207 protein-coding genes and 8 pseudogenes (1 of these 215 cut by a window edge) are annotated in these 230,686 nt (G+C 56.9%); 113 read left to right on the top strand and 102 right to left on the bottom strand.

What is annotated here, in order from left to right:
- Positions 1 to 327 precede the first annotated feature (327 nt).
- On the top strand, positions 328 to 1,215 hold the full coding sequence (gene rhtA / locus ACKJSM_RS07080; RefSeq protein ID WP_236182687.1) for a threonine/homoserine exporter RhtA: 888 nt from the start codon (positions 328 to 330) through the stop codon (positions 1,213 to 1,215).
- A 168-nt stretch (positions 1,216 to 1,383) separates the two neighbouring features.
- Positions 1,384 to 1,665, top strand: a complete 282-nt coding sequence (locus tag ACKJSM_RS07085; RefSeq protein ID WP_236182686.1) for a hypothetical protein — start codon at positions 1,384 to 1,386, stop codon at positions 1,663 to 1,665.
- A gap of 10 nt (positions 1,666 to 1,675) precedes the next feature.
- On the opposite strand, the gene ACKJSM_RS07090 is transcribed toward ACKJSM_RS07085, so the two are convergent.
- Entirely contained in the window at positions 1,676 to 2,245 is a 570-nt protein-coding gene (locus ACKJSM_RS07090) for a TetR/AcrR family transcriptional regulator (RefSeq protein ID WP_410237073.1), read from the bottom strand.
- 93 nt (positions 2,246 to 2,338) lie between these two features.
- Between ACKJSM_RS07090 and ACKJSM_RS07095 the strand changes: the two genes are divergently transcribed.
- On the top strand, positions 2,339 to 3,067 hold the full coding sequence (locus ACKJSM_RS07095; RefSeq protein ID WP_236182684.1) for an SDR family oxidoreductase: 729 nt from the start codon (positions 2,339 to 2,341) through the stop codon (positions 3,065 to 3,067).
- A gap of 33 nt (positions 3,068 to 3,100) precedes the next feature.
- Positions 3,101 to 3,691: a 2-hydroxychromene-2-carboxylate isomerase gene (locus tag ACKJSM_RS07100; RefSeq protein WP_410237074.1), complete on the top strand. Its 591-nt coding sequence runs from the start codon at positions 3,101 to 3,103 to the stop codon at positions 3,689 to 3,691.
- Here ACKJSM_RS07100 and ACKJSM_RS07105 read toward each other — a convergent pair.
- The gene (locus ACKJSM_RS07105; RefSeq protein ID WP_236182682.1) at positions 3,688 to 4,686 is read right to left on the bottom strand and encodes a zinc-dependent alcohol dehydrogenase family protein; all 999 of its coding nucleotides are present in this window, start codon (positions 4,684 to 4,686) and stop codon (positions 3,688 to 3,690) included. The two genes, ACKJSM_RS07100 and ACKJSM_RS07105, sit on opposite strands and share 4 nt — an antisense overlap.
- A gap of 112 nt (positions 4,687 to 4,798) precedes the next feature.
- Here ACKJSM_RS07105 and ACKJSM_RS07110 point away from each other — a divergent pair, with 112 nt between their 5' ends.
- Positions 4,799 to 5,707, top strand: a complete 909-nt coding sequence (locus tag ACKJSM_RS07110; RefSeq protein WP_339487176.1) for a LysR family transcriptional regulator — start codon at positions 4,799 to 4,801, stop codon at positions 5,705 to 5,707.
- On the opposite strand, the gene ACKJSM_RS07115 is transcribed toward ACKJSM_RS07110, so the two are convergent.
- The 5 genes from ACKJSM_RS07115 to ACKJSM_RS07135 form a co-directional block, all read right to left on the bottom strand.
- Positions 5,700 to 7,508, bottom strand: coding sequence for an aminopeptidase P family protein (locus ACKJSM_RS07115; RefSeq protein WP_410237075.1), 1,809 nt, complete (start codon positions 7,506 to 7,508; stop codon positions 5,700 to 5,702). The two genes, ACKJSM_RS07110 and ACKJSM_RS07115, sit on opposite strands and share 8 nt — an antisense overlap.
- Before the next feature lie 57 nt (positions 7,509 to 7,565).
- Positions 7,566 to 8,732, bottom strand: coding sequence for an aminotransferase class V-fold PLP-dependent enzyme (locus tag ACKJSM_RS07120; protein ID WP_410237076.1), 1,167 nt, complete (start codon positions 8,730 to 8,732; stop codon positions 7,566 to 7,568).
- 206 nt (positions 8,733 to 8,938) lie between these two features.
- A complete protein-coding gene (locus ACKJSM_RS07125; RefSeq protein ID WP_236182678.1) occupies positions 8,939 to 9,553 on the bottom strand; it encodes a LysE family translocator in 615 nt (204 codons plus the stop codon).
- A 101-nt stretch (positions 9,554 to 9,654) separates the two neighbouring features.
- Positions 9,655 to 9,924: a hypothetical protein gene (locus tag ACKJSM_RS07130; protein ID WP_410237077.1), complete on the bottom strand. Its 270-nt coding sequence runs from the start codon at positions 9,922 to 9,924 to the stop codon at positions 9,655 to 9,657.
- Between the two features lie 278 nt (positions 9,925 to 10,202).
- Entirely contained in the window at positions 10,203 to 10,568 is a 366-nt protein-coding gene (locus ACKJSM_RS07135; protein WP_085700141.1) for an antibiotic biosynthesis monooxygenase family protein, read from the bottom strand.
- A gap of 90 nt (positions 10,569 to 10,658) precedes the next feature.
- On the opposite strand from ACKJSM_RS07135, the gene soxR reads away from it, so the two are divergent.
- The 11 genes and pseudogenes from soxR (at position 10,659) to ACKJSM_RS07190 (ending at position 18,417) form a co-directional block, all read left to right on the top strand.
- Positions 10,659 to 11,117 carry a redox-sensitive transcriptional activator SoxR gene (gene soxR / locus ACKJSM_RS07140; protein ID WP_410237078.1) on the top strand — a complete coding sequence of 153 codons (459 nt, stop codon included), beginning with the start codon at positions 10,659 to 10,661 and terminating at the stop codon, positions 11,115 to 11,117.
- A 222-nt stretch (positions 11,118 to 11,339) separates the two neighbouring features.
- Positions 11,340 to 11,798 carry a VOC family protein gene (locus ACKJSM_RS07145; RefSeq protein WP_339487188.1) on the top strand — a complete coding sequence of 153 codons (459 nt, stop codon included), beginning with the start codon at positions 11,340 to 11,342 and terminating at the stop codon, positions 11,796 to 11,798.
- A gap of 107 nt (positions 11,799 to 11,905) precedes the next feature.
- Positions 11,906 to 12,004, top strand: a pseudogene (locus ACKJSM_RS07150) (alpha/beta hydrolase); the annotation flags it as partial.
- A gap of 272 nt (positions 12,005 to 12,276) precedes the next feature.
- A complete protein-coding gene (locus tag ACKJSM_RS07155; protein ID WP_236182674.1) occupies positions 12,277 to 13,476 on the top strand; it encodes a PepSY-associated TM helix domain-containing protein in 1,200 nt (399 codons plus the stop codon).
- Positions 13,473 to 14,015: a thiamine pyrophosphate-binding protein gene (locus tag ACKJSM_RS07160; RefSeq protein WP_236182673.1), complete on the top strand. Its 543-nt coding sequence runs from the start codon at positions 13,473 to 13,475 to the stop codon at positions 14,013 to 14,015. Before ACKJSM_RS07155 ends, ACKJSM_RS07160 begins: the two co-directional genes overlap by 4 nt.
- On the top strand, positions 14,012 to 14,344 hold the full coding sequence (locus tag ACKJSM_RS07165) for a hypothetical protein (protein ID WP_236182672.1): 333 nt from the start codon (positions 14,012 to 14,014) through the stop codon (positions 14,342 to 14,344). Before ACKJSM_RS07160 ends, ACKJSM_RS07165 begins: the two co-directional genes overlap by 4 nt.
- Entirely contained in the window at positions 14,341 to 14,907 is a 567-nt protein-coding gene (locus ACKJSM_RS07170) for a DUF6162 family protein (RefSeq protein WP_410237079.1), read from the top strand. Before ACKJSM_RS07165 ends, ACKJSM_RS07170 begins: the two co-directional genes overlap by 4 nt.
- 35 nt (positions 14,908 to 14,942) lie before the next feature.
- A complete protein-coding gene (locus ACKJSM_RS07175; RefSeq protein ID WP_236182670.1) occupies positions 14,943 to 15,872 on the top strand; it encodes a metal ABC transporter substrate-binding protein in 930 nt (309 codons plus the stop codon).
- Positions 15,869 to 16,612: a metal ABC transporter ATP-binding protein gene (locus ACKJSM_RS07180; protein ID WP_410237080.1), complete on the top strand. Its 744-nt coding sequence runs from the start codon at positions 15,869 to 15,871 to the stop codon at positions 16,610 to 16,612. Before ACKJSM_RS07175 ends, ACKJSM_RS07180 begins: the two co-directional genes overlap by 4 nt.
- On the top strand, positions 16,612 to 17,511 hold the full coding sequence (locus ACKJSM_RS07185) for a metal ABC transporter permease (protein ID WP_236182668.1): 900 nt from the start codon (positions 16,612 to 16,614) through the stop codon (positions 17,509 to 17,511). Before ACKJSM_RS07180 ends, ACKJSM_RS07185 begins: the two co-directional genes overlap by 1 nt.
- Positions 17,512 to 18,417: a metal ABC transporter substrate-binding protein gene (locus ACKJSM_RS07190; RefSeq protein WP_410237081.1), complete on the top strand. Its 906-nt coding sequence runs from the start codon at positions 17,512 to 17,514 to the stop codon at positions 18,415 to 18,417. It begins immediately after the preceding gene.
- A 130-nt stretch (positions 18,418 to 18,547) separates the two neighbouring features.
- Here the strand turns inward: ACKJSM_RS07190 and ACKJSM_RS07195 are convergent, their stop codons facing one another.
- From ACKJSM_RS07195 to ACKJSM_RS07215, 5 genes are all read right to left on the bottom strand, one after another.
- The gene (locus ACKJSM_RS07195; protein WP_007917715.1) at positions 18,548 to 18,772 is read right to left on the bottom strand and encodes an MbtH family protein; all 225 of its coding nucleotides are present in this window, start codon (positions 18,770 to 18,772) and stop codon (positions 18,548 to 18,550) included.
- 83 nt (positions 18,773 to 18,855) lie between these two features.
- The gene (locus ACKJSM_RS07200) at positions 18,856 to 20,268 is read right to left on the bottom strand and encodes an aspartate aminotransferase family protein (protein WP_410237082.1); all 1,413 of its coding nucleotides are present in this window, start codon (positions 20,266 to 20,268) and stop codon (positions 18,856 to 18,858) included.
- 142 nt (positions 20,269 to 20,410) lie between these two features.
- The gene (locus ACKJSM_RS07205; protein ID WP_236182665.1) at positions 20,411 to 20,896 is read right to left on the bottom strand and encodes a GNAT family N-acetyltransferase; all 486 of its coding nucleotides are present in this window, start codon (positions 20,894 to 20,896) and stop codon (positions 20,411 to 20,413) included.
- Between the two features lie 106 nt (positions 20,897 to 21,002).
- Positions 21,003 to 22,325: an ATP-binding protein gene (locus ACKJSM_RS07210; RefSeq protein ID WP_410237083.1), complete on the bottom strand. Its 1,323-nt coding sequence runs from the start codon at positions 22,323 to 22,325 to the stop codon at positions 21,003 to 21,005.
- A complete protein-coding gene (locus tag ACKJSM_RS07215; RefSeq protein WP_410237084.1) occupies positions 22,325 to 23,005 on the bottom strand; it encodes a response regulator in 681 nt (226 codons plus the stop codon). Before ACKJSM_RS07215 ends, ACKJSM_RS07210 begins: the two co-directional genes overlap by 1 nt.
- Before the next feature lie 310 nt (positions 23,006 to 23,315).
- Between ACKJSM_RS07215 and ACKJSM_RS07220 the strand changes: the two genes are divergently transcribed.
- From ACKJSM_RS07220 to dsbG, 4 genes are all read left to right on the top strand, one after another.
- A complete protein-coding gene (locus ACKJSM_RS07220) occupies positions 23,316 to 23,987 on the top strand; it encodes a hypothetical protein (protein WP_410237085.1) in 672 nt (223 codons plus the stop codon).
- Between the two features lie 122 nt (positions 23,988 to 24,109).
- Positions 24,110 to 25,840 (top strand): protein-disulfide reductase DsbD, encoded by a 1,731-nt coding sequence (gene dsbD, locus ACKJSM_RS07225; protein WP_410237086.1) that lies wholly within the window; start codon positions 24,110 to 24,112, stop codon positions 25,838 to 25,840.
- On the top strand, positions 25,840 to 26,715 hold the full coding sequence (locus ACKJSM_RS07230) for a TlpA disulfide reductase family protein (protein WP_236182660.1): 876 nt from the start codon (positions 25,840 to 25,842) through the stop codon (positions 26,713 to 26,715). Before dsbD (ACKJSM_RS07225) ends, ACKJSM_RS07230 begins: the two co-directional genes overlap by 1 nt.
- Positions 26,691 to 27,461, top strand: a complete 771-nt coding sequence (gene dsbG / locus ACKJSM_RS07235) for a thiol:disulfide interchange protein DsbG (RefSeq protein ID WP_236182659.1) — start codon at positions 26,691 to 26,693, stop codon at positions 27,459 to 27,461. Before ACKJSM_RS07230 ends, dsbG begins: the two co-directional genes overlap by 25 nt.
- 31 nt (positions 27,462 to 27,492) lie before the next feature.
- Here the strand turns inward: dsbG and ACKJSM_RS07240 are convergent, their stop codons facing one another.
- Together ACKJSM_RS07240 and ACKJSM_RS07245 are read right to left on the bottom strand one after the other, a co-directional pair.
- Positions 27,493 to 28,305, bottom strand: coding sequence for an alpha/beta fold hydrolase (locus ACKJSM_RS07240; protein WP_410237087.1), 813 nt, complete (start codon positions 28,303 to 28,305; stop codon positions 27,493 to 27,495).
- A 148-nt stretch (positions 28,306 to 28,453) separates the two neighbouring features.
- Positions 28,454 to 41,455 (bottom strand): non-ribosomal peptide synthetase, encoded by a 13,002-nt coding sequence (locus tag ACKJSM_RS07245; protein WP_410237088.1) that lies wholly within the window; start codon positions 41,453 to 41,455, stop codon positions 28,454 to 28,456.
- 379 nt (positions 41,456 to 41,834) lie between these two features.
- On the opposite strand from ACKJSM_RS07245, the gene ACKJSM_RS07250 reads away from it, so the two are divergent.
- The gene (locus tag ACKJSM_RS07250; protein WP_236182656.1) at positions 41,835 to 42,389 is read left to right on the top strand and encodes an RNA polymerase factor sigma-70; all 555 of its coding nucleotides are present in this window, start codon (positions 41,835 to 41,837) and stop codon (positions 42,387 to 42,389) included.
- A gap of 70 nt (positions 42,390 to 42,459) precedes the next feature.
- Here the strand turns inward: ACKJSM_RS07250 and ACKJSM_RS07255 are convergent, their stop codons facing one another.
- The 3 genes from ACKJSM_RS07255 to ACKJSM_RS07265 form a co-directional block, all read right to left on the bottom strand.
- Positions 42,460 to 43,473, bottom strand: coding sequence for a GNAT family N-acetyltransferase (locus tag ACKJSM_RS07255; protein WP_410237089.1), 1,014 nt, complete (start codon positions 43,471 to 43,473; stop codon positions 42,460 to 42,462).
- Between the two features lie 87 nt (positions 43,474 to 43,560).
- The gene (locus ACKJSM_RS07260) at positions 43,561 to 44,358 is read right to left on the bottom strand and encodes a substrate-binding periplasmic protein (RefSeq protein WP_236182654.1); all 798 of its coding nucleotides are present in this window, start codon (positions 44,356 to 44,358) and stop codon (positions 43,561 to 43,563) included.
- A 91-nt stretch (positions 44,359 to 44,449) separates the two neighbouring features.
- Positions 44,450 to 45,073: a TetR/AcrR family transcriptional regulator gene (locus ACKJSM_RS07265; RefSeq protein WP_236182653.1), complete on the bottom strand. Its 624-nt coding sequence runs from the start codon at positions 45,071 to 45,073 to the stop codon at positions 44,450 to 44,452.
- 194 nt (positions 45,074 to 45,267) lie between these two features.
- On the opposite strand from ACKJSM_RS07265, the gene ACKJSM_RS07270 reads away from it, so the two are divergent.
- The 8 genes from ACKJSM_RS07270 to ACKJSM_RS07305 all read left to right on the top strand — a co-directional run bounded on the left by ACKJSM_RS07270 (position 45,268) and on the right by ACKJSM_RS07305 (position 54,547).
- A complete protein-coding gene (locus tag ACKJSM_RS07270; RefSeq protein ID WP_410237090.1) occupies positions 45,268 to 47,058 on the top strand; it encodes an acyclic terpene utilization AtuA family protein in 1,791 nt (596 codons plus the stop codon).
- A gap of 12 nt (positions 47,059 to 47,070) precedes the next feature.
- Entirely contained in the window at positions 47,071 to 47,940 is an 870-nt protein-coding gene (locus tag ACKJSM_RS07275; protein ID WP_236178099.1) for an SDR family oxidoreductase, read from the top strand.
- A 3-nt stretch (positions 47,941 to 47,943) separates the two neighbouring features.
- Entirely contained in the window at positions 47,944 to 49,560 is a 1,617-nt protein-coding gene (gene atuC / locus ACKJSM_RS07280) for a geranyl-CoA carboxylase subunit beta (RefSeq protein ID WP_410237091.1), read from the top strand.
- Positions 49,561 to 49,589: 29 nt separating this feature from the next.
- The gene (gene atuD, locus ACKJSM_RS07285) at positions 49,590 to 50,747 is read left to right on the top strand and encodes a citronellyl-CoA dehydrogenase (protein ID WP_007908685.1); all 1,158 of its coding nucleotides are present in this window, start codon (positions 49,590 to 49,592) and stop codon (positions 50,745 to 50,747) included.
- The gene (locus tag ACKJSM_RS07290) at positions 50,744 to 51,541 is read left to right on the top strand and encodes an enoyl-CoA hydratase/isomerase family protein (RefSeq protein WP_236178096.1); all 798 of its coding nucleotides are present in this window, start codon (positions 50,744 to 50,746) and stop codon (positions 51,539 to 51,541) included. Before atuD ends, ACKJSM_RS07290 begins: the two co-directional genes overlap by 4 nt.
- A 66-nt stretch (positions 51,542 to 51,607) precedes the next feature.
- Positions 51,608 to 53,569 (top strand): acetyl/propionyl/methylcrotonyl-CoA carboxylase subunit alpha, encoded by a 1,962-nt coding sequence (locus ACKJSM_RS07295; RefSeq protein ID WP_410237092.1) that lies wholly within the window; start codon positions 51,608 to 51,610, stop codon positions 53,567 to 53,569.
- Between the two features lie 69 nt (positions 53,570 to 53,638).
- Positions 53,639 to 54,181, top strand: coding sequence for an exonuclease domain-containing protein (locus ACKJSM_RS07300; protein WP_236178094.1), 543 nt, complete (start codon positions 53,639 to 53,641; stop codon positions 54,179 to 54,181).
- 81 nt (positions 54,182 to 54,262) lie between these two features.
- On the top strand, positions 54,263 to 54,547 hold the full coding sequence (locus ACKJSM_RS07305; RefSeq protein ID WP_007940055.1) for a pyrimidine/purine nucleoside phosphorylase: 285 nt from the start codon (positions 54,263 to 54,265) through the stop codon (positions 54,545 to 54,547).
- A gap of 70 nt (positions 54,548 to 54,617) precedes the next feature.
- Here ACKJSM_RS07305 and ACKJSM_RS07310 read toward each other — a convergent pair whose 3' ends face one another.
- Positions 54,618 to 55,424 (bottom strand): MOSC domain-containing protein, encoded by an 807-nt coding sequence (locus tag ACKJSM_RS07310; RefSeq protein ID WP_410237093.1) that lies wholly within the window; start codon positions 55,422 to 55,424, stop codon positions 54,618 to 54,620.
- A gap of 90 nt (positions 55,425 to 55,514) precedes the next feature.
- Positions 55,515 to 56,450, bottom strand: a complete 936-nt coding sequence (locus ACKJSM_RS07315) for a chemotaxis protein CheV (RefSeq protein WP_003226705.1) — start codon at positions 56,448 to 56,450, stop codon at positions 55,515 to 55,517.
- Between the two features lie 452 nt (positions 56,451 to 56,902).
- Here ACKJSM_RS07315 and ACKJSM_RS07320 point away from each other — a divergent pair, with 452 nt between their 5' ends.
- From ACKJSM_RS07320 to ACKJSM_RS07330, 3 genes are all read left to right on the top strand, one after another.
- Complete coding sequence (locus ACKJSM_RS07320; protein WP_236178092.1) at positions 56,903 to 57,373, top strand: hypothetical protein; 471 nt, start codon at positions 56,903 to 56,905, stop codon at positions 57,371 to 57,373.
- A gap of 483 nt (positions 57,374 to 57,856) precedes the next feature.
- Positions 57,857 to 58,750, top strand: coding sequence for a sensor histidine kinase (locus ACKJSM_RS07325; RefSeq protein ID WP_236178112.1), 894 nt, complete (start codon positions 57,857 to 57,859; stop codon positions 58,748 to 58,750).
- Complete coding sequence (locus ACKJSM_RS07330) at positions 58,747 to 59,406, top strand: response regulator transcription factor (RefSeq protein WP_236178091.1); 660 nt, start codon at positions 58,747 to 58,749, stop codon at positions 59,404 to 59,406. Before ACKJSM_RS07325 ends, ACKJSM_RS07330 begins: the two co-directional genes overlap by 4 nt.
- On the opposite strand, the gene yegS is transcribed toward ACKJSM_RS07330, so the two are convergent.
- Entirely contained in the window at positions 59,390 to 60,307 is a 918-nt protein-coding gene (gene yegS, locus ACKJSM_RS07335) for a lipid kinase YegS (RefSeq protein ID WP_236178090.1), read from the bottom strand. The two genes, ACKJSM_RS07330 and yegS, sit on opposite strands and share 17 nt — an antisense overlap.
- 313 nt (positions 60,308 to 60,620) lie before the next feature.
- Here yegS and ACKJSM_RS07340 point away from each other — a divergent pair, with 313 nt between their 5' ends.
- Positions 60,621 to 60,929 carry a hypothetical protein gene (locus tag ACKJSM_RS07340; RefSeq protein WP_236178089.1) on the top strand — a complete coding sequence of 103 codons (309 nt, stop codon included), beginning with the start codon at positions 60,621 to 60,623 and terminating at the stop codon, positions 60,927 to 60,929.
- A gap of 56 nt (positions 60,930 to 60,985) precedes the next feature.
- On the opposite strand, the gene glp is transcribed toward ACKJSM_RS07340, so the two are convergent.
- A complete protein-coding gene (glp, locus tag ACKJSM_RS07345; protein ID WP_410237094.1) occupies positions 60,986 to 62,212 on the bottom strand; it encodes a gephyrin-like molybdotransferase Glp in 1,227 nt (408 codons plus the stop codon).
- Positions 62,196 to 62,735, bottom strand: a complete 540-nt coding sequence (moaB, locus tag ACKJSM_RS07350) for a molybdenum cofactor biosynthesis protein B (protein ID WP_236178087.1) — start codon at positions 62,733 to 62,735, stop codon at positions 62,196 to 62,198. The genes glp and moaB overlap by 17 nt, the downstream gene beginning before the upstream one ends.
- An 81-nt stretch (positions 62,736 to 62,816) precedes the next feature.
- On the opposite strand from moaB, the gene mobA reads away from it, so the two are divergent.
- Positions 62,817 to 63,419 carry a molybdenum cofactor guanylyltransferase MobA gene (gene mobA, locus ACKJSM_RS07355; protein WP_236178086.1) on the top strand — a complete coding sequence of 201 codons (603 nt, stop codon included), beginning with the start codon at positions 62,817 to 62,819 and terminating at the stop codon, positions 63,417 to 63,419.
- Positions 63,420 to 63,497: 78 nt separating this feature from the next.
- Positions 63,498 to 63,719: a YgdI/YgdR family lipoprotein gene (locus ACKJSM_RS07360; protein ID WP_039770418.1), complete on the top strand. Its 222-nt coding sequence runs from the start codon at positions 63,498 to 63,500 to the stop codon at positions 63,717 to 63,719.
- Positions 63,720 to 63,802: 83 nt separating this feature from the next.
- Here ACKJSM_RS07360 and ACKJSM_RS07365 read toward each other — a convergent pair whose 3' ends face one another.
- The 3 genes from ACKJSM_RS07365 to ACKJSM_RS07375 all read right to left on the bottom strand — a co-directional run bounded on the left by ACKJSM_RS07365 (position 63,803) and on the right by ACKJSM_RS07375 (position 65,485).
- Positions 63,803 to 64,696, bottom strand: a complete 894-nt coding sequence (locus tag ACKJSM_RS07365; protein WP_236178085.1) for a pseudouridine synthase — start codon at positions 64,694 to 64,696, stop codon at positions 63,803 to 63,805.
- A gap of 69 nt (positions 64,697 to 64,765) precedes the next feature.
- A complete protein-coding gene (locus ACKJSM_RS07370; RefSeq protein WP_236178084.1) occupies positions 64,766 to 65,083 on the bottom strand; it encodes a transcriptional regulator in 318 nt (105 codons plus the stop codon).
- A gap of 165 nt (positions 65,084 to 65,248) precedes the next feature.
- Entirely contained in the window at positions 65,249 to 65,485 is a 237-nt protein-coding gene (locus ACKJSM_RS07375; protein ID WP_011335277.1) for a glutaredoxin family protein, read from the bottom strand.
- A 188-nt stretch (positions 65,486 to 65,673) separates the two neighbouring features.
- Between ACKJSM_RS07375 and ACKJSM_RS07380 the strand changes: the two genes are divergently transcribed.
- Positions 65,674 to 67,386, top strand: a complete 1,713-nt coding sequence (locus tag ACKJSM_RS07380) for a cation:proton antiporter (RefSeq protein WP_410237095.1) — start codon at positions 65,674 to 65,676, stop codon at positions 67,384 to 67,386.
- Here ACKJSM_RS07380 and ACKJSM_RS07385 read toward each other — a convergent pair.
- Positions 67,383 to 68,591, bottom strand: a complete 1,209-nt coding sequence (locus ACKJSM_RS07385; RefSeq protein ID WP_410237096.1) for an ammonium transporter — start codon at positions 68,589 to 68,591, stop codon at positions 67,383 to 67,385. The genes ACKJSM_RS07380 and ACKJSM_RS07385 overlap by 4 nt on opposite strands.
- Before the next feature lie 317 nt (positions 68,592 to 68,908).
- Here ACKJSM_RS07385 and ACKJSM_RS07390 point away from each other — a divergent pair, with 317 nt between their 5' ends.
- The 10 genes from ACKJSM_RS07390 to ACKJSM_RS07435 all read left to right on the top strand — a co-directional run bounded on the left by ACKJSM_RS07390 (position 68,909) and on the right by ACKJSM_RS07435 (position 80,855).
- Positions 68,909 to 69,223 (top strand): YqjD family protein, encoded by a 315-nt coding sequence (locus tag ACKJSM_RS07390; RefSeq protein ID WP_236178081.1) that lies wholly within the window; start codon positions 68,909 to 68,911, stop codon positions 69,221 to 69,223.
- Between the two features lie 2 nt (positions 69,224 to 69,225).
- The gene (locus ACKJSM_RS07395; RefSeq protein ID WP_236178080.1) at positions 69,226 to 69,612 is read left to right on the top strand and encodes a phage holin family protein; all 387 of its coding nucleotides are present in this window, start codon (positions 69,226 to 69,228) and stop codon (positions 69,610 to 69,612) included.
- On the top strand, positions 69,609 to 69,947 hold the full coding sequence (locus tag ACKJSM_RS07400) for a hypothetical protein (RefSeq protein WP_236178079.1): 339 nt from the start codon (positions 69,609 to 69,611) through the stop codon (positions 69,945 to 69,947). Before ACKJSM_RS07395 ends, ACKJSM_RS07400 begins: the two co-directional genes overlap by 4 nt.
- A 123-nt stretch (positions 69,948 to 70,070) precedes the next feature.
- On the top strand, positions 70,071 to 71,234 hold the full coding sequence (locus ACKJSM_RS07405) for an EAL domain-containing protein (RefSeq protein ID WP_410237097.1): 1,164 nt from the start codon (positions 70,071 to 70,073) through the stop codon (positions 71,232 to 71,234).
- 68 nt (positions 71,235 to 71,302) lie between these two features.
- Entirely contained in the window at positions 71,303 to 72,631 is a 1,329-nt protein-coding gene (locus tag ACKJSM_RS07410) for a deoxyguanosinetriphosphate triphosphohydrolase (protein ID WP_410237098.1), read from the top strand.
- 522 nt (positions 72,632 to 73,153) lie between these two features.
- Positions 73,154 to 75,295, top strand: a complete 2,142-nt coding sequence (locus ACKJSM_RS07415) for a hypothetical protein (RefSeq protein WP_410237099.1) — start codon at positions 73,154 to 73,156, stop codon at positions 75,293 to 75,295.
- Entirely contained in the window at positions 75,283 to 77,433 is a 2,151-nt protein-coding gene (locus tag ACKJSM_RS07420; protein ID WP_410237100.1) for a hypothetical protein, read from the top strand. The genes ACKJSM_RS07415 and ACKJSM_RS07420 overlap by 13 nt, the downstream gene beginning before the upstream one ends.
- Complete coding sequence (locus tag ACKJSM_RS07425; RefSeq protein ID WP_410237101.1) at positions 77,414 to 77,965, top strand: hypothetical protein; 552 nt, start codon at positions 77,414 to 77,416, stop codon at positions 77,963 to 77,965. Before ACKJSM_RS07420 ends, ACKJSM_RS07425 begins: the two co-directional genes overlap by 20 nt.
- The gene (locus ACKJSM_RS07430) at positions 77,958 to 79,388 is read left to right on the top strand and encodes a hypothetical protein (RefSeq protein WP_410237102.1); all 1,431 of its coding nucleotides are present in this window, start codon (positions 77,958 to 77,960) and stop codon (positions 79,386 to 79,388) included. Before ACKJSM_RS07425 ends, ACKJSM_RS07430 begins: the two co-directional genes overlap by 8 nt.
- Before the next feature lie 420 nt (positions 79,389 to 79,808).
- Positions 79,809 to 80,855 (top strand): tyrosine-type recombinase/integrase, encoded by a 1,047-nt coding sequence (locus ACKJSM_RS07435; protein ID WP_410237103.1) that lies wholly within the window; start codon positions 79,809 to 79,811, stop codon positions 80,853 to 80,855.
- Positions 80,856 to 81,789: 934 nt separating this feature from the next.
- Here the strand turns inward: ACKJSM_RS07435 and ACKJSM_RS07440 are convergent.
- Positions 81,790 to 84,339, bottom strand: a complete 2,550-nt coding sequence (locus ACKJSM_RS07440) for an AAA family ATPase (RefSeq protein ID WP_410237104.1) — start codon at positions 84,337 to 84,339, stop codon at positions 81,790 to 81,792.
- A 616-nt stretch (positions 84,340 to 84,955) separates the two neighbouring features.
- Here ACKJSM_RS07440 and ACKJSM_RS07445 point away from each other — a divergent pair.
- From ACKJSM_RS07445 to ACKJSM_RS07475, 7 genes and pseudogenes are all read left to right on the top strand, one after another.
- Entirely contained in the window at positions 84,956 to 85,633 is a 678-nt protein-coding gene (locus ACKJSM_RS07445; protein ID WP_410237105.1) for a histidine phosphatase family protein, read from the top strand.
- On the top strand, positions 85,630 to 86,247 hold the full coding sequence (locus ACKJSM_RS07450; protein WP_410237106.1) for an exonuclease domain-containing protein: 618 nt from the start codon (positions 85,630 to 85,632) through the stop codon (positions 86,245 to 86,247). The genes ACKJSM_RS07445 and ACKJSM_RS07450 overlap by 4 nt, the downstream gene beginning before the upstream one ends.
- A 103-nt stretch (positions 86,248 to 86,350) precedes the next feature.
- A complete protein-coding gene (locus ACKJSM_RS07455) occupies positions 86,351 to 86,575 on the top strand; it encodes a hypothetical protein (RefSeq protein WP_410237107.1) in 225 nt (74 codons plus the stop codon).
- Between the two features lie 662 nt (positions 86,576 to 87,237).
- Positions 87,238 to 87,495 (top strand): phosphoglycerate mutase family protein, encoded by a 258-nt coding sequence (locus ACKJSM_RS07460; RefSeq protein WP_410237108.1) that lies wholly within the window; start codon positions 87,238 to 87,240, stop codon positions 87,493 to 87,495.
- Complete coding sequence (locus ACKJSM_RS07465) at positions 87,476 to 87,685, top strand: hypothetical protein (RefSeq protein WP_410237109.1); 210 nt, start codon at positions 87,476 to 87,478, stop codon at positions 87,683 to 87,685. The genes ACKJSM_RS07460 and ACKJSM_RS07465 overlap by 20 nt, the downstream gene beginning before the upstream one ends.
- Positions 87,686 to 87,749: 64 nt before the next feature.
- Positions 87,750 to 87,930 (top strand): annotated as a pseudogene (locus tag ACKJSM_RS07470) (NAD-dependent dehydratase); the annotation flags it as partial.
- 230 nt (positions 87,931 to 88,160) lie between these two features.
- Positions 88,161 to 88,481 carry a thioredoxin family protein gene (locus ACKJSM_RS07475; RefSeq protein WP_410237110.1) on the top strand — a complete coding sequence of 107 codons (321 nt, stop codon included), beginning with the start codon at positions 88,161 to 88,163 and terminating at the stop codon, positions 88,479 to 88,481.
- Positions 88,482 to 88,623: 142 nt separating this feature from the next.
- Here the strand turns inward: ACKJSM_RS07475 and ACKJSM_RS07480 are convergent, their stop codons facing one another.
- The gene (locus ACKJSM_RS07480; protein ID WP_410237111.1) at positions 88,624 to 89,541 is read right to left on the bottom strand and encodes a LysR family transcriptional regulator; all 918 of its coding nucleotides are present in this window, start codon (positions 89,539 to 89,541) and stop codon (positions 88,624 to 88,626) included.
- A 122-nt stretch (positions 89,542 to 89,663) separates the two neighbouring features.
- Between ACKJSM_RS07480 and ACKJSM_RS07485 the strand changes: the two genes are divergently transcribed.
- The 4 genes and pseudogenes from ACKJSM_RS07485 to ACKJSM_RS07500 form a co-directional block, all read left to right on the top strand.
- Positions 89,664 to 90,413, top strand: coding sequence for a 3-oxoacyl-ACP reductase family protein (locus ACKJSM_RS07485; RefSeq protein WP_410237112.1), 750 nt, complete (start codon positions 89,664 to 89,666; stop codon positions 90,411 to 90,413).
- Between the two features lie 87 nt (positions 90,414 to 90,500).
- A complete protein-coding gene (locus ACKJSM_RS07490) occupies positions 90,501 to 91,457 on the top strand; it encodes an alpha/beta fold hydrolase (RefSeq protein WP_410237113.1) in 957 nt (318 codons plus the stop codon).
- A gap of 183 nt (positions 91,458 to 91,640) precedes the next feature.
- The gene (locus tag ACKJSM_RS07495; protein ID WP_410237114.1) at positions 91,641 to 92,390 is read left to right on the top strand and encodes a 3-oxoacyl-ACP reductase family protein; all 750 of its coding nucleotides are present in this window, start codon (positions 91,641 to 91,643) and stop codon (positions 92,388 to 92,390) included.
- A 303-nt stretch (positions 92,391 to 92,693) separates the two neighbouring features.
- Positions 92,694 to 93,989, top strand: a pseudogene (locus ACKJSM_RS07500) (TerC family protein); the annotation flags it as partial.
- Between the two features lie 126 nt (positions 93,990 to 94,115).
- On the opposite strand, the pseudogene ACKJSM_RS07505 reads toward ACKJSM_RS07500, so the two are convergent.
- Positions 94,116 to 95,266, bottom strand: a pseudogene (locus ACKJSM_RS07505) (IS3 family transposase).
- Between the two features lie 434 nt (positions 95,267 to 95,700).
- Between ACKJSM_RS07505 and ACKJSM_RS07510 the strand changes: the two are divergent.
- From ACKJSM_RS07510 to ACKJSM_RS07525, 4 genes are all read left to right on the top strand, one after another.
- A complete protein-coding gene (locus tag ACKJSM_RS07510; RefSeq protein ID WP_410237115.1) occupies positions 95,701 to 96,399 on the top strand; it encodes a DUF1120 domain-containing protein in 699 nt (232 codons plus the stop codon).
- A 112-nt stretch (positions 96,400 to 96,511) separates the two neighbouring features.
- Positions 96,512 to 97,210, top strand: a complete 699-nt coding sequence (locus ACKJSM_RS07515; RefSeq protein WP_410237116.1) for a fimbria/pilus chaperone family protein — start codon at positions 96,512 to 96,514, stop codon at positions 97,208 to 97,210.
- 32 nt (positions 97,211 to 97,242) lie between these two features.
- Positions 97,243 to 99,657, top strand: coding sequence for a fimbria/pilus outer membrane usher protein (locus ACKJSM_RS07520; protein ID WP_410237117.1), 2,415 nt, complete (start codon positions 97,243 to 97,245; stop codon positions 99,655 to 99,657).
- A gap of 14 nt (positions 99,658 to 99,671) precedes the next feature.
- On the top strand, positions 99,672 to 100,274 hold the full coding sequence (locus ACKJSM_RS07525) for a fimbrial protein (RefSeq protein WP_410237118.1): 603 nt from the start codon (positions 99,672 to 99,674) through the stop codon (positions 100,272 to 100,274).
- Between the two features lie 701 nt (positions 100,275 to 100,975).
- Here the strand turns inward: ACKJSM_RS07525 and ACKJSM_RS07530 are convergent.
- Positions 100,976 to 104,602: a transporter substrate-binding domain-containing protein gene (locus tag ACKJSM_RS07530; RefSeq protein ID WP_410237119.1), complete on the bottom strand. Its 3,627-nt coding sequence runs from the start codon at positions 104,600 to 104,602 to the stop codon at positions 100,976 to 100,978.
- A 365-nt stretch (positions 104,603 to 104,967) separates the two neighbouring features.
- Between ACKJSM_RS07530 and ACKJSM_RS07535 the strand changes: the two genes are divergently transcribed.
- Positions 104,968 to 105,657 (top strand): response regulator transcription factor, encoded by a 690-nt coding sequence (locus tag ACKJSM_RS07535; RefSeq protein ID WP_410237120.1) that lies wholly within the window; start codon positions 104,968 to 104,970, stop codon positions 105,655 to 105,657.
- Between the two features lie 7 nt (positions 105,658 to 105,664).
- Here ACKJSM_RS07535 and ACKJSM_RS07540 read toward each other — a convergent pair whose 3' ends face one another.
- Positions 105,665 to 106,321, bottom strand: a complete 657-nt coding sequence (locus tag ACKJSM_RS07540) for a response regulator (protein ID WP_410237121.1) — start codon at positions 106,319 to 106,321, stop codon at positions 105,665 to 105,667.
- Between the two features lie 139 nt (positions 106,322 to 106,460).
- Between ACKJSM_RS07540 and ACKJSM_RS07545 the strand changes: the two genes are divergently transcribed.
- The 3 genes from ACKJSM_RS07545 (at position 106,461) to ACKJSM_RS07555 (ending at position 109,619) form a co-directional block, all read left to right on the top strand.
- Positions 106,461 to 106,859, top strand: a complete 399-nt coding sequence (locus ACKJSM_RS07545) for a hypothetical protein (RefSeq protein WP_410237122.1) — start codon at positions 106,461 to 106,463, stop codon at positions 106,857 to 106,859.
- Between the two features lie 226 nt (positions 106,860 to 107,085).
- Positions 107,086 to 108,813 (top strand): protein-disulfide reductase DsbD, encoded by a 1,728-nt coding sequence (gene dsbD / locus ACKJSM_RS07550; protein WP_410237123.1) that lies wholly within the window; start codon positions 107,086 to 107,088, stop codon positions 108,811 to 108,813.
- The gene (locus ACKJSM_RS07555) at positions 108,813 to 109,619 is read left to right on the top strand and encodes a prolipoprotein diacylglyceryl transferase family protein (RefSeq protein WP_410237124.1); all 807 of its coding nucleotides are present in this window, start codon (positions 108,813 to 108,815) and stop codon (positions 109,617 to 109,619) included. Before dsbD (ACKJSM_RS07550) ends, ACKJSM_RS07555 begins: the two co-directional genes overlap by 1 nt.
- An 86-nt stretch (positions 109,620 to 109,705) precedes the next feature.
- On the opposite strand, the gene ACKJSM_RS07560 is transcribed toward ACKJSM_RS07555, so the two are convergent.
- The 9 genes from ACKJSM_RS07560 to ACKJSM_RS07600 all read right to left on the bottom strand — a co-directional run bounded on the left by ACKJSM_RS07560 (position 109,706) and on the right by ACKJSM_RS07600 (position 119,719).
- A complete protein-coding gene (locus ACKJSM_RS07560; RefSeq protein ID WP_410237125.1) occupies positions 109,706 to 110,170 on the bottom strand; it encodes a response regulator in 465 nt (154 codons plus the stop codon).
- Between the two features lie 136 nt (positions 110,171 to 110,306).
- On the bottom strand, positions 110,307 to 111,080 hold the full coding sequence (locus ACKJSM_RS07565) for an OmpA family protein (protein WP_410237126.1): 774 nt from the start codon (positions 111,078 to 111,080) through the stop codon (positions 110,307 to 110,309).
- A gap of 11 nt (positions 111,081 to 111,091) precedes the next feature.
- Complete coding sequence (locus tag ACKJSM_RS07570) at positions 111,092 to 111,508, bottom strand: DUF4398 domain-containing protein (RefSeq protein ID WP_410237127.1); 417 nt, start codon at positions 111,506 to 111,508, stop codon at positions 111,092 to 111,094.
- A 160-nt stretch (positions 111,509 to 111,668) separates the two neighbouring features.
- Positions 111,669 to 112,103 carry a hypothetical protein gene (locus tag ACKJSM_RS07575; protein WP_410237128.1) on the bottom strand — a complete coding sequence of 145 codons (435 nt, stop codon included), beginning with the start codon at positions 112,101 to 112,103 and terminating at the stop codon, positions 111,669 to 111,671.
- Between the two features lie 138 nt (positions 112,104 to 112,241).
- Complete coding sequence (locus ACKJSM_RS07580; RefSeq protein WP_410237129.1) at positions 112,242 to 113,456, bottom strand: PrpF domain-containing protein; 1,215 nt, start codon at positions 113,454 to 113,456, stop codon at positions 112,242 to 112,244.
- Between the two features lie 76 nt (positions 113,457 to 113,532).
- Positions 113,533 to 116,631 carry a multidrug efflux RND transporter permease subunit gene (locus ACKJSM_RS07585; protein ID WP_410237130.1) on the bottom strand — a complete coding sequence of 1,033 codons (3,099 nt, stop codon included), beginning with the start codon at positions 116,629 to 116,631 and terminating at the stop codon, positions 113,533 to 113,535.
- 40 nt (positions 116,632 to 116,671) lie between these two features.
- On the bottom strand, positions 116,672 to 117,802 hold the full coding sequence (locus ACKJSM_RS07590; RefSeq protein WP_410237131.1) for an efflux RND transporter periplasmic adaptor subunit: 1,131 nt from the start codon (positions 117,800 to 117,802) through the stop codon (positions 116,672 to 116,674).
- A 230-nt stretch (positions 117,803 to 118,032) separates the two neighbouring features.
- A complete protein-coding gene (locus ACKJSM_RS07595) occupies positions 118,033 to 118,230 on the bottom strand; it encodes a co-regulatory protein PtrA N-terminal domain-containing protein (RefSeq protein ID WP_410237132.1) in 198 nt (65 codons plus the stop codon).
- A 220-nt stretch (positions 118,231 to 118,450) separates the two neighbouring features.
- The gene (locus ACKJSM_RS07600; RefSeq protein ID WP_410237133.1) at positions 118,451 to 119,719 is read right to left on the bottom strand and encodes an OmpP1/FadL family transporter; all 1,269 of its coding nucleotides are present in this window, start codon (positions 119,717 to 119,719) and stop codon (positions 118,451 to 118,453) included.
- Positions 119,720 to 120,290: 571 nt separating this feature from the next.
- Between ACKJSM_RS07600 and gltS the strand changes: the two genes are divergently transcribed.
- The 5 genes from gltS (at position 120,291) to ACKJSM_RS07625 (ending at position 127,195) form a co-directional block, all read left to right on the top strand.
- Positions 120,291 to 121,490 (top strand): sodium/glutamate symporter, encoded by a 1,200-nt coding sequence (gene gltS / locus ACKJSM_RS07605; RefSeq protein ID WP_410237134.1) that lies wholly within the window; start codon positions 120,291 to 120,293, stop codon positions 121,488 to 121,490.
- A 560-nt stretch (positions 121,491 to 122,050) separates the two neighbouring features.
- A complete protein-coding gene (locus tag ACKJSM_RS07610; RefSeq protein WP_410237135.1) occupies positions 122,051 to 122,593 on the top strand; it encodes a fimbrial protein in 543 nt (180 codons plus the stop codon).
- Between the two features lie 105 nt (positions 122,594 to 122,698).
- The gene (locus ACKJSM_RS07615; protein ID WP_410237136.1) at positions 122,699 to 123,400 is read left to right on the top strand and encodes a fimbria/pilus periplasmic chaperone; all 702 of its coding nucleotides are present in this window, start codon (positions 122,699 to 122,701) and stop codon (positions 123,398 to 123,400) included.
- 33 nt (positions 123,401 to 123,433) lie between these two features.
- Complete coding sequence (locus ACKJSM_RS07620) at positions 123,434 to 126,019, top strand: fimbria/pilus outer membrane usher protein (protein ID WP_410237137.1); 2,586 nt, start codon at positions 123,434 to 123,436, stop codon at positions 126,017 to 126,019.
- Between the two features lie 12 nt (positions 126,020 to 126,031).
- Positions 126,032 to 127,195 carry a fimbrial protein gene (locus ACKJSM_RS07625; protein ID WP_410237138.1) on the top strand — a complete coding sequence of 388 codons (1,164 nt, stop codon included), beginning with the start codon at positions 126,032 to 126,034 and terminating at the stop codon, positions 127,193 to 127,195.
- 114 nt (positions 127,196 to 127,309) lie between these two features.
- Here the strand turns inward: ACKJSM_RS07625 and ACKJSM_RS07630 are convergent, their stop codons facing one another.
- Together ACKJSM_RS07630 and ACKJSM_RS07635 are read right to left on the bottom strand one after the other, a co-directional pair.
- Positions 127,310 to 127,675, bottom strand: coding sequence for a histone-like nucleoid-structuring protein, MvaT/MvaU family (locus ACKJSM_RS07630; protein WP_410237139.1), 366 nt, complete (start codon positions 127,673 to 127,675; stop codon positions 127,310 to 127,312).
- A gap of 296 nt (positions 127,676 to 127,971) precedes the next feature.
- Positions 127,972 to 128,628: pseudogene (locus ACKJSM_RS07635) on the bottom strand (glutathione S-transferase).
- A gap of 191 nt (positions 128,629 to 128,819) precedes the next feature.
- On the opposite strand from ACKJSM_RS07635, the gene ACKJSM_RS07640 reads away from it, so the two are divergent.
- Positions 128,820 to 129,383, top strand: coding sequence for a TetR/AcrR family transcriptional regulator (locus ACKJSM_RS07640; RefSeq protein ID WP_410237140.1), 564 nt, complete (start codon positions 128,820 to 128,822; stop codon positions 129,381 to 129,383).
- Positions 129,384 to 129,565: 182 nt separating this feature from the next.
- A complete protein-coding gene (locus ACKJSM_RS07645) occupies positions 129,566 to 129,697 on the top strand; it encodes a DUF2256 domain-containing protein (RefSeq protein ID WP_410237141.1) in 132 nt (43 codons plus the stop codon).
- A gap of 43 nt (positions 129,698 to 129,740) precedes the next feature.
- On the opposite strand, the gene ACKJSM_RS07650 is transcribed toward ACKJSM_RS07645, so the two are convergent.
- From ACKJSM_RS07650 to ACKJSM_RS07665, 4 genes and pseudogenes are all read right to left on the bottom strand, one after another.
- Positions 129,741 to 130,106: a histone-like nucleoid-structuring protein, MvaT/MvaU family gene (locus ACKJSM_RS07650; RefSeq protein ID WP_410237142.1), complete on the bottom strand. Its 366-nt coding sequence runs from the start codon at positions 130,104 to 130,106 to the stop codon at positions 129,741 to 129,743.
- A gap of 105 nt (positions 130,107 to 130,211) precedes the next feature.
- The gene (locus ACKJSM_RS07655; protein WP_410237143.1) at positions 130,212 to 130,460 is read right to left on the bottom strand and encodes a type II toxin-antitoxin system PrlF family antitoxin; all 249 of its coding nucleotides are present in this window, start codon (positions 130,458 to 130,460) and stop codon (positions 130,212 to 130,214) included.
- Between the two features lie 198 nt (positions 130,461 to 130,658).
- Positions 130,659 to 130,991 (bottom strand): annotated as a pseudogene (locus ACKJSM_RS07660) (DUF4113 domain-containing protein); the annotation flags it as partial.
- A gap of 55 nt (positions 130,992 to 131,046) precedes the next feature.
- Complete coding sequence (locus ACKJSM_RS07665; RefSeq protein ID WP_410237144.1) at positions 131,047 to 131,346, bottom strand: hypothetical protein; 300 nt, start codon at positions 131,344 to 131,346, stop codon at positions 131,047 to 131,049.
- Positions 131,347 to 131,498: 152 nt separating this feature from the next.
- Between ACKJSM_RS07665 and ACKJSM_RS07670 the strand changes: the two genes are divergently transcribed.
- Complete coding sequence (locus ACKJSM_RS07670) at positions 131,499 to 131,798, top strand: hypothetical protein (RefSeq protein WP_410237145.1); 300 nt, start codon at positions 131,499 to 131,501, stop codon at positions 131,796 to 131,798.
- A gap of 48 nt (positions 131,799 to 131,846) precedes the next feature.
- Here ACKJSM_RS07670 and ACKJSM_RS07675 read toward each other — a convergent pair whose 3' ends face one another.
- From ACKJSM_RS07675 to ACKJSM_RS07695, 5 genes are all read right to left on the bottom strand, one after another.
- Positions 131,847 to 132,380, bottom strand: coding sequence for an HAD domain-containing protein (locus ACKJSM_RS07675; RefSeq protein WP_410237146.1), 534 nt, complete (start codon positions 132,378 to 132,380; stop codon positions 131,847 to 131,849).
- Positions 132,381 to 132,422: 42 nt separating this feature from the next.
- Complete coding sequence (locus tag ACKJSM_RS07680; protein WP_410237147.1) at positions 132,423 to 132,617, bottom strand: hypothetical protein; 195 nt, start codon at positions 132,615 to 132,617, stop codon at positions 132,423 to 132,425.
- A gap of 60 nt (positions 132,618 to 132,677) precedes the next feature.
- Positions 132,678 to 133,241: a hypothetical protein gene (locus ACKJSM_RS07685; RefSeq protein WP_410237148.1), complete on the bottom strand. Its 564-nt coding sequence runs from the start codon at positions 133,239 to 133,241 to the stop codon at positions 132,678 to 132,680.
- A gap of 77 nt (positions 133,242 to 133,318) precedes the next feature.
- Positions 133,319 to 133,723 carry a DUF6957 family protein gene (locus ACKJSM_RS07690; RefSeq protein ID WP_410237149.1) on the bottom strand — a complete coding sequence of 135 codons (405 nt, stop codon included), beginning with the start codon at positions 133,721 to 133,723 and terminating at the stop codon, positions 133,319 to 133,321.
- 22 nt (positions 133,724 to 133,745) lie between these two features.
- Positions 133,746 to 134,066 carry a hypothetical protein gene (locus ACKJSM_RS07695; RefSeq protein WP_410237150.1) on the bottom strand — a complete coding sequence of 107 codons (321 nt, stop codon included), beginning with the start codon at positions 134,064 to 134,066 and terminating at the stop codon, positions 133,746 to 133,748.
- 207 nt (positions 134,067 to 134,273) lie between these two features.
- Between ACKJSM_RS07695 and ACKJSM_RS07700 the strand changes: the two genes are divergently transcribed.
- Positions 134,274 to 134,834 carry a helix-turn-helix domain-containing protein gene (locus ACKJSM_RS07700; RefSeq protein WP_410237151.1) on the top strand — a complete coding sequence of 187 codons (561 nt, stop codon included), beginning with the start codon at positions 134,274 to 134,276 and terminating at the stop codon, positions 134,832 to 134,834.
- 113 nt (positions 134,835 to 134,947) lie between these two features.
- Here the strand turns inward: ACKJSM_RS07700 and ACKJSM_RS07705 are convergent.
- Positions 134,948 to 135,096: pseudogene (locus ACKJSM_RS07705) on the bottom strand (ATP-dependent helicase C-terminal domain-containing protein); the annotation flags it as partial.
- A 519-nt stretch (positions 135,097 to 135,615) separates the two neighbouring features.
- Here ACKJSM_RS07705 and ACKJSM_RS07710 point away from each other — a divergent pair.
- From ACKJSM_RS07710 to ACKJSM_RS07720, 3 genes are all read left to right on the top strand, one after another.
- The gene (locus ACKJSM_RS07710) at positions 135,616 to 136,650 is read left to right on the top strand and encodes a glycosaminoglycan attachment site (protein ID WP_410237152.1); all 1,035 of its coding nucleotides are present in this window, start codon (positions 135,616 to 135,618) and stop codon (positions 136,648 to 136,650) included.
- Positions 136,651 to 136,685: 35 nt separating this feature from the next.
- Positions 136,686 to 136,838, top strand: coding sequence for a hypothetical protein (locus tag ACKJSM_RS07715; protein ID WP_410237153.1), 153 nt, complete (start codon positions 136,686 to 136,688; stop codon positions 136,836 to 136,838).
- 417 nt (positions 136,839 to 137,255) lie between these two features.
- Complete coding sequence (locus ACKJSM_RS07720; RefSeq protein WP_410237154.1) at positions 137,256 to 138,863, top strand: hypothetical protein; 1,608 nt, start codon at positions 137,256 to 137,258, stop codon at positions 138,861 to 138,863.
- A 115-nt stretch (positions 138,864 to 138,978) separates the two neighbouring features.
- On the opposite strand, the gene ACKJSM_RS07725 is transcribed toward ACKJSM_RS07720, so the two are convergent.
- From ACKJSM_RS07725 to ACKJSM_RS07735, 3 genes are read right to left on the bottom strand one after another with little or no spacing between them, the layout of a single operon-like run.
- A complete protein-coding gene (locus ACKJSM_RS07725; RefSeq protein WP_410237155.1) occupies positions 138,979 to 140,982 on the bottom strand; it encodes a DUF3732 domain-containing protein in 2,004 nt (667 codons plus the stop codon).
- Positions 140,979 to 141,440, bottom strand: coding sequence for a three component ABC system middle component (locus tag ACKJSM_RS07730; RefSeq protein WP_410237156.1), 462 nt, complete (start codon positions 141,438 to 141,440; stop codon positions 140,979 to 140,981). The genes ACKJSM_RS07725 and ACKJSM_RS07730 overlap by 4 nt, the downstream gene beginning before the upstream one ends.
- Positions 141,440 to 142,660 (bottom strand): hypothetical protein, encoded by a 1,221-nt coding sequence (locus ACKJSM_RS07735; RefSeq protein ID WP_410237157.1) that lies wholly within the window; start codon positions 142,658 to 142,660, stop codon positions 141,440 to 141,442. The genes ACKJSM_RS07730 and ACKJSM_RS07735 overlap by 1 nt, the downstream gene beginning before the upstream one ends.
- A gap of 510 nt (positions 142,661 to 143,170) precedes the next feature.
- Here ACKJSM_RS07735 and ACKJSM_RS07740 point away from each other — a divergent pair.
- From ACKJSM_RS07740 to ACKJSM_RS07750, 3 genes are read left to right on the top strand one after another with little or no spacing between them, the layout of a single operon-like run.
- On the top strand, positions 143,171 to 143,782 hold the full coding sequence (locus ACKJSM_RS07740; protein ID WP_410237237.1) for a response regulator: 612 nt from the start codon (positions 143,171 to 143,173) through the stop codon (positions 143,780 to 143,782).
- Positions 143,783 to 143,790: 8 nt separating this feature from the next.
- A complete protein-coding gene (locus ACKJSM_RS07745) occupies positions 143,791 to 147,435 on the top strand; it encodes a transporter substrate-binding domain-containing protein (protein WP_410237158.1) in 3,645 nt (1,214 codons plus the stop codon).
- 49 nt (positions 147,436 to 147,484) lie between these two features.
- A complete protein-coding gene (locus tag ACKJSM_RS07750) occupies positions 147,485 to 150,427 on the top strand; it encodes an HD domain-containing phosphohydrolase (RefSeq protein WP_410237159.1) in 2,943 nt (980 codons plus the stop codon).
- Here ACKJSM_RS07750 and ACKJSM_RS07755 read toward each other — a convergent pair whose 3' ends face one another.
- Together ACKJSM_RS07755 and ACKJSM_RS07760 are read right to left on the bottom strand one after the other, a co-directional pair.
- The gene (locus ACKJSM_RS07755) at positions 150,428 to 150,910 is read right to left on the bottom strand and encodes a GAF domain-containing protein (RefSeq protein WP_236178074.1); all 483 of its coding nucleotides are present in this window, start codon (positions 150,908 to 150,910) and stop codon (positions 150,428 to 150,430) included.
- On the bottom strand, positions 150,907 to 151,797 hold the full coding sequence (locus ACKJSM_RS07760) for an ATP-binding protein (protein WP_410237160.1): 891 nt from the start codon (positions 151,795 to 151,797) through the stop codon (positions 150,907 to 150,909). Before ACKJSM_RS07760 ends, ACKJSM_RS07755 begins: the two co-directional genes overlap by 4 nt.
- 166 nt (positions 151,798 to 151,963) lie before the next feature.
- On the opposite strand from ACKJSM_RS07760, the gene ACKJSM_RS07765 reads away from it, so the two are divergent.
- Positions 151,964 to 154,285 (top strand): response regulator, encoded by a 2,322-nt coding sequence (locus ACKJSM_RS07765; RefSeq protein WP_410237161.1) that lies wholly within the window; start codon positions 151,964 to 151,966, stop codon positions 154,283 to 154,285.
- Here ACKJSM_RS07765 and ACKJSM_RS07770 read toward each other — a convergent pair.
- The 3 genes from ACKJSM_RS07770 to msrB form a co-directional block, all read right to left on the bottom strand.
- Positions 154,269 to 154,730: a MarR family winged helix-turn-helix transcriptional regulator gene (locus tag ACKJSM_RS07770; RefSeq protein ID WP_410237162.1), complete on the bottom strand. Its 462-nt coding sequence runs from the start codon at positions 154,728 to 154,730 to the stop codon at positions 154,269 to 154,271. The genes ACKJSM_RS07765 and ACKJSM_RS07770 overlap by 17 nt on opposite strands.
- Positions 154,727 to 155,212: a glutathione peroxidase gene (locus ACKJSM_RS07775; RefSeq protein ID WP_011335290.1), complete on the bottom strand. Its 486-nt coding sequence runs from the start codon at positions 155,210 to 155,212 to the stop codon at positions 154,727 to 154,729. The genes ACKJSM_RS07770 and ACKJSM_RS07775 overlap by 4 nt, the downstream gene beginning before the upstream one ends.
- 102 nt (positions 155,213 to 155,314) lie before the next feature.
- Positions 155,315 to 155,710, bottom strand: coding sequence for a peptide-methionine (R)-S-oxide reductase MsrB (gene msrB / locus ACKJSM_RS07780; RefSeq protein ID WP_236178070.1), 396 nt, complete (start codon positions 155,708 to 155,710; stop codon positions 155,315 to 155,317).
- A gap of 225 nt (positions 155,711 to 155,935) precedes the next feature.
- Between msrB and ACKJSM_RS07785 the strand changes: the two genes are divergently transcribed.
- Both ACKJSM_RS07785 and htpX read left to right on the top strand, forming a co-directional pair.
- Positions 155,936 to 157,147 carry a pyridoxal phosphate-dependent aminotransferase gene (locus tag ACKJSM_RS07785; protein WP_007955711.1) on the top strand — a complete coding sequence of 404 codons (1,212 nt, stop codon included), beginning with the start codon at positions 155,936 to 155,938 and terminating at the stop codon, positions 157,145 to 157,147.
- 305 nt (positions 157,148 to 157,452) lie between these two features.
- Entirely contained in the window at positions 157,453 to 158,340 is an 888-nt protein-coding gene (gene htpX / locus ACKJSM_RS07790; protein ID WP_064598312.1) for a protease HtpX, read from the top strand.
- Positions 158,341 to 158,395: 55 nt separating this feature from the next.
- On the opposite strand, the gene ACKJSM_RS07795 is transcribed toward htpX, so the two are convergent.
- Entirely contained in the window at positions 158,396 to 159,052 is a 657-nt protein-coding gene (locus ACKJSM_RS07795; RefSeq protein ID WP_339487234.1) for a thiopurine S-methyltransferase, read from the bottom strand.
- 102 nt (positions 159,053 to 159,154) lie between these two features.
- On the opposite strand from ACKJSM_RS07795, the gene ACKJSM_RS07800 reads away from it, so the two are divergent.
- Entirely contained in the window at positions 159,155 to 159,922 is a 768-nt protein-coding gene (locus ACKJSM_RS07800) for a DODA-type extradiol aromatic ring-opening family dioxygenase (protein ID WP_410237163.1), read from the top strand.
- A gap of 77 nt (positions 159,923 to 159,999) precedes the next feature.
- Here ACKJSM_RS07800 and ACKJSM_RS07805 read toward each other — a convergent pair.
- Positions 160,000 to 161,704, bottom strand: a pseudogene (locus ACKJSM_RS07805) (DEAD/DEAH box helicase).
- 388 nt (positions 161,705 to 162,092) lie between these two features.
- Between ACKJSM_RS07805 and ACKJSM_RS07810 the strand changes: the two are divergent.
- Positions 162,093 to 162,884, top strand: coding sequence for a crotonase/enoyl-CoA hydratase family protein (locus ACKJSM_RS07810; protein WP_236178067.1), 792 nt, complete (start codon positions 162,093 to 162,095; stop codon positions 162,882 to 162,884).
- 3 nt (positions 162,885 to 162,887) lie between these two features.
- On the opposite strand, the gene ACKJSM_RS07815 is transcribed toward ACKJSM_RS07810, so the two are convergent.
- A complete protein-coding gene (locus tag ACKJSM_RS07815; protein ID WP_236178066.1) occupies positions 162,888 to 163,643 on the bottom strand; it encodes a spermidine synthase in 756 nt (251 codons plus the stop codon).
- A 150-nt stretch (positions 163,644 to 163,793) separates the two neighbouring features.
- On the opposite strand from ACKJSM_RS07815, the gene ACKJSM_RS07820 reads away from it, so the two are divergent.
- Entirely contained in the window at positions 163,794 to 165,140 is a 1,347-nt protein-coding gene (locus ACKJSM_RS07820) for a class II 3-deoxy-7-phosphoheptulonate synthase (RefSeq protein ID WP_103386347.1), read from the top strand.
- On the opposite strand, the gene ACKJSM_RS07825 is transcribed toward ACKJSM_RS07820, so the two are convergent.
- Both ACKJSM_RS07825 and ACKJSM_RS07830 read right to left on the bottom strand, forming a co-directional pair.
- Positions 165,137 to 166,384 (bottom strand): winged helix-turn-helix domain-containing protein, encoded by a 1,248-nt coding sequence (locus ACKJSM_RS07825; protein ID WP_410237164.1) that lies wholly within the window; start codon positions 166,382 to 166,384, stop codon positions 165,137 to 165,139. The two genes, ACKJSM_RS07820 and ACKJSM_RS07825, sit on opposite strands and share 4 nt — an antisense overlap.
- A 64-nt stretch (positions 166,385 to 166,448) precedes the next feature.
- Positions 166,449 to 166,664, bottom strand: coding sequence for a DUF1127 domain-containing protein (locus tag ACKJSM_RS07830; RefSeq protein ID WP_339487245.1), 216 nt, complete (start codon positions 166,662 to 166,664; stop codon positions 166,449 to 166,451).
- Positions 166,665 to 166,761: 97 nt separating this feature from the next.
- Here ACKJSM_RS07830 and ACKJSM_RS07835 point away from each other — a divergent pair, with 97 nt between their 5' ends.
- Positions 166,762 to 167,616, top strand: a complete 855-nt coding sequence (locus tag ACKJSM_RS07835) for a LysR substrate-binding domain-containing protein (RefSeq protein WP_007955701.1) — start codon at positions 166,762 to 166,764, stop codon at positions 167,614 to 167,616.
- Here ACKJSM_RS07835 and ACKJSM_RS07840 read toward each other — a convergent pair.
- On the bottom strand, positions 167,606 to 168,355 hold the full coding sequence (locus ACKJSM_RS07840; protein WP_236178063.1) for a sulfite exporter TauE/SafE family protein: 750 nt from the start codon (positions 168,353 to 168,355) through the stop codon (positions 167,606 to 167,608). The genes ACKJSM_RS07835 and ACKJSM_RS07840 overlap by 11 nt on opposite strands.
- Positions 168,356 to 168,467: 112 nt before the next feature.
- On the opposite strand from ACKJSM_RS07840, the gene ACKJSM_RS07845 reads away from it, so the two are divergent.
- From ACKJSM_RS07845 to ACKJSM_RS07860, 4 genes are all read left to right on the top strand, one after another.
- Positions 168,468 to 169,424 (top strand): LysR family transcriptional regulator, encoded by a 957-nt coding sequence (locus ACKJSM_RS07845; RefSeq protein WP_410237165.1) that lies wholly within the window; start codon positions 168,468 to 168,470, stop codon positions 169,422 to 169,424.
- An 83-nt stretch (positions 169,425 to 169,507) separates the two neighbouring features.
- Positions 169,508 to 169,972: a MarR family winged helix-turn-helix transcriptional regulator gene (locus ACKJSM_RS07850; protein ID WP_410237238.1), complete on the top strand. Its 465-nt coding sequence runs from the start codon at positions 169,508 to 169,510 to the stop codon at positions 169,970 to 169,972.
- A gap of 274 nt (positions 169,973 to 170,246) precedes the next feature.
- Entirely contained in the window at positions 170,247 to 170,666 is a 420-nt protein-coding gene (locus tag ACKJSM_RS07855) for an organic hydroperoxide resistance protein (protein WP_201815721.1), read from the top strand.
- Positions 170,667 to 170,699: 33 nt separating this feature from the next.
- Positions 170,700 to 171,713: an alpha/beta hydrolase gene (locus ACKJSM_RS07860; protein WP_236178061.1), complete on the top strand. Its 1,014-nt coding sequence runs from the start codon at positions 170,700 to 170,702 to the stop codon at positions 171,711 to 171,713.
- Positions 171,714 to 171,778: 65 nt separating this feature from the next.
- Here ACKJSM_RS07860 and ACKJSM_RS07865 read toward each other — a convergent pair whose 3' ends face one another.
- A complete protein-coding gene (locus tag ACKJSM_RS07865; RefSeq protein ID WP_003226785.1) occupies positions 171,779 to 172,348 on the bottom strand; it encodes an elongation factor P in 570 nt (189 codons plus the stop codon).
- Positions 172,349 to 172,396: 48 nt separating this feature from the next.
- A complete protein-coding gene (gene earP / locus ACKJSM_RS07870) occupies positions 172,397 to 173,539 on the bottom strand; it encodes an elongation factor P maturation arginine rhamnosyltransferase EarP (RefSeq protein ID WP_410237166.1) in 1,143 nt (380 codons plus the stop codon).
- A 124-nt stretch (positions 173,540 to 173,663) separates the two neighbouring features.
- On the opposite strand from earP, the gene ACKJSM_RS07875 reads away from it, so the two are divergent.
- Positions 173,664 to 174,071: a hypothetical protein gene (locus tag ACKJSM_RS07875; RefSeq protein ID WP_236178059.1), complete on the top strand. Its 408-nt coding sequence runs from the start codon at positions 173,664 to 173,666 to the stop codon at positions 174,069 to 174,071.
- Positions 174,072 to 174,073: 2 nt separating this feature from the next.
- Complete coding sequence (locus ACKJSM_RS07880) at positions 174,074 to 174,556, top strand: GreA/GreB family elongation factor (RefSeq protein WP_085744974.1); 483 nt, start codon at positions 174,074 to 174,076, stop codon at positions 174,554 to 174,556.
- An 8-nt stretch (positions 174,557 to 174,564) separates the two neighbouring features.
- Here ACKJSM_RS07880 and cysB read toward each other — a convergent pair whose 3' ends face one another.
- From cysB to ACKJSM_RS07905, 5 genes are all read right to left on the bottom strand, one after another.
- A complete protein-coding gene (gene cysB / locus ACKJSM_RS07885) occupies positions 174,565 to 175,539 on the bottom strand; it encodes an HTH-type transcriptional regulator CysB (protein ID WP_003183769.1) in 975 nt (324 codons plus the stop codon).
- A gap of 113 nt (positions 175,540 to 175,652) precedes the next feature.
- On the bottom strand, positions 175,653 to 176,156 hold the full coding sequence (locus ACKJSM_RS07890) for a universal stress protein (protein WP_236178057.1): 504 nt from the start codon (positions 176,154 to 176,156) through the stop codon (positions 175,653 to 175,655).
- Between the two features lie 98 nt (positions 176,157 to 176,254).
- A complete protein-coding gene (locus ACKJSM_RS07895; RefSeq protein ID WP_236178056.1) occupies positions 176,255 to 177,160 on the bottom strand; it encodes a 5'-nucleotidase in 906 nt (301 codons plus the stop codon).
- 23 nt (positions 177,161 to 177,183) lie between these two features.
- A complete protein-coding gene (locus ACKJSM_RS07900; RefSeq protein ID WP_410237167.1) occupies positions 177,184 to 178,140 on the bottom strand; it encodes a putative 2-dehydropantoate 2-reductase in 957 nt (318 codons plus the stop codon).
- The gene (locus ACKJSM_RS07905; protein ID WP_410237168.1) at positions 178,140 to 178,526 is read right to left on the bottom strand and encodes a thioredoxin family protein; all 387 of its coding nucleotides are present in this window, start codon (positions 178,524 to 178,526) and stop codon (positions 178,140 to 178,142) included. The genes ACKJSM_RS07900 and ACKJSM_RS07905 overlap by 1 nt, the downstream gene beginning before the upstream one ends.
- Between ACKJSM_RS07905 and ACKJSM_RS07910 the strand changes: the two genes are divergently transcribed.
- The gene (locus ACKJSM_RS07910; RefSeq protein WP_410237169.1) at positions 178,525 to 178,968 is read left to right on the top strand and encodes a PilZ domain-containing protein; all 444 of its coding nucleotides are present in this window, start codon (positions 178,525 to 178,527) and stop codon (positions 178,966 to 178,968) included. The genes ACKJSM_RS07905 and ACKJSM_RS07910 overlap by 2 nt on opposite strands.
- A 130-nt stretch (positions 178,969 to 179,098) precedes the next feature.
- Entirely contained in the window at positions 179,099 to 180,175 is a 1,077-nt protein-coding gene (locus tag ACKJSM_RS07915) for a 3-deoxy-7-phosphoheptulonate synthase (protein WP_011335309.1), read from the top strand.
- Between the two features lie 68 nt (positions 180,176 to 180,243).
- On the opposite strand, the gene ACKJSM_RS07920 is transcribed toward ACKJSM_RS07915, so the two are convergent.
- Entirely contained in the window at positions 180,244 to 180,525 is a 282-nt protein-coding gene (locus tag ACKJSM_RS07920; protein WP_007955658.1) for a GNAT family N-acetyltransferase, read from the bottom strand.
- A 637-nt stretch (positions 180,526 to 181,162) separates the two neighbouring features.
- Here ACKJSM_RS07920 and oprI point away from each other — a divergent pair.
- Entirely contained in the window at positions 181,163 to 181,414 is a 252-nt protein-coding gene (oprI, locus tag ACKJSM_RS07925; protein ID WP_025113130.1) for an outer membrane lipoprotei OprI, read from the top strand.
- A gap of 123 nt (positions 181,415 to 181,537) precedes the next feature.
- Here the strand turns inward: oprI and ACKJSM_RS07930 are convergent, their stop codons facing one another.
- The 3 genes from ACKJSM_RS07930 to ACKJSM_RS07940 form a co-directional block, all read right to left on the bottom strand.
- Positions 181,538 to 182,509, bottom strand: coding sequence for a L,D-transpeptidase family protein (locus tag ACKJSM_RS07930; protein ID WP_236178052.1), 972 nt, complete (start codon positions 182,507 to 182,509; stop codon positions 181,538 to 181,540).
- A gap of 109 nt (positions 182,510 to 182,618) precedes the next feature.
- Complete coding sequence (locus tag ACKJSM_RS07935; RefSeq protein WP_003226812.1) at positions 182,619 to 182,912, bottom strand: hypothetical protein; 294 nt, start codon at positions 182,910 to 182,912, stop codon at positions 182,619 to 182,621.
- Positions 182,913 to 182,969: 57 nt separating this feature from the next.
- Positions 182,970 to 183,575 (bottom strand): arylesterase, encoded by a 606-nt coding sequence (locus tag ACKJSM_RS07940; protein ID WP_192561918.1) that lies wholly within the window; start codon positions 183,573 to 183,575, stop codon positions 182,970 to 182,972.
- Positions 183,576 to 183,585: 10 nt separating this feature from the next.
- Between ACKJSM_RS07940 and ACKJSM_RS07945 the strand changes: the two genes are divergently transcribed.
- The 3 genes from ACKJSM_RS07945 to greB are packed head-to-tail and all read left to right on the top strand — an operon-like array spanning position 183,586 to position 187,305.
- On the top strand, positions 183,586 to 184,269 hold the full coding sequence (locus ACKJSM_RS07945; protein ID WP_236178051.1) for an ABC transporter ATP-binding protein: 684 nt from the start codon (positions 183,586 to 183,588) through the stop codon (positions 184,267 to 184,269).
- Positions 184,269 to 186,773, top strand: a complete 2,505-nt coding sequence (locus tag ACKJSM_RS07950) for an ABC transporter permease (protein ID WP_410237170.1) — start codon at positions 184,269 to 184,271, stop codon at positions 186,771 to 186,773. The genes ACKJSM_RS07945 and ACKJSM_RS07950 overlap by 1 nt, the downstream gene beginning before the upstream one ends.
- A 34-nt stretch (positions 186,774 to 186,807) precedes the next feature.
- Positions 186,808 to 187,305 carry a transcription elongation factor GreB gene (gene greB, locus ACKJSM_RS07955; protein WP_236178049.1) on the top strand — a complete coding sequence of 166 codons (498 nt, stop codon included), beginning with the start codon at positions 186,808 to 186,810 and terminating at the stop codon, positions 187,303 to 187,305.
- Positions 187,306 to 187,308: 3 nt separating this feature from the next.
- Here greB and ACKJSM_RS07960 read toward each other — a convergent pair whose 3' ends face one another.
- The 3 genes from ACKJSM_RS07960 to ACKJSM_RS07970 all read right to left on the bottom strand — a co-directional run bounded on the left by ACKJSM_RS07960 (position 187,309) and on the right by ACKJSM_RS07970 (position 189,831).
- Positions 187,309 to 187,617 carry a hypothetical protein gene (locus ACKJSM_RS07960; protein WP_011335317.1) on the bottom strand — a complete coding sequence of 103 codons (309 nt, stop codon included), beginning with the start codon at positions 187,615 to 187,617 and terminating at the stop codon, positions 187,309 to 187,311.
- Positions 187,618 to 187,867: 250 nt separating this feature from the next.
- Positions 187,868 to 188,302, bottom strand: coding sequence for a DoxX family protein (locus tag ACKJSM_RS07965; protein WP_236178048.1), 435 nt, complete (start codon positions 188,300 to 188,302; stop codon positions 187,868 to 187,870).
- 107 nt (positions 188,303 to 188,409) lie between these two features.
- Complete coding sequence (locus tag ACKJSM_RS07970; protein ID WP_410237171.1) at positions 188,410 to 189,831, bottom strand: transglycosylase SLT domain-containing protein; 1,422 nt, start codon at positions 189,829 to 189,831, stop codon at positions 188,410 to 188,412.
- Positions 189,832 to 190,067: 236 nt separating this feature from the next.
- On the opposite strand from ACKJSM_RS07970, the gene ACKJSM_RS07975 reads away from it, so the two are divergent.
- The 3 genes from ACKJSM_RS07975 (at position 190,068) to ACKJSM_RS07985 (ending at position 192,950) form a co-directional block, all read left to right on the top strand.
- On the top strand, positions 190,068 to 190,874 hold the full coding sequence (locus ACKJSM_RS07975; protein ID WP_410237172.1) for a TatD family hydrolase: 807 nt from the start codon (positions 190,068 to 190,070) through the stop codon (positions 190,872 to 190,874).
- A 108-nt stretch (positions 190,875 to 190,982) separates the two neighbouring features.
- Positions 190,983 to 192,464, top strand: a complete 1,482-nt coding sequence (locus ACKJSM_RS07980) for a methyl-accepting chemotaxis protein (protein ID WP_410237173.1) — start codon at positions 190,983 to 190,985, stop codon at positions 192,462 to 192,464.
- A gap of 120 nt (positions 192,465 to 192,584) precedes the next feature.
- Positions 192,585 to 192,950, top strand: a complete 366-nt coding sequence (locus ACKJSM_RS07985) for an Mpo1-like protein (protein WP_039770492.1) — start codon at positions 192,585 to 192,587, stop codon at positions 192,948 to 192,950.
- A gap of 1 nt (position 192,951) precedes the next feature.
- Here ACKJSM_RS07985 and ACKJSM_RS07990 read toward each other — a convergent pair whose 3' ends face one another.
- The 3 genes from ACKJSM_RS07990 to ACKJSM_RS08000 all read right to left on the bottom strand — a co-directional run bounded on the left by ACKJSM_RS07990 (position 192,952) and on the right by ACKJSM_RS08000 (position 194,991).
- Entirely contained in the window at positions 192,952 to 193,746 is a 795-nt protein-coding gene (locus ACKJSM_RS07990) for a thioesterase family protein (protein ID WP_339487279.1), read from the bottom strand.
- A gap of 121 nt (positions 193,747 to 193,867) precedes the next feature.
- Positions 193,868 to 194,635: a CHAD domain-containing protein gene (locus ACKJSM_RS07995; RefSeq protein WP_410237174.1), complete on the bottom strand. Its 768-nt coding sequence runs from the start codon at positions 194,633 to 194,635 to the stop codon at positions 193,868 to 193,870.
- Positions 194,636 to 194,712: 77 nt separating this feature from the next.
- Positions 194,713 to 194,991, bottom strand: a complete 279-nt coding sequence (locus ACKJSM_RS08000; RefSeq protein ID WP_011335323.1) for a hypothetical protein — start codon at positions 194,989 to 194,991, stop codon at positions 194,713 to 194,715.
- A 217-nt stretch (positions 194,992 to 195,208) separates the two neighbouring features.
- On the opposite strand from ACKJSM_RS08000, the gene ACKJSM_RS08005 reads away from it, so the two are divergent.
- Positions 195,209 to 196,246, top strand: a complete 1,038-nt coding sequence (locus ACKJSM_RS08005) for a patatin-like phospholipase family protein (RefSeq protein WP_410237175.1) — start codon at positions 195,209 to 195,211, stop codon at positions 196,244 to 196,246.
- 79 nt (positions 196,247 to 196,325) lie between these two features.
- Here the strand turns inward: ACKJSM_RS08005 and ACKJSM_RS08010 are convergent, their stop codons facing one another.
- From ACKJSM_RS08010 to kdpF, 7 genes are all read right to left on the bottom strand, one after another.
- Positions 196,326 to 196,916, bottom strand: a complete 591-nt coding sequence (locus ACKJSM_RS08010) for an Ig-like domain-containing protein (protein ID WP_410237176.1) — start codon at positions 196,914 to 196,916, stop codon at positions 196,326 to 196,328.
- 192 nt (positions 196,917 to 197,108) lie between these two features.
- Complete coding sequence (locus ACKJSM_RS08015; RefSeq protein ID WP_410237177.1) at positions 197,109 to 197,798, bottom strand: response regulator; 690 nt, start codon at positions 197,796 to 197,798, stop codon at positions 197,109 to 197,111.
- A gap of 48 nt (positions 197,799 to 197,846) precedes the next feature.
- The gene (locus tag ACKJSM_RS08020) at positions 197,847 to 200,498 is read right to left on the bottom strand and encodes a DUF4118 domain-containing protein (protein ID WP_410237178.1); all 2,652 of its coding nucleotides are present in this window, start codon (positions 200,496 to 200,498) and stop codon (positions 197,847 to 197,849) included.
- A 34-nt stretch (positions 200,499 to 200,532) separates the two neighbouring features.
- Positions 200,533 to 201,078, bottom strand: a complete 546-nt coding sequence (gene kdpC, locus ACKJSM_RS08025; protein ID WP_410237179.1) for a potassium-transporting ATPase subunit KdpC — start codon at positions 201,076 to 201,078, stop codon at positions 200,533 to 200,535.
- A gap of 57 nt (positions 201,079 to 201,135) precedes the next feature.
- Entirely contained in the window at positions 201,136 to 203,193 is a 2,058-nt protein-coding gene (kdpB, locus tag ACKJSM_RS08030; RefSeq protein ID WP_410237180.1) for a potassium-transporting ATPase subunit KdpB, read from the bottom strand.
- 10 nt (positions 203,194 to 203,203) lie between these two features.
- Positions 203,204 to 204,898 carry a potassium-transporting ATPase subunit KdpA gene (gene kdpA, locus ACKJSM_RS08035; protein WP_410237181.1) on the bottom strand — a complete coding sequence of 565 codons (1,695 nt, stop codon included), beginning with the start codon at positions 204,896 to 204,898 and terminating at the stop codon, positions 203,204 to 203,206.
- A gap of 8 nt (positions 204,899 to 204,906) precedes the next feature.
- Positions 204,907 to 204,996 (bottom strand): K(+)-transporting ATPase subunit F, encoded by a 90-nt coding sequence (kdpF, locus tag ACKJSM_RS08040; protein ID WP_007950940.1) that lies wholly within the window; start codon positions 204,994 to 204,996, stop codon positions 204,907 to 204,909.
- A gap of 430 nt (positions 204,997 to 205,426) precedes the next feature.
- Between kdpF and eat the strand changes: the two genes are divergently transcribed.
- Together eat and ACKJSM_RS08050 are read left to right on the top strand one after the other, a co-directional pair.
- Positions 205,427 to 206,791, top strand: a complete 1,365-nt coding sequence (eat, locus tag ACKJSM_RS08045) for an ethanolamine permease (RefSeq protein WP_236178037.1) — start codon at positions 205,427 to 205,429, stop codon at positions 206,789 to 206,791.
- Between the two features lie 119 nt (positions 206,792 to 206,910).
- A complete protein-coding gene (locus ACKJSM_RS08050) occupies positions 206,911 to 207,078 on the top strand; it encodes a DUF2897 family protein (RefSeq protein ID WP_007950938.1) in 168 nt (55 codons plus the stop codon).
- Between the two features lie 45 nt (positions 207,079 to 207,123).
- Here the strand turns inward: ACKJSM_RS08050 and ACKJSM_RS08055 are convergent, their stop codons facing one another.
- A complete protein-coding gene (locus ACKJSM_RS08055) occupies positions 207,124 to 207,975 on the bottom strand; it encodes an urea carboxylase-associated family protein (RefSeq protein WP_410237182.1) in 852 nt (283 codons plus the stop codon).
- Between the two features lie 176 nt (positions 207,976 to 208,151).
- Between ACKJSM_RS08055 and ACKJSM_RS08060 the strand changes: the two genes are divergently transcribed.
- On the top strand, positions 208,152 to 208,709 hold the full coding sequence (locus ACKJSM_RS08060; RefSeq protein WP_236178035.1) for a TetR/AcrR family transcriptional regulator: 558 nt from the start codon (positions 208,152 to 208,154) through the stop codon (positions 208,707 to 208,709).
- Here ACKJSM_RS08060 and fabF read toward each other — a convergent pair.
- The 5 genes from fabF to ACKJSM_RS08085 all read right to left on the bottom strand — a co-directional run bounded on the left by fabF (position 208,706) and on the right by ACKJSM_RS08085 (position 214,576).
- Positions 208,706 to 209,980, bottom strand: a complete 1,275-nt coding sequence (gene fabF / locus ACKJSM_RS08065; RefSeq protein ID WP_236178034.1) for a beta-ketoacyl-ACP synthase II — start codon at positions 209,978 to 209,980, stop codon at positions 208,706 to 208,708. The two genes, ACKJSM_RS08060 and fabF, sit on opposite strands and share 4 nt — an antisense overlap.
- A 26-nt stretch (positions 209,981 to 210,006) precedes the next feature.
- The gene (locus ACKJSM_RS08070; protein WP_410237183.1) at positions 210,007 to 210,801 is read right to left on the bottom strand and encodes an SDR family NAD(P)-dependent oxidoreductase; all 795 of its coding nucleotides are present in this window, start codon (positions 210,799 to 210,801) and stop codon (positions 210,007 to 210,009) included.
- Between the two features lie 216 nt (positions 210,802 to 211,017).
- Positions 211,018 to 211,353: a ComEA family DNA-binding protein gene (locus tag ACKJSM_RS08075; protein WP_236178032.1), complete on the bottom strand. Its 336-nt coding sequence runs from the start codon at positions 211,351 to 211,353 to the stop codon at positions 211,018 to 211,020.
- 110 nt (positions 211,354 to 211,463) lie between these two features.
- Complete coding sequence (locus tag ACKJSM_RS08080; protein WP_236178031.1) at positions 211,464 to 213,458, bottom strand: polysaccharide biosynthesis protein; 1,995 nt, start codon at positions 213,456 to 213,458, stop codon at positions 211,464 to 211,466.
- Between the two features lie 80 nt (positions 213,459 to 213,538).
- Positions 213,539 to 214,576, bottom strand: coding sequence for an MraY family glycosyltransferase (locus ACKJSM_RS08085; protein WP_410237184.1), 1,038 nt, complete (start codon positions 214,574 to 214,576; stop codon positions 213,539 to 213,541).
- Between the two features lie 322 nt (positions 214,577 to 214,898).
- On the opposite strand from ACKJSM_RS08085, the gene ACKJSM_RS08090 reads away from it, so the two are divergent.
- From ACKJSM_RS08090 to ACKJSM_RS08120, 7 genes are read left to right on the top strand one after another with little or no spacing between them, the layout of a single operon-like run.
- A complete protein-coding gene (locus ACKJSM_RS08090) occupies positions 214,899 to 215,918 on the top strand; it encodes a glycosyltransferase (RefSeq protein ID WP_236178029.1) in 1,020 nt (339 codons plus the stop codon).
- On the top strand, positions 215,918 to 217,075 hold the full coding sequence (locus tag ACKJSM_RS08095; protein WP_236178028.1) for an NAD(P)/FAD-dependent oxidoreductase: 1,158 nt from the start codon (positions 215,918 to 215,920) through the stop codon (positions 217,073 to 217,075). The genes ACKJSM_RS08090 and ACKJSM_RS08095 overlap by 1 nt, the downstream gene beginning before the upstream one ends.
- On the top strand, positions 217,072 to 217,809 hold the full coding sequence (locus ACKJSM_RS08100; protein WP_236178027.1) for a glycosyltransferase: 738 nt from the start codon (positions 217,072 to 217,074) through the stop codon (positions 217,807 to 217,809). Before ACKJSM_RS08095 ends, ACKJSM_RS08100 begins: the two co-directional genes overlap by 4 nt.
- Entirely contained in the window at positions 217,806 to 218,753 is a 948-nt protein-coding gene (locus tag ACKJSM_RS08105) for an aldo/keto reductase (protein WP_410237185.1), read from the top strand. The genes ACKJSM_RS08100 and ACKJSM_RS08105 overlap by 4 nt, the downstream gene beginning before the upstream one ends.
- A 15-nt stretch (positions 218,754 to 218,768) precedes the next feature.
- Entirely contained in the window at positions 218,769 to 219,149 is a 381-nt protein-coding gene (locus tag ACKJSM_RS08110) for a GtrA family protein (RefSeq protein ID WP_410237186.1), read from the top strand.
- A gap of 27 nt (positions 219,150 to 219,176) precedes the next feature.
- Positions 219,177 to 219,671 (top strand): hypothetical protein, encoded by a 495-nt coding sequence (locus ACKJSM_RS08115; RefSeq protein WP_410237187.1) that lies wholly within the window; start codon positions 219,177 to 219,179, stop codon positions 219,669 to 219,671.
- Positions 219,652 to 220,911, top strand: coding sequence for a hypothetical protein (locus ACKJSM_RS08120; protein WP_236178023.1), 1,260 nt, complete (start codon positions 219,652 to 219,654; stop codon positions 220,909 to 220,911). The genes ACKJSM_RS08115 and ACKJSM_RS08120 overlap by 20 nt, the downstream gene beginning before the upstream one ends.
- 111 nt (positions 220,912 to 221,022) lie before the next feature.
- Here the strand turns inward: ACKJSM_RS08120 and ACKJSM_RS08125 are convergent, their stop codons facing one another.
- The 6 genes from ACKJSM_RS08125 to ACKJSM_RS08150 all read right to left on the bottom strand — a co-directional run.
- Entirely contained in the window at positions 221,023 to 222,408 is a 1,386-nt protein-coding gene (locus tag ACKJSM_RS08125; protein ID WP_410237188.1) for an FAD/NAD(P)-binding protein, read from the bottom strand.
- Positions 222,405 to 222,998, bottom strand: a complete 594-nt coding sequence (cysC, locus tag ACKJSM_RS08130; RefSeq protein WP_065257146.1) for an adenylyl-sulfate kinase — start codon at positions 222,996 to 222,998, stop codon at positions 222,405 to 222,407. The genes ACKJSM_RS08125 and cysC overlap by 4 nt, the downstream gene beginning before the upstream one ends.
- Before the next feature lie 60 nt (positions 222,999 to 223,058).
- A complete protein-coding gene (locus ACKJSM_RS08135) occupies positions 223,059 to 227,936 on the bottom strand; it encodes a glycoside hydrolase family 99-like domain-containing protein (protein ID WP_410237189.1) in 4,878 nt (1,625 codons plus the stop codon).
- A 4-nt stretch (positions 227,937 to 227,940) separates the two neighbouring features.
- Entirely contained in the window at positions 227,941 to 229,308 is a 1,368-nt protein-coding gene (locus ACKJSM_RS08140) for an ABC transporter ATP-binding protein (protein WP_236178020.1), read from the bottom strand.
- A complete protein-coding gene (locus ACKJSM_RS08145; RefSeq protein WP_085612176.1) occupies positions 229,298 to 230,116 on the bottom strand; it encodes an ABC transporter permease in 819 nt (272 codons plus the stop codon). The genes ACKJSM_RS08140 and ACKJSM_RS08145 overlap by 11 nt, the downstream gene beginning before the upstream one ends.
- Positions 230,117 to 230,233: 117 nt before the next feature.
- On the bottom strand, positions 230,234 to 230,686 hold the 3' end of the coding sequence (locus tag ACKJSM_RS08150) for a glycosyltransferase family 2 protein (protein ID WP_410237190.1). 555 nt of this gene lie beyond the right edge of the window; 453 of the gene's 1,008 nt are visible here — the last part of the coding sequence; its start codon lies off the right edge, out of view; the stop codon is at positions 230,234 to 230,236.

Here is a 230,686-nt window from a genome sequence, read left to right on the forward strand (position 1 = left end):
CAACACCTCTTTTTCTCCGCTTTCGACCGAGAAGATCGAACCGTTGAAAGCGCCGTAACAATCCGGCATTTCCAACTTCTTCCAGGCCTCGATAATCTGAAGCAATCCACTTTCGAAACCTACTTAACTCATTGAATTTCAAGGAGTTTTCCGTTTCGACTGCGCCGGAAGTGGGGCGAATTATAGAGACTCAGAATCCGCCGTCAACCATTAATTTGAGTTTTCTATCAATAGAGGGAAAAAGGTCACTTCTATATAGACGCGAACGCACTCAGTGCGCACTATATTGCACAAAACACCTGTTACCTCCTCGGATGATGCCACGCAATGAACGACCAGCCTCGCAGCCTTGCCTCAACCCTGTTCCCGGTTGGCCTTCTATTAATTGCCATGGCATCGATTCAGTCCGGCGCTTCGCTGGCCAAAAGCATGTTCCCAATTGTTGGCGCTCAGGGCACTACAACCCTGCGCCTGATCTTCGCCAGCGTGATCATGTTGTTACTGCTCAAACCCTGGAGAGCGAAGCTGACAGCCCAGTCGCTGCGCACAGTAATTGTCTACGGGATGGCACTAGGCGGCATGAACTTCCTCTTCTATATGTCGTTGCGCACCGTTCCGCTCGGCATCGCTGTCGCCCTGGAGTTCACCGGCCCGCTGGCAGTCGCCATTTATGCCTCGCGTCGCGCAATTGACTTTCTCTGGATCGCCTTGGCTGCCATCGGCTTGTTGCTGTTGATACCGACCGGCGCTACGACAGCGGGTATCGATCTGGTCGGTGCAGGCTATGCGCTGGGAGCCGGCGCGTGCTGGGCGTTGTATATCCTGTTTGGCCAGAAGGCCGGCGCAGATAACGGCGTGACCACCGCAGCACTTGGTGTGATGATCGCAGCCCTGTTCGTCGCCCCCATCGGCATCGTCCATGCAGGCAGTGCACTGCTGACACCCGCATTGATTCCCATCGCTATCGGGGTGGCGATCCTGTCCACAGCTCTCCCCTACACACTGGAAATGGTCGCTCTCACCCGCATGCCAGCCCGCACCTTTGGCACGCTTATGAGCATCGAACCGGCTTTCGGCGCACTCTCGGGTCTGCTTTTCCTTCAGGAATACCTCTCTTTGTCACAATGGATGGCGATCCTGTGCATTATTCTGGCATCCGTAGGAGCAACCATGACGATGGGCAGCACCTCTAAACCAGCCATCGCGGCAGATTGAAAGAGGATTTTACGAAGGTCTGGCAATTGGCGCTCATTTAGGCCATGTTTAGCCTCGCAACCCAATGCCAGACATGGATTTTTTCGGACAGGGACATCAGAACGCTTCAAGCGAGAGCGAATACAGGCAGACCCGAGCGCCAGACTCGAGGCCGCCATAAGGACGGTAATGAAACGAATTTTGATACTGATCGCCATACTCGCCGTTGCGGGCTGCGCGGCGACGTCGAAGACCCATGTAAAGCACGGCAAGAAAGGGCTGCACATCAACTGTTCAGGATTGTCCTCCTCTTGGGACAGGTGCTACACCAGCGCCGCGAACTCTTGCGCACCGAAGGGCTACAAGGTTATCGCAAAATCAGGCGATACTGTGGAAGAACCGGGTGATTATCCCTTTGGCCTCAACCCCGCCGGCTATACCAGCCGCAGCATGATCGTCATCTGCAAATAAACCATCGCCACTAAGGCGTTCGCGAAACGGCGAGCTGGTTCCCGATTTCCTCATGACAGGAATCCAGCACCCGCTGCTGAATCCTGGGCGAAGCCAGCATACGCGCCACCACTAGCGCCCCAACGCATTGCGACAGAATCGCCCAGGCCAGACTGTCACTTTCCAGAATTTGTGCCCAACTTTCCTGAAGCTTACAGATCCACAACTCAGCCTGTTCCCGCACGACAATATCCGAACGCGCGATCTCGGCACCCAGTGCAGGTAATGCGCAGCCCAACTCCGGCTGCTCGACATGGGCCATCTTCAGATACAGCTTCAGGCACCGCTCCAGCCGTTCCCGATCCTGCGCCCCCTGCCCGCCCAACCGCTCCAGACTCTGGCATAACTCGCGCTCGACGATAGCCGCGAACAGCGCATCCTTGGACGAGAAATGGCTGTAAAACGCCGCCCCACTCAAGCCGATCGCCTTCATCAGACCATCGACGCCCATTGATGAAAACCCATTTTTTTTAGCGGACAACGAGCTGCTTTGCAGAAGCTTTTCTTTGGTTTCCAGCTTGTGACCAGCGGAGTACCGCATGTGTTTGTCCTCACGATTGAATGCCTTGACGCTGAGCAAACCCTAGCATAACGTTCGTTCACTTAACGATCGTTTACCAAAGGGATCCACACCATGAATAACAAGAAGGTCGTATTGGTTGTCGGTGCAGGTGATGCCACAGGTGGTGCCATAGCCAAGCGGTTTGCCAAAGAAGGTTTCATCGCTTGCGCCACGCGGCGCAGCGCCGACAAATTACAGCCTCTGGTGGAAGCCATTCAGATGGACGGCGGTGAAGCCCACGGTTTTGCCTGCGATGCACGCAAGGAAGAAGACGTGATAGCGCTGATCGAAGATATCGAAACCCGCCTCGGACCGATTGAAGCGTTCGTCTTCAATATCGGCGCCAACGTGCCTTGCAGCATCCTCGAAGAAACCGCCCGCAAGTATTTCAAGATCTGGGAGATGGCCTGTTTCTCCGGTTTTCTCAATGCCCGGGAAGTTGCCAAACGAATGGTGACCCGCCGCCGCGGCACGATTCTGTTCACCGGCGCGACTGCCGGATTGCGCGGAGCCTCGGGTTTCGCCGCATTCGCCGGGGCCAAGCACGGTATCCGGGCTCTGGCACAGAGCATGGCCAGAGAGCTTGGCCCGATGAACATTCATGTCGCCCACGTTGTGGTCGACGGGGCCATCGATACCGACTTCATCCGCGACAACTTCCCTGACAAATATGCCACCAAAGATCAGGACGGTATCCTCGACCCCGAACACATTGCCGAAAACTACTGGTATCTGCATAGCCAGCCACGAGACGCCTGGACGTTCGAGTTGGATCTGCGCCCCTGGAACGAACGCTGGTAATCCCACCAATAACAAAAACCGAGTGCAGCGAACATGAGCAAAACCGTGGAGTTCTATTTTGATCTCGGCAGTCCCGCTACCTACCTGGCATATACCCAGTTGCCAAGGATCTGCGCCGAAACCGACAGCCAGTTGATCTACATTCCAATGTTGCTGGGCGGCGTCTTCAAAGCCACCGGTAACGCGTCGCCGGCGATGATCCCGGCCAAGGGTCGCTACATGTTTCAGGACCTGGACCGCTACGCGAAGCGCTACGGCGTGCCCCTGAAATTCAACCCGCATTTCCCGATCAATACGCTGATGCTGATGCGGGCGGTCACCGGCATTCAACTGCGTCATCCGGATCGCTTCCAGGCGTTCATCGATTGCCTGTTCCAAGCACTGTGGGTTGAAGGCCGTCCCCTCGATGAACCGGCAACGGTTGCCGCCGTGCTGACCGAACATGGCTTCAATCCCGAAGAGGTACTGGCATTGACCAACGATGAAGCGGTCAAGTCCGCTCTCAGGGACAACACCGAAACCGCCGTGAAACGCGGCGTCTTCGGTGCGCCGAGCATGTTGATCGACAACCAGCTGTTCTTCGGTCAGGATCGGCTCGACTTCGTGGTGGAAGCCCTTCGCTAAATCTCCACGACCAGACGCCCTTGAGCGGCTTTCGTTGCCAGCAGCTCATGGGCCTCCGCAGCGGTTTGCAGCGTAAACCGATGCGGATCAAGCAGCGGCCGCAACTGACCGGACTCAATCAAGGCAGCGGCTTGTCGCAAAATCTCTCCATGATGCTCACAACCCCTGCCGGTCAGTAACGGCAGCAAGGTGAACACCCCCGAATACGTCGCCCCACGAAACGACAACGGCGCAAGACTGTGCTGCCCCCAGCCGAGACAACTGAGCACATGCCCGCTGTAGATCCGTGCTGCTTTGAAGGAGGCATCCAGCGTCTCGCCGCCGACCGTGTCATAGACAATGTCGAACCCCTCCCCCGCTGTGAACTGCGTGACATACTCCTCCACCGAGCTTGCTCGATAATCAATGAACGTCGCGCCGTAACCTTCGATGATCGAGCGCTGTCCCGCAGAGCCCGTTGCATACACGTCAGCCCCGAATGCACGAGCAATCTGCACAGCCACATGCCCGACGCCACCTGCGCCGCCGTGAATCAACACTTTGTGCCCCGCACTCACCCGAGCCCGATCCACCAGGCCTTCCCAAGCCGTGATCAGTATCAATGGCAGGCTCGCGGCCTCACGCGGGCTCAGATTCGCAGGTTTTCGCGCCAGCAGTCGTGCGTCCACCACTGCAAACTCGGCCAGCGAACCTTGCGCACCGCCGATCCCCGTGGCCAACGCATACACCTCATCGCCCGGCGCCCAATCCTGCACGCCCTCGCCCACCGCTTCGACCACACCCGCAAGATCCAGCCCCAAAACGGCCGGCAACGGTTGCCGAGCATGGGCGGCCTGCCCCGCACGGATTTTCAGATCCAGGGGATTCACGCCGCTGGCCTTGATCCGCACCAAAACCTGTCCAGCCGCGGCTACGGGGCGTTCCAGAGAAGCCAAGCGTAGCGGCCCGTTGGCGGTATCTACCATCAGGGCTTTCATGTGCAGTGAGTCAGTCATTTCAGTCATTCCTGTGGGAGAAAGTGAAGCCATGTTCCCGCAACAGATCCATGCCGATAAGACGTCAAATCACTATAGTAAGAATGCCAAAACGGCATGAATGAGGCGCTTCATGGACAAGCTCAACGCAATGGCCATCTTCGTACGGGTGGTCGAACGCGGCAGTTTCTCCGCCGTTGCCCGGGAACTGCATACCACCCAACCGACCATCAGCAAAGTCCTGCGCGCCCTTGAGGGTCAACTGGGCGGCAAGCTGATTGCTCGCAGTACACGCAAGTTGTCACTGACCGATGAAGGTCAGCGGTACTACACCGAATGTCGAAATATCCTCGCCGCCGTGGATGCCGCCGAGCACAGCTTCCAGTCCGGCAGGGAAACCGTGGCCGGCCCTTTGCGGATCGGCTCCTCCGTCAGTTTCGGCCGCTTGCAGATCGCCACGCGGCTGGCGGAATTTCTACAGCGCTACCCGCAGGTGAAAGTCGACTTGCAACTGAGCGATCAGAACCTGGATCTGGTCGGCGAAGGCCTGGATGTCAGCCTGCGCATCGGTGAATTGAACGACAGCGGCATGATCGCCAGACGCATCGGTATCACCCACCGGATCACAGTGGCGACACCCGATTACCTGCAACGCTACGGACACCCACTGTCACCCCAGGATCTTGCACAGCACAATTGCTTGCAATTCAACCTGCTCAGCACTCAGAACCTGTGGGCCTACGAGAAAGATGGCCAACACCATGACGTACGCATCCAGGGCAACGCCCAGAGCAACAGCTCCGAAGCGATCCGCGAAATGGTTCTGGGAGGATTGGGAATATCGCTGTCACCGGTCTGGCTGTTCAGCGAGGATTTGAAGGCGGGTCGAGTGGTCGCCCTGTTGCAGGACTACCAGACCCGATCATTACCAATACACGCCGTATCCCCGGCGAACCGTCGCCAGTCCGCCAGGGTCAACGCGTTTGTCGATTTCATGACTCAGGCGCTGGCTGCAGCGCCGCAGCTTCAACCGTTTAAATAGCAGCGGTGCGCGTGTTCAGCCATTGCAGTGCCGCGCCATCAAGCAGCGGGCTCAGCCGCTCGCGCACTTCGGCGTGATAGGCGTTGAACCATTGCTTCTCTTCCTGCGTCAGCAACGACGGTACCAGGCATCGGGTGTCGATCGGGCACAGGGTCAGGGTTTCGAACTTGAGGAACTCGCCGAACTCGCTGCTTCCCGCTTCAACGTTCATCGCCAGGTTCTCGATCCGCACACCCCAGCGGCCCGGACGGTAAGTGCCCGGTTCGATGGAGGTGATCATGCCCGGTTGCATGGCGGTCTGTGGCGCTGGCGCCGCCTGATAGGCGATGACCTGCGGACCTTCGTGCACGTTGAGGAAGTAACCCACCCCGTGACCGGTGCCGTGACCGTAGTCCACGTTCTCGGCCCAGATCGGTGCACGGGCGATGGCGTCCAGCAACGGCGACAGAATGCCTTTCGGGAATCGCGCACGGGACAAGGCAATCACGCCTTTCAGAACGCGGGTGCAGTCACGCTTTTGCTCTTCGGTTGGCGTACCGACCGGCACCATACGCGTGATGTCAGTGGTGCCACCCAGGTACTGGCCGCCGGAATCGATCAGCAGCAGGCCGTCGCCCTCGATCACTGCGTGTTCTTGCGCAGTGGCGTGATAATGCGGCATCGCGCCATTGGCGTTGAACGCGGCGATGGTGTTGAAACTCAGCGACACGTAATCCGGACGACGCTCACGAGCCGCCGTGAGTTTTTCGTCGATGGTCAGCTCGGTAATGCGTTCGCGCCCCCAGGCCGACTCCAGCCAGGCGAAGAATTCGCACAACGCCGCGCCATCCTGCTCCATCGCCTGACGAATATGGCCGGCATCCGCCAGGCTCTTCTGCGACTTGGCCAGGGTGGTCGGGTTCAGGCCTTCGACCAGTTTCACGCCGGTATCCAGGTTGTCCAGCAGACCGCTGGTAACCCGCGCCGGATCCACCAGCAGGCTCGCGCCACTCGGAATTCCACCCAGGACGTCAGCGACTTCGCTGTATTCACGCAGGGTCACGCCGTCTTTTTCCAGCACTGCACGCAGTTCAGCATCGACCTTGCTCAGTGCGACAAACAGCGTGGCTTGTTGCTGGCTGATCAGCGCAAAGGAAACGAATACCGGGTTGAACGACACGTCACCGCCGCGCAGGTTGAACAGCCAGGCGATGTCGTCGAGGGTGGCGATGAAGTGCCAGTCCGCGCCGCGCGCCTGCAGGGTTTCGCGCAGCTGGGCAAGTTTCTCGCCACGGCTGACGGTCGCCTGTGGCGGCAGGTGTTGATAGATCGGCGCGTTCGGCAGCGCCGGGCGGTCGCTCCAGACTTCTTTCAACAGGTCGATGTCGGTACGCAGACTGGCGCCCCGCGCCTCGAGCTTGCTGCCCAGGGTGCGCGCCGACGCGACGGCCATCACCGCACCATCAACCGCAACCACGCCACCTTCCGGCGTCTGCTCGGCCAGCCAGTCCAGCGGGCTCGACTGACCCGGTTGCAGTTTCACCAGTTCGATGCCGCTGCCCTTGAGTTCCTTGGTCGCCTGTTCCCAGTATCGGCTGTCGGCCCAGACCCCGGCGAAATCGGGGGTGACAATCAAGGTGCCGACCGAACCATGGAAACCTGACAGCCATTGCCGGCCCTGCCAGTAGCCCGGCAGGTATTCCGACAGGTGCGGGTCGGCGGACGGCACCAGCAACGCGTGGATACCTTCGCGACGCATCAGTTCACGGGTGTGCGCCAGGCGCTGGGGAACCGTTCCTTCGGTCAAAGTCTGGGTACTCATCATGTCTCCTGCCAATCACTTCATCGTTATTGTTCGGTGCCGTTCAAAGCCGGCTCGTTAAAGGCCTGTCGCCCAGAATGCCGGAGCACTGGCGCAGGCGGTCTTGATCAGTTCTGCAGCCTTGTCGATGTCTTCGGCGGTGGTGAAACGGCCGAGGCTCAGGCGAATGGTCCGCCCCGCGAGATGCGCGTCATGCCCCAATGCCAGCAAGACGTGGGACGGCACGTTGCTCGCGGAATTGCAGGCCGAGGTCGCAGAAAACGCGATCGCATGGCTCAGCGCCGCCGGGTTGAACTCGCCTTCGCTGAAGGTCAGGCTAAGGGTATGCGGGATGCGCTGCGAGGCGCTGCCGTTAAGGCGCACGCCGGGCAGGCTCAACAGTTGTTCGAGCAGTCTCTGGCGCAACGCTGCGATGGTTTTCTTCTCGTCATCGAAAGCCTCGGCGGCCAGGGCAAACGCCGAGCCCATCGCAGCAATCTGGTGAGTCGCCAGCGTACCGGAACGCAAGCCGCCCTCGTGACCTCCGCCGTGAATCTGCGCCTGTAAGCGCTGTTGCGCACGCGGGCCGACGTACAGCGCGCCAATGCCTTTGGGGCCATAGAGTTTATGCGCCGAGAAGGACATCAGATCGACCGGCCATTGCGCCAGATCGATCGCGACCTTGCCAGCACCCTGGGCTGCATCGACATGGAACAACGACCCGCGACCACGCACCACTTCGCCGATGGCCGGGATGTCGTTGACGGTGCCGAGTTCGTTGTTGACCAGCATCAGCGACACCAGAAAAGTGTCATCGCGCATCGCTTCGCTGACCGCTTGCGGGGTGATCAGGCCGTCGGCGTCCGGCACCAGATAGGTCACGGCGACACCGGCGTCCTGCAATTGCCGTGCGGTGTCGAGGATGGCCTTGTGTTCAATCTGGCTGGTGATGATGTGCCCGCCAGACGCGCCACGGGCCTGGGCTACGCCTTTGAGGGCAAGGTTGTTGGATTCGGTGGCGCCGGAAGTCCAGACGATCTGCTGCGCCTGGGCGCCGACCAGTTCGGCGACTTGTCGGCGAGCGTTCTCGACCGTTTGCCGGGCCTGCTGGCCGAAGACGTGAGAACTGGAGGCCGGGTTGCCGAAGTTACCGTTGAAACCCAGACACTCGATCATCACCTGGATAACCCGTTCGTCCACCGGGGTGGTGGCGGCGTAATCGAAATACAGCGGACGTGTGTTCATAAAAAGACTCGCAGAGCGTGTTCCGGGATCAGGAAGCTCGTGTCTACAAACGGCACGACGCCGCCTTGTGAGCTGCGTCCGGGTTCGAGAGCGTCATCAATACCTGATCGGATGCCGTTAAAGAAGAACAACTTCATTTAAAAGTGCGTAGGAACGCTCCTGAACGCGACTTTAACAGGCATCGGGCCGGCGGTTGTAGCACGGCGTCAGCTAAAGCTTTCAAGGAGTAACGGATACAGCGAAATCACCAGCAGCGCCGCCATGCCCCAGTTGAACATCCGCAACCAGCGACGATCCTTGAGCACGTTGCGCAGCAAAGTCCCGCACGCCGCCCAGACGCCGACACTCGGCAGGTTGATGATGGCGAACACCGCCGCAATCACGATCACGTTGCTGAAATAACCCTGCATCGGCGTATAGGTGCTGATGGCACCGATGGCCATGATCCAGGCCTTGGGATTGACCCACTGAAAGGCTGCCGCGCCGAGATAGCTGATCGGTTTCGCCTCGCCCTGCTCGTTGTCGCCGACCGGGCCGGAATGGGCGATTTTCCACGCCAGGTACAGCAAGTACACCGCGCCGACATAACGCAGGATCGTATAAAGCAGCGGATAGGTCTGGAACACCGCCCCCAGGCCAAAACCCACCGCCACCACCAGCACGAAGAAGCCGCAGGTAATGCCGAGCATATGCGGGATGGTGCGGTTGAAGCCGAAGTTCACGCCTGACGCCAGCAACATCGTGTTGTTCGGCCCCGGCGTGATCGAGGTGACAAGGGCAAACAGGGCAAAGCCCAGCAGCAGGTCAAGCGAGAGAGTCATGGCAGGCAGTCCGTCAGGGTCATTCAGGTGTTGACCCTATCCCACGGCGCCGCGCAAACCCATGGACAGTTGGGTAAAACTTCGATCAGTACAGTTTTGGATCAGCTAGGACGACCGTGCAGCTGTACGGCCCGTTCGGCGCTCATTTCACCCTTGCTGTCGAAACCGAAGGCCTTTTGCGGCTGGCCGAGCAATTGGGCTTTTTTCGCATGATATTCCTCGAAGGACAGACCACGACGGTTCAGCGACTCAAGCGCCAGTTCGCGGGTTTCTTCCGCCGTGTAAGGACGCAGTTCCGGGGAAACATGACTCGAGCAACCGGCGAGAACGGAGACAGCGAGCATCAGGGAAACAGTCAGTAAGCGATTCATGGGAGCGTCCTGGCGAGCAGTGTGGGTCGATGGAGAAAGGCTACGCCCGGGCACGCTTTGGCAGAAATCAACGCTCTCAATAGTGGCTATCGGAATTCGGGCAGGGTTCGCCCTTCACAGGATGTTTCCTGGTGCCTGCCGCCCCATGGCGACGATCAACGCCCGGGCTGAGCCGCAACGTCCCCCGCACGCGGCTGATCTAGATCGGCGAGCTGGCGGTGAACAAGCGGCGCCCCCCCGGAAAACCGGCAAGGCGAGCGCTTGATCCGGCTGTCGATCTAGCCGACCAGTTGGCAGTGCAAGCCGTCGTCATGACTGCGGGCGATGCTGCTCAGCACCTGGAATGAACCGAAGGTCACGGTTCGCGCCTGATGGGTGCGGATCAGTTGCCAGAAATCCTGCTCTCCGGTTTCGAAGCTCTGGAACGCCGCTTCCCCCGCCTCTCGGGACTGCCATTGCAGGAAACTCAACACTCGCCGCCCGTCGTCGCTGGCCTGGACACTGGCGCTGACAAAACCAGGGTAACGCTGGGCCAGACGTTCAGTCTGCACCGCCAGCGCCGAGACCAGCGCCGGTTGCTGGCCGGGTTCGATTTCAAATTCGATCAATTGGGTAAAGCTGCGGTTTTTCGCTGGTGCTTGCATGACATCCCCACTCTGTCAGACGAATCTTGCGATTCGGAGGCCTGCAGGGTAAAACCTCGAGTTAACTAGAGGTCAATAGGCACTTTTCAAATGATCACTGCGGAAAAACGGCACAAGCAACTGACCGTCGGCGAAGTCGCGGCCCGCAGCGGTGTCGCGGTCACTGCCCTGCACTTTTATGAATCCAAGGGATTGATCAAGAGCCAGCGCAATGCCGGCAATCAACGACGTTATCCACGGGAAGTGCTGCGGCGGGTGGCGTTGATCAAAGTGGCACAACGCCTGGGCATTCCGCTGGCAGAAATCGGTGAGGCGTTGCAACAGCTACCTGACAACCGCGCGCCGACGGCCGCGGACTGGAAAGTGTTGTCGGAGCAATGGCGGCGTGAGCTGGACGAGCGGATCAATCAGTTGATGCTGCTGCGGGACCGGCTGACCGGTTGCATCGGTTGCGGATGCCTGTCGATGGAGGCCTGCCCGCTACGCAATCAGGGCGATGTGCTAGGCGAGCAAGGGCCGGGCGCGCACTTTCTCGACGTTCCCAAGTGAGGGGCCCGATGCCATGGTCCTCGGCTTCCCGTGCGTAGTCGGCGAACACGATCGCCAGCTCCAACGGCGATTGGGGTGGTCCGCCTTTTGGCTCCACGCCGGCGTCGCAGGGCTGCTCGTCGGCTACTCGGTCGCGGTGGCAGCACGGATCTATAGTTGAGCGACCGGCAACCCCGGCGAAGGCACACCTTCAACCTCTAATAAAAAACAGGGAGTACCGCCATGAGCGTCAAACCCATTCCCGAGGGGTATCACAGCATTACCCCGTACCTGGGCATTCACAAAGCTGCCGAAGCCATCGACTTCTATAAAAAGGCGTTCGGTGCCACCGAAGTCATGCGCCTGAGCATGCCCGACGGCGGCATCGGCCACGCCGAACTGCGCATCGGCGACAGCGCGATCATGCTCGGCTCGCCATGCGATCAAGGACCGTTGAGCAATCCGGACCACGCGGTGTCGGTCGGGCTGCATCTGTACGTGACCGATGTCGACAAATCCTTCCAGCGTGCACTGGATGCCGGCGCCACCTCGGTGTCCGAGGTCAAGGATCAGTTCTACGGCGACCGCACCGGCACGCTAAAAGATCCGTATGGGCATCTGTGGTTCCTGGCCACGCGCAAGGAGGACCTGACCCAGGCGCAGATCGAGCAGCGGGCGCAGGAAATGTTCCAGCAGGGTTAGCAACGCCGCATATCCATTCCCGTGCAGCGCGCGGGGATGGGCGAACACGATTCATGAACCGTCGAACCACGCTTCACGTCCAGTCATGAACGCCCGGCGATACCAGGATGCGGGCCAGTGCCGGCGTCGACCTGGAACATGACCGCGCCGACCTTGCGGCCGGTCGTCACCTGAACCTGCCGTTGCGGGTGCTGTGGGGCGCCGAGGCACTCGACTTTCTCCGCTGATGCCCCTCCTTCGATCCGGCGGCATGCGCCGTCGGACTTCTTCGCCCCCTCACAAAAATCCGCCCACGCGCCAGCAGCCTGCAATCGCGAAACATTTACTTTCATATCGTTTATCGGGATTTGCTTCGGTCATCCGTCTTATAGAGATGCGGGCCGGTCGCGTAGGCAAAAGCCACGACCGGCCTTTCGGGGACTCCCGTGCTGCGAAGCCCGTAGTACCGCTCCCTCTCACTGAATCAAGACCCGTCATCATGTCGAAGAAATCCCGCTCGAAACTGTGGTTCCTGGTACACAGCTGGCTGGCATTGCCGATCTGGTTTTTCGTTCTGATCGTCTGCGTCACCGGCACCCTGGCGGTGGTCAGTCAGGAAATCGTCTGGCTGGCCAACCCGCAGATGCGCGCGAGCGCGCCGTCGGATGATGCACCGCGCTTGAGTTACGACCAGATCCTCGCCGAAATCAAGAAAGCCGAACCCCAGACCCTGGTGCAAAGCATCAACCGTCCGGACGAGTCGCACTTTGCCCTCGACGTCGACGTCAGCTACCCCGACGGCCGTTCGCTGACGGTCTACGTCAACCCGTACACCGGGGTGATCCAGGGCACCGCGCCGAGTTTCAACTTCAAGGCGTTCACCCGCGCACTGCATGGCTGGTGGCTGGTGCCGTTCACCAACGGTTTCAGCTGGGGCTGGTATCTGGTGTCGTTCCTCGGCCTGCCGATGCTGGCCTCGCTGGTGACCGGGCTGGTGGTGTACAAGCGCTTCTGGAAAGGCTTTTTCCGCCCGACCCTGCGCTTCAATCATGGCGCGCGGATCTTCTGGGGCGACTTCCACCGCTTGAGCGGCATCTGGTCGATCTGGTTCATCGCGGTGATTTCGATCACCGGTACCTGGTTCCTGATCCAGGCACTGCTGTCGGACAATCAGATTTCCATTTCCAGCGAGCCGATCATTCCGGCCATGTCCCGCGAAGCCGTGCCGCTGTCGAGCGACGGTTCGCCACCGCCGCGTATCAGCCTGGACCGCGCCATCGAAATCGCCCAGACAAAAATCCCCGGTCTGGAAGCCAGCTTCATCAGCCTGCCGGGCAATGCCTACGCGCACATGGATATCGGCGGACGCGGCTGGTATCCGTTGATGTTCCAGACCGCCACGCTCAACCCGTACAGCGGTGACGTGGCGGCTTCGCGGCTGTTGTCCGATCGCACGTCGCTGGAGTTCGTCACCGAATCCATGCGCCCGCTGCACACCGGAGATTTCGGCGGTCTGTGGATCAAGCTGATCTGGTTCTTCTTCGGCCTGCTGCTGAGCATGATGGTTCTCAGTGGCCTGCTGATCTGGACCAAGCGCACCGCGCTGGCCACCGCCAACGCCCTCAAGCGCGAGCACAAGAAACAGCGCGTGCAGGCGCAGCCGGCCCGCCAACGTGAACCGTCGGAGGCCAGTCTGTGAGCAAGTTCGCTACCGTGGCTCAGCCTTCACGGCTGAGCATGATCTGGCACAAATGGCGCTTCCACATCAACGTGCTGTTGCTGCTGATCCCCTTGGGCTTCATGCCCAAATACTTTGCCGACGCCGCACTGTTTCGTGGTGACAGCGGCCTGGGCGAGCGCGAGATCGGCGAAATCCAGGTCGGGCCGTGGAGTCTGCGTCTGGCCGAATTGCGTGACGAGGCGCCGCGTTCCGACGGCCCGGCGGGCTATCTGAAAGGTTTCAATGCCGCGCTGTGCGATGCCTGTATCGAGCCGGTCAAGGCCACTTACCTGCGCATCGGCAAACCGCGCAGCCTGCGCGCCGCCGGGGTGATCTTCTTCGGAACGCCGTATCGCATGGGCACCCAGTTGCCGATTCCGGAAAAGACCCGAACCGACGCCGAACTGTGGATCACCATGGAAGGCTGGGACGGCAGCATGCACCAGGCCTCGATTCCCCTGAGCCAGGCCTCTCCCGCCACCATCGCCTGGCTGAACAAACAAGGAGCCAAACCATGAGCCGTCCTTTCCGCCTTAGCATGAGCGCTGCATGGCTGGCGCTGTGTGCCGGTTTCAGTACCAGCGCCCTGGCCCACAACCCTATGTGCGAGTGCAAGGCCATCGACGCCGAACAGATCAAATGCACCGGCGGTTTCTCCGACGGCAGCGGCGCGCCGGGGGTAACCCTCGATGTGATCGGTTACGACGAAACGATCCTGGTGCCGGGCAAGCTCGGCGCCGATTCGACGCTGACCTTCAAGAAACCCGGCGCCGAATTCTACGTGCTGTTCGACGCAGGCCCCGGCCACGTGGTGGAAATCGACCAAGCGGATATCGAAGCCCCATGACCACGCCGACCACCCAAGTTGTACGCCCGGCCGGTGCCGGGCACGAAACCCTCAATGTGCTGCTGATGTGCCTGTTGATCCTCGCGGTCGCCGGTTCCGTGGTGGCATGGCGCGGTGTGTCCCACGAGCCGGAGCCGGTTTCCAGCCACCAACTGGACGCCCGTCGCGACCTCGGCGCCAGCGAACAAGGCATCTATGCCGATCTGCGGGTGACCCTCGACGAGATCCGCCTGCTGCGCGAAGAACAACAGGCACTGCCGACCCCGCAGAACCTGGCGGACGAAGGTTTCGCGCCATTCGCCCAGGACGCCAGCTCGGTCAGTCGTGGCGGTCATGTCTGGCAGTTGCTGGCCGATCGCGCCTACTTCGGCCACAGCCAGGCACCGGCCGTGGCCGGCTCGTTCCTGATGCGCCTGAACGATGCCGCCCCGGACATCTGGCTCAATCGCGCCACCGAACTGCAAGCGCCGACAGACCTGTCCGACGCAGCGCTGAGCGCTGCCGGGTGGAAACAGATCGTCGCGCAATTCGATGCCGGGGTGACCCGTGAACATCGTCATTGAACCCTCGCCTTCATTCGAGAGAAGACCGCTTGCCCATGCCTAGTTCATCTCAACGCCGCCCTTTCCTGCGCCTGCTGCTGATCGGCCTGTGCGCCTGCCTGCTGAGCCCGCTGGCCAGCGCCGATCAGACCAAGCGTCTGCGTATCGGCATCACCCTGCATCCGTATTACAGCTACGTGGCGAATATCGTCGGTGACAAGGCCGAGGTCGTACCGCTGATTCCCGCCGGTTTCAACCCGCACGCCTACGAGCCGCGCGCCGAAGACATCAAGCGCATCAGCGGGCTGGATGTGATCGTGCTCAACGGGGTCGGCCATGACGACTTTGCCGACCGGATGATCGCCGCCAGCGAAACGCCGGACATCAAGACCATCGAAGCCAACGAGAACGTGCCACTGCTGGCCGCCACCGGGGTTGCCGCACGCGGTGCCGGCAAAGTGGTGAACCCGCACACGTTCTTGTCGATCAGCGCCTCGATTGCCCAGGTCAACAACATCGCCCGGGAACTGGGCAAGCTCGACCCGGACAACGCCAGGACCTACACCCAGAACGCCCGCGCCTATGGCAAACGCCTGCGGCAGATGCGCGCCGACGCCCTGGCCAAACTGACCCAGGCGCCGAACGCTGAACTGCGGGTTGCCACGGTGCACGCCGCTTATGACTACCTGCTGCGTGAATTCGGCCTGGAAGTCACCGCTGTGGTCGAACCCGCCCACGGCATCGAGCCGAGCCCGAGCCAGCTGAAGAAAACCATCGATCAACTGCGGGAACTGGATGTGAAGGTGATCTTCTCCGAGATGGATTTCCCGTCCACTTACGTCGAAACCATTCAGCGCGAGTCCGGCGTGAAGCTGTACCCGCTGTCGCACATTTCCTACGGCGAATACACCGCCGACAAGTACGAAAAGGAAATGACCGGCAACCTCAATACCGTGGTTCGCGCTATTCAGGAGTCCGGCGCATGACGGTTCAGGAAAACCTGTCGATTACCCGCAGCGGCCCGACCCTGGATTTCGCCGACGTCAGCCTGACCCTCGGCCGCACGACCATCCTCGACATGGTCACCTTTCAGGTGCAGCCCGGCAGCGTGCATGCGCTGGTCGGTCCCAACGGCGGCGGCAAGAGCTCGCTGATCAAGACCCTGCTCGGGCAGATGCCCCATCAGGGCCGGCTCAGCCTGCAATGGCCCGGCGAACCCGGCACCATCGGCTACGTGCCGCAGGCGCTGGAGTTCGATCGGGGCCTGCCGATGACCGTCGATGACTTTATGGCCGCCATGTGCCAGCGCCGCCCGGCCTTCCTCGGCTTGAGCAAACGCTACGCCGGTGCCATCGGTGATGCGTTGGAGCGAGTCGGCATGCAGGACAAACGCAAGCGGCGGATGGGCGCATTGTCCGGTGGCGAACGCCAGCGTGTGTTGCTCGCTCAAGGCCTGATCCCCGCTCCGCAATTGTTGGTGCTGGATGAACCCATGTCGGCCCTCGACGAAGCCGGGATCCAAGTGTTCGAGCGTTTGCTGGGCGACTGGCGCGCGGCGGGCATCACGGTGCTGTGGATCGAGCACGATCTGGAAGCGGTCGGGCGTCTGGCCAATCGCGTCACCGGTCTCAACCGCCGGGTGCTGTTCGACGCCACGCCGCAACAGGCCCTGACCCCGGAACGCCTGCTGACCCTGTTCTCGACCCATCCACGGAGCGCTGCCTGATGAGTTACGAAGCCTTTCGTTTGATGGTGCAGGGCTGGGCATCTTCCGGTTACCTGCCGGAAGCCCTGGCGTACGGGTTTGTGGTCAACGCCCTGCTTGCCGGTCTGCTGATCGGCCCGGTACTGGGTGGCCTCGGGACGCTGGTGGTGGTCAAGCGCTTCGCGTTTTTCTCCGAAGCGGTCGGCCACGCGGCGTTGACCGGCGTGGCCATCGGCATCCTGCTCGGCGAACCCTACACCGGCCCGTACGGCAGCCTGTTCGGCTACTGCCTGCTGTTCGGCATTTTGCTCAACTACCTGCGCAACCGTACCGGGCTGGCTCCGGACACATTGATCGGCGTGTTCCTGTCGGTGTCCCTCGCCTTGGGCGCCAGCCTGCTGCTGATTCTGGCGGGCAGGATCAACGTGCACATTCTGGAAAACGTGCTGTTCGGCTCGGTGCTGACGGTCAACGGCAACGATCTGCTGGTACTGGCCATCGTCGGTTCACTGGTCATGGCGCTGGCCCTGCCGCTGTACAACCGGATCATGCTGGCCAGCTTCAATCCGCAACTCGCGGCGGTACGTGGCGTCGCGGTGAAGACTCTGGATTACCTGTTCGTGATTCTGGTGACGCTGATCACGGTTGCAGCTGTGAAAGTCATCGGCGCGATTCTGGTCGGCGCCCTGCTGGTGATTCCGGCGGCGGCAGCGCGCTTGCTCAGCCAGTCGCTCAAGGGCTTTTTCTGGTGTTCGGTGCTGATCGCCACGGTCAGTACGCTGTGCGGGATTCTCGCGCCCATCGTGTTCGACCTGCCGATTCCGTCCGGCGCTGCGATCATTCTGGTTGCCGGTATCGCCTTCGCCCTCGCCGCGATTGCCCGGGGCGTCGTCCCCAGTCTCAAAGGGAACCTTGGATAAATGGCTTTTTCATTGCGACAACTGGCTCTGGCCATCGCCCTGTGCGGCGTGGCTTCCACGACTGTTCTGGCGGCTGAAAACACCCGACCGTTGCGGGTGCTGGCCTCGTTGCCCATCACTTACGGTCTGGGCGAAGTCCTGCTCAAGGGCACCGACATCAGCCTCGAACGCGCAGCACCGGCCAACCTGCCAGGCAGCCGCCAGACCGCCTACTTCACCGGTCGCGGCGCCCCCGCGCTGAGCAAACTGGCCACCGGCGCCGATGCAGTGATCGGCGTGCGCTCGCTGTGGGCCGATGACCCGCTATACCCGATCGCCCGCCGCAGCAACATCCGCATCGTCGAAGTCGACGCCGCCCGCCCGGTGGACGGCGCCCTGCCCGGCATTGCCGTGCAACCGGGACTCAAGGTCGACGGCCTGAACAGTCAACCGTGGCTGGCCAGCAACAACATGGGGCGCATGGCCGATGTGATGGCGGCGGATCTGGTGCGCCTGGCACCGAAGGACAAACCGAAGATCGAGGCCAATCTGGCGGCGCTGAAACAGCGCCTGCTGAAACTCAGCGCCGACAGCGAGGCGCGTCTGGCCCGTGCCGACAATTTGAGCGTGATGAGCCTGAGCGATCACTTCGGTTACCTGATCGGCAGCCTGAATCTGGAATTGATCGGGCAGGATGCGCGACCGGACGCCGAGTGGACGCCGGAGGATCTGAAAAAACTGACCGCCACGCTCAAAGACAATGACGTGGCGGTGGTGCTGCACCATCGCCAGCCGTCGGACGCGGTAAAAGCGGCGATTGCCGAATCGGGCAGTCAGCTGCTGGTGCTGAGCACCGATGCAGCGGATCCGGTGGCGGAGCTGGAAGGCAATGTGGATGCGCTGCTCAAGGGCCTCAGCGGCGCGTAACACCAGTTGCCCCCCGTCATGATCGTTCCCACGCGCTGCGTGGGAACGATCACCGTCTGTGCGGGAACGATCGACATGAAAAAAACCGCTGACTGTTTCCAGTCCAGCGGGTTTCTTTTTGGCCGATGACTTACTGTGCAGCCGCTTGCGCTTCCATCTTCTGGCGCAGGCTCAGCGGACGCATGTCGGTCCAGACTTCTTCGATGTAGGCCAGGCATTCCTTTTTCAGGCCGCTCTTGCCGACGGTGCGCCAGCCTTCCGGCACGGCCTTGTAGTCCGGCCAGATCGAGTACTGCTCTTCGTGGTTGACCACGACTTGAAAGAGGATGTCCTCGCGGTCGAATACTGACGTCATGCTGTGTCTCCATCGCTGTAAGGGTGGGCTGCACGACGGGTGCAGCCGGGTATGTAGAAAGAACGTTCGACGCGGCGAAAAATTTACAGGCCGGCGGTCGCGGCGCTCAATGCACGGCCGAAGATCTCGGCGACGCGATCGATTTCCGCAGCGGTGATCACCAGCGGCGGCAGGAATCGCACCACCGCACCATGACGTCCGCCCAGCTCCAGAATCAGCCCGCGCTTGAGGCATTCGCGCTGAACCAGCGGCGCCAGGCGCGCAAACGCAGGTGGATGGCCCAGTGCATCCGGCGTGCCGTTCGGATCAACCAACTCGACACCGAGCATCAGGCCACGACCGCGAATGTCGCCCAGTTGCGGGAAGTCACGCTGCAGGAGGTGCAGGTGCTCGCTCAGACGTTCACCCATGGCGGCGGCGTGTTCGCAAACCTTGTGCTCAACCAGGTAACGCATCACGGCAGAGCCGGCGGCCATCGCCATCTGGTTGCCACGGAACGTACCGGCGTGAGCGCCCGGCTGCCAGGTGTCGAGCCATTCGCGATACACCACTACGGCCAGCGGCAGGCTGCCGCCGATGGCTTTGGACAGCACCACCACATCCGGGGTAATGCCGGCGTGTTCAAAGGCAAACATCTTGCCGGTGCGGGCGAAACCGCTCTGGATCTCGTCGATGATCAGCGCCACGCCGGCCTTTTCGGTGATGCGGCGCAGACCGCGCAGCCACTCGATGTCCGCCGGGATCACACCGCCCTCGCCTTGCACCGCTTCGACGATCACCGCTGCCGGCAATTGCACACCAGCCTCGGGATCATTGAGCAGGTTTTCCAGGTAGCTCAGATTAGCCTTCACACCCGCCGCGCCACCGAGGCCGAACGGGCAACGGTAGTCGTACGGGAACGGCATGAATTGCACGCCGTTGCTGAGCAGCGCACCCAGCGGCTTTTTCGGCCCCAGGCTGCCCATCAGGCTCAAGGCACCTTGGCTCATGCCGTGGTAACCGCCGGAGAACGACAGCACGGTGCTGCGCCCGGTGGCGGTGCGCACCAGTTTCAGCGCGGCTTCCACTGCATCGGTGCCGGTCGGGCCGCAGAACTGGATTTTCGCTTCCTTGGCCAAGGCGGGAGGCAGCAGGCCGAACAGGTCCTGGACAAATTGATCCTTGACCGGCGTGGTCAGGTCCAGCGTGTGCAGCGGCAACTCATCAGCCAGCACTTGCCGGATCGCCTCGATCACCACCGGGTGGTTATGCCCCAACGCCAGAGTGCCGGCACCCGCCAGGCAATCGATGAACGTGCGTCCCTCGACATCCTCGACGTACAGGCCCCTGGCGCGCTTCAGTGCCAGGGGAATACGTCGCGGATAGCTGCGGGCATTGGATTCCTGCCGGCTCTGACGGGCCAGCAACGGCGATTCATTGAACTGATACAGCGTTTCAGCCGGCGCGGAGGCGATCCGGGCGGACGACTCTTCGATAAGGCTGGTGGCGACTGACATCTTTCGACCCCTCAATACGCGATGGATGGTGACCAAAACTGCACACCGGACAGGTGCGCGTTCCGGTCGCGGGGCGCACATGCAGGTTTTCCTGTTCTGGAAACGCACCAGCGTGTCGAGGATTTACACCCTTGATCGAATGTCAGGCCGACAATACCAGCGCCTTGTGCATCGGCAGGGTCAAAACGCCGTGTTGCATGAGAGCAGACGCCGTTTCGCGATAACCCAGGCGCCGGTAGAACGCCGCGCCGGTTCGCGTGCTGGCGAGCGTGACGCAAGGCTGGCCACGAATCCGCAGCCACCTCTCCAGATCGCCCATCAGTGCGCGACCCGCACCGCGACGAAACCACTCCGGCTGCACATGACAGAACGTGATCTCGCCATTGGCCGCCGCCATGCCGACCCCGACCGGTTTGTCCCGCAGCAGCGCGATGTTCAGATAATGATGGGGATCGGCGAGCCAGGCGCTGATGTGTTCCGCCGATTGTCGGCGGACCCAGTGGTCGACCAGTTGTGGATCATTGCGATGGTCGAGCGCGCAACCGACACGGATCGAGCGTTCGAGAATCCGGCTGATGATGCCGGCGTCGGCGAGGGTGGCGGGACAGATGTGGATGGGTGCTTGCATGGTGCTGTTTCCCTCAATCCATTGAGTCAAAGGCTGGGCGACAATAACGTTGCGTCCGGCGGATGACTAATGGAGAGAGGTTACATTTGATGTGCCCGGCAAAAAGTCAGACCGGTTGCAGCGGCATGGTCAGCTCGACCCGCAAACCATCCGGACGGCTGTCGAAATGCAGGGTGCAGGCGCAGCGCTGAACGATCGCCTGGACAATCGCCAGCCCCAGTCCACACCCGGTGCTCTGGCCGTTGCGCCAGAAGCGCTGGGTCAGGTGTTGCAGATCGTCCGGGGCGATGCCCGGCCCATGATCGCGCACCACGAAACGCACGCGATTGGCGGTGGTTTCCAGGCTCAGGTCCACCGCGCCGTCCGTCGGCGTATGACGCAAAGCATTGTCCAGCAGATTGCGCAGGGCCGCGATCGACAGCACCGCCGGCATTTGCAGGGGCGCGCTGGACAACCGCTCAGGCAGATGCAGTCTGATGCGCTGGCGCTGGTCGCTGGCCGAGTCCTGGATCGCCAGTTTCGCCACCTGTTCGGCGCTGCACTGCACGCCGTCGTCGAACGACAGACTGCCCTCGACCCGCGCCAGCAACAGCAGTTGCTCAAGGGTCCGGTGCAGGCGGTCGGCGCCCTCCTCGGCCCGGGCCAGCGACTGATCGCGAGCACTGCCTTCGGTCATGCGCGCCACTTGCAGGTGGGTCTTGATCGCCGTCAGAGGGCTGCGCAATTCATGGGCGGCATCGCCGGTCAGGCGACGTTCGCGCTCGATGGTCTTGCCGATGCGCTGGAACAACTGGTTCTGGGTTTCGAGCAGCGGTTTCAATTCGCTGGGGAATGACTGCAACTGCAAAGGCTCCAGCGAATCCGCATTACGACGCATCAAGGCTTCACGCAAGCGATTGAGCGGAGCCAGGCCCTGGCCGATCCCCAGCCACAACAGGCAAAGGCAGCCGAGCAGCGCTACGCCGACCGGCACCGAGGCCGCCAGCAGGATCGACATGTTCAGGGCTTCGCGCTCGATCACCCGGTCGGCGGTGGTAATCCGCACCTCGCCCCGGGCCAGGGTGAAGCTGCGCCATGGCGCGCCATCGATCATCTGATCGTGGAAGCCCATCTTCTGCGCTTCCAGCGCCTGTTCCGGATTGTTGTGGCTGCGGGCGAGGATTTCCCCGCGCAGCGAGCTGACCTGACAGGCCATGCCGCCGGGAATATTCAGTTGCTCGGCGCTGAAGTGGGTGCCTTCGCCTTTGCTCGGAATGGCCGGCAACTGCTCAAGCAACCCGGCGACCATCCGCGCCGACGCCACCAGGCGCTGGTCGAGGGAAAACATCATCTGGTTGCGCAGGTCGCTGAGCATCCAGGCGGCCGCCAGTGCCCAGATCAGCGCGAACGCGGCACCGAGGGTCAGGCTCAGGCGCAGGCGCAGGCTCATCACTTGTCCGGTTCTCCGCCATCGGCCGGGCCCAGGCGATAGCCCAGACCCCGCACGGTTTCGACGATGCCCTTGCCCAGTTTGCTGCGCAGGTGATGGATGTGCACGTTGAGCGCGTTGCTCTCCAGTTCATCATTGAATCCGTAGACGCTGTCCTTCAACTGCTCGGTGGACAGCACCCGGCCGCGGTTGTGCAGTAACGCTTGCAGCAAGGATTGTTCGCGACGGGACAGGTCCACCGGCCGCCCCGCCAGCGTGGTTTCGCGGCTGCTCGGGTCGTAGGTCAGCGCGCCGTGTTCGATCAGGTTGACACTGCGCCCGGCCACCCGGCGCAACAGGGTTTGCAGACGGGCGAATAATTCGCGCAAATCGAACGGTTTGAGCAGGTAGTCGTCGGCACCGGACTGCAGACCGTCGACACGGTCGGTGACCGAATCCCGCGCAGTCAGAATCAGCACCGGAATCTCCAGGCCTTGCTGACGCAGTTGTTGCAGCAACTTGAGGCCATCTTCGTCCGGCAGGCCGAGATCCAGCACCATCACGTCGAATTGGGCAACCTTGAGTATCGCCCGCGCCTTGGAGGCGGTGTTGACGTGCTCGACGGTCAGGCCTTGCGCCGTCAGCCCGGCGACGATCCCGCTGGCGATCAACTCATCGTCTTCGCAAACCAGTACGTGCATGGGAGCTCCATGAGAAAAAACGCGATTCAAGCAGCGGAGGATTAAGCGGCAATTATGGACACTGCCCGCGCCAAGGAAAAGCACGCTCTTGATACGCACGACCACGGGCGATGCCTTTTTCAACGCCGACTATCGAAACAGCAACTAAAAAACTAAAAACAGCAACTAAAAAAGTTCCATTCGACATAAACAGCAATCACAAAAGCAGTGCGAGAAAGTTATTCATCGCGATAACCTTCAACTCAGTGCACACAAGCATCACATCCACCAACAAACCAAACAATCACCGTTTACTAGAAGAAAATATCAAATGTCCAAACTCAACAACTTTGTCGCTATCGACTGGCGCTCCGGCTCTGACAGAATTTACTTCTTTTTCAAAGATACTGAAACGTTCTCCCGCTACAACAATGGCGACGAAAAAGTACTGGATGATTACCCAAAACCCATCAAGGGGTACTGGGAAGGGTTCGATGCCTACGCCAGACACCTGCGCTTCGGATTCACCCAGACACGGGCGGGCGATAACGACATCGTCTGGTTGTTCTTTTACAACGGCGATCGCCCATGGGTTTGCGCCTATAACCAGGACACTGACAAGGCTGATGCCTTTTACGATCTTTCCAACTCGCTCTGGACGCCGATCCTGCCTTATTTCGACAACATCGTTGCCGGCACCTGGCTGGAAGCCATCGGACACAAGAACCTGTTTCGCTTCCTGTTGAATGATGGAACTCATCTGACATTCGATACTGTAACGCGAAAAATAACCCCCCCCTCCAATGCCGTATTACCCGGACTTGAACCTTATAAGCATCGCCTTATTACCGGTGCTCAAATTGATCCCACTTTCAGCGATAACCTCTGGTACATCTTCCTGACTAATGAGCAATTCGTGATTTACAACATGCAGAAGGGCCGAGTCGAGGGAGGTGCGCACAATGTCAGTGGCAGATTCGCCGGATTAACCCGGGGTCTGTGACTCCCCGTCTACCTGGAAACGGCAGCGTTTCGCGGTTTCGGCGCATGGATATGCCCGGTTAATCATCGGTTAATCACTGCCCGCCATTGTGCCCCTCAATTGCACAGGGACAAGGCTCCTCCATGCGTCATTTTTTTCTGTTTTTTGCATTGCTGATTTCGAGTCTGGCCCAGGCGGGAAATGATCCCTTCGCTTCAAAACCGGAGTTTCTGCCGGTCGACAAAGCGTTCGTGCTGACCTCGGAACGTCTGGATTCCGGTGAAACCCAGCTATTCTGGCAAATCGCCGACGGTTATTACCTTTATCAGAAACGTCTGAAGTTCGACGGGCTGGCGGCGCAAAATGTCCCGGCCCTGCCCGAGGGCGAATCCCACAGCGACGAGTATTTCGGTGAGCAACCGGTTTATCGCCAGGGTCTGGAACTGAAGATTCCGGCAGCCGCCACGGGCCAGATCAAGGTCAGTTATCAGGGCTGCGCCGATGCCGGTCTTTGCTATCCCCCGCAGACGCGAGTGATCGACCTCGGCGGCAAAGCCGCAGCAACGACCGATGAAGCACCGGATCAGGCACTGGCCAGCGGCCTGCAACAGCACTCGCTGGGCTGGAGTCTGCTGGTGTTCTTCGGTCTCGGTCTGCTGCTGGCGTTTGCGCCGTGCTCGTTGCCGATGCTGCCGATTCTGGCGGGCATGGTGGTCGGCAGCGGCGCCACGCCGCGTCGGGGTTTTGCGCTGGCCGGCAGTTATGTGATGTGCATGGCGCTGGTTTACTCGGCGATGGGCGTCATTGCCGCGCTGCTGGGTGCCAACCTGCAGGCGTGGTTGCAGAACCCGTGGCTGCTCGGGACGTTCGCGGCAGTGTTTGTGGTTCTGGCGCTGCCGATGTTCGGCTTCTTCGAGCTGCAATTGCCGGTGGCCCTGCGGGATCGACTGGAACACGCCTCGCGCAGTCAACGCGGTGGCAGTCTGGTCGGCGCGGGCGTATTGGGTGCGTTGTCCGGTCTGCTGGTCGGCCCGTGCATGACCGCACCGCTGGCCGGCGCCCTGCTCTACATCGCGCAAAGCGGCAACGCGCTGCACGGCGGTTTGATCCTGTTTGCCCTGGGCATCGGCATCGGCGTCCCGCTGCTGTTGCTGGTAACGGTCGGCAATCGCTTCCTGCCCAAACCCGGCGCGTGGATGAATCTGCTCAAGGGCGTGTTCGGCTTCCTGTTCCTCGCCACCGCGCTGCTGATGCTGCGTCCGGTGCTGGAGCCGTCGCTGTGGCTGGGTCTGTGCGGCGCGCTGCTGTTGATCGCCGCTTACAGCGCCTGGAAACAGTCCGAGGGCTTTGGTCGCGTCGCACAATTGTTCGGTGCCGGTTCGCTGTTGCTGGGCCTGTGGGGCAGTCTGCTGGTGGTCGGTGCAGCGGGCGGCAGTGACGATCCGTATCAGCCGTTGCAGGTGTACAGCGCCGGACGCGTCGGATCTGCGGCGCCCAGCGGCCACGAAGCCTTTACGACGATCAAGGATCCCGCCGCCCTGCAACGCGAGCTCGACGCCGCCAAAACACAGGGCCAGTGGGTGCTGCTCGATTACTACGCCGATTGGTGTGTGTCGTGCAAAGTCATGGAGAAACAGGTGTTCGGCCAGACGCGGGTGATGCAGGCTCTGAGCGATGTGCGCTTGCTCCGACTCGACGTCACCGCCGACAATGCCGCCAGCCGCGAACTGCTCGGCCGTTACAAAGTGCCGGGGCCACCGAGTTTCGTGTGGATCGGCGCCGACGGTGAAGAGCGCCGCAGCCAGCGCATCACCGGCGAGGTCGATGCCGATACTTTCCTGCAACGCTGGACCACCACCCGAGACGCCCGTTAATGCTGACCTTCACACTCGGCACCTTTGCCATCGCCCTCAACCACCTGCTGCTGATCAGTGCGCTGGCACTGGCGACCTTCGTCGGCTGGCGGGTGGCCAAGCGCGGCGGTGACAATCCGGAGTCGGTGCTGTTCAGCCTGTTTCTGCTCGGCATGCTGGCCGCGCGCATTGCGTTTGTCGCTGTGTACTGGGGCCACTATCGCAACGATCCGTGGCAGATCATCGACCTGCGAGACGGTGGTTTTCTCGCCTGGCCGGGGGTGATCGTGTTGTTGCTCGCGGCGCTGTATCGCGGCTGGCGCCGACCGGGTTTGCGTCGACCGCTGGGTTTCGGCGTGGTCAGTGGTGTGGCGTTCTGGGTGCTGGCGAGCCTGTCGCTGAACATCTACGAGCAAGGCACACGCCTGCCGGACATCACCCTGCGCAACGCCGCCGGAGAAACCGTGAAACTCACCGACTATCAGGGCGGGCCGCTGGTGATCAACCTGTGGGCCACCTGGTGCCCGCCCTGCCGCCGGGAAATGCCGGTGCTGGAAAACGCCCAGCAACAACGCCCGGACCTGACGTTCCTGTTCGTCAACCAGGCCGAAAGCATGCAAAGCGTTGCCACGTTTCTCGAAACCCAGGGCTTGAGCCTGAACAACGTGCTGTTCGACCGCAGTGGACGCCTCGGCCAGGCCGTGGGCTCCATGGCCCTGCCGACTACGCTGTTCTATAGCCCGGACGGTCGCTTGCTGAGCAGCCATCTGGGCGAGTTGTCGAACGCCAGCCTGGCCCGCGCCCTGGAAAACTTCGACATCCCCAATCCGAATACGAACGCCGCACCGGCCACCTCTGCAAGGAAACTGCCATGCCCCGCCTCCGCCATCTGCTGACGCTGACTCTGGGCACCGCCCTGCTGCAACTGCCGTCAGTACAGGCCGCTGAAGAACTGCCCGAAGCGATCAAGAAAATCGAAGCCAAGGGCGCCAAGATCGTCGGCCAGTTCGATGCGCCGGACGGCCTGCGCGGTTACGCCGCGCAATACCAGAACCGCGGCATGGCGCTGTACCTGACGCCGGACGGCAAGCACGTGCTGCTGGGCAACCTGTACGACGCCGACGGCAATGATCTGAGCAGCGCGCCGCTGCAAAAACTGGTCTACGCGCCGATGGCCAAGGAAGTCTGGGCCAAGTTCGAGGCCAGCAACTGGATTCAGGACGGCAACAAGGATGCACCGCGCACCGTGTACCTGTTCAGCGATCCGAACTGCCCGTACTGCAACATGTTCTGGGAACAGGCCCGCCCCTGGGTCAAGGCCGGCAAGGTGCAGCTACGACACATCATGGTCGGCATCATCCGCGAAGACAGCCCGGCCAAAGCCGCCGCCCTGCTCGCCGCCAAAGACCCGAGCAAAGCCCTGGAAGATCACGAGAAGGCCGGCAAGGCCAGCACCCTCAAGGCCTTGAAGGACATTCCAGTCGCCGTGCAGACCAGACTCGCGGCCAACATGCAGTTGATGGAAGACCTGGAGTTGCAGGCGACTCCGGCGATCTTCTACATGGACGACAAGGGCGAACTGCAACAACAGCAAGGCGCGCCGACGCCGGACAAACTGGCGAAGATTCTCGGCCCGAAATAAAAAACGCCCACGCAATGCGTGGGCGTTTTCGTTACTTCAGCTGCGCCAGAAACTTCAGCAGCGTGTCGGTCACAAACAACGGATTCTCCAGATTGGAGATATGCCCCGCCTCCGGCACCAGCACACACGGACAGCCAATCAACTCGGCCATTTCCCGCGCTTCCGACGGCGGGCGTGGTTTGTCCTGATCGCCGCAGACCACCAGCGTGGTGGCCGCATTCAGCTCGCCCAGACGCGGCAACAGATCATCACGGCCAAAGGTGATGCGTCCCATCGGCACGATGCTTTCGCGCAGGCGTTCGGCTGAATAGCCGGCGAGTTTTGCGCGGAAATCCTGATACAGCGCCGACGCCCGATCGATGCCCGGGCGGAAGAAGATCGGCACCACGATATCCAGCAGTTGCTCGGAGATCCCGCCGCTTTCCTCGATCTGTTTGAACAGCGAGAAATAGTACTGGCGGGTCGGCTCCGGCTCGACGCCGACGTAAGTGTCCATCAGTACGAGACCGTTGAGCCGTTGTGGCGCCGACAGTGCCAGGCGCACGCCCCACATGCCGCCGACCGACAGCCCGACCAGCGTGACCCGGTCGATGTCCAGATGATCGAGCAAGGCCTGTGCCTGACGGGCGATGTCGTCCAGCGAAGTAGTGCCTTGCGGCAAACGACCGGATTCACCATGGCCCCACAGATCCAGGGCAATCACCCGATAGTTCGCCGACAACGCTGCGATTTGCGGGGCCCACATGGCCTGGTCCCACAGGTAGCTGCCGGCCAGCAGCACCGCCGGGCCCGTGCCTTGATCAATGTAGTGAAGCGCCTGTCCGTCAACCGTGAAAAAAGGCATGGATAACCCCCGAGGCAAAGAAACTGGAGCACGAAGACTGAGCGGGCGCGCCTCGGTCGTCAATGATATGAAAGGATTACAAAGCCCGATCTGCGACAACGGCCACAGCGAAACTCAAGTTTCGGTAGCCATTGTCGCGGGCTGTGCTTTACAGCCCCTCCAGCTCCGCCATCAGATCATTCAACCGATCAACCTTCTCCTCGGTAATGTCACTGGCCGCCAGTCCTTCGATGTACCCGGCCAGTTCCTCCACCGTGCTGCACTCGAACATCGCTCGCAGCGGCACGTCCCGCTGCAGGGCTTTCTGCACCCGCGAGGCGATCTGCGTGGCGAGCAGCGAATGGCCGCCGAGTTCGAAGAAGTTGTCGCGGACCCCGACCTTCTCGACCTTCAGCACCTCGGCCCAGATATCGGCCAGGGTCTGCTCCAGCTCGCTGCGCGGCGCCAGGTAGTCCTGGCTCTGCAACTGGCCAATCTCCAGCGCCGGCAAGGCCTTGCGGTCGAGTTTGCCGTTGGCGTTGAGCGGCAACCGGTCGAGCCACAACCAGTGCAGCGGCACCATGTATTCCGGCAGTTCGGCGCGCAGGCGCTGCTTGATTCGCTCCAGGCGTTCACTCTGATTCAGTGCAGAATCTGCGGCGACCAGATAGCCGACCAGATGCTTGCCATTGACCCCTTCCTGCACGCCGACGGCGCCGTCACGGACTTCCGGTTGTTCATGCAGACGCGCCTCGATTTCACCCAGCTCGATCCGGTAACCGCGGATCTTCACCTGATGGTCAACCCGGCCGACGTACTCCAGCACGCCGTCACTGCGACGGCGCGCCAGGTCACCGGTGCGATACAGCCGCTCACCCGGCGCGCCGAACGGATTGGGCACGAACACCGGCGCGGTGCGCAGCGGATCGCTGACATAACCGCGACCGACACCGGTGCCGGCGACGCACAACTCGCCCACCGCACCCAACGGCACCAGATCCAGCGCGCCATCCAGCAGATAGAGCAAGTTGTTGTCGGTCGGCGTACCGATCGGCAGGTAACTGCCGCGAGTCGAGGCCTGGTCGACGCGGAAGAACGCCACGTCGTCCGAGCACTCCGCCGGGCCATAGGCGTTGACCAGACCGATGTCCGGATAACGCAGCAGCCATTGGTGCGCCAGTTCCGGCGGCATTGCTTCACCGGTCGGCAACATCCAGCGCAGACCGTCGAGGCTCAGGCGATCCGAGGCGAGCATGCCCTGAATCAACGACGGCACGCTCTCCAGCACGGTGATGCCCTGCTGCTGCACATGCACCAGCAAGCCTTGCGGATCGTGGGCGATGGTGTTCGGCACGATGTCCACCCGCGCCCCGAACAGCGGCGCGGCGAGGAACTGCCAGACCGAGATGTCGAAGCTTTGCGAAGCGGTCTGGGCGATCACATCGGCGTCGCACAGGTTCAGGTACGGCACCTTGCTCAACTGGTTGTTGAGCATGCCGCGCTGCTCGACCATCACGCCTTTGGGCAACCCGGTGGAACCCGAGGTGTAGATCACGTAGGCGAGGTTGTCCGGGGCGCTGAAGATACCCGGATTCGTCGACGACACCGCGCCCGCCTGAACCTCCTCCCACACCAGCAAGCGTGGGCGGTTGGCACAGCTGAATTCATCCAGCAAGGTCGTGGCCTGTTCACGGCAAGCCTCGGTGCACACGAGCACCGGCGTGCGGCTGAGCTCGATGATGCGTTGCAGACGCTGGCTCGGCAGGCCCGGATCCAGCGGCAGGTAACCGGCACCGGCCTTGAAGCTGCCGATGATCATGCCCAGCAGATCAAGGTTACGTTCGCCCAGCAGCGCCACCGGTTGATCCCTCTGCACCCCGGCCGCGACCAGTGCATGACCGAGACGGTTGGCGTTCTGGTTCAACTCGGCATAGCTCAACTGCTGATCGAGGCAACTGGCGGCGATGCGTTGCGGATGCGCGGCGACCTGCACTTCGAACAGCTCGACGTAGCTCTGCTCCAGCGGATAGTCGTGCTCACTCTGGTTGCAACCGTGGAGCAGGAAGTCCTGCTCATCAAAGCCCAGCAGCGGCAGGTCGGCCATGTCGCCATGGAAACCCTCGACCAGCGCCAGCAACAGACGCTTGAACTCGCCGAGCATGCGCTCGATGGTCGACTCGTCGAAGTAGCGCTGGTCGTAAGACAGGTGCAGCCCCAGGTCATCCCCCGGATAGCACACAGCAGTCAGCGGGAAGTTGGTGTGAGTACGGCCCGAGTCCGAGGTCGCGTTGAGGCTCTGCGCACGGTCCAGCACGGAAACTTCCACCGGGGCGTTTTCGAACACGAACAGGCTGTCGAACAGCGGCTGGCCTTTCGGCAGTTCGCTCTGTTCCTGAATGTTCACCAGCGGCAGGTATTCGTACTCGCGCAGCTGCATGTTGCTGTCGAGCAGAGCGCTCAACCACTGGCGCACGCTGACACGCTGATCGTCGTCCGGAATCCGCACCCGCAGCGCGATGCTGTTGATGAACAAACCGACAGTGCGTTGCATCTGCGGCATCTCCACCGGACGACCGGCCACGGTCACGCCGAACAGCACGTCGTGATCACCGCTCAAGCGCCGCAGCACCAGCGCCCACGCCGCCTGGGCGAAGGTGTTGATGGTCAGTTGATGAGCCTGGGCCAGTTCGCGCAGGCGGGCGCCGTCCTCGACATTCAGTCGGGTGTAGCGGTCACCGACGATCATGCCGCCACTTTCGCCGGCGTGTTCACGCAGGAACGGACGGTCGCTCGGGATCGGCGTGGTGCGCTCGAAGCCTTGCAGGTTCTGCTGCCACCACTGGCGCGCTTCGGCCAGACTCTGACGTTGCAGCCAGCCGATGTAATCGCGGTAGCGTGGCGGCACTGCCAGTTGCGCTTCGCGACCTTCGCCCAGCGCGGTGTAGATCTCGAAGAAATCATTCATCAGCAACGAGCGGCACCAGGCATCGATCAGGATGTGGTGGTTGCTCATCATGAACCAGTAACGCGCCGCGCCGACCTTGATCAGGCGCAGGTGGAACGGTGCCTGATTGAGCAGATCGAACCCGGCCTCGCGTTCGGCCTTGAGCAGCGCTTGCAGTTTCGGCTCCTGCTCGGTTTCGGCGATGGCGCTCCAGTCCAGGTACTCGATCGGCGTACGACCCGGTGTGTGGATCACTTGCAGCATGTCTTCGCCGACGTTCCAGCAGAACGACGCACGCAGCGCTTCATGACGGGCGACCACCGCTTGCCACGCCTGGGCGAAACGCTCGGGGTCGAGTTCGCTGTTGATGCGGTAACGATCCTGCATGTAGTACAGACCGGTGCCCGGCTCAAGCAAGGTGTGCAGCAGCATGCCTTCCTGCATCGGCGTCAGCGGGTACACGTCTTCGATGTGCGCCGCCGGCACCGGCAGTGCGTCGAGTTGCGCCTGGGTCAGTTTCGCCAGCGGGAAGTCCGACGGCGTCAGACCGCCGGCCTCGTCCTGCAGGCAATGTTCGATCAGGCTCTGCAACTCGCCGACGTAGGCATCGGCCAGCTCGTTGATGGTCTGCGCGTCGTAGCGTTCGGCGCTGAAGGTCCAGCGCAGCAGCAGTTCCCCGCCGTACACCTGACTGTCGACGCTCAACTCGTTCGGCAGCGGTGCGTGCGGATCGTGGGCGGCTCCGACCGATTCATCCAGCGGACGGAACAGCGCATCGCTGCCGAAGCTTTGGTCGAACTGGCCAAGGTAGTTGAAGGTGATCGGCGCGTTCAGCAACGCTGCCATGCTCTGCCGGCTGACGTCATCGGCCAGATAACGCAGCACGCCATAACCGAGGCCTTTGTGCGGCACGGCGCGCAGTTGCTCCTTGATCGCCTTAATCGAAGCGCCCTGCCCCGCGGTCTCTTCGACGTTGTGCGGGGTCAGGCGCAGCGGGTAAGCGCTGGTGAACCAGCCGACGGTGCGGGTCAGGTCAATCTCGTCGAACAGGGTTTCGCGGCCGTGGCCTTCCAGTTGAATCAGCGCCGACGGCTGACCGCTCCAGCGGCACAGCACGCGGGCCAGCGCGGTCAGCAACAGGTCGTTGACCTGCGTGCGGTAAGCACTCGGTACCTGTTGCAGCAGTTGCTGGGTGCGCTCGGCATCCAGACGCACGCTGACGGTTTGCGCATGCCGGTTCTCGCGACCGCCCTCGGGACGTTCGCACGGCAAATCGGCATTCGGGCCGGCCAGTTGCGCCTGCCACCAGCTCAACTCTTCACGCAGGGATTCGCTGCCGGCGTAGGCCTGCAAGCGCGCTGCCCAGTCCTTGAAGGCGCTGGTTTTCGCCGGCAGTTTCACCGACTGATCGGCGTCGAGCTGGCGATACACGGTTTGCAGATCATCCAGCAGCACGCGCCACGACACACCGTCGACCACCAGGTGATGAATCGCGATGAACAGCCGTTGCTGAGCGTCCGGCCCATCGACCAAAACTGCACGCAACAGCGGACCCTGGGCAAGGTCGAGGCTGCGCTGGGCATCGGCGAACAGTGCGGCGCACTTGTCCATTGACGGCACGCGGACTTGCCACAGCACGGCGGCATCGGTGACCGGTTGATGGGTTGCCAGCCATTCGCCGTTGACCTCGCTGAAGCGCAGACGCAGGGCGTCATGCTGCTCAATCACTGCCAACAGTGCTCGCTCCAGACAATGCGGTTCCAGCGCCACCGTCGGCTCCAGCAGCAACGCCTGGTTCCAGTGCTGACGCTCGGCAATTTCGGTGTCGAAGAACCAGTGCTGGATCGGCGTCAGACGCGATTCGCCGGACACCAGACCTTGCTCGGCGGTCACGGTTTCACTGCGGCTGGCAACAGCGGCCAGGGTCTGCACGGTCTGGTGCTGGAACAGGTCGCGCGGGCTGAAGTGAATGCCTTGCTGGCGCGCGCGGCTGACCACTTGAATCGACAGAATCGAGTCGCCGCCCAGTTCGAAGAAGTTGTCGTTCAGACCGACCTGCTCGACGTTGAGCACCTCGCACCAGATCTGCGCCAGGGTCTGTTCCAGCTCGTTGCTCGGCGCCACGTAATCCTGACGATTGAGCTCCGGATCCGGCGCCGGCAAGGCGCGGCGGTCGAGCTTGCCGTTGGCAGTCAGCGGCATGCTCGCCAGCAGAATCAGATGGGTCGGCACCATGTAGTCCGGCAATTGCGCCTTCAGGTGCGCCTTCAGGGCTTCGCGCAGTCCGGCCTGCTCGGCTTCGCTTCGCGAAGCGACCTCGGTCACGAGATAGCCGACCAGTTGCTTGCCGCTCGGCGCATCCAGCGCCAGCACCACCGCTTCGCGGATCGAGTCGTGCTCGAGCAGGCGGGTTTCGATCTCGCCCAGCTCGATCCGGAAACCACGGATCTTCACCTGATGGTCGATCCGTCCCAGGTATTCCACCAGACCGTCGGCGCGCTGGCGCACCAGGTCGCCGGTGCGGTACATGCGCCCGCCATCGGCAGCAAACGGGTCGGCGACAAAGCGTTCGGCGGTGATGCCCGCACGCTCGTGATAACCCAGCGCCAGGCCGGCACCGCCGACGAATAATTCACCGGTCGCGCCTTGCGGCACCAGCGCCAGATCGGCGTCGAGAATGTAGGCCACGCGATCACCGATCACGCTGCCGATCGGCACACTGCCGGCGCCCTCCGCCAACACTTCAGGCGCCAGACTGGCCAGCGGCATGACCACGGTTTCGGTCGGGCCATAGGCGTTGAAGAACAGGCTCGGTTTGAACGCCGCGCGAATCCGTTGCAGGTGCTCGCCGGTCAGTGCTTCGCCACCGGTGATGATCATCCGCACCGGCAGGCTGTCGTTTTGTGTCGCGAGAAACTGCGCCAACTGGCTGCCGTAGCTCGGGGTGAAACCGAGAATATTGATCCGATGTTCGCGGATCAGCCCGCAGATTTGTTCCGCGTCCCACTGACCCTGCGCACGCAGCACCACCTGCGCACCGCTGAGCAGCGGCACCAGCAGACGCTCGGTGGCGGCGTCGAAGTTGATCGAATAAAAGTGCAGTTCGCAGTCGTCCGGGCGCATGCCGAAGCGTTCGATCACAGCCTGACAGTGCATGGCAATTTCACCATGGGACACCACCACACCTTTCGGCTTGCCGGTGGAACCCGAGGTGTAAATCAGATACGCCTGATGCTGCGGCAGGCTGATGAATGGCAGCTCGGTTGCCGGGTAATCGGCCAGCGCCGCGCTGTCATCTTCCAGGCACCAGCGCGCCACGTTCGACGGCAGTTCGCCGAGTGCCTTGAACATCGCCCGGTCGCTGAGCAGCAGGCCGACGCCGCTGTCTTCGATCATGTAATGCAGACGGTCGAGCGGGTATTCCGGGTCCAGCGGCACGTAGGCGCCGCCGGCCTTGAGGATCGCCAGCAGGCCAACGACCATTTCCAGCGAACGCTCCAGCGCCAGACCGACCCGCACTTGCGGGCCGACACCGCGTTCACGCAGGGCCCAGGCCAGACGATTGGCGCGGACATCGAGTTCGGCGTAGCTCAGAGTCTGCCCGGCAAAGGTCAGGGCCGGCGCATCTTTACGCGCCAGCGCCTGCTCGGCGAACAGGTGATGGATGCACTGATCAAGACGACGCTCGCCCGGCTCGACACCGAGGCTGTCGAGCAATTGCTGTTGTTCCGGTGCATCGAGCAGCGGCAGTTCGCTGAGACGCTGCTGCGGGTCGGCGATCAGCGCTTCCAGCAGGTTGCGCCAATGTTTGGCCATGCGCGCAATCGTCGGCTCGTCGAACAGATCGGTGCTGTAAGTCAGGCAGCAACCGAGGCGATGGTCGAGGTCGGTGACTTCCAGGTTGAGGTCGAACTTGGTCGCCCGCGCATCGTTGGCCAGGTACTCGACGGTCATCCCGGCGAGCCTGCGGCTCTGCTGGAATTCCCAGCGCTGCACGTTGCACATCACCTGAAACAGTGGGTTGTACGCGGCACTGCGCGGAGGCTGCAGGGCTTCAACCAGATGGTCGAACGGCAGGTCCTGATGGGACTGGCCTTCGATCACGGTGTGGCGCACCTGCTCGAACAATTCGCCGACCGACATCTGGCCGTCGAGCTGGCAACGCAGCACTTGAGTGTTAAGGAACGCACCGATCAGGCCTTCGCTTTCCGGGCGGATACGGTTGGCCACCGGCGCGCCGATGCGCAGATCGGTCTGGCCGCTGTAGCGGTAAAGCAAGGTCGCGAGGGCGGCGGTCATGGTCATGAACAGGGTCAGACCGTTCTGCGCGTTGAACGCCCGAACCCGTGCGGCGAGATCGTCGCTCAGGTCGAAACGGAACAGTTCTCCCTGATGACTTTGCACCGGTGGACGCGGACGGTCGCCCGGCAATTCCAGCAGCGGATGTTCGCGGCCCAGTTGCGCGGTCCAGTAGTCGAGCTGACGCTGACGCTCGCCGGACTCCAGCCAGTGGCGCTGCCACACGCTGTAGTCGAGGTATTGCACCGGCAGCGGCTCCAGCGGCGATTCACGGTCGTCGACAAATGCTTCGTACAGCGCGCTGAGTTCCCGGGCAAAAATGTCCATCGCCCAGCCTTCGGTGACGATGTGGTGCAGGGTCAGAACAAAGTAATGCTCCTGCTCGGCGGTCTTGACCAGGCAGGCGCGCAGCAGCGGGCCGGTCTCCAGATCGAACGGCAGGTGCGCTTCGTCGTCAGCCAGTTGCTGGACGTTCTGCTCGCGCACATCGGCGGCGAACTTCGAGAAGTCCTTCCAGTCCATGCGCACGCCGGTCTCGGCATGCACCTGCTGACGGGCCACGCCATCGATACTCGGGAACGTGGTGCGCAGGGTTTCGTGACGCAGGATCAGCGCTTGCAGCGCCGCTTCGAAACGCCCGACATCCAGCACGCCACGCAGGCGCGCCATGCCGCCGACGTTGTACGCCGGGCTGTCGGGTTCCATCTGCCAGAGGAACCACATGCGTTGTTGGGAATAGGACAGCGGCACCGGTTGGCTGCGATCAACCTTGTCGATCGGCGGCTGTTGGTTGGTGCGGCCGCTGGCCTGGATCTGGCGGATCTGCTCGGCGAAATCACCGAGTTCGCTGTGCTCGAACAAGGCGCGCAACGGCAGTTCGACGTCACAGGCCTGCCGGGTGCGGGAGATGATTTGCGTGGCCAGCAGCGAATGGCCGCCGAGGGCGAAGAAGTCGTCGCGCAGGCCGACTTGTTTCAGGCCCAGCACTTCGCGCCAGATCGCGGCGATCTGTTGTTCCAGCTCGGTGACCGGCTCGACGTGTTCACGCACCTGCCATTGCGGCTCGGGCAAGGCGCGGCGGTCGAGTTTGCCGCTCGGGCTCAGGGGCATAGCGTCCAGGCGCATCAGTTGCGCCGGGACCATGTATTCCGGCAGCTCGGCAGCCAGTGCGGTTTTCAGGCGAGCGATTTGCGCGTCCTGATCTTCATTGGCGTCGGTGGCAGTGAAGTAGCCGATCAGTTGCGGACCGGCGCCGGTTTCACGCACCAGCACGGCGACCTGGGCTACGCCGTCCTGGGCCAGCAGACGGGCTTCGATCTCTTGCGGCTCGACGCGGAAGCCACGCAGTTTGACCTGCTGATCGAGACGGCCGAGGTATTCGATCACACCCTCGTCGGTCCAGCGCGCACGGTCACCGGTGCGGTACAGACGCGCGCCCTGCTCGCCCAGCGGGTCGACCACGAAACGCTCGGCCGTCAGCGCCGGACGGCCGAGGTAGCCACGGGCCAGGCCGATGCCGCTGATGCACAGCTCACCCGGCACACCGGCCGGCACAGGATTGAGATCGCTGTCGAGCACGCGGCAAACGACGTTGCCCAGCGGACGGCCAATCGGCGAATGCTCGCCATCCGCCACGGAGCAGTGCCAGTGGGTGACGTTGATCGCGGTTTCGGTCGGGCCATAACGGTTGTGCAGTTGCACCGCCGGCAGTTGCGCCAGCACGCGGTTGCGCAATTCCGCCGGCAGCGCTTCACCGCCGGAGAACACCCGACGCAGGCGGGTGCATTCGGCGCTCAAGGGTTCGTCGATAAACAGCGAAAGCAGCGGCGGCACGAAGTGCAGCGTGGTCACGCCGTACTGTTGCACCAGCTGCGCGATGCGATGCGGATCGCGATGCTCGCCGGGGCCGGCGATCAGCAGGCGCGCACCGGTGATCAGCGGCCAGAAGCATTCCCACACCGACACGTCGAAACTGATCGGCGCCTTTTGCATCAGCACGTCGGTGTCGTTCAGGCGATAAGTGTTTTGCATCCATTGCAGACGTTCGGCCAACGCCGCATGCGTGTTGCCCACGCCTTTCGGCTGGCCGGTGGAACCGGAGGTGTAAATCACGTAGGCGAGGTTGTCGCCGTGCAGGTGCAGACCCGGCGCCTGGCTCGGCCAGTTCTCCAGGTGCAGGGTGTCCATGGCGATCACGCTGACGCCTTCGCTGGCCGGCAAGCGGTCAAGCAATGCAGTCTGGGTCAGCAGCAGTCCGACGCCGCTGTCGCTGAGCATGTAAGCCAGACGATCAGCCGGGTAATCCGGGTCCAGCGGCACGTAGGCGCCACCGGCCTTGATGATCGCCAGCAGGCCGATCAGCAGTTGCGGCGAACGCTCGGCGGCGATGGCCACGCACACATCCGGGCCGACGCCCTTGTCGCGCAGGTAATGGGCCAGACGGTTGGCCTGGGCGTGCAGTTCGGCGAAATCGAGGTTGCCGCCGTCCCACACCAGCGCGGTGCGATCAGGCGTCTGCCGTGCCTGTTCATTCAGCAATTGCGGCAGCCATTGTTGCGCCGGGGTGCACGGGGCGATGCTCCATTCGCTTTGCTGCGTGTTCTCGGCAGCGGTCAGCAGTTGCAGCTCGCCGATGGTTTGTTCCGGACGTTCGCAGACTGCACGCAACAGGTTGCTGAAATGCTCGGCCAGACGCTCGATGGTCGCAGCGTCGAACAGCTCATCGGCATAGTCGAAGGACAGCGTCAGACGCCCGTTGCGGTCTTCTTCACTGTGCAGTTGCAGATCGAACTTGGCCTCGCGGCTGTGCCACGGCAGTTCTTCGGCGAGCAGGCCCGGCAGACGTTTGAGCGCACTCAAGTCGCGCTGCTGGTGGTTGAACATCACCTGAAACAGGCCTTGTTCGCGGGCCTGCGGGAAAGCTTCGAGCAGTTGTTCGAACGGCAGGTCCTGATTCGCCTGAGCGCCAAGTGCCGCCTGACGGGTTTGCGCCAGCAGTTCGGTGAACGGCAGTCGCGAATCGACGTCGGCACGCAGCACCTGGGTGTTGATGAAGAAGCCGATCAGGCCCTGGGTTTCCAGGCGCGGACGGTTGGCGTTGGGTACGCCGATGCGGATGTCGCGCTGACCGCTGTAGCGATGCAGCAGGCTCTGGAACGCCGAGAGCAACAGCATGAATGGCGTGGATTGATGGGCTTGGGCGGTCTGGCGAATGGCGTCGCTGAGGCTGATTCCCAGGCGAACGCTGTGGCGTGCGGCGCTGTGCTTTTGCTTGGCAGCGCGTGGATGATCGGTCGCCAGCTCCAGAGTCGGATGCTCATCCCCCAGTTGCGCTTTCCAGTACGCCAATTGCCGCTCGCCTTCGCCTTGCGCCAGCCATTGGCGCTGCCAGCTGCCGTAGTCGGCGTATTGGCTTGGCAGCGCTGCGAGTTCGGTGCGCTGGCCTTGGGACGCGGCGGCGTAAAGACGCGAGAACTCGTCGATCAGCACGTTCTGCGACCAGCCGTCGGCGATGATGTGGTGCATCGTCACCAGCAACTGGTGATCCTCGTCATCGAGGCGAACCAGCGTCACCCATAGCAGCGGGCCTTGCTCCAGGTCGAACTGAGTGCGGGCTTCGTCTTCACGGATCTGTTGTGCGCGGGCTTCCCGTTCGCGGGCCGGCAGGTCGCTGATGTCGATCAGTTGCAGGTTGAACTCGCCCGCCGCCTCGACCTGTTGCAGGGCCACGCCGTCGCGTTCGAAGAAGCGCGTGCGCAGGGATTCGTGGCGCTCGATCAGTTGCTGGAAACTGACGCGCAGAGCGTCCTGGTCCAGTTCGCCACGCAGGCGCAGGGCACCGGGAATGTTGTAGGCGCTGCTGTGCGGATCGAGTTGCCAGGTGATCCACAAGCGGTTTTGCGCCAGCGATTGCGGCAGTGCTTCGTTGCGCGACAACACAGTGATTTCGCCCTGGGCGCTGCCGCCGTCCTCTTGCTGTTGTGCAACAGCGGTGGCGAATGCGGACAGGGTCGGTGCTTCGAACAGCAGGCGCAGGTTCAGCTCCAGGCTCAGCGCTTCGCGGACCTTGGCAATCACTTGGGCGGCGGCGATCGAGTTGCCGCCGAGCAGGAAGAAGTGATCGTCGGCGTTGACTTGCTTGACGTTGAGTTGCTCGGCCCAGATGTTGCCGATCAACGCTTCCAGTTCCGAGGCGGACGCCGTCGAGTCCTGAGCGGGTTCTGCGGTGGCCGACGGAAACACCGCGTAGCTGTCGAGGCTGCCGTCGGCCAGACGATTGCGGCAGGCCGAACGTTGCAGTTTGCCGCTGGAAGTCTTCGGCAATGCACCCGGATTGAGCAGCACCACCACGCTCGGTGCTTCCTGATAAGCCTCGGCCACCGCTTGGCGGATGGCTTTGATCAATGCCTCGGGCGGGAGGATTTTCTGCACGCTGCGGCTGATTTCCGCCGCGATGCCGATGCCTTCTTCGCCATGCTGATGGACCGCGAACGCCGCAACGCGGCCCTTGCGCACCACCTCCACTTCGTTCTCGACCGTCTTTTCGAGATCCTGCGGGTAGAGGTTGTGACCGCGCACGATCAGCATGTCTTTCAGGCGACCGGTGATAAACAGTTCACCGTCGCGAATAAAGCCCAGGTCACCGGTGCGCAGCCAGGTCTGGCCGGCATGCTCGACGAAGGTCCTGGCGCTGGCCTCGGGGTTGCGCCAGTAGCCGAGGGCGATGCTCGGGCCGGCGGCCCAGACCTCACCCACGGCGTTGTCGGCCAGTTCTTCAAGCGTGTTCGGCTCAACGATCAGCACCGCATGTTCCGGTTGGCTGATGCCGCAGCTCATGATCGAGCTGCCCTCGCCCGGCTCGGCGCGGTTTTGCGCCAGGGCCTGATCGTCGACGCGCAGTGCGGGAATGCCTGTGCCGCGCGGTGTGCCGGCGACGAACAGGGTCGCTTCGGCCAGACCGTAGGACGCCATGAAACTGCTTTCGCTGAAACCGCACGCGGTGAATTTCTCGGCGAAGCGCTCGAGGGTGTCGAGGCGAATCGGTTCGGAACCGGAATAGGCGACGCGCCAACGGCTCAGGTCAAGACGCTCCAGCGCCGATTCGCTGACCCGCTCGCTGCACAGACGATAAGCGAAGTCCGGCCCGCCGCTGATGGTGCCGCCGTACTGGCTGATCGCTTCGAGCCAGCGCAACGGCCGGCCGAGGAAATACGCCGGCGACATCAGAATGCACGGCACGCCACTGAAGATCGGTTGCAGCAGACCGCCGATCAGGCCCATGTCGTGGTACAGCGGCAGCCAGCTGACGATCACGTCGTCGGGGTTTACGTCGATACCGAAACCGTGGCGGATCAGCAGTTCGTTGGCCACCAGATTGCCGTGGCTGACCTGCACGCCCTTGGGCAGCGCGGTGGAGCCGGAGGTGTATTGCAGGAAGGCGATGTGGTCTGGCGGCAGGGCCGGCTCGACCCAGCGTTCGGCCAGCGCAGCGTCGAGGGTATCGACGCACAACAGCGGCGGCGCGCTGTCGATTTGCTGCAAGGCCTCGCGCAGATCGGCGCTGGTCAGCAGCAGACGCGGCTCGGCGTCGGCGATGATCGACAGCAGGCGTTCCTGATGGTGACGCTTGGCCGATTCCGGCGGATAGGCCGGCACCGCGATCACGCCTGCGTACAGGCAACCGAAGAACGCTGCGACGTAATCCGGGCCGCTGGGAAACAGCAATACCGCGCGATCACCGAATCCGGCCTCGGCCTGCAACGCGGCGGCAATGGTGCGCGCGCGTTGATCGAGTTCGCGATAACTGAGCACCACAGCCTGTTCCTCGGTTTCGGCGAGAAAGCGCAAGGCCAGCCGATCCGGCGTCAGGGCCGCGCGGCGCTGAAGGGCTTGGACCAGGGTGCTGGGGAGTTCGAACGCGTCGGTCATGAGGTTTCCTGCCTGAATTCGGCTTACTGGTGGAATCGGGTTGGCGGCGGCATGCCCGTGCAAGGCATGCGGGACACGGTCTTCGCCGACCGTGCAAGGCACTGGAATGCTGCAGATCCGGGCCTGCGCGCCCGGATCCATTCACCAATGAGAACGGATGGCGTCTTGAAATAATTAGTCGGCAGGCTGGATCGCCAACAGGGCTGGGTGCTTGGGCAAGTGCGGCAGCGTGTCGCAGTTCTCAGATCGCACTGTTATGGATCATTAGTTCTCTTTCTCAATTGACAATCATTATCATTCAACATAATTTGTCGCTCGATGTGTAGGACGACCCGCCCCTCAGGCGTCCCACTAACCTATTGGCAGCAAGGTGATTTCCATGACGGAACAAGTATCCACAAGCAGGTGCGATTCACCGCTACTTCAGGCATTCGTCGACAATCGACTGATTCTGGTCAAGATTGCAGCCCGCATTACCGGCTGCCGGTCACGCGCCGAAGACGTGGTGCAGGATGCGTTCTTCCGACTGCAATCGGCACCGCCGATCACGTCGTCGATCAAGGCCCAGCTGAGTTATCTGTTCCAGATCGTGCGCAACCTGGCGATCGATCACTACCGCAAACAGGCGCTGGAGCAGAAGTACGCCGGCCCCGAGGAGGAAGGGTTGAACGTGGTCATTCAGGGCGCTTCGCCGGAAACCTCACACATCAACTTCTCGACCCTGGAACACATTGCCGATGCGCTGACCGAGCTGCCCAGCCGCACCCGCTATGCGTTCGAGATGTACCGCCTGCACGGCGTGCCGCAGAAGGACATCGCCAAGGAACTCGGCGTTTCGCCGACCCTGGTCAACTTCATGATTCGCGATGCGCTGGTGCATTGCCGCAAGGTGTCCGGCAGCCGCGCCGATGCGGTGACCGCGAACCGTCGCTGAGCCAAAGCAGCGCAAAAAAAGATCGCAGCCTTCGTTGAAGGGCTGCGATCTTTTTTGTTTCAGCGAGAAATCACACCAGTTTGCAGCGATCAAAAAACCGCTCGCGCCCCAGGATCATCAGCGCCGCGCGCTTGTGCGGGAAGTCGAATTCCTTTTCGCAGTGGAAGCACTGGTTGTGCATGTGGCCGATCATCTTCGCGTTGTCGGCACGCGGTTCGGCGACGACACGCTGAGTGCGCGGATCATCCAGAAACAGGTAGTGCACCAGCGCCGACAGCCAGCTCGCCACTTTGTGCGGGCCGCGATGATTTTCTTCCCCGACCAGCATGTGAATGCCGCGATCGTAATTGTCGGCGTCATAGAACGGCGCGATGCGATCTTCCTTGGCCCAATAGGCTTCGAAATAGGCGAACGGCTGGTCGTCGAAACAACCGATCAACGTCAGCGTATGCGGATCGGCGTCGAGTTTGCTCAGGTACTCGCGATGCTGTTCGAGGCTGCCCTCTTCCTGCCAGAAACTGGCGACTCGCGGACTGTTCTGCCAGCGATTGAAGCGCGTCAGATCCTGCTCGATCTCCACCGTTCGCAAAGAAATCCAAGCACCGAGACGCGCATCGAAACGCCGATAAACCTCGCCACGCGGTTTGACCGGTCGCAGCGGATGACGCTTGCCGTTGCTGATGACCATCTGCTGCGGATAACTGCCCGTCAGCGAAGTGCCCAGCCACGGTTGCGGCAGTTGCCAGAACAGCGTGCGTTCACAGCAATATTCACCCGCCACTTCAGTGGCCACCAACAAACCGCTGAGCAAGGCTTCGGTTGGCGATTGATCCAGTTGCCAGATCAATTGCTGACACGCCGGATCACGGGCAAACAGCCAATAACAGGCCGCCCACAGCGCCTGACCGGGTGGCAGCGCATAGCGTTCATCGATCTGGATCGGCCCCCGGCCTTCACGATCGAGGCGCAGGCGAATCAGCGGTTGCCCGTCCAGGCTCAGGCTCAGACGGCTTTCGGTGGCATCGGCTACCAGTTGGCTGCCCGAAGGCAGGGCCAGGGCAGTCAGGTCATTCAGATTGGACATGGGTCGGGCTCACGATAATCGTCGACAGTTCAACGATGGGACGTGAGCCGGAGCGGGAAATTTAGGCCGGACGCGAAAAACCGCCGATCACTGATGCGGCACTGGCAACACGGCAATCTTGTACGGATCGAAGATCTTCAGCATCTGCCCATTGTCGCGCAGCCCTTGCAGCAGCTTGCCGAACGCTTCGCCGGTGATCGGTGCCTTCGGACTGAGAATCGCGTAATGGTGGTAGATCTGGTCGATGCGTTGCGACACCAGCAACTCGTCGCGCACCTTTTCGTTGCGCAGCAGGTAATCAAACAGATACGAACGGGTCACCAACGCAACGTCCGCTCGCCCGCGCAAGACCATCAACAGGTTGCTGTCGTGGGAATAGGTCAGCGTGGCGCTGTAGGTTTCAGCGAGGTACTTGGGATCGGCATTGAAATTGGCGAATTCGTAGTGATAGCCGCTGTACAGCGCCAGCCGTTTACCCTTGAGATCGGCGAAGTAATTCTGCTGGCGACCGGGCTTGTTCTGCGCGACGAAAATTTCTGCGTCCTCAAGCCCCATATCGACGGTGGTGTGGGGAATGTCTTTCCAGCCCCACTCCGGGTTTTCGAAGATCGCCATGTCGGTGCGGCCATCCTTGAAATCGCCGAACCGGCGAGGAATCGAGGTGGGCACCAGTTCGAAACGATAGTCGCTCTGGGCGCTGTTCAAGGCCGCGACGAGTTCCGGCAGCAGACCGGTGTCCGCGCCGTTTTCCGGGCGAATGGTGTAAGGCGGAAAATGCGCCGCGCCTACCCGAATCACTTGCGCTGCCGGAGCAGGCAATACCCATAATGCAGCCAGCGCTGCGAGCATCAGCCCGGCGGCCGTCCGAATTGGCGAAGACTTCAAAACACCCCACTCCCCGAAAAAATACCAATCATTGCATTCAAGCTAGGCGGTTTCGCCAAGTTAGCCAGTTTCCCGACCCGATAGAAAGCGCCTAGCGCTCTTCGAGCACCAGAATCAGCGCCTCTTCGGCCAGTTGATCCAGGCTCAGGCTACCGCCGGCACGGAACCAGGTGGTGGTCCAGGACAGCGCGCCCGTGAGAAAACGTCGGGTAATGAACACGTCGCCCCGGATGAACCCCGCCTCCTTGGCCTCGCCCAGCACTTGCAGCCAGAGGTCTTCGTAGATGTCCCGCAGCGCCAGCACTTTGGCCTGACCGTCCTCGGACAGCGAGCGCCATTCATACACCAGCACCGCCATCGCCTCGCCACTGCCGCCCATGATCGACTGCAATTCGCAGCGGATCAGCGCCAGCACCCGCTCGCGCACATCGGCCGCGTCAGCCAGGGCCGCACGCATCAGCGCGGTGTTATAGCGGATGGTTTCTTCCATCACTGCGCGCAGGATTTCATCCTTGCTCTTGAAGTGATGAAAGATGCTGCCGGACTGGATGCCCACGGCACCGGCCAGATCGCGCACCGTGGTGCGCTCGTAGCCCTTGTTGCGGAACAGGTGGGCCGCCACTTGCAGCAATTTGCCGCGAGCGCTGTCCGGATCGGTCAACTGGCCGGCATCGACCAGTTCACGCATGACCTTCAGGGCTTTTTGCTCGTCCACCCGTTCTCTCCTACAGTCGATCAGTCAAATGCACCGTACGCCGCAGAAACGGCGGGGTTGCGCCGGCAATTTAAGCCGCTGGCGGTGACCAAGCAAGCGCTTGGGCAGAAGATAATTCCGGGCGTTTACAAACCAAGCGCTTGCTTGGTAGTCTCGACGCACTTCTGTCACAGGTTCCTGAGTCGGAGATCAAAATGCCCACCACGGTTCGCATCGGATGCGCCAGCGCATTCTGGGGAGACACCTCGACCGCCGCCGCGCAGCTTGTGGCCGCAGGACAGCTGGATTATCTGGTCTTCGACTACCTGGCCGAAATAACCATGTCGATCATGGCCGGCGCGCGCATGAAGGATGCGCAGGCCGGATTTGCCGCAGACTTCATCGAAGTCCTCACGCCTCTGTTGCCACAACTGGCCGAACAAAACATTCGCGTCATCAGCAATGCCGGCGGGGTCAATCCCAAGGCCTGCGCCGCCGCCCTGCAAGCAGCCTGCGACAAGGCCGGCGTATCGCTGAAAATCGCCGTGCTGTCGGGCGATGACCTGCAACCCCACTTCAAACAACTCGCCACCCAGGGCATCACCGAAATGTTCAGCGGCGCCCCGCTGCCTCCGATGTGCGTGTCGACCAACGCCTACCTCGGCGCCCCGGGCATCGTCGAAGCCCTGCGCCTGGGGGCCGACATCGTCATCACTGGCCGGGTGGTCGACAGCGCCGTGGTCAGCGCAGCCCTGGTGCATGAATTCGGCTGGTCCTGGCACGACTACGACAAACTCGCACAAGCCGCCCTGGCCGGGCACATCATCGAATGTGGCGCGCAGTGCACCGGCGGTAACTTCACCGACTGGCGCGACGTACCGGACTACGAACACATCGGTTTCCCGATCGTCGAGGTCAACGCCGATGGTCAGTTCATCGTCAGCAAACCCGAAGGCTCCGGCGGACTGGTCACGCCGCTGACCGTTGGCGAACAGATGCTCTACGAAATCGGCGATCCGCAGGCTTATCTGTTGCCCGATGTGGTCTGCGATTTCAGTCAGGTCAAACTCCAGCAACAAGGCAAGAACGCCGTGCGGGTCCACGGCGCCAAAGGCTTGCCACCCAGCGGCCAATACAAGGTCAGCGCCACGTATCCGGACGGTTTCCGTTGCACCGCCAGTTGCCTGATCGCCGGCATCGATGCCGTGGAAAAAGCCCGGCGCGTCAGTCAGGCGATCCTCGACAAAACCTCGGAAATGCTCGAACACAATGGCTTGGGACCGTACACCGAAACCGATGTCGAACTGCTCGGCAGCGAAGCCACCTACGGCCCTCACGGCCAGCGCCGCGACAGCCGTGAAGTGGTGATCAAGCTCGCCGTGCGCCACCCGAGCAAACAGGCGCTGATCCTGTTTTCCCGGGAGATCGCCCAGGCCGCGACCGGCATGGCGCCGGGGCTGACCGGTATCGTCGGCGGACGGCCGACGGTGTATCCGCTGATCCGGCTGTTCTCGTTCCTGATCGACAAAAGCGCCTGCACATTGCAGATCGACATCGCTGGCGAATCTCATCCGTTCGCCCTGCCCGCCCCCGCCCCCCTCGACAGTCAGGATCTGCCCCTGCCCCACGAAACGCCCAAATCTCAGGGCCGCGCCGACGCGAGCGTGCCATTGGTCAAACTGGCGGTGGCGCGCTCCGGCGACAAGGGCAATCACAGCAACATCGGCGTCATGCCGCGCCGTCCTGAATACCTGCCGTGGATCGCCGAGGCGCTGACCCCGGCCGTGGTCGTGGATTGGATGAGCCATGTCCTCGACCCGATACACGGCCGGGTCGAACGCTGGTATCTGCCGGGCACCCACAGCCTCAACTTCCTGCTGGAAAACGCCCTCGGTGGCGGCGGCGTGGCGAGCCTGCGCATCGATCCGCAAGGCAAGGCCTTCGCCCAGCAACTGCTGGAAATCCAGATCCCGGTGCCGCAGAGCATCGCCGAACAGTTCGACTAGAGGATTGGCACCATGGCGTTCGAATCGATTTTCAGGGCTGACCTGTTCAGTGGTCAGACGGTCATCGTCACCGGGGGCGGCAGCGGCATCGGACGTTGCACCGCCCATGAACTGGCGGCGCTCGGGGCCACCGTGGTGCTGGTCGGGCGCAAGCCGGAAAAGCTGCAAACCGTCGCTGCCGAGATTGCCGAGGACGGCGGTCGAGCGCACTGGAAGGCCTGCGACATTCGTGACGAAGAAGCGGTGAAAGCGCTGGTCAGCGAACTGATCCGCGAACACGGACCGATCCACGGGCTGGTCAACAATGCCGGCGGCCAGTACCCCTCGCCCTTGGCCTCGATCAATCAGAAAGGTTTCGAAACCGTGCTGCGCACCAATCTGGTCGGCGGTTTCCTGATGGCCCGGGAAGTGTTCAACCAGTCGATGAGCAAACACGGCGGCAGCATCGTCAACATGCTCGCCGACATGTGGGGCGGCATGCCCGGCATGGGCCACTCCGGCGCCGCGCGTTCGGGCATGGACAACTTCACCAAGACCGCAGCGTTCGAATGGGGTTACGCCGGGGTGCGGGTGAATGCGGTAGCGCCGGGCTGGATCGCCTCCAGCGGCATGGACACTTACGAAGGCGCGTTCAAGGCGGTCATCCCGACCTTGCGCGAACACGTGCCGCTCAAGCGTATCGGCACCGAATCGGAAGTCAGCGCGGCGATCGTGTTTCTGCTCAGCCCCGCAGCCGCGTTCATCAGCGGCAGCACCTTGCGCATCGACGGCGCGGCCAGTCTGGGCAGTCGCGCCTGGCCGTTGCACAAGGCAACACACAGCGAATCCTTCAACGGTTTTCACCGGGCCTACATGCCGGATGTCTTGAAGGACAAGGAGTAAGCCATGCCGGTCATTCAATCCCGACTCGACCCGCACAGCGAAGCCTTCGCCCGCAACCGCGCAGCGATGCTCGCCGCCATCGAGCACGTTCAGCAGCTCGAACAGAACCTGCTGAACAAGGCCGCCGAAGCCAAACCGAAATTCGAAAAGCGCGGACAATTGCTGCCCCGTGAACGCCTGAATCTGTTGCTCGACCCTGGCGCGCCGTTCCTCGAACTGGCGAGCCTGGCCGGCTACAAACTGCACGACGACAAGGACGGCAGTTCGGCCGGTGGCGGCTTGATCGCCGGCATCGGTTACGTGTCCGGCGTGCGCGCCTTGATCGTGGCGAACAACAGCGCGATCAAGGGCGGAACGATTTCCCCGACGGGTCTGAAAAAATCCCTGCGCCTGCAACAGATCGCCCAGGAAAACAAACTGCCGGTGATCACCCTCGCCGAAAGCGGCGGCGCCAACCTCAATTACGCGGCAGACATTTTCGTCGAAGGCGCACGCAGCTTTGCCAATCAGGCTCGGATGTCGGCCATGGGCCTGCCGCAGATCACCGTGGTGCACGGCTCGGCCACCGCCGGCGGCGCCTATCAGCCGGGGTTGTCGGATTACGTGGTGGTGGTGCGCGGCAAGGCCAAGCTGTTTCTTGCCGGCCCGCCGTTGCTTAAAGCGGCGACCGGTGAAGTGGCCACCGACGAAGAACTGGGCGGTGCCGAGATGCACGCGCAAGTCGCCGGCACCGCCGAATACCTGGCCGAAAACGATGCCGACGGCGTGCGTCAGGTGCGGGAAATCGTCAGCCTGCTGAACTGGAACGAGCAATTGCCGTGGCTGCCCGAAGCGCCATTCAAGGAGCCGCTGTACCCCATCGACGAATTGCTGGGGCTGATCCCGGACGATCCGAAAAAACCCTACGACGTGCGCGAAATCATTGCGCGAATCGCCGATGAATCGCGCTTCCTGGAGTTCAAGGGCGAGTTCGATCAGCAGACCGTTTGCGGCCACCTGAAGATTCAGGGTCGCGCCTGCGGCTTCATCGGCAACAACGGCCCGATCACGCCCAATGGTGCGAGCAAGGCGGCGCAGTTCATTCAACTGTGCGACCAGAGCCAGACGCCGCTGCTGTTTTTCCACAACACCACCGGCTTCATGGTCGGCACCGAATCGGAACAGCACGGCGTGATCAAGCACGGCTCGAAACTGATCCAGGCCGTGGCCAATGCACGGGTGCCGAAACTGACGATCGTGGTGGGCGGCTCCTACGGCGCGGGCAACTACGCAATGTGCGGACGCGGGCTCGATCCGCGCTTCATCTTCGCCTGGCCCAACAGCCGCACGGCGGTGATGGGCGGCGCCCAGGCCGGCAAGGTGTTGCGCATCGTCACCGAAGCCAAGCAGCTCAAGGACGGTTTGGTGCCCGATCCGAAAATGCTCGACATGCTGGAGCAGGTCACCGCGCAGAAACTCGACAGCCAGTCCACCGCCCTCTACGGCAGCGCCAACCTGTGGGACGACGGGCTGATCGATCCGCGCGACACCCGCACCTTGCTCGGGTACTTGCTGGACATCTGCCACGAAGCCGACGTGCGCACGCTGCAACCCAACAGCTTCGGCGTCAGCCGGTTCTGACCGCCACGGATTAAAGGAGAACAATAAAAATGATCTTCACCCCGGAACACGAAGCGCTGCGCCGTACCGTCCGCCAGTTCGTCGAGCACGAGATCAACCCCCACGTCGATGAATGGGAAAAGGCCGGGCGCTTTCCGATCCACGAGATTTTCCGCAAGGCCGGCGACCTCGGTCTGCTGGGGATTTCCAAACCGGAAAAATTCGGCGGCATGGGCCTGGATTACAGCTATTCGATCGTCGCGGCCGAAGAGTTCGGCACTATCCACTGCGGCGGCATTCCGATGTCGATCGGCGTGCAGACCGACATGTGCACCCCGGCCCTCGCCCGTTTCGGCTCCGATGAATTGCGCGAAGAGTTCCTGCGCCCGGCGATCACCGGCGAGCAGGTGGGCTGCATCGGCGTCTCGGAAGTCGGCGCCGGCTCCGATGTCGCCGGACTCAAGACCACCGCGCGCAAGGATGGCGACGACTATGTGATCAACGGCAGCAAGATGTGGATCACCAACTCGCCAAGCGCCGACTTCATCTGCCTGCTGGCCAACACCTCGGACGACAAGCCGCATATCAACAAATCGCTGATCATGGTGCCGATGAACACGCCGGGCATCAGCCTCAGTTCGCACCTCGACAAGCTCGGCATGCGCAGCTCGGAAACCGCCCAGGTGTTTTTCGACAACGTGCGCGTGCCCCAGCGCAATCGCATCGGCCACGAAGGCGCCGGGTTCATGATGCAGATGCTGCAGTTCCAGGAGGAACGCCTGTTCGGTGCGGCCAACATGATCAAGGGCCTGGAATACTGCGTCGACAGCACCATCGAGTACTGCAAGGAGCGCAAGACCTTTGGCAATGCGCTGATCGACAATCAGGTGATCCACTTCCGCCTCGCCGAATTGCAGACCGAAATCGAATGCCTGCGGGCGCTGGTCTATCAGGCCACCGAGCAATACGTCAAAGGTCAGGACGTCACCCGACTGGCCTCGATGGCCAAGCTCAAGGCCGGGCGCCTCGGTCGTGAAGTCAGCGACAGTTGCCTGCAATATTGGGGCGGCATGGGCTTCATGTGGGACAACCCGGTGGCCCGCGCCTACCGCGACGTGCGGCTGGTGTCGATTGGCGGCGGTGCCGACGAAATCATGCTGGGGATCATCTGCAAACTGATGGGCATCCTGCCGGGGAAAAAGAAATGAGCGCCCTGCCTGATTGCCAGACGCTGCTGCTGGAACGGCACAACGGCGTGTTGCACATCACCCTCAATCGCCCGGAAAGCCGCAACGCCATGAGCCTGCAAATGGTCGCCGAGTTGCGTGCCGTGCTGGCCAGCGGGCGCGATGACCGCAGCCTTCGCGCACTGGTGCTCAGCGGTGCCGGCGGACATTTCTGCGCCGGCGGTGACATCAAGGACATGGCCAACGCCCGCGCTCAGGGCAGTGATGCCTATCGCGACCTGAACCGAGCGTTCGGGTCGCTGCTGGAAGAAGCGCAGCACGCGCCGCAAGTGCTGATCACGGTGTTGCAGGGCGCGGTGCTCGGGGGCGGCTTTGGCCTGACCTGTGTCAGCGATATCGCCATCGCCGACCATCAAGCGCAATTCGGTTTGCCGGAAACCAGCCTCGGCTTGCTGCCGGCGCAGATCGCGCCGTTCGTAGTACAGCGTATCGGCCTGACCGAGACCCGACGCCTGGCCCTGACCGCCGCCCGCTTCGACGGCCATCAGGCCCGGCGTCTGGGGTTGGTGCATTTTGTCGAGCAGGATCCGCAGGCGCTCGCCGAGCGGCTGGATGAAGTGCTCGACCATGTCCTGTGCTGCGCGCCCGAAGCGAATGCCATGACCAAAAAACTGCTGCTGGCCAGCGCCGGCCAACCGTCGAGTGAGTTGCTGGACGAAGCGGCGCAGTGGTTCAGCGAAGCCGTGACCGGCGCCGAAGGGATCGAAGGCACGATGGCGTTTGTGCAGAAGCGCAAACCCGGATGGAGCACGTGACCCTGCGGGAGCGAGCTTGCTCGCGATAAGGCCCTTCAATCCACCGCCACATTCAGGAAAACCGCCATGCCCGCCTTTCACAAAATCCTGATCGCCAACCGCGGTGAAATCGCCTGCCGCATCCAGCGCACCGCCCAGGCGCTCGGTTATCGCACGGTCGCCGTTTTCAGCGACGCCGACGCCGATGCGCTGCATGTCCAAATGGCGGATGAGGCTGTGAACATCGGCCCTGCACCGGTGCAACAGTCCTACCTGAACATCCCGGGGATCCTCGACGCTGCTCGGCGCAGCGGTGCCGATGCCATCCACCCCGGCTATGGTTTTCTCTCGGAAAATGCCGACTTCGCCCGCGCCTGCGAACAGGCCGGCCTGACGTTCATCGGCCCCAGCGTCGAAGCCATCGAACTGATGGGCAGCAAACGCCAGTCGAAAATCGCCATGCTCGCTGCCGGCGTCCCATGCATCGCCGGCTATCAAGGCGCCGAGCAGGACGACGAGACCCTGACCCGTGAAGCCGAGCGCATCGGTTACCCGTTGATGATCAAGGCCAGCGCCGGCGGTGGCGGGCGCGGCATGCGTCTGGTGCACAGCGCCGAGGAACTGCCGGCGCAATTGCGCACGGCCCGCTCCGAAGCCTTGAACGGTTTCGGTAGCGACGAACTGATCCTCGAACAGGCGTTGATCGAGCCGCGTCATGTCGAGGTGCAACTGTTCGGCGATCACCACGGCAACCTGATCTACCTCGGCGAGCGCGACTGTTCGATACAGCGTCGCCACCAGAAAGTCATCGAAGAAGCGCCGTGCCCGGTGATGACCGAAGACCTGCGTCAGGCGATGGGCGAAGCGGCGCTCAAGGCCGGGCGTGCGGTGAACTACGTCGGCGCCGGCACCGTGGAGTTTTTGCTTGATGCCAATGGCCGATTCTACTTTCTGGAGATGAACACCCGGTTGCAGGTCGAGCATCCGGTGACTGAACTGATTACCGGGCTGGATCTGGTGGCGTGGCAGCTGTCGGTCGCCGAAGGCCAGCCGCTGCCGCTGACCCAGGCGCAGGTGAAACTCGATGGCCACGCGATGGAAGTGCGCCTCTACGCCGAAGATCCGGCCCAGGGTTTTCTTCCGCAGACCGGACGTATCGAAGCCTGGGCGCCGGCACTGGATCGCGGCGCGCGGGTCGATCACGGCCTGATCGAAGGCCAGTCGATCTCAGCGTTCTACGACCCGATGCTCGGCAAACTGATCGCCCACGGCGCAACCCGTGAAGAGGCCCGGCGCAAGCTGCTGCGCGCCGTGCAGGACAGCGTGTTGCTGGGTGTACAGAGCAATCAGCGGCTGCTCGCCAGCCTGTTGCAGCATCCGCAGTTCATCCGCGGGGAATTCGGCACTGGTTTCATCCCGCAGTACTTCGCTGATCACGACTGCCTGCGCGACTATTCGCCCAGTGCCGAAGAACTGGCCATCGCAGCGGTGCTGTTTTACCAATCCGCCGCACAGCGACACCGCGCGCCGTTGTCCGGATGGCGCAACAACGCTGGCGCGCCGTTGTTCTATCGCATAGGCCTCGACGCTCGCGACTGGAACGTGCACCTTCGCACCCATCCGAATAACACGTTTGAGGTGCAGGTCGTCGAACGCATCATCGAACTCAAACGGGTCGAGCACACCGCCGGGGCTGTGACGCTGGAAATCGATGGCCTGCGCCAGCGCCATGCCTATCGTCTGCGCGACGACCGGCTCTGGCTGTTCACCCGTCCAGGCAGCCTGCCTCTGGAGGATCGAACTCACGCGGTGATCGACAGTCAGACCAGCGTCAGTTCCGGCACGTTGAAAGCCCCGATGGATGGCGCCATCATCGATGTGCTCGTCAGCGAGGGCAGCCCGGTCAGCAAGGGGCAGCTGCTGGTGGTGCTGGAAGCGATGAAAATGGAGCACCCGCTCAAGGCCGGCATCGATGGCGTGCTCAAGCGGGTGCAGGTCAAGGTCGGCGATCAGGTGAAAAATCGTCAGGTTCTGTTGCAGGTCGAGTAGTCACCGCGCGCATCCGCAAGGTTTGACTACGCTCTGAATAATCAGGACGCGGAAATCAGGAACCCTGCGATGCCCCATTGGCTGGTCATAGATCTGGAAGCCACCACCGATGAGGGTGGCTGGCCGGTTACGGAAATGGAGATCATCGAGATCGGCGCGACCCTGGTGGATCGCGCCGGGCGCGAGCAGGATCACTTTCAGCGCTTCGTCAAACCGACGCGGCGTCCCTTGTTGACGTCCTTTTGCCGGGAACTCACGCACATCACCCAGGCCAGCATTGACGCGGCGCAGCCGTTGAGCGACGTCTGGCCGGCCTTCGAGCGCTGGCTTGGCCAGCACCAGACACGCCTGGAAGGCTGGGCCAGCTGGGGCGATTACGACCGCAAGCAGTTGCTTCAGGAATGGCAACGCCTGCAACTCGACAGCGCGCTAAGCCGGGTGCCGCACATGAACCTCAAACAGCGTTTTGCCAAGGCCCGCCGCCTCGAACGGCCTCTGGGCCTCAATGGCGCGTTGCAACTGGCGGGGATGCAATTCAGCGGTCAGCAGCACCGAGCGCTGGAAGATGCGCGCAATACCGCACGCCTGCTGCCGCTGGTTTTGCCGCTCTAGACAGATGACGACGCCCGGAGCCTTGTGCATACTGGTCGGCCCTTTTTAACCCTTTTAAGCCCTTTTCGAGAGGAATCGCCCATGTTCAAAGTCAACGAGTACTTCGACGGCACCGTCAAGTCGATCGCTTTTGGCACTGCTGAAGGCCCTGCGACCATCGGCGTCATGGCCCCGGGCGAATACGAATTCGGCACCAGCCAGCGTGAAATCATGCACGTGGTTTCGGGCGCCTTGACCGTCAAACTGCCGGACAGCAGCGACTGGGAAACCTTCGCCGCCGGCAGCCAGTTCAACGTGCCAGCCAACAGCAAGTTCCAGCTTAAGGTCGCCGTCGACACCGCTTACCTGTGCGAATACCGCGGCTGAAACCCCGGTTTCCTGCGGTCATGAAAAATGCCCGTGTCCAAGGACACGGGCATTTTTCGTTTCTGGCGGGTTATTCGAGGATTTCCACCGGCATGCCGACTTCAAGCCGGCCGTTGCTGTCGTTAACCAGATTCTGGCCGAACATCGCGCCGTCCGCCTGGGCGCGGGTCTTTTGCAGGGTTGCCAGTGGTTCGCGGTCGGCGCTGCGCTCACCGGTCTTCGGATCGATCGTGGTCAGAATGCACCGCGAGCAGGACTTGACCACCCGGAACTCGACATCGCCGATACGAATCCGCTTCCAGCCATCCTCGGCATATGCCTCGCTGCCTTCGATCACCAGATTCGGCCGGAACCGCAGCATGTCCAGAGGCCGACCGACTGCCTGCGACAGGTGTTGCAGCGATGCCTCGCCAATCAGCAGCAATGGGAAGCCGTCGGCGAACGCCACCTGATCGTCATCGTTGCCGTACCCGGCCTGAGTCGTACGGGCGCGATCCAGCGGCACTTGTACCAGTCGGGTTGGCTTGCCGATGAAATCGCTGACCCAGCGGGCCGCCTCTTCACCGGCATCCGGTACGCGCAAGGTATCGCGCCAGATGGTCACGCCACGCAGATCGTCGTCGCTGCCGGGCAAGGCAACATCGATTGCCGAATGCCCCGGCGCGCTGAGCGTCAGACCGCCGCTGGCATTCCACAGCGCCGACAGCTGGCTCATCTTCGCTTCGGCACGCTGGGTCAGGAATCGCCCGCTGGCCTCATCCACCAGCATCCAGCGTCGGTCGCCCTCAAGCCCCAGCTTGTCCAGTCCGATCCCTTGCAGGACCTCGCCCCTGGCGGATTTCAACGGGTAACGATAAAGCGCGCTCAGACGCAGCATGGCCAGCTCCCTGGTGGGTCAAAAACGCCACCCTATACGAGCTTTGTCAGCGAATCAAAGGCTGACGCAGGGTCAGCCTCGACAGGTTGATCAGGCCGGCACTTCGTCAAGCATCAGACGCTGGCGCACTACATCGACCAGTTTGTCCGGCTGGAATTTGGAGAGGAAGTTGTCGCACCCGACCTTCTTCACCATCGAGTCGTTGAAACTGCCGGAGAGCGAAGTGTGCAACACCACGTACAAGCCCCGCAGGCGCGGGTCGTTGCGGATTTCGGTGGTCAGGCGATAGCCGTCCATTTCCGGCATTTCGGCGTCGGTGAACACCATCAGCAGTTTGTCGGTCATGTTCACCCCGGTGTCCGCCCAGGCCTTGAGCATGTTCAGGGCTTTCAGGCCGTCACTGGCGATGTGCATCTTCACGCCCAACTGGCCGAGGGTGTCGCGCAATTGCGAGAGCGCCACGTTGGAGTCGTCCACCAGCAACACTTCGCGGCCACGGGCGCGTTCCAGCACCGGATCGTCCAGTTTGTCCCGGGAGACTTTGGCGTTGTACGGAACGATTTCGGCGAGGACTTTCTCGACGTCGATGATTTCCACCAGTTGATCGTCGACCTTGCTGATCGCCGTCAGGTAATGCTGGCGACCGGCGCTGGTCGGCGGCGGCAGGATGGCTTCCCAGTTCATGTTGACGATGCGGTCCACGCCACCGACGAGGAATGCCTGCACCGAGCGGTTGTACTCGGTGACGATGATCGTGCTGTTCGGGCCCGGCACCAACGGCCGCATGCCGATCGCCTGGGACAGGTCGATCACCGGCAGCGTCTGGCCGCGCAGGTTGACCACACCGCAGACAAACGGGTGACGCTGGGGCATCAAAGTCAGTTTCGGCAGTTGCAGGACTTCCTGCACCTTGAACACGTTGATCGCGAACAATTGGCGCCCGGCCAGTCGAAACATGAGAATTTCCAGGCGATTCTCACCCACCAGTTGCGTGCGTTGGTCTACCGTGTCGAGAATGCCGGCCATCAATGACTCCTGGGCTTGTTCTGATGAATTCACTATTGGGGGTTATCGGCTGAATCTGGCGGATCTTGATCCCGTCACAAATCACCAACACAATGCCATGAGCAGGCATTGATGTCACATTAACATCATGCTTTACTGGCCCGGTGAAATCATCTGCTACATTCTCTTCGGCGCGACCCCGATTTGCGCCACAGGTTCCCGTGTCTAAGGGAATCCCCTAGTAACAATCAGGCCCAACCTGATGTTCGCGATATCCAATAGCCATTAATGTGACGCCATTCTCATTGCATGAACGGAGTCAGGCTATTGTGTGCGATCGCAGTTCAGTGGAAACACATCCTCTTGAAACCCCAGGTCTGTGCCAATGCACACCGGGGCGCGGTCCCGCGACGGTTCATGATCGTCGACACACACGGCATTCCCTCATCAGACGTGACGTGGTGGAGATAAGCATGCCGAACGACCGAAGTGACTGGGCGCAGCGGTTTCCTGAATTCCTTGTCGAAGCTGAAACGCTCCTGGCCAAGACTGAAGAATGCCTCAGCCATCTGCAACTGATCAGCAATGACAGGGACGCCATCGACTGCATGCTCAGCACCCTCCTCAAGCTGGCGAACAAGGCCGATGCCCTGGCGCTGGAGGCGGTGTCCGAATTCTCCCTGCACCTGCATGGCCTGCTCGCCCAGGTGCAGGATCACGTGGATCTGCATGCGCAGGCCCTGGAAGCACTGAAAGACTGCTTCACCCTGATGGCCTGGCAACTGGAATTGATTGACCCGAGCACTGGCCAATTGGGCCTGGATGAAAGCGAACAGGTGTCGCTCATTGAAGCCTTCGCCTGCCAGGTCGGGCAGACTCACTTTCAATTGCCGCTCAATGGCAAGCCGATGTCCCTCGTAACCTGGTCGGAGCACCAGGCATAACCGGGCCTGCCGTGGGCTGTACGGGCCCGTCATTTTTCGTCGTCGATTGTCGCAATTGAATAGTTCATGCCTGCCCGCGACACCTTCCACTAAATAATTACTTGCGATGAGTGCTGACTGTCCTCTGCCGTTGTCAGGGTTTTCCTGTGCAAAAGAAAACTTGCAGCTGCATCGATAATTATCGAGTCGGGTATTTCAACTTTCCCATTATGGAACCTTCGTCCAACATGACGTGTTTCCTGACTCTTTGGACATATAGGGCAAACGCGACCAACGGTATGTTAAGTGGTATTATGCCGCCCGTTAGTTGTTTCAATTAATGGCATTGTGACTTCAATGATCGGTCTCCACCGAAGTTGGCGCTCAATTATCGATCACTGAACCGTTTTGAAATCAACAACCTGAATGAACGTTTTCCAGACAGAGACCGCCAGCCCTTCTGACCGGTCTGCCCGCAGCGAACATCCATTGGCTCCATCCGCTATGTACGCCAGCCTCAAGTCAATCACCACATGGCCTCCCTCCCGCGAAAATGCCCGCAGGCTCACGCTCCTGCTGTGTACAGGCTCGGCGGTGGGCAGTCTGTTGACCTATGGATTGTCCGCGCAGCTGTCGCTCGGCCTGCTGCTGATCAACGTGGCGGCTGCCGGCTGCGTCTGGACACGACATCGTCTGTCGCGCAAATCCATCAAATTCCAGCCTCAGGAACTGGCCGACCGTTTGCTGGAGGTCCAGGAAAACGAGCGCCATCGTCTGAGCCGCGAGCTGCATGACGATATCGGCCAACTGCTGACCGCCGCCAAGCTGCAAAGCGAATGGCTCAAGCGTCGCCTGCCCGCGGATATGCAGGAACACTGTTCGGTACTTTGCGAGACTCTGGACGAAACCCTCAACAAGGTGCGCGACGTCTCGGCCATTCTCAACCCGCGGCAATTGACCAGCCTTGGTCTGGAAGCGAGTCTGCGTGCGCACCTGCTCAAGGTACTGACCAATACGTCGGTGCACTGGAGTCTGGACTGCCAGCAGCGCCTGAATGGGATCCCCGAAGAAATGGCCGTCGCCGCCTTTCGCATCACCCAGGAAGCGGTCACCAACATCCTTCGCCATGCACAGGCCCAGAACCTGTTGATCCGCGTACAACGCCTGCCGCAAGGCTTGACCCTGCTGATCAGCGATGATGGCCTGGGCTTTTCCCCGTCGGCGAACCCCGGCCGCGAAGGACAGCGGGGCATGGCTGGAATGGCCGAGCGCATCGAACAACTGGGCGGCACTCTGAGCGTGACCAGCGAGCCGGGCAAAGGTACTCAAATCGAAGCACTATTCCCCTGGGCGCCCCGTGCACTCGAGCGGGCCAGTACGAATAAGGTTATGCGTTGACTTGTAACTTACTTCTGGTGGATGACCACTCGCTGATCAGGGCCGGCGTGCGTGCCCTGGTGCTGGATATTCCCGGTTACGCGGTCATCGGCGAGGCCAATGATGGCTCCCAGCTGCTCGAAATGGTCGAGCTGCTGTCTCCCGATATCGTATTGCTGGACATTTCCATGAAAGAAACCGGCGGCCTGGAAGCCCTGCAACGGCTCAGGCGCGTACGCCCGCAGAGCAAAGTGCTGATTCTGTCGATGCACACCGACCCCGCGCTGATCATGCAGGCTCTGGAGTCCGGTGCGCACGGTTACCTGCTCAAGGACACCACGGCCACCGAGCTCGAACATGCACTCGAAGCCCTGCGCAACAACGAGCGCTACTTGAGCCCTGCCATCGCCCATACCGTGATCAATCAGGCGCTGACCCGCAACCTGAAACAACAGCCGGAAGTCACCGAGTCGCACAACCTGACGGCGCGTCAGCTGGAAATCCTGCGCCTGATCGTGCGCGGCAAGTCCACGCGGGAAATTGCCAATGGCCTGGGCTTGAGCATCAAGACCGTCGAAACCCACCGTTCGCAGATCATGAAACGCCTGCAGATCTACGACGTGGCGGGCCTGGTGCTGTTTGCCGTGCGGGAACAGATCATCAGTCTGGACGATTGAGCCTGGGGGCGGCGCCCAGCAGCGGCGAGTCCTTCGGCAAATGCACACGCAACGCCCCTGGCCGCGCCGCAAACCGCAGACTGTCGCCCTCCAGTGGTTCGCCGTCGAGATTGATGTAAAGCCCTTCGGCGAGCTTGATTTCAATCCATGGCAAACGGGCGCGTACAAACATGCTGTCAATACCGAAGCCGTCGCTGAGCAGATTCTTCAGCGTGCCAACCAGCTCCTGCGGCGCCGGCAGGATGCTGATGTCCAGAAGACCGTCGTCCACCAGCGCTTCAGGGCACAACACGTGTCCGCCGCCGGCCTGACGGCCATTGCCGATCCCCAGGGCCAGCAACTCGCCCTGCCAATGAAAATCCGGCCCCTGCAATTCGCCGTACGCGGCATGCAGTTCACTGAATCGCGTCAAACCGGTGAACAGATAGGCTGCGCCACCCAGGACCTTTTTCAAATCTTCCGACGTGTTGGCCGTGACCTGACTGCCGAAGCCTCCGGTCGCCATGTTCAGGAAGATCTGCCCGCCGACTTCCCCCAGATCAATGTCGTGGGCGGGCGCCTCAAGCAAATCCAGCGCCTCGGCCGGCTCCAGCGGAATAGCCGCCGCGCGGGAAAAATCGTTGGCAGTGCCCAGGGGCAGCAGCACCAGACTGGCCTTGCCCGGCTGAGCGGCCAGCGCTTCGGCGATGTCACGCAGAGTGCCATCCCCACCGCCAGCAATGATCTGACGGTATCCCGCTGCCAGCGCCTCCTCCACCAGTCGCTGAGCATCGCCAGCCTCCCAGGTCAGACGTACAGCCAGCTCCCAGCCTTGCTCTCGCTTGTTCTCGACAGCGGCACGAACCGCCTCGTTGAGTGCCTGCTTGCCATGCAGAATCAACAATGCCTTGCGTTCACTCATTGCGGTCACTCCGGAATCAAATCGGTACGGGACATCTTGACCCTCAGGACGGGTAAAAAAGTCGCACGCCTTCTGATTAATTGCTGAAGCTCGCCCTGCTCGTCCTACATGCCGGTACTTTTTCGTACAGAACGTAAGGAATCGGCTCAATTGACCCAGCCCGGCCATTGGTACAACGTGTGTCGGCGTCAGCGATCTTCAATTCAATTACACAAGGATGTGCATGTAATGAGTGGATACACTTTAAGGACTTTCGATTATTTGCATTTCGGCTTTTGCCAAGAGAATCCCATGGCAGCAGACGGACGTTTCCATGCAAAGCCATGAAGCAAGACAATCCGTGAGCCCAGTTGCCTCTCTCTCCGAAAGTCGCGCCAGTCTTAAAGACGAATTCAAATGCAGCGCCAGACATACTGGAGAAAACGATATGGAACCGCGTGTCACCGAGCTGGAAACTCACCTCAAGTACATTCGACGTGATTTGGACGAAGTCAGAGGTGACGTCAAGGCCATCAAGCATCGCCTCGCCTATTCGGCAGGCGCGACAGCGATGGTACTCGGACTGGTGGGCTGGGTTGCCAATAGCCGGTTCGATCAACTAGTCGCACTGATCAGCCGTTGAACGGCAGAAGGGCAGGCATCGTGCAACCACTGTGCCTGCCCCTCAAATACCTGCGATCAACCGAGAAGCTCGTTGAGTGGAATGAATGGCACCAGATCTCCCTCGGCCAGGACTCGTCCCTCCTGTACCTCCACCAATCCCTCGGCCCAGGCAGCGCTGCGCAGAACGCCCGAACTCTGGTTACGGTAGATAATCGCCCGCCCCTGCTCCAGGCGCCCTCGCAGAAACTCACGTCGATTACCGGCCTGAGGCCAGACAAAACCTGCGGGCACCGAAAACGTCAGCGGCTCGACATCCTGCACGCCCTGGCGACGTAACAGATAAGGGCGGGTCAATAAGGCAAAAGTCACCAGAGTCGAGGCCGGATTCCCCGGCAATCCAATCACCGGGACATCACGAAAATGCCCCACCGTTAGCGGCTTGCCGGGTTTGATTGCCAACTTCCAGAGTGTCAGCTCGCCTTCTTCCCTCAATGCGATCCCGAGGAAATCCGCTTCCCCGACCGATACGCCACCGGTCGACAGAATCAGGTCTACATCCTGCAGTTCCCCCAGTCGCGCGCGGGTAGTGGCCAAGTCATCAGGCAGAATGCCGGCATCTACCACTTCACAACCCAGACGTTGTAACCAACTGCACAACAACACCCGGTTGCTGTTGTAGATCTGTCCTGGCCCCAATGCCGTTCCCGGCTCGACCAACTCGTCCCCCGTTGACAGCACCGCCACACGAACCCGGCGAACCACCTCAAGCCCCGCGCAACCCAGCGATGCGGCCAACCCCTGTTCGATCGGACCAAGCCGGGTTCCGGCGGGCAAGACCAACTCACCGACAGTTGTTTCCTGGCCTTGCGGGCGAATGTTCTGCCCGGCCACCATCGTTTCGATGAACCTCACGCGCTCATCGGCATGAATCTCGACGTTTTCCTGCATTTCCACACAGTCGGCACCCTCAGGCACCGGCGCGCCGGTAAAGATACGGGCACAGGTGCCCGGTTTCAAAGACTCGGGCGCCTGTCCGGCGAAAATCTTCTGACTGACTGGCAGCGGCTCGCCGGTCCAGTCGGCCAGATTCAAGGCATATCCGTCCATGGCACTGTTCGGCCATGGCGGCAGGTCCAGTGTCGAAACCAGATCCTGCGCCAGCACTCGCCCCTGAACCTGCGCCAATGGCAAGTACTCGAACTCGACAATCCGCGAACCCTCGGCCATTTCCAGCAAACGCGCCAACGCCTCTTCAACAGGCATCAGGCTGCCGGTCTTGCCCGGCTTACCCACGGGATTCACAAGGCGCCGCCTGTTTCAAATGAGTGACGAAATTGCACGGGCGATGGCGGGAGTCCAGTTGCTCGGCGAGGATGCCATCCCAACCGGTGCGGACCGCATTGGTAGAACCTGGCAGGCAGCAGACCAGCGTGCCATTAGCCAGTCCCGCCAACGCCCGGGATTGCACGGTGGAGGTACCGATGTCGGCCACCGAGATCTGACGAAACAGCTCACCAAAACCATCAACCTGTTTGTCCAGCAGGCAGGCAACGGCCTCCGGGGTACTATCGCGACCAGTAAATCCGGTACCTCCGGTGATCAGCACGACTTGCACGACGTCTTCGGCAATCCAGTGCGCAACTTGCGCACGGATCTTGTAGAGGTCATCTTTGAGCAGCACTCGCTGCGCCAGATGATGGCCGGCGGCCGTCAGACGGTCGACGAAGACTTGGCCGGAGGTATCGGTTTCCAGGGTTCGGGTGTCGCTGACTGTCAACACTGCGATATTGAGCGGTGCGAAAGGTACATCAGCCTTGGCTTTCATAGGCTCGTCCAGTTGTAGGAGAAACAGCCCGGTGTTATATCACAGCCCCCCCTTTTTTCGCCGCCCCTGCGCAGAGCTGCCATGACTTCGAACACGCCATTACACCCCTGCTCCATTCTGTTGCTGGCCGGTGGACGCGGACAACGAATGGGCGGCCAGGACAAGGGGCTTGTGGAATGGCACGGTGAACCATTGATCGCACATCTGCATCGCAAGGTTCGGCCGTTGACAGATGATCTGATCATCTCCTGCAACCGCAATCGTGAACGCTATGCACCTTTCGCCGATCAGTTGGTGGCGGATGACCAGGAAGATTTTCCCGGCCCGTTGGCAGGTATTCGTGCCGGCTTGAAAGCCGCGCACCACACCCACCTGCTGGTACTGCCATGCGATGTCCCGCGCATCGATCTTGCGTTGCTGCACAGCATGCGCGAGACGGCCAGTCTGAATTCTGAAAAACCTTTAATGTTGCGACACGACAATCACTGGGAACCGCTGCTTTGCGTAATCCCCGTGGCACTCCTGCCCGTCTTCGAAAACGCCTGGAACGCTGGAGAACGCAGTCCCGGCCGGCTGATGCGCACTCTTGATGCCCAAGCCCTGGTTTGCCCTGACAACGATCCACGCCTGGCCAATCTCAACACCCCTGAACTGTTGAGTTCGCACAACACTGTGTCAGACTGACACCATTCAAGGAACTTGCACGCCTTGTATACGTCTCAAGCTCAGTAACCAAAAGAATTTCCCTTCGGAGACACACTCATGACTCAACGGACCCTCGCCACTTTCATGCTCGCACTGGGCCTCGCCACCCTCGCCGGTTGCGCTTCGCCAACAGTGATCACCTTGAATGACGGTCGCGAAATCCAGGCTGTCGACGCCCCCAAATATGATGAAGATTCGGGCTTCTACGAGTTCGAACAACTGGACGGCAAGCACACTCGCATCAACAAGGATCAGGTTCGTACTGTCAAAGAGCTTTAATTCTTCAGTTCGACACCCGATACAGAAAAGCCCGCAACATGCGGGCTTTTTCGTGCCTGACGGAAAATAGTCGATACCCGGGATCACCAGTCCAGCGTGATCCGGCTTTGAAACTCACGCGTCTGCCCCGTGAGCGGATCAATGAATCTCAACCCCTGCGCCAGGAGTTTGAGCGGATTGGCGTAGTCATCTTCAACGTCTTTGAGCACTTCAGGGTAAAACGGATCATTGCAGATACTCGCCCCCAGCGCCGTCATGTGTACCCGCAGTTGATGCTTCTTGCCGGTCACCGGAAAAAGACCGTAGCGCCAGAGTTCGCCGTTCTTTTCACGAACCTCTATGGCCGTTTCGGTGTTACTAACACCTGGACCTTCCTGCATGCGGAAAAACGGTTCGCCGTCGACCATGCGACTCTTGTGCACCAACGGAAAGTCCAGCCCGGGCAGCGCGGCCGCAATGGCTTCATAGCGTTTTTCAATCTGCCGTGTCGGGAACAGTGACTGATACGCCGATCGCGTCTGTGGGTTGGCCGAGAAAATCACCAGTCCGGCCGTATGTCGGTCAATCCGGTGCAGCGGCACCAGATGGGGGTTGTCCAGGCGCCGGATCAATCGACGAAGCAGCGTCTGTTCGACGTACTCGCCTGCCGGGGTCACCGGAAGGAAATGCGGCTTGTCGGCGACCACCAGATGATCGTCCGCATACAGAATCGACTCGACCACCGGAATCGGTTTTTCATCCGGCACTTCACGGAAGTAGTGAATGCGCAGCCCTTCCCTATAGGGCAAATCCGGCGCAATCGGCTGCCCCTGACCATCCAGCACCCGCCCCCGGGCAATCCGATCCAGCCATTGATCGCGCCCGATGGCACTGAAATGCTCACACAGGCAGTCGAGCACTGTCCGCCAACTGCCGGGGGGCAGATACAGCGTGCTGGCCTGATTCTGTGCGGCGGAAAATGTTGATGCGCTGGACATACGAAGAACTCGAACCTTCAAAGCAGAGCGGCATTATCCAACACCGGGCGCAGCAGACCTAGTGCAGAATCAGGCAGGAACCGATTTGAGCGCCGCCGCCTCGGTAAACTCCTTGAGCCAGCGCAATACATCCACGGCGTCCCAACGGCCCGGATCGTACAACGCGTACAACAGCCCCTGATATCCGACCACATCCAGTTGCTTGTGATAGCCGGCACGCTGAAACAAGGCCTCTATCTCGGCAAAACAGGTGTTGAAATGCAGCTTGTTGAAGGGAGTCTTGCCTTCTGTGACCAGACCGTCCAGGCGCAATTCGTGGACGGCCTCACGCACCACGTCAACCGACATCCCGTTCACGCTGCTTTTCAACTGTTCGACATTGACCACGATTGCTCCCTCTGACATCCGGCTTGCCCTGACAAATGCCCGGAAACGGCATGGCAGGCCAACCCAATTACTGTATGCGCATACAGTAACCGAATAACCCGAAAAGTGCCAAGCCGTGAATGACCGAAGGTGACAGGCGCCATCAACGCAGAAGGGAAAAGACCATTAACGAAGAAATGCCACCACCTGATCGGCATTGAACGGCCACCCCAGCTCCGCGCCGGTATCAACCCTGCGCAAGACCGGGATGCGCAGGCTGTAAGCCTCGAACCACGATTCATCGTCGGCAATATCCACCAGTTCCACCAGCAGACCATGCTCGACGAAAGGCATCAGTTCGGCCTCCGCGACTTCACACAAATGGCACCCCAGGGTGCCGAACAACTGGCATTCAGGAAGCATGTGCTCAACCCCAACAATCGAGTGATCATTCTAGGCCTGCCCGCAAGGCCCGTCGACCTGCCCACCGGACTCGAACCCGCCCTTCGCAAAACCCTGATGTAAATCAGCCCACAAAATCGCCATTTACGCGATGCTCCGGTGTTTTTTACCTCTACGCTTGAAGAGCCTGACCTGTCCCGGAGTGTGTTGTGTTTGCCAATCTGCTGATCATACTGGCGTCGTCCCTGGTGACGATTGCCTTGTTCCGTCGCCTGCGCCTGCCCCCTGTGCTGGGCTACCTGTGCGTGGGGTTGATGGTCGGGCCGAAGGCATTCGACTGGATCAATGAAAGTGAACACTTGCCGGACCTTGCCGAGCTGGGCGTGGTGTTTCTGCTGTTTTCCCTGGGGCTGGAATTCTCCCTGTCGAAAATGATTGCCCTGCGCCAGGTGGTTTTCCGGCTGGGCAGCCAGCAGGTACTGATCAGCACACTGTTGCTAGGAAGCGTGCTGATGCTGCTGGGCATGCCCGCCACACCGGCCTTGCTGCTGGGCGCCGGTCTGTCGCTGTCATCCACGGCGATTGTGACCAAGGAACTGGGCAGTCTCGGCGAAATCTTCAGCAGCCACGGCCAGAATGCGGTAGGCGTCCTGTTGTTCCAGGATGTGGTGGCCGTGTTGCTGCTGACGCTGGTGCCGGTGTTCGCTGGTAGCAGTGATCAGGCCTGGTACTGGGCGCTGCCCCTGACCTTGTTGAAGACCGTATTGCTGTTTTTCGGCTTGTTGCTGGCCAGCCGCTGGCTGCTGCCCCGCCTGTTTCAGGAGGTGGCGGCGTCCCGCTCGGCGGAGTTGTTTGTGCTGCTGGCACTGGTGATTGTGCTGCTGACGGCCTGGCTGACCCATTTGCTGGGCCTGTCGCCGGCCCTGGGGGCTTTCCTCGCTGGCATGCTGTTGGGCGAGAGCCATTACCGGCATCAGATCGAGGCCGATATCCGGCCGTTTCGCGACATCCTGCTGGGACTGTTTTTCGTCAGCATCGGCATGTTGATCGACCTGCAACTGTTCGTCAGCCACAGCCTGCTGATTGTCGGCATGACCCTGGGCTTGCTGGTGATCAAAGGCCTGGTGGTGGCGCTGCTGGTGAAATGGCGCGGCAGCGACAGTGAAACGGCCTGGCGCAGCGGCCTCGCCCTCGCCCAGGGCGGTGAGTTCTGCTTCGCCCTGATGGCGCAGATGCAGCAGACACGGCTCCTCCCCGCCGAGCTCGGCGCCCTGCTGCTCGCCGCCACCTTCTGCTCGATGCTGCTGACGCCCCTGCTGTTACGCGCCGCCCCCCGCATCGCCGCGGCTCTGCACCGTAAACCCAATCAGGAAGCGCAGATCGAGGAAATCAGCGCCCTCAATGCCGGGTTCGACGGGCATGTGGTGATCTGTGGCTACGGCCGTGTCGGTCAATCGATCGGACGAATCATGCGCAATGCCGGGCAAACCTACGTCGCGCTGGACAACGATCCAGTGCGAATTCAGGAAGCCGCCACCGCCGAGCGCGACGTCCACTACGGCGATTCAACACGCGGCGATCTGCTGACCGCCGTCGGTTTGCTGCGCGCCAGGTTGCTGGTGATTGCCGTGGATCAAGCCGACGTGGCCTTGCGGGTTCTCAGGGAGGCCCGGCGCCTCAATCCGACAGTGCCGATTCTGGTGCGCACCCGAGACGACAGTCAGTCGGCCGAGCTGAAGGCAGCCGGCGCCAGCGAAGTCGTGCCGGAATTGCTGGAGTCGAGCCTGATGCTCGGCTCCCACGCCCTGATCCTGCTGGGGTTTCCTGCGCACCGGGTGCAGGAGAAAGTCGATCAGGTGCGCATCGATCGTTATCGCCTGCTTCACGGCTTTTACCCCGGAGCCGACGATGAGGAGACCTAGTCCTGGCTCACCGCGCCGATCTTGTGCAGCGACAGGTCGGCGCCGTAGTACTCCTGTTCCTGGCTCAGGCGCAGACCATGCAGCGTCTTGATCGAACCGTAGACGGCGAAACCGCCGACCAGCGCCACCGCCACACCAAGAGCGGTGCCGATCAACTGGCTCATCAGGCTGACACCACCGAGCCCACCCAGCGCAGTCGAGCCGAAGATTCCACAGGCAATACCGCCCCATACGCCACACAAACCGTGCAACGGCCAGACACCGAGCACGTCGTCGATGCGCCATTTGACCTGCGCTGCCGTGAAGCACCAGACAAACAGGGCGCCGGCAATCGCGCCGGTCACCAGCGCACCGACCGGATGCATCAGGTCGGAGCCGGCGCACACCGCCACCAGCCCCGCCAACGGGCCGTTGTGCAGGAAGCCAGGGTCGTTGCGCCCGACGATCAACGCCGCCACCGTGCCACCGACCATCGCCATCAGCGAGTTGACCGCCACCAGTCCGCTGACCCCTTGCAAGGTCTGCGCGCTCATCACGTTGAAGCCAAACCAGCCGACGATCAGGATCCACGAACCCAACGCCAGAAACGGAATGCTCGAAGGAGCGAACGCCACCAGCTTGCCGTCGCGATAGCGTCCGTTGCGCGGCCCGAGCAGCAGCACCGCCGCCAGCGCCAGCCAGCCGCCCACGGCATGCACCACCACCGAACCCGCAAAATCATGGAAAGGGGCGCCGAAGTGTGCGGTCAGCCAGGCTTGCACACCGTAGTTGCCGTTCCAGATCATCCCTTCGAAAAACGGGTAGATGAACGCAACGATCAGCGCCGTGGCGCACAGTTGCGGCACAAACCGCGCCCGCTCGGCGATGCCGCCGGAGATGATCGCCGGGATCGCCGCTGCAAAGGTCAGCAGGAAGAAAAACTTCACCAGTCCATAACCATGATCGGCACTGAGCACCGCCGCCGGTTGCAGGAAGGTCACACCATACGAAAGCCAGTAGCCTATAAAGAAATAGGCCAGGGTCGACACCGCGAAGTCGCTGAGAATCTTCGACAGCGCGTTGACCTGGTTTTTCTGGCGAACCGTTCCGACCTCCAGAAACGCGAACCCGGCGTGCATGGCCAGCACCATGACCGCGCCGATCAGAATGAACAACGTGTTGGAACTGTGAACCAGCGTGTCCACAGCGCTTTGCAGATTTTCCATGAGGAGGCAGACCCAAGGCTGAAAAAGGCACCAAAGCGGTTCATGCGCACATTTCATGCACCAAGTTGCGACCACGCAGTCACTGATCCGGTGGGTCAGTGAACCGCTTTGGCGCACAAGGTCGATGGGCTGACATGAACCCTCATCATCCGGGCCTTGCTTTGCCCGGTTCGCGCCCGGCAACAGCGCACTGCCACCGATTGACGCACCACGACACAGCAAAAGTTGTACCAGTCATTTGTACTGAACCTTCACTCTTGGCTCATACTCGAACGCTTCAGAACACCGCTTCAGAACGCCACTTACGGAGATCCCCCATGGCCAGCATCAAGGCAAAGACTGCTCAAGAAATCCTGATGAACGACTTCCAGACTCTGGTCAACGACACTGAACGCTTGCTGGAGCACACCGCCACGCTGGCCGGTGATCAGGCCGACGAGTTGCGCGAACAGATCCACGAAAGCCTGCTGCGCGCACGGGAAACCCTGAAGCTGACCGAGGACACCCTGCGTGAACGCGGTCAGGCGGCGGTCACCGCTACCGAGGAATATGTGTCGGCCAACCCTTGGCAATCGGTGGGCATCGCCGCCGGTGTCGGCTTTCTGATCGGCCTGCTGGCCACGCGGCGCTGATCATGTCGATCGGTGAATCCGGCCCGAACTCGGGTACCGCCTCCTCCACGCGTCGTCTGGGTGCTGCCGTTCTCGGTTTGCTGCACAGCCACGTCGAGTTATTCGGCATCGAACTGCAGGAGCAGAAAGCACGCACCGTCAGCCTGTTGCTGTTCGCCGGCCTGGCGCTGGTGTTTGCACTGCTGTTGCTGGTCGGCCTGTCGACCCTTGTACTGATCGTGTTTTGGGATACGTATCGCCTCGCTGCAATCATTGGTCTGTGCGTGTTCTACTCGCTGGCGGCAATCTTTTGCGCGTTGCGTCTCAAAGCCGCGATCTTCGATGAATCCTCGCCCTTCCACGGCACGCTGGAAGAACTGGCCAATGATCGGGAGCGCCTGCTGCCATGAGCCTGCCTGAACTTCCGCACAACAGCTCCCGCCGGGAAATGCGCAAGGCACTGATCCGTCTGCGCATGGAAATGCATCGTCAGGAAATCCGCCACGAAACCGGCCAGGTCTTGCAACCGCTGCAACGCATGCGTGGCATGACGCAAAACCTGCAGGGCGGCTTCGGCATCAAGCACGCGCCGTTATGGGGCGTGGCGGCTGTGACGCTGTTGGGTTTCATCACCGGCAAGGGGGCCAAAAGCGGCGGCGTCACAGGCTTGACCCGACTGATCCGTCTGGGCACCAGTCTCGCTCCGTTGATCAAGCTGGTCATGCAGAGTTCGAGCAAGCGCTGAACCCTCGCATCTGGCTGCATTCTTGCAACACCGGCGGGATTGAATCTCTTATCCGGAGGTTCAATCCCGCTTGCCTGTCCGGCCGGCAGAATTCGACCAGAACAAGAACGACAAGGAGGCCCCGTGATCGACGGGCAACCGCTCGCCTGCTTTCAACCTTTCATCGATACCGCCACCGGACGCATTGCAGGCGTCGAGGCGCTGGGTCGTCTGCGCCAGGCCGATGGCCAATTGACGTCGGTCGGCCCGCTGTTTGCCAACCCGCGTACCCCGGCGGTCGCGCTGCGCCGACTGGACCGGCAAATCCGCGACAACGCGCTGAGTCGACTGCACGAAGCGCCAGCGGAATGGTTCCTCAGCCTGAACATGTCACCGCGCTGGATCAGTCGCTTGCGTACCGACCAGGCGCTGCCCAGCCTGAAACAACTCGTGCGGCACGGTATCGACCCGCAAAGGATTGTTTTCGAAATCACTGAACTCGGCGGCAATAGTCAGCGCCTGACTGAAGTCGTGGCGCGCTATCGCGATGCCGGCGCCCGGATCGCCATCGACGATTTCGGCGCCGGTTATTCGCAGCTCGATCGCGTGCTGGCGCTGCAACCGGACATTCTCAAACTCGACATGCGCCTGTTCCAGGCCGCCGCACTTGGCGGGCCGAGCAGTGACGTGGTCAAGGCTCTCGCGCAAATGGCGGAAAAGACCGGCTGCTGGATCATTGCCGAAGGCGTGGAGACGGCGGCGCAACTGAATTTTGCGCTGGAGTGCGGATCGCGTTACGTGCAGGGCTTTCTGTTCGCGCGGGCGCAGGAGGCGCTTTTCGGTACGGATGACTTCGTGGAGCGCTTTGCCGAGTTGCGCCAGTCCTACGTGCGCCAGAAACTGGCCGAGCGCAGCAAATTGATGCTCATGCGCCAGCAACTCAGCGAACTCATGGCCATTCTGCAAACCTGGGCCCAGGCCCGTGCGCCGCTCAGCGCCCTGCCGCAGCTCGATGCCTTTCCCTGGCTGCTGCGCTTTTATCAATGCGACCGTCACGGCACCCAACTGACACCGAACCTGGAATGGCGACAAAGCGGCTGGGTCGCCGACAATCGTTACCTGGGTCATAACTGGTCGTGGCGCCCTTACTTCTATCACCTGCTGGCCGAGGGTTGGGAGGAACGGCGCCTGACCCTTTCCAACACCTATCGCGACGCCACCAGCAACCAGTATTGCCTGACCGCCGGGCAGTTTTTCGATAACGGCGAGCGTCTGCTGTTGATCGACATCGATGCAGCGGGGTTGTAGTTGCACTTGCAGAGGCCAGCCCGAACCGGGAAGCTAGGGCATCAGTCACTCGACGGAGAGAATCAGCCTTGGATTGGCATACCCTGCTCAACCGCGAACGTCTCGGCAAACCGTTGCACAGCCCGCAGGAACTTGGCCGCAGCCCGTTCCACAAAGATCATGACCGCATCATTTTCTCTGGCGCCTTCCGCCGCCTGGGGCGCAAGACCCAGGTGCATCCGGTGTCGAGCAACGACCACATTCACACGCGCCTGACCCACTCGCTGGAAGTCAGTTGCGTCGGTCGCTCGTTGGGCATGCGTGTCGGCGAAACCCTGCGCCCCGCCCTGCCCGAGTGGTGCGAACCGAGCGATCTGGGCATGGTGGTCCAGTCGGCCTGCCTGGCGCACGACATCGGCAACCCGCCGTTCGGCCATTCCGGCGAAGACGCGATCCGTCACTGGTTCCAGCAGGCTGCCGGGCGCGGCTGGCTGGACGCGATGAGCGACGCGGAGCGCGGCGACTTCCTGAACTTCGAAGGCAATGCCCAGGGTTTCCGGGTGCTCACGCAACTGGAATATCACCAGTTCGATGGCGGTACCCGACTGACTTACGCCACCCTTGGGACTTATCTGAAGTACCCGTGGACCGCGCGTCACGCCGACTCCCTCGGTTACAAGAAGCACAAGTTCGGCTGCTACCAGAGCGAGCTGCCGTTGCTCGAGCAGATCGCCCACAAGCTGGGCCTGCCGCAACTGGAAGAGCAGCGCTGGGCGCGCCATCCGCTGGTGTATCTGATGGAGGCGGCGGACGACATCTGTTACGCCTTGATCGATCTGGAGGATGGCCTGGAAATGGAGCTGCTCGAGTACGCCGAAGTCGAGTCGCTGCTGCTCGGCCTGGTGGGCGATGATCTGCCGGAAACCTACCGCCAGCTCGGCCCGCAGGATTCACGTCGGCGCAAACTGGCAATCCTGCGCGGCAAGGCCATCGAACACTTGACCAACGCCGCCGCCCGGGCCTTCGTCGAACAACAGGACGCACTGCTGGCCGGCACACTGCCGGGGGATCTGGTGGAACACATGCACGGCCCGGCGAAGCGTTGCGTGTTGAACGCCAAGGACATCGCCCGCAAGAAAATCTTCCAGGACAAGCGCAAGACCCTGCATGAAATCGGCGCCTACACGACTCTGGAGATTCTGCTCAACGCCTTCTGTGGCGCCGCCCTGGAGCAGCACAACGGCCGCACTCCGTCCTTCAAGAGCCGCCGGATCCTTGATCTGTTGGGCAACAACGCACCGGATCCACACGGTCCGTTGCACGCATCGTTCCTGCGCATGATCGACTTCATCGCCGGCATGACCGACAGCTACGCCAGTGACATGGCACTGGAAATGACCGGACGTTCCAGCCATTGACGCCAGCTGCCCGACCGTTGCGCAGTGGAACGGTCGGGCACCGGGGACGCATACGCCGACGGCTACCCCCTCTAGGGTGTTTTCAGTCGGAAGGACCAAAGTTAAAACCTGAAATCAACTAACAACAATCATTGAAAGCCTTCACCCGACAAACTTTCTTGGTGCGCGATAAACTTTATCAAGTCCCGCCATTGAACATCTCACGGACCTACCTACGCCAAACCTAGTTAACCCGTAGCCTGATTCCTCTTTATTTGTAGGACTTATCCTAGATCACCACTAACGCCCTGTGGGTTCATGCGGGTGTTCACTCATCTGAGCTAAGGTTCGCCCTTTATTTGCGCTCGTATGGGATTTGATTATGAACTCGAATATTTTTGTGGACATGCCCATAACGTCAAAAGATTTATTTTGTTAAATTTCAACTTGTTAATCAATCGAACGACCATTTTTTGATACCGAAAATTTGACACCAGCATCATCTCATCTATCTTCAGACAGAGCACCCCTGAGGGTTCGGTCATGATCTTATTCCAAATAGCTGCTGACCATATTCTATTTCAGCTCACGTGGCAAAATAAGAAGCGCAGCAGAGACATGGAACTTCCAAGGCCGCCACTAGCGTCAGAAACTATTCTGACGTCTATATGCAATGAAACGGTTAGAATCTGTCAAAGATTTGCTCGCATTACAAGCACACATCGTATAAATGCACTTAAGAGGATATTGGGCTACGCGACTGCTCAAGGAAAAGAGTTGCCAGCATTAAGCAGCAAAGAATGGAAAGTGTTTATTAACGAACACTACATATATCATCTTTCACACCCTGAAAAGCTGAACGAGGACGGCGACAAAATACTCGAAACTATGCGTGCAGAGTGGCGACAAATACTCTACTTATATAAAAATCTAAAGCAACGGCACATTATACCTCTCGACATCGTTATTCCGACAATGAAGCAGCCTATCATACCAGATGATGAAACAGGCGCAGACGTGTTGGACTCGGTTGAGGAAACACTATGGCCTTTGACCAATGTTAATGATCTATGGCCTAAAACGTACTTAGTAGACAAAAGCCTCAATATCAGCACAGACAAATTCCTTGATAAGCTTCAAAGTGACCTTCATTCACGCACCGAAACAATTGTATTAGCTTGCGAAGCTTATTGGGAAAACGTAGTAATCTGCCAACGCATAGGGGAAAGCTTAATCAAATCTATACCTGTAGAAAAAATTGAGGAAGTTTTATCCTCAGGAAACTTTTACGTTAACCACCGATATATAGCTGACGCATATAATCCAGATGGCGCGGCGTGGTTTTTAGCGATGATCGAGTATTTTTTTCTCCAGACAGGAGAGCTGGATGCTATTTCTTATAAAGCGATGAAAAAAATTCCTTTTTTTCGCCCATTCTGCAGAAATAGTTACATGCGAGCTAGAATGGATAAGGAGCTTCGAAAGATTGCTGGTGCTCATGGGGCCCCCACAAAAAATATCAATGAAACGTTAAACAGGCTACTAGGGTACCTTTCAGCACGAGATTGCGGTGCAGCAGCTGCAATTCTAACGGCTGAAAACCCGAAATTTAATCCGCATGCACTACGTGCGGCCGATTATCTGTCAGATGATGACAAACCCATACATTATTATAATAGTGAGTTGGGACAGCTAATGTGGAGCGTTAGTAAACCACGGGCAAAATCTCGGAAAATTTCCGCGCTGCCTCCCCGTAGTCATAAAATCTATGTAGAGCTTGTAAAGGCAACAATGAAAGCTCGAATACGACTAATGCTAGCTGGCGATATCAATTACAGAAAGATGTTTCTAACATCATCATATGAATGGGTCGGCTTGAGCAGCAGCCTTGATCAAATTCTCACCACCAAGTTAGGTGTTAGTCTTTACCAAACTTTAGAGACAGAGCTTACTAACGGTGACGTATCAAGAAAAATATTTACATTAAAGCGAATTCGTGGAACTCAGGCCCTGATTAGCTTTTTGAAAGAAGGTACCTACCAGGCGGCTGCTAACACTTTAGGAAATTCTATTGCAGTCATCATAGTCAGGTACATTCCAAAGTGGTTGAAGCAGCGGTGGAATGTGCGAATCCTTCGTACCTTCCAGACGAAATTGATTGTTTTGGCGACTAAAGGCAAGCCTTGGCATTTCGCAGCGAGCGATTTTTTAACACAAAACGACTTATTTAATTTTATCATTAGAGAAGCGACAGTAAGCGTCGCTTCGGATCCACTTTCAATTGATCTTAAACGCTATGCAGCTGAGCTGACGGAAGATGCCGTTCATCATTTGGTCGAACGCCTAGTGAATCACAAGGTAATTTTGAAATTAGATGCCACCTCTTTAGCCGCAATATTTTTATTTGCAGAAATGCATAATAGCCCACAGAAAAAACAATATGAAGACGCCGACACGGGGATCACTGAAGACTCGATAACCACATTAGCCCGTCTCTTACATTGCGCTTACGACATCAGCAAAGACCCAAGCGCAAAAGGCACCATCATTGGAAATATTGCGGGTTTGTCTGTGCCGTATTTTCAGGCCGTTTACGTCGAGGCTCTAGAATTAAAATCAGAGCTGGCCAAAAAATTCATTACAGTTGCCACCATTGCAAATGAGATGAGGCCATGCCAAAAATAAATATTAAACCCATGAGCTCCAGAGCGACATTATCATTGCTGATAGCGCAAGCCCGCCAGAACCTAGGAGACATAATCGATTATACCGCCTCTTGGTTAAAGGAGGGAGCTATCGGATCGAGCGAATGGAAAGTAGTAGGTAAAAACAATACAATAGTAACTGTCAGTTTTTCTGAACCTCTTCCTGACGGAACCCTACTTACCGACTCACCTAACAAACTACTACTAGAAACGATTCAAAAACAGGTTTTCTGCGTTCGAGCTGGATATCTGTCACCACGAGTTGATCACCCGACCTGGTTAAAATACGTCCGTTTTTACATAAATTTAGCAAGCTGGCAACTTCTCTACAGAGACCGCTATCAACCACAAACATGTGGATTCAAACTCATAAATGAGAACGCCTGCGAAGTACTCATTGAAAACTATTGCGAGTGTGGATGGGCTGGTGTTCTTCAACTCATCCCGAGACTCAGTGAATATTTTTGCACATTGATCGACGAAGAGTATGACGGAGAAAAGCTGACACAACTCCAGGTGACAAAGATAATTGATCATTTAAAAGTTAACAACTTATACATAAAAAAAGGAAATATAAAAAATGACGAAATTGGTTTGGTATCTAGAGATTATTTGGCAAATGCTTTAAGCACACGCGCAACTGCTTTTAATAACATGTATGTTCGTACATTCCTTCGACAGTTTGAAGCTTCCTTGCAGCAACCACTCTTAGCGGAAGGAGTCAGCATAAGAGCACAACATAAATCTCATAAGACCGCCATTTTCGACACGGACAGAACCTGGGAAATAACCAAGAAATCACTTATTCAGTTCCTAATTCTCCTGAAAAATCTAGCTGAAGGAAACATAAACTTACCTGAAGTTATGCCAAGTTTTAAGTTTGACCCGAAAGAGCACATGAAAAAACATAATATCAGAATTGATGGCCATACAAAGAAGATACCTTACTCCATCGGCATGTACGCTCTAGACAAAGCAATACAATGGATTATGGTATACGGAAAAGCTATCGTAGGTGCGACACTTGAAATCATCAGCGCGTTTCATAACATTCCTCCTGGTGAATTAAAAGGACGGAGCAATCGGCATCTACAGAGGCAGAAAATCTTTGAACAAATTATTTCGTCATATAGCACACAACCCTACGAAGGCCTGCCTGCCCAACCATTAATCGACGCATTAAACATTTCGAAACTTACCAGCCAATCACACCAGGAATGCACGAGCAAAAACATGACATTTGCAGTTGCGCTTGAGTGCTTTGTAGCTGCGTGTGCGTTGGTAATCGGATTTACAAAACCCATTAGAATTAATGAGCTCAGCACTATATTACGCGACTCGCTTAGTTACCAAACTAATGAAGAGGGTGCTTTTATCAGGCAGCCTATACTTAAGAAGCGCGTTCCAATAGCACCCAATATCCGCCGCCCCATCCCTTACATTGCATCTGTTGCGGTTCAGCTATTAGCCGTGTTAGGTAACGGCCTGAAAGGAATATATCAAGATACGTCACCACATTCCGAACATCTTTTTTATTTTCCTTCCTCTAGAGGTTTCAATCAGCCAAGTGGAAAAGGAGTGGATGCACGAATCGATTATGCAATGCGTTCTTTCTGCGACATCATCGAAATTCCTGTAGATATTTATGGGCGCCGTTGGTACATCAAAGTCCACGAGATGAGGAAGTTCTTCATTGTCACAATGTACAATCATGCAAAGGTATACGCAGACGATGCTATAAGACATCAAGCCGGACAGGACGACCCTCGTTATCTGCATGATTATCTTAGTGGCGATGTGCCAGAAGAAGAAATCATCAAATACAACATTGAAAACATCGAAGACAAACTAATTGAACTTGAACTTGGAAACCTTAATGAGAGCGAGAACCAAGGGCTTGTAGCCTTATACAAACAAATATTGTCCACTATGAATATTACGTCTCTAAAATCAAGAAACAAATTTGAATTTGACCAGTTTCTCCAAGCGCTATTGGCGAGCGATGGTTTGCTAATTACCACTTACACCATAAGGCTGACCACCTATGAGTCAGAAGTTTTCGATACAGAGATAGCTTTGAAGTACGGGGAGGCTCAAGATGAAAAATTCCACCGTTGAAAACATACAAAGAAGACATGATTGGCTGCAGTCAGTTTGGGATGGAAAACTTAGCCTAACAAAATCTCACCAAGAAAAGCTGGCCGACATGAAAGCCTTTTGCACCTTAGAGATCGTGAATGAATTCGATAAAATAAGCTACAACACCCTCAAGAATTTTTGTTTAAAGCACACTCTTCCCGGCATCACTCACACTTCAGGCAATCTCTGGGAACACATGCGTTCGTTACGAGCAAAGATCTATTCCACTTACAGACTGGCCAGCCAAGATCTCAGTAAAGACAAACCAACGCCTGAAATGATGATTAATGAAGCGTACAACCAAGCTCAGCTAGCTACATTTGCCTATCTTGATTTATTTAGATTTTTCAAACTCCTAGTGGAAACAGATACCAGCCTTAATAATGTAACTAAACTTCAGATAACGAACTTCCTATTCGAGTCAAACCTCAGATTTGAAGATATTAGTGCAAACCCAGCTTCGCCTCCTAAAGCATGGAGCGTGATACAAGGGGGCAAAGGAGATGCCTAAGTTTCAGCTTTACAATACCAACATGGTGCTAGAAATGCCTGGTGCTGTAGTTTATTCTCGCAAAAAAGAAGCACCGACCGTTAGAAAAAAGACGCTTTCGAATCAAGTCTATATGTTCTGGCCAAACGGATCACCTTGCACCCTGATTAATATCTGGTTACAGCATGTAACTGTTCAAGCTACCGGCGATTCAGCCGAAACGTTTGCTAGTCACATGACTCACTATGTACGTTACTGCTTTAACCATGGTTCACATTTACTCGCAGTTGACGATGCGTTCCTATTGGACTTCTCAAATCATCTACTAGAAGGAAAAAAATTAAAAAAATTCGCCCTTACTGATGCTCGCAGTCCAAACCATGTCGCCTATACCATTAAAAGAGTGATAGATTTTTTGATCTGGTATCAAATTAATTATCGGCTCGTCTCACAACCTAAGCTCATTGGGGAGTTAGGCACTGGTGCACAAGTGACAATTGAATGGAAGGCAAACAGGCAGGGTCAGCCGATTCTGTACCACCCAGCGATTCCAACAAAGCGCCCTCCAGTGGGTGATAAAAAGCCCATGCCTGATGATTTCATCGGCAAGATTAGCGACACAATTTATAAATTGAAAACCAGCCCCAGATATCCGCTCGGTGTCACTTCTGCTCAACGGTGTGACGACTATACTGCGAAAAACGAATATTTATACAACCGTCGGTTAGCAACTCTTAAAATCGCCAAAATGACCGGCCTTCGTCCTGACGAGCTAAACAGCATCCCCCTAAATCTGAATCAGCATCCGCTACAAAAAAGAACATTGTACATTCCAACATTGAAAACACGTCAAGTACCTAGACCTATACGTGAATTCCCTCTATCCCTTGAGGATGCGATTGAGATATCTATATACCTTAAAGCACGAACAGCTTTCATAGCGTATTTAAGTATCCCCCCTACAAAAGCCACATCCTTCATGCTTGCGCAAGATGGAAAAGCCATAGCGACGCGATCCCTAGCGCGAGACTTCAGAAGACTTTGTGAACTATCTGGCCTTACAGATGTACAAGTCTGCCTGTCTATGTTTAGACATCGATTCATTACTACTCAGATAGCATATGAGATCGCAAAGGAATTGAAGCGAGATATAGCTCAGAAGGATTTGTGGATGGAGGCCGTCCAAAGGAGAATCCTAGCCAAAGTCGCCAAACTTACAGGCCATCGTGATCCGATGTCGCTGAAAAATTATTTCGATGAGGGATTTGCGATAGCGATAGCTAGTTTATCCTCGCCCTCCCCTAAACAAAAAGAAGCACTTATACAACAACTTGAAACCAGGATACATGAGCTGTCCATGCACTCCACTATATATAGCGACCCACAACTAGCCAAAGGAATTTCTGAGTTAGAACAAATCTTGTCAAAACTAAAATTCACCTAATAAGTCTTGAGCCATTCCAATCTATCTCGTTAATTGGGTTAGGCGGCCCATAGCCCGCAGGAACGCCTGCAACACCACCGACTTTTCTTGGCTGACTAAGCCGGGCCTTAGGCCCGAAGGAGCGATAGCAGCAATTAATTTCTGCTGCCATCACAGCGTTACCGCTCGATGAAGCTCAAGTCAGCGCCGGCTCACAAATCGACCATAAGATCGAGAACTGCTTTAGCTCCCAGTCTGCTCCATTTGAAGGGCTGTTTTCCTAGACAGGTCACAAAGCTATGCTAGCCTTAAGAAATCGATTTCCTGGATCGAGCGGTCGGTTCGCAAAAGGCCATTGGCCTCAGGTTGTCATGATCTACTCAGTAGGCATTCGACAATAGTCAGAGGGCAGCCGACACCCTGACGTATTGGAGAAATGCCATGCGCGTCCCGATCTTCCCCTTCGATTTAATTCCCAAACGTCGATTCAAACACATTGCAAAAGTGCTTCGTCGTCACTGGCCTGGTGCTAACGCTATCAGTCTCATGACCGCGCAAGAGATTTTGGCACAGGGGTTGGGCTATCGCGACTTGCACGATGTGTTGAGGTCATCAGAAAATTGCTCACCGGATGCACCTGTACCTACTCTTGCAGAAGTAAGGGACAACGTCAGCACATCCATATTTCAGTTTCTCAAGTCGAGCAACGCCGTAGGTATCGACGACCGTGATATCGAGCGTTTAGTGTTGCTACTCCCGCTTCACGAACTTTTGGCCTTCCATAGCTTTCGGCAAGAGCAAACGCCCTACGTTGGCAAGACAGACAGCCACAGCTCAGTAGTGCGTTCAGATCATAAAATCCCAGAAGCGGCCCAACGCGTAGTCCATAAAGCATTCAGTTCAACGGGAAGTGTGCCTTGGAAATCCGCGTCGCCCCTCGCATCCACAAAATATTTGAGTAAATGTGAGCTTGATGCCATTGAGAAGGTAGTCCAGAGCAAAGCCAACCTACGTGACCAATTTTTGTGCTCAGTGCTGCTCTCTGGTATTCGTCAGTCTGAATTGCTCCATCTCAAAGTTGAAAACGTAAACTACACCGACCAGATGGTGATGCTGGACTTCCCAGCCTCCAAATTGCGTTTGTACCGGCAACGACGCGCTTTGACTACAGCCAAAGATTTTGTGGTTTCTACGTACGTTAAAGAAAGTGGGCTTGCTCACGGCGATTACCTGTTCCCGTCCAGCAAGAACACTAGCCATCCAATGACCTCTTACGAGCTGAATAAGATCCTGCACTCTTGGTTATTGGAAGCTCAAATCGATCCAACGGAGGTGTCGACTCGAACAGTCCGACGCTCTGTGATTTTTCTATATATCAAATATCTTAAAGAGCAAACAAAGTCGCCGATGCCTAATTTGACAGATCTTTCCCCATCTAAATTGTTGGGCCACTACAGTTCTTCGCGAGGGAAGAAGCCTAAAGCCTAAGAAGGTTCTGGGAGCGGCCAAATTTCAGTTGGACGAAGCTTGTCGCTCCTCTGCCGTCTAAATCCGAACTACAGCATTCTGAGCTACTAACGGAGCCATCTCCATGTGACGCGCTACGATGTCATTAACTCCAATCGCATGGATGCTATCTCACGAATGAATGGTGCAGTTCCGCATGAACGGTTCGTTAGCTAGCCAAAAGCTGATGTGATGTGCTCTGACCTACGACAAAGATCCAACAATCCTCCTACTGCTACGCTGATGTCTTCCACGGAGGAAACACAATGTCGAACGCAGACCTACTCCCTTCCCTTCTATTCAAGATCAATGAAAACCTGCTCGCGCTCTAAGCCGTAAAATTTCAATGCGAGGAAATGGCATGCGGGCTTATATGAATCGCCCCAAATCACTTGAGCAAACAGTTGAGTCGTTGGGCTTGGTTTGGATGGGTACCTATCATCGTGGGATAGACGATGCTAGGAATGTGGCTTCCATCGTGAAGGAAATGCTTAGCTAATTGTTTAGCTGGGCCCATCGGCCCGAAGGATCGAACTTCCCGTTGACGCCGCTTCATACCGCAGCTTAGCTATGGGCAAGCTAGGATGCGAGCGCAGAACATTTTGAACACAACCTCCCTTCTCTCCGCCCGCGAGGTCTGCCGAGTGCTGCCGGACGTCGCGCTTGGCTAACGCATCACGACTCGCTGCGCTCTGAGGCTATACCCACTTCTAGATATTCCACCCTTTCCGTTTCCTGCAGCCGATTGGCTGAATGGTGTTAAATGGGTGTGCAATTGGGTTTTACCTATCACCGTGGTGATAGACGATGCCAGGAACGTAGCATCCATCATTAAGGAGATGCTCGGCTGCTTATACATCGGGTTGCCGCCGACCTGAGTACCCAGCACACGAGGCGGTGCGCTGGGCTGATGAGGTCAGAACGGGATCGAATCTGGGTCTTGGTCATCGCCAGGTGCCTCGGGTGGTTCAGGTATGCGAGGTGTGCCTGGTTCGCTAGCAGTGTTCGGGGCGTTAGGTGTGTCAGGGAGAAGAAGTCCTGGCTGAATCACTTGACGTTGTGCTGGCTTTGGCAGGACTGCTTCCAGAGGTGCCGTAGCAGGTGATGAATCGACCTTAATCGGCTCCTCGGCTATCGGAATGTGGGCTGCAGCCAAAAGCGTTTCTCCTCTCGCCACCTCTGTTTGAGACCCGGCGTCAGAATCGCCATGAGCGTCGCTACCTTCTTCAGCCACGACATCGTCAGCCGTGAGATCCTTGTAGTCCTCACCCATCATCATCTCGTAATGCGCCAAGTGATTGGCCGCTTTGAAAATCTTGAAAAAGATTTTCATGTAGCTGGTCGCCATCTTGTCGCCAATGGCCACGAACAAATCATCTGGAGAATAGTGCGATCCGTCGTTGACCCAGCTGATCAGAGACTGGCACTGCACCTTCTCGTGACCGTCGAACTTTTCCAAGAGCTTATCGGTGTCGATGCCACCTAAGATCTTGAAGTAGTTCTCCAAAATCCTGCGCATGGTATTTTGCAGCGTCAATGTAGGCAGTGGATTCTTACGCAACTCTCCCCACAAGAGCTGATATGACGTTTTGACGGGGTTGTGCGCGTGACCTTCGACTTTCGTGTGATGATCCGGCTTGCGGACAACCCAGAAGGTCTCGTCACCCCACGCCTTGGTACCACGACGGAGCGGACTAAAGGTGATTTCCTTATGGAAATGAACGTTATGGGTCAGCACGAAAATCTGCCGAATAACATTGTTAGCCTGACGCACCTCAGTGAAAATCTGTTTGATCAAGCTGCTGACAATAAAGAGAACGTCACTGTCCAGGCTGGAAACAGGGTCATCGATAACCACGATTCGCTCAGTGGTAACCCCAGATGTCGTAGTGCTGCCCTTTAGCAGGTGGTAGAAATACAAGAAGGTGACGAAAGTCTTTTCACCTTCACTCAATGTCTTTCGCGCATCCGTTCCATCTGACCTGAGGAGCTTATAAGAATTTTCTCCAGGGGCAACCGCCAGCGAGAATCCTCGGAACCCGAAATCTCTGAGCAACTCATTAATGGCTTTTACGGTAGGCTGAACACTGGTAAGCAAAGCTTCGAGCGCGGCGATATCAGCATTTGCTTGCAAAATATCGCCCTTGGCCTTGTCTAACGTTCTAGTCAAGCCTTCGATAGCTTTATCAAGACGACCAGTATCAGCCGTATACTCTGAAAGCGTCTGCTTCAGTTCAGTCTCAAGCAGGTACTTCCATACTTCCGATGTCAGATTGGATTGTTCGGTACTGAAGCCGGTGACAAGCCGATTATGCTCACTTATTTTTTTGTTTGCATCTGCAATAAGCTTAGCGAGCTTCTCGCCCAAGTCACTGAGCGACTCCAACTCAACCGCCAGACTTGGCGAAGCCATCTTATTGACAATTCGCTCAACATTAACCTTTATTAGGGCTTCAAGCGCCTTAACCTCTAGACCCAGGACCTCCTTTTCTAGATGCTGGTAATCATTGTCCAGTAAAGTTTGTGCGCGCGCTACGAGGTCATTTGCTCTCAAAAAGTAGAGGTCACTGAATTCCTTCAGCGCCTTCACATCCGTTTCAAACGCCTCATCGAAATATTGACTTAAATGTGCTTCGAAGTCTTGCGAGACAGCCTGCTGACAGAAAGGACAATGGTCATCACTGTGCTCCAGAAACTTTATACCTTGACGAACCCAGTCACTATTGCCTAGACGCTCAACGAGGGCAGCCACATCAACATCGCCTTTACCAATTATCTTCTTTGCAAGAATCCTGTCGGACTGAAGGGCGATAAGCGATGTCAGGTCTATGCTGGGCACAGAAACAAGAGCACTTGGCGCATCCCCATAGAGCACCAGTGCCTTATCAGTGAGCTTTTCCAGCTTCAGCAAAGGTGCTTTATTGTTCAAGTTTTCCTGGAGCACTCTGGCTTTAAAGCTATCCCGGCTGCTGCGAACCCCTTTAAACGCACCCTGAAAGACTTCATCATGTTTGATCTTCTGATCCCAGCAGCGGGAAACTAGTCTCGCATCCAGCTCCCGACGTTCCGCGTGCTTTCCGCTTGTTCCATCTTCACCGTTGAGCTGGACTAATGTTCTGTCTCGCTGCTGCTCGAAACGCTTACAGTCATCCTTGAGTTGTTCCAGTCGATCTTTCTGGCTCTGCTCCGTCTTGCCAAGAGTAAAAACACCCTTGAGATTCTTGGAGTCGCTGTAATTATCGGCAATGAAGTCGCTATTATAAACCAAGGCAGGGACAGGAATATTGTTCTTCCAGCGCACCGTACAATCCGCTGATATCCCAGGATCAGCAATCAGACGACTGAGGGTTGTTTTACCCGCGCCGTTTGCTCCGTAGATGACGTTAACCGCTTTGAGTTCGGTTAGGTTTTCCGGGGTGTCAGGGCTATAAGTTGCAATCTTTTTGAGGCTGATAGACTCGATCATCTCTCTCGTGTCCATGAGAAGCAGCGGTGCACATGCCGCAGCTTGGCTGGTGGGAAAGGGTTGGCAGACCCGTAACCGATCGGGTGCACCCTCGGGGCTTCTGTGGCCAAAAAGGATTAAATGATGGCGATAGGCCCACATTAGCGTAGGCGGTTTTCGAGGATCTGCACGTTGCAAGCACAATCATTTGACTGGTCGGCTGCGCGAGTGGGGTGACACACGCTCGAGCAAACGACTGTGAATTATTTAAATTATTCGCCAGCCATAATTATTGCCCGGCCATAATTCTTAATAATTTGCGCATATCGAGGTCGGAACCTAGCAGGCCAGTTGGTTCACTAGTCATAGGCGGGCACAAGGCCCGAAGGGACGACGCCTCCACGTACGGCCCAGCGATTGCGACGCGTCTCTCTTCAGCGGAAGAAGCCACGATGTCGTACACCGACCAGCTCCCCACCCTGCTTTACTACCAGTTCGCTCTGGATGCGGGCGATAATTGAGTTCACTGGCGAGCTTTCAAAAGTCTACATGTGACCCCACCACCTCTACCCTAATTCCAGCCATGCCCCTAGCAACGCTACTGGTGTCGTGCGTCGGCGAAACGACAGGTAAGTCAATGAAGAATGTCAGGCTAGTGCGTCATGGTGAAAGCGCAGCTAATGCCGGTGCAGCTACCCTTGATCACGCAAGTATCCCGCTCACCGAAAAGGGCATCGAACAAGCTAAACTAGTGGCGCAGTCCGTCGGCCGTGCACCTGAGTTAATCGTCGCCTCCCCTTTCTCTCGGGCTCGAGCGACTGCGGATGCGACCATCTCCGTATTCCCTGATGCACCATTCGAAACATGGCCCATCGAGGAGTTCACCTATCTTGATCCGGCTAGGTGTGTGAATACCATCGTAGGGCAACGGAAGGCATGGGTAGAACAGTATTGGGCGAACGCGGATCCGTCCTACATTGATGGAGAAGGTGCTGAGTCGTTTCTGGAGTTTGTTGGTCGCGCACGATCGTTCCTAGATCGCCTCACCACGCTCCCGGCGCAAGACATCCTAGTCTTTTCACACGGGCAATTTCTCAATGCGGTAGCTTGGCTCATTGAGCGCAAGCCACTCCTGGTTGATGCCCAAGCGATGATCGAGTGGCGCAGGTACGAGATCGAAAATCACGTCCTCAATGGTTGTGGGTATGTCGTGACCCGTGCTCTAGGCGATTCGTTGTGGACAGTGAGTGATTCAATCGACATAGATGGGGCGGTTAATCTCAACAAGCTCCAAGCAAGGTCTCCCATGCCATGAGCATCCAAGCAAAGTTCCTTCACCTCCAAGCAATCCATAACCTCCTCGCACCATACCGCTACCTCTATTGCGTTGACCTAGAGGCAACCTGTGACGAGGTTGGAGTACACGAATCTCCAAGGTCGCTCGTAATCGCTCCTGATCAGATGGAAACGATTGAGATTGGCCTGGTGGTGATCGACCTTGAAACGCTTGAAATCGTCGATGAGTTCCAGCGTTTCGTACGCCCCCAGATCAACCCTAGACTTACTGATTTCTGCAAGCAGCTCACATCCATTCAGCAAGCGGACGTGGACAGCGCGGGAACCTATGTGGAGGTAGGTCTGGAGCTAGGAGCTTTCATAGAGCGTTATCCAGACGCGGCCTGGGCGTCTTGGGGTGACTACGATGCGAGGCAGCTTGAGCGTGACGCCGGATTCGCTGCGTGCCCTTCCCTGCTCGCCGGCCTGCAGCACTTCAACGTCAGAAAGTGGCATAAAGGCCTATACGACGATCAGCCGAAAAGTCTTAAGCAAACAGTAGAGTCGTTGGGCTTGGTATGGCAGGGCACCTATCACCGAGGGATAGACGATGCTAGAAATGTTGCATCCATCATTAAGGAGGTGCTCGGCTGATTATGTGAGCCGGGCCTATTGGCCCGAAGGAGCGAACACTTCCCTCAAGCTCATCATCACCCCCCCTGCTACGCTTTGCTCTTCACCCGAACGGAGTCGAATCATGGCCGAGCAGTATTCCCTTCCCGACGTACTGGCAAGAATGTACGAAAACCAACTAGCGATCGAAGCGGCACTAATGGAGCTCGTCCTGCTGGAGGAGCAGCGTGGGTCATCTGAGGCTTGCGACAATGCACGTGTTGCGCTGGAGAAGATTGGCGAGAATGCGGGGCATATCAAGCAAGGAATTGCTAGATTGGGAGGAGATCCTGGGACGTCGATTTTTTGATCCTCAAGCCTTCAGCCGGCATCGTGCCTTCAAAATAAAGTCCCCCTCAACGGGTATGAATACGAATAACCGAAGCCTCGTTTACAGATATGGTGACGCGCTCACTGTAGGATGAACCAAGGCCACGCGTACCTCCACTCGTAGTGATGTGACGGACAGGCTAAGGCTGTTCACTATCCTCAATGCTGGGATGCCGAAGGTAGGGATTTTGAACAGGCAGGAAAAGGTAATCGCCTGGCTACGCACACAGTCCTTCGACTAGCGACGCAGGGTTAGACACGCTTAGCAAACGACAGTGAACTATTTAAATTATTGGCTAGCCATAATTATCGCCACGCCATAATTCCCAAAAATTTTGCGCGTATAACAGGCGGAATCTAGCGGGCCATTTGGATCACCAGCCATAGGCGGGCACTAGGCCCGAAGGAACGACGCCCCAAAGTACGACCCAGCGATTGGGACGCGTCTCTATTCAACGGAAGAAGCCACGATGTCGTACGCCGACCAGCTTCCTTCCTTGCTCTATTACCCGCTTGCTCTGGATGCGGGCGATAATGGAGCTCACTTGATCGAGCTTTCAGCCACATTCCCTCTGATTAACTCCAGCCACCTCACTAGCAACGCTAGCGGCGTCGTGCGTCGGCGAAACGACAGGTAAGTCAATGAAGAATGTCAGGCTAGTGCGTCATGGAGAAAGCGCAGCCAATGCCGGTGCAGCGACCCTTGATCGCGCAAGTATTCCGCTCACTGAGAAGGGCATCGAACAAGCCAAACGAGCGGCGCAATCCATCGGCCGTGCACCTGAGTTAATCATTGCCTCCCCTTCCTCTTGGGCTCGAGCGACCGCCTATGTGCCCATCTCCGTACTCCCTGATGCTCCGTCTGAGACATGGCCCATCCATGATCCTTTCTCTCGATGAGACGGATGGCACAGACACCACAAAGAATGATCAGGAGGTTTGCGAGTTTCTGACGGTGCTAGAGGAAGACATCCTGAGTAACCCAGGGAAGCTGATCGCCCTCGATTCAACTCAGCTGGTTCGCCTCGATTGTGTGATCGGCGGTATCGATGTTGACATCAACTCTCCGTTCTCAGCGAATGATGAATGAATGCTCGGCACTGGCGCAATGGACGGCGCCTGCAGTGAGTGGTGGAGTGAAAGCGGCCTCGATTACTCATGTGTTCATCACCACATGATTACGGCAAGCAACGGAGGCCGAGAACATTCGCGTTAGTGCTGCCATGGTACGCAACGTGTTCAACACCATCCGCCCAGCCAAGAGCGTACGTAGCTCTGGTTCCTGGGCTAAAATACTACCTTGACCCTTTCGAGGCCCACGGTAAAGGCAGCCTTCGGTACAGCCTCACCGATATGACGGCCCGGCAGTTGGCGAGGCAACAACTGTGGGCGGCCACCAAGTCAGCTGCATCCGCTTACGATCATTCAGGCTTGGAGAGCCAAGCTAAAATGTGAGGCGCCTAAAAATTCGGAAAAAAGAAAAGCACGAATTTATTTTTTTATCCGCTTGCAATCGGATCCACCTCGTCTATAAAGAAAATTTAAGCCAATATGAGAGGGAAATCATGAGCCAAATTAATATTGTTGACGCTTTCGACTTTAACAACAGACTGGCTGCCGCAGGCACAAAATTAGTCGTTGTTAATTTTCACGCACCATGGTGCGGGCCGTGTAAAATGATAAATCCGGCGATTGAAGCATTAACATTAATCCATCCAAATACAATTTTCCTGAAAATTGATATTGACGAAGTGGATGAGATTGCGCAGCAGTACAACATTACAAACATACCAACTTATGTCTATATAAAAAACGGCGCAGTAGTACAAGAAGTTTATGGGGCAAATATATTAGAGTTCACCTTAGCGCTGGAGACAAACCAATAGCACTCAAAATCACTCAATTTACTGTCTGCATATAAAAACCAGCCCCAGCTCCGCAAGCAAGCAAGCAAGCAAGCAAGCAAAATAAACCTAAGAAAGACGCCACGGCATTAAAAGCAATTTATGCAGCCAAGCAACATCGTATTCATGGCTTAAACTTACTATTCGGAAGCTGCGCCAACTCGACTAGCCTATCGATAACTGCTCGCAGTTTTGGCTGAATATAGGGAGTTTTAATCCAAATCGCATGGATAGGTACATCGTCTCCTGCAAACTCATCGAGCACCGAAATTAATGCCCCAGATCGGAGGTGTTCCTCAACTAACCAGGTCGGCACTTGAGCTAATCCACAACCTGCCAAGGCGGTCGCCAAGATCGCCTCGCAGTCACCTATTTCATGCCGTACCGGAATCTCGTAGGCCTCAGTGGTACCGTCTGAGTTTTTTAGAAGCCAGCTATGGCGTAGCGTCATCGGCCACCCGGTAATGCAAACGTGTTGTGACAAATCCTCTTTAATCAGCGGGATGCCTCGCCGGGCAAAATAAGAAGGCGAACTACAGATTACGCGTCGCTGCTCACCCAATCGACGTGCCACTAGATCAACGTTGTCATCAAGGCCTCCTACTCTCACTGCTACATCAACCCCATCAGCCATCAAATCGACCGTTCGATCACTGAAGGTTACTGATAGATCCAGTTCCTCGTACTGCTTCGTCAGCTCAAGAAGTGCCGAGAGGATGTACCTGCGTCCAAATGCCGAAGGTAAGTCGATTCGCACTCGTCCAGCAGGCAAACGCTGCTCGCTACCTAAGCGGCTTTCCGCTTCGTCCAGAATCGCCATAGCGTTCTGGCAATCCGAGAGATACGAGTCACCATCATTGGTCAGGCTTAGTCGCCTGGTAGTCCTGTGCAGCAGCTTTGTTCCCAAGCGAGCCTCAAGACGCATGATGCTTTTACTGAGCGCCGACCCCGTCATTCCTAATGCCTGCGCAGCTACGGTGAAGCTCCCCGCCTGCGCGACCGTAACGAAATTTCGAATCTCAAAAAACTGGTTCTTGACCATCACAATTGATTCCGTGCAGGACTTAGATATTGGAATTCTAGGGACTTAATCAGCTTCTGTGAATCACTTAGTCTTATCCAACGTTGTGAAAAATGACTTTCAAAGCTGAGGAATGAGTAGACATGAACCCAGTAAAAAACCTTCAAGACAAGATTGCCTTCGTGCAAGGTGGCTCCCGAGGCATCGGCGCGGCGATCGTGAAACGCCTGGCCAGTGAAGGCGCTGCTGTCGCATTTACCTATCAATCGTCGAAGATCGCGGCAGAAAAAATAGTCAGTGAGATCGAAGGTGCTGGCGGGAACGCCATTGCTCTTCAAGCCGACAGCGCGAATCCAGAACTACTGCAACAGGCAATCCGTCAGGCAACGGAACATTTCGGCGGGCTGGATATCCTCGTAAACAATGCAGGCGTTCTTCCGTGGGGCCCTTTGGAAGAACTCACACTCGAGGAAATCGACCTTACACTGGCCGTCAACGTCCGCAGTGTCATTATCGCTAGCCAAGAAGCAACACGTTACATGCGAGCCGGTGGACGCATTATCAACATTGGCAGCATCAACGCCGACCGAATCCCAATTGCTGGCGGTGCTGTATATGCAATGAGCAAAGCATCCCTGGTTGGCTTCACCAAAGGCTTGGCGAGAGACTTGGGCACACGTGGCATTACGGTCAACAACGTTCAGCCTGGCCCGGTCGATACCGACATGAACCCTGAAAATAGTGAGACGGCCAGCGAACTGAAAAAACTCATGGCGCTCGGCCGGTATGGCAAAGATGCCGAGATCGCCAGCTTCGTGTCCTACCTAGCCGGCCCTGATGCTGGGTACATCACCGGCGCCAGTCTCAGCATTGATGGCGGTTTTTCAGCTTAACCGCTTCGTAGTCCTAGCTCATCGGTGCAAAGGCAACCATATAGAGCTGGGAATACTTTGCTGCTTTCCTAATCAAAGAGATGAATTATGACTGGCTTCTTAAAGTATGTAGCAACGCTGAGCTGCGGTGCACTATGCTCGTTCTCCGCAATGGCAACCGATGAGTTCCCAATTCCTGAGGGTTTTAAAAGTGGCTTCGAAGAAGTTAACGGCATAAAAATGCACTATGTCGCCGGTGGCAGTGGCCCGGTGCTTTTGATGGTTCACGGATTTGCTCAATCATGGTACGAGTGGAGCGAGCTAATGCCTGAGCTGGCGAAGACCCATAGGGTCATTGCTGTCGACCTACCTGGCTTAGGCATGTCCGATCCACTAAGGACAACCTACACAGGCGAGGATGTCTCACCCTACCTTTACTCGTTTGCAAAACGTTTTAGCCCTGACGCACCGTTCAAGCTGGTCGCTCATGATATTGGTATCTGGGCGACCTACCCAATGCTGTCAAAGCACCAAAAAGATATTTCTAAGGTCGCATATCTAGAGGCAGTTATCCCTGATTCGAGGATTTACGGATTTCCAGCATATACTCCGCAAGGTGAATCAACGGCTTGGCACTTCAGCTTCTTTTCAGCCGATGGCGCACTCCCTGAAACTCTAATTTCGGGTAATGAAAAATTATTCTTTTCGCACTTCATCAAAAAGCACGCTGAAAAGCCGGAAGCCTTTACCGAGAAGATGCTTGATTTGTACGCAAAGTCTTACTCAAAACCTCACACTCTACACGCGGCATTTGAGTATTACCGAGCACTTCCAACTTCGGTACATCAAAACGAAGCATTGCTCAAACAGGGCAAACTGAGCATGCCACTATTGGCTGTTTCAGGAGATGGCCGAGGAGGGCTTGGTCAGACTCAGATCGATCAAATGAATGAGTATGCTAAAGACGTTCAAGGCCACGTTTTAAATGGTTGCGGTCATTGGCTGATGGAAGAATGTCCCTCATTGGTCAAGCCACTCGTGATAGACTTTATTAACGAAAAGTAGCCGAATCCATCCGCCGATCTTGCAGGCGAGGCAAGCACACGCGGGGTGTTATGGTTAATTTTTCTTAGATTTTTGAGTCTTGAAATCATTGACTAATAGCTAGATTCAAGCCTTCATTAGTCAGTTGTTTTTCGTAAAAAACTGTAGCTCATATCATCCAATTACTACAAAAGTGAGTAGCAAATGAAAAAAACTGATCGCCTTCAAGGAAAAGTTGCGTTTATCCAAGGTGGCTCCCGAGGCATCGGTGCTGCAATTGCTAATCGCCTGGCCATAGAGGGTGCGGCAGTCGCGTTCACCTACGCGTCCTCTGTGCAACAGGCGGAAAATGCCGTTAGTGACATTACAGCAGCTGGTGGTAAAGCTCTCGCTATTCAAGCCGATAGCAACGACGCCTCAGCAGTACAAAAAGCAATTCGCCAAGCTGTAAAACACTTCGGCAGCCTAGACATTTTAGTGAATAACGCGGGAGTTTTGTCTTGGGGCCCGCTCGATGAGCTGACTCTAGAGGATCTAGATCGTACGCTTGCCGTTAACGTACGAAGCGTTTTTATCGCTTGTCAAGAAGCGGCCCGTCACATGAACGATGGTGGACGTATTATTAACATCGGTAGCGTTAATGCTGACCGTGTCCCAATGGCCGGTGGTGCAATCTACGCTATGAGCAAGTCGGCATTGGTTGGTATGACGAAGGGCATGGCCCGCGATCTAGGCCCACGGGGAATCACTGTCAATAACGTACAGCCTGGCCCCGTTGACACCGAAATGAACCCTGCCGACGGCGAAGGTGCAAGTCAGTTGCAAGCGCTGATGGCTGTTAAGCGCTATGGCAAGGCTGAAGAGATAGCCAGCTTCGTCTCCTACTTGGCAGGCCCTGAGGCCGGATACATCACCGGCGCAAGCCTGACAATTGATGGTGGCTTCTCAGCATAGAGACTGCACTCACTCCACCGCAGATCAGTGCCGGCGATTTTCTCCGGCAACTGGTCTGTTTTGCGTGGTGCACACCAGCCACATACGTTACCGGGCTATCGACTCGGAGTGACGATAGAGATTGATTATTTGGTTGCTATCCGACGCCGCTTAATGCTTCGCTGTAACATGAAGGAGCTAAGGTGAAGAGCTTTTCTCAAGCTCCTCGAATAACAGCTCGATGGACTTTTCCTGAACATCTTCATGACGGGGTCATCGGCCTGTGTCTTCCCCCTCAATATTTCAAGAGATAAAACAATTCCTATGGAATGGATTGCTGATCCAACAGCGTGGTTTGGTCTACTGACACTTATCGTCTTAGAGCTCGTTCTAGGGATCGATAACCTAGTTTTTATCGCGATACTTGCAGACAAGCTGCCTCCCGAGCAACGCGACCGTGCCCGCGTTATCGGACTGTCCTTAGCGCTGCTGATGCGTTTGGGGCTTCTCGCCAGCATCTCCTGGATGGTGACACTGACCGCACCGTTGATAGATGTATTCGGCAAATCATTCTCGGGTCGAGACCTGATTATGCTGTTCGGCGGCATCTTCCTGCTATTCAAGGCGACCATGGAGCTCCATGAACGGCTTGAAGGGCATGTTGCAGAGCGCAAAGGCAACACCGCTTACGCCCTTTTCTGGCCAATTGTTGCGCAAATTGTTGTCTTAGATGCGGTCTTCTCCCTAGACGCGGTTATCACCGCAGTAGGCATGGTGGAAGAACTGTCGATCATGATGATTGCAGTGATCTTCTCTATCGGTTTGATGATTGTGGCCAGCAAGCCGCTGACCAAATTCGTTAACGGCCATCCGACCGTCATCATGCTGTGTCTTGGCTTCTTGATGATGATCGGTTTCAGCTTGACTGCTGAAGGCCTGGGCTTCCATATTCCAAAAGGCTACCTCTACGCGGCTATAGGCTTCTCCATCCTGATCGAAGTGTTTAACCAAATCGCTCGAAAAGGACGCAAGAAGAACCTGCAAGGTGAGCGTCCTATGCGAGAGCGCACTGCACACGCTGTACTGCGCCTACTCGGCGGTCGCAAGGTAAGTGAGGATGAGGTGGGAGAAGAAATTGCCGACATGATGGATAGTGAAGCGCCCCAAGAGCTTTTCAATCGTCGGGAGCGTGTGATGATCAGCGGAGTCCTGCGACTGGCAGAGCAACAGATTCACTCTGTTATGACCCCTCACGAAGATGTCGACTACATAGATCTGAACGAAAAACCTGAGGAGATACGCAAACGCCTACTCAATTCACCATACTCTAGGCTTCCGTTGATCAGGAACGGACGAATCGAAGAGCCTCTGGGATTCTTGCATAAAAAAGACTTCCTAAAAGGAATTTTGCAGGACGATGCACAAGACCTAGAGAATATTTCGCGCCAAGCACTCAACCTCTTGGATAACGTAACTATTCTGAACGCACTGGAAGAGATGCGTGAGAACTCGACTCATATAGCATTCGTGATCAACAAAGATGGCGAATTCGTAGGCATTCTTTCTATGACTGACATCTTGGAGTCGATTGCGGGTGAGTTACCTGATTCTAGTGAGGTGACAACTAAAAATTGAGACACCTAAAGCCATTTAAAATCTACACGATCTTCACGACGCAAAAAACAATGAATGCCTGCAATTAAAAAAGCAGGCATTTTTTATTTAAAATGAATCGCCCCGGATTCTCTAGACACCTTGCAAGCTCATTGCGTAACGCTTTTCAAACTCTACCGGTGACAGCTGATTATTGAAACCATGACGGCGTTTTACGTTGTAGAACATCTCGATGTAATCGAACACATCACTACGAGCATCTTCCCGCGTGGTGTAAATTTTTCGCTTGATCCGTTCTCGTTTCAGAGGCTGGAAAAAGCTCTCGGCCACGGCGTTGTCATGGCAGTTGCCTCTGCGACTCATGCTGGCAACTAAATTGTTTGCCTTCAAAAAGCCGCGCCAATCGGAGCTGCTGTACTGGCTACCTTGGTCGGAATGAACCATCACCTCTTGCTTAGGTTTACGCCTCCAAACCGCCATCAACAATGCTTCAATAGCCAAATCACTGATCATTTGCGCCTTCATTGACCAGCCAACGACCTGACGAGAAAACAGATCCAGCACCACAGCCAAATACAACCAACCTTCATAAGTACGAATGTAGGTGATGTCGGTGACCCAAACCTTGTTGGGTTTCACGACATCGAACTGGCGCTTCAGCAAATTGGGTGAGGCGACCGCTGGCTTACCGCCGTACTTTCCAGGGCGGCGTCGATAACCTGTCTGAGAACGCAGACCTCCAAGACGCATCAGCCTCGCCACACGATGACGACCACAATCCTCACCGACCTCGCGCAGATCGTCATGGATTTTGCGATAGCCATAAACACCGCCGCTCTCCAGCCAGGAATGCTTGATCAAAGCCAGCAGTCGCTGGTCGTCTTTGGCGCGTAAAGATTGCGGCTCAGACAGCCAGGCGTAATAACCGCTGGGATAAACTTTCAGTGTCAGGCAAAGCCGTCGAATCGAATAGTCGCCCGCGCGCTGCTGGATGAAGGCGTACTTCAGCCGCATTCCTTGGCAAAGTACGCGGCGGCCTTTTTTAAGATGTCTCGCTCTTCAGTGACGCGTTTGAGTTCTGCTCGCAAACGACGCAGTTCAGCGTGTTGATCATCGTCTTGCTGTCGTTCTTCTAGAGGTTTTCTATAGCGCTTTATCCAGGCATAGAGGCTATGCGTCGACACACCAAGACGTGTTGCCACATCAGCAACAGGTAGCTTCTTTTCGGTTACTTATTTGACCGCTTGGATTTTGAATTCTTCGGGGTAACGCGGGTTGCTCATGGCGCCTCCTAATTGGCCTCAGTTTAAGGCAAAGGGGTGTCTACGAAACCGGGGCGATTCAAAACACAGCATATTCTCCTTCAGCAAACCAACGAAACCCGTACACCTAACTTTATAAACAAGACACAACTGAACAAAAACAGAGAAAACCAACATATATTTAACGCAAAACATTAATGCCCACCTTATTTAAAATAACAACACTTTCACAAGCGCTTACACCAAATAAAATCCAATCCCCACTTATAATTAATAGTAACTCACCCCTCAATAACCAGAACATTCACGCCAAAAAAAAAACTTAACAATCAAGGCCTCCACGCTTTGAGACAAGTCTTATATCAATGAAGCCCTCCCCACCTGAAAATGAACCTGTAATACCTAGCAACACACAACTCGAAGAAACTTAGCTTGCTGCTAAAGGTTGGCACTAAATGAAATCACTTAAGAAATCCACTTGCGCATTTGCGCTACTTTCCGCTGTTTCACTCCCAGTTATGGCAAATTCCATTGATGTGCGAGTAATTGGTAATATCACGCCATCATCATGCACCCCGACTCTATCTGGTGGCGGTACAATCGACTATGGCAATATTGCACCATCGAGTTTATCCGCAACTGATTTTACTGTGCTGCCAGAACGGCAGATTGACTTCACTATTACTTGCGACGCACCTGCGAAAGTAAAAATCAGAGCAATTAATGGTCGCCCAAGTACTTTAGCAGGCGCTACAGAGCAGGCTACAACAGCGGGCCCATCTCCAGTACCTATCTTTGGCGTCGCGAACATGCCCGTTGTAGGTTTAGGCCTTGATGGAGCGGCAAAAATTGGTGGCTACGGTATTCGAATAGCTTCCGGCACTGTGACAGCAGATGGTATAGCAGTTGATAGCATTCAGCAAAATAATGATTGGGGTGTAGATACATGGATGGCCAATACGACAGGTAATATTTACGGCACTAACATCTCGAAAAACGCTTCTTGGGCATCTACCGGAACTCTTACTCCAGTAGAGTTCACCACACTTACAGGTAAGCTTGGAGTACAGGCATACATCAACAAGACTACAGAATTAGATATTTCTAAGCCAATTGCATTGAACGGCTTAACAACTATTGAACTGGTTTACTAAAACTTAAGAGCCAGGTCTAGCGCCTGGCTCTTTACCACCTCATACAACGCAATTGCAGAAATAAAACTATTCGAGCAATCGAGTCATCAGTTACAACGCAAGGCAAGCCTAAATGAAATTTCCTGACAACTCGAAGGTAGCGGTACTTCTGCTTTTCGCACTATCAAATAGTGCATATGCGACAGGTATGCTGCCCGAAACATCTGTCGTAGTTATCGAACAAAGCGACGGGGAGGCGGCGATAAATGTTAAAAACACTGACAGCTATCCTGCTTTACTATTGACCACTTTGATCAGTATAGATGATGACAAAGACGTTCCACTGACCATTACGCCTCCGGCAGCACGAGTAGAGCCAGGGAAAAGTCAAAGAGTCCGTTTTATTCTGACAAGTAACGAGCCTCTTACAACGGAACGTTTGATGCGCGTAACATTTGACGGCGTTCCCCCTCAAATAAAAGGCAATAATGAAGTACGGATGAGTGTAAGGCAGAATCTACCAGTCATCGTTCGCCCTGCTGGGCTAGAGAAGGATTATGCTCCATGGAAAAAATTAAACTGGAAAATTAATAAGTCGAGTCTAATCGTTAGCAATCCATCGCCTTACGTAGTAAGGCTGGGCGAAGAGGTAGAAACGCTTCCCGGAAATACTTTTTGGAATCTTCCAAATAACTATATCCTCCCAGGACAGATACTAACCATTAATCCAACTAACGAAAAAAAATTTGAAACAGCAACTAAAGTCAGAATTTCCCCAGCAACGACATGGGGTTATACAGTCGATCATTACGACGCCGCGCTAATACGTTAAAGGCTTTTGTGGTGCGAAGAAAAACTACCCCGATGACAAATGAACTTAAATTCTCGACACTTACTGCTGCCTTATTAAGCATTATGCTTGGCGCACCAAAGATTCTAGCCGATCAAGGCGGAGGTTCTCCAGAAGAAACCGGCTTTGACGTCGAGGCACTTAAGTCTCGAGGCGTCGATATTTCTCTTGCGGATTGGTTTAGTCAAGCACCACGATTCATGCCCGGCGAACGAAATGTAACATTGACAGTAAACGGAAATGACCGGGGTAAAATAAAGGCAAAATTTGATGAAAAGGGAGAGTTATGCGCGGATGAGAGTTTTCAAAAGCAAGCAGGTTTGCTATCACTCGAAAATTATGATGCAGATGCTAACTGCTACGATATAAAAAAAGCATGGCCTCAAGCGGACGTTCAACTTAACCCTAACGAAGATAGAATCGACCTGGTTATTCCAGCTCAAGCGGTGAATAACCAAAGCACAGAAGTTAGCAACTGGAGTCATGGCGGAGTTGCGGGCATACTCAATTATGACGCGCAATATCTAGACTCCTCTGGAGTATCTTCGGGTCTAAATTTTATGCAGTTAGGCTCTGAAACCGGAATGAACATTGATGATTGGATTATACGTAGCCGGCAGACCTTCACCCGATTCAATGGCGAGAACTCCATGCGACATCAAGCTGCCTATGCTCAACGTAGCTTCACAACTTCCAAACAAGTATTACAAACAGGACAAGTTGGTCTATCCAACTCGATGTTTGGGGCGGGGCAAGTGCTCGGATTCCAAGTATTCCCCGAGGCGGCACTACGAGGTAACAAAGGTGGGCCTGCTTTGGTAGAGGGGTTCGCAGATAGTCAATCTGTCGTTGAGGTACGTCAGTCCGGAGTACTTGTTCATAGCACTACAGTGCCGGCAGGGCCATTTAGACTTCAAGGTTTTCCTCTATTAAATACTCGATCAGATCTGGAGGTTACCTTGACCGGAACCACCGGAGAGCAACGAAGATTTACAGTCCCTGCGTCAGCCCTATTACTTAACGGAAATGCAATAGCACCTGGTCTTTCTTTTGGAGCTGGCAAACTTGATCAACAAGGTAGCAGCGAATCCCCGATGCTAGCGACCATTGCAAATGGCTGGGTGTTAAATCCACATACAACTTTGAATGCTGGATTACTTGGCTCAAACGTCTACCGTGCGGGAGCTATTGGATTAGACATGCAGCCTTGGGATAACACCATCCTGTCCATGCAGACCACTCTATCTCAGGATGTAACCTATGGAAATCAAGGTAACTCTTTCACCACCTCTCTAAGTCATAACCTGAGCGATCGCATTGCTGTAAATCTAAATGGCAGCGTGCAAAGCAAAGGATTTCGCGAACTGAGTGATGCGATACAAGAAGACGACCTCGATAGCACACTGGGTCGTAGTCTAAACCAATATGGCGCAGGAGTCAGTTGGGCAACAGAGTCAGTCGGAAGTATATCTTTCTCCATGGCAAAAGCTTCTTCCTATAGCGGGGATAGTACCACTTATGTTCGCGGTGGCTGGAGCAAACAATTTGGGAACGTGTATGTTGGTGCCAGTTTAGAGCACGATACAGGCAGCACAACTATCGACGCAGATAGTCGTTTCTATTTGACAATCAACATTCCTTTTGGAAATCGCAGTGTAAGCAGCTATGTAAGTACCAGTCACAATAGTAGCCGAGCAGGACTTCGTTATAGCGATCGTTCAAGTCAAGATCGGGGTTGGAGTTTATCCAGTGAAAGAGACTTTAGAAGCCAGCGCGTTTCGAACAGCGGCAGCATGGACATGGTCACCCCTATCAGCCAAGTTAGTGGCAGCGTAAGTCAAGACTCAGACAATTATACTTCTTGGTCAGCCCGAGCCACTGGTGCGTTAGTAGGGCACGAAAAAGGGATCACACTCTCTCCTTATCGGGTCGGAGATACATTTGGCGTGGCTAAAGTCGGTGATGAAGCGAATGTTAAGCTTGATACTTCATCAGGCCCAACTTGGACTAACTCAAGTGGATACGCTGTTGTCCCCTCGTTAACGGGCTTCAAAAGGTCGACGATTCAAGTTGACACTCGTAGCTTGGCAAAAAATGTCGACATCTCCAACGCCTGGTATGAAACTCAGGCAGCACGAGGATCAGTGAACCACATTAATTTTGATGTAATACGTACACGTCGAGTATTAGTCAATGTCATAGGTGAAAATGGAAACCCACTACCCAGAGGTGCGAGCGTCTTTGATACTGAAGGAAATTTTGTAACTATCGCAGGTGACAAAGGAAGTATATTTATTCCCGACGCGACCAACAATCGAGTATTTGAGGTGCAAAGCTCAGGAGCAACCATTTGTATGTTTCAAATTTCGCTTCCGGACAAAATCAACACTGACGAACTCTATGAAGTCGCCAATTCACATTGCCATTAACAGGAGCATAAACATTGAAAAAAATTATGACCTCACTAATTTTCACACTGACTAGCTATGAGGTTCAAGCGGCACTACCTGATTTAAACTCCGCTGGTAACCAGAATTTAATTTTGCCTGTAGATACGCGCTGCGCTTTATCATCTGGAAGCAACGTTGTTGAATACACTTCACAATCTCGATGGCAACTCCAAGATGCATCTACAGGGGGGAATCAATTAACTTTTGGTAAAAGGACGCTGATACTTAGCGTTGCCTGCCCCTACTCTCAAAAAATTCGCCTAGCATTACGTGGTGATCGTGCGGCTGATGGAAATCTAAGATTTGGCAATCAAGGTATCATGCTTGTTCGAATTCATGATGCACAGTTGGACGGGCAAAGTGTACAGGTGGTCAGCACCTCTTCTGAAGGCACCATCAACGATTCTCCGTCCGACTCCAAGTTAATTCTGCCTGGGCAGATTTTTACACCCTCTACGAATGGCCACTCTATGAACGGTAAAACTTTTACCGTCAGGGTAGACGTCGAGCCGCTTTTGCCAGAAAAAGAGGCTAGGGTTTCTGCTCATCAAAAAAGCGAGGCGCTTATGACAATAGACCTAGTAAATCAGCCTTAATATTTTTCTTACTTTTGGACTATTATCTGCTCATAGCACCTTACGACACAGCACTTCAACGCCAGTCACCCTATCCCCAAATTCAACCTTTCGATTGAACAAAAAACAAATCAATAAGCAATCAACACTTAAGAAAAATCATCTACTTCCCTTTAAAAATCGACCTACAAAATTTTCCTGACAACACTTAGTTACCCCAACATCCAAATCAATCTAAAATTCGAAATCTCGAAAAATCTGTACTTTTTATTTACTCGCTATAGTCGTTCTACCGGTCTGACCATTTCTATAGGAATGAAAGTAATCGGGAGCACAACACAATCACCCTCTATACACACCAAGGACTAAATCGAGCAAGCAAATTTGTGCATTATAGGATTTACATAGCAGTAACCAGTGCAACAATCAACGTCATTACTTTAGAGTTTTCTCAAAACATGCAAGTTTATAGATTTAACAAAGCGCGCCCAACTAGCGGTAATTGCAATAGAAATTTTATCCCAAATATTTCTTGAGCAACAAACGGCACTCTAAGCTCGATGGATTTTACAGTTCTAACAGGAAAGCGGGGCATTCAAGCCAACACCAGTAAACGCTCAAATTTTATATTTCTAAGCCAATAGTGCCCACAACCTAAAGACTATCGAATTAGTGCATAGAACCAACAACCAGGCACAATGCCTGGCTATTCGCATAATACGTTAAGTCAAACCACCTAACAAACGCTCTTCAAGTGCATCTAAGCCTTTCAGCACGCTATAAACTTGCGATTCTACTATTTCCCCTGTTTTTCTGTTAGCGACTCCCTCAAGCTCAGTACAGGCACTTGCCAACGTCAGATCTCCGCTCATATAAGCCCCTCCTCGTATTTTATGAGCAATCTTAGCTATTCCCTCTCGATCGTTCTTACCGAACAATTGAATTAGGTTAGCCGCGTCCTCACGGTGTGTCATGATGATTTCATTCACCAACCCAGGATACGAATCTGGACTAAGTAATTTTATTTTTTCAAGGTCACCACCTAAGGTTACCTCGCTAGCCTGTAAGCGGCGCTCAGTAGCCTGGGCGACTTCATTGACTAGAACTTCAAGCATTTCGATACCTACGGGTTTAAACAGGCAGCGCGTCATGCCCGCTTTCAAGCAACGTTCAGTAATTTCCGATTGCGCATTTGCAGTCAAACCAAAAATAGGATGCATACGAACAGTATCTCGCTGTTCTGCTTCACGTATACGTTGAGTCAGTTCGTATCCACTCATCTTAGGCATGTTACAGTCTGTTATGGTCAGATCGAACGCTGGATCTGCCTGCTGCCATTGCTCAAGCGCGGCCTCACCATCATCACAGGGAACGGCCTCATGCCCCAGATATTCCAATTGCCTACATAGTAGGAGTCGATTGGGGGCGTGATCTTCAACGACAAGTATTTTTAACTTATGTTGAGTTTGATGGGTAAAATTTTGGACGGCGTCATCTTCTACTATTTCGACTATCTGGGCATCGAAAGTAAGTGTGAACCGAGAACCAAGCCCTATCTGACTATCGACACTTAGTTGAGCTCCCATTAGGCTGGCTAAGCTGGAACAGATGCTCAACCCAAGTCCAGTACCCGTCGCTCTATGAGCTTGGGGATCTGCCTGTACAAATGGCTCAAAAATCGCGCGCTGCAAGTCTTCACTCAGACCGCTACCTGTATCACTGACCTGAATGGCGAAGCGAGCGGTATTCTCCCCATTCAAAACCGTAAGCTCTCGTAAAAGAATTTGTACACTGCCTTGATCTGTGAATTTAATAGCATTGCTTACAAGGTTTGATACGATCTGATTCAACATCAGCGCATCGATCATTACATCGCTATTTTTCACCTCAGTCACCAACTTAAAATCCAAGGATTTTTTATGCGCATTGGTTTCAAATAACCTGTGAATTGACTGCATCATTTCAACTAATTGGGTGGGCCGAGGCGAGGGTTCCATAGCACCAGCTTCAATTTTAGAAAGATCTAAAATATCGCCAATCAGAGAAAGTAATGACTGAGCAGATTGATGGGCTACCTCAAGGCTTTCATCAATCTGCTCGGCTGTGCCACCACGGACGCGCAAAAGCTCTATCAATCCAATTAGCGCGCTGATGGGGGTTCGGATTTCATGGCTCATGCTTGCCAAAAATACAGACTTTGAACGATTGGCTTCCGTAGCAGCTTCTTTGGCCACGCGCAGCTGCTCTATCAATTGCGAACGTTCGGTTATGTCGAGCCAACCACCAATTATCCCGATATATTGGCCGGTGCTGTTGAGAAATGGAAGAATCCAATGGTAAACACGGTATTGTTTCCCTTGAAGTTCAACATCCATATCATCAAATCTCGCTTGCCCATGGTTAAGTACATCCATATAGGTCTGATGATACCTAGTGCTAACCTCAACTCCCGCAATATCGCTTTCCATCAGGGTCTTACCAACTACCGACTCCCGCTCAATATCAAAGAAATCTAGATAGGCTCGATTACAATCAACTAATTTACCCTGTCCATCTCGAACGTAGAGAGCCAACGGCGCTCCGTCTATTAAAGTTCGAGTAAACTGAAGTTGATCCTCCAGAGCTCGCTCTGCTTTTTGCCGTTTCTGGATTTGTACTCGCAGATAATAATTCCATGTCAGAAATACGAGAACAAAAAGTACAGCTGCTATGATTACAGTGTAGACCACATCCTTGTAAGTATTCCATGAACTGGCCACCGCCGGCGGCTCATGAACACGCCAGCGATCGTTCATCGCCTTAAACTCATCTGGTCTGATTTCTAGTAATGCGGCGTTAATAATATCTTTCAGAATTTTATTGTCCGGCCCAACCGCCATGGCGACCCTGGCTGGCCACGGCCCAACTACCGAAGCTATATGTAGATCTTCTTGAAAATGGTGATTGATGAAATAGTCAGCACCAAACTGTGTATGGACAGTTCCCTCAACATCTCCAGCAGCTAGCATCTCAAGCCCCTGAGTTGCATTCTGCGCAGTGACCTGAATGATGTCAGGAAACTCATTTTGTATAGTGAACGAAAGTGGGCTCCCCCAAGGCAATGCTAAGCGCAAGCCATTCAGCTCTTTTAGGCTTTGAATACCAGCCTCATTCCGCCGGGTGACTACGACAAAAGGGCTTATCATGTAAGGCCGTGTATACTGATTGGGCTCGAGCCGAAAGTCTCCAATGCTCAACGCAGCGATCAAATCGACCTTTCGATCTTGCAATCGCTTGACCATATCGCTAACGCTATCGCTGCGAACAATTTCAAATTCTAAGCCTGTCAATCGTTCGATAAGCTTTAGCATATCTGCGCTAAGCCCACTCAGTCGATTCTTCTCATCAAAAAATGTTAATGGTGCATAGGAGTCTGCTACGACGACCTTTGGCTTTGGATGGTGAGCGATCCAGCTCTTTTGCTCTGGTGTCAAATCAAGTGATTTCGGTGCTATTACGAAATTATTGCTTAGAGCCCAGTTCGACGTAATCCGCAACATATCAGCTACTGGAATAGCAGAAAGAGTCTGATTAACTGCGTCTAGCAATAGCGGATATCGAGCACTGACAGCGAAATTTATATCCGCAGTGGAGCCAGCTCCCGGGTCTGGCGAGGAAAATAGATCATTTCGATAGAAGCTAGAAAGCAAAAACTCCGCAGTTACGGCGTTAGTTCGCAGCGCATCAACTTGATCATATGCGACTGCCGCAAGAGCATTTAAATGATTAACGTACGGCACAAGGATGCTGTTTGGATGCTGCTCCTGTATTCGCTTTATATGTGCATCAGTCATGCCGATGTAAGCGAGACGCTCCCTCGCACTACCTGTTTTAGAGTGAAGGGAGTCAGTGATTCTGCGGACAATAACCTTATGATTTAAAAGATAGGGTTTACTAGAATTAAAGACTGGGTTATCAGGGTCTGTAATATCGTTCAGGGCTAGTATATCGACATCTCCCCTAGCCATTGCTTGTAGCGCCTCAGACCTGTCGGCAAATCGTAGCATTTGTATGCGTAATCCAAGACTGTCTTGCAGTAAACCCAGTACGTCAGCGGTCACGCCCTCGAAGCTATTTGGATCGAAGCCAATATGCATTGGAGGACGCGCGCCACCCCAGAATGCGACACGAATCGTTGACCTTCTATCCAACCAGGCTTGGGTTTTGGCATCAAAGATCAAATGCGGAGCCGTCAAGGGAGTGTGCACCAGCAGCTTAACCCCTTCGTTACCTACAGCCCCCAGCGCAGCGTGCGCTATGAATAAAAAAAGAAATGCTGTAACGCTGCGAAAGGCCAATATTTTGTTCAATTTTTACAATCCGTTGATCATCCGGAGGCTCTGAATGAGCGTCGTTACTGGGATAGGGTCGGTCTCAGAGAGACCTTATACAAGCGTAACCCTCATAGATCAGAAAGCTAAATGTAGCTCTAAGCGTACTAAATTGCATTTTTTGTTCCTACGAAGCCTAACTCCAGATAAATGCACACCCCTTAAGAGCAAGACATGTCTCAAATAATGACGCTTTCCGCCTCAAACCCAGTAACTGGGCCACCAGAATCACCCACGACAAAAGATTTCTTTAGGTGCAATCTTAGGCTAATGTAGCGAGCAATGAGTCAGTGTAGAAACCTTTACAAACACACCGTGCCACCTACGGATGGAGCTCAAAATCAATGAGATGGTCAACCCTATCCCCCCTGCGAATTTGCTTGCTGGATGATCACGCCTTGATTCGAGAGGCTCTAAAAATAAGGTTAGCTCTTGAATCAGATTTCAAAATCGTAGGTACATACGCCAGAAGCAACGAGTTGCTTGAAGCTTTGCGCAACCAAGAGGCGGACTTGGTGGTACTTGACTATCAGTTAACGGATGGCGACCTTGACGGCATCAGGCTGATTCAGTTAGTACGCAGTCATTATCCAGATTTACGAATTTTAATTTTTTCTTCATTAGAACGCCCTGCCACAATTAACTTGAGTATTCGTGCCGGCGCCAATGGCTTTGTTGGAAAATCTCAGGAAACCGATGATTTAATTAAAGCCATTCGCGTGGTGGCAACGGGCAAAATATACCTTGCTCCCGAGATTGCAGCTGAACAAAAAAACTTTCCAAAAATTGGAAAATCAGATGAGAGCCTGCCTTTTCAGACTGAAAATGCACTTATTAATAATACAGAGCTCTCTCCAAAAGAGCGAGAAGTTCTCAGATGCTGCCTAGAAGGTCTTTCTGTCATCCAAATCGCGGCTAAATTCTCACGCAGTAGAAAAACTATTAGTGGGCAAAAGCAAGCAGCCTTCAAAAAGCTTGGAATAAAAACAGACACGGAATTATTCAAACTACACTCGCAACTACAAGAAACTTAACACCACCTTAGACCAAGCCATTGCGACTCGCGAATCCATGCAAATCAATAATATTTTTCATATTGAGCTTCTGTAGGATTCGCGACTTATAAGTGCTAATAGTCTTATTACTCAAAAACATTCGCGCTGCAATTTCTTTATTACTTAGCCCCTGGACAATCTGCTGCATAACGCGCAGCTCTCTAACAGAAAGCTTGTTAAGCATTTCATACTCACTAACATTTACGCCCATCCGATGACTAACGTAGGGAATATTGGAAAAATAAATTTCATTTTCTAATGCAGCACTAGCTGCAAGCAAAAGCTCATTTGGATCATTTTTTTTAGATATAAAAGCGTGCGCTCCTATCTGCAAGCAGCGACTAGCCAACTGGCTTGGCTGCTGACCGGTGTACACGACAATTCTTGTAGGTAACTTTCTGGCTACTACGTTTTGGATAACAGTCAGCCCGTCAAGATTCGGCACATCAATCTCCAAGATCATTAAGTCTGGCTTCAGCACTTGAGCAACTTGCAACGCCTCAGCGCCGTTATCCACTTCAGATACCACCTTAAAGCCTTCGCACTCAAGTAATGAGCGAATGGCCATACGCATTGCAACATGTGGGTCGACAATAATGATCTGCTTACTCACTTCAAAGCCCTCTTCTGCTTTATCACTCATCTAAGAATACGAGAATATTTTTAGCCATCTGTTACCAATGTTCCGAGTTAGCCGCTTTTTGAGACAAGTCTTAAACCTATAAATAGATATTCCAGATAACCTAGCAGGTGATAAATTCAGATAAACAAGGTGAGATACAATGTTTGACAAAAACATTAGGATTCTAATTGTAGAACCAAATGAAACCCAAGCAATTTGCGTTGACAAAATGCTTAATCGCATGGGTTACTACTGCGTAGCGTCTACACGAACTTTGATTGAAGGGTTGATCCTCAATAGCTATGGCTTGAGGAAGTTTGACGCCCTGATTTTACCTGAGCACATGATCAGGCCAACTCCTGGCAAAGCCTCTTCTGGCACAATCTTCAACATAAACAACTTATTTGTATATGCATGCGACTCGAGCTCAACAAGAATAGATCCGAAAAACAAAGGCGTGCTTCGTACTCATACTGGGCTGCCAGAATATCCGGCCCTTGAGGAGTTCATGACGTGTGTGGTGCGTAATCACTCACTGAGTTTGGCTAAAACGGCGTGACCTTCCCGGCACGACTAGACCTCTCGCCATAATTTATGGTGTGCCAGAGAGGTCTAGTCCGTCGTCAGACCGCTCAGTCACAAGAAACACTGACGGTCAATTCTCCAAAGCGACATCTGCTAATTAGTTAAACCTCGAAGCACGGAAATAAAAATCTCCTTTCATTAATGATTAACTAACTGACAGGTGATAATCTCCGGCGGCTTCCGATCCCAAGGATATTATTATGCGGCGACTGTTAGCGTTAGTATTGGTGTTTTTTTCCGGGTTAACCCATGCGGTGCTTAGCCCATTTGATGTTGAGCCGCAGTTTCTAGCCGCAGAGAAAGCATTCAGCTTTACCTCCGAACGCTTACCCTCCGGCGAAACCCAGCTCTATTGGCAGATAGCTGACGGCTACTACCTCTACCAGCAGCGCCTAACCTTCGATGGCCTACCTAATGAGTACAAGCCATCGTTCCCTGAGGGAGAGACCCACAGTGATGAGTTTTTCGGTACTCAACAGGTTTATCGGCAAGGTCTAGAACTCAAGATCCCTGCAGGCGCGACCGGCAAATTTAAACTGGGCTGGCAAGGCTGTGCTGACGCGGGCCTGTGTTACCCACCGCAATCACTGACCATTGATCTGGGTGGCTCAACTGCAATAGACACCGGTGGTGAAGCACAGGATCAAGCTTTGGCAAGCGGCCTAAAGCAACGCGCTTTAGGCTGGAGCTTGCTCATTTTCTTTGGTCTAGGTTTGCTTCTGGCATTCGCCCCCTGCTCTCTTCCTATGCTTCCAATACTAGCTGGCTTGGTCGTTGGTAGCGGCGCGAGCCCTCGTCGCGGGTTTGCCCTCGCGGGCAGCTACGTATTTTGTATGGCCTTGGTTTATGCCTCCATGGGCGTACTCGCCGCAATGCTGGGAGCGAACCTTCAAGCTCTTTTACAACAGCCTTGGGTTTTGGGTAGTTTTGCAGCGATCTTCGTTCTACTCGCGCTGCCAATGTTTGGCTTTTTCGAACTCCAATTGCCAAGCTTCGTACGTGACCGCCTAGAGAACGCAAGCCGTCAACGCAACGGCGGCAGCTTGGTCGGCGCCGGCGTATTGGGGGCGTTGTCCGGGCTTCTTGTCGGCCCGTGCATGACAGCTCCTTTAGCTGGTGCCCTCTTGTACATCGCACAAAGCGGAAATGCTCTCCACGGCGGCCTCGTTTTGTTCGCAATGGGCCTGGGTATTGGTATACCTCTTCTACTACTGGTCACTGTAGGTAATCGCTTCCTACCAAAACCAGGTGCATGGATGAATTTGCTAAAAGGTGCATTCGGCTTCCTATTCCTTGCAACGGCGATTTACATGCTTCGTCCTGTTCTAGATGAATCACTCTGGATCGGATTGTGGGGAATTCTCTCGTTAGCTTTTGCATACACACTTTGGCATGAGCGCCATCCCCACCACGTGTTCGGTATTGCATCATTGACATTTGGTATTTGGGGTAGCCTGTTGATGGTAGGCGCAGCTATAGGTGCCGATGATGTATGGCGCCCTTTGAAGGTACTAGGGACGGCCTCAGCCTCCACTGAAGCTCAGCGCTCAGCCGTCCAAGACAACTTCGTCAAGCTGAAGTCTCCCGCACAATTGCAGACTGAACTTGACTCAGCAAAAGCAAATGGCCAATGGGTGATGCTGGATTTTTACGCTGACTGGTGTGTGTCATGCAAAGTCATGGAGAAGGAAGTATTTGGCTCAAGCCAGGTCATGCAGTCACTGAAGGATGTACGCCTACTGAAACTTGATGTGACTGCCGATAACGCTGATAGCCGTGAATTGCTGGCTAGATACAAAGTACCTGGGCCACCAAGCTTTCTTTGGATCGGCCCTGATGGAGAAGAGCGCCGCAGTCGACGCATCACAGGACAGGTTGATGCGGAAGAGTTTCTACAACGCTGGAACCAAACGAAAGAGAGCCTTTAATGCTGACCCTTAACATCGGAAGTTTCGTCATCTCCTTGAGCCACCTCCTGCTTTTCTTGGCACTCCTTGCAGCGACGCTGATTGGACGTAGGGTGGCCAAACAAGGCAAGCAACGCTTGGACTCGGTGTTGTTCTGGCTATTTATGCTGGGCCTTCTAGTGGCTCGCATCAGCTTCGTGCTGATTTATAGAGAACAATATGGTGATGACCTTTGGCGAATCGTCGACATTCGCGATGGAGGCTTCCACGCGCTCTCAGGCGCCATCGCCGTTATGCTTGTGGCTTTGCTATGGGGCTGGAGAAATGCCAATTTGCGTCGCCCGCTGGCTGCGTCAGTCATCAGCGGCATGCTTTTATGGGGGTTGGGCTCTCTATCATTGAGCGTATACGAGCAAGGTACGAAGTTGCCGGAAATCCCTGTACGAAACATCAACGGAGAAATGGTTGATCTCACCAGTTTCCAGGGGCGTCCCTTGGTGATCAACTTATGGGCGACCTGGTGCCCCCCTTGCCGTCGTGAAATGCCAGTTCTGCAAAAAGCTCAAGCGGAAAATCCACACTTGACCTTCCTCTTTGTGAACCAAGGAGAGGGAGCGGACATAGTAAATAAATTCCTCTCCAGCCAAGATTTGAATTTGAACAACATCCTGTTTGATAGCGGGGGACGCCTAGGCCAAGTCGTAGGTTCGATGGCATTGCCTACAACGTTGTTCTACAGCGCTGATGGCCGCCTGATTAAAAGCCATCTTGGTGAGTTATCAGACGCGAGCCTTGCGCACGTCCTGAAGCAGTTTTCAGCGCCCTAACTTGCTGCTCCGCACGGCCCTAATCGGGCCGTGCGTAAGCGTATGAGTCCATGCCACTGCAGCTCTATTAGGTCAACTGTATAAAATCAGTGAACGCGCCGATGCTTTTCTGCTTGGAGTCGGGTAGGTAAGGCTCGATCAATTTCAGCCTTTACGTTAAAGAGCAGAACGTCACGATGAGGATCCACTACAGCCATAACCTGGTTGAGCGTTGACATGTCAGGTAACGGCATGGAGGTCAGTTGAACGGTTCTCGGTGAAGAACTCCTCTCCGCAGTCGGATGTTCGTCGCCATAAATCAGGGTGTATCGAACCTGTGAATTTCCTGCAACAAACGAAAGCAAATCAAACTTTTCGCTTTCAGCAATGGAGGCATTGACTATCAAAAGGTCAACCGGCTCACTTCCCGCGTCTATGACGCTCAGAAGCTCTTTTAAACTCTGCATAGGCGCGATACGGTAATAACCCAGCTGATTAAGCGCCCGCTCAATTTTCAATCGATAGAAATGCTGTACATCGGCGATTAGAAATCTCAAATCTTTATTTGGCATTATTATTCTCACGCTTAAGTCGCCTCCTTCCGTGCAAACGTCATAAAGGAGCCCCCTACCCTAAGGCTCAAATATCTTTGCATGGAGAAGGCAAACCGCTACCCTGTAGGGTAGCGGGCTTTAACAGAGGAAGGTCTTAGTAACGATTGTTAACCAACGAAGCGCCGTTCGAGACAATCACTTCAACTCGTCGGTTGAGCTGCCTTCCATCGACGCTGTTATTGTCAGCAATCGGGTACTCCTCGCCATATCCCTGGGTAAAAATACGTCCGGGGTCGACCCCCAACTGTGAAAGTGCTGCGGCGACCGAGGCAGCACGACGTTCGGACAGGCGCTGATTGAACTCATCACTCCCCACGTTATCGGTGAAGCCTTCTACCCTTAGCTTGCGCTCAGGGTTGGCTATCAGAAAGCTGGCCAGTTGCTCGAAGCTACGTCGACTGCCGTACTTCAATTCAGCCTTCCCTGTGTCGAATAACACATCGTTGAAAGTAATTACCTGGCCACGTTCGGTCTGCTTGGCGTTCATGGCTTGCAATGCCTTGAGCTGCTGAGTGCGGACGTCTAATTGCACCTGCGTCGTCTCAACCGCGATATTTTGAAGATCCGATTGAGCCTTGCGTCCCAAAATCGTTTGCTCAGCAAAGGCAATTTTCTGGTTTGCCAGATAAGCCAACTGATCTACCGCCGGGTCGAGGTGATCCGCGTTAGAGGCTGCATCTGCCTTATTCAAGGCTTGAAATGCATCCTTGGTTTCCAATGGAGCCATGGTGTTAGACAGCGGATTACTTTGCAGCGTGCTAAAGCGTTCATGAGCCTCTTTCAGTTTACTGTTAATGTCAGGTGTAGCACAGCCAGCTATCAACAATGCCAGAAGTGAGATTGCCGGCAGCTTGATTGAGTAGTGCATAGAGTCTTCCTTTATTCAGTGACACTCGCAGGTGGAGCAACTCCAGTTGAAGGAGCCTGAAGCATTTCCTGTTTTAGTACCTGTATACCAACTTGGGACTGCTGTAATTGCTCTTGCCACTTCACCGCTTGAGCTTTACGTTCAGCAAGATTGGCATCTACTTCAATCTGTTCGGCCAAGGCACGGGCCTTTATATAATCATGCTCCCCCATTGCCCGCTCCATTAGAAGCATCTTGTCTTGGGCGCTCTTCATTTCCACTGGCGCGTATTGTGTGGCATTGGCTGACATCGCTCTCATAACAGCGTTTTTCGAAAGTAAGATTTGATCCTGCGGCTCAGGTACGCCGGCACATGCGGCCAAAGCTCCGGTCGTTACTACGAGTAATGTAATTTTTTTGGCCCGGGAAAACATAGTTTCACCAATCATGGAAAGCTCCAGAGCATTCGAGGAGGATAGAGTCCAGGAGTAGATCCCAAACGACTTTAGATCTGACGCACATGCATCCATTCAGTAAACGATGGTGCCTTCTCACCCACCTCCTCGCTCTGTGCATCAGAGCAGCTCGCAAACGGACATTGAAAAAGTATTAGCAAGCCCCTGCTGAGAGCAGATCGAAGGAGGGATCAATCAAAGAGAGAAAGTCTACTAGCTGCGTGCGATCGATTTTATGAATCAACCGAACCTGCTGACTTGAGCGTTCACAAAAGGTGCGCGGAAATCGCCTCTGAAGGCTTGAGTCATAGATCAACGCATGGCGAAGTCGCGTATTCTCCAAGCAAAAATCGAGTGCATTCATCCCCACTGCTGAGACCAACTCAGCGTTAACCACAACCAAGTCAAATCGCTCGAAGGGGTCTGGGCTATAGTGGGTGAGCGTTATCAGGTCGCTGAAGCAGCTCACCGGAGCGACTCGGTAATAACCAAGACCATTGAGATCTTTTTCAATCATCGAGCGACGTGAACACTCTTGATCAGCGACCAGTATTCGCAAAAACTTGCTGGACGGGGATTGGAAAGTCATCGTTGAACACTCAGAGGGAAGTGTTCAGAAAGCTATCTTAAGCCGTCTCCTAGCTATACGGGATATGTCTCAAAAACGATGGCACGAGTGTTCAGCGGGCCTACCGGCTGAAGCAGATCGTTTAATCGCTTCGTCTAGTCACCCCATCAAAGCGCTGACCAATGCAGCTGATGCTCTATAAAGCGGCACATGTCCACGCATCAAGATCTGCGTATTCCTTCGATAAGCAACACTTTGTATTGCGATTTTCCCGCCGTTATCGCTAGCGACAACGGTGGCATCCAGTCGACCGGCTGGATTCTCAATGCTGACGTCGATATCCGAGTAAGATCCCGAAGGCTGAGTGATTCCCTGAGCCAATTTATGAGCCACCGAGCCAGGAATGAGACAGGCTGCAGCAAGACAGCAACCACCCGATACAGCCATAGAAGAATGACCGGTCTGTGGCGTGAAATAGCGAACTGCAATATTGCCCCCGTGTCTTGAAGCACCGACGATGCAGGCTTTAGGGATAGTTTCACTTCGTTCAAGTTCAGCACGACTGATCCGTTCTCCATCACGACGACGTAGACCCATTTTCAGGCCGGCCTCAATCCATACGTGCCTGAATGCCGCCATAAAATCAGCATCTGCTTCGAGCTCAGCAATTGGTTCATGACCAGTTTTACCAAAGCTCTCTGCGTCCATGATGACCATGGGAACAGCAACATCGACACACGAGACTTCATAGCCGGCAATATTGTCGACGGCAGAGCCAGTTGGTAGCAGGGCGCCGGTCTTGCTACCAACAGGAGATTGAAGAAACAGATCAACGCGTGGATATGAACCGCTCACTCCGGGAATATCAGCCGTCACAAGCATGCCACGCACATCCAGCAACATGCGTGTGATCGTGACGACATTGGTGTTGGTATTTCTGATCCTGATCTCAATTTCACCGCTCGCAGGTATTGAAAATAGGCCAGTATCGATAGCCCAGAGTGGCAGAGTAGAGGACATATTTCCGCAGTTGACGCTCCAGTCTATTTCACCATGATCACTTGCCAGTTGAGCAAGAGTGCTTATCAGTTGGCGCCCAGTTGGCGAGTCCTCGACTGATGCCAAAAATATCTTGTTGCTGGTGGCGACGCCTCGCCCAAGTCCCGTGATTTGGCGATTCCCCTTCTGCTGTCCAGAAAGCGGAGCTCCCATAAGATGCAACAGCAGCTCTCTGCGCAAGGTCTCGTCTTTCGGTACCCAGTGCTCCGCGATCACCACGCCGGTGGAGGTACCACCTCTCATATAATGCACGGGTACTTCGACGATACCTGCCTGGTTCTGAATAGGCGCTTCTCGTTGCTCGTTACTTACCATTGCCACTCTCTCAGCTAACGGGATAATCAGAGATACAGCTTCCTACCGACCATTAAGAGGGTCGGCAGGTTATTGCCTAGAGTTTCTTGCGGTGCTTGCCGACCATCTGCATCACGACAACGAAAAACACTGGAACAAACACCACCGCTAGCGTTGCGGTGATCATTCCTCCGATCACACCAGTTCCGATTGCCTGTTGGCTTGCGGAGCTCGCACCGGTAGCCAGCGCCAGCGGAACGACCCCAAGGATGAATGCCAAGGAAGTCATAACGATTGGTCGCAACCGCAAGCGTGCCGCTTGCACGGTGGCGTCTATCAGATCATGACCTTCTTCATGCAGGCGCTTGGCAAACTCGATGATAAGAATTGCATTTTTCGCCGATAGGCCAATGATCGTCACTAAGCCGACCTTGAAAAAAACATCGTTGGGCATATCACGCATGGTCACGGCCAATACAGCGCCGAGCACCCCCAAAGGAACTACGAGCAATACCGATGTTGGTATTGACCAGCTTTCGTAGAGAGCGGCCAAACACAGAAACACAATCAGCAGCGACAATCCCAGTAACAGTGGTGCTTGGCTACCGGATATACGCTCCTGCAGAGATAGCCCCGTCCACTCCTGGCCAAGACCTGCTGGGCCTTGCGCAACTAAACGTTCGATTTCTGCCATGGCTTCCCCAGAGCTATAACCTGGGGCAGGCTCACCAGAAATGCTGACAGCCGGATATCCGTTGTAGCGCGTTAGCTGTGTGGGGCCCAATGTCCAATTTGCTTTTACGAAAGCCTCCAGTGGCACCATATTCCCGGAGTTATTGCGCACGTGTATTTTCAGTAAGTCCTCCACCTGACTACGGTGATCGCCTTCAGCTTGAACCACTACACGCTGCATCCTTCCCTGGTTAGGAAAATCGTTGACGTAGGTAGACCCCAAGGAGGTCGAGAGCACATTACTGATATCGGCGAAGGAAACACCCATGGCTTTGGCTCTTCCACGATCAACAACGAGCTTCACCTGAGGCGCTTCCGCTAGTGCACTTTCACGGACGTTAGTCAGTACCGGACTTTTCTCTGCAGCTTGTAGTAGAGCTGTACGTGCTTGCATCAGTGTCTCGTGCCCAAGCCCTCCGCGATCTTGCAAGCGGAACTCAAAGCCACTGGAATTCCCCAAGCCATCTACCGGTGGAGGCAGGACAGAATAGGCTACAGCATCTTTAATTTGACCAAACGCATGGGTGGCACGATCAGCAATGGACGCAGCTGAATCCGTTGAATCTCGCTCAGACCAGTCTTTTAGCGTACTGAACGCGAGTGCTGCGTTCTGACCGCTACCGGAAAAGCTGAAACCTAAAATTATGGTGCTGTCCGCGACTCCTGGCTCGGTAGCGTTGTGTGCTTCAATTTGCTGCACGACGTCGACAGTACGTTTCCTGCTGGCACCAGGCGGTAGCTGGATATCGGTAATGGTATAGCCTTGGTCTTCGACCGGAAGAAATGAAGTAGGCAATCGATTGAAGCAAATCACCAGGCCAACCAGCAGAACGCCATAGATCAACAAGTAGCGGCCACTGCGCTTGAGCGCATAGATCACCCAACCTTCATAACGAGTAGTCAATCGCTCAAACTGTCTATTGAACCAGCCGAAAAAGCCTTTTTTAGCCTGATGATCTCCCTTGGAAATAGGTTTAAGCAAAGTGGCGCACAAGGCCGGCGTAAGGGTAAGGGCAAGAAACGCCGAGAACAGAATTGAGGTGGCCATCGATAGCGAAAACTGCTGGTAGATCACGCCGACAGTACCTGGCATGAACGCCATAGGAATGAACACTGCTACGAGTACAAGAGTGATGCCGACAATTGCACCGGTAATCTGGTGCATCGCCTTGCGCGTCGCCTCAACGGGTGAGAGGCCTTCATTGACCATGATCCGTTCGACGTTTTCGACTACCACAATGGCATCGTCAACCAAGATGCCAATGGCCAATACCATACCGAACATTGTTAGCACATTTATAGAAAACCCCAGAGCTAGCAATGTCGCCAATGTGCCCATCAGTGCGACCGGTACCACGAGCGTCGGAATCAAGGTGTAGCGGATGTTCTGCAGGAAAAGGAACATCACTGCGAACACCAGTACCATAGCTTCAACAAGGGTGTAAAAGACCTTGGTGATCGAGACTTTAACGAATGGCGAGGTATCAAATGGCAACTGATACTCTACAGCGGGTGGAAAATAGCGGGATAACTCGTCCATCTTTGCCTTGATCAGGCCAGCAGTTTCGAGCGCATTGGCTCCAGGTGCCAGCTGGACGCTAATGGCTGTTGATGGCTTGCCATTTAGGCGAGTGGAAAATTGGTATTCCTGACTCCCGATCTCTACGCGAGCTACATCCTTGATGCGCACATCCGAACCATCCGCGTTTGCACGCAAAACGACGTCAGCGAAACCTTCAGGGGTCGTTAACTGGCCCTCTACCAACACGGTCGCAGTGATTTCCTGAGCGTTGGAATTGGGTAAATCCCCAATGCTACCCGCAGCCACTTGCGCATTCTGCTCGGAGATAGCGGTATTGATATCTGCAGGGGTCAGGTTGAAGCTAATCAATTTCTGCGGATCAATCCAGATCCGCATAGCCCGTTCCGCGCCGTAGAGGGATGCCTTGCCGACACCATCAAGCCGCTTGATTTCGTTCATCACATTACGAGCAAGATAGTCGCTGAGCGTTACGTTATCGAGCGAACCATCTGTCGAAGTTAAAGTGATCAGCAGTAGGAAGCTGGTTGAGACTTTCTCGACCTGAATACCTTGTTGGATGACTGGCTGAGGAAGACGCGACTCAACTGCCTTTAGCCGGTTTTGCACGTCCACCTGCGCCAGATCCGGATCTGTTCCAGGCTTGAAGGTCGCAGTAATGGTGGCGCTGCCAAGGCTGCTCTGCGACTCGAAATACAAAAGGTGGTGGGCGCCGTTGAGCTCTTCTTCAATAAGGCTGACAACGCTCTCGTCGACGATTTTTGCTGAGGCACCCGGGTACGAGGCTTGGATCTCAACTTTTGGCGGCGCGACATTGGGATATTGCGCCACTGGTAGTTGCGGGATTGCCAAAGCGCCAGCCAGAAGAATAAATAGCGCGACCACCCAAGCAAATACCGGGCGGTCGATGAAGAACTGCGGCATAAAATTTATGTCCGTCCTATCGCTCAGTCACCCGAGCAAATTATGAGGGAGTGTTGTCGACCAGCACTTTCTCGCCGGCACGGGCATGCTGCAGGCCTTCAACGATGATTCGATCACCTGGGTTAAGTCCGCCAATGACAACCCAACGATTGTTAACAACTGGGCCTAGCTGCACCGCTTTTTGAGCGACTTGATCGTTAGCATCAAGCAATAAAACTTGCGCTACGCCGGCGCTGTCACGCTGGATCGCACGTTGCGGAACACTGATGCCTTGTTGATTGATTGCCTGCTCCAGTCGCACCCGCACAAAGCTACCTGGGAGGAGATCAAGATTTGGATTGGGAAACTCGCTTCGCACGATGACTTGGCCAGTGCCGGAGTCGACACTGATGTCGGAGAAGAGCAGTCTGCCTCCTAGGGGGTAAGGATTGCCGTCGTCCTGAACAAGTGTAGCCTTGACTTGATCATGGCCAACCTGCTGCATTTGCCCTGAACGGAACGCCTTACGCAATTCATTGAGTTCGCGGGTAGATTGACTCAGGTCGGCATAGATTGGATCTAGCTGCTGAATCAGGGCTAACGGAGTGCTTTCGCCCTCACCGACAAGAGCCCCTTCAGTTACCAGCGCTCGGCCAACTCGACCTGAGATCGGAGCAATGACCGTGGCATAACTCAGATTTAGTTTTGCTTGTGCAACTGCTGCCTCCTTCGCAGACACGTCAGCGTTGGTTTGGTGAGCAGCACTAATGGCGTTGTCATACTCCTGCCTGCTAATGGCGTTGCTCTCGATTAGCGTGGTGTAACGCTGAACCTGCAACCGCGCTTGAACGGCACTGGCTTGTGCCTTACGCAGCTTAGCTTGCGCACTATCTAGCTCCGCGTTCAAAGGGGCCGGATCAATCCGAAAAAGAACCTCCCCCTTCTTTACGTCACTCCCTTCACGAAAATTCTGCTCCATGACCACACCAGGGACACGCGCCCGCACTTCAGCAATGCGTGGAGCAACGATTCGCCCGCTCAATTCGCTGTGGATGGGGAGCACTTGTGCTTCAACCGTTTCTATACGAACAGTGGCAAGCGGTGTGTTTTTTTGCTCGGACGGCGCTTTACCACATGCGGTGAGTATCAGTGATAAAGCAATTAAAGCAGCAGAGAATATTTTTTTTGGCACGTAATTACCTCAGAAGCGCGCTACGCAGTAACGTCGCGCGCAGTGAAGCTCCGGGATATTAGATTTACAACCTGTCTAAATTGGAGTCACAGGACTACAACGAAGAGAAAGAACATGCCTATAGATCCGAATCAAAAAACAGACACAGGAAATCTAGGCATTTTTAATATCACAAGGGCAATAATGAGCATACCCTGACAAGTAACTCGGCATTGACAACCGCCTAAGCCTTAGCAGTTTTTCTCTGTATTCAGATCACTTTTCTCGGCAACAGATTGCTCCTGTTCACTTATCTTAGCTCGCTCTGCAAGCTGGGCATCACGCATTTTTTCATATCGTTCAATGACACGATCCCCACCGCCCTCCGCTTGAGAAACTACTGGCAGCATGAGCAGGATAGCTAACGACGAAACTTTTACAAAAGACATGTAAAACCTTACTAATAAAACAAGCAGCAAAATTACTGCCAAAGAACTATTACAAAAACCAGTTAAGCGAAAATTAATAGAACTAAATATCTGTAAATTTTTCGTGAGCAACCGAAGAGCTATTCAATTTTCCACCCAACAACCAGCCTAAATCATTGCCCCTTAAAAACAGGATAACACCTTAAGCTGGCTATAGAGCTTTATTTTACGATGCAAATTTTCAGAATCGGTAAGTAACACCAGCACCAAATGCATTAGCCCAATTTTCGTATTTAGCGCTGTAGGTCTGACCGTGTCCTTTGTTATTGAGGTGAACGGCCTCTTCTTGCAAGTAGGAGTAGGCAACATCAATCGTCAGGTCATCAGTTGGGCTCCAGCCTGCGCCAACGCTGAAGATCGTACGGTCGCCACTAGGTATTCTTGGGGAGCGATCAGTGTTGTTCACCGGCGACTGATCAAACGAAAGTCCCGTACGTAATACCCACTGCTTATTCAGCTGGTAAGAAGCTCCGATGGCATGCGCCCAGGTGTCGTGCCAGTTTTGTTTCTCAGTGATCTCACCGAACTGGCCAGCCAGCGCGCCTGGCACACCTGAATTCTCAATGGTGATGTCCTTTAGTCGACTCCAATGAGTCCACGTGCTGCCTGCGTAAAGAGTCCATTGATCATTCAGCTCATGAGTGACAGAAAAATCTACGGACTCCGGAGTAGTAACATCCAAAGAAGCGTCGAATTTCTGGTTTTTTCCGAGCCCACCCAAGGCAAAAAGGCTGTAGTCGACCTTGGTATCACCTTCCAGCTTGTAATCAACCTTCGAATGGTATGTCAGACCTACTCGCGTGCTGTCGGTTAACTGGGCCAACACCCCGATATTGAAGCCCAAAGCGATGTCATCGCCCTTTACACGGACACTGCCGTCCGGGGCTGCCTGGGTCAGCGAAAGGTTTGACTCTAACGCACCTTCAATACGGTTGATGGTAGGGCCAAATCCAACGGAGATTCGCTCATTGAACGCATAGGAAACGGTGGGCTGAAAGGTCACGACCTCAACACTGCTTTTCGTCCCGAAGTACCTGCCTGCAAACCCATTTTCATAGTCCGTGACCATGCCAAAAGGTGCATACACTCCGACACCTACCGTCCATTGCTCATCAAGTGGTTTGACGTAGTACCCCATCGGAATACCGATAAGAGGAACCATGTCGCCATCGTTGCTCCCTCCGTTGGGCGAGGAGCTGACATCGCTGATATCGGTATGCGCATTAATCAGAGTTACGCCACCAGTCACCTGTTCACGCTTGAGCCGAGACATGCCTGCTGGGTTGCCATAAACAGTGCTCGCGTCTTGGGCTGCGGAAGAACGCCCTGCGAAGCCAGTGCCCATACCACTAATACTTTGCTCATTAACGGCAAATCCCGAGGCAAAAATAGACGTTGATGCCAATGTAACAGCGAGTCCGACAGTTGTTTTCAGCATGATTCGACTCATTTGCTAAGCCTTTTTTAAATGGATCAAGGAGAATTTATGAAACAATCACGCGGCCTCCAGTCTTTAACTCTAGGGCCCGAACGACAAAACAAAATCGAAACAGTCTGAAACGAATTAATTCGCTGGCTGGAAAAACCTCAAACACCAATTGACCACAAAGGCTAACAAAGACACGACATCATCGTCATAAGACATGTCTCAAAAAAACCTCTACAAACCCACTCGCAAAAAGGAAACCTACCCAAAGTGTTAACCTCCTCTTAATCAAGCCGCGATTTCATTGGAGATCTCTAAACAAAATCCAACACTTCATCCATATTCCGTCATTCACTCCTTCTGCGGACTAAACCCTAGTCACTCCCTACTGCTCAGACAACAATCTATCCTTGCTAAACAAACACAAGACAAATCTCTGGCAAATAACGCATCACATATTCCTTACATAACAATTAGCTTGGCGTGCCAGTGACGGTTGCCTGCATCTAAACTAAAAGGTCGAAGAAGCTCGACCAAATCCGCTGGCGTGACACGGGAGAAGTCCGCCTGGGGGTAAATATCGAGGAACGCCCCTATGCTTCAGCTTGATTTCTATGGAACCCTTGTAGCCGCATCTTTGGTGTTGTTGTTGGGTCGTGGTCTTGTAGCCCGTGTAGGCTTTTTACGCACATATAACATTCCAGAGCCGGTAGCAGGCGGTCTAGTGGTGGCCCTTCTGCTACTGGCTCTGCGCGGCTTTGCGGATATCGAAATTCGATTTGATACATCCCTGCAAGCCCCTTTGATGTTGGCGTTTTTTGCAACCATTGGACTTAGTGCGGACTTCGCCAGTCTTAAAAAAGGCGGACGAGTGCTTGGCATATTCCTGCTTTTAGTCACTGCACTTCTTGTGGTTCAGAACGCGATGGGCATTACTCTAGCGACGGCTCTAGGACTAGATCCGCTGATGGGATTGCTTGCAGGCTCTATAACATTGTCAGGTGGTCACGGCACAGGCGCTGCCTGGGGATCGGTTTTCAGCGAGAAATACGGGCTAGCCTCTGCATCGGAGCTCGCCATCGCGTCAGCGACATTTGGTCTGGTCTTGGGTGGTCTGATTGGTGGGCCAGTCGCTCGCCTACTTATAAAGAATGTGAAGACTCCTGGCATTGGGCAAGGTGAACAACGACTACCAAAAGGATTTGAGCAGCCGAATCAGGAACGCCAGATTACGGCCTTCACCTTCATAGAAACCTTGGCCTTACTGGCGATCAGCTTGCAGGCAGGCACGTTCCTGAGCAGCTACATACAAGGTACATCGTTTGAGTTACCGACCTTCGTCTGCGTCTTGTTCGTAGGTGTGGTATTGCGTAATGGCCTTTCAGCGTTGGGCTGGCACAAAGTATTCGAGCATGAAGTTTCCGTACTAGGGAACGTGAGCTTGTCACTGTTCCTAGCAATAGCGCTGATGTCTCTGAAACTTTGGGATCTGGCGGCGCTTGCACTGCCCATCTTCATTCTGCTGACAGCTCAAACCCTAGTAATGGCGCTTTTTGCTGTCTTCGTGACATTCCGTGTTATGGGGAAAAATTACGACGCCGCCGTGTTGGCTGCTGGACACTGTGGATTTGGACTTGGGGCTACACCTACAGCCATCGCCAATATGCAAGCCGTTACGCAGCGTTACGGGCCATCACAAATGGCATTTTTGGTCGTACCCATGGTGGGAGCGTTCTTCATCGATATAACAAACGCAATCGTCATCAAGCTCTACTTGGCGCTACCGTTTTTGTGAAGGTTTTTGACTCGCTCCGAGTCTATTAATTTTCACTACGAATAATAGTCAGTTTGTTGCTTGAAAAGCTCCACTCCACTTTACCTACACATACAAGGTGCTTACACCAAGATCAACCGCTATAACAATGGGCGCAGGCACCGCGCCCACATTCATTTCCGGATTCCATAACACCTTTAAAGTTGCGCGCACAGTCATATCTGCCGACACAAAATACACACTACGAAATTACAACACTCATTTTAGTTACTATATAACTTCCACTATAGAATTCTCACCCCCCCCTACCAACGCAAACCTAGCGACTCCAACCCACGACCAACGACCAACGACCAACGACCAAGCACCGAAACAATAAGTAACGCAAAAGAGCTTGCTTTGCCGATTTCAATCACACGAAAGCACACAGCATAAAAACAAGACAAGTCTTAAATACCCAGCGATAAATCTCGTCAAAAATAACTTCGCAACCGTGTGCTTTCAGACTACTTCCATGAGCTCACTCCGCAACTAAAAAACCAACAATCGCAACATTTTAAGACTCAACTTTGGAGTTTTCGATGAGCCGTAAATCCCTGTCATTCGCTATACTGCTAGCCGCCACTACTATTCAGGTTGCTAACGCTTCCGATGGAACGATCAATTTCAACGGAGAGTTGGTAACCCAAACCTGCACCATCGCTGTCGATGGTGTCGTTACACCGACCGCTGCAACGGTGACACTCCCAACTGTGTCCACCAGTGTACTTAGCACCTCCGGCGAGGTCGCTGGTCAGACAGGCTTTAACATTCAGTTGAGCGCTTGTACAGGTGCAGCTACTACAGCTGCTGCGTTCTTTGAGGCAGGTGCATCGGTTGATCCAGTTAGTGGAAACTTAAACAATATGACTGGCACTGCCAGTGAAGTACAACTGCAGCTAATCGACGCTGCTAACGGCTCGGCTATCCAGGCAGGTAATACTAATCAGATAACCAATACGACCCGTAACACCCTAGTTGGGGGCGCTGTAAACATGCCCTACGCAGTACAATATTTCGCCACTGCCGCTACAACCCCCGGCACTGTTATCAGCTCTGTAACTTACTCGATTGACTATCAATAATTATATACCACTCGTAGCTGCATACTCTATTAATGAGTATGCAGCCGTGCGGATAAAGAGGTATATATGGGAAGTACGAGGTTATTATGTCGCGCAATATTGTTGATGCTCACAACAGTGGTTTGCACTCAAGCTGTCGCGGGGGTGGTGATCACCGGAACGCGCCTCATATACCCGGCGAACCAGAAAGAAATCACTGTCAAACTCAACAATAATGGATTGAAGCCAGCTCTAATGCAGGCTTGGGTTGATACCGGTGATTTGCATTCGAGTCCTACCAGTTCTAAGGCCCCCTTTGTCTTAACACCGCCTGTCTCGCGAATTGACCCGAACAAGGGTCAAAGCCTGCGCCTTATGTTTACTGGCGCGGCGTTGCCGTCTGATAAAGAATCGGTGTTCTGGCTCAATGTGCTAGAGATCCCGCCTAAGCCTGAAGGCTCAGCAGAACTTAACGTACTGCAAATGGCTTTTCGCTCCCGGATCAAGATTTTTTATCGTCCAGAGGGATTACCGAGCAACGCCGCAGAAGCCCCACCACTTTTGCAATGGACGGTGATCAAGCAAGCACAAAGCTACGCTCTGCAAGCATTTAATCCAACGGCATATCACGTATCACAGGTGGAGCTGACTCTGGTGGCTGGCAACCAACGTTTCGACAGCGAAAACGGCATGGTTGGCCCCGGTGAAACCAAAGTGTTTGCTTTGCCAGGCCTCAAGTCGCTAAGGAGCGACGGCGCTCAAGTCGAGTTCAAGGCCATCAACGACTACGGCGCTCTGATACCAATCAAACAGCAACTCAAGCCTTAATCTTAAAGCGACGTTCTAGCGAACGAGTAACTTATGACGACTATTCACCGTCAGGGCAAATGCCTTCTGACTCGCATTCGCCTTGCCATGAACTCTGTGACGGCGCAGCCCTTCAAGACTCTAGCGTTGCCGCTAGGTGTGCTTGCAAGTCAGTCGGCATGGGCCGAGGAAGTCCAATTCAACGATGTCTTTTTACCAGAAGACTCTCGCACACTCGACCTAACTCAATATGAAAAGGGCAATCCTGTGTTGCCGGGAGAGTATCGAGCAGACGTTGCAGTAAATGGCAGGATGATAAGTCGTCAGGACATTCGGATCAATGCTACTGAGAACGGAAGTAGCCCAGTTGTATGCTTCAGTAAAGGACTACTCCAACTGGTAGGAGTGGACATGTACAAACTATCCCTCCAAGCGACAGCAGAATTGGAGAGTGGCGCGTTGTGCCTAGATATTAGTAAGTTGATTGACGGTGCCACGGCAAAATTTTCTCCGTCCAATCAACAGCTGGAAATTAGCCTTCCACAGATTGCAATGCGTCGCGACGCACGAGGATATGTGAGCCCTGAATTGTGGGATAGTGGTGTAACAGCCGGCACTCTAAGTTACAGCTTCAATGCCAACCATAATAAAACTGATTTCGGCAACTACGACTCGGCTTATCTAGGTCTGAATGCTGGCTTGAATGTTGGCGATTGGCGCTTGCGCCACAACGGCTCGTTGAACTGGCAAAAAGACGTAGGTCAGGATTATCAGACACTCAATACCTATGCCCAGCGCGATGTGACCAGCCTAAAGAGTCAGTTGACGGCGGGTGAGGCCAACACCAGCGGTGAGATTTTCGACACACTTGCGTACCGTGGTGTGCAATTAGGCACGGACGACCGCATGCTGCCCGAATCGAAGCGTGGATATGCACCGGTTATCCGGGGTATCGCTCGAACAGGTGCCAGGGTGGCAGTGCGGCAAGCCGATAACCTGCTTTACGAAACTACCGTAGCGCCGGGTGCATTTGCGATTGATGACCTATACGCCACTGGTTATGGTGGAGATCTTGAGGTAATAGTTTACGAGGCCGATGGAAGTGAACAGCGTTTTATTGTGCCTTACGCCGCTACCGCCCAACTTTTACGCCCTGGTGCATCTCGATTTAGCGTAACGGCGGGTGAAACCCGTAATAACTATATCGACCGACAAGCGCGATTATTCCAAAGCACATACCAGCTTGGACTAACAAATATTTTTACTGGCTACGGTGGTTTTCAGGCTAGCGACGATTACCAGTCTATACTAGGCGGCCTAGCCTTCGGCACACCTATTGGTGCCGTAGCAATGGACTTAACACAAGCTGAAACAAATTTGAAAAGTGGTCAAGCTACCGGTCAGAGCGCACGCTTAAGCTTCAGCAAAAATATACTAAGCACTGGCAGTAACATCGCTGTGGCGGCAACTAGATTTTCCACCCATAACTATCTTGACTTCAGCAATGCGATGCAATTGCTGGATACTGAACGCAATGGCATGGATACCTCTTTTTTTGGTCGCCCTCGCAGTCGTCTATCACTTACCGCTAACCAGCGCTTAGGAGCTTGGGGTCAACTAGCATTTAGTGGATTCACGCAAAACTATTGGAACGAAAAAGGGCGAGACATACAGTACCAACTTAGCTATAACAAACAGATAGGACAAGTCAGCTATGGTCTCAATGCCATACGCAGTCGTATCGGATTGGGAGATATGGATAGCAGTCTGCTATTCACAATGAGTATGCCTTTATCATTCGGCTCTTCAATCAATCAGCCTCAACTATCGATACGAGCTCTACGGGACACAAATGGCATTTACAGCGAACAGGCAACGCTAAGTGGAACTTCTGGTGAAGAACGTCAATATACCTACTCGGTGACAGGCGGCCATGAAGGTACTAGCGATACAAACAACACCACGATAAACGGCCAATACACGGGAAATAAAGCCATTGTAGGAGCGACAGTCAGTCGCGGCGAGAACTATGACAACCTATCTTTAAATGCCAGCGGTAGCATGATAGGACATCAAGGTGGAATCACGTTTACGCCCTATCGGGGTGAAACTATGGCCGTGATCATCGCCCCAGGAGCAGAAGGCGCGAAGGTAGTAGGTTTTCCGAACCTAAAACTCGACGCTAATGGTAATGCGGTTGTCCCATACTTACGACCTTATGAATTGAATGAAGTAGCTATCGATCCTTTGGGCACGTCATTCAATGTCGAATTAACTGAAACCAGCCAACAGGTGGCTCCGCGCGCAGGTGCGGTAGTAGCAATAAAATACGGCACTAACACTGGGCAAGCCTTATTGCTCAACGTTACTCTAGATGGCGGTAGAGCCCTGCCGTTTGGTGCCAGCGTGGTGGATGATCGCGGAGTATCAATAGGAGTCGTGGGCCAAGGGGGTCAACTGTACGCACGTATCAAGGATGACGCTCGCTGGTTATTGATCACTTGGGGCGACAAACCACATGAACAATGCTCATTACGAGTACCACCCGAAAGAAATGACGGCAAGCAATTACGTCAAGTAGATGCGCTCTGTACGTCTATGCTGGATACACACCAATCTCAAACCCCGCGACCAAGTTAGTCGGAGCTTGACATGTATTATTTTTTCGAACGGCTCAGTGACTTTAAAATTTATTCATCAGTAAAGCTATATAGCTTTATCATTTGCAGCCTTGGTCTATTAAATAGCAGCCTAGTCAGTGCCAATAGCTGTCGTTTTGCTGATGATAACCCAGTAGGCAATAGGGGAGTCAGTGTGACAATGCCACTTCTAGGCGGAAATTTGACTGTGGGTCGTGATGTACCTCTCGGTGCCGAGGTTTACAGGCAGACTTTCTACCCTGCCACGGCTATTAGAGTAACCTGTAATAACATTGTAACCGACGCTATTGAAAGGAATTTCTTCACCAGCACTCCCCTGCCATTGAGTAGTTGGTCATCCTCCCCTTATGGAGGGAAAGTCTATGAAAGCGGTGTACCCGGCATTGGGATCGTAATCACTCATGGATCAGACGCCGTACCTTATGATTGGAGCTGGAAAAACTGCACAGGGTTTCCTGGGGCTTGTACAGTCGCCATCACGCCTGGCACCACATCTTTTACATTATTACTCATAAAGATAGGCCCGGTATCCGCAGGAGTCATCAATGGCAGCAACATACCATCAACCGCTAGATACTTGATTTCAGGCAATACTATCGACCCTGTGAGACTTAGTTTCAATGGCAATATCAACATAGTCTCACGCACTTGCTCAACCCCAGATATTTCAGTGCCGATGGGCTCTCACAAACTCAGTGAATTCTCTGGAAAAGATACTTACACACCATGGAAAGACTTCTCTATTTCTCTGAATAATTGCCCGGCCTTTAATGGGTATTTTCGGGCCAGCGGCCCGAACTGGACGAGTAATGGTGAAACAGGCAGCGCTGACAATTTGAATTCACGCAAGAATAACGCACTACAAATACGACTGGATCCTACGACAATTGCGATAAATCCGGCTTTAGGTATACTAAGCTTAACTCCTACAGCACCTGGAGAAAATCCCACTGCAAAAGGTGTAGGCTTACAACTCGCAGACAGTTCAGGCGGGCCATTACCGCTAGCTATCTTGCGGCCCAGTGGTATTACAGCGCGGGCCGATGAAGGTGCCAGTTACAGTATTCCATTGAGAGCTCGTTATATTCAAGTCGAAGATACAATCACTGCAGGCCCTGCAAATGCATCAGCTGTATTCACTATTGACTATCAGTAACCCCTTAAATATTTTATAGTTTACGCCAAACATCACCCCACCAACAGCCATCTAAATAAAATTATAAGCTTTATAAAAAGAGCTAGCCAACTAGCCCTTTAACTAAAAATAGGTTTACTTAGCAAACCAAGACTCAACTGTCGTCGAGCCATGCTCCGTTTTCCACTCCTTAAGAATTTTATGGTTTCCGCCTTTCGTCTCGACGACCTCTCCAGTGTACGGATTTTTGTAAACCTTGACCTGGCGAGGTCGACGGCTACCGGCTTTGGATTCAACCACCGGAGCACGACATCCAGCTTGAGGATCGAGCAAGTTGATCACGTTTGGCAGGCTGTAACCATATTCGGCGAGCAAAGCACGCAGTTTGGTTTCGAACTCGATCTCTTTCTTAAGGCCAGCATCGCTCTTCAGGGCTCCAAGAGCTTGAAGCTGTTCGGCGAGGTGTTTTTCGAGTTGGCGGAATTCGACGAGTTTTGACATGTGAGATCTCGATGTGATTAGTCTTTTCACAACATACCAAATTTACATATTTGGATTAGATGTCAATTCAAGATCTGGACTAAAAAAATATCTAGCAAAATGCACCTGTCTCCCTTCTCTCAAAGCATCCAGATGCATGAGGTCACTCATCAGCCCATCCGCCACCTCGGGAAAGACATACTAATTCGATATAGCGTAGAGAGGGGTCAAAAACACCTGATCTAAAAACGATAAACTATAAAAACAAGTGTATCCGCCACCGATATGGAGATGGCGGATACCGAGTCCGTTAGCTATCAGCTCTTAGGAGCACCTTGGTCAACCAAAGCGCGCCAAGTTTTGTAGCTCGGACGCTCCTGCATTCTTGCATACCAAGCGCGCAACGCTTCACATTCTTCAGGAACTGGCAGTTTCACCAATGACGCGAAGATCATCCCGCCGATGACTGCGATGTCCGCCATCGAAAACTTGTCGCCGGCATAATAGGACTGTTGCTGAAGGAGCTTGTCGAAGTAACGCATGCCTCAGGTCGCTTTTTCTCCCATCTTCGCGCCCCATTCGGCGTTCTGGTAAAGCTCGACCTTTGGCCCAAGTTCCGGCGTTGCGTGGTGGAAATAAACGCTAACCGCGTCGAGGAATTCGATTTCCGCACGCTTGGTCATCATGTGGATCAGACCTTTCTCAACGGGCGTTTCCCCGGTCAGCGTCGGGTTGCCATCCAAGCTATCCAAATATTGGGTGATGGCGGTGCACTCAGCAATCCGTGTTCCATCCTTCAGCTCAAGCATAGGGAGGGTGCCGGAGTAGTTGATCGCCAAAAATTCAGCCTATTTGTGCTCCCCAGTCCAGAGATTCACCGAAACGAACTCAATCTTCGGCAACATGCCTTTTTCGGCAAGTGCGATACGCACTCGTGCTGGGTATGGGCCATCAAACCAGTCATAGATCTTCATTGGAGAGATGGTAGAGACGTCATCGAGTGGTTGTGAAGTAGTCATGAGGTATTACCTGCCTGTCAGTTGGTAGGTTGAGGTTGCACCGGAATTTTCTCGCCGCCAACCCCCTACCTGTCAATTGGCAGGTTAGAGTGAAAGGAGTACGATCAGCGGCACATCCAGTGGGATTCAGTTGAGGAAGGTGTGACGTGAGCGAGAATGCTCGAGAGCGAATCCTGGCAGCGGCTAAATCTGAAGCCCAGTTACACGGTTACGGCGGGATTAACTTCCGCAGCATTGCTGAGGAGGTAGGTATCAAGAATGCGAGCATTTACTACCATTTCCAAAGCAAGGCTGACCTGGGGGCAGCCGTTGCAGAACGGTATTGGCAGGAAACGATGGAGGCGCTCAGTAACCTCCGGCTTTCCCACGCTGACCCGAAGCGGTGTCTGCAGCTCTACCCATCGATTTTCCGCAAGTCCCTAGAGAACAGGAATCGGTTGTGTCTCTCGAGTTTCATGGCCGCCGAGTTCGAAGACCTCCCTGATCAAGTGTCCAAGGAAGTTAGGGCATTCGCAGACGTGAACGTAAAGTGGCTTGCAGACGTTCTTGCTGACGACAAATGGGGTGATGCTGAAAGTTGTGAGCGACGCGCGCTTGCGATCTACACCGCAGTGGCGGGCGCGCAGCTCATAGCTCGAACCAGAGAGAATATCGATCTGTTCGACGATTTGATTTCAAGCTATCAGGAAGCAGGGTTAATTCCCGCTTGAACGCAGTAGTTGTATGAGCTAAGACGTCTCCGTTTCCCTGAAAAGAGCACTCCGAAAGAATTGCTCCTGCTCCAGCGAATATATGGCCTGATCCACCTTCGAATGTGAGACAGGATCGAACCTAAGCCTGCTGGTTTTTTTCATCAGGGACTGCTCATCAAATTAGATGGTGGTGGGTCATTTTGAAAAAGAGCCAGCTTCCAGTCAAAACGTGTGTGACCTGCGGACTTCCCTTTACATGGAGGAAGAAATGGGCACGCTGCTGGAATGAAGTGCGTTACTGCTCGGAGCGTTGCCGGCGCAGCAAAAGCTGACCAAGAAAGGGCCATCACAGGCCCTTTTGTACTCAAACCAAACTTACTTGGTCAGCCAGGACTCAACAGTCGCGGCGCCGTGCTTCGCTTTCCAGTCTTTAAGAGTTTTATGGTTGCCGCCCTTGGTTTCGACTACTTCGCCGGTGTGAGGATTTTTATAGACCTTCAACTGGCGAGGTTTGCGGCTGCCTGCTTTGGATTCGACAGCTGGAGCGCGACGACCTGCTTGTGGATCCAGCAGGTTAATCACGTCTTTCAAGCTATAGCCGTACTTGGCAAGCAGGGCACGGAGCTTGGTTTCGAATTCGATTTCTTGCTTCAGGCCGGCATCGCCTTTCAGGGCTTCTAGAGCCTGGAGTTGCTCGGCTAGATGTTTTTCGAGTTGGCGGAATTCTGCGAGCTTGGACATGGGGGATCTCTGTGTAGGTAGTCCCCTAACGATACACCATAAATAGGAATTTGAATTTAGAGTAAGGGAGCCACATGTATGCGAGTCGAGGTTCGCTGGCCTGATTTATTCGTCCTCCGCCAAGAGTGGCGTATTGAGGTCGACATCCACCTGACCGACTAGCGCAATGATGCGATCGACCAGAAGCAAATCTACGGGCCGAATGTGCTCCGGATGCGCATTCATGTCAGCAGCCAATAGTTCGAGAGTTCTGGTTACGGAGGGGTGAGCTTCCAGTTGTTCAGTAAGCACCGGTGCGGTCTTGCTCTGTACGCGGTTCTCAGAAGTGAGGATAGGGATACGAGGATCATTCATGATCAAATCTTATCTGCTTTCGACGTCGCAGCAACAGCAGGAATTTCCGCCTATCTGGATGACGAAGTGTTGCTCCGATTACAGGGGCTTTTTGAAGTGAAAAATTATGGCTCAGCAATAATTATGGCTGAGCCATAATTTCCAATAATCCTATTTTGCCGATTCCCCCGCCGCCGTCTGTCGATGGCGAAACTCCAATCACCTGCAGTACACCGTCCAAAGCTGATCAACCCGCGTCGTAAAGCTCTGGCTCATCATTTCCCTCCGCATACCCCAATCCGGATTGGTTGGCACACTCGCCAAGCGCAGTGTTCCCCTACCCCATCGCTCATTGATGGAATCCAGCACGCTCATGACTTTCTCAGTGGCGACCGGCTGGGAAATTGAAAACAGGTCATCGGTGTACTCACCTTTTTGGCAAAGGTTGAGCAGGAGTACCTCAGCCTTGCTGTACTTGAATCCTGGTCTGAACACGCGATCAACAGCTTCTACAGCAGCCTTGGTCATCAATCGAACATCGTCAGTTGGATAACTACCAGGTCGACCGAGTAATATGAGGCGCTGCATTCGTCACGACGCGGGGCTGTCAGTCCTCTCCCCAAGGATCGAATTTGTCCCCATACCTAGCGCGTAAGGCGCGGTTGCGCTCGATCCGTCTAATCCACGGATCGTAGTCCTCTGGTAATGCGGCGAGCTTAGCGCTGATGATCATTTGTACCGCTTCATCACGCAGCAACCTGCTGGTCAGCTCGCGGTATTCGCCACGCGTAACCACACCATAAACGGCGTGATTGTCTTTCACGTAGAGATCGGTCATTCCTACTCGCATATGTCCATATTTTTCTACGTCATCGGGGTAAATGTCCTCAAGGCTGAGATGTCCCATATCCAACTCCAGGCTTCAAAGGTGCTATCAAAAACCTGCGCCATCATTGAAGTCGTTCCTTCGCGCCAGCGCCTACAAATCTAGCCAACAGCAAGCCATTAAATGTGCGCATGATAGCCTCGGCACAGCCATAACTGCTCTGAGAATCCGCTATGAACGAACCCGCCGCACGTACTGATTTCAACCCCCTGATCAACGCACCAAAATTTTCGGACGACCCAATCGGGCAGCAGCAGAAGAAACGGTGGCGACTGCTAGCTGAAGACATTTACCAAAGCACCACAATAGAGGCATTGCTCGAAGCGAGAGGCAAAGCAGAAGGCTACATACATGGCCTTGTGGATGCCGGACACCTCTCGACCAAAGACTATGAGCGCGACTACCTAATTCTTTGCATCGCTCATAGACGGCGTGAATTCCTGCACAAATTGCTGAACGAATACGGTTACTGAATCAAATAAACCCCGAGCAGCAATTCCAAAGCGACGCAGATAATGTTCTTACATCCCCATCAAGGCTCTCAACTTGACCCGTAGCTGCTCTTGGGTCAGCGCTGAGCTAAGACCCAGGTCAGGATCAGTGCGAATCAGCCGTCGATCGTGATCCGGCCAGCTTTCGAAAGGGTCATCATCCAGGGCGATCCAATTCGTCAGGCCGGCCCTAGTTACCGCAGCACGGATCTGCTGATAGCGGTTGTGCATGTCGTAGCCCTCAAACGGAGCCCTGGGCATCCTTGAGTGCCATGTACTGCTCACGGTGCGAGCCTGCAACTCTAGCGGTAAGGCAGCGCGTGCACGGCGGTAACCGAGGATGCGCACCCAGCTTGTCGATAAGCTGATTTTGACTGGAGGAAAGTCCTCCAGTATCTCTACCAGGATTCCGGCATGCATCATGAGTTGCCCGGGTGCGCGCAATTCCAAACCACTCTGGGTACGGTAAACGTCGTCCGGGTGCAGCACACCATCAAAATCGAGAAATAGAACTCGATCATTCGGCGTCAGCTGGCTGCTTGTCGGGCAGTACAAATCAACCATAGTAAAGATTTCTCAAAGCCGGCCCTCCTGGAAGTTAACTGCTTACCGTGGAGAGCCCTGCCGTATGCACTCAATCAACTCCATCAAAAGTTCGTCAAGACTCACCAGGCCATCCGCATATCGCTGCATCTCAGCAAGGTGCGTAGAGGAAGGCCTCACACCTTCGAGTGCCTGACAGCCAAGAACCTCCGCTACCGCTTTGCGACGTCGCTCACGCTTAAGCTCATCGTTCTGCACGAGCCACCTCTCCTTCGCTTAGAAAGCCTTCACCAAAGGGAAAGCCAGGCTATCTAGCGTTTACTTAAACGCCTTACTGAAGCGCTGGGAAAGCGTCACAGCATCGATCACTGCCCAGCTCTCCGGGTCATTGCTTTTCACGATCCAATTGATCGCAATCCCCACCATTACCAGCCCTGCCAAGATCCCCTCCCAGAACGCCCAAACGAAGGTCGTCCGAACCAGGTAATCAGGGTCAACGCTTCCGGAAACTAGATGAATCGGATAGGGAGAAAGGAAGCACCCGGCAATGAATGCCAAGATCATCAACGGCACTGCGTAGGCCATCAGCATCACCGGTACCTTGATCTGGTACTGCCTTGCCGCCACCAGCTTGCTGTTCGCGCCCTTCATGGCGTAAATGGTGGCTTTGTTTTCAGTCTTGTCTTTTTTCTTCGTGAAGATGCCGTACAGGGTCACTCGCTCCCCCGCCTCGATCTCCTCAAAAATCTTTCCTGGCAGCAAAACATTCAGCAATACCTGCCCGTCGATAACGATGCGCGCGGTCACAGTCCCCTCCTCGGTGGCAATCACTCGTGGCTTCTCGATCACTCCAGTGACCTGCCGGCAATCAAATCGAATCAAAACGTGCTCCTGCAATTTTTAAAGGCGTAGCCAATCGCACTGCCTGAATGGCAGCGTGGGTGAAAGTGTTGAGTCAGTTACGCTCGAAACGAGAAAACGGTACTCAGTGCTGCTGGCTTCCTTACACCATCACCAAGCAACAGATAGACCGTGCTCTTAGTTTCAAACATGTACGGGTTGTCATGCGAAATTCCAAAATTGGTGCGCACCCAGTGGCCGGGAGAAAAACGTCGGCGACTGTCTAGGACGACCTCATGGGAGTAGACCGCTTTTGGAAGCAGCCCCATTGATGCGAGACGATCCTGCTCCGCTTGTGTGAGCTGGAGATCAGCGATGATCCATTGCTTCACTAGGCAGAAAGGCTTCCCCGGAAAAGTCTCTTCGGCGAGCGCTATTATTTCTTCTTGATCGCCATGCCAACCAAGAACGACTTCCCCACTTCCGTAAAAAAACTGAGCAATCTCATCAAGTGTTACTGACATGGCGCCTCCAGTGTTTGAACCATCATGTGCGTGCACTGGTGTAGATATGGCCCGTTCCGGTGATGAACTCGTAGACGGGGTTTGCCTCGGTGCCAGGCTGAATACGAATTTCAGAGAGAAGCTCCATTGCGTATGACCCCTGCTCGCGCTTTGTAGGTGGAAGGATGAGATGAATGTTCGTCACGATCATGAACTCACCCTGCTCTGCTGCACGCATCATCTGAACGGTTTCCACATCCGTAACTAGGTGAGCAACCGGACTAAAGCCACCATCCTCCAATCCCATTCCCTCGATCAGAAACGAGTACTCGCACCGACTGATATCCATGGATTTCCAGAGCATTCGAATACCGTCGGGAGTTCTAAACTGGCCCTGCAAATTGCTGCTATTGGTTACAAACACTGCGGATAAACCCTATTTCAAACCCTGCCAAGCTCTGAATAAGCTCAGCGTAAGGCAGCCTTCGATTGACCCTGCTCATGCTTCTGGCAACCGGATAGGGATGCTGCCGAAAGGCACGCGATTCCTTGGCGCTATGCATCCTGTTGAATGGCCATCATAAGCAAAAATCCCACCATTAACAATTTAAGATATTTGGTGGGTCGCTGCGAGTATGGCTCTATCCTTCATTTTGAGAAATTGAACGTGAAGGAAGAGCTAGCCGTCACGCTGCGCGCCATCCGGCAAATGAAAGGATTGGGTTATGAGGCCCTGTCGGGAACCATCAGCCAGAGCAACCTTAGCTTGCTCGAACAAGGGAAAATCCAGGCGACGCTACCGACCCTCGTCAAGATCGCCGAAACGCTCGATATCAACCTTCTGACTCTATTGGCGTTGTGCTTGGCGATCCGTGACAAGGAGGCTCCTGAACATTTGATAAAAAATGCGCAAAAAGAGCTTCAAGGCTTCATCGAGTCGGGTGGCCTTAAAATCATGGAGGATCAGATTCAAGACGGCGCATTGAAAAGGCGGTCTCGAGGAACTCGAGCGGATGCTCAGAGGGTCAGTGCCGTTGTTGAACTGAAAAAGCAGGGCCTGACACAAGCCGAAGCTGCGCGTCAGCTAGGGTTGCCCACATCAACGGTTCAGAGATATTGGCAGAAGGACTGATACCTCGAGAACAGGCCTTCCAACTCGCTGCGCTCCATCAACAGCCAACCGGTAAACGTAGCTCTTCAGGCGCAGGAGTTGAATGCGATGCCTAAAAATTTACTGAAGCTTAGCTATCCTCCCCTCGGTTTAGATCGTGCGGTAGCTTCCGCCATCAAAGGGTCGTCAGGCCAAGATTCTTTGGAATATCTGCCTTAAGGCCTTTCTTGACCTCGTCATACGTCGACTTCCAGAAGTTTTTTAAGTCCCGGGTGACTTGGACTTTGGTCAGTTTACGACGCTCTCAGCGAAGTGATGGGAAACCTTAGGGGGTGGCATGCCACCGATCTCCACGACTTGGGCAAGCGTGGCGGGATCAGCGACGAAATCGCACACCACATCGGGCTACTGATCATCATGCATCGACTTGAAGTCTGCGATGATCGCATTGATTACGTCCTTGTGTTAGAGATACCTGACATCTCCGTTTTGACGGGGGCAATCATCGCCTGTTCTCTCGTGCATCGCCAACCAGGTGTCCAAAGGCCCGGAGCGGTTGGTCAGAATTCAGCGGATTCCTCAATCACCCCGGCAAGATCCAAGCCGATCCGAGCATGAGGGCATCCTGCCCAGCCAATGGCCTCTAGCCATAATGGCCGTCATCAAGGACAGCTACCGACGAGGACGAAGCTGGCCGCTCAATGCGCCGATGAGCGCTCAACACACAAGGAAGACTCCATGCTCGATATTGGTAGTGACATCACAATCAATCTTGAAATTGCCATGATGGAGTGCTCGGCGTATGCCCATTGATCTGTTTTCCCCTCAGGTCGCTACCGCCGCGCAGCATCCGATCTTCCAGATGATGACAGCAGCCATCTATAGCCCTGAACGCGCCGTGTTGTCTGAATGGGCCGAGGGCTTCGAAGATCGTGATGGAAAGTTTGTAAAAGAACTTCAAACCACCTTCGAGTCCTCGCTTTGGGAGCTGTATCTGTTCGCGACTCTGAAGGAATGGGGGCTGCCGATTGATCCTCGTCACCATGCGCCCGATTTTGTCGTTGAGGGTGAAGTCCCATTTTGCCTGGAAGCGACGATCGCAAACCCGCCGGCTGGAGGGCAGCCCGCTTACGGCTTCTCCATGGCCCATCCACCGAAAGACTTCACAGACTTCAACATTGAGTCCACCTTGCGGATCTGCAACAGCTTCGATGCGAAGGTCAGGAAATATAGGAACAGCTACTCAAAACTTGGGCACGCTCAAGACAAACCCTTCGTCATAGGCATTGCATCATTCGACAGACCGCACGCGCATTTTGCAGCCGGCCGCCCGATCATGGCCGCACTCTATGGGCTGTATCACGATGAAGCTGCGACCAAATCTGGCGATACACACGTCGCCGCTTACAACGTCACAGCCGCCCCGAAAAATGCCAATACCTACATCGAAGTCGGGTTATTTTGCGATGACTCGTATGCCGAGGTCTCCGCTATCGTCTACAGCAGTCTCGCGACGTGGGGAAAATTAAGGGCATTAGCCGAGAACCCTGATGCCCTCTCCGTGTACTGCACGCTCCACCCCAACCCAGGCAGCCTGCATCCGATCATGCGTTCCGCGATAAAGCGAGACTACAGCGAACATCTGATTGATGGATTGTACGTGCTCCACAACCCCTTCGCTCGGCACCCGCTGCCACCGGGACTGCTGAGCCACCCTCGTTTGTGTGAAGTAAACGTCGCCCCGGATGGAGAGCTCATCATGAACGCCCCAGACGATTTTTTGCTTTTGAGGATGCTTCAAACGGTAAAACTCACTGATGTTCCGGAGCAGGAATAAAGACCGTATTTTCTTGCAGATAGGAATGGATAGATTTGATTGAACTACTGAAGTCCAAGATCGGGCTGCTGCACGGCGCAGAGCTCGAAAAGTTCGTGCGTCGACTGCTGCCAACGGTGTCGAGCGACTACGATGGCTTGACCGACACGCTGAATTACTTCGGGCGGGTAAATAAAGGCCCAGTTTGATCTGCTGGCCTAACCACCAAGAGCCGGCAGAGAACATTAAGCTCTGGGCGTGTCAAGAATGGATGGCTGCCCAGGTAACTGAGCGGCTAGAGGTCTTAGCTGAAAAGGCGTCCGCGTTTCGCTCGAAGCCGAAGATCGATAACCCAAATCATGCGGAGCAGAGCTATCAGCGTTGGACTGAGGCGGCCAAGTCGCAACCATGAGGGGGGGGCATGCAAGCCCGACTCAACTCTCCGGTCGCAGTGTTAGCATCGCCTGAGATACATCAACACGACCCTAGCGCATGCCTCACACCCAGTGATGCAATCCGATCTTGGTCGCCCTACAAGGTAATGATCGCATTGAACTCGCCAGAGATGCTCTCTTCCTGCCGCCATCCAGTGTCGAGTTACTACTTCTGCAGCGCAAGGATTCGCGATGCCCAGATACCTTAGCAATAGCGCAATACGTCTCTTGGAAGCCAGCCAAGAATCATTGGCTTTGGCTCTGCATTGCCTCGGCACGCCAAACCGGGGAAGCCTGAGAGTTGAGGTCGCTCGATATTCACCCGCGATTGGACTGATCGGAGCCGCCGCTGAACAGGCTTTAGCCGCCATCATCGTGCAGGTTCGGGGCGATGAAGCGCTGGCAACCTCTCCGACACAGTACAAAAGTGCTCGACAGATCTTGTCGGACATGAGGGATTTACTCCGCGCGCCCATCCCTGCTAGCTCATTTTTGACCGCAGGTGTAGGCAACCCGGCCCAACATCGCGAGACGATCCTTCAGGCGTCAGAGGGGTTTTCGGTGCTCTTCACCTATAGAGCGACCGGGCTCCATGCTGGCCTTGGCGTTTCTCGTACAGTCACGCTAAAACAAGCATTCAAGGTTCACGGTTTCCTTGAGCTTCTAGCCAAGTCAACTCGCATCCGCCCGTACATGGAACGACTACCAATACCGCCGGATGAAATCATCGATCAGAATGTGCTGATCGATGACCTCATACAGAAATTCCAAAGTAACGATGCCATGACCGAACGGGTAAATGCCCTGCGGTCTCTGTTCCTGATCCTGCCTGAAGTCCCCCAGGAGGCACCTGAGTGGCTTGAAGCGTTTGATCGCTCCGTGGTCTCGCCCCGCCCCGCCGACATCACCTTGCTTTTAGAAACCCTTGAGCACGCGGCGCCCATGAGGTTCCGCCGCATCAATGCAGAGGGCCAAGCACTCCCAGTAGTCGTTCGACCAAACGATCCAAACGCGCTGCCGATCGCCTTGCAGGATATGCGACAGGCCTTTGGACATGCACGTGAGCAATTTGGCGCAGATGTGGGAAATGCAAATGGCCGGCTTGATCAGGGAAACCTGGATCTGCCCCCAGAATCCTTCCTTCTCGATCTGTGCCTTCAGGGCCCTGAGCAGCTACGCGAAACTCTGCAGAGGCAAACACTCACAGGACAGGACGTCTGGCCTTTCGTTGCCACCGCACTAATCCAGCAGGGCACAGAACGCCCCTACTGGTTCCTTGTATCAATGGTCGACGACATCGGCCAGCTAATAGGCCAACTCCGCAGGGCTGTGGCGGTGTCGCGTCAGGATCAGTTCAAAGAACGCTGTCACGCAGCCATCAAAGCCCTTGAAGCCAAAAGACAAGAGCGCACCCTTCCGCCCGCCACTGAGATTGCGACCTTTACTGTCGCACAAACAACTGCAGCTGAAGCTGCACGAGATAACATCCCCGACTCAATGGATCGTAACGAAGGCACTGTTCGGGAAGCCTCTTTGGAGGCAACGCCGCCACTCGCGGCGTTATACGCCGGCGAACTCACTGCCGGCCAGGTTTTTCCTGTGGTCTATGCATCTGAGAACCCAGATTCGAAAAAGTACTGGACTCGGCAGTTGCTCATAGCAGCAACAGATGCCGGTGACCGCTCAATGCTCATCACCGCTCTACGAGATCCAGAGTTCGCCAATCTAAAAACGGATGCACGGAAAGCGCTGCGCTTGGTGGATATTCTGACGTATGGGCCGAATATAGAACTAGGGTGACATAGATGAGCTGCATCAGGCATTAAAGCTATAGCGCTGCATCCAAATCCAACGGATACCAGCCACGCTTCGGGCTGTATCAGGATGGATGCTTGGTCTCCCAGTCTCGCTCCGGCTACTCCGCGATCAGCCCGCGCGTCCTCCACCGAGCACGAACGAAGTCCTCAAAAACGTAGTTGCCCAGCAGCGGCAATTTATCGGCGTGGTCGCACACGATAATCTGAGGCATGACGCCGGTGTCTTTGAGGGTGGAATCGCAGAATCTCGCAAGGTTGGTGAACATTTTCGACACGGCGTTCACATCCTCGTCGACCGTCTTGATGGTCGTCCTGTCCCCACGCAGCTCATCAGCCTTAAAGACCTCAGCATCATCTGTCGAGGGGAAGTAAACCTGAGTCGGCTGATCGAGGAACAGGATTGGTGGCACCTTGCATTTCGCATGCGCGGCAAACTGATAGTGCAGCGCCATAAAGAGCGTCAAATGCGAGTACAGCCAGTTGGCACCACTGCCCATGCTGCGCAAAAATACCTTTTTGATGTGGCCGCCTGCGAGGGGCCTTTCGTGCCAGAGATCGAAGGTTTCAACATCAAATTTCAATGAGCCGGTCTTGTACGTGTCTTCGAAGTCGAAGTCTTTTCCAAGGGCCTTCATTTTCGTGTTGATGTCGTTCTGCAGCGCCCACAGTTTCGATTCGACGTCATAGTGAGACATCTGCTCATCCAGCTTATCGACTTCCTTCTGCCAAAAATCGACCATCCCATTAGCTTCGGACGGAGGGTTCGCAACGCGCTTCTCTACGGCCAGCTCAAGCTTGAGCTTGGCCTTCTGAGCGGCGCCATCCACAGATTTTGATTTCTCCAGTCGATCAGCTTCATCGTCCAGGGGCTTCAGAGCCTTTTCCACGACAGTGAGCGCCGCTCGAAGCTTTTTGAGTTCGTCATCGATCGCCCGGCGTTCCTCGCCAAAACCTTCCCGCGCGTAAGTCGAGACCTTAAGTTCGCCATTCAACCAGTGAATCGCTGCCGACAACTTGTTGGCTTCGTCCTCAGCCACATCCGATTGCGACGCACAAACGGGACAGACTGCGTGTTCAAGGTTAGTGGTCGTGGGGATAGGTAATGCAGTTACTGACTCTGCAAAACCCGACGCTTGTTCGGCAGACACCTTCAACAGGTAGCGGGTGTTGAGCGCTTTCTGAATGCTGGCCATCAGCTCAGCTTTATTGGCGCGCAGCTCCGTTCTTCTGGTTTCAAACGCACTGGAAAGGCCATCAACCCTGACGGAGATACCTGTGAGGCGTTCCAACGCTGGCTTGGGCTTTTTCCAGATTTCCTCGGGGGTGAGCTCGGTCAGTGGCTGACCAGCAAACGCCTCGTACTCTTTCAGCAGATTGGAAAATTCGGTGAGGTAATCTTCCTTAATTTTATCCTGCTTCGGAATCTGAGCCTGGGCGCGCTTAAGCTCGTACAGGGCCTCGGTACGTAGCTTTGCGAGATCGAAGTAGTCTTCCCCAACGATATCCATGAAGATCTTGAACTGATCAATGGCCTGGTCGCGTTTACGCTTCTCTTCGAACCGGTAGAAAATCGCATGTCGGTTGGCCACGAGGTTTTGATGCTGCAGCATGAACGAAGCAAAGCTGCGCACCGACGGGGTTGCGCTCCACTTCCCGGTCATCTCCTTGTGCAGCGGATCCGTGTCGATGTTTTCCAGCGTGACGCCAAAGTAGCGACCGAGGCTCTTGATGAATTCGCTCTTGGGCTGGAAGAAATTCGGAGTGAAGAACGTATCTACGTCCTCGATGAGCTGGAGGATGTTGTCCACCGCTGGCCCGGAAATCTCACGCAGAAAGCAACGATTGCCGGATGCCGCTCGACCCGTGACAACCGCGATGGTCGGGAAGCGCAGTACGGTAAAAAAGAGCTTCGCACGATCCGTGATGATGCCCTCTGGAATAGTGTCCTCCGAGCTTCCCAGACAGTAATCAAATATGTCGAGGATCGCGCTCTTACCTTTCGAGGATCTGCCCGTCACGATGTTAAGACCAGGCTTGAAGGGGACGTGGTGGACGGCGTGCTCACTGTCCACGACACCTATGTACTCTACATAACACTTCATAGCGATTTGAGCCCCAACATCCTATAGATAGAAACAACGTTTTCACCAGACAGCACCATGGCCAACTTCTGGCTGTACTTGAGCAACGCCTTATCCGAATTGACCGACTGCGGCTTCTGCAGTGATCGAACCGACAGCTCAGGCGTGATTTCCAGGCTTTTTTCAGCTGCCAAGATAAGCAAGGCGGCATTGGTGATCGGTTTGAACTCTTCTACACGCATGGCCAGGCCAATGAGCCTCTCCGCGTCTGAGGACATCGTTCGGACGGAGCTGTCCCGCCGCGCCCTGTTCAGGAAGGTATGCATCGGCTTGTAGGTGACGAGGGGAAGGATCAGGTAGCTGAGCAGGACATCCTTTTCGACTGGCTCCCAGTGCTGATAGAAGCTCTGGATAACAGGTGCCAATGCAAAAGGTGTTCTGTGCAAGGTGTACAGGTGATCAGAGACTTGAGTAGTCATCACCACAGCCTCCAGTGGAATTCGTCATCCTCATCCTCGGGTTTCTCTCCTGCGAGCATGTGATAGATGCCATTCCGAAATTCGGGCATGGTGTGTTCCAAGCCGCAGAAAGGCTCAGCGGGCAGGCCATTGCGCTGAAGGAAGAACATCATGGATTGGGTGCTCATCTCGGTTGAACAGGTAACCCCCTTGCAGCCGAGCATCGCCAGCTCACGCACATACTGGTGCTGTGTGAGGTGATTGCTGAGGTACAGATCCACCATTGGCTTAAAGAGCACACCATCCGTGTACAAATCGGAGATCGTGGTCTGGGCGACCACACGGTGCAGGGCTGCCCGTTTCAGGTGCTGCTCCCCCCCGATTTCCACGATTTTTTGAGCAAAAACCATGGGGCGAATTTCCTCGACGTCGATGCTTTTCTTGAGCGCCGCCATGTCCACTTGGGGAAAAGTTTTCGGGTGTTTCATGTACAGATGCGTGAGTTCTGACAATTTGTCAGTAAACGCTTGATGGGTGATCTTCCACCCCCCGATCACCAACTCTGGGCTGGACATGAAACCCAACAGCTCATAGATAAATTGCGGGTATTTGGACGGTCGGATGGGCTTGAGATGACGGGTCTGATAGGTCTGTAGGCGCTGCTCCAAAGAGTCGGCGCCTGTCGTGATTTGCATCCGCTCAAGCACTTCCATCAACGCGTCACGGCGTTCGGATGCCATTACGTACTGCTGAAGCGACTGGGACTTAGAGGGCTTGGAAATACCCTTACCGGCCTCAGACTCTTTCTTCGACTTCTTGCCGGCACTGGCTTCAGAAGCTGCGACGATACTCTCCATGACAGAGAGCCGCTCGGCGGGAGTGGCAGTGTTCCAGCTCTTTAACTGGGTTTGTGCTCCGAATTCCTGCGTCGTCAGCAGCACCAAGTTCTTGAAGGAGGTGCGATCAAAGTTTTCATGAAGCCAGTTTTTCAGCGTATTCCAGAAATTGGCATGGCCGTCCGTTAGGTTATCGGAGTAAAGCTTGACCTCTGTTTGGTTTTTCCCTGGAACCGTCACATCGCCGAAGACTTCAAGCCACAAGCACTCGTCTGGTGCCAGATCATAGCAATACTCCACGGCAACGAGCAGTTGGTACTGGAGCGCCTTGAACAGTAGAGTCGCGTCGAACGGTAATGGAGCGTCGCCGGGTAGCGTCGCATTCGGGGGTTGCGTCGTATCCATACACATTCCAATTTGGGCTTCCTTCCCCGGCCAACGACTCGCCTAGCAGACCGAGCACATGCCTTGCCTCTCAAAACGCGTCAGTTGAGGATAGATAACCGTTATGCCAATACTGTATAAAGATACAGTAAATACGAATATTTGAGCATATGTTACCAGCAGCGTCCGCCGTGGTCGCCAAAAGCCATCACAATTTCGTTTTCAACTGAACTGCCTAATCATTCGGCCCTCTTCGGGACAGAACGACCTTTTGAGCTGATCCTCCTACGCATCACACACCCGGGAATGCTGCACAAGTGTGTGCGCACCAAAACAAACCGGCAAAACTCTGAGGCTTCCGGGGTATGCCATAGTTCGTGGTGTGTCAGTAACATCAAGCCTAGAGCACTCCCTATCGAAAGCAGAGCTTAAGCTTTTTAAAGCAGGAGCAGGAGCAGGAGCAGGAGCAGGAGCAGGTCAAAACCTAAGGGCTTTTGACACCAAAGAGATGTCTGTCCACAAAACGTTTTTATTGTCGACGATCACCCGGTCATCCGCCTCGCCGTTCGAATGCTGCTCGAGCATGAAGGTTATAAAGTCGTCGGAGAAACCGATAACGGTGTCGATGCCATGCAGATGATTCGCGAATGCATGCCCGATCTGATCATTCTCGATATCAGTATTCCCAAGCTCGATGGCCTGGAAGTCCTGGCCCGCTTCAATGCCATGAGTTCGCCATTCAAGACGCTGGTACTGACTGCGCAATGCCCGACCCTGTTCGGTATTCGCTGTATGCAGTCAGGCGCATCGGGTTACGTGTGCAAGCAGGAAGACCTGAGTGAGCTGGTCAGTGCAATCAAAGCTGTTCTTTCCGGTTACAACTACTTCCCCAGCCAGGCCTTGAACCCTGTTCGTCATGATGACGTGCGCTATGCAGAGCTGGAACTTTTCAAATCAGTCAATGATCGGGAACTCATGGTTTTGCAACTTTTCGCCCAAGGCCGCACGAACAAGGAAATAGCCAAAGGCATGTTTCTCAGCAACAAAACAGTAAGTACTTATAAGAAACGACTGATGCAGAAACTGAAGGCCAAGTCTCTCGTAGAACTTATCGAAATGGCCAAACGCAACGCACTCGTGTGAGAGCCAACATGTCCAGCCGTTTAGTGAGTCTCATGATTGCATTGAGTGCATGCCTGGGTTTCTGCACCTTTGCAACAGCCGCCTCCCCCACCTCGAAAGACTTCACCCTGCTCGGTCGTTCGGCCGAAACAACCGTGCAGGCCTTGTTCGATCCATCACAAGTGGCGTGGCTGCACGCTCGCAATGAGTTGGTTCTGGGGACTTCAGCTCCAGACTATCCTCCCTTCGACATGACGCCCAGCGGACAAGACTACGAAGGCTTCACGGCGGATTACGCCTCACTGATTGGTCAGGCGACCGGTCTGCCGATCAGAGTCAAACGTTTCGCCTCGCGGGAGGTCGCCGTAAAGGCATTGATGGACGGGCACATCGACATGCTCGGCACTGCCAACGGATTCGAAGCGGAAAACGCCAATATAGTGCTGTCCAGGCCTTACGCCGTCGATCAACCGGTCCTTGTCACACGCGAGGGTGAAACCCGCACGTTGACCGAAGGTCTGGCAGGCCTGCGGCTGAGCATGCTGTATCACTACCTGCCGCTGGATGATGTCAAGGCAATGTATCCCAAAGCCCTCATCACCTCTTATCCGTCCTACCAGAACGCAATCAACGCCGTAGCGTTCGATCAGGCGGATGTGTTTCTCGGCGACACCATTTCCACCCACTACATGATCAACAAGGGTTACCTGAACAACATCCGCATGGCCAGTTTCGGCAAGCATGAGGCCCACGGCTTCAGCTTCGCCGTTCATCGCAACAATCCACAGCTGCTTGCCATCATCAATACGGCGCTCAAGGCCGTGCCGGGCAGCGAGCGCGAAAATATCGCCAAACGCTGGAGCGTGGGCAGCGACGTACTTCTGACCGACCAGAGGCTGCAACTGACCAAACGTGAAGAGCACTGGCTGAAAAAACATCCGGTGGTGAGCGTATTGGTCAACGAGGCTTTCGCCCCCCTGACGTTCTTTGACAGTGACGGCAATTTTCGCGGCATCAGCGCCGACTTGCTCGAACTCATCCGCTTGCGCACCGGACTGCGCTTCGAAATCCGCCGCAGCCGCAGCGACGCCGAAATGATCCAGCAGGTCGAACACCAACAGGCTGACCTGATCGCAGCGTTGCTGCCGACCGCCCAGCGCGAGGAAACCCTGAATTTCAGCCGTCCCTATCTGGAAAATTCATACGTGCTGCTGACCCGAAAGGCCGCCGACAGCCCTACGCACCTGGGGCAGCTGAAACGCAAACGTCTGGCGATCGCTCAAGGCCATCCGATGATCGATTACCTGCGCAGCGAGTTTCCCCGCATCCAGTTGATCGAAACGCCGGATACCTTCAGTGCAGTGGCGCTGCTCGATGAAGGTCAGGTCGAAGGCGCAGTAAACTCGCTGGTCATCGCAAACTACTTCATTGCATCACGAACCTTCCAACATCCCCTGCAGATCACCACCACCATCGGCACCCATCAGGCGGCTTTTTCTCTGGCGACAGCCCGGGATAACACGGAACTGAGCTCGATCATCAACAAGACGCTGATGAGCATCACGCCCGAAGAACTGGGCATCATCAATGGTCGCTGGCGGGGCTACTCAAACATTTCGCAAGGCACCTGGCATCAATACCAGCGTTTCTTCTATCAGTTGATCGGCGGCGCCTGCCTGCTGTTGCTGCTGTCGCTGCTCTGGAATGCCTACATGCGCCGCCAGATCAAACAACGCAAATCGGCCGAACGGGCCTTGAACGACCAACTGGAATTCATGAGTACACTGGTCAACGGGACGCCACACCCTATCTACGTGCGTGACCGACAGGGCGTGCTGCAAAGCTGCAATGACAGTTATCTCCAGGCGTTCAATGCCCGGCGCGAAGACGTCATCGGCAAAGATGTCATGCAGGGTGCGCTGAACAACGCTTTCGAGGCACAGGCATTTCAGGCCGACTATCAGCGGGTAGTGGCCGAAGGCAAACCGCTTGTGCTTGACCGGCCGTTGCACATTGGCAACCGACGACTGACGATCTATCACTGGATTCTGCCCTACCGAGACTCCAGTGGTGACGTCCGGGGGATCATTGGTGGCTGGATCGACATCAGTGAACGCCGTGAACTGCTCGATGAACTTCGCGCGGCCAAGGAACGGGCAGACGATGCCAACCGGGCCAAGAGTACTTTTCTGGCAACCATGAGTCATGAGATCCGCACGCCGATGAACGCAGTGATCGGCATGCTCGAGTTGACACTCAAGCGCATGGATCAGACTCATCCGGATCGCTCCGGCATCGAAACGGCCTACCATTCGGCCAGAGACCTGCTGGGTCTGATCGGCGACATACTGGACATTGCGCGCATTGAATCGGGGCGACTGAGCCTGAAACCCGAGCGAATCAACCTGATCGACACCGTGGCTTCGGTAGTCAGAATCTTCGAAGGGCTTGCCCGGCAGAAACAGCTTTCACTGACAGTATCCGTCTCTCCCCCTGACCTGAATGTCGATGTGCAACTCGATCCTCTGCGCTTCAAACAAGTGCTGTCGAATCTGATCAGCAATGCCATCAAGTTCACCGAAACAGGGCAGGTCAGAATCACGCTGGACATTCTTCCCACGGATACCCCCGAAGGCTCGATGGTGCAGTTGACCGTACAGGACAGCGGCATCGGGATCACGACGCAGGATCAGTTGCGGCTATTCGAACCTTTCGCCCAGGCCGGCAACGGTGGGCAACGAACCGTCAGCGGCGCAGGACTCGGGCTGGTCATCAGCCGCAACCTGTGCGAAATGATGGGTGGAAAACTGCGGTTGAGCAGCCTGCCCGGAATCGGCACCCAGGTTCGGGTATCACTGCCAGTGACCATTCTGCCGGCGCAAGTGGCGAAAGCTGAAGATGAACCACAGATTCAGACAACCCTCATGCCGTTGTCGGTTCTGGTGGTCGATGACCATCCGGCCAATCGACTGCTGATGTGCCAGCAGCTGGAATACCTCGGCCATCGATTCTGTATCGCCGAAGACGGCCTGCGCGGACTGGAAGAATGGAAGAGCGGTGAGTTCGATCTGGTCATCGCCGATTGCAACATGCCCGTCATGAACGGCTACGAGCTGACCCGCGCGATTCGTCAGCACGAAAAGCTGACCCACCGCCCGGCTTGCACCGTGTTGGGGTTCACCGCCAATGCCCAGCCCGAAGAGATCCTGCGCTGCAAGCAGGCAGGCATGAACGAATGCCTGTTCAAACCCCTGAGTCTCAACAGCCTGAGCCAATGGGTCAACAGCGTTCAGCCGCTGTTCCGCGCGCCGGCGTTCAACCTGAAGGGGCTGGCGCTGCTGACCGGTGACAACCCCTCTCAAACCCAACGATTGCTGGCAGAACTGCTCAACAGCAGCCGCACCGATCGGCAGGAGCTGCAGGCCCTGTCCCTCACCCGGGATCACCCCGCGCTGGCCGCTATTGCACACAAGATCAAAGGCGCCGCACGCATTGCACAGGCCCCGCGCCTGATCGACTGTTGCGATGCGCTTGAGCAGGCTTGCCTGCAAGCACTGCCGGAGGAGGAGATCGCGCGTCGCTGCCAGGCCAGTCACCTCGCCATCCTGGAACTGGAGCAAGCACTGGAACAGCAACTGGCGCGGATCGCCAAGAGCAAAATGGCCGGGGCTTAACTATGCTTGGAGGCAGAGCAGTGTGCTTAACCTACACGGAGAGTCTGCAATGCCCAGCCCACTGCGCCCGGAACAACGCCGGTTTCCGCTGCATGTGCACATCAGCGTCATGTTCACCTTTCTGCTGTTGCTTACCGGTGTGGTGCTGGGTCTGTTCAACTACCACCAGACCACGCACATCATTCTGTCGAGCAGTGAAAAGCTGTTCAGCCGAATCGAACAGGATGTCCGTCTCGACCTGCAGGCGACTTATTCACCGATCCGGCACCTGCTGAGCCTGCTGGCAGAGACTCCCGCCGCCGGATCCTCCAGCCTCGAATCGCGCATGGCGCTGCTCAAGCCGTTCAGTCAGTCCCTGATGGACAATCCGGATCTGGCCTCGCTCTACCTGGGTTATGGAAACGGCGATTTCTTCATGGTCCGACCCTTGCGCACGCCGGCGCTGAAAACCCTGTTCAAAGCACCGGACGTGGCGGCGTTTCAAGTCTGGAGCATCGAACATGACGCCAGCGGCCTGACGCGTTCACAGTCACTGTTTTTCGACCAGGCACTTTCCCCGGTCGGCCGACAGGACATCCCCGCCGACCCTTATGATCCGCGCAGCCGGGCCTGGTACATCAATGCACGGCAGCAGACCGAACAGATCACTACCGAACCCTACATTTTTTTCTCCACCCACAATGTAGGCACCACACTGGCCCGCCGCAGCGGCAAGGACGCCGTGATAGGGGCCGACCTGACGCTCGACGCACTGTCTGCAACCCTGGTTAAACACGTGGTGACGCCGGCGACGGAAATCGTCCTGTTCGATGCCGACGGCAATGCCGTGGCTTATCCCGACAGCCGCCGGCTGATCGTGGATGAACGCACGGCCCGTCTGGCCAAGGCTGCCGACTTGAGCCCCGCCCTGCATGCCTTGTTGTCCGGGCACCAGGGCAATCGGCTCGAGGTCGATGGCCGACAATGGATCGTCGCACGCAGCCAATTGCAGGAAGGCGGGCCGAAAGGTTTAGAGATGGCTTTACTGGTGCCCGAAGATGAACTGTTGGTCGATGCCTATCGTCTGCGCTGGCAAGGAGCACTCATCACGCTGGCCGTCTTGCTGCTATGTCTGCCGCTGGGCTGGCTGATCTCGCGGATTCTGGTGAAGCCCTTGCACGCACTGGTCAAGGAAGCCGATGCGATCCGCAGCTTCGACTTCAACTTTCCCGTCGCACGCCGATCGCCCGTGCTGGAAGTCGACCAGTTGAGCCTGTCGATGGCTCGCATGAAAGACACCCTGGCCAGCTTCTTCCGCATCACTGACAGCCTGACCGCTGAAACCCGCTTCGAGCCGCTGCTGCAACGAGTACTGTTCGAAACAGTGCAGATCGCCCAGGCCCAGGCGGGCCTGATTTATCTGCGTGAAAACGATGGCAATCGCATGGAGCCCTACGGTCTGGTGGTCGCAGAAACGTCTCAAGCGTTGGCGGCATTCGATCTGCAAAGCCGCAGCCTTGATGCGCCGCAAAGCCCCGAATGGTTTCGGCAACTGGCGAACGCCGACACGATCGTCAGCAATCTGGGTTTCGAACAGGCCTCCGATCTGCAGAAAGTGCTGCTGGCCATGGGTTCGCCGAGGGTGCATTTGATCGGAATCCGTCTGCATAACCGGCACAACGAAACCGTCGGCCTGCTGGTGCTGCTGATCGACGATGGCGGCACCCCGAGCGATCTGGAAAAACTCCGGCCAGATCGCATCGCCTTCCTGCAAGCGGTGTCCGGAGCGGCCGCGGTGAGTATCGAGAGTCAGCGCCTGCAAGCCAGACAGAAACAACTGCTGGATGCGTTCATTCAACTGCTGGCCGGCGCCATCGATGCCAAGAGCCCTTACACCGGCGGGCATTGCCAGCGCGTGCCGGAGCTGACCCTGATGCTCGCCCGTGCCGCGGCAGCCAGTCAGGCCCCGGCCTTCAGCGATTACCAGCCGAACGAAGACGAATGGGAGGCCTTGCACATCGCCGCATGGCTGCACGATTGCGGCAAGGTTACGACCCCGGAATACGTGGTCGACAAAGCCACCAAACTGGAAACCCTGAACGACCGTCTTCACGAAATCCGCACCCGCTTCGAAGTGCTCAAGCGCGACGCCTGGGTCAGTTACTGGCAAGCCATGGCCATGGGCGGTGAAGAACAGCAACTGGCCAGCCTGCGCGAGGCCACCCTGACAGCACTGGATGATGATTTCGCGTTTGTCGCCCGCTGCAATCTGGGCAGTGAGGCCATGGCAGAAAGTGATCTGCAACGCCTGCAAGGCATCGCCCAACGCACCTGGACGCGCACGCTGGATGATCGATTGGGCCTGTCATGGGAGGAGAACCGGCGTCAGGCACGCACTCCGGCTGCGACCCTGCCGGTCAGCGAACCGCTGCTGGCGGACAAGCCCGAGCATCTGCTGGAGCGCGCCGAGGGCGAACTGATCCCGGAGGACAATCCGTGGGGTTTCAAACTCGACGTGCCGCCCTACAAATACAATCGCGGCGAGTTGTACAACCTCAGCATCCCCCGGGGCACCCTGACCCGCGAGGAGCGTTACATCATCAATCATCACATGGTGCAGACGATCCTGATGCTCAGTCACCTGCCCTTCCCCGGACACCTGAACAGCGTCGCGGAAATCGCCGGCGGGCATCACGAAAAGATGGATGGCACCGGTTATCCCAAGCGCCTGAAACGCGAAGACATGAGCCGGCCGGCGCGCATGATGGCGATTGCCGATATTTTCGAAGCCCTGACCGCCGCCGACCGCCCGTACAAGAAGGCCAAGTCCCTCAGCGAAGCACTGGGGATCATGGCCACCATGTGCCGCGACGCGCACATCGATGCCGAGCTGTTCGGACTGTTCCTCCGCGATGGCGTGTACTTGCAGTACGCCACACGCTTTCTCGATCCACGGCAGATCGATGCCGTGGACCCGACGGCCCTGCTGCTCAAAGCAGGCCTGGGAGCGTGATCAGCAGTCAGTCAGACGCAGGAAAATCGCCGCCAGTTGTTCAATCCCGGCCTGATCCTCGGCACCGAAACGCGCGAGCTTCGGGCTGTCGAGGTCGAGCACGCCGATCAGACGACCGTCCTTGACCAACGGCACAACCAGTTCGCTGTTCGACGCGCTGTCGCAAGCGATATGGCCGGGGAACGCGTGAACGTCTTCGACCCGTTGCGTCTGCAGGCTGGCGGCCGCCGCGCCGCACACACCGCGACCGAACGGAATGCGCACGCAGGCGATCTGGCCCTGGAACGGGCCGAGCACCAGCTCTGCGTTGCGATTGAGGTAGAAACCGGCCCAGTTCAGGTCATCGAGCTGGTTGAACAGGAACGCCGAAAACTGTGCGGCGTTGGCGATGAAATCGCGCTCGTCCGCCAGCAGCGACTCCAGTTGTGCGGCCAACATGCCATAGCCTTCGAGGCCCTGGCCGCTCTGTTGCAAATCAATCATGCCTTGTGCTCCAACAATTTCAGTCCCACCCAGTAACGGGCGAATTGGTACGCGCAACGTCCGTTGCGGTTGCCACGGCCGGTTGCCCAGCGCACGGCGAGAATGTCCAGTTGTTCGTCACGCTCCCAGCTCAGGCCGGCCTTGGCGGCCAGCTGGCCGATCCAGTGCTCGACAACGTTGAGGAAGTGTTCCTGGGTAAACGGATAGAACGACAGCCACAGGCCGAAGCGATCCGACAACGCGATCTTGTCCTCCACCGCTTCGCTCGGATGCAGTTCGCCATCGACGCGCTTCCAGTTTTCGTTGTCGCTTTCCTTTTCCGGCACCAGATGGCGACGGTTGGAAGTGGCGTACAGCAGCACGTTGTCCGGCGCCTGTTCGAGCGAGCCGTCCAGCACGCTTTTCAGCACGCGGTAGTCGCCTTCGCCGGACTCGAACGACAGGTCATCGCAGAACAGCACAAAGCGCTGCGGCAACTCGGCGATCTGCTCCACCACCCGTGGCAGGTCCGCCAGGTGATCGCGCTCGATTTCGATCAGACGCAAACCGGCCATGGCGTGTTCGGCCAGCAGAGCCCGTACCAAAGAGGATTTACCGGTACCGCGCGACCCCCACAGCAGCGCATGATTGGCCGGCATGCCGTCAAGAAATTGCTGAGTGTTGCGGCCCAACTGCTCCAGTTGCCGGTCGACACCGATCAGGTCCGACAGACGCATGTCGAGGCTGACCTCCAGCGGCAGCAGATAACCGCTGCGACCGTCACGCTGCCAGCGTGCAGCGAGGCAGGTGCCCCAGTCGATGACCGGGCGTGGAGCCGGCAACAGGGGTTCGATCCGCGCCAGAACCGACTCGGCGCGCTCAAGAAAAGCATTCAATCGGGAATCCACGTCTTCTCCTCGGGCTCGTTCACAGTGATGATGGCGCTGCAGCGACGACAAACAGCGTTCGAAACCTGTCCCGGCCCTTGTTACAAGGCGCTTCGGGAACCCCGGAATCCGTGCATGATCGACTATGCTTGAGCAGCGAAGGGAAACGGAAGTGGTTCAACACCCCATGGATATCAAATTCACCCACCGGCTGTCGTACAAACAGGCCCGGCTTACCGTGCTGGTCGGGTTCATTCTGGGCACGCTGCTCAGCCTGCTGCAAATCGGCATCGATTATGCCAGTGAAGACGCGTCCATCAACCGTGAAATCCTGTCGTTGCTGGAAATCAGCCATAATCCGGCCTCGCGCATCGCCTACAACATCGATGCCGAACTGGCTCAGGAACTGGCCCTGGGCCTGCTGCGTTCGCCAGCGATCATTTCCGCACAACTGACCGACAACAACCAGACGGTGCTGGCCAGCGTCAAACGCCCGGAGCTGCAAAGCGGCTACCGGATGATCAGCGACTTCCTGTTCGGCGCCAAACGCCAGTTTGAAGACCGCCTCTACCTCGATCACCTGCCCAACGAATCCCTCGGCACCCTGCGACTGGAAGTCGACACCTTCACGTTTGGCAGCCGCTTTCTGCGCCGCGCGGAAGTCACGCTGATCAACGGTTTCGCCCGCAGCCTGATTCTCACCGGAATCCTGCTCGCACTGTTCTACGTGATGCTGACCAAACCGCTGGTGCGGGTGATCCGCGAACTCAGCGGTCGCGACCCGCGCAGCGCCGAGCCGACCACCCTGGAATGTCCGGCCGGGCACGCCAATGACGAGATCGGCGTGCTGGTCAAGGTCGCCAACCAGCAGTTCGAGAACATCGCCACGGAAATCCAGCAGCGACGCAATGCGGAAAACCGCCTCACCGACTACCTCGCGCAACTCGAAGACATCGTGTCGGCGCGCACCGCCGAGCTCAAGGCAATCAACGCACGGCTCAGCCAGTCCAACCAGGAGCTGGAGGTGGCCCGCAGTACGGCGCTGGACATGGCCGAGGCACGCTCGGCATTTCTCGCCAACATGAGCCACGAGATCCGCACCCCGCTCAACGGCCTGCTGGGGATGATCGCCCTGTCGCTCGACGGCCCGCTCAACGCCGAACAACAGCAACAACTGTCCATCGCCCACGACTCGGGCAAGGTATTGGTGGAATTGCTCAACGACATTCTCGACCTTTCGAAATTCGATGCCGGGCAACTTGAGCTGGAACACATCCCCTTCGATCTCGGCTCGCTGATCGAAGACACCGCCAACCTGCTCTCGCAGAACGCGGCACCGAGCGTCGAGCTGACCTGCCTGATCGATCCGCACTTCCCGGCGCTGGTGCTCGGCGATCCGACCCGGGTCAGGCAGATCGTCAGCAACCTGCTGTCCAATGCGCTGAAATTCACTCGCTTCGGCCGGGTTGATGTGCGCTTGTCCTCCTGGAAGGACGGGGTACGCATCGAAGTCTGCGATACCGGCATCGGCATCGCTCAGGAAGCGCAGGTGAAGATTTTCCAGCCGTTCACCCAGGCGGGTGCCGGCATTACCCGCCAGTACGGCGGCACCGGGCTCGGCCTGGCACTGACCTACAACCTGTGCGAAGCCATGCAGGGGCGCCTGACCATCAGTTCCGAAGTGGGTTTCGGCAGTCAGTTCTGCGCCGAACTGCCGCTGCCCTGCCACACCCGCGCGGTGATTCCGCCACCGTTGCACGGCAAGGTGCTGGCGATCACCAACGCGGTCAGCGGGCTGGCCGAATTGCTGGAAAGCCTGCTGCCGGTCTGGGGGCTGACCTACGAGCAGCGAACCCTGGACGACCCGCTGCTCGGCCTCTCCCCCGACGTCATCATCACCGATTGCCCCGAATGCCTGTTCGGCCTGCGCCCGGCGATGACGGCACCGATTCTGCTGGTGACTGCCTACGGCAGCTTCCTTCCGGGTGAAGAAGCCGCCGCGCTCGCCCCGTTGCAACAGCAGGCGCGACCGCTGGCCCGCAACGCGCTGTATCAGAATCTGCGCCGGACGCTGTTGCCGGAACTCACCACCATCGACCGCGCTCGCCTTGAGAGCGTGCCGTCGCAACGGCGCGGTCGGGTGCTGCTGGTGGAGGACAACCCGGTCAATCAACTGGTGGCCAAAGGGATGCTGGGCAAGCTCGGCTGTGATGTCGTGGTCGCCGCCCATGGTGTGGAAGCGCTGGATCAGCTGGAACACGACGAGTTCGATCTGGTGCTGATGGACTGCAACATGCCGGTGATGGACGGCTATGAAGCCAGCCGCCAGATCCGCCAGAGCGGGCGCTGGCCGCACTTGCCGATCGTCGCCCTGACGGCCAACGCGATGGCCGAAGAGCGCGAGCGCTGCCGGGCGGCGGGCATGAGCGATTACCTGGCCAAGCCGTTTCGCCGAGAAGAACTGGCGGCGCTGCTGGATCAGTGGATGCCGACTACGACAGTGCTTTGATCTGCCCAAGCAACTGATCGAGACCGTCACGCAAGTCATTGAGCCGGTCCAGATCCACCCCGCTGTCGCATAACAGCCGCTCTTTCAATGGCCCGACCTGTTCACGCAGCGCCTGCCCTTGAGGCGTAAGGCTCAGATGAACCTCACGCTCGTCCCGGCTGGAGCGCTGACGCTGAACCAGTTGCAGTTGCTCCAGTCGCTTGAGCAGCGGCGTCAACGTGCCGGAATCCAGCGCCAGACGCTCACCCAGCGCCTTGACTGTCGGCTGCTCCGGCGCGGTTTGCTGCCATTCCCACAACACCAGCATCGCCAGGTATTGCGGGTAGGTCAGGCCGAGCTGATCGAGCATCGGCTTGTAGGCACGGATCACCGCCCGCGACGCGGCATACAACTTGAAGCACAGCTGACTGTCGAGCTTCAGCGAATCGGCGGACAGGCTGTTCATTTGAGCAGGGCTTCAATCTCGCGGCTCAGATCCTGCGGCTTGGTGGCCGGGGCGAAGCGCTTGACCAACTGCCCGTCCTTGCCGATCAGGAATTTGGTGAAGTTCCACTTGATGCCTTGGGAGCCCAGCACACCCGGGGCGCGCTTCTTCAACTGCACGAACAGCGGATGCGCACCGGTCCCGTTGACTTCGATCTTCTTGAACAGCGGGAAGCTGACACCGTAGTTCAGCTCACAGAACTCGCTGATGGCGCCCTCGTTACCCGGCTCCTGCTTGCCGAACTGATTACACGGGAAGCCCAGCACCACCAGGCCCTGATCCTTATAGGTCTGCCACAGCTCCTCAAGGCCTTTGTATTGCGGCGTGAAACCGCATTTGCTGGCCGTATTGACCACCAGCACTGCCTTGCCAGCGAAATCGGCCAGAGTCTTTTGTTCGCCCTTGATGGTGGTGCACGGAATGTTCAGCAGGTTATCGCTCATGGTGCGCACTCTTGAGAAATGGATAGACGGCAAAAATAGCGAGCAATTGAATTGTGTGCAATTTAATTATTCGAAAGGCGACCCGTGGATCGCCCGCATCGGTTACTCGCGCGGCACCAGGTCCAGGCACACCGAGTTGATGCAGTAACGCAGGCCGGTCGGCGGCGGACCGTCCGGGAACACGTGGCCAAGGTGGGCATCACATTTGGCGCATTTCACTTCGGTGCGGATCATGCCGTGGCTGGTGTCACGGATTTCGGTCATGGCATTGTCGCCGATCGGCGCATAGAAGCTTGGCCAGCCGCAACCGGAATCGAATTTGGTCCTGGAGTCGAACAACGGCTCGTTGCAGCAGACGCAGTGGTAGACGCCATCGGTCTTGGTAGCGTTGTACTTGCCGGAGAACGGCCGCTCGGTAGCGCTCAGGCGGCACACGTTGAACTGCTCGGGGTCGAGCATCGCCCGCCATTCTTCCAGGGTCTTTTCAATCTTTTCCATCATCACACCTCAGCGGCTGAAAAAGCCCGATCTGTACCTTTTCCACGGATCGGGCGGCACGTATGATTGCGCCTCGTCACACGCCAGTCTGGCAGCGGGTTCCTGCGCATTCAAACGGATTGTTGGAAACCGCCGCTCAAGACACCTGCCTGTGTGAAGACGCAGGATTCCCAGCACGGTTGTCCACCCGCCGCCTGGATCGTTCATTTTCGGGATCACATCGCCATGCAGTTCAGCAAATCGAACAAGCTCGCCAACGTCTGCTACGACATTCGCGGCCCGGTGCTCAAGCACGCCAAACGTCTGGAAGAGGAAGGCCATCGCATCCTCAAGCTGAACATCGGCAACCCGGCACCCTTTGGTTTCGAAGCGCCGGACGAAATTCTTCAGGATGTGATCCGCAACCTGCCGACCGCCCAGGGCTACAGCGATTCAAAAGGCCTGTTCAGCGCGCGCAAGGCGGTGATGCAGTACTACCAGCAGAAGCAGGTCGAAGGTGTCGGCATCGAAGACATCTACCTGGGCAATGGTGTGTCCGAGCTGATCGTGATGTCGCTGCAGGCACTGCTCAACAACGGCGACGAAGTGCTGGTGCCGGCGCCGGACTACCCACTGTGGACCGCTGCCGTCAGCCTGGCCGGCGGTAACGCGGTGCATTACCTGTGCGACGAGGGCGCCGACTGGTTCCCGGACCTGGCCGACATCAAGGCCAAGATCACCCCGAACACCAAGGCGATGGTGATCATCAATCCGAACAACCCGACCGGCGCGGTGTATTCGAAGGAAGTGCTGCTGGGCATGCTCGAACTGGCCCGTCAGCACAACCTGGTGGTGTTCTCCGACGAGATCTACGACAAGATCCTCTACGACGACGCCGTGCACATCTGCACCGCATCCCTGGCCCCCGATCTGCTGTGCCTGACCTTCAACGGTCTGTCGAAGTCGTATCGCGTGGCCGGTTTCCGTTCCGGCTGGATCGCCATTTCCGGGCCGAAGCACAACGCTCACAGCTACATCGAAGGCATCGACATGCTGGCCAACATGCGCCTGTGTGCCAACGTGCCGAGCCAGCATGCGATCCAGACCGCCCTGGGCGGCTATCAGAGCATCAACGATCTGGTCCTGCCACAAGGCCGGTTGCTGGAACAGCGCAACCGTACCTGGGAATTGCTCAACGACATTCCCGGCGTGAGCTGCGTGAAGCCGATGGGCGCGCTGTACGCTTTCCCGAAGATCGACCCGAAAGTCTGCCCGATCCATAACGACGAGAAGTTCGTGCTCGACCTGTTGCTCTCCGAGAAGCTGCTGGTGGTGCAAGGCACGGCGTTCAACTGGCCGTGGCCTGACCACTTCCGCGTGGTCACCCTGCCGCGGGTCGATGACCTGGACATGGCCATCGGCCGCATCGGCAACTTCCTCAAGTCCTACCGCCAGTAACCGGCGCTCAGTGCGCAACGGCCCGAACGTTGCGCACTGTCTGATTCAGCAACACTTCTGCTCCGCCCCCCCCTCCAGCACCTTCTACACTTGCGATTCATACGAATCATGCGTGCCTGACGCAATGAGACCGGGTGGCATGCGCCTGTCATCCATGCAGACTTCGCAGGTGGGAAATGTCCCATGGCAGGGTGAATCCGGTGTAGGACACAGTTTGAAATAGTCACTCGGTTGAATCGCCCGGTGCCGCACCTTATATACCCCGCAGTACGCTACATCTTTAGCTTGAGGAGATTTCTACAACCATGATGCGCATCCTGCTGTTTTTGGCCACTAACCTGGCGGTCGTGCTGATAGCCAGCATCACCCTGAGCCTGTTCGGCTTCAACGGGTTCATGGCGGCCAACGGGGTTGATCTCAACCTCAATCAGCTGCTGGTTTTCTGTGCAGTCTTTGGTTTCGCCGGTTCCCTGTTCTCGCTGTTCATCTCCAAGTGGATGGCGAAGATGAGCACCAGCACCCAGATCATCACCCAGCCACGCACTCGCCACGAGCAATGGCTGTTGCAAACCGTCGAGCAGCTGTCCCGGGAAGCCGGGATCAAGATGCCCGAAGTCGGGATTTTCCCGGCCTATGAAGCCAACGCCTTCGCCACCGGCTGGAACAAGAACGATGCACTGGTCGCGGTCAGCCAGGGCTTGCTCGAGCGCTTCAAGGAAGACGAAGTGCGGGCCGTGCTGGCCCACGAGATCGGTCACGTGGCCAACGGCGACATGGTTACCCTGGCGCTCATTCAGGGCGTGGTGAACACCTTCGTGATGTTCTTCGCGCGGATCATCGGCAATTTCGTCGACAAGGTGATCTTCAAGAACGAAGAAGGCCAGGGCATGGCCTACTACATCGCGACCATCTTCGCCGAACTGGTGCTGGGCATTCTGGCCAGCGCGATCGTGATGTGGTTCTCGCGCAAACGCGAGTTCCGTGCCGACGATGCCGGTGCTCGCCTGGCCGGTACGGGTGCGATGATCAACGCATTGCAACGCTTGCGCGCCGAACAGGGCCTGCCGGTGCACATGCCTGACACCCTGAACGCCTTCGGTATCAACGGTGGCATCAAACAAGGGTTCGCCCGCATGTTCATGAGCCACCCGCCGCTGGAAGAGCGTATCGACGCCCTGCGTCGTCGCGGCTGATCAGCCCGGCTCAAATAGAAAGGCCCGCAGTGATGCGGGCCCTTTTTTGTGCCCGTTACCGACCAGTCAGCCGGTACACCCGTTCCTCCAGGCGAGTCACTCCCGCCTGCAGGAACTTCCCGCTTTCGCTCAACACGTCCTGCTCCCCCAGCGCCTGCACCTGCCAGTCGCCGCCAAACAATCGCTGTACCTCGGAATCTTCCACCGCAAACGGCGGCCCAGGCATTTGCGCCTGATCATAATCCAGCGTGATGAGCAAACCGCGAAGGCCCACTGGCAAGATGCCCAGCAAATGCGTCACATAGCGCTCGCGCATCGGTGCCGGCAAGGCAATTAGCGCCGCGCGGTCATACAGCCCGGTGCAGTCAGCAACATCGCTTGCAGACAAGGCGAAGAAATCCCCGCACCACAACTCGATCGCCCCGGCCCGATAAACCTTGAAACCACCCTCTTCACTGATCTGCGCCTGCAATTGTTGCTCGCGGAAGAAGTCTTCGACAGCCCTTTGCGACAGCTCGACGCCGAGCACCCGATATCCCTGTCCGGCCAACCACAGCAGATCCAGGCTTTTACCGCACAACGGCACCAGGACTCGCGCCTGAGCCGGTAAGGCCAGATCGGGCCAATGCCGCTGCAAATACGGGTTCACCTCGGGCTGGTGGAAGCCGATCTGGTTCAATTCCCACTTCTTGTGCCAAAACTCCGGCTGCATGCATCCTCCCAGGAATTCGATAAAAAGGCGTTAAAACTTATATTGGAATTAGATCAATGAACTGACTGAAGATAAGCCATCTTAACGCTCAGGAACCCTTCCATGTTTCCCAGCCTGTTTATCTCCCATGGCTCGCCCATGCTGGCACTGGAGCCCGGCGCCAGTGGCCCGGCCCTTTCACGACTGGCGGCTGAACTGCCACGTCCGAAAGCCATCGTCATCGTTTCCGCCCACTGGGAAAGCCATGGGCTGCTGGTCAGCAGCCATCCGCAACCGGAAACCTGGCACGACTTCGGTGGTTTCCCCCGCGCATTGTTTGAAGTGCAGTATCCCGCTCCGGGGAATCCGCAACTGGCTCGCGAGGTCGCCGACCTGCTGACCGCCAACAACCTGCCGGCGCGCCTCGACCCGCAACGACCGTTCGATCACGGCGTGTGGGTGCCGCTGTCGCTGATGTACCCGCAGGCTGACATCCCGGTGGTGCAGGTTTCCCTGCCGAGTCGTGGCGGCCCGGCGCTGCAGAATCGCGTCGGCCAGGCGCTGGCCGGCCTGCGCGAACAGGGCATTCTGTTGATCGGCTCCGGCAGCATCACCCACAACCTGCGAGAACTGGACTGGCACGCGGGTCCGGAAAGCGTCGAGCCGTGGGCCCGGGACTTTCGCGACTGGATAGTCGACAAGCTCGCCACCAACGACGAAGCCGCCCTGCACGATTACCGTCAGCAGGCACCGAACGCAGTACGCAACCATCCAAGCGACGAGCACCTGTTGCCGCTGTACTTCGCCCGAGGTGCCGGCGGCGACTTCAGCATTGCCCATCAAGGCTTCACGATGGGGGCTCTGGGCATGGACATCTACCGCTTCGGCTGATGCCCAAATCGCAGGCAAAAAAAATCCCCGAACCAGTCGGGGATTTTTTATGTTCGATCAATCAGCCCAAGGGCGGATCAATCTTCGCGGTAGCGACGCAGTTTCAGCTGCTTGCCGGCGACGCGAGTGTCCTTCAGCTTGGTCAGGAGTTTGTCCAGACCATCTTCCGGCAGCTCGACGAGGCTGAAGCTGTCACGCACCTGGATGCGACCGATGGCTTCACGTGCCAGACCACCTTCGTTGAGGATGGCGCCCAGCAGGTTTTTCGCCGCGATACCGTCACGCGCGCCCAGCGCGGTACGGCAACGGGCACGGCCTTCGCCCAGCGGCATTGGCGCACGACGCTCGCGGTCACCGCGATCAGGACGCTCGCCACGATCAGGACGGTCACCACGTGGCGCGCTGTTCGGCACCAGTGGACGTTCCTTCTCGATCGCTGCCAGGTTCAGCGCCTGACCATTGGTGGCCTTGCGCAGCAGTGCGGCAGCCAGGGCACGTGGGGTGCAACCGATGTCGGCGGTCAGGCGATCCAGCAGATCACCATGAGTCGACTCGGCGTCAGCCACCAGCGGCGACAGGCTGTTGGTCAGTTTCTTGATGCGGGCATCGAGAACGGCCTGGGCGTCCGGCAGACGCACTTCGGCAACTTTCTGACCGGTCACACGCTCGATGACCTGCAGCATGCGACGCTCACGCGGCGTGACGAGCAACAGCGCGCGGCCTTCGCGACCGGCACGGCCGGTACGGCCGATACGGTGCACGTAGGATTCCGGATCGTACGGCATGTCCACGTTGAAAACGTGGGTGATGCGCGGTACGTCCAGGCCACGAGCGGCAACGTCGGTCGCCACAACGATGTCCAGACGGCCATCCTTGAGCGAATCAATCACACGCTCACGCTGGTTCTGGGCGATGTCACCATTCAACGCGGCGGCTTTGTAGCCTTTGGCGTCGAGGGCGCTGGCCAGATCCAGAGTCGCTTGCTTGGTGCGCACGAACATGATCAGAGCGTCGAAATCTTCCACTTCCAGCAAGCTGAGAACGGCAGAAGTCTTCTGGTCAGCGTGAACCAACAGGTGAGCCTGTTCGATCGCGGTAACGGTCTGGGTCTTGCTCTGAATCTTCACGTGCTTTGGATCGCGCAGATGACGCTCGGCGATGGCACGGATCGATTGCGGCAGGGTCGCCGAGAACAATACGGTCTGACGGGTTTCCGGCATGGCCTTGAAGATGACTTCAAGGTCGTCCATGAAGCCCAGTTTGAGCATTTCGTCTGCTTCGTCGAGAACCAGGTGGTTCACGGTCTGCAGCACTTTTTCGTCGCGACGCAGGTGGTCGCACAGACGGCCCGGAGTGGCGACAACGATCTGTGCGCCATTACGGATTGCTTTCAGTTGTGGGCCCATCGGCGCGCCGCCGTAGACAGCCACAACAGTCACGCCCGGCATTTGCTTGGCGTAGGTTTCGAAAGCGGTTGCAACTTGCAGCGCCAACTCACGAGTTGGGGCCAGGATCAGAGCTTGCGGCTCGCGCTTGGACGGATCAATGCGGTGCAGGATAGGCAGGGCAAAGGCAGCGGTTTTACCGGTACCGGTTTGCGCCTGACCAATCATATCGTGACCGGCGAGGATGATCGGGATCGACTGCTGCTGAATGGCCGAAGGCTCTTCATAGCCGGTAGCGACTACTGCAGCGACAATATTGGGATGAAGTTCAAGAGCGGCGAAGCCGCCGATTTCCTGGGTCATGGGTCTGCCTCTAAGTGCATCCGCAAAGACCCATGCTCCAAAGCTGCACATGCCGTGTTGAGACTCAAGAGTCGCCCTGGCAGCTTTGTCGGCGGGGATTTGCGAAAACGAATGAATGAAAAAGAATCGTCAAGGAAGAGCCCGCAGTGCGGACGTGCAGCCGAAGCTGACTTCGGGGAATTGCGCTACCTAAACGCGGCCCGGTTAAAGGCCGGCGCGCACTATACCGGAATTTGCCCCAAAAGGGAGCTTTTTTTATCAGCGAAATACAGTTGTCACCGCTGTGTAACGGGGTTTTGCGGATAATCGGGCAAAGGTCTATTTTTCAAAGACCCCGGCCCTGCGGGCGATGGCGCTTAAACGATTCACCGATGTGCGGCATCTGGTCGCTGCCCCCTTTCTTGCCCTGCGAGGAAACACCCATGAATCAGCCCTGCCCCGGCCGCGTGAGTCGTGCGCGTCACGGTCACGTGCATTTAATCGGTCTGGACCGCGCCGCCAAGCGCAATGCGTTCGACCTCGACCTGCTCAACGACCTGGCCCTGGCCTATGGCGAATTCGAGGCCGACAGTGACGCACGGGTGGCGGTGGTGTTCGGGCATGGCGAGCACTTCACCGCCGGACTCGATCTGGTGAATGCCAGTTCCGCCCTCGCCCAGGGCTGGCAGGTGCCGCCCGGCGGTTGCGACCCATGGGGCGTGTTCGTCGGGCCACGGGTCAGCAAACCGGTGATCGTCGCTGCGCAGGGTTATTGCCTGACCATCGGCATCGAATTGATGCTCGCCGCTGACATCAACCTGTGCGCCAGCAACACCCGCTTCGCCCAGATGGAAGTGCAGCGCGGGATCTTTCCGTTCGGCGGCGCGACATTGCGCTTCCATCAGGTCGCCGGGTGGGGCAATGCGATGCGCTGGCTGCTGACCGGCGACGAATTCGATGCCCACGATGCGCTGCGCCTGGGGCTGGTGCAGGAAGTCATGGCCACTGAAGATTTGCTGCCGCGCGCCATCGAGCTGGCCGAACGGATTGCCCGGCAGGCGCCGCTGGGAGTGCAGGCAACGCTGACTTCGGCGCGCCAGGCGCGCTATGAGGGCGAGACCGCAGCGGCGCAGAGCTTGCCGCCGCTGGTGAAGAAATTGCTGGCCACTGAAGATGCCAAGGAAGGTGTGCGCTCGCTGGTGGAGCGCAGGCCCGGCATTTTCAAAGGCATTTAAGGCTCAAGTCGCCGGACGGATACAGTTGATCAACGTCTGCAACGAGTAGCCCAGCTTCGGCGCCAGCGCTTCAGCCCGTGCAGTCAGCGCCTGCATGTCCGGCACCTGATCGAGATCCGCCGGCACGATCAGAATGACGTTGCCTTCCTTCACCGGCAGTTCCCAGTAATGTCGGTGATAGAGCCCGCGTAACAGCGCCGCGCCCAGAGGTTTGCCGTCATCGGTGGCCCATTGATTGATGATCAGCCAGCCACCGGGATTCAGACGCTTCTGACAATCACCGAGGAAATTCCACGCAAGGTGTCCGGCGCCGGGGCCGACATCGGTGTACAGGTCGACGAAGATCAGATCCGCTGGCTCAGCGGTCGGCAGCAGTTCGAGGGCATCGCCGACGCGGATGTACAGCCGTGGATCGTCATCCAGCCCGAGGTATTCGATGGCCAGACGTGGCACATCGGGGCGCAGTTCAATGGCTTCGACGTCTTCCAACGGCAGGAACTTGAGGCAGGCCTGGGTCAGCGTACCGGCGCCCAAACCGAGAAACAGCGCGCTCTCCGGCTGCTCATGGCACAACGCGCCAATCAGCATCGCCCGGGTGTAGTCGTACTCCAGCCAGCTCGGGTCGGCGGTAAACACGCAGCTTTGCTCGATGGCATCGCCGAACTCCAGAAAGCGGTAGTCGGCCACTTCCAGCACGCGAATCACGCCGAACTCATCCTGTACTTCGGCGAGCAACCGCTCGACGCGCTCCTCAGTCATTTCGTCTCCTGGTGGTCACCGGGCGCGGTGACGCGATGGCACCGCTGTGGTGCCGTGGCAAAGCGGCGATTGTCGGCGAAGCGGCGGGAGCAGGTCACGCACTAATTGCTGCTAACATGGCCGTCCGTGCGTAGAACCTTAGAGACCGTGATGAGCCAACCCTGGAGCCCTGACAGCTGGCGCGCCCTGCCGATCCAGCAACAACCCCAATACCCCGACGCCGCGCATCTGCGCCAGGTCGAGCAGACGCTGGCCAGCTATCCGCCGCTGGTGTTTGCCGGCGAAGCGCGCGAGCTGCGTCGTCAGTTTGCCGAAGTCACCCAGGGCCGGGCGTTCCTGCTGCAGGGCGGCGACTGCGCGGAAAGCTTCGCCGAGTTCTCCGCCGCGAAGATCCGCGACACCTTTAAAGTGTTGCTGCAAATGGCGATCGTCATGACCTTCGCCGCCGGTTGCCCGGTGGTCAAGGTCGGGCGCATGGCCGGTCAGTTCGCCAAGCCGCGCTCGGCCAACGACGAGACCATCGACGGCGTGACCCTGCCGGCCTACCGTGGCGACATCGTCAACGGCATCGGTTTCGACGCCGCCAGCCGCGTACCGGACCCGGAGCGTCTGCTGCAGTCCTATCACCAGTCCACCGCCACGCTCAACCTGCTGCGCGCCTTTGCCCAGGGCGGTTTTGCCGACCTGCATCAGGTGCACAAGTGGAACCTGGACTTCATCGCCAACTCGGCACTGGCCGAGAAGTACAGTCACCTCGCCGATCGCATCGATGAAACCCTGGCGTTCATGCGCGCCTGCGGCATGGACAGCTCGCCACAACTGCGCGAAACCAGTTTCTTCACCGCCCACGAAGCGCTGCTGCTGAACTACGAAGAAGCCTTCGTGCGCCGCGACAGCCTGACCAACGATTACTACGATTGCTCGGCGCACATGCTGTGGATCGGCGACCGCACCCGTCAGCTCGACGGTGCCCACGTCGAATTCCTGCGCGGAGTGAACAACCCGATCGGAGTGAAGGTCGGCCCGAGCATGAACCCCGACGACCTGATCCGCCTGATCGATGTGCTCAACCCGGACAACGACCCGGGCCGCCTCAACCTGATCGCGCGGATGGGCGCGAACAAGGTCGGCGATCACCTGCCGGCGCTGATCCGTGCGGTGCAGCGCGAAGGCAAGCAGGTGCTGTGGAGTTCCGACCCGATGCATGGCAACACCATCAAGGCCAGCAGCGGTTACAAGACCCGCGACTTTGCGCAGATCCTTGGCGAAGTGAAGCAGTTCTTCCAGGTCCACGAGGCGGAAGGCAGCTACGCCGGCGGCATCCACATCGAGATGACCGGGCAGAACGTCACCGAGTGCATCGGTGGCGCGCGGCCGATCACTGAAGATGGCTTGTCGGATCGCTATCACACCCACTGCGACCCGCGGATGAATGCCGATCAGTCGCTTGAGTTGGCGTTTCTGATTGCCGAGACGCTGAAACAGGTCAAACGCTAAATCGCGATGACGTTGGCTCGGTCGTTTTCGACTTGAGCCAACGCCACCCGCAATCGCCCCGCACTTTCCCGCTGACAATTAAGCTGCACCTGCTCAAGCCCCAACCAGTCCGCCATGCGCCGCAAGTTCAGCGCCAAGGCCAGCATCCCCGTCTCGTCCAGCCCCGTTTCTTCCTCGTGCACCGCATGCACCGCCAACCGCCCCGCCGCCCGTTCGGCGCGCAGATCAACCCGTGCGGCAATCCGCTCGTTGTGCAGAAACGGCAACACGTAGTAGCCGTAAACGCGTTTATCCTGCGGCGTGTAAATCTCCAGCCGATAGCGGAAATCGAACAGTCGCTCGGTCCGGCTGCGCTCCCAGATCAGTGAATCAAACGGCGAAAGCAATGCACTGGCCTCAACCTTGCGCGGGACTTTTGGCTCGGGCAGGCAGTAGGCGATCTGCCGCCAACCAGCGACTTCACAGGTCAGCAGTTGCCCGTCCTCGACCAGTTCGGCCAGACGCGGGCGGGCATCGGAGGGGTTCAGCCTGAAGTAATCACGCAGGTCTTTTTCCGTGGCGACACCCAGCGCCTGCGCTGCATGTAACAACAAACCGCGCTGCGCCTCGGCTTCATCGGGCAATGGCTGGTGCAGCACGGAAGCCGGAATCACTCGCTCCGGCAAGTCATACAACCGCTCGAAGCCTCGGCGCCCGGCCACGGTGACTTCGCCAGCGGCAAACAGCCATTCCAACGCATGCTTTTCCGCGCTCCAGTCCCACCACGGCCCGGCCTTTTCCTCGCGGGTCGACAGGCTGCCGGCGCCCAATGCGCCCTGCTCTTCAACCGACGCCAACACTCGGCGAATGGTGTCCTGCTGCTCGCGACCGAACCGCGCCAGTTGCTGATAAATGTCTTCACCACGCTTGGCCCGCTGCATGCGCCAGCCCATCAGTGGATACATCGACAGCGGCAGCAACGACGCTTCATGCCCCCAGTATTCGAACAACGAACGACGCCGCCCCGAACTCCAGGCAGCCTGGTCGAGCAAATCGGAAGAATAGGAACCGAGACGAGAAAACAGCGGCAGGTAGTGCGAGCGCACCACAGCGTTGACGGAGTCGATCTGCAACAGGCCGAGGCGTTCGATCAGCCGGTTGACGTGCATGGCCTTGACAGCCGGCGGCTGGCGCCCGTGAAACCCTTGGGCAGCCAGTGCCAGACGTCGAGCCTGTTTAAGGGAAAAGGACAATGTCGCGGGCATGTGTACCTCCATGTCTGCTCGCAACCTACCTCACTGCAAGAGGGTTTGTGTAGCGATGGCCTCATCATTTATGTATCGGATCGTCCCAGAACGGCCGCACCGACTCATGTTCGACATCGGCACGGCTAACCCCGATGTCCTTCAGCGCTTCGTCGCTCAGACTGGCGAGCAGCTCACGCTCACGGTGCAATTCGTACCACCGGCTAAACTTGTGCAACAGATCGGAAACGATATGGCCGGAAAATTTTTCTTCGCCTGCGTACTCTCTTTGACCTTTCATCGTGTTGCCTCCTTTTTGGGATGGCTCAAGTCTCCCGCCGGCGCTACGATCAATCCAACGAATGTTTCTGATGGCATGCATCACGGAGATTCATCAATTGTCGGCATATCCCAGTATCGATACCGATGTCCTGCGCACCTTTGTCGCGATTGCCGATCAGGGCGGTTTTACCCGCGCCGGCGAAATGGTGAACCGTACCCAATCAGCCGTGAGCATGCAGATGAAGCGTCTGGAAGAGGACGTGCTGCAGCGCCAGTTGTTCGAACGCGACGGACGTCAGGTGCGCCTGACCGCTGAAGGCCAGGTGTTGCTCGGTTATGCGCGGCGCATCCTGAAATTGCACAGTGAAGTCTTTAATACCCTGCGCGAGCCGCACATGGTCGGCACGGTGCGGATCGGCACGCCGGACGATTACGTGATGCGCTTTCTGCCCGGGATCCTGTCGCGCTTCGCCCAGTTCTATCCGCTGATCCAGATCGAAGTGCACTGCGAGTCAACCAAACAATTGCTGCAACGCACGGACCTGGATCTGTCGATCGTCACTCGCGAGCCGGGCAACGAGATTGGCCAGTTGCTGCGCAAGGAGCGTTTCGTCTGGGCCGAGGCGCAAAACTTCAGCGCTCACGAACAGACGCCGTTGCCGCTGGCGATGTTCAACAGTGACTGTTTCTGTCGCCTGTGGGCCTGCAATGCGCTGGACGCGATGGGCCGGGAATACCGGATTGCCTACAACAGCACCAGCCTCTCGGCGTTGATGGCAGTGGTGAGCGCGGGCCTGGCGATCACCGCGCAACTGGAAAGCCTGATCACCCCGGACCTGCGCATTCTCGGGGCCGCCGAGGATCTGCCGCTGCTGCCCGAGGCCAGCATCATGCTGATCCGCAACCTGAACAATCCGTCACCGATCACCGAATGCCTGGCCGAGCACATCGTCGAAGGCTTCAAACTTTAAAGGCGAGCATCACCGCGCACAGCACCAGGAACCCGCAGAACAGCCCGCGCAGGCGTTTTTCCGGCATCGCGTGGGCCACTTTCACGCCCCAACTGATGCTGGCCAGACCGCCGATGGCCAGCGGCAGGCCGATCATCCAGTCCACTTCGTGGTGCACCGCGTACGTCACCAGCGTGACACCGGTGCTCGGCAATGCCAGCGCCAGCGACAGACCTTGAGCGACTACCTGAGTGGTGCCGAACAGACTGGTCAGCACCGGCGTCGCCACCACTGCCCCGCCGACACCGAACAAACCGCCCATGGTGCCCGACGCCGCGCCGAGCACACCCAGCCACGGCCATGAATAACGCATCTCGGAAGTTGCCGCCGGACGCGCGCCAAACATGCGCACCAGGTTGTAGGCCGACAACGCCACGAGGAACGCGACAAAACCGATGCGCATGGTTTGCGCGTCGATGCCCACGGCCCAGATCGAGCCGATCCACGCGAAACAGAATCCCATCACCGCCAACGGCAACGCATGGCGAAGTTCGATGCGGTTGCGCTGGTGATAACGCCACAACGCCAGCATGACGTTCGGCACGACCATCACCAGCGCCGTGCCTTGGGCGATCTGCTGATCGAGCCCGAACCACACGCCCAGCAGTGGAATGGCGATCAGCCCGCCGCCGATGCCGAAGATCCCACCCAGAGTGCCAAGGGCGGCGCCAAACACCAGGTACAGCAAAAACTCGATCACGGCAGAATTCCTCATACGTCAGTCAGCTCATCGTACGCAGTCAGCGCTGGCACGGAAACGCACAGCAACGCACAATGGCTGTGCTAAACTCGCATAGGCATTGAGCAGATTCATGAATCCCAACCAATTGACCGATCAGCTTGGGCTGTTCCTCGATGTACTGGAGAGCGGCAGTTTTTCCGCGGCTTCGCGCCGCCATCCGCTGACGCCATCGGCCGTTGCCCGGCGCATTGACAGTCTGGAAAGTGCTGTCGGCAGCCAGCTGTTCATCCGCAGCACCCATGCGGTGCGCGCCACGCCGGCCGGCCTGGCATTTGCCGAACGGGCGCGGCGGATCGTGGCCGAGTTGCAATTGGCTCGCGCTGAAGCGGTGTCCCTGAGCAGCGCGCCGGAAGGCTTGATTCGGGTGGATGCGCCCGCGGCGTTCGGGCGACGGCATCTGGCGCCGGTGATTGCCGATTTTCTGGTGCTGTATCCGGGGCTCGACGTGCAACTGCATCTGATCGACAGCTTTGTCGACATGGACGGCTCGAATCTGGGCAAGGTTGATCTGGTGCTGCGCGCCGGACAAATGGCCGACACCCGGCTGGTGGCCACGCCATTGGCGAGCATCGTGCGCATCGCCTGCGCCAGCCCTGACTATCTCAAGCGTCGAGGCGTGCCGAGCGAGCCCGCGCAATTGAGCGAACATGATGGCCTCGATTGGGACGGCCTCGCCCCGCCCTTCGCCTGGCGCTTCGAACAGGATGAGCAGATGCAGTTGCACCGCCCCGCCCGGGTGCGCATGAGCGCCAACAACGCTGAGGCGCTGGTCTGCGGTGCGCTCGCCGGACTCGGAATCGCGCATCTGCCGACCTGGCTGGCCAGCGAATACCTGTTGCGTGGCGAATTGCTGCCGCTGTTCTGTGAAAACGGCTTGCCAAAACCCGAAAGCGCCGGCATCTACGCACTGCGGCTGCAGCAGCAGGCCAGCTCCCGCAGCCGCCTGTTGCTGGAATACCTCAAGACCCGGTTCAGCCCCGTGCCACCGTGGGATCTGGCCCTGCAACGTGAGCTGGGCCGGCACTGACCGATTCGCCATCGGGCACAATTGTCTGGCGCATTAAAGATTCGAGCGCTAGATTCATCTGCATGACCGTTCAAGGCACCGACATGACCACCGACCGCAACACCTCCGATCACTGCGAAGACCTGCTGCTCGACAATCAGGCCTGCTTCGCCCTGCATTCCACCTCGTTGATGATGACCAAGGTCTACAAGCCATTGTTGCAAGCACTTGGCCTGACCTATCCGCAATACCTGGCAATGATGGTGCTGTGGGAGAAGGACGGTTTGACCGTAGGAGAAATCAGCGCCCGCCTGCTGACCGATCCGGGTTCGCTGACCCCGTTGCTCAAGCGGCTGGAAAGTGAAGGTTTGCTCAGCCGCACGCGAAGCCGCGAGGATGAGCGTGTGGTGATCGTTGAACTGACTGCCCAGGGACGCGCCTTGAAAGACAAGGCCCGAACCGTTCCGCAATGCATCCTCGGGGCCAGCGGCTTCACGCTGGAGCGCCTGCAAAACCTGCAAGCCGAATTGCAGGCCTTGCGCGGTCATCTGCAGGACAGCCTCGCTTAAGACTCCCCCCCTTCCCTGTGGGCGCAGCCTTGCGCCTGCAGGCGTAACGCACCTTCCTGGCTTATCCCCGAAAAATTTTTCTCTCGATTTACATTCAAAAAAAAACTTACATATCAAAAGCTTGAGATCACGACTCAGCCTGATCCGAGGGCTTGCCCGAACTTTTTTCAAAAATTTATCTTGCGCGCTAAATATTAGCGCAGTACATTCACTTCGCACCTAGTTAGCGCGCAAATAATTAGCGCAATAAACCACACTTAATGAGGCTCACACCATGCAAACTCTCTACACCGCAATCGCAACCTCCACTGGCGGCCGTGACGGTCGTGCGATCTCCAGCGACAACATCCTCGACGTCAAACTGGCCACCCCGAAAGAACTTGGCGGTGCCGGCGGCGCGGCCACCAATCCTGAGCAACTGTTCGCCGCCGGCTACTCGGCCTGCTTCATCGGCGCCCTGAAATTCGTGGCCAGCCAGACCAAACGCAAAATCCCGGACGAGGCGTCGATCACCGCTCACGTCGGCATCGGCCAGATTCCTGGCGGTTTCGGTCTGGACATCGACCTGCACATCAGTCTGCCGGGCCTGGAACAGGCTGACGCACAAAGCCTGGTCGACGCTGCCCACCAGGTCTGCCCGTACTCCAACGCCACCCGTGGCAACGTCGATGTGCGTCTGCACGTCACCGTGTAATCACTGACAACCAGGCCCGTACAGGAAATGAACATGAACACTTTCAGCAAAGCCTTGACCGGTACCCTTCTCGCCCTGTCCATCCACAGCGCATTCGCCGGGGAGGTTGAGCACAACACCCAGGCATTCCTTGATGTGCTGAACGCCGGCACCGGCAAACCGATGGAGCAGATGACGCCCAAAGACGCCCGCGCCGTACTGACGGGCGCGCAGTCCGGGGTCAAACTGACGCTGCCTAAAGCGGACGTCAGCGAGAAGACCATCCAGGTCGATGGTCAACCGTTGAGCCTGACCATCGTCCGACCGGCCGGGGTCAAGGGCGAGCTGCCGGTGTTCATGTTCTTCCACGGTGGCGGCTGGGTACTGGGGGATTTCCCGACCCACGAACGTCTGGTGCGGGATCTGGTGGTCGGCTCGGGGGCGGCGGCGGTGTTCGTCAATTACACCCCTTCGCCGGAAGCGCATTATCCGGTCGCAATCAACCAGGCTTATGCGGCAACCAAATGGGTGGCCGAACACGGCAAGGAGATCAACGTCGACGGCAAGCGTCTGGCAGTGGCGGGCAACAGCGTGGGCGGCAACATGGCGGCAGTCGTCGCCCTGATGGCAAAAGACAAAGGCACCCCGGCGATCAAATTCCAGGTGTTGCTGTGGCCGGTAACCGATGCCAATTTCGACACCGGTTCGTATAACCAGTATGCCGAGGGGCACTTCCTCACCCGCAACATGATGAAGTGGTTCTGGGACAACTACACCACCGACGCCAACCAGCGGAACGAGATCTACGCCTCGCCGCTGCGGGCCACGACCGCGCAATTGAAAGGTCTGCCGCCTGCATTGGTCCAGACAGCGGGGGCCGACGTGCTGCGTGACGAAGGTGAAGCCTACGCCCGCAAGCTCGACGAAGCCGGCGTGCCGGTGACCTCGGTGCGCTTCAACGGCATGATCCACGACTACGGTCTGCTCAACGTGGTCAGCCAGGTACCGGCGGTGCGCTCGGCGATGCTGCAGGCCTCGGAAGAACTGAAGCAGCACCTGAAGCAGTAATTTTCAGCAGGCGTAAAAAAGCCCGACTCAATGGTCGGGCTTTTTCTTTCCGCAAAAAGCAGTGCTTATTTGGCACGGCCTTTGTAGGAACCGCCTTCGCGGGTATCGATCTCGATCATGTCGCCGATTTCGATGAAGTCAGCCACCGACAGCTCGGTACCGTTCTTCAGTTTGGCAGGCTTCATCACCTTGCCGGAAGTATCACCGCGAGCGGAACCTTCGGTGTAGTCAACCTGACGCACGATGGTGGTCGGCAGCTCTACGGAAACCAGACGTTCTTCGAAGAACACGGCTTCGCAAACGTCGGTCATGCCTTCTTCAACGAAAGGCAGAACGCTTTCGATGTCTTCAGCGTTCAGCTCGTACATGGTGTAGTCGGTGGTGTCCATGAACGTGTAGGTGTCGCCGCTGATGAAGGACAGGGTCGCTTCTTTGCGGTCGAGGATCACGTCGTCCAGCTTGTCGTCCGCACCGTAAACGGTTTCGGTCTTGTAACCGGTCAGCAGGTTCTTCAGCTTGGTCTTCATGATCGCGCTGTTACGGCCCGATTTGGTGAATTCAGCTTTCTGAACCAGCCAAGGATCGTTGTCGATACGGATCACGGTACCGGGTTTGAGTTCTTTACCAGTTTTCATTGCGAATATCCGAATTTGGATGGGATTTACAAAAATCTAGGCCGCGTATCATATCCAATTTCGGTAAAACTGTACCAGCGCCGTCGCAAGATCGGCCTGCAAGGCCTGTTCCAGACACCATGCTTCGGCATTTTCCTGCAGTTCTGGCCAGTATTTACGGGCCTCAAGCCAGTGGTCGCCGATAGGCTGCCCGGCACTCCAGGCCCGCCAGAGACCGTTCATCGCCTCGACGGCAGCCGGCGAAAGGCGTTTTGTGTAGAGCGCAAGGAAGGCGTCGAGCTTGTCGAGATGGATGTCTTCATCCTGCTGATAGATGTGCCACAGCATCGGCCGCCCCGCCCACTGCGCCCGAACGAACGAGTCCTCGCCGCGCACCGCGTTGAAATCGCAGCACCAGAGCAATTGATCGTATTGATCCTGACGGACGAACGGCAGCACCTGCACGGTCAGCGACTGACGAACATGCGTTGCCCCGACGGCCAACGACTCTAACCCGAGCCAGCGGGCGACATCGCCGAGAATCCGCCCTTCCGGCACCAGCAGATGGGTCGCCGTAGAGTCAGCCGCAAGCACATCCAGCCAACTGGCGAGCCCGGCATTCTCGTAGGCAAACAGCGAAATCAGCTGCGCATCGGGCGCAGGATCGATCCCCAGACCCTGCAGGAATTGTCGCTGCGCCTCGGGATCCCGCTGAAACTGCTGACGCCGGTCCAGTAAACCGCTCTCACGCAACAAGCCGCCGGTACCCGGCTGAAACCCCGGAAAGAAAAAGTACTTCTGCACCGACTTGTACTTCACCGACGGCAGACCGTGGCAGCCAATCACCCAGTCTTCAGCGCTGAGATAATCGAGGTTCATCCACAACGGCGGCTTTTCCCGTGCGGCCATGACGTCCATATAAAGGCTCGGCAACTGGCAGGCGAACGCAGCGATCACCACGTCGGCCGCTTCTGATTCCTGCCATTCAGCCGGCCAGTACCGGACTTCGACGCCCTGCTGCCATTGCCGATCGAGGCCGATGTCGATTTCTGGGCAAATGCGTTCGAAAGCACGCAGATCATCGACCCACAGTCGCACCGTCATGGCCTGCTCGCTGACCAGTTGCCGGGCCAGACGCCAGGTCACGCCGATGTCGCCGTAGTTGTCGACGACCGTACAAAAAATGTCCCAGCGGGTGTTCAGTGGCGGCATTCAAGGCTCCCGTTGGCAAAAGCGCCGATTGTCCGCATAAATGTCTCCATGCAGAAGAGCCGACGGCAATTAATCTTCGTGCGACAATCGCCACTCGCCCGCATTCATCCGCCAGGAGGCAGCCATGCCCTACCGTCCCAACCCGCGTCGCCCGTTGCCTGTTCAGCTTAGCGCGCTGCAATTGACCGGCAGCATTGCTCTGGGTCTGTGGCTGGGTTTCCTGGCCATTGCGCTGACCTGCTGGCTCGCCTCGCTACTCTTCAGCCGGCAGTTGCAGCCGGTGGCGGAGGCGGTGCAACAACTGAGCAAGCCTCCGGTAGCCGCCCAGCCCCAGCCACAACCTGAGCCACAGAACCGCCTGTTCGAGCAGTATGAAGAAAACCTGCGCAAGAACGAACAGCAGGCACGCCTGGACCAGGCCCGTGGCAGCACACGTAATCTGTCGAACCCCAAATGCCAGTTCTGGCTGCAACAGGATCAGACGGCCCCCAGCGAAAAGAGCCGCGCCAACGTCCTGCAATTCTGCGATTGATCATGAATAAACAGATCGTTCACCAACTGATTCTCGACAAGCTGCGCGTCGACCTCGACATCGCCGAACGCGCGGCGCAAACCGCGTACGAAACCGCGACCCACGAAGAGAACATCGCCGAAAACAAGTACGACACCCTGGGGCTCGAGGCGTCATATCTGGCGGCGGGCCAGGCGAAACGGGTCGAGGAAATCCGTCAGTCGCTGGCGCTGTGCCAGAACCTGACGCTGCGCGCGTATGACGATCAGCGAGGGATTGAAATCGGCGCCCTGCTTGGTCTTGAAGACGAAAAGGGTCGCGAGCAATGGCTGTTTCTGGCGCCGGACGCGGCGGGCCTGAAAGTCGATGTGGTGGGTCAGCCGATTACCGTCATCACCCCGCGCTCGCCGCTGGGCAAAAGCCTGCTGGGCAAGTTCGAGGGTGACGAGGTGGAGATTCTGGTGGCAGGCACCCGGCAACAGTTTGCTGTCACCGAGGTGCTGTAGACGGGGACTTAGTGGACGGGCAGTTCGACACCATCGAAAAGCTCTTCCAGTTCCTGCTTGTTGTGGCACTGAATGGCCTTGGCCATGACTTCGCGGGTCAGGTGCGGCGCGAACTTCTCGATGAAGTCGCACATGAAGCCACGCAGGAAAGTGCCGCGACGGAAACCGATCTTGGTCACGCTGGACTCGAACAGTTCGCTGGCATCGAGCACCACCAGATCGTTATCCAGTTTGGTGTCGACCGCCATTTTCGCCACGATGCCGACGCCCAGGCCCAGACGCACGTAGGTTTTGATCACGTCGGCGTCGGCAGCGGTGAACACCACTTTCGGCGTCAGGCCGCGATGGCTGAAGGCTTCGTCGAGTTTCGAACGGCCGGTGAAACCGAACACGTAAGTCACGATCGGGTATTCGGCCAGCGCTTCGAGGGTCAGCTTCGGCAGCTTGGTCAGCGGGTGCCCCTGAGGCACGACCACGCAGCGGTTCCAGCGGTAGCACGGCATCATCACCAGATCGCCGAACAGCTCCAGCGCTTCGGTGGCGATGGCGAAATCCACGGTGCCGTCAGCGGCCATTTCGGCGATCTGCATCGGCGAGCCCTGGTGCATGTGCAGCGCCACGTCCGGGTATTGTTTGATGAAATTGCTGATCACCGGCGGCAGTGCGTAACGCGCCTGGGTGTGGGTGGTGGCGATCGACAGGGTGCCCTTTTTCTCGTTGGAGAATTCCTGGGCGATCTGCTTGATGCTTTCGACCTTGCGCAGAATTTCACCGGCAGTGGTGATGATGCGCTCGCCGGCCGGGGTGACGCGGGTCAGGTGCTTGCCGCTGCGGGCGAACACTTCGACACCCAGTTCGTCTTCCAGCAGACGGATTTGTTTACTGATGCCCGGTTGCGAGGTGTAGAGGCTTTGGGCTGTAGCGGAAACGTTGAGGTCGTGGTGCGCCACTTCCCAGATGTAGCGCAATTGTTGAAGCTTCATATGAATCCCTCAAAGCAGGTAGACGCCACGGGCATCAGCGACGGTATATAACTATATTAATGGTTTGAAGAATAAATCTAGAACTTTTTTATCAAAGTGCCATTATTCCCGCTTCAGCGATCCTCCCGACGCCGACGCTCCACCAGCGGCACCAGATAAACCGGTACCTTGGACAATTGCAGCAGTCGGGCTGCCGTTCGCCCCAGCGGTGTTTCGGCCCCGACCCCATGGCTGTGACTTCCTACGATCAGCAAATCGACAGAGAGTTTCTGCACCTGATCGAGAATCACCTGTGACGGATCGCCCTGCAGCACCCGCACTGCGCGTATCCGCAGCAGATCCTGCTCGCCCTCGTCCCCCAGCTCTTCGCGAAAACTGTCGAGCACCCGCTGCTCGATATTGGCAATGACGGTTTTCAGACCCTGACTGTGAAATTCGTTCAACGCCTCTTCATCGAGATAACTCTGCAACACCGATTCGGCAAACAGTCCCATGGGTTCCACCGCGTGCACCACGTACAGATCGGCATTGAACGTTCGCGCCATCGCCAGGGCATGCTGCATCACTAACGGTGCGTACAGACCGAGGTCAGTGGCATACAGCATCGAACGAATCATATGACCCCCTCGCGTGCCAACATGGCGGAGATTTGATTCAGCTTAGCAGTGCCTTGGAGAGTACGACGTGCGACGCAACGTCTTGAACCACGAGGGCTTTAGACCGCCGGTTCGTTGCTGATGCCGTGGGGCACATGACCCGTCGCCACGACTTCCCGGGCCAGCTCGCAGTGGCCGGCCTGATCGTCGAAAAAAACGTCGGCGGCGAAGGCTTCGAGGAACGCCGATTTGGTCAGGCCGCCGAGGAACAGCGACTCGTCCAGACGGATGTCCCATTCGCGCAAGGTGCGGATCACCCGCTCGTGCGCCGGAGCCGAACGTGCGGTGACCAGTGCGGTGCGAATCGGGCACTCCTCATCGGTGAACTCGCGCTGCAACAGATTGAGCGCCGCGAGAAAGCCCTTGAACGGTCCACCACGTAACGGCTCACGCGCGGATTCACGCTCCTTGGCCTGGAAGGCTTCAAGACCACCGGACTGATAGACCCGCTCCGACTCGTCGGAAAACAGCACCGCATCACCGTCGAAGGCAATGCGCAATTCGTCGCTGGCGGCACGGCTGGCACCGCCGGACAGAATGGTCGCCGCCGCAAAACCGGCGTCCAGCGCGGCGCGTACGTCTTCGGCATGGGTGGAGAGAAACAGGTCGCAACCAAAAGCCTTCAGGTACGGATAAGGACTACGGCCGCCAACGAACGCCGCGCGGGAGATCGCCAGGCCGTAGTGACCAATGGAGTTGAAAACGCGCAGGCCGGTGTCGGCACTGTTGCGCGACACCAGAACCACCTCGACCCGGGCGCGGCCGAGGCGACTGTTGAGGTTGAGCAGTTTTTCCACCAGCGGAAAGGCATCACCCGGCGCGAGGATTTCGTCTTCGTGGTCGATCTGATATTGCCGATAGGCTTCGACGCCGCTCGACTCATAGACCTTGTGGCTTTCACTCAGGTCGAACAGGGCACGGGACGAAATCGCCAGCACCAGTTTGTCATCGATATTCTTGGCCATGCCTTTCCCCCGGTGCGACCGGCTTAAACGTTACGCCGGTCGATAAAGCTCAATGTGCGATACAACGATTCGATTCGCGGCAATTCGCAGCCTGCCGCTTTTGCCGCCGCCAAAGGACGAGCGTAGATCGCCTCCAGCTCCAGCGGTCGCTTGTGCAGGAAGTCGTGGTACATGCTCGGCCAATAGTCGGGCATTTTCTCGGTCATCATGAACAGGTATTCAGCGTAGCCGGGCGGCATGTCGTGACCGCAGGCCCTGGCGCCCTGCACCACTTCAGCCATCAATGCCTGAATCAAGGCGCGGCTGTCAGTGTCAGCCATCAGTGGCGTGGTGCCGGCGCCGAGCAACACCGAAAGTCCGTTGTAGGGAATGTTCCACACCAGTTTCTGCCAGCGCGCCTGATGCAGGTTCGGCATCGCCTGGGAGTCGAGACCGGCGGCGCGGAACAGGCCGGCGCCCTCCTCGACGATCGCCATGCGCGCCGCGTCCTCCGCTGCCGGGCCGCTGTGATAACCGACGTTTACCGCCCCCAGCGCCTGATGGGTGATCTGCCCCGGCCCCTCGCGGTGGACGCAGATCAGGCACAAACCGCCCAGCAAGTGCAGGGAATCGGGCAGCAACGCCCGCAGGCTGTCCTCGACGTCGAGGCCGTTTTGCAGCACCAGCACTTTCGCGTCGGGTTTCGCCGCCTGAACAATCGACGGCGCCAACCCGGCATTGCTGGTGGTTTTGGCGCCGACCAGCAGCCAGTCGCAGGGCGGCATGTCTTCAGCCGATGAATAGGCCTGCACCGGGTTCAGCGTCAACGTGCCGTGAACCGTGCTGTCCACCCGCAAGCCGCGCTCGGCGACCGCGGAAAACTCGCTGCGCAGCAAAAAGTGCACATCGAATCCGGCCCGAGCCAGCATCAAGCCGTAGAACCCTCCGATTGCGCCGGTGCCGATAATCCCTACCACCGGCCTCTTGACGACGGCCCCCATCACGGCAACTCCTCTGCAATTCGACCCAGCGCCTGCGCCACGGCTGTGTTCAGCTCATCGGCATTCAGGCGCGTGTGCACCGCCCCGAAGAACTCGCCGTCGCGCACCACAAACAGCGCCGGCAAATGAAAGACCTGATAACGCTCGACCAGTCCGCCGTTGTCACCGGCATCGATCCAGCACACGCGATCGACCGCCAGATCGAGACCCGGCAACACTTCGCGGGCATAACGGCAACTGGCGCAGCCGACGCTGGTGAAGATCACCAGCGAAACACCGCTCATCGCCAGCAGCCGTTGATCGGCGTCGAAATCGGTCAGCTGCGATTCGACCACTATACTGGGGGAAACAATGTCAAATGGCCGACACAGGGAGTCTGTGCTCATGGGACGGTTTATTCCTCATCCGGATGATGTGCCCGTTGAATTGACCTTGCGCACACCGGAGTGTATTTCGCGTCAACGGCTGCACACTATCAGCCTCGGCGGCATCGCTTGCAATTACCACCGAGCCTGGCGCCATGGCACTGCGCTGCAAGTGCGCATGCCGACTCTAAATGCCGACATCTGTTATCCGGGCTACGTGGCCTGGTGCCTGCGACGCAAGAAAGGCTATCTGGTGGGCATCGCCTTCACCGACGAACAGACGCTGTTCAGCGCGCGAATGGGTGAGCAAGTGTGTCAGATCGAACGCTATTGCCGACTCAACGACGCCCACGACGACCTCCAGGATATTCAGGCCCTGGCCCTGCAATGGGTCGAACAGCACGCCGACGAATTCTCCCACGACACCGTTCGCAAGGCTTTTGCTCAACCCGTGCTGGACTGAACAGTGACTTGCCCATTGTCTAGCAGGCGCCTAACGCGATAAGGTTCGGCTCCCCGACGCGCTTAAATCTGCTGTGCTCCGCCGCGCGGGGATCGCTGGCGGCCGGCACCCGTGACCTGACGAGTAAACGATGGCTGATTTACCGATCAACGACCTAAACGTCGCCTCCAACGAGACCCTGATCACTCCCGATCAGCTCAAGCGTGATATTCCTCTGAGCGACGCTGCCCTGCGCACCGTCACCAAGGGTCGCGAAGTCATCCGCAACATTCTCGATGGCACTGACCATCGTCTGTTCGTGGTGATCGGCCCCTGCTCGATCCACGACATCAAGGCTGCCCACGAATATGCCGATCGCCTGAAGGTGCTGGCGGCAGAAGTCTCGGACACCCTGTATCTGGTCATGCGCGTGTATTTCGAAAAGCCACGGACCACCGTCGGCTGGAAAGGCCTGATCAACGACCCGTACCTGGATGACTCGTTCAAGATCCAGGACGGTCTGCACATCGGTCGCCAGTTGCTGCTGGATCTGGCCGAGAAAGGCCTGCCGACCGCGACCGAAGCCCTCGACCCGATTTCCCCGCAATATCTGCAGGACCTGATCAGCTGGTCGGCCATCGGCGCACGGACCACCGAATCCCAGACCCACCGTGAAATGGCTTCCGGCCTGTCCTCGGCGGTCGGCTTCAAGAACGGCACCGACGGCGGTCTGACCGTGGCGATCAACGCCTTGCAGTCGGTTTCCAGCCCGCACCGTTTCCTGGGCATCAACCAGGAAGGTGGCGTGTCGATCGTCACCACCAAGGGCAACGCCTACGGTCACGTGGTACTGCGCGGCGGCAACGGCAAGCCTAACTATGATTCGGTCAGCGTCGCCCTGTGCGAGCAGGCGCTGAACAAGGCCAAGATCAAGCCGAACATCATGGTCGACTGCAGCCACGCCAATTCCAACAAGGATCCGGCGCTGCAACCGCTGGTGATGGAGAACGTTGCCAACCAGATCCTCGAAGGCAACCAGTCGATCATCGGCCTGATGGTCGAAAGTCACCTGAACTGGGGCTGCCAGGCGATCCCGAAAGACCTCGCCGACCTGCAATACGGCGTGTCGATCACCGATGCCTGCATCGACTGGTCCGCAACCGAAAACACCTTGCGCAGCATGCACGCCAAGCTCAAGGATGTACTGCCGAAACGTCAGCGCGGCTGACAGCCGTTTCGCAGGCATAAAAAAACGCCGGGCATTGCCCGGCGTTTTTGTGTGTGCGGTGAGGTCAGTCAGATCTTGGCGGTGCGCCGCTGATGACGCTCCATGTAACGCTCCACGTAGGAGCACGACGGAATGACCGTGTAGCCCATTTCATCGGCGTATTGCAGCGCCCGTTCGGTCAGGGCTGCCGCGATGCCTCGGCCACGCAAGGCGTTGGGCACGAAGGTGCGGTAGATATCCAGGGTCTGTTTCCCCAGATCCATATAGGTCAGGTAGGCACGATGACCGTCCACATTGGTCTCGAACTGATGACCAGCCTGGTCATGGTGGATGGACAACGCCTCGCTCATCACTACTCCTCGCGGGTCTCGAATTCTGACCCCTACCTTACCGATGTTTTCCCGGCGAAGGAACATCTACGCCACCCCGTGCCTGACGGACACCGAGAAGAACTGCACCGATCTCGCGCAACCCGAGCACGTATCAAATAGTAGGCACCATTGGCAAAAATGCTCAAGGTACACTCGTCATCATGCAGAGTGACAAGGCAGTTCCGGTGGACTCAGGGCCGGTTCGGGAGACGATCTTCCCGAGCCGAAAGGCTGAACATCGCCGGATGTTGAGACTTAAGACGAGCCCCCCGTTTTAAAGTCACCTCAACATGGACAAAGATATGCGAGGTGCTGCGCAAATTCGCAACAAAAGTGTGGACGAATCCATATAGACAGACTTTGACCACTGCCTGCAAAACAACGCACGGCAACGGGAACTTTTTCTCATCAACTCGCTCATCTCGCGGCTTACAACTGAACATTTTTTATACAGCGCAGTTAAAAGTTGCTCGAAAAAGAATCAACGCCTACAATTTTTTTTGCTTCTTGCCTCACGTCAGTTTACTTACTACAAGTAATGGGTAGTATGTACGCCGGCTATTTCCTCAATCGGAGGAGACAGCCACTTAATTGAAAGTCCTTGAAGGGGAACACGATGAACAACGTTCTGAAATTCTCTGCTCTGGCTCTGGCCGCAGTTCTGGCTACCGGTTGCAGCAGCGCATCGAAAGAAACCGAAGCACGTCTGACCGCTACTGAAGACGCAGCTGCTCGCGCCCAGGCTCGTGCAGACGAAGCTTACCGTAAAGCTGATGAAGCGCTGGCTGCTGCTCAAAAAGCACAACAGACTGCTGACGAAGCTAACGAGCGTGCTCTGCGCATGCTGGACAAAGCTAGCCGCAAGTAATAATCCTTCGGGATTGTTATCAAGCCGACCCATTTTTTGGGTCGGCTTTTTTGTGCCCGAGGCTTTCTTCGGGCAACAAAAAACCCGCCGTTGCACAAGCATCGGCGGGTTCTGTCTCTCAGCTTATTGCTGCAGATCGATCAGCGTGTTCGAAACGATCGGCGGCGACGTATTCGGTGCACCGATTTCGGTTGGCAGGCCATCCTCAGCCGCGACCACATCACGCACCAAATCCCAGTTCACACGCAGATTGTTGGTGATGTCTTCACGCTTGAGCATCGCATTGATCACGGACGTATGCTTGTCGACCACCGACGGGTTGCCCTTGTCGTCAATCGGTGTGTGCGCTTCCAGATAGACCTTGCCGCCACTGCGACCGAACTTGTACGCATCGTTGATGATCCGCACCGACGTCCCCACTGGCACCATGCTGGCCATTTCCAGCACGTTGTTGTTGAACATGCGGAAGCAACCGTGGCTGGTGCGCATGCCGATGCCGAACTTCTTGTTCGAACCGTGGATCAGGTAGCCTGGCGTACCCAGGGTGAACTTGAACGGGCCCAGCGGATTGTCAGGACCGGCCGGCACCACGTTCGGCAATGGATCGCCATCGGCGGCGTGTTCAGCCTTGATGGAGGCTGGCGGAGTCCAGGTCGGATTCGGCGTCTTGGCAGTGATCGTGGTATGGGCGATCGGCGAACCCCAGCCCTCACGACCAATCCCCAGCGGGAAGGTGTACACCACGTTCCGGCCTTTCGGGTAGTAGTAGAGGCGGTATTCGGCCAGGTTGATCACAATGCCTTCACGCGGACCCGGCGGCAGGATGAAGCGGGTCGGCAAGACCACCTCGGTACCGGCACCCGGCAACCAGGCATCGACGCCCGGGTTGGCCGCGACCATTTCCGAATAGCCCAGATCGTTGGCGGTGCCCAGATCGGCAAAGGTGTCTTCGTACTTGGCCTTGATCACCTGTACCTGGCCGATGATGTCCTCACCGGGTGGTGGCAAGGGAAACTCCAGTGCGGCAACGGGACCGGCCACACACAGGGCGGCAAGAGACAGGCAGCGGGTGACGGCAGGAAAACGCGGCAACATCCGGAGAATCCTTCGCAAGATCGACAAGGGTATAAGAGCGCGATTGTACACCGCGCCCAGGGAATTCGGGGAGATGCGCCGATGGACCGCGATATCGGCAAAAAAGGGCTCAGAGCTCGAAACGCAGCTCAGGCCAGATCGGCGAGGTGCCACGCTTCTGCGATTCGAGGATCGCCCGGCACAGCGAGCACAGGCGCTGATCCTGAAACACCCGGCGATCCACGCTCGACCAGCGCGGTTGCGCCGGCAGCAGACTGCCGCACAGGGTTCGATCCGCCGATCCGCCGAGCTCCAGCTGACGGGTCACCAGATGCACCCGCACTTCCTGGCAGGCGAACAGATCCAGCTGTTCGTCAGGCTCGATCAGTTGGTAGGCGAACAGGGACCAGGCAGGACGCGGCATCGGGGGCTCCAAATAAGGGGGCGCCACATTAGCCGAAAGCCTGCCGCTAGAAAAGCCTCATAGCAGCGGTTTTAGCGTCGGCCAGACATTTTCCAGCAACTTGCCCTGAGCCCCGGCCGCCGGGTGCAGACCGTCGGCCTGCATCAGGTCGGGATGCCCGCCCACACCTTCAAGGAAAAACGGCACCAACGGGATTTTTTTCTCCTCGGCGAGTTTGCCATAGACCTCGGCAAAGGCATCGGTGTAGCGCTTGCCGTAGTTGGGTGGCAATTGCATGCCGAGCAACAGCACCTTGGCACCGCTCTGGCGGGAGCTGTCGATCATCGAAGCAAGATTTTGTTGCAATTGCGTCGGCGGCATTCCACGCAGGCCATCGTTGCCGCCCAATTCGAGGATCACCAGTTCCGGCTTGTGCTCTGCAAGCAGCGCCGGCAGCCGCGCCTGGCCTCCGGCGCTGGTGTCGCCACTGATGGACGCATTGACCACCTTATCGTCAAAACCTTCGGTCTTGAGCCGCTGTTCGAGCAACGACACCCACCCCAACCGGGTATCCAGCCCGAAACCGGCGCTGATACTATCGCCAACGATCAGGACTGTACCCGCCGCTGCGTTCTGGGCCATGCACATCAAGGCCAGGCCAGCACTCAAAAACCACACACGCATCGGATTCTCCATGGGCGCAAGCATTCTCACCGCGAAGAACCTTAGCAAAGTGGTTCCCAGCGCGGAAGGTGAACTGACCATCCTGCACGAACTCAGCCTGGAACTGAACAAGGGCGACAGCCTGGCGATCGTCGGTGCCTCCGGTTCCGGCAAGTCCACCCTGCTAGGCCTGCTCGCCGGCCTTGATCTGCCAAGCAGCGGCGAAGTAACCCTTGCCGGGCAAGCCCTGAGCCAGCTCGACGAAGACCAGCGCGCGCGCATTCGAGCCGAACACGTGGGTTTCGTCTTTCAATCGTTTCAGTTGCTCGACAGTCTGAACGCGCTGGAAAACGTCATGCTGCCGCTGGAACTCGACGGCCGCAAAGACGCCCGAAGCCGCGCCACTGAGTTACTGCAACGGGTCGGCCTCGGCCAGCGCCTGACTCACTCGCCACGCCAGCTTTCCGGTGGCGAACAACAGCGCGTCGCGATTGCCCGGGCCTTCGCCGCCGAACCGGATGTGCTGTTCGCCGACGAACCCACCGGCAACCTCGACAGCCACACCGGCGAGCGCATCAGCGACTTGCTGTTCGAATTGAACAAGGAACGCGGCACCACCCTGGTGCTGGTGACCCACGACGAACGCCTGGCCCATCGTTGCCGGCGCCTGATCCGTCTTGAAGCCGGCCTGCTGGTCGCCCCTCTGGAGCCTTGATGGCACGTCTGCCGCTGTTGCGTCTGTTCAGTCTCGCCCTGCGTCAACTGCTGCGCGATGCCCGTGCCGGTGAACTGCGGGTGCTGTTTTTCGCCTTGGTGGTGGCGGTCGCGGCGAGTACCGCCATCGGCTATTTCGGCGCCCGCCTCAACGGCGCAATGATGCTGCGCGCCACCGAGTTTCTCGGTGCCGACCTGTCGCTCGAAGGCAGCTCGCCGGCCCGTCCGGAACAAATCAGGAGCGGCACCGAACTGCGCCTGGATCATGCGCAGGTGGTGGAATTTTCCAGCGTCATCGCCACGGACAACGGCATTCAGCTCTCCAGCATCAAAGCGGTCGACCGCGCCTATCCGTTGCGCGGCGAACTGAAAAGCGCTCCCGCCCCTTACGCGACAGAGGAAGCCGGAGGCGAGCCGCAGCCCGGTGAAGCCTGGGTCGAAGCGCGTCTGCTGACGGCACTGGACCTGAAGATCGGCGACAGCATTGATGTCGGCATGAAGACATTGAAACTGACGCGAGTGCTGACTTACGAACCGGATCGTGCCGGCAACTTTTACAGCCTCACGCCACGAGTGCTGATCAACCTCGATGACCTCGCCGCGACCGGCGTGGTGCAACCCGGCAGCCGGGTGAGCTACCGCGAACTGTGGCGCGGTGAGCCGCAAGCGCTGGAAACCTATCGCCAACTGATCAAACCGGGCCTCGCCGCCAATCAGCGGATTCAGGATGCCCGCGATGGCAATCGGCAGATTGGTGGCGCACTGGGCAAGGCCGAACGTTATCTGAACATGGCCAGTCTGGTCGCCGTGCTTCTGGCCGGGGTGGCGGTGGCGTTGTCGGCCAACCGCTTCGCCAGTCGCCGCTTCGATGCCAGCGCCCTGCTGCGTTGCCTGGGTCTGTCGCGCCGGGAAACCCTGGTGCTGTTCAGTCTGCAGTTGACGGTGCTCGGCCTGCTCGCCAGCCTCGGCGGCGCCCTGCTCGGCTGGCTCGCGCAATTGGGCTTGTTCGCGCTGCTGCATGATCTGCTGCCGAACGACGTACCGCCAGGTGGCTTGCTGCCGGCGCTGGCCGGGATCGGCACCGGACTGGTGGCACTGGCCGGTTTCGCCCTGCCACCGCTCGCCGCACTGGGCCGGGTGCCGCCGCTGCGGGTATTGCGCCGGGACATGCTGCCGATTCCATCGAGTACCTGGATGGTTTACGGCGCAGCACTCGGTGCGCTCGGGCTGATCATGTGGCGTCTGAGTCTGGACCTGCTGCTGACGTTCGCCCTGCTCGGCGGCGGTGTGGTCGCCGCGCTGGTGCTCGGCGGCTTGCTGCTGTTACTGCTGCAGAGCCTGCGTCGCCTGCTCGCGCGCGCGTCCCTGCCGTGGCGTCTGGGACTGGGTCAGTTGTTGCGCCATCCCCTGGCAGCCGCCGGCCAGTCACTGGCCTTCGGGCTGATCCTGCTGTCCATGGCGTTGATCGCCTTGCTACGCGGCGAACTGCTCGACACCTGGCAGAACCAGCTGCCGAAAAACGCACCCAACTATTTCGCCCTGAACATCCTGCCGGCGGACAAACAGGCCTTTACCGATCACCTGATCAATGTCTCGGCCCAGGCCGCACCGTTGTACCCGGTGGTGCCTGGGCGGCTGATCAGCATCAATGGCGAAGCGGTGCAGCAGATTGTCAGCAAGGATTCGGCCGGCGACCGCGCCATCCAGCGCGACCTGAGCCTGACCTGGGCTGCCGACCTGCCGGCGGGCAACAAGATCACCGCCGGTTCGTGGTGGACCGGCCAACCCTCGGATGACGTTCCGGGCGTTTCGGTGGAAGGCAAGGTGGCCGAAAGCCTGAAGCTCAAACTGGGCGATCACATGGTGTTCAGCGTGGGCGGGGTCAATCGCGAAGCGAAGGTCACCAGCCTGCGGGAGATCAACTGGGACAACTTCCAGCCTAACTTCTTCATGATCTTCCAGCCCGGCACCCTGAAGGATCTGCCGGCGACCTACCTGACCAGCTTCTATCTGGCGCCCGGTCACGATCAGCAGATTGTCGAGCTGTCGCGGACATTCCCGGCGGTGACCATCCTGCAGGTCGAAGCCTTGCTCGAACAGCTGCGCAGCATCCTCGCCCAGGTCACCCTGGCGGTGGAATATGTGTTGTTGTTTGTGTTGGCGGCGGGGATGGCGGTGCTGTTTTCCGGGTTGCAGGCAACGCTGGATGAGCGCATTCGCCAGGGGGCGCTGTTGCGTGCGCTGGGGGCCGAGCGGCAGTTGCTGATCAAGGCGCGCCGAATCGAGTTCGGTTTGCTCGGTGCGGTCAGTGGATTGCTCGCGGCGATCGGGTCGGAAGTGGTGAGCCTGGTGCTGTATCGCTTCGCCTTCGACCTGCCGTGGCATCCCCATCCGTGGTTGCTGCTGTTGCCATTGATCGGCGCAGCGCTGATCGGTGGCGCCGGCGTCTTCGGCACGCGGCGCGCACTGAACGCCAGTCCGCTGACAGTGTTGCGCGAGGGTTGATAGACTCAAGCCGTCCTAATCAAAAGAAGTAGCCATGAGCCGTTATCGCCCTCCCCGCACCGCCGGCACCGCGCTGATCACCCCCGAAGGTGAAGCGCGCATGCGTGCCGAATTCCATGAGCTGTGGCATGTGCGCCGCCCGCAAGTGACGCAATCGGTCAGCGAGGCAGCGGCTCAGGGTGATCGTTCGGAAAATGCCGAGTACACCTACGGCAAGAAAATGCTGCGCGAAATCGACAGCCGCGTGCGCTTTCTCACCAAACGCCTTGAAGCGTTGAAAGTGGTCAGCGAAAAACCGAGTGATCCGAACAAGGTCTACTTCGGCGCCTGGGTGACTATTGAAGATGAAGAAGGCAAACAGTCGCGCTATCGCATCGTCGGCCCGGACGAACTGGATCTGAAACTGGGCCTGATCAGCATCGACTCGCCACTGGCCCGCGCCCTGATCGGCAAGGCGCTGGATGCTGAAGTGCGGGTACAGACGCCCACCGGCGAACAGTTCGTCTACATCGTGGCGATCGAATATCCCTGACGCTCAGCGCCGGGTGATCAGGCCCTGGCGTGCGACGCGGGTCAGTTGGCGAATCATTTCCGGCGCCTCTTCACGGCTCGGGGCCTGAATGACGGCCAGATCGAAACTGTCATCGGCAAAACGCGCCAGCGACTCACCGTCTTCGACAAACTGGATCAGGAATGCGGCAGGACCGCCGCTGCGACGTGGCCAGCCATCGAGATAACGCAACAGCGTCGGCTGATGTTTGCCGCCAAGCAGGATTTTCGGATTGCGCTGAGTGATATGTGCCGTGATCGGCGCGGGACGTGCTGGAGGGCGTAGTGCATTCATCGTGTCGTGTCTCTGCCTCAAAAGTCTGCATGGCAGGTGAGAGGCAACACCGAACCAGCGCTTTAGCGGTATTTCGAAGCCCTGTTCCGGCTTCTGACGGCAACTGAAGAATAGTCACCTGGCGCCCCGCAAGTAGCTGTTTAAATCGGCGCATGAGCGGCATCCTAGAGAACGTGACCGGCCAGTGTCAAGAATCGGCCGCAACAAAAAAGGCCCGCACAATGCGGGCCTTTTGCTTGAGCCAGAGCCTTCAACCGGCGATGGCGCGATCCACCGAGAGCTTGCCGGCACCTTCGATCAGCACCGCGAGGCTGCCGCCAAGCAGGGCCAGTGCAAACTCGTAACCGTTGTTGGCCATGAACAGACCGTTGCTGATGTGCACGGTGAAGATGGCCACCAGCGACAGGAAGGTCAGACCCAATGCAGCCGGGCGAACCAGCAGGCCGATGATCAGCGCCAGACCGGCGAAGAACTCGGTACCGCCCGCCAGAGTGGCCATGAGGTAACCCGGAGTCAGGCCAATGCTTTCCATGTATTGCGCGGTACCCGCCAGGCCATAGCCACCGAACAGGCCGAAGAGTTTCTGCGAGCCGTGTGCGGCGAAGATCACACCGACGACAATGCGCAGGATGGTCAGACCGTAGCCGGCGCGGGTGAACAGAACCTTGTTGATCAGAGAGCTCATGTTGCGTTTCCTTGTTGTCAGAAGTGCTTGTTGGTTGGTCGCCATATTAATCAGTTAATTTCATGTTAAAAGCGCAAAAATTCCGCCATAACAATCAATTTATTAGATCATTTGCGTGAGACAACTTTCTGTCCCCGGGGCTCCAACGACTCCCGCTCCCGGTCGAACGCCAAGTAATACTTGTTCACGCTATTAACATAGCTGACGGCCCCCATTCCCACCTGCTCCATGGCAATGCGCTCGACCTGGAAGAACCACTGGTTGGGATTCAGACCGCGCCGTCGCGCTTCGGCACGCATCCCCTGCACCCGCTCCGGGCCGATGTTGTACGCCGCAAGAGTGAACGCCATGCGCTCGCGCTCGTTGAGTTTCGGGCTGTTGAAGAACTTGCGGCGGATCATCGCCAGGTACTTGGCCCCGGCCTGCACATTCGCATCGAGATTCTGGATATTGTTGACGCCAACCCGCTGTGCGGCGGACGGGGTGATCTGCATCAGCCCGGTCGGGCCCTTGCCGCTGCGCGCGCTGGGCTGCAGCGCCGATTCCTTGAAAGCCAGCGCCGCCAGGTTGAGCCAGTCCATGTTTTGCGCTTCGGCGTGTTTCTGCAGGGTCGGACGCAGTTTTTCCAGACGCTGGCGATCAGCCTTGGCCAACGGATAGTGAACTTGATAAAGCCGGCGGTAGATCCGCAGAAAGGCCGCATCTTCGTTCGCCGGCTTCTTGTAGCCGGTCAGGAAGCGGTCGATGCTCGCCCGCAACATCGAGGCATCACGGCGCACGAACCAGTATTCCTCGCCCGGTTCGCTGATCATCACCTGCCGGTCGAAACGCAGCTTGGGCAGGATCTTGCCCCAACGCTCGGCAATCGGTTGCTCGACGATGGTCAGGTGGAAAATCCCGCCCTGGACCATCTCCAGTACATCCTCGACCGCGAGAGTCGGATCGACCCATTCAATCTTGATCGGCGCCAGTTTGTGCAATGCCAGTTTCTGGTTGAGCTGACTGACCGCCTCCCCCGCCGCACTGCCGGTGGGCAACGCCAGGGTTTTGCCGGCGAGTTGCTCGACCCTGGTGTAGCGTTTCTCGCCCTTGATGCCGACCAGCAGCAACGGCACGTTGCTGGCAATCGGCTCACTACTGGCGACCGCGTGGCCCGGTTGCAACTCGAGCAGTTCGCCCGGCGCAACAAGGTCGCCCTCGCCACGCTGCAGCGCGCCGAGCAATTGATCCTTGGCTTTGGGGATGATCTTGAGGGTGATTTCCTGGCCGTCGCGGGCGTGGCCGTTGAGGTATTGTTCGAAGGCGCGCAGACGGTGGTATTCGATGCCGATGGCCTGACCCTGGACTTCGCCGGAGCTGTTGCGGCTCTGGTTGACCAGCACCCGCAGGACACGGCTGCTGCGGATCTCGGTCAGGTCGCGAACCTTGGCCGCCGGCACAGCTTGCAGCGGTCCGGGCAACCGCGCGACCGCGGTCATCGGCAACAGCAGCGAACCACACAGCAGGAGCAAAACCGAGGGACGAACCATCCACTCTCCGGAAAGAATACGGGGTGTTTTTACCGCTGAGCGGCCGTAAAACACCGACGAAAACAGAGCGCCTGGAGCGCTGATAAAGTGCGAGAGACTGGCACAGTGATGGCAACTCTGCCAGCCCGGCCTGTCTCGCGGCCTCAACAGACAGCCATAAGCCGTTGTAGTTCTTGGCTTTTCTTATAAATCTACAGCTCTGATATGCTTTCCGGCCTTCGGCCCGAGGTAGCACCATGCAACTCATCGATATCGGCGTCAACCTGACCAACCCCAGTTTCGCCGACAAACACCAGGCCGTGCTCGACCGCGCCTACGCTGCCGGGGTCTGCCAACTGGTACTGACCGGCACCAGTGTCGAGGGCAGCGAACAGGCGCTGGAACTGTGCCAGCAACTGGATCCGGACGGCCAGCGACTGTTCGCCACCGCCGGCATTCACCCGCATTCGGCCAGCGACTGGAACGCCGATAGCGCGCGGCGTCTGCGCAGCCTGCTGCAGGAATCGAACGTGGTAGCGGTGGGCGAATGCGGGCTGGACTTCAACCGCGATTTCTCGCCGCGTCCGCAGCAGGAAAAAGTCCTCGAAGAGCATCTGGCGCTGGCCGTCGAGCTGCAATTGCCGGTGTTCCTCCACGAGCGTGATGCGAGCCAGCGTCTGCTGGAAATCCTCCGCGACTTCCGTGATCAGTTGCCCGCCGCCGTGGTGCACTGCTTCACCGGTGAGCAGAAAGCGTTGTTCAGTTACCTCGATCTGGACTTGCACATCGGCATCACCGGCTGGATCTGCGACGAGCGTCGCGGCACCCATTTGCACCCGCTGGTGAAGGAAATCAAGCGCGGTCGCCTGATGCTGGAAAGCGATGCACCGTACCTGCTGCCGCGCACACTGCGGCCAAAACCGAAAAACGGGCGCAACGAGCCGGCGTATCTCACTGAAGTGTTGCGTGAAGTCGCATTGCATCGAGGCGAAACCGAGGCAGACCTGGCCGCCCACACTACCGCCTGCGCACGGGCGTTCTACGGTCTACCTAACCTGCCCTGAAAGAGGCAGATGCATCACTTGTTGATGCACATCAAGAACCGGGCATCTGGGTAGCGGCACAATAATGGCACCTTGCCAAAACTGTTTCCGCTATCAGAGAAGACCTCCATGGGTGCCTGGCTTAGCAATATTTCGCTGAAATACAAATTCTGGGCGGTCAACGCGGTCGCTTTTGTCACCACTTTGTTGCTGGTGCTGTACGCCGTGCAGCTCGAACAACAGGCCCGCAGCCACGCCGCGCAAACCTCGGCCCAGGCCCAGGCGCAATTGCTCAAGGCCTGGCCGACCGGGCAAGCGCTGCCCAAATCCGATCAGGTGCTGACCTTCAAACGCGGTGACGCACCGCGCCTCAACGATCAGCCGCTGCTGGAGATGACCGACAGCAACGGCTGGATCGAGATCAGTCACTTGCCATTGTTCGGCGAAAACCCGCTGCTCGGCGCCGAGGTATTCAGCCGTGCCGATGGCCAGCAGGTCGCCGTGATCGCCTACGCCCCCAGCCTCAGCCAGGTATTTCGCGAGCGCTTCGCCAACTATGCGGTGGCGGTGTTCATCCTGATGCTGGCGATGCTCGGTGCCTCACAGTTGCTGATCCGCTTCCTGCTCAGTCAGCTCAACACCCTCAAGGACGTGATGCTGCACGTGGAGAAAACCGGCGACCTCGCCGCCCGGGTGCCGCTGGCCTGCAAGGATGAAGTCGGGCAGATGGCCAACGCGTTCAATGCAATGCAGGCTGGTTATCAGCGCGTGGTGACCACCGTGGCCAACACTGCGCGGCAACTGGACGTCGGTGCCGCGCGACTGGCATCGAGCATGAACGAGGTGCGTCACGGCATGCTCGGCCAGCAGAGCGAAACCGATCAGGCCGCCACGGCGATCAACGAAATGACCGCCACCGTCTACCACATCGCCCAGCACGCCGGCGCGACACGCGACCTGTCGCAGACCGCCGACGGCCTGGCCGGCAGCGGTCAGCAAGTGGTGACCCGCGTCCAGCATTCGATTGCCGGCCTGTCCAGCGGCGTGCAGCAGACTGCCGAGATGATCCAGCGCCTGGCCGAGGACAGCCAGAAGATCAACGGCGTGGTCAGCGTGATTCACAGCATCGCCGAGCAGACCAATCTGCTGGCACTCAACGCCGCCATCGAAGCGGCCCGTGCCGGGGAAATGGGTCGCGGGTTCGCGGTGGTCGCCGATGAGGTGCGTAACCTCGCCAAACGCGTGCAGACCTCCACCGATGAAATCACCACCATGGTGTCGGCGTTGCAGGCCGGGACCCGCGATGCGGTGGACTTCATGCAAGAAAGTTCGTACAAGGCCGACGACTGTGTGCAGCAGGCGCAAGAGGCCGGTGAAGCGCTGGCGGAAATCACCGGGGCGGTGGCGCAGATGCGCGAAAGCAACACGCAGATTGCGGTGGCGGCGGAACAACAGAGCCAGGTCGCCGAAGAGATGAACCGTGCAGTGGTGAGCATTCGCGATGTGACCGAAAACACCGTGCAGCAGACCGTGGATTCGGCGACCACCAGCAACGACTTGGCGAAACTGGCCGGGGAGCTGAACCAGGCGATCGGTCAGCTCAAGCTCTAGGGGTCAACATCAGAAATGGCCATTGTCCCTATCACTTCAATAGCCAACCTTGATTCGCCGCCCCGGCTGCCCGGGCCTATTCTTCAACCATGTACCGAGCATGGATCGAGGAGCAGCAACATGGGCAAACGTCACCCCAACCTTCCCGCGTGGCAATGGCGCGCGTACCCGAACAACCATCAGCACCCGACCAATCTGGTGCTGCACCTGATTGCCGTACCGCTGTTCATTGTTGCGTTTCTGTTGATCGTCTCGGGTGTGTTCAGCCTGAGTCTGGCCAGCGTGGCGATCGGCGTGATCGGCATCATCGCGGCGCTGGGTCTGCAGCGTCATGGTCACAGCCTGGAGGCGCAAGCCTCCGAGCCGTTCAGTGATCGCAAGGATGCCGTCTCGCGCCTGTTGGTCGAGCAGTTTCTGACCTTTCCGCGGTTCTTCCTCAGTGGCGGCTGGTATCGCGCCTGGCGTGAACGCCATCGCCGGCATTGAGTCAGGCGAAGATCGTTACCGTCTGCCGACTCATGGCAATCAGTTCGCCCTTCGCGCTCCACAGCTTGGCGGCGACATGGCCGTAACCGTCAGTCGCATACTCGATGTCCGCCAGATACTGGCACCAGTCCAGCGTGCTCACATCCCGTAACGGCTGAACGAATTCGATGGTCCAGGTCAGCGTGCTGCCCGGCGCCGGTTTCTTCAGGTACGGCAACAGCGCGGGTGGCCAGGCATCGACCAGCGCCAGCAGGTGCGCTTCGTTGACCGGCTCTTCCTTCACATCGCCACGCAAACGCACCCAGCCGCCCATCAGCCGCGATTGATTGCCGGTGAACGGCATGCCGCCGACACTCCAGCGCATCGCCAGATGACGCATGAACTCGGGGGTTACGCCTTTGATATACGGCAGCTCCTGGCAGTCTTCCCAGTGCTTCATCTCCGGCGCCGGATAGGCTTCAACCGCCACTTCCGACGGCCGCGAAGCCCCGAAACTGCCTTGCACCATCGTCACCACCTGACCGTTCTGCACCGCACGCCCCAGCACCTGGCTGACCGCCTTGCCTTCGCGAAGTACCTCGACCTCGAAGCTCACCGGCACTTCGGGCTCGACCGGGCCGACAAAAGTGATGGCCAGCGAACGCACCGGTCGATCGGCCGGCACCCTGGTGCGCATCACTTCAAATTGGAGGGCGGCAACCAAGCCGCCAAAACTGGCTCGGCCCTGCCCCCACTCCGCCGGAATCGTGACCTCCGGTTGACGACGGACAGCATCGATCAGATCGCAAAAGCGCATGGAAACCTCGGACACGAAAAAGGGAATGACCGGATCTTAACCAGCGCGGCAGAGCGGCGCAGCGTCCATTCCGGTCAAAGAGACTGACAGATAAGACAGCAGTGCTGCGCGCCAACGGGTTTCAGGATTTGAAGCAGGTCGCGTCGAGTTTTTCCAGCACCCGGTCAGCCTTGCTTTCGGCCTGGATCATGGTCGCCTGCCAGGTGGCGACGCAGGGTTGAAGATCCGGTTCCTGCTCGGCGCGGGCCAGCCATTGCCAGCAATCGTGCCAGTCACCGAGTGCGCCTTGTGCGGATTTCAGACGGGGCAACGCAGCTTCGGGCAGACGATCGAGTTCCGGATAAGCCTCGATGCCGTAGCGCACGCGCTTGATCAGCAAACGCAGGCGATGGCGGTCGTGGGCCGGGTCGTGCAGCGCCACGTCGAGGTTTTTCCATTGTTTGCCCAGACGTTTTTCGATGCGTTTATCCAGGCGCTTGAGCAACCCCTGGCGCTGGGACGCACGCAGAAAACGTGGAAAGGCATCGAGGATCATCAGCAGCGACGCCACTTCGGCGCTGGCCGCCAAGGCCGGATAAGCCTCGGCCATCTGCGCCATGCGCCGTTGCGCGGCTTCGGGCTGATCATGCTTGATCAGCCAGGCCGCCAGCACCTCGCGGTCGCGCCACGGCGTGGTCAGTTGCCCGACGCTGGCCGCCGCGCTTTCCAGTTGCTCTACACCCGGCAAGCCGCGCAACGGTCGCAGCAGACTGCGCAAGCGCCGTACGGTGGTGCGCAGGTCGTGCAGTGCTTCAGGGTCGGTTCGAGCGGTCAAACGGGCCTGACAGGCCAGCAGCCGTACTTCCAGGCTCAGGACATGGGCCACCAGCCGATCAACCAACGCAGACATTACTTGCTCCTGAATTCAATGACGCTGCATGAGTGTGCGCCAGCGCGAGCGACCTGCCCTTGCGCCACGTCAGCAGCTTAGCGCCCCGCGCGGGATTCGCGAATATAGAAACGCGCCTTCTCGGCTTTCCTGGTGCAGCCTTCGAATCCTTCGAATTGCTGCTGGGTCTTGGCCGCCGTCAACAGCGACAGCGCCTTGGAATAGCTGACGGTGCCGGCAAACCCTTCGGCCTTGGCCAGATCCAGTTCATGCCACGCCGCGTCGAGCTGGCTGCCGCAGCTGTCGCGGTAAGCGGTCTTGCCGGCGCAACCGGCCAATGCCAGGGCCATCAACGGCACACAGATCCAGGCTTTCATCACTCACACCTCGAAGATAGGTCAACAGTCGTGCAGGTAAGACGGTGCGCCAGCGAAAAAGTGCCTTGGGCCCCGCGATTACAGCGCACGGCAAAAGATAACGCCGACAGGTCAGGAAGTATCGAAAAAACGACGCCATCGCCGCCCCGAGCGACCCCGGCGATTGAAGCCCGGCACTCGATGGGTGCATTGTGGAACCTTGTCGGGAGGAAGTTGGATGAAAAAGCGTGTCGCACTGGTGCTGGGCTCGGGTGGCGCCCGGGGTTATGCCCATATCGGGGTCATCGAAGAGATCGAACGACGGGGCTATGACATCAGTTGTATTGCCGGCTGTTCAATGGGGGCCGTGGTCGGCGGAATCTACGCCGCCGGCAAGCTCGACGAATACCGCAACTGGATCGAAAGCCTGGACTACCTCGACGTGCTGCGCCTGGTGGACGTCAGCTTTCGCCTCGGCGCGATCCGTGGCGAGAAAGTCTTCGGTCAGATCCGCAAGATCGTCGGCGAGATCAACATCGAAGACCTGCGCATTCCCTACACGGCGGTGGCCGCCGACCTCACCAACCAGCAGGAGATCTGGTTTCAGGAGGGCTGCCTGCATCAGGCCATGCGCGCCTCGGCGGCGATTCCCAGCCTGTTCACCCCGGTGATGCAGGGCAACCGAATGCTGGTGGACGGCGGCATTCTCAACCCATTGCCGATCGTGCCGGTGGTGTCGAGCCATTGCGACCTGATCATCGCGGTCAACCTCAACTCAACCAACCAGCGCCATTACAAATTGCCGGTGATCCAGCGGCCCGCCGCGTTCCGTACGCGCTTTGACAGCCTGATCAATTCGCTCGGTTCGAAGATGCCGTTCCGCCGCAAACAGGCCGAGCAATTGCTGTTGCTGGAGCAGGAAGCGCTGCGTGCCGAAGCCGCAGACATCAATCCGTGGGTCGAAAGCGCCGAGCCGGAAGCCCAGCAACCGGCCGCCGCGCCTGAACGCGATGGCGCACCGAAGTCCGCCACCGGATCGTTCATCGTCGATAACGTCGGGCCTGCTTCATTGCTCGACCTGATCAACCAGAGTTTCGAGGTGATGCAGACCTCGCTGGCGCAGTACAAGATCGCCGGCTACCCACCGGACGTGTTGATCAACGTGCCGAAACGGGTATGCCGGTTCTTCGAGTTCTATAAGGCGCCGGAACTGATCGCGCTGGGCCGAGAGATTGCCCGGGATACCCTCGACCGCTATGAGAGCGAACAGAACTGAGTCGGCGTGAAGGCCACGAGAACAGCTGCGCGGCGGTTATCCGCTCCCGGAGCAAGCCGCGTTGCTCGCAGGCAAGTCTCTACAGGTTTCGACCCAAAGCGACGAATACATGCCCACTGTCGTTGGTCTGCTCGTCCCCGTTCGCCATGTCCTTGGTGTAGTAATTGATTCCGGTCCCCAGTGGCGGTGGAGGTGGAGGCTCGGGCGTCTCCGCCGAACCCGTCGTCGACCAGAACTGTCCGCCCCCCAATGGCCACACGTGACCAAAGCGCTGATGGAGAACCGTTAAATCTTCGAGGGTAGCCAACCTCACTCGCTCCCGGTTCGCGTCCTGAATCAAGGCGCTCAATCGGCCTGGACCGAAGGTAAAGAAACGATATCCATTGGGGATGATCAAGCGGTAACTTTTGGACTGACCACCAGCTTCGGTAACTGTTACCAAGACTTCGCCAGCAGTTAACGCAGTGACAGTGCCTTGATCATCAACGCAAGCGATTCGGGAATTGCTTACCGTGTAGGTGTAAGGTTCTTTTCCGCCCCGGGGTTGGCGCTGATAAAGGGTGTCGGGAGAAGCGGCTGGCATCAAACCGGAATGCGCCTGCAACGAATGAGCTATTCCCGAGATCGAGACATCGGATTCGTCCATTTCAAATTTTTTATCAGTGTCCATAAGTACTCCGGTGCGATATGCCCGCCAGGTTGATCGAACAAATAACCGAGCCACTGGCCCTGATCATTTGAAAGAAGAACCTACCGCTGACAACTCACCTATCGCACCTGACAGAACTGACAGTCACGATGAACGGTATCCCGGTGAAGAGTGCCCGGATCCCATCAGACTTTTGTGAATGGTCGATGGAACCTACTGATCCAATAGCCGATACCCCACCCCCGCCTCGGTCACGATGAACCGGGGCCTGGTCGGATCGTCCGCCAGTTTCTGCCGCAGATGACCGACCACGATCCGCAGGTAGTGGCTGTCCTCGGTGTGGGTCGGGCCCCAAATGTCCTTGAGCAATTGCTGCTGGGTGATCACCCGCCCCGGATGCCGCGCCAGTTGCGCCAGCACTGCATATTCCTTGCGGGTCAGGGCGACTTCAACGCCGTCGAGCAGCACCCGGCGATAGGCCAGATCCACGGTCAGCGGGCCGAAATTCAACGCGGCCTGCTGCGCTTCGCCGGCGGGTGCCTGGCGCAGCAAGGCGCGCACCCGGGCGAGAAACTCCTGAATGCCGAACGGCTTGGTCACGTAGTCATTGGCGCCGCCATCCAGCGCCTGGACTTTCTGCCCTTCGCTCGCGCGTACCGACAACACCAGCACCGGCGCCGTGGCCCATTCGCGAAACTCGCGCAGCACTTGCTGGCCGTCCATGTCCGGCAGGCCAAGGTCGAGCACCAGCAGATCCGGTTTGTTCAGCGCCGCCTGGGCCAGGCCCTCGGCGCCGGTGCCGGCCTCGAGCACCTTGTAGCCCTGAGAAGCGAGGCTGATACGCAGGAACTTGCGGATCTGCGGTTCGTCATCGATGACCAAAATGGTCGCGGTCTGGCTCATGAATTCACATCAACACAAAAGAGTGGCAAGAGAGTAGCGCAGTGCGGATCAGGCTTCACCGTCCATCCCCGGTTGCGTCTGCAACGGCAGGTGCAGGGTGATGCAGGTGCCGCGTCCGTCGATGCCGTCGCCGACGCTGATTCGCCCGCCGTGGGCGCCGACCATGCCCTGACAGATCGCCAGCCCCAGCCCCGTGCCCTGCCCGCCCCGATCACCTCGGGCAGCGGTGTAGAACATATCGAAAATCTTCGCCCGCTCATCGACCGGAATCCCCGGCCCTTCATCGCTGACCGAGAAAAACACTTCGCTGTCATCCGCCCCGGCGCGCAATTGCAGACGGCCGTGGAACGGCGAGAAGCGTGCGGCGTTTTCCAGCACGTTCACCAGCGCCTGCTCGATCAACGCGGCATGCACGTACAACAGCGGCAACTCGGCCGGTACATCGGTGCTCACTTGCAGCGACGACAACACCGCCCGCAGACGATTGAGCGCGCTGCCGACGATGTCCGCCGGCGACACCCAGTCCCGCGCCAGCTTCAGGGCGCCGTGGCCGAGACGGGTCATGTCCAGCAGGTTCTGGATGTAGCGATCGAGACGTTCGGCTTCGTCGCGGGTGCCTTCGAGCAGCTCGCGACGATCCGCCAGCGGAATCGCTTCGCCGAGCGCCAGCAGGCTGTCGATGCTGCCGCGCATCGAAGTCAGCGGCGTGCGCAAATCGTGGGACACCGAAGCCAGCAAGGCACTGCGCAGCTGTTCGGTTTCGCCGTGCAGGCGCGCAGCTTCCAGGTCATCGGCCAGTTGTGCCCGGGCCAATGCTTGAGCCAGGGGCTGACTCAACGCGGTCAGCAACCGACGGCGTTGGCCGCTCAATGTCTGACCCTCTTTGGCACACACACCGAGCAGCGCCAATGGCCCGTCCTCCACTGACAGCGGCCACCACCACCAGCGCCCGAACGGCAACGTGCCGGTGCCCATGCCCGCCGGTTGATCGTGTTGCCAGGCCCAGTCGGCGGCGGCGCGTTCGGATTCGGTGAACTGCAAAGGCCCGCCGGTCTCGACTTTCCAGCCGCCCTGCCCGTCGCGATTAAGCAGGCACAGTTGCAGATCGCTCCAGCCATTGAGGTGCTGCGCGGCGGCGCTGACCACGGCCTGACGGTCGGTGGCGGCGGTGAGTTTGCGCGACAGATCCAGCAACTCGGTGGTCTCTTCCTGGGTATCGCGCAGCGCCTGCAATTGCCGACGCTGGCGCGCCGCGAGATTGCCGGTGAGCGCCGCCATCAGCAGGAAGAACAGCAACGTCAGCACGTCTTCTTCGCGCTGGATGCTGAAGGAGAAATTCGGTGGGATGAACAGAAAGTCGTAGGTCAGAAACGACAACGCCGCACAGGCCAGCGCCGGGCCGAGACTGCTGCGCACGGCCACCAGCAGCACCGCCGCCAGAAACACCAGCGAGATGTTCGGCAACGGCAGCACGCTGGACACCGCCCATGCCAGTGCACTGGCCAACACCGTGGCGACCAGCGCCAGCGCATAGTCGAACCACACCAGCGTCGGTGCTGAACGCGGGCGCGGTTGATGCTGTTCCTGATCACTGTCCAGCACGTTGATTTCCAGGCCATGGGCCTGACGCAACAAACGCGCCGCCAGTCCACCGCCAAACAGACGCCTGCGCAGGCGCGGCCGCGACTGGCCGACCAGCACCAGACTTGCCCGGCGTTCAGCCGCATGCTGAATCAGGGTTTTCGCCACTTCGCCGGCCCGCAGCAACACCACCTCGCCACCGAGGCGTTCGGCCAGTTGCTGGGCACTTTGCAGGCGCAGGCGCGATGGCTCGTCCCGCACGCTGCCGTTGTCGACGTGCACCAGACTCCACGGCAAATGCCGGCGCTGGGCGACCCGACTGGCGTGACGCACCAGCCGTTCGGCCTGGGCATCGCCATCGACCCCGACCAGCAAGCGACCGCGCACTGCCGGTGCGGCCTGGCCGAGTTGGCGATAGCCCTGAGCGAGATCGTTATCGACCTGCGCGGCAGCGGTCTGCATCGCCAGTTCGCGCAGCGCGGTGAGGTTGGTCTGGGTGAAAAATGCATCGATCGCGGCGCGTGCCTGCTCCGGCACGTAGACCTTGCCTTCGCGCAGGCGCTCGAGCAGTTCCCGGGGCGGCAGGTCGATCAGCAGCAGTTCGTAGGCCTCCTGCAACACCCAGTCCGGCAAGGTTTCGCGCACCTGCACACCGGTAATGCCGCGCACCTGATCGTTGAGGCTTTCCAGGTGCTGGACGTTGACCGTGGTGTACACGTCGATGCCGGCGGCGAGCAGCTCCTGAATGTCCTGCCAGCGTTTGGCGTGGCGGCTGCCGGGGGCGTTGCTATGGGCGAGTTCGTCGACCAGCACCAGTTTCGGCTTGGCGGCGAGCAGGCCGTCGAGGTCCATTTCTTCAAGCGTCACACCGCGGTATTGCGAGCGCACCAGCGGCAATTGCGGCAGGCCGCCAAGCAGCGCTTCGGTTTCAGCGCGGCCGTGGGTTTCAACCACCCCGGCGATGACTTTCACGCCCTGACGCAGTTGGCTGTGAGCGGCCTGCAACATCGCGTAGGTCTTGCCCACGCCCGGCGCTGCGCCGAGAAAAACCTTGAGCCGGCCGCGTCCGTCGCGGGGCAGTTCTGCTAACAGCGCGTCGGCGCGGCCGGAGTCACTCATGCTTGAAGCTCTCTCTTCCTGGTGTCATCGCGATTCATAGCTTTTCCAGCGCCATGTTCAGCTCCAGCACATTCACCACCGGCGGGCCCACCAGCGGCTGTTCGACGTGCGCGTCGAGCAGTTGCTGCAAGGTCGCCACCGGCACATTACGCGCTGCCGCGACACGCGCCAGTTGATAGGCAATCGCCGCCGGTGGCAAGTGCGGATCGAGGCCACTGCCGGAGGTGGTCAACAACGCCAGCGGCACCGGGCCCTGACCGGGCACCTGCAACTTGTTGGCGTCATCGATCACCCGAGTGGCCAGCGCCGGATTGCTCGGCGACAGGTTGCTCGCACTGCTCGACACGGTGGCGAAGGCACCGGCTGATGGACGTGGATGGAACCAGGCATCGCCGACAAAATCCTGAGCAATCAACGACGAGCCGCGCACCTTGCCTTCGGCGTCGCGCACCAGACTGCCGTTGGCCTGCTCGGGGAAGGCAACTTGCGCGACGCCCGTAACTACCAGCGGATAGGCAACGCCGGTGACCAGGGTCATCAGCACCAGCAGGCTCAGGGCCGGACGTAACAGTGTGGACATCTCAAAATCCTCGAATTCGTGCTTGAAGCGGTGTACCGGGCACACCGCTGTTCAGGTTCAAACCAGATGCAACGCCGTCAGCAGCATGTCGATCGCCTTGATCCCCACGAACGGCACCAGAATCCCGCCCAGGCCATAGATCAGCAGATTGCGTCGCAGCAATGCCGCCGCACTCGCTGCCTGCACCCGCACGCCGCGCAGGGCCAGCGGAATCAGCACGACGATAATCAAAGCGTTAAAGACGATGGCCGACAGGATCGCGCTCTGCGGACTGCTCAACTGCATGATGTTCAGCACGCCCAGTTGCGGGTAGATCGCCGCGAACAGGGCCGGCAGGATCGCGAAGTACTTGGCCACGTCGTTGGCGATGGAAAAGGTCGTCAGCGCGCCACGGGTCACCAGCAATTCCTTGCCGATCTGCACCACGTCCAGCAGCTTGGTCGGGTCGCTGTCGAGGTCGACCATGTTGGCCGCTTCGCGCGCCGCTTGCGTGCCGTCGTTCATCGCCATGCCGACGTCAGCCTGGGCCAGCGCCGGAGCATCGTTGGCGCCGTCGCCGCACATCGCGACCAGTCGACCGTCGTTCTGCTCGTGACGGATGCGCGCCAGTTTCTTCTCAGGTGTCGCTTCGGCCAGCACGTCGTCGACGCCCGCTTCAGCCGCGATGGCAGCAGCGGTCAACGGGTTGTCGCCGGTGACCATCACCGTGCGAATCCCCAGCTTGCGCAGCTCGGCGAAACGCTCGCGGATGCCCGGCTTGACCACGTCTTTGAGGTGGATCGCACCCAGCAGTTTGCCGTCGGCGCAGACCAGCAACGGCGTGCCGCCGCTCTGGGCGATCTTGTCGATTTCCCGGGACAGCGCCGGGGCCAGATCCTTGCGTTGTTGACCGAGGAAGGCCAGCAGCGAATCCACCGCGCCCTTGCGAAACACACGGCCCTGATAGTCGACACCGGACAAGCGGGTTTCCGCACTGAACGGCACGGCGGTCAGGGTTTCCGGCGCCGGTTCCGGCTGCGGATTGGAGCCGCGCAGGTACTCGACGATGGACTTGCCCTCGGCAGTTTCATCGGCCAGCGAGGCGAACAGCGCGCCTTCGGCCAGTTCACGGGCATCCACACCCGGCGCGGCATACACCGCGCTGCAACGCCGGTTGCCGAAAGTGATGGTGCCGGTCTTGTCCAGCAGCAACACATGCACGTCACCCGCGGCTTCCACCGCACGACCGGATTTGGCGATCACATTCAGGCGCACCAGACGATCCATCCCGGCGATACCGATGGCCGACAGCAGACCGCCGATGGTGGTCGGAATCAGCGTGACCAATAACGCCACCAGGAACACCAGCGGCAGGCTGCCGTTGGCGAAGTGGGCGAACGGCTGCAGGGTCACGACCACCAGCAGGAAGATCAGGGTCAGGCCGATCAGCAGGATGTCCAGCGCCACTTCGTTCGGAGTCTTCTGGCGTTTAGCGCCTTCGACCAGCGCGATCATCCGGTCCAGAGTCGATTCACCGGGGTTGGCGGTGATCTTCACCAGCAGCCAGTCGGACACCAGTCGGGTGTTGCCGGTGACGGCGGAACGGTCGCCGCCGGACTCGCGAATCACCGGCGCCGATTCACCGGTGATCGCCGCTTCGTTGACCGCCGCGATGCCTTCGATGACTTCGCCGTCACCGGGGATCATCTCCCCCGCTTCGACGCGCACCAGATCGCCCTTGCGCAGGCTGGTGGCCGGCACGACCTGGAAGCTGCCGTTAGCCAGCTTGCGTCGGGCACTGAGGCCTTCGCTGCCGGCCTTGAGGCTGTCGGCGCGGGCCTTGCCCCGACCTTCGGCCAGCGCTTCGGCGAAATTGGCAAACAGCACGGTGAACCACAGCCACAGCGCGATTTGTGCGGCGACGAAAGTCGGCACGCTGCTGTCGGGAATGAAGCACAGCACGGTGGTCAGGATCGCCGTCAGTTCGACCACCAGCATCACCGGCGAGCGCTGCAACTGGCGCGGGTCGAGCTTGACGAACGCTTGCACCAGCGCCGGACGCCACAGGGCGCTGATCGCGGTTTTCGCTTGTTCCGGCGCCTTGATGGCGGCGGGTTTGATTGCGGGCATATTCATCATTGACTCCTTAGAAGCCCATGCTCAGATGTTCGGCGATTGGGCCCAATGCGAGGGTCGGCAAGAAGGTCAGGCCGCCCACCAGCAAAATGGTCACGGTCAACAGGGTCACGAACAGCGGGCCGTGGGTCGGGAAACTGTTCTGGCCGATCGGTGCGGTTTTCTTCATCGCCAGGCTGCCGGCCAGGGCCAGTACCGGGAGGATGTAACCGAAGCGGCCGATCAACATGCAAAGGCCCAGCATCAGGTTGTGGAACGCTGTGTTGGCGCCGAAGCCGCCGAACGCCGAGCCGTTGTTGGCACTGGCCGAGGTGTAGGCGTAGAGCAACTGACTGAAACCGTGCGGGCCGGGGTTGCTCACCGCCGCCACCGGGCCCGGCAGGCTCGCAGCAATCGCGCCGAGCACCAGCACGCCGACCGGCATCACCAGCAGGGTGACGACCAGCAGTTGCACTTCACGGGCCTGGAGTTTCTTGCCGAGGTATTCCGGGGTGCGGCCGATCATCAGGCCGGCGAGGAACACCGCGATCAACACGTTCAGCAACATGCCGTAGAGCCCCGCACCGACGCCGCCAAAGATCACTTCGCCGACCATCATGTTGACCAGCGCGACCATGCCGCTGAGCGGGTTGAGGCTGTCATGCATGCCGTTGACCGAACCGTTCGACGCCGCCGTGGTAGTCACCGACCAGAGCACGGTGGCGGTGGTGCCAAAGCGCGCTTCCTTGCCTTCCAGCGGCGCGGTCTGTTCAACGGCGACGTTGTTCAAGGCAGGGTTCGGTTGATACTCGGCCCACAGCGAAGTGGCGCCGCCGATGATGAACAGCGCGAGCATGCAGCCGATGATGGCGCGGCTCTGGCGCAGATCCTTCACGTAATGGCCGAAGGTGAACACCAGCGCCACCGGGATCAGGATGATCGACGCGACTTCGAACAGGTTGCTCCAGGCGGTCGGGTTCTCGAACGGATGCGCCGAGTTGACCCCGAAGAAACCACCGCCGTTGGTGCCCAGTTGCTTGATCGCAATCTGGCTGGCGGCCGGACCCAGCGGGATCACCTGATCGACGCCTTGCAGAGTCACCGCATTCACGTATTGGGCGAAGGTCTGCGGCACGCCCTGCCACACCAGGTACAGCGCCAGCAGCAGGCACAGCGGCAGCAGGCCGTAAAGGGTGGCGCGGGTCATGTCGACCCAGAAGTTGCCGAGGGTCTTGGTGGATTTGCGTCCGATGCCACGGCACAGCGCAACCAGCACGGCGAGGCCGGTGGCGGCGCTGACGAAGTTCTGCACGGTGAGGCCGACCATCTGGCTCAGATAGCTGAGGGTTGCCTCACCACTGTAGGACTGCCAGTTGGTGTTGGTCATGAAACTGACCGCCGTGTTGAACGCTTGCGTCCACTCCTGGCCCGGCAGGTTTTGCGGGTTCAGCGGCAGGTGATCCTGGAACACGAGAATTGCGAACAGCAGCAGAAAACCGGTGAGGTTGAACGCCAGCAACGCCAGCGTGTACTTCTGCCAGCTCTGTTCATCTTGCGGATTGACCCCGGCGATGCGGTAACAGCCACGTTCGACCGGGCCGAGAATCGGCGTCAGCCAGGTGCGCTGGCCCTCCATCACTTTGTAGTAGAAGCGCCCGAGGAACGGCGCCGGCAGCAAGACCACCGCGAAGAATGCGAGGATCAGCCCATAGTCATAACTGTGCATAGCCGCTCCTAAGTCCGATCCGCGCGCAACAGCGCAACCAACAGATAAATGAACAGCCCCACTGCCAGCAGCAGTGACACCCCGTCCAGAACGCTCATGGAAGATCTCCGTGTTACGGCGTATTGCCGCGTGTGGAGGCATTGTCGGAAAGGAGGCTGTAAAGGAACGAGACCGAGGGTGCGCGCGAGGCATAAAGAAAGCGTAAAGAGTGGGTTTACGGCGGCGTTACAGCACAGTCTTGCGTCGTGTGGACGGGCCTCTTCGTCGGATCGCCGCCCGGACCAAGCCCACTCCCACAGGGATATGCGTTATTTGGACGAGCGCATTTCAAAATGCGGGGGTGGGCTTGCTCGCGAAGACGGCAGCAAAGACAACATCGCACCCAACTGGCGCACAATTGTGTGGGCATTGCGCCGCGAACATCCCCGATACGACAGCTTTCAGCTCTTTACGACCCGCCAATACAAAATGGCACGCCCACTGCACACGCCCTTCCCCGAGCTTTCCAAACCGTTCAGGGAGCAACGCATGAACACACAACTCAAACCCACACTGGGCACCTTGCACCTGTGGGGCATTGCGGTGGGGCTGGTGATTTCCGGGGAATATTTCGGCTGGAGTTATGGCTGGGGCGTCGCGGGAACACTCGGCTTTCTGGTGACCTCGTTCATGGTCGCGACCATGTACACCTGCTTCATCTTCAGTTTCACCGAACTGACCACGGCGATTCCCCACGCGGGCGGGCCGTTTGCCTACAGCCGTCGGGCCTTCGGTGAAAAAGGTGGATTGATTGCCGGGCTCGCGACGCTGATCGAATTCGTCTTCGCTCCGCCGGCGATTGCCCTGGCGATTGGCGCGTATCTGAACGTGCAGTTTCCGGCCCTCGATCCGAAACATGCAGCGGTCGGCGCGTATATCGTCTTCATGGGGTTGAACATTCTCGGTGTGAAACTGGCCGCGACCTTCGAGCTGATCGTCTGCGTACTGGCGGTGGCCGAGTTGCTGGTGTTCATGGGCGTGGTCGCCCCGGCCTTCAGTTTCAGCAACTTCGCCCTCAACGGCTGGGCCGGTTCGGACATTTTCGGCGCTCCGGCAATTGCCGGGATGTTCGCGGCGATTCCGTTTGCGATCTGGTTTTTCCTCGCCATCGAAGGCGCGGCCATGGCGGCCGAAGAAGCCAAGGACCCGAAACGCACGATTCCCAAGGCCTACATCAGCGGCATTCTGACCTTGGTGTTGCTGGCCATGGGCGTGATGTTCTTTGCCGGTGGCGTCGGCGACTGGCGCACCCTGTCGAACATCAACGATCCGCTGCCGCAGGCGATGAAAACCGTGGTTGGCGACAACTCCGGCTGGCTGCACATGCTGGTCTGGATCGGTCTGTTCGGACTGGTGGCGAGTTTCCACGGCATCATTCTTGGCTACTCGCGGCAATTCTTCGCCCTCGCCCGCGCCGGTTATCTGCCCGCCTCGCTGGCAAAGCTGTCGCGCTTCCAGACCCCGCACCGGGCGATCATCGCCGGCGGTTTGATCGGCATCGCGGCGATCTACAGCGACGGCCTGATCAACCTCGGCGGCATGACCCTCACTGCCGCGATGATCACCATGGCGGTGTTCGGCGCGATCGTGATGTACATCATGAGCATGCTCAGCCTGTTCAAACTGCGCAAATCCGAACCGAATCTGGAGCGCACCTTCCGCGCGCCGTGCTATCCGCTGATTCCGCTGATTGCACTGGTGCTGGCCGTGGTGTGCCTGGTGGCGATGGCCTGGTTCAATGCGCTGATCGGGCTGATCTTCCTCGGCTTCATGGCCGTCGGGTTCGGCTACTTCCTGCTGACCGGCCAATTGCGCGCCAATGCTCCGGCAGACGCCATGCTCACCGGACTGTAAACCGCCAAGGGCATAACCGGCCTAGAATGGAACCACTGCGAATGCAATTCGCTCAAAGTGGTATACAGCGTTGCACGGCGAAACCCTCGCCCGTCGACCTGTCTTTAAGGAGAGCCGTTATGCCCTGGTATGCCTGGTTGATTCTGGTCGTTGCAATCGGCTCGATCGTCGGCGGTCTGATGATGTTGCGAGACACCGCCAACAAGGTCGAACTGACCGACGAACAACGCAAACGCGTTGCTGAACGCAATGCCGAAGCGGACATCAAGGACGCGCAGGACCGCTGAACGAAAAACCCCGCCTGAATCGGCGGGGTTTGTTGTTTGTCGCGGTTATTTTTCCCACTCTGCCTTGGCAATGTGCAAGCCATGCAGGCCTTTGTACGCCGCGCGCTCTGGCTGGCTCCAGCCTTCAAGTAACGCATCGTCCATACGATAGATTTCCACCCCGAGCGGGCGGCACACGGTCAGCGGATCCTGCGCGTCCGGCCCCCACATCGCCAATGACAGATCTCCACCCGGGCAGGTCGACAATGCGCACAGCAAGTCGATTTCGGCGAAGAACTCCAGGTAGTCGCCCTTCTGCGCCGGGCAGGCCTTCATGAAATACAGGTCATCGTGATTCAGGCCGGTGCACTGAAAGATGTTCAGCACATCATGCACGTCGAATTCGGTCAGGCCATGGGGCAACACGGCGCGGGTCAGGTTGGAATGGCAGTGATGATGGAAGTCCTCGCCGGTGAGCATTTTGTTCACATAAGGATCGCAGCGCGTGCCGAGCAAATCGTGCAGGCGCCCGCCGTGCTCGTCGATGCCGTAGCCGGCCAGGCTGTCATCGGTGATGGTCACCAGCGGACGCAGAAAAGGCAGGTTCGACCATAACCGGTCATGGGTGCTGACATGCGCGCCCTGCAGTTGCCGGGTACGCGCCGCCCACATCCGTTCGCGCGGATCGTGTGCGTTCCACACATTGAAATCGCCCACCTGGGGCCCGACCGGTGTGGTGACACGAAACACATGCCCCGCCGGCACATGCCAGGCACGGCCGGTGCGGATCGGTACTTCGAATTGTTCGATCAGCGTCCGCCCGTCCTTGCGGTCTCGAATCCGTTCGTAGAAAGGTGTATTGACCTGTAACGCCGAGCCTTTGCTGACCTGATAGGCAGCCGGGTAGTCTTTGTACATGATTCTCCTGCTCCTCATGTGATGGGCAACTTTTCAAGCTGCAATCACTATCCATGCCAACCCGATGCGCCCGTTGGGAATGTATTGGATGCATCGGCATGGTTTTTGGAAGTAGAAGTACAGTCACCATTCAATTTTCATTGGTTAAGATGGCGGTCTCGTTGCGGAGAGTTTAGATGCGTTACTCGCAGGATCATAAAGCCCAGACCCATCAGCGTATTATCAAGGAAGCCTCCGAGCGTTTTCGCAAGGACGGCATCGGTGCGACCGGCCTGCAGCCGTTGATGAAAGCGCTGGGCCTGACGCACGGCGGTTTCTACTCGCACTTCAAGTCCAAGGACGAACTCGTTGAAAAAGCCCTGCAAGCGGCCGGCGATCAAGTGGCTGGCTTGTGCGCGGAGATCTTCGCTCAGGAAAATGCGCTGGCGCTGTTCATCGACACCTACCTGTCCGAGTGGCACCAGACCACGCCGCATGAAGGCTGCCCGCTGGTCACCCTTTCATCGGAGCTGGGCCTGCGTGGTCAGCCTAGCCCGACCAGCGATGAAGTGCTCAAGGCGCGCCTGGACCAGATAGAAGGCACCCTCGAAGGCGAGAACGCCGCCGAGCGCAGCATCGTCATCATGGCGACACTGGCCGGGGCGCTGCTGCTGTCTCGCAGTGTCGCGGATGCCGGGTTTGCGCAACGCATCCTCGACGTCACCCGCGAACACCTCAAGCGGTCGGAAGCCTAAGCCTGCCAGCGCTTGAACAGCACGCTGGCATTGACCCCACCAAACCCGAAACCGTTGGACAACGCATATTCGATCGGCATCGACCGCGCCTGACCGTGGACGATGTTCACCCCTTCGCTCGCCGGATCAGGATTGTCGAAGTTAAGCGTTGGCGGAACGGCTTGATCGCGGATCGCCAACAGCGTGAAGATCGCTTCCAGACCTCCCGCCGCACCCAGCAAATGGCCCGTCGCGGATTTGGTCGAAGTCACGGCGATTGAGTTTTGCGCTCCAAACACTGACTTGATCGCAGCCAGTTCACCGAGGTCACCCACCGGCGTCGAAGTCGCATGCGCGTTCAGATGCTGCACCTGATCCGGCGTGATGCCGGCCTGGGCCAGCGCCAATTCCATTGCCCGCCGTGCACCGCTGCCGTCCTCCGGACCGGCGGTCAAGTGATAGGCGTCGGCGCTGGTGCCATAACCGACCAGTTCGGCCAATGGTTGCGCGCCCCTTGCCAACGCGTGCTCCAGCGACTCGATCACCAGCAGCCCGGCGCCCTCGCCCATCACGAAACCGTCACGTCCACTGTCGAACGGACGCGAGGCGCGTTCAGGCGTGTCGTTGTAGCCGCTGGATAAAGCACGTGCTGCCGCGAAACCGGCAAGACTGACGCGATCGATGCAGGCTTCCGCACCGCCGCATACCGCGATGTCGGCCTCACCGGCACGAATCAATCGAGCGGCGTCACCGATCGCCTGTACACCAGCCGCGCACGCGGTCACTGGCGCGCCGAGCGGCCCCTTCAGGCCGTGCTGGATCGAGACATGCCCCGCCGCAAGGTTGACCAGAAACGAGGGAATGGTGAACGGCGACAAGCGTCGCGGGCCACGGCTGTCGGTGGTGCGTACCGCATCGGCGATCGCGCCGAAGCCGCCGACACCGGAGCCTATGATCGTGGCCGTGCGCTCCTGAGCGCCGGGTTCGGTGGGATGCCAGCCCGCTTGCTCAAGCGCCTGCCGTGCAGCCTCCATCGCGAACAGAATGAAGCGGTCCATTTTCTTCTGTTCTTTGGGTGGCGTGGCGCGATCCGGATCGAAACCCGCTTCGGCATCCTCCTCCATCGTCGGCACCACGCCGCCGACCCGGGTCGGCAGATCGGCAATGACCGCTTCCGGCAGGTTTCGCAATCCCGAACGCCCGGCCAACAGGCGCTGCCAGACGACTTCGACGCCGCTTCCCAAGGGCGAAACCAGGCCCATACCCGTGACAACTACTCGACGCTGATCCATATCGGGTTGACCTCTCTCGACTTGATTTACTTGTAACGGCTGGCGGCCGAGCTATGGGACAGATTGGGCGCCATCACATGACGTGCGGCGACGAAGGCTTGCCATTCCCCGGCATCGGGCAGCGAAGGAATCGTGACCAATTCGCCCTGATCCAGGCCGGACAGCGCGGCATCGACCATCTCGCCCGCCTCCATGACCATTTCCGCCGGAATGCCGCTGGCATCGAATCCGGAGCGTTCCCAGATTTCGGTCCGGGTGACGCCCGGCAATACCGCTTGCACCTTGACGCCGGTGCCTTCCAGTTCCGCATTAAGCGTTTGGGTGAGGCTCAACACATAAGCCTTGCTGGCACTGTAGGTGGCATTGAAACGCTCAGGAAACAGGGCAACCACCGACGCAATGTTGATGATCGTGCCGCGCCCGGCGCGGGTGAACGCCGAGGCGGCTGCGGCTGCCAGCCGGGTCAGGGTCGTGACGTTCAGCTGGATCAGCTTCTCCAGTTCATCGGGATCGGCGTTGGCCAGCAATCCGTTGGACGCTACGCCAGCATTGTTGACCAGTAGCGTGATGCTGGAATCGCTGCGCAGACGCTGCTCAAGCTTGATCACATCATCCTTTTGCGTCAGATCGGCCTTGAGCACTTCAACCTGAACGCCATGGGCGTCTTGCAGCTTGCTGGCCGCAGACTCCAGACGCTCCTGATCACGCGCCACCAGTAACAGATCAAAACCACGTGCCGCCAGTCGCTCGGCGTACACCGCACCAATGCCGGAAGAAGCGCCGGTGACCAGCGCCGTACCTTGAGATTTCGGGGAATTCATGACAGTACTCCTGGTATGCGTGAGGAAAGAGCGACCGCTGAAAAGCAGAGGCTTCAGGGGCGACTGAAATTATTATAGGCATAATACAAAGGCAATATGATAGTCGTAATTTTCCATTATCCGACGGAAAGGCAATCATCCTCCTTCGACGTTTCCATGAACCTGAAAGCAAAAAAGGCCGGTCAATGACCGGCCCCTTGGCGTTGAACAATCAGCTTAGTTCACTTCCAGCTTGTCGCGATTACGATCGAGGATCGCCTTGCCGATACCCTTCACTTCCAGCAATTCATCCACGGATGCAAACGGCCCGTTTGTTTCACGATAAGCAACAATCGCTTTCGCCTTGGCCTCGCCCACGCCTGCCAGTTCCTTTTGCAGAGTGGCCGCGTCGGCACCGTTCAGATCGACCTTCTGATTTTCAGAAGTGGCTGACGCGTCCATCACCACGGGCGCCTTGTTCGCCTCCGACGAAGCCAGAGGCGCAGCAACTGCGGCGATCGAGGCGCTGGTCAGCAAGGCAAAAATCAGGGAGTAGAAATATCCGGTACGCATATGTGACGCTCCATCATCAATTGAGAAAGCAGCTTTTCCGAAGCTGCTCTCCAAACTTAGGCGATGATGGGAGCCTGTCAAAAACGTGTCCGTTACAGGATGTGAAACAATCAGGGTTCGAGGCGGCGCTGCTGGTAGATCCAGTCGACGATCTCGCCGTCGGGGGTATAGCCGCTGACGGTTTCACGCAGAAGTTGACGGACGCGAGAATAATCATCGGCGTCCACAGCAGCGAGTAGTTCACCCAGGCGTGTTTTCAACACATCCCATGGCAAGTGATCTTCACTGGCGGTCATGATCATCGGATGCGGCGTCGCGGCAACGTTGTCGCCAATCAGCAGTTCTTCATAGAGCTTTTCACCGGGACGCAACCCCGTGAACTCGATGGAAATATCGCCCTGCGGATTGCGTTCGGAACGAATGCTCAAACCAGACAGATGAATCATTTTCTCGGCCAGCTCCACGATTCTCACCGGCTCGCCCATATCCAGCACGAACACATCGCCGCCCTGCCCCATGGAGCCCGCCTGAATCACCAGTTGCGCGGCTTCCGGGATCGTCATGAAGTAGCGGGTGATTTTCGGATGGGTGACCGTCAGCGGACCGCCGGACTTGATCTGGCTGTGAAACAGCGGGATCACCGAACCGGACGAGCCCAGCACGTTGCCGAAACGGACCATGGTGAAGCGGGTTTTGTTGACCCGGGAGACGTTGGCCTTGTCGCCGAACAACACCGGCGCGACTTCTCGACTCAACGCCTGAAGCGTGAGCTCCGCCAGACGCTTGGTACTGCCCATGACGTTGGTCGGACGAACGGCCTTGTCGGTCGAGATCAGAACGAAATTCGAAACGCCCGACTGCAACGCCGCCTGTGCCGTATTGAGCGTACCGATCACGTTATTCAACACGCCTTCGGCGATATTGTGCTCGACCATCGGCACATGCTTGTAGGCCGCCGCGTGGTAAACGGTGTCGACCTTCCAGGTTTTCATCACATCCAGCAGTTTGTCCTGATGGCGGATCGAGCCGAGAATTGGCAGCAAACGAACAGGCGTCGACTCACGACTGCCACGCTGCTCGAGTTCCGAGAGAATGCTGTAGAGGTTGAATTCGCTATGTTCGAACAGCAGAAGCGTCGTCGGCTGCAACGAAAATATCTGCCGGCACAGTTCAGAACCGATGGATCCCCCTGCGCCGGTGACCATCACCGTCTTGCCCTTGATGCAGCGTTCGAGCAAATCCGGCTGAGCCGGCACTGAGTCACGCCCCAGCAGGTCGGCAATATCGACTTCTTGAATGTCTTCGACTTTTACCCGGCCACTGGCCAGGTCAGTAAAGTTGGGAACGCTGCGAACGTGCAGCGGAAAACCTTCCAGCAGGTTGAGAATTTCCCGACGACGGGCACGTGTCGAGGAAGGCAGCGCCAGAAGAATTTCCTGGGCACCGGTCACGTCGATCATTTGCTGGATATGTTTGGGCTTGTAGACCTGCAGCCCGGAAATCGAGCGGTCCGAGATACCCGGATCATCATCGATGAACGCCACGGGACGCAGCACCCGGCCCATGCGCAGTGCCGCAACCAGTTGATTGCCCGCCACGCCGGCACCGTACACTGCCACTTTGGTCAGCCCGTCGTCGCGGTTGGTGAAGGGCACGTGCTGGGCTGCGGTAAACCAGTCGCCCATGAAGTATTGGCGCATGCACAGGCGCAGACCACCAATGATGACGAGGCTCAGCCACCAGTAGTTGAAAATAATAGAGCGGGGAACCACGGCCTCGTGATTGCTGTACCAGTAAACCACCAGCGCCAGGATCAGCGATGAAAGACTGACGGCCTTGACGATCGCGATCAGCGCATCGTTACCGAAGTAACGCATGACTGCACGGTACATTCCGAAGCGAATGAAAAGCGGGATTGCAACGATCGGGGCACTGACGAACAACCAGAAATGTACTTTAAGCGGGTTGTACATATCGTCGATGCCAAGCCGGACGATGAACGCAAGCCAAAGAGACCCCCAGACCAGAAACACATCTGTGGCAACTTGAATCAGTCGTTTTTGCCTGCGTGGCAAACCTAACAAAAAGGCGCGTAATTTATCCATAAACCTCAACCGACCAGGCACGTTGGCCTACTTAATCCGCCTTCATTGTACGTAATAATTGGAGACCAGACGGATTTTGTCTAACAGTCCTTGCCCTGTGTCGCTCTGACTTCGGACTCGCCCGCATGGAACTTCACGGCCAAAACCAGCAATGGCACGTAAGCAATTATCAGGCCCGCCATACCATCCAGCCCCGCCACTAACACAGCGATGGCAATCGGCAGCAGCCACAACACGTTAATCAACGCCACGGCAACGGTCACCGGCAGATGCCGTCCATACACCCGCGAGGCATACTGGTAGGCATGACTTCGGTGAGCCTCATACACCTTCTCGCCTCGCAGCAAACGCCTGAGCAATGTAAACGTCGCATCCACGATAAACACACCCGGCAAGATCAGCCATGCCCACAAGAGATCCGGGCTGAGCGACGCAGCCTGCAATGCAAGGACCCCCAGAGTGATCCCCAGGAATCCGCTTCCGGCATCACCCATGAAGATTTTTGCCGGAGGGAAATTCCAGACCAGAAACCCCAGAACCGACATCGCCAACAGCAATGGCGCCCAGACAAAGCCCTCATGACCGTTTATCCAATAGAGAAGACAGGCTGAACCACAGACACTGATTGCCTCGACACTGGCCAGGCCGTCGATCCCGTCCATGAAGTTGTAAAGGTTCAACATCCATACCAGATAGAACAGAGCGAAGACATCGCCAACCCAGCCTGGATCGAAGGTCATACCAAACACTTCCACCGGTGCCAGCCCGCCGGTCCACCACAACACCCAGGCCGCCGCAGCAAAATGGCCGAGCAGACGCCAGCGAGCCGCAATATGGCCATGATCATCCATGAAGCCGATAACAGCCACCAAACCGCCCGCACCGGCAGCACCCAGGAAAAAACCTGAATCGATCAGCCCTGCTGCCCACATTGCCACCAGGCCAGACAAAAAGGTCACCACAATCGATACTCCACCGCCACGCGGAGTGGGAACGGTGTGAGAGCTGCGATCATTCGGCACGTCGAGCATGCTGCGGGCCAGCGCATATCGGCGGAGGCCGGCAGTCAATACAAACGAAAGACCGCAGATAGCAGGTATGAGCCACCAGAAAATCATCGAGTACATCACTCCAAAAAATAAAACTGTCGCACGTAATGCCCCCTGCTCTCTTTGATGAAAACAAGTGAGGCAGGCAAATAAGGGGAGTCGGCGGCAGACCGCGCTCGGTGCATCAAAACCGCTAAGGATACACGACGGAATGTCCCTCGGATGTCTGACAGCGAGCGATGCGTACAGCGGACGGGCTGTTTTTGCAGGTTTTCCTGCAAAAGACCATGAACGAAAAGGGTGACGCGACCTACCTTGCAGATTAAGATTACGGGCTTTTTTTTCGAAATGATGGACGACAGCCGATGGCCGACGTCTCGAGGGACTTTAAATGGCATTTTTTCCGGTGTTTCTTTCGGTTGTCTTTGTAGTGCGCAACCAATCAAACCATATTGGAAGTATCCTGGCAGACGCAGTTGAACGGATGTCCACGCTCGTTAGCGACTACGAACTTATAGTTGTCGATAATGCTTCGGATGACGACAGCATATCGATATTGAAAAGCCTGACCGGCGAAAACGGCCTGCCCAACCTGCAAGTCTATGCGCTGACCAAAGAAGTCGATGCCGATACCGCATCGTGGGCTGGCCTGGAAAACGCTCTGGGCGATTTCGTCGCAGTGATCGATCCGCTCGTTGATGACATCGCTTTCTTGCCTGAAATGCTCGACAAGGCAGTCAGCGGTGCAGACGTGGTTTTCGCCAAGAACAAACAGAAGCCCGCACAAAGTCTCGCTTACGAAGTCGCCTATTCGGTCTTCAACAAAGTCTACAAATCGTTCAACGGTATACATCTTGCCACCGAGGCGCCGCAGTATCGGGTGCTCAGCAAGCGCGTCATCAATTTCATCCTGCAGCACCCTCAACCGTCGGTAACCTATCGCCACCTCCCGGCGACAGGCGGTTTTGCCCGTGCCAATCTGAATTACAGTTCCAGCCCCCGAGTTACCCAGAAAAAAAGACTACGCGAAAGTATTGATCGAGGCATGCTCCTGTTGGTGTCGACCACTCGGGCGCCCATGCGTCTGGTCACTTCCCTTTCGCTGTTTGGAGCAGTCGCGAATCTCATCTACAGCTTTTATGTTGTCGCCAGCGCCTTTCTCAAAACAGATATTGCACCGGGCTGGATCAGTCTCTCCTTACAACAATCCGGTATGTTTTTCCTGATTTCGCTGGTGCTCCTGGTATTGGGTGAATACATCCTGCACATGACCAGCCTGACCAATGAAGGGCCGCTGTATCATATTGCCCAAGAGTTCACCAGTGCGCGCATAACCCGCCGTGAAAAGCTGAATATCGAAGAAGTCGCATCGCCTGAGACGCCACCATCCTCCTCAGGCCGAGTGGCGTGATGTCGACGACCAATATGCAGGATGCGGTCGTTATCGGAGGAGGGTTCTACGGCGCAGCGATCGCGGTTTACCTTGCCAGACAACGCGGCATGAAACAGGTCACGCTTATCGAGCGTGAATCTTCGCTGTTGAGCCGGGCCTCTTATAACAATCAGGCTCGCGTACACAATGGCTACCACTACCCGCGCAGTTTCACTACGGCATACCGCAGCCGGGTCAACCTTCCGAAATTCGTTCAAGACTGGCCTGAAGCTGTAAAACAAGACTTCACCAAGCTGTATGCGATCGCGCGACGAAATTCGAAGGTTACTGCGAACCAGTTCGAACGCTTCTACAGGGAAATCGGGGCAAAAATCGAGCTGGCCAGCCCTGCACTTCGATCACTGTTTGAGCCTCGGCTGATCGAAGAGGTTTTTCTGGTAGAAGAGTACGCATTTGACTCGACCCAACTCGCCAGATGGGCGTTACGTGAACTGCAGGAGAGCGGTGTCCGCATTTGCCTGAATACCCAGGCCGTAGCCATTGCCAACAGCCCGAATCAATCGCTGAACATTACCCTGGCTCCCGAAGGCAAAGACCGGGAACAGATCAGCGCTCGATACGTCTTCAACTGCACCTACAGTGGCCTGAACCAGTTTGGCGGCGACTTTCCTGGTACTCGCACTGCGCTGAAACAGGAAATCACCGAAATGGCGCTCATGCGAATGCCGCCAGCGCTCAGCGAGCTGGGTATCACCGTAATGGATGGACCGTTCTTTTCCGTTATGCCCTTTCCAGCTCGTGGCTTGCATACGGTTTCGCATGTTCGTTACACGCCTCACCTGCACTGGGCCGATGACCCCAATACCAATCCCTATCAAAAGCTGGACAGCTATCAAAGGGATACCCGGGTCGATCGAATGATCCGCGACATTGGACGCTACTTGCCTTCAGTACTGGACTCGGAATACGTCGACTCACTCTTTGAGGTCAAAACCATTCTCAGCAAAAATGAAGGTGACGATGGCCGACCTATTTTGTTCGAGAAACACGAAACCCTTCCGGGCTGTTATTCCATCCTGGGTGGCAAGATCGACAATATTTATGACGTGCTGGAAAAGCTCGAGACTGAAAACCTGTCCGGCGCGCAAACCACTTCTTCCGAGCAATCACAATGAATTCGCTGATTGAAATTACCATCCCGGTCCTGAACGAAGAGTCAACGCTGGCCGAGCAGGTTCGTAAAACCCACGATTATATTCAAACCAACCTGAGCGATATCGGCACCATTCGCATTGTCCTCGCGGATAATGGATCCACCGACCGAACTCAAGAGATTGCTCTGGAGCTGGAAAAAAACCTTTCCGACGTTCGCTACCTGCGCCTTGAACAGCGCGGAGTCGGTCGTGCGCTCAAAGCGTCGTGGACGCAATCGAGCGCCGACATCGTCGGCTACATGGATCTCGACCTGGCCACCGACTTGAGCCACCTGCGCCCGGCGCTAGAAGCGCTGAAAGCCAACAAGGCAGATATTGTGACAGGCTCGCGCCTGGCCAAAGGCGCCAGGGTCATCGGACGCAAACCTCTCAGAAACGTGACCAGCTTTGGCTTCAACCTCATCGTCAAACTGATTTTCCGAACATCATTCAGCGATGGGATGTGCGGGTTCAAATTTCTCCAGCGCAGTGTTCTCGCCCCTTTGATGCAGACAGGCGCCAACAGTGACGGATGGTTTTTTGCAACCGAGTTGCTGATCACCGGCGAACACTTGAAATACCGCGTGATGGACTTGCCGGTCACCTGGACTGACGACCCGAACTCGAAGGTGAAAGTGCTCAAACTGACCATCGAGTACCTCAAAGCGATGTTTTCCCTGCGCCAGCGCCTGAACAACTCAAAGCGTGAAGCATGAAGAACTCGAATCTTTCGCCAGACCATAAACAGTTGGTATTGGGTACCGCCCTCTGGGGCTGGGGTATTGAACGTACCCAGGCGTATGAGTTGCTCGAGCAATTTTTGCTCAGCGGCGGAACAATGGTCGACACCGCGACGAACTACCCTATCAACAAGCGTCAGGAGGACTTCGGTCTCGCTGTTCGCTGGATTGCTGACTGGGTCAGTCAAAACACCAGTTCGAAACTCGCACTGACTGTCAAAATCGGCTCGAAGGACAATATGGGCTCGCCTGAAGTCAGTCTGAGCCCGGAAGATATAGATCGCGCATCGAGTACCCTGCACAGTCAATTTGGCTCGGCACTTTCCTGCGTTTCGATCCACTGGGACAATCGCGCAGAGGACGACATCGACGGCGCGACCATTGCAGATACCGTCGAGGCCATGTCCAGACTTGAACAGCAGGGTCTCGGTATCGGTCTTTCGGGTATCAGACATCCCGAGCTTTATTACAAGGCCGATCCGTCGCTCTCTCGCAAGTGGGCCATTCAGGTCAAAGAGAACCTCAAGACCCATGCTGCTCGCGCAGCCTACGAAGCCTGGTTCCCCGATGCGAAGTATCTGGCCTACGGTATCAATCTTGGCGGCCTGAAGACCGAAGCGACCAAGACAAACAGTTCGATGGAATTGCGCAACATCAATATTCCTCAGGCGTTTACACAGAAGCTCGTCGACTTCCTCAACGAGCCGCACGCATTCGAACCAAGACCCACAACGCTCAACGAACTGGCCCTCGCCGCTTCCTTTGTAAACCCGTCGCTGTCCGGGATCGTCATTGGCCCCAGAAACACCGACCAATTAGACAATACCCTCAACTATTGGAAATCGCTGCAAGCACAAGCAGACACAAGTACAGGGCAGAAAGTCTTCACTCGACTGTTCGAAGAATTACCGTCCGACTAGGAAGACTCGCTGACAATGCAACCGCTCAAATTCATATTTGCAGGCGTCGCCAATACGGCCATCGGCTATGGCGTTTTCCTGCTACTTGTCACATTGCTGGACATGAACCCTTCCTATGCGAACGCCATCGGCTATGTCATTGCCTTGATAGCCGCGTTCATCCTCAACAAGACTTTTGTGTTCAACCAATCCACCACTGATCGAAGCACGATACCGAAGTTCATTATTGCTTTCGGCATTGCTTTTGGAATCAACCAGCTGGTGTTGATCTCCGGGTATCGCCTGGCGGGCCTGGATCCGAAAATCGCGCAAGTATTTGCCATGATTTCTTACACCATCAGCTTTTACACGCTGAACAAAAAATTTGTATTCAACAAAAAAACAGATATCGATTAAAAAAGACACTACACAAGGACACAACAAGTGCCGACCAACCCCATCAACAAGCGCGTCACAAACGCCTTGTTCTCACCGCTTAGTTATGGCTTAGCTCTTCTGCTCTCCATGGCAGTTGGTGTTATTTTTTTTATTGCCAACAACACAACTATCCCTGCACCACTCCCACCAGAAGAAAATTATATTCCCGCACTGAAGGTTAACTTTGATCAGTGCACAACTGGAAAATACTGGATAACTGTAAATGGCTGGGCACTATTGGACCGGCCTGACAGCGCGACAAAAATCCACCTATTTGCCACCGGGCCAGGCGGCTCTATAAAGCTGACAACACGGCGTCTGCAAAGAAAAGATGTCAGTGACTTTCTAAAAATTCACAGTGATTTCCACTTGCACGGTTTTTACGCATCTGCAATAGGGCGCAACCTGAGCCAGCGGTACGGTGAAAAAGTAAAAATCTTCATTGAAGACTCGAAGGGCTTAATTCACTACGGAGGCGAAAATGTCTGCACAGCAAATTGATTCCAACACCCAAAAGACACTGGCCTTTGTGTTATTTATTGCCTTGTTCTACTTGTACTTCTTTCTAACTCTGGAACTCAAACCTTTTTCCGACGATGTAACTTTTCTATCAGTTGCCACATCAGGCGAATCACCGCTCCACTATTTAGCCAGGCGCTACAACGCCTGGACAGGTAGGATCGTTATTGAAGCAGTCATGTACACCACGATCGCCTATTCTGCGTTCTGGAAACTGGCAATACCTACTTTATTGCTACTTAGCATCTACGCCACCTGGAGAGTTTTCTTTTCCAAGACAATCGACTTCCGCTATGGCATTCCGATCTGCATGGCTTTAATGCTGTTAACAGGCCATAACATCCTCGACACCACCATATATTACGTGACCGGATTTTATAACTACTTGCTGCCGATTTCAGCAGCAGTTTTTGTATGCGCAACATTCATGCGCCCCTCGTTATTCTCTACCCCCGAGAAATTTCTCGCCATTCCTCTCGCACTGATCGCATCGCAGTCCGAGCAGGCCGGCATATCAACACTCGCACTGTTTACCGTTTCTTTATTATGGGACAAAAAGAGTTCATTAGCATATAGAAGCACACTACTGGTAATCGTTGCCATTGGATTTGCGTTTCTTATCACTGCCCCAGGGAACTACCTGCGCCTCGTCTCCGAATTGCGCTACATGCCAGAATTCAATGACTACAATATAATAAAGAAAATCTCGACTGGCTTTGATGTTTTCAACGCCCACTACACCGACACAAGAAATCTATATCCAAAAGCGATCGGAATACTAATAACGATGCTTGCCTTTCAAAAACAATTCAAATTCAAAAAAATTGCCTTTGTATTGATGGCGATCGGAGTATTCCAAGGAAGTATTTTTTCTAACATCTTCAACATAGGAACAAATGAGTATTACTCCCTGCGCTACGCAAGCACAGGACTCGGCCTAGAGTACTTTTTGTCCTACACGCTTAGTATTCTTTCGCTTGTCAGCATGATCTACATCATGAAACAACTGTTAGAAAATGACGCGAGCTTCTATCTCGCCACTTTCTTCCTGCTCCTGCATACCGCAGTTACGACTCTGGTAGGTCTTTCTCCGACAGCATATGAATCGGGCTACAGGGTTCTATTGACAGGTGACATGATAAGCCTAATGTTGATTTGCCTGCTCATTAAAGAACTCATTGATCAGCGCAGTCATTGCGTGCTGCCTACCCCTTCGAAATAACCCCTCGATCAAGAGTTTCATGTACCGAACACTTGGTTAACAGGTGTTCGGTACATATAAAGGGATAAACGGAGGGAATGGGCGATGGGTATCTATAAGCAAACCATTCAGTCAAGAACCCAGCTCAAAATCCGCAATCAGTTTTAACGCCAATACTTTTCCATACTGACGCAACTCTGGTACAGCGGTAGCCTCCCAATAGTCCGCCTTTAACATAGGCCCTATATAGAACAACCAATCGGACGCCTTTCCCTCCTGACTTAGCACGGCCAATTCACTGCTAACACACAACCCAAGGTTTAACGCATCGACCTTCAAAAGACCATCGCGCTCCAGCTGTAGGATCAAACGATCCTCAACCCGCCTAAGATTGGTGTTAGGTCCTGTACAATTTACGACTTTGGCGACTTTCAAGCTTGTAACGAATTGCTCGCCTCTTGCTTGAATATCAATATTCATGCCTTCTGCACAAGTTGTTACAGCCTTGATCCGTCCCGCTATTGAGCGAATTTGCCCGCGCGACTGAGCCCTCTCGAAGCGGCTGTACGCCTCCGGGGCCACTCGATGGCGATGAACATCCCAATAAGGCTGGAGGTGCCGCAGAAACCGTTGACGCTCGACGTTGGGCAGACGTTTCCACAACGTAGGAGTAATGGGCCGCAATGCACCCAGAACATTTCGCCAGTCAACACCCCGCTGCTCACACAAATCGACTTCAGTACGAATTACCCGCATGTAACTACGTACGGTTGACGCAGTGCTCATTAACTTAGCAACGATGTCCGTAGACAGCAGCTCAGCGTTACGGCTTGCACGATGAGGAGCAGGGCACAAACCGCGACGCGAGAGCATATGAATTGGCCCCCGATGCCCTTCATGTATCAGTCCGAGCGCAACGTCGAGCGCGGTTAGCCCGGCCCCCACAAGCAGAATCGGTAAGTCGACATCTGGAGTGGCTGCTTTACTGATCGCCCAAGGGTCAGATTCATAAAGATCAGATTCAACGTGAGATGTAAAACAATCCAGATCAACAGGTGAAAAGTTACCAAACGCGAGCACCACTCGATCCGCGATAACTTTTTCACCGCCGGCCAACTCAACAACGCCTTGCGCACCTTGTGCCTTTATTGAATGCACTTCGGAAACTAGTCGTTCCAACCGCACGCTCTTCGAGCAATGCTTTTCGGCATCATCCAGAACCGACGTCAGATACTCTCCATAAATCTTGCGTGGAATGAATGACGATGCCGTGCAGGCAGGATCCCTCGCCTGGCAGAAGCGCAGAAAGTGTTCAGGATCATCGACGTCCGCACTCATATTCCCCGCAGGCACATTGAGCAGGTGTAACGGGCTGTTGGTGCCGTACGCCAATCCTCGCGCCATGGTCCCGGAGCGGTTGATGAGTACGACTCGGACATCGGAGGGGCAGCGACGCAAGAATTGTGCTGCCGTTACTGCTCCGCTGAAACCAGCGCCAATGATGACGAGGGTTTTCATTGATCAAACCTTTTATCCAGATATTCCAGCACTCTTGCGATGGATTCGGACAGGTCTTCGGCAACGGTGTTGATGCGAATATCCGGATTGACCGGCGCCTCATAGGCAGAGTCGATGCCGGTGAAGTTCTTGATCTGGCCCGCCCTTGCCTTGCTGTAAAGTCCTTTCGGATCGCGTCGCTCACACTCTTCCAGCGAGGTGTCGATAAAGACTTCGACAAATGCTTCATTGCCGATGACGTCACGCGCCATGGCGCGATCACGATGAAACGGGGAAATGAACGCGGTAATCACGATCAACCCGGCGTCGATGAGTAACTTCGACACTTCTGCAACACGTCGAATATTCTCGACCCGATCAGCATCGGTAAAACCCAGATCCTTGCACAAACCCATGCGCAAGTTGTCGCCATCCAACAGAAATGTGTGCCGGGCCTTGGCCACGAGTGCCTGCTCCAGAGCATTGGCGATCGTCGACTTGCCCGAGCCACTCAAACCCGTCAGCCAGATAACAGCCGGTTTTTGCCCCTTTACCTGAGCTCTTGCCGACGCACTGATGGCGGTAGCGTGAAAAACCAGATCCTTGCTCATACGATTAACCTTATTCGAATCAGACTACAAGGCCCGCCAGCAACTGGCGGGCCTTCTGCTCTAAGCGTGGGGCAACAGGCGATCACGCAGGGCCTTGATGCGAGCCTCGCAGATCCGGTAAGACTCGCTAGCCAGCAAGTCCGCACGCTGTTGCTCATCAGTCAGCGCAAGCGTATGGGTATCGCAACCGATCCGGTGAATGTAATCGCCGATAAAATCACAGGAACGCAGTGACGCCCAATCGGTACCGTCGCGCGTGAACAACTGCATGGTCAGATAGTAGTCTTCCATGTACTTCATATCATCGAAGTAGGTGACTGCTTCCAGATCGCACTTGTTCAGATCGAGCAGAAAACTGTGCAGCGGCGCGTGGTTATGCTCGATGAAATCACGGTAGTTATCACCGTAATCGTAAATCTTGTCACGCTTGACGATGCAACCAGTCGCCGCATCCACCATGGTGGAGTAGACACGTGCAAAGGTTGCATTCTTGCCACTGGACTTAATCTGTTCCAGTTGTGAGCTGTAAGCCCACGGAAACAGCATGTCGTCATAATCAAGAAATGCTGCGTAACCACTGCCGACTGCCTTGAGCGCATCGTTCAACATCAACGAGCGCAAATCCGGCGCTTGCTCCGTCGAGAAGTAACGGCGAATCACCGGAGCACAATGCTCATTCCACGGCAGTTGAGCGAGCTGCGCTTCAAGAATTGCGATTTCCTGGTCATCCATATCCTGGATGGCCAGAACAGGCAAAACCTGACTACCGGATTGAGCGACCAACGAAAGAAGTGCATTGATCAGCGATGCACGGTCACCACGACGGTGGTAACGCACGATGGTCGATACCGTGTCGAGCGATGATCCTTGGATGCCGTTATCCGGCAGCAGTCGGAAACATGAGGCCTCACAGCAGATCTTGTAGCCGATCGTCGGTGCATTCGGACGCAACTCCATGCAGGCAACCTGATCAGGCTCGATACTGAAGTTGACAGTACTTTCACCCTGCACAAACGATGGATCGTTTCGCAGACTGGCCGACACGGAATACCCCTTGTGCCGCTTGGCCATTTTCAGCAACGACTCGATGGCCGTTGCAGGGAACAGGCAAATATCGCTGAACTGCAACGTGAAGTCGCATTCGGCAGGCGCAAGCCCGGAGATCTTGACACCTTGCGCCTGCAACGTCTGGTGAAGCTCTGGGTTTTCGAAAGAAACCGAGCAAGCTTTGAACGCATCTGAACTGGCAAGGCATGCCAGGAACTTGCGACGCGACTCAGGTTCAGCCTCCAGGCGTGCCACTGCTTCAGGTGTCAGCACCACATTCAGCTTCAATTCTGCTGGCAGGACACAATCGGTGGTCGCCGAAAAGGACTGGCCGGACAACGCCCGTCCGATGGAGTTGAGGTAGCCGTAACCAAAGCGGGTATCGGGCTCAAGGTGCGCCCCCTCAGCCCATTCGTTCCAGGCGTTTACCACTACGTAGCGGCGATCTTCAGGCAGGTGCTGCTCGGAGTAATCCACCAGAAACTCCATCCAGCTCTGGAATTTTTCCGTAGTGAAGTGGTTAAGCACGTACGCCCGGTTACCGTAACGAGCAGTGTTATCCCAGGTTGGAACCAGCGACCGGAACAGCGTGAAATCCTTGCCCAGATCCTGCCCCATGTAGTGATCGGCAACTTCGCTGTAGTTAATGACGTTACCTTCCAGAGGCCAGTAAGGGCGCAACTGGCTGCGAGTGTCCTGAACCGCGTCGGCAGTCCAGTCATGCAGTACCCGTTCGACGGCAGAGTCCATGCCATGGTCTTGCGGATTTGTCGCACCGCGCGTCAGCGTCGCCACCATATATGGCGCCTTGAGACCCTCGCGCTCGCACTCTTCGCGCCACACAGCCAGGTAGTCGTCGATATGTTCGATCGAGGACGGACGATACACGTGCAACATCGGACGGCCATCTACTTTGATATAGCGCTCGTCTTTGAAGAACGGAATGAGATAGCGAATAAAGCCGCGGGCGTCTTCTTTCGAATAGACCTGCCCCAGCAGGATTTCCGCCTCGTTACCATCCCAGCGGCGAGTCCAGTTCTCGTTAGCCCAGCAGAAACAGAACGGCATATCGATCTGCTGATTATCCAGCAGCATTTGTGCCGGCTTCTCAAGGATCATTCTTCCGGTGAACCAGTAATGATAGAAAATCAGGCCGTGGACACCTGACTTCTGCATCATTTCAGCCTGCTGTTCCAACCTGGCCGGGCCGTCCAGATGGTAGTAACCGATGTCCTCGTGCGGGACATGTTGCTGATAATGACCATAGAACAACGGATTGGCCGAACGGACTTTGTACCACTCGGTAAATCCGGTGCCGTGCCATTCATCATTCTCGGGTGTCGGATGAAACTGCGGCAGGTAGTACGCCAGCACCTTGATGGTGTCGTGTGTGATGCTCGCAGAGTAATCAACCTGTGGCTCGTAATACTCCCGGGGCTCGTGCGAAATCTGCGGAGCTTCCAACTGATAGTTACGTCCCTCACTGGTGGTTGTATTGACCAGTACCAGGCGTTCCAGCGAACGGCTCAGCAGATCACCGGCAACGGCGTCTTCATTACTCGCGAAGTGCTCGAATTGCAATGGCAACTGCAGCAGGTCACTGATAGTGCCAACCCGTGCCCAGAACAGCCCGACTCGAGGGAATTGCGCACTCGGGAAAGTAGTCGCATCGATCTCGCGGTACTTTTCCAGAGCCGTGGCAATCACGTTTCCGGTATCAGTCCAGCCAGCCTGGTGGTAGATGGCAGACTCAGGTCGGGTGTCGACGGGATACACAACCTTCGCGTCCCCACCGAGCAATTGAAGAATCTGCCCGACATTGGCAGGGGAACCGCATAGTAGCTCCAGGCGCTCTTTCAACCCGGAACCGTTATCGTTATCGTCGCTGCCGGCTTCGTCATGGAAGTGCGCTATTACGTCGTAAGCTTTCAATCGACTGCCGAACTGGACAATCAGCGCAGCAATCGCTCCAACCTGCCCGGGGACAACCTCAACGACCAACTTGCGCAACAGAGGCACTGCTGCACGCAACGCTCTATCGTCAAACTTCAAGCTATCGCCGCTGCTGCGAGAAATGAACAGATCGAATTCGACCGGGACATTTTTGAGGTAGCTGAGCCATTGGGCCGACAATTGCTCACCGCTCAAATGAAGATGAACGGCAACCATTCCAGGCGCTGTTGTTGGTGCCTCTGGCAGGTAAGGATCCAGGTAGTAAGGCACCACTTTGAGTACTTCGTACTCAGTCAATGCGGCGTCGCCAAGCGGTTTTGAAACCTGATTCAACGCCAGTCGCTTCTGGCTGAGCTTGAGCTTGCGGACTGCAATAGCCAGTGCATGACGCAAACCGCCACGGCGAGCTTCGCGTACAAAACGGCTGAGCAGCTGCGGCTGTTGCGCAACCAGATTCAACAGTTGTATGGCGAGGCGATGGCGACCGACCTTGCGGGATAGATGGTAGTTACGACCTTTGGTGTCGTGGATCGACCGGCCTTCGTAGTACCCGTGGCGCAAATAATGGATCAGCGGATTGATACGGCGTAACCGCACGTCCGGATAGTTGTCGAGATAGGCCTTGGTGGAAAATCCTGCCGACGGGTCACGCCCCTCACGCCAGCCCTGCTCAAGATAGTGCTGCAACGGATCGACACCCGCCGCCCGAACATCTTCGTAGGTACTGAGGTAGTAAGCGGCATCGAACAGCTCGCTCTGAGCCGGATGATCATCTCGATAGCGAAGACCGAACCGCTCTGCAATGCGCGAGACAAGGGATTTCAGCAAAAAGCGTCCAGAAGAATAACGACGCAGGTCAGCCTCAAGGCTCTCAATTGATAGCTCCGCGTCTGAAAGAGACGTCTTGAAAACACCATACTCAGTCTCGAGCCAACGACGGTGTCCATCGAGGTTTGAGTAATCGGCCTTCAACGCTTCGTGTCGTTTATCAAGTTCGCCGTAGTCGGCGGCTAGCGTCGTGATGTTTTGTTCTTTCAGCCTCAGTTGCACATTCAGATCAGCGTTGTTTTCATCGAAACGACGCATGAGTCGATAGGCAGGCAAACGTTCGTTCATCGCCTCGCAAAGGCTGTTGACAGTGCTGACGACCGCTTGGTCATCTGCACGCTCATCACGCGAGAGTTCCAATAGCAGAAGGCTGAGGTTCAAGACATCGGCCGGTACTGCGGAATCCTTTTTGAGCTCGTCCAGCGTAAAGCTGTTGTGCTGCAGCGACCGCTGGAGAAAGTTGCTCTGATATTCCAGGAACTCGGAGCCCTGCGGGTCAAACGGCAACCCCAGCGACTCAGACATGCGTCGCAGCTGCTTCTCGGGTTCCTGAAGCATCAACTCGTAATTTACAAAAACACGCGATGCTCCCTGGCTATATTTCATACTGAACAGCATGTGCTCAAGCCAGAGAAAGTAGCCTTTCTCAACTTCGAACTCGTTCCGCTTGACCAACGAATGCGCAACGTTTATCGGGTTACGGAAAGCAATGACATAGCTGACCTGCAGACCCAGTTCGGCAAAGATCTCCTGCCAGAATGGCAGCAGTCGGGACATCCGTGGGTCTTTTACGCCGAAACACTTGATTTCGTTGATTTTCTCGCGCAGATGCTCGATTGCACGCGCCTTGTGGCTCTGCGCCACCGGAGAATCCAGCTCTTCCCGGCGAATGGGAAGCAGACTGTCCCAGGCGTGCCCCAGATCCGCCAGCAACTCTTCGTTGTAAGCGGTAATCGTTGCGTCTTCAAAAAAGCCTTTTTCGTTATTGCCCGATTCGGCAGGCAACAGGTTATCGCCCAGATCCACACCAAGGACTTTCAAACCACGCGTAATGGCACTCGTACCGCTTCGGTGCATGCCCAAAACTACGACTATTTGTTTATGATCCATAAGATTAATTATGCTCAACACTTGAAATGGTAAAAGCTGGGATACATTTGAAATCTACTGTCCCGGTTGCCGTGATTGCAGTTTCCGGCAGAACACGAAACAGGCAGGCGTCGATCAGACGATGCAGATAGGTCTCCTCTTCCCCTACGACACCGACCACCCCAGAGTTGAGGAAATACGTTCCGGGGTTCAAATTGCACTCGAACTTGAATTCAACATCGACTTCAGCGTCGGCAGCCACGTAGGTAATGGCGTCCTGCGCGCTCGCCGCACTGGCCGCCCCACCAATCTCGATACCGGTGAGCGTCTTGATCATCATGCCAAAGCGAACAGCCCCCGCTCCCGTCGAAAAGGCGACGCGATAGGTATAGCGGTAGCTGTCACCGCGTTTGAGGCAGTTAACCTGTTTACCGACCGCATTGAGGATGCGCGGCTCGCTGATCAGAACGCCGTGAGACTCGTAGGACATCATACTTTTGGAAACGATATGAGGATCGAAGTATTCCTCAAGTCCTTTGTCCTTCGCCTGCGACGCCTCGACCGCCACCTCGGTGCGCTGGGCCTCCCGCTGCAGTTCAAGACGTTCGAGTACACCGGTCTTGATCGATTCGCGGATTTCCGCAACTTTGTCCGCAGGCGCATAGAGCAGCTTCTGATACTGGCCGACAATGACCTTGGGAACACCTTCGGCGAGCTTCTCTCCCTTATCCAGCAGAATCGCACGCGTACACAGTTCGATCACGGCACTACCGGAGTGCGAAACAAACAGAATGGTCGCGCCACTCGCCTTGATTGCCTCGATCCGCGCGAAGCATTTGCGCTGGAACCGTTCATCGCCGACCGACAGCGCTTCATCAACAATCAGGATTTGCGGGTCTACGTTGATCGCCACGGCAAAAGCCAGACGCACCATCATGCCACTGGAGTAAGTCTTGACTGGCTGATCGATGAATTCGCCGATTTCCGCAAAGGCTTCGATCTCGGCAAAACGGGACTCGGTCTCAGCGCGCGTCAGTCCAAGCACCGCAGCGTTCATGTACACGTTTTCGCGACCGCTGAATTCCGGGTTGAATCCCGAACCCAACTCCAGCAAGGCTGCGACACGACCGTGGGTCATGATGTCGCCGTGTGTCTGATTGAGCGTGCCGCAAATCATCTGCAACAGCGTCGATTTACCGCTACCGTTTCGCCCGAGAATACCAACGGTTTCGCCTCGGTCGATGGTGAAAGAAACATCCTGCAGCGCCCAGAACTCACGAAAGTACTGCTTGCGGCCGCGTGCGAACATTTGCATCAGCCGATCTCTCGGCTTGTCGTAAATATGGAAACACTTACTCAGGTTGTTGACGGCAATGGCGGTATTAGAGGACATCGGCGAACCCTTTACGCGTTTTTTGGAACCACGCAAATCCTAGCCAAAAGACAAGAGCTGCAGCGATATAGTAGAAACCCAGATGAATCAGACTTGGCAGTTCGCCCCTGAAGAGCAGAGCCCGGGTATCTTCAATTGCCGGGGTCAGGGGGTTCAAAAAGAGCAGATGCCGGTATTCTTCAGGCAACGCCGTGATCGGATAAAAAATCGGTGACAGAAACATCAGAACGGAAGTGCAGACACCGATGATCTGACTGACATCTCGCAAGTACACGCCCATAGAGGCGAGAAACCACACCAGGCCGACAACGAAAATGATCAGAGGAGCCAGAAATACCGGAAGCAACAGAATGGTGTACTGAAGCTTTCCGAAGAAAATCAGATACGCGATCAGCCAGACACTGAGGCTGACGAGAAAGTGAAACATAGCCGCGCCAAGCGTAACCCATGGAAGTATTTCCAGCGGGAACACCACTTTCTTAACATAGTTGACGTTGCCGATAATCAGACCCGGGGCTCTGTTTATGCACTCGGCAAACAGATTGAAAACGATCAGACCCGCAAACAACATGAGCGCAAATTCGGTTTTCGAACTGCTATCGACGCTCCATCGGGCTTTGAACACAACGCTGAATACGAATGTGTAAATCACCAGCATCACAATCGGATTGAACAGTGACCACAGCATGCCCATGATCGACCCGCGATAACGCCCAACGATCTCCCGCTGCACCAGCGCCCGGATGAGACCTTTGTTGCGCCAGATGCTATTGAGCATCTCCTTTGGCGAAGCAGAAAAGTTCAGCATTGTCTCAAAACCTCAATAAATCCGAGGGAGTTTAAATTCCTCAGCAAACTCTCTCGTCCTGCCATCACTTGAATTACCACAACACTCTTCCTGAAAAAGGCCAAGTCCGACTGCGGATCAGATTCCATTGAATACCGCCGCCAAAAGCAGCCCAAGGTTGCCCCATAAGGATTGCCGGTAGACGCCAGATCGCCGTAACCAGATGATCCGCGCCAATCCGCGAGAATTTCGTGCCCGCTGAAACAGATCCAGCCTCATCCGGCTTTCTTCATTCAACTGGAATCTGGTCGACTCCAGCGCCGCAATATTCTTTTGATTCCACCCACGGAAACGACCGCGGAACTGCATCCGTACTCTGTTCAATTGCGCCATCAGGCCCGATGTAGAGCCGATGAGGTTTGCTCCGTGCTGCCTGTAGAGAATGGTTGGCCGAACGTCGTAAGTGATTCGCCCTCCAGCACCTGAGACGAGGAGATACGCCCACCAGTCATGCGAAACGATGTCCAGACTGGATCCTGCCTGCAGGAACAGCTTATGGGCAGCCTGATTGAAGACCATTGTGTTGCCCCC

It is taken from the genome of Pseudomonas sp. PHC1 (assembly GCF_046487845.1).
GTDB lineage: Bacteria > Pseudomonadota > Gammaproteobacteria > Pseudomonadales > Pseudomonadaceae > Aquipseudomonas > Aquipseudomonas sputi.

Coding starts and splice junctions, on each gene's coding strand:
- ACKJSM_RS07995 (WP_410237174.1), bottom strand. CDS start 194,635: ATGTCTGCGTTGGTTGATCGGCTGGTGGCCCATGTCCTGAGCCTGGAA.
- ACKJSM_RS07720 (WP_410237154.1), top strand. CDS start 137,256: ATGCCCAGATACCTTAGCAATAGCGCAATACGTCTCTTGGAAGCCAGC.
- ACKJSM_RS07600 (WP_410237133.1), bottom strand. CDS start 119,719: ATGAGTCGAATCATGCTGAAAACAACTGTCGGACTCGCTGTTACATTG.
- ACKJSM_RS07430 (WP_410237102.1), top strand. CDS start 77,958: ATGCCTAAGTTTCAGCTTTACAATACCAACATGGTGCTAGAAATGCCT.
- ACKJSM_RS07620 (WP_410237137.1), top strand. CDS start 123,434: ATGACGACTATTCACCGTCAGGGCAAATGCCTTCTGACTCGCATTCGC.
- ACKJSM_RS07690 (WP_410237149.1), bottom strand. CDS start 133,723: ATGTCAGTAACACTTGATGAGATTGCTCAGTTTTTTTACGGAAGTGGG.
- ACKJSM_RS07515 (WP_410237116.1), top strand. CDS start 96,512: ATGAAATTTCCTGACAACTCGAAGGTAGCGGTACTTCTGCTTTTCGCA.
- ACKJSM_RS07855 (WP_201815721.1), top strand. CDS start 170,247: ATGCAAACTCTCTACACCGCAATCGCAACCTCCACTGGCGGCCGTGAC.
- ACKJSM_RS08000 (WP_011335323.1), bottom strand. CDS start 194,991: ATGAAAGCCTGGATCTGTGTGCCGTTGATGGCCCTGGCATTGGCCGGT.
- ACKJSM_RS07145 (WP_339487188.1), top strand. CDS start 11,340: ATGAGCGTCAAACCCATTCCCGAGGGGTATCACAGCATTACCCCGTAC.
- ACKJSM_RS08090 (WP_236178029.1), top strand. CDS start 214,899: ATGGCATTTTTTCCGGTGTTTCTTTCGGTTGTCTTTGTAGTGCGCAAC.
- ACKJSM_RS07300 (WP_236178094.1), top strand. CDS start 53,639: ATGCCCCATTGGCTGGTCATAGATCTGGAAGCCACCACCGATGAGGGT.
- ACKJSM_RS07710 (WP_410237152.1), top strand. CDS start 135,616: ATGCCCATTGATCTGTTTTCCCCTCAGGTCGCTACCGCCGCGCAGCAT.
- ACKJSM_RS07960 (WP_011335317.1), bottom strand. CDS start 187,617: ATGAATGCACTACGCCCTCCAGCACGTCCCGCGCCGATCACGGCACAT.
- ACKJSM_RS07730 (WP_410237156.1), bottom strand. CDS start 141,440: ATGACTACTCAAGTCTCTGATCACCTGTACACCTTGCACAGAACACCT.
- ACKJSM_RS07625 (WP_410237138.1), top strand. CDS start 126,032: ATGTATTATTTTTTCGAACGGCTCAGTGACTTTAAAATTTATTCATCA.
- ACKJSM_RS07420 (WP_410237100.1), top strand. CDS start 75,283: ATGCCAAAAATAAATATTAAACCCATGAGCTCCAGAGCGACATTATCA.
- ACKJSM_RS07555 (WP_410237124.1), top strand. CDS start 108,813: ATGCTGACCCTTAACATCGGAAGTTTCGTCATCTCCTTGAGCCACCTC.
- ACKJSM_RS07850 (WP_410237238.1), top strand. CDS start 169,508: ATGACCACCGACCGCAACACCTCCGATCACTGCGAAGACCTGCTGCTC.
- ACKJSM_RS07340 (WP_236178089.1), top strand. CDS start 60,621: ATGCAAAGCCATGAAGCAAGACAATCCGTGAGCCCAGTTGCCTCTCTC.
- ACKJSM_RS07100 (WP_410237074.1), top strand. CDS start 3,101: ATGAGCAAAACCGTGGAGTTCTATTTTGATCTCGGCAGTCCCGCTACC.
- ACKJSM_RS07880 (WP_085744974.1), top strand. CDS start 174,074: ATGAATAAACAGATCGTTCACCAACTGATTCTCGACAAGCTGCGCGTC.
- ACKJSM_RS07920 (WP_007955658.1), bottom strand. CDS start 180,525: ATGAGCGAGGCGTTGTCCATCCACCATGACCAGGCTGGTCATCAGTTC.
- dsbG (WP_236182659.1), top strand. CDS start 26,691: ATGCCCCGCCTCCGCCATCTGCTGACGCTGACTCTGGGCACCGCCCTG.
- ACKJSM_RS07915 (WP_011335309.1), top strand. CDS start 179,099: ATGGCTGATTTACCGATCAACGACCTAAACGTCGCCTCCAACGAGACC.
- ACKJSM_RS07875 (WP_236178059.1), top strand. CDS start 173,664: ATGCCCTACCGTCCCAACCCGCGTCGCCCGTTGCCTGTTCAGCTTAGC.
- cysB (WP_003183769.1), bottom strand. CDS start 175,539: ATGAAGCTTCAACAATTGCGCTACATCTGGGAAGTGGCGCACCACGAC.
- ACKJSM_RS07825 (WP_410237164.1), bottom strand. CDS start 166,384: ATGCCCGCGACATTGTCCTTTTCCCTTAAACAGGCTCGACGTCTGGCA.
- ACKJSM_RS07965 (WP_236178048.1), bottom strand. CDS start 188,302: ATGAGCTCTCTGATCAACAAGGTTCTGTTCACCCGCGCCGGCTACGGT.
- kdpA (WP_410237181.1), bottom strand. CDS start 204,898: ATGCACAGTTATGACTATGGGCTGATCCTCGCATTCTTCGCGGTGGTC.
- ACKJSM_RS07655 (WP_410237143.1), bottom strand. CDS start 130,460: ATGAATGATCCTCGTATCCCTATCCTCACTTCTGAGAACCGCGTACAG.
- ACKJSM_RS08140 (WP_236178020.1), bottom strand. CDS start 229,308: ATGTCCTCTAATACCGCCATTGCCGTCAACAACCTGAGTAAGTGTTTC.
- ACKJSM_RS07510 (WP_410237115.1), top strand. CDS start 95,701: ATGAAATCACTTAAGAAATCCACTTGCGCATTTGCGCTACTTTCCGCT.
- ACKJSM_RS07180 (WP_410237080.1), top strand. CDS start 15,869: ATGACGGTTCAGGAAAACCTGTCGATTACCCGCAGCGGCCCGACCCTG.
- ACKJSM_RS07205 (WP_236182665.1), bottom strand. CDS start 20,896: ATGCAAGCACCCATCCACATCTGTCCCGCCACCCTCGCCGACGCCGGC.
- ACKJSM_RS07935 (WP_003226812.1), bottom strand. CDS start 182,912: ATGCCGCGTCCTGCCTGGTCCCTGTTCGCCTACCAACTGATCGAGCCT.
- ACKJSM_RS07735 (WP_410237157.1), bottom strand. CDS start 142,660: ATGGATACGACGCAACCCCCGAATGCGACGCTACCCGGCGACGCTCCA.
- ACKJSM_RS07535 (WP_410237120.1), top strand. CDS start 104,968: ATGAGATGGTCAACCCTATCCCCCCTGCGAATTTGCTTGCTGGATGAT.
- ACKJSM_RS08015 (WP_410237177.1), bottom strand. CDS start 197,798: ATGAGCCAGACCGCGACCATTTTGGTCATCGATGACGAACCGCAGATC.
- ACKJSM_RS07890 (WP_236178057.1), bottom strand. CDS start 176,156: ATGATTCGTTCGATGCTGTATGCCACTGACCTCGGTCTGTACGCACCG.
- kdpF (WP_007950940.1), bottom strand. CDS start 204,996: ATGAGCGTTCTGGACGGGGTGTCACTGCTGCTGGCAGTGGGGCTGTTC.
- ACKJSM_RS07310 (WP_410237093.1), bottom strand. CDS start 55,424: ATGCTGCGTCTGAGCGCGCTTTATCGTTACCCGTTGAAATCCGCCAGG.
- oprI (WP_025113130.1), top strand. CDS start 181,163: ATGAACAACGTTCTGAAATTCTCTGCTCTGGCTCTGGCCGCAGTTCTG.
- ACKJSM_RS07630 (WP_410237139.1), bottom strand. CDS start 127,675: ATGTCAAAACTCGTCGAATTCCGCCAACTCGAAAAACACCTCGCCGAA.
- ACKJSM_RS07985 (WP_039770492.1), top strand. CDS start 192,585: ATGGGCAAACGTCACCCCAACCTTCCCGCGTGGCAATGGCGCGCGTAC.
- dsbD (WP_410237123.1), top strand. CDS start 107,086: ATGCGGCGACTGTTAGCGTTAGTATTGGTGTTTTTTTCCGGGTTAACC.
- kdpC (WP_410237179.1), bottom strand. CDS start 201,078: ATGTCCACACTGTTACGTCCGGCCCTGAGCCTGCTGGTGCTGATGACC.
- ACKJSM_RS07575 (WP_410237128.1), bottom strand. CDS start 112,103: ATGACTTTCCAATCCCCGTCCAGCAAGTTTTTGCGAATACTGGTCGCT.
- ACKJSM_RS08010 (WP_410237176.1), bottom strand. CDS start 196,916: ATGGACACTGATAAAAAATTTGAAATGGACGAATCCGATGTCTCGATC.
- ACKJSM_RS07675 (WP_410237146.1), bottom strand. CDS start 132,380: ATGGTTGATTTGTACTGCCCGACAAGCAGCCAGCTGACGCCGAATGAT.
- ACKJSM_RS08055 (WP_410237182.1), bottom strand. CDS start 207,975: ATGTACAAAGACTACCCGGCTGCCTATCAGGTCAGCAAAGGCTCGGCG.
- ACKJSM_RS07595 (WP_410237132.1), bottom strand. CDS start 118,230: ATGTCTTTTGTAAAAGTTTCGTCGTTAGCTATCCTGCTCATGCTGCCA.
- fabF (WP_236178034.1), bottom strand. CDS start 209,980: ATGGATCAGCGTCGAGTAGTTGTCACGGGTATGGGCCTGGTTTCGCCC.
- ACKJSM_RS07365 (WP_236178085.1), bottom strand. CDS start 64,696: ATGTCCAGCGCATCAACATTTTCCGCCGCACAGAATCAGGCCAGCACG.
- ACKJSM_RS07765 (WP_410237161.1), top strand. CDS start 151,964: ATGGATATCAAATTCACCCACCGGCTGTCGTACAAACAGGCCCGGCTT.
- ACKJSM_RS07830 (WP_339487245.1), bottom strand. CDS start 166,664: ATGAAAGGTCAAAGAGAGTACGCAGGCGAAGAAAAATTTTCCGGCCAT.
- ACKJSM_RS07110 (WP_339487176.1), top strand. CDS start 4,799: ATGGACAAGCTCAACGCAATGGCCATCTTCGTACGGGTGGTCGAACGC.
- kdpB (WP_410237180.1), bottom strand. CDS start 203,193: ATGAATATGCCCGCAATCAAACCCGCCGCCATCAAGGCGCCGGAACAA.
- eat (WP_236178037.1), top strand. CDS start 205,427: ATGAACACACAACTCAAACCCACACTGGGCACCTTGCACCTGTGGGGC.
- ACKJSM_RS08070 (WP_410237183.1), bottom strand. CDS start 210,801: ATGAATTCCCCGAAATCTCAAGGTACGGCGCTGGTCACCGGCGCTTCT.
- ACKJSM_RS07195 (WP_007917715.1), bottom strand. CDS start 18,772: ATGACGTCAGTATTCGACCGCGAGGACATCCTCTTTCAAGTCGTGGTC.
- ACKJSM_RS07945 (WP_236178051.1), top strand. CDS start 183,586: ATGGGCGCAAGCATTCTCACCGCGAAGAACCTTAGCAAAGTGGTTCCC.
- ACKJSM_RS07275 (WP_236178099.1), top strand. CDS start 47,071: ATGGCGTTCGAATCGATTTTCAGGGCTGACCTGTTCAGTGGTCAGACG.
- ACKJSM_RS08120 (WP_236178023.1), top strand. CDS start 219,652: ATGTCTGCACAGCAAATTGATTCCAACACCCAAAAGACACTGGCCTTT.
- ACKJSM_RS07980 (WP_410237173.1), top strand. CDS start 190,983: ATGGGTGCCTGGCTTAGCAATATTTCGCTGAAATACAAATTCTGGGCG.
- ACKJSM_RS08095 (WP_236178028.1), top strand. CDS start 215,918: ATGTCGACGACCAATATGCAGGATGCGGTCGTTATCGGAGGAGGGTTC.
- ACKJSM_RS07895 (WP_236178056.1), bottom strand. CDS start 177,160: ATGGCCAAGAATATCGATGACAAACTGGTGCTGGCGATTTCGTCCCGT.
- ACKJSM_RS07810 (WP_236178067.1), top strand. CDS start 162,093: ATGAATCAGCCCTGCCCCGGCCGCGTGAGTCGTGCGCGTCACGGTCAC.
- ACKJSM_RS07320 (WP_236178092.1), top strand. CDS start 56,903: ATGCCGAACGACCGAAGTGACTGGGCGCAGCGGTTTCCTGAATTCCTT.
- ACKJSM_RS07860 (WP_236178061.1), top strand. CDS start 170,700: ATGAACACTTTCAGCAAAGCCTTGACCGGTACCCTTCTCGCCCTGTCC.
- ACKJSM_RS07560 (WP_410237125.1), bottom strand. CDS start 110,170: ATGCCAAATAAAGATTTGAGATTTCTAATCGCCGATGTACAGCATTTC.
- ACKJSM_RS08050 (WP_007950938.1), top strand. CDS start 206,911: ATGCCCTGGTATGCCTGGTTGATTCTGGTCGTTGCAATCGGCTCGATC.
- ACKJSM_RS07185 (WP_236182668.1), top strand. CDS start 16,612: ATGAGTTACGAAGCCTTTCGTTTGATGGTGCAGGGCTGGGCATCTTCC.
- ACKJSM_RS07230 (WP_236182660.1), top strand. CDS start 25,840: ATGCTGACCTTCACACTCGGCACCTTTGCCATCGCCCTCAACCACCTG.
- ACKJSM_RS07940 (WP_192561918.1), bottom strand. CDS start 183,575: ATGCGTGTGTGGTTTTTGAGTGCTGGCCTGGCCTTGATGTGCATGGCC.
- ACKJSM_RS07545 (WP_410237122.1), top strand. CDS start 106,461: ATGTTTGACAAAAACATTAGGATTCTAATTGTAGAACCAAATGAAACC.
- soxR (WP_410237078.1), top strand. CDS start 10,659: ATGATCACTGCGGAAAAACGGCACAAGCAACTGACCGTCGGCGAAGTC.
- ACKJSM_RS07425 (WP_410237101.1), top strand. CDS start 77,414: ATGAAAAATTCCACCGTTGAAAACATACAAAGAAGACATGATTGGCTG.
- ACKJSM_RS07910 (WP_410237169.1), top strand. CDS start 178,525: ATGGGACGGTTTATTCCTCATCCGGATGATGTGCCCGTTGAATTGACC.
- ACKJSM_RS07435 (WP_410237103.1), top strand. CDS start 79,809: ATGCGCGTCCCGATCTTCCCCTTCGATTTAATTCCCAAACGTCGATTC.
- ACKJSM_RS07440 (WP_410237104.1), bottom strand. CDS start 84,339: ATGATCGAGTCTATCAGCCTCAAAAAGATTGCAACTTATAGCCCTGAC.
- ACKJSM_RS07930 (WP_236178052.1), bottom strand. CDS start 182,509: ATGTTGCCGCGTTTTCCTGCCGTCACCCGCTGCCTGTCTCTTGCCGCC.
- ACKJSM_RS07990 (WP_339487279.1), bottom strand. CDS start 193,746: ATGCGCTTTTGCGATCTGATCGATGCTGTCCGTCGTCAACCGGAGGTC.
- ACKJSM_RS07585 (WP_410237130.1), bottom strand. CDS start 116,631: ATGCCGCAGTTCTTCATCGACCGCCCGGTATTTGCTTGGGTGGTCGCG.
- rhtA (WP_236182687.1), top strand. CDS start 328: ATGAACGACCAGCCTCGCAGCCTTGCCTCAACCCTGTTCCCGGTTGGC.
- ACKJSM_RS08105 (WP_410237185.1), top strand. CDS start 217,806: ATGAAGAACTCGAATCTTTCGCCAGACCATAAACAGTTGGTATTGGGT.
- ACKJSM_RS07770 (WP_410237162.1), bottom strand. CDS start 154,730: ATGAACAGCCTGTCCGCCGATTCGCTGAAGCTCGACAGTCAGCTGTGC.
- ACKJSM_RS07460 (WP_410237108.1), top strand. CDS start 87,238: ATGAAGAATGTCAGGCTAGTGCGTCATGGAGAAAGCGCAGCCAATGCC.
- ACKJSM_RS07970 (WP_410237171.1), bottom strand. CDS start 189,831: ATGGTTCGTCCCTCGGTTTTGCTCCTGCTGTGTGGTTCGCTGCTGTTG.
- ACKJSM_RS07120 (WP_410237076.1), bottom strand. CDS start 8,732: ATGAACACACGTCCGCTGTATTTCGATTACGCCGCCACCACCCCGGTG.
- yegS (WP_236178090.1), bottom strand. CDS start 60,307: ATGAGTGAACGCAAGGCATTGTTGATTCTGCATGGCAAGCAGGCACTC.
- ACKJSM_RS07725 (WP_410237155.1), bottom strand. CDS start 140,982: ATGAAGTGTTATGTAGAGTACATAGGTGTCGTGGACAGTGAGCACGCC.
- ACKJSM_RS07385 (WP_410237096.1), bottom strand. CDS start 68,591: ATGGAAAATCTGCAAAGCGCTGTGGACACGCTGGTTCACAGTTCCAAC.
- ACKJSM_RS07115 (WP_410237075.1), bottom strand. CDS start 7,508: ATGAGTACCCAGACTTTGACCGAAGGAACGGTTCCCCAGCGCCTGGCG.
- ACKJSM_RS07390 (WP_236178081.1), top strand. CDS start 68,909: ATGGCCAGCATCAAGGCAAAGACTGCTCAAGAAATCCTGATGAACGAC.
- ACKJSM_RS07495 (WP_410237114.1), top strand. CDS start 91,641: ATGAAAAAAACTGATCGCCTTCAAGGAAAAGTTGCGTTTATCCAAGGT.
- ACKJSM_RS07245 (WP_410237088.1), bottom strand. CDS start 41,455: ATGACCGACGCGTTCGAACTCCCCAGCACCCTGGTCCAAGCCCTTCAG.
- ACKJSM_RS07975 (WP_410237172.1), top strand. CDS start 190,068: ATGCAACTCATCGATATCGGCGTCAACCTGACCAACCCCAGTTTCGCC.
- ACKJSM_RS07580 (WP_410237129.1), bottom strand. CDS start 113,456: ATGGTAAGTAACGAGCAACGAGAAGCGCCTATTCAGAACCAGGCAGGT.
- ACKJSM_RS08125 (WP_410237188.1), bottom strand. CDS start 222,408: ATGAAAACCCTCGTCATCATTGGCGCTGGTTTCAGCGGAGCAGTAACG.
- ACKJSM_RS07745 (WP_410237158.1), top strand. CDS start 143,791: ATGTCCAGCCGTTTAGTGAGTCTCATGATTGCATTGAGTGCATGCCTG.
- ACKJSM_RS07695 (WP_410237150.1), bottom strand. CDS start 134,066: ATGCTCTGGAAATCCATGGATATCAGTCGGTGCGAGTACTCGTTTCTG.
- ACKJSM_RS07475 (WP_410237110.1), top strand. CDS start 88,161: ATGAGCCAAATTAATATTGTTGACGCTTTCGACTTTAACAACAGACTG.
- ACKJSM_RS07615 (WP_410237136.1), top strand. CDS start 122,699: ATGCTCACAACAGTGGTTTGCACTCAAGCTGTCGCGGGGGTGGTGATC.
- ACKJSM_RS07450 (WP_410237106.1), top strand. CDS start 85,630: ATGAGCATCCAAGCAAAGTTCCTTCACCTCCAAGCAATCCATAACCTC.
- ACKJSM_RS07480 (WP_410237111.1), bottom strand. CDS start 89,541: ATGGTCAAGAACCAGTTTTTTGAGATTCGAAATTTCGTTACGGTCGCG.
- ACKJSM_RS08100 (WP_236178027.1), top strand. CDS start 217,072: ATGAATTCGCTGATTGAAATTACCATCCCGGTCCTGAACGAAGAGTCA.
- ACKJSM_RS07325 (WP_236178112.1), top strand. CDS start 57,857: ATGTACGCCAGCCTCAAGTCAATCACCACATGGCCTCCCTCCCGCGAA.
- ACKJSM_RS07175 (WP_236182670.1), top strand. CDS start 14,943: ATGCCTAGTTCATCTCAACGCCGCCCTTTCCTGCGCCTGCTGCTGATC.
- ACKJSM_RS08085 (WP_410237184.1), bottom strand. CDS start 214,576: ATGATTTTCTGGTGGCTCATACCTGCTATCTGCGGTCTTTCGTTTGTA.
- ACKJSM_RS07215 (WP_410237084.1), bottom strand. CDS start 23,005: ATGCACGTACTGGTTTGCGAAGACGATGAGTTGATCGCCAGCGGGATC.
- earP (WP_410237166.1), bottom strand. CDS start 173,539: ATGCCGCCACTGAACACCCGCTGGGACATTTTTTGTACGGTCGTCGAC.
- ACKJSM_RS07270 (WP_410237090.1), top strand. CDS start 45,268: ATGCCCACCACGGTTCGCATCGGATGCGCCAGCGCATTCTGGGGAGAC.
- ACKJSM_RS07125 (WP_236182678.1), bottom strand. CDS start 9,553: ATGACTCTCTCGCTTGACCTGCTGCTGGGCTTTGCCCTGTTTGCCCTT.
- ACKJSM_RS07520 (WP_410237117.1), top strand. CDS start 97,243: ATGACAAATGAACTTAAATTCTCGACACTTACTGCTGCCTTATTAAGC.
- cysC (WP_065257146.1), bottom strand. CDS start 222,998: ATGAGCAAGGATCTGGTTTTTCACGCTACCGCCATCAGTGCGTCGGCA.
- ACKJSM_RS07775 (WP_011335290.1), bottom strand. CDS start 155,212: ATGAGCGATAACCTGCTGAACATTCCGTGCACCACCATCAAGGGCGAA.
- ACKJSM_RS07305 (WP_007940055.1), top strand. CDS start 54,263: ATGTTCAAAGTCAACGAGTACTTCGACGGCACCGTCAAGTCGATCGCT.
- ACKJSM_RS07865 (WP_003226785.1), bottom strand. CDS start 172,348: ATGAAAACTGGTAAAGAACTCAAACCCGGTACCGTGATCCGTATCGAC.
- ACKJSM_RS07570 (WP_410237127.1), bottom strand. CDS start 111,508: ATGATTGGTGAAACTATGTTTTCCCGGGCCAAAAAAATTACATTACTC.
- ACKJSM_RS07240 (WP_410237087.1), bottom strand. CDS start 28,305: ATGCCTTTTTTCACGGTTGACGGACAGGCGCTTCACTACATTGATCAA.
- ACKJSM_RS07190 (WP_410237081.1), top strand. CDS start 17,512: ATGGCTTTTTCATTGCGACAACTGGCTCTGGCCATCGCCCTGTGCGGC.
- ACKJSM_RS07250 (WP_236182656.1), top strand. CDS start 41,835: ATGACGGAACAAGTATCCACAAGCAGGTGCGATTCACCGCTACTTCAG.
- ACKJSM_RS07165 (WP_236182672.1), top strand. CDS start 14,012: ATGAGCCGTCCTTTCCGCCTTAGCATGAGCGCTGCATGGCTGGCGCTG.
- ACKJSM_RS07315 (WP_003226705.1), bottom strand. CDS start 56,450: ATGGCCGGCATTCTCGACACGGTAGACCAACGCACGCAACTGGTGGGT.
- ACKJSM_RS07795 (WP_339487234.1), bottom strand. CDS start 159,052: ATGCAGCCGGAGTTTTGGCACAAGAAGTGGGAATTGAACCAGATCGGC.
- ACKJSM_RS07445 (WP_410237105.1), top strand. CDS start 84,956: ATGAAGAATGTCAGGCTAGTGCGTCATGGTGAAAGCGCAGCTAATGCC.
- ACKJSM_RS07295 (WP_410237092.1), top strand. CDS start 51,608: ATGCCCGCCTTTCACAAAATCCTGATCGCCAACCGCGGTGAAATCGCC.
- greB (WP_236178049.1), top strand. CDS start 186,808: ATGAGCCGTTATCGCCCTCCCCGCACCGCCGGCACCGCGCTGATCACC.
- ACKJSM_RS07845 (WP_410237165.1), top strand. CDS start 168,468: ATGAATCCCAACCAATTGACCGATCAGCTTGGGCTGTTCCTCGATGTA.
- ACKJSM_RS08020 (WP_410237178.1), bottom strand. CDS start 200,498: ATGAGTGACTCCGGCCGCGCCGACGCGCTGTTAGCAGAACTGCCCCGC.
- ACKJSM_RS07665 (WP_410237144.1), bottom strand. CDS start 131,346: ATGGGACATCTCAGCCTTGAGGACATTTACCCCGATGACGTAGAAAAA.
- ACKJSM_RS08005 (WP_410237175.1), top strand. CDS start 195,209: ATGAAAAAGCGTGTCGCACTGGTGCTGGGCTCGGGTGGCGCCCGGGGT.
- ACKJSM_RS07785 (WP_007955711.1), top strand. CDS start 155,936: ATGCAGTTCAGCAAATCGAACAAGCTCGCCAACGTCTGCTACGACATT.
- ACKJSM_RS08080 (WP_236178031.1), bottom strand. CDS start 213,458: ATGGATAAATTACGCGCCTTTTTGTTAGGTTTGCCACGCAGGCAAAAA.
- ACKJSM_RS07090 (WP_410237073.1), bottom strand. CDS start 2,245: ATGCGGTACTCCGCTGGTCACAAGCTGGAAACCAAAGAAAAGCTTCTG.
- ACKJSM_RS07800 (WP_410237163.1), top strand. CDS start 159,155: ATGTTTCCCAGCCTGTTTATCTCCCATGGCTCGCCCATGCTGGCACTG.
- ACKJSM_RS07540 (WP_410237121.1), bottom strand. CDS start 106,321: ATGAGTGATAAAGCAGAAGAGGGCTTTGAAGTGAGTAAGCAGATCATT.
- ACKJSM_RS07200 (WP_410237082.1), bottom strand. CDS start 20,268: ATGTCAGTCGCCACCAGCCTTATCGAAGAGTCGTCCGCCCGGATCGCC.
- ACKJSM_RS07400 (WP_236178079.1), top strand. CDS start 69,609: ATGAGCCTGCCTGAACTTCCGCACAACAGCTCCCGCCGGGAAATGCGC.
- ACKJSM_RS07670 (WP_410237145.1), top strand. CDS start 131,499: ATGAACGAACCCGCCGCACGTACTGATTTCAACCCCCTGATCAACGCA.
- ACKJSM_RS07485 (WP_410237112.1), top strand. CDS start 89,664: ATGAACCCAGTAAAAAACCTTCAAGACAAGATTGCCTTCGTGCAAGGT.
- ACKJSM_RS07455 (WP_410237107.1), top strand. CDS start 86,351: ATGGCCGAGCAGTATTCCCTTCCCGACGTACTGGCAAGAATGTACGAA.
- gltS (WP_410237134.1), top strand. CDS start 120,291: ATGCTTCAGCTTGATTTCTATGGAACCCTTGTAGCCGCATCTTTGGTG.
- ACKJSM_RS07815 (WP_236178066.1), bottom strand. CDS start 163,643: ATGACTGAGGAGCGCGTCGAGCGGTTGCTCGCCGAAGTACAGGATGAG.
- moaB (WP_236178087.1), bottom strand. CDS start 62,735: ATGAAAGCCAAGGCTGATGTACCTTTCGCACCGCTCAATATCGCAGTG.
- ACKJSM_RS08135 (WP_410237189.1), bottom strand. CDS start 227,936: ATGGATCATAAACAAATAGTCGTAGTTTTGGGCATGCACCGAAGCGGT.
- ACKJSM_RS07700 (WP_410237151.1), top strand. CDS start 134,274: ATGGCCATCATAAGCAAAAATCCCACCATTAACAATTTAAGATATTTG.
- ACKJSM_RS07210 (WP_410237083.1), bottom strand. CDS start 22,325: ATGAGCCTGCGCCTGCGCCTGAGCCTGACCCTCGGTGCCGCGTTCGCG.
- ACKJSM_RS08145 (WP_085612176.1), bottom strand. CDS start 230,116: ATGCTGAACTTTTCTGCTTCGCCAAAGGAGATGCTCAATAGCATCTGG.
- ACKJSM_RS07130 (WP_410237077.1), bottom strand. CDS start 9,924: ATGAATCGCTTACTGACTGTTTCCCTGATGCTCGCTGTCTCCGTTCTC.
- ACKJSM_RS07820 (WP_103386347.1), top strand. CDS start 163,794: ATGAGCCAACCCTGGAGCCCTGACAGCTGGCGCGCCCTGCCGATCCAG.
- atuC (WP_410237091.1), top strand. CDS start 47,944: ATGCCGGTCATTCAATCCCGACTCGACCCGCACAGCGAAGCCTTCGCC.
- ACKJSM_RS07170 (WP_410237079.1), top strand. CDS start 14,341: ATGACCACGCCGACCACCCAAGTTGTACGCCCGGCCGGTGCCGGGCAC.
- ACKJSM_RS07755 (WP_236178074.1), bottom strand. CDS start 150,910: ATGATTGATTTGCAACAGAGCGGCCAGGGCCTCGAAGGCTATGGCATG.
- ACKJSM_RS07905 (WP_410237168.1), bottom strand. CDS start 178,526: ATGAGCACAGACTCCCTGTGTCGGCCATTTGACATTGTTTCCCCCAGT.
- ACKJSM_RS07360 (WP_039770418.1), top strand. CDS start 63,498: ATGACTCAACGGACCCTCGCCACTTTCATGCTCGCACTGGGCCTCGCC.
- ACKJSM_RS07465 (WP_410237109.1), top strand. CDS start 87,476: ATGATCCTTTCTCTCGATGAGACGGATGGCACAGACACCACAAAGAAT.
- ACKJSM_RS07135 (WP_085700141.1), bottom strand. CDS start 10,568: ATGCAAGCACCAGCGAAAAACCGCAGCTTTACCCAATTGATCGAATTT.
- ACKJSM_RS07395 (WP_236178080.1), top strand. CDS start 69,226: ATGTCGATCGGTGAATCCGGCCCGAACTCGGGTACCGCCTCCTCCACG.
- ACKJSM_RS07415 (WP_410237099.1), top strand. CDS start 73,154: ATGATCTTATTCCAAATAGCTGCTGACCATATTCTATTTCAGCTCACG.
- ACKJSM_RS07950 (WP_410237170.1), top strand. CDS start 184,269: ATGGCACGTCTGCCGCTGTTGCGTCTGTTCAGTCTCGCCCTGCGTCAA.
- ACKJSM_RS07220 (WP_410237085.1), top strand. CDS start 23,316: ATGTCCAAACTCAACAACTTTGTCGCTATCGACTGGCGCTCCGGCTCT.
- ACKJSM_RS07490 (WP_410237113.1), top strand. CDS start 90,501: ATGACTGGCTTCTTAAAGTATGTAGCAACGCTGAGCTGCGGTGCACTA.
- ACKJSM_RS07565 (WP_410237126.1), bottom strand. CDS start 111,080: ATGCACTACTCAATCAAGCTGCCGGCAATCTCACTTCTGGCATTGTTG.
- ACKJSM_RS07255 (WP_410237089.1), bottom strand. CDS start 43,473: ATGTCCAATCTGAATGACCTGACTGCCCTGGCCCTGCCTTCGGGCAGC.
- dsbD (WP_410237086.1), top strand. CDS start 24,110: ATGCGTCATTTTTTTCTGTTTTTTGCATTGCTGATTTCGAGTCTGGCC.
- ACKJSM_RS07375 (WP_011335277.1), bottom strand. CDS start 65,485: ATGCTTCCTGAATGCCAGTTGTTCGGCACCCTGGGGTGCCATTTGTGT.
- ACKJSM_RS08110 (WP_410237186.1), top strand. CDS start 218,769: ATGCAACCGCTCAAATTCATATTTGCAGGCGTCGCCAATACGGCCATC.
- ACKJSM_RS07900 (WP_410237167.1), bottom strand. CDS start 178,140: ATGGGGGCCGTCGTCAAGAGGCCGGTGGTAGGGATTATCGGCACCGGC.
- ACKJSM_RS07085 (WP_236182686.1), top strand. CDS start 1,384: ATGAAACGAATTTTGATACTGATCGCCATACTCGCCGTTGCGGGCTGC.
- ACKJSM_RS08060 (WP_236178035.1), top strand. CDS start 208,152: ATGCGTTACTCGCAGGATCATAAAGCCCAGACCCATCAGCGTATTATC.
- ACKJSM_RS07155 (WP_236182674.1), top strand. CDS start 12,277: ATGTCGAAGAAATCCCGCTCGAAACTGTGGTTCCTGGTACACAGCTGG.
- ACKJSM_RS07610 (WP_410237135.1), top strand. CDS start 122,051: ATGAGCCGTAAATCCCTGTCATTCGCTATACTGCTAGCCGCCACTACT.
- mobA (WP_236178086.1), top strand. CDS start 62,817: ATGACTTCGAACACGCCATTACACCCCTGCTCCATTCTGTTGCTGGCC.
- ACKJSM_RS08075 (WP_236178032.1), bottom strand. CDS start 211,353: ATGCGTACCGGATATTTCTACTCCCTGATTTTTGCCTTGCTGACCAGC.
- msrB (WP_236178070.1), bottom strand. CDS start 155,710: ATGGAAAAGATTGAAAAGACCCTGGAAGAATGGCGGGCGATGCTCGAC.
- atuD (WP_007908685.1), top strand. CDS start 49,590: ATGATCTTCACCCCGGAACACGAAGCGCTGCGCCGTACCGTCCGCCAG.
- ACKJSM_RS07095 (WP_236182684.1), top strand. CDS start 2,339: ATGAATAACAAGAAGGTCGTATTGGTTGTCGGTGCAGGTGATGCCACA.
- htpX (WP_064598312.1), top strand. CDS start 157,453: ATGATGCGCATCCTGCTGTTTTTGGCCACTAACCTGGCGGTCGTGCTG.
- ACKJSM_RS07290 (WP_236178096.1), top strand. CDS start 50,744: ATGAGCGCCCTGCCTGATTGCCAGACGCTGCTGCTGGAACGGCACAAC.
- ACKJSM_RS07105 (WP_236182682.1), bottom strand. CDS start 4,686: ATGACTGACTCACTGCACATGAAAGCCCTGATGGTAGATACCGCCAAC.
- ACKJSM_RS07750 (WP_410237159.1), top strand. CDS start 147,485: ATGCCCAGCCCACTGCGCCCGGAACAACGCCGGTTTCCGCTGCATGTG.
- ACKJSM_RS07650 (WP_410237142.1), bottom strand. CDS start 130,106: ATGTCCAAGCTCGCAGAATTCCGCCAACTCGAAAAACATCTAGCCGAG.